The 187,684-nt window shown below is 32.8% G+C and carries 163 protein-coding genes, 2 tRNA genes and 1 riboswitch (1 of these 166 running past the window's edge); of the genes, 112 read left to right on the plus strand and 53 right to left on the minus strand.

Going from position 1 to position 187,684, the window contains the following annotated elements; all coding sequences use genetic code 11:
• Positions 1-612: the final stretch of an alpha-amylase family glycosyl hydrolase gene (locus RM697_RS09765; RefSeq protein WP_311427702.1), read on the plus strand. The gene continues 2,280 nt to the left of window position 1, outside the view; 612 of the gene's 2,892 nt are visible here — the last part of the coding sequence; its start codon lies off the left edge, out of view; it ends in the stop codon at positions 610-612.
• Between the two features lie 165 nt (positions 613-777).
• Here RM697_RS09765 and RM697_RS09770 read toward each other — a convergent pair.
• Positions 778-859, minus strand: a tRNA-Leu gene (locus tag RM697_RS09770).
• A 103-nt stretch (positions 860-962) separates the two neighbouring features.
• On the opposite strand from RM697_RS09770, the gene RM697_RS09775 reads away from it, so the two are divergent.
• From RM697_RS09775 to RM697_RS09870, 20 genes are all read left to right on the plus strand, one after another.
• Entirely contained in the window at positions 963-2,351 is a 1,389-nt protein-coding gene (locus tag RM697_RS09775; RefSeq protein ID WP_311427703.1) for a dipeptidase, read from the plus strand.
• A 125-nt stretch (positions 2,352-2,476) separates the two neighbouring features.
• Positions 2,477-2,794, plus strand: coding sequence for a thioredoxin (gene trxA, locus RM697_RS09780; protein WP_230934216.1), 318 nt, complete (start codon positions 2,477-2,479; stop codon positions 2,792-2,794).
• A 129-nt stretch (positions 2,795-2,923) separates the two neighbouring features.
• Positions 2,924-3,853: a DUF58 domain-containing protein gene (locus RM697_RS09785; RefSeq protein WP_311427704.1), complete on the plus strand. Its 930-nt coding sequence runs from the start codon at positions 2,924-2,926 to the stop codon at positions 3,851-3,853.
• Positions 3,854-3,922: 69 nt separating this feature from the next.
• Positions 3,923-3,996, plus strand: a tRNA-Asp gene (locus tag RM697_RS09790).
• Positions 3,997-4,425: 429 nt separating this feature from the next.
• Complete coding sequence (locus RM697_RS09795) at positions 4,426-6,258, plus strand: T9SS type A sorting domain-containing protein (protein WP_311427705.1); 1,833 nt, start codon at positions 4,426-4,428, stop codon at positions 6,256-6,258.
• A gap of 76 nt (positions 6,259-6,334) precedes the next feature.
• Positions 6,335-8,362, plus strand: a complete 2,028-nt coding sequence (locus RM697_RS09800; protein ID WP_311427706.1) for a polysaccharide lyase family 7 protein — start codon at positions 6,335-6,337, stop codon at positions 8,360-8,362.
• A 41-nt stretch (positions 8,363-8,403) separates the two neighbouring features.
• Positions 8,404-8,781, plus strand: coding sequence for a cupin domain-containing protein (locus RM697_RS09805; RefSeq protein ID WP_311427707.1), 378 nt, complete (start codon positions 8,404-8,406; stop codon positions 8,779-8,781).
• A gap of 328 nt (positions 8,782-9,109) precedes the next feature.
• A complete protein-coding gene (locus tag RM697_RS09810) occupies positions 9,110-12,178 on the plus strand; it encodes a SusC/RagA family TonB-linked outer membrane protein (RefSeq protein WP_311427708.1) in 3,069 nt (1,022 codons plus the stop codon).
• 24 nt (positions 12,179-12,202) lie between these two features.
• Positions 12,203-13,624 (plus strand): RagB/SusD family nutrient uptake outer membrane protein, encoded by a 1,422-nt coding sequence (locus RM697_RS09815; RefSeq protein WP_311427709.1) that lies wholly within the window; start codon positions 12,203-12,205, stop codon positions 13,622-13,624.
• An 18-nt stretch (positions 13,625-13,642) separates the two neighbouring features.
• On the plus strand, positions 13,643-14,653 hold the full coding sequence (locus RM697_RS09820) for a PKD domain-containing protein (RefSeq protein ID WP_311427710.1): 1,011 nt from the start codon (positions 13,643-13,645) through the stop codon (positions 14,651-14,653).
• A 17-nt stretch (positions 14,654-14,670) separates the two neighbouring features.
• Positions 14,671-15,582, plus strand: coding sequence for a polysaccharide lyase family 7 protein (locus RM697_RS09825; RefSeq protein WP_311427711.1), 912 nt, complete (start codon positions 14,671-14,673; stop codon positions 15,580-15,582).
• Between the two features lie 145 nt (positions 15,583-15,727).
• Entirely contained in the window at positions 15,728-16,429 is a 702-nt protein-coding gene (locus RM697_RS09830) for a FadR/GntR family transcriptional regulator (RefSeq protein ID WP_311427712.1), read from the plus strand.
• A gap of 12 nt (positions 16,430-16,441) precedes the next feature.
• The gene (locus RM697_RS09835) at positions 16,442-17,725 is read left to right on the plus strand and encodes an MFS transporter (protein ID WP_311427713.1); all 1,284 of its coding nucleotides are present in this window, start codon (positions 16,442-16,444) and stop codon (positions 17,723-17,725) included.
• Between the two features lie 33 nt (positions 17,726-17,758).
• Positions 17,759-18,523, plus strand: coding sequence for an SDR family NAD(P)-dependent oxidoreductase (locus RM697_RS09840; RefSeq protein WP_311427714.1), 765 nt, complete (start codon positions 17,759-17,761; stop codon positions 18,521-18,523).
• Positions 18,524-18,544: 21 nt separating this feature from the next.
• Complete coding sequence (locus tag RM697_RS09845; protein ID WP_311427715.1) at positions 18,545-19,591, plus strand: PfkB family carbohydrate kinase; 1,047 nt, start codon at positions 18,545-18,547, stop codon at positions 19,589-19,591.
• Positions 19,592-19,594: 3 nt separating this feature from the next.
• Complete coding sequence (locus RM697_RS09850) at positions 19,595-20,260, plus strand: bifunctional 4-hydroxy-2-oxoglutarate aldolase/2-dehydro-3-deoxy-phosphogluconate aldolase (protein ID WP_311427716.1); 666 nt, start codon at positions 19,595-19,597, stop codon at positions 20,258-20,260.
• A gap of 68 nt (positions 20,261-20,328) precedes the next feature.
• The gene (locus RM697_RS09855) at positions 20,329-21,159 is read left to right on the plus strand and encodes a DMT family transporter (RefSeq protein ID WP_311427717.1); all 831 of its coding nucleotides are present in this window, start codon (positions 20,329-20,331) and stop codon (positions 21,157-21,159) included.
• 387 nt (positions 21,160-21,546) lie between these two features.
• Entirely contained in the window at positions 21,547-21,693 is a 147-nt protein-coding gene (locus RM697_RS09860; protein ID WP_311427718.1) for a hypothetical protein, read from the plus strand.
• Positions 21,694-22,061: 368 nt separating this feature from the next.
• Positions 22,062-23,825: a tetratricopeptide repeat-containing sensor histidine kinase gene (locus tag RM697_RS09865; protein WP_311427719.1), complete on the plus strand. Its 1,764-nt coding sequence runs from the start codon at positions 22,062-22,064 to the stop codon at positions 23,823-23,825.
• A 2-nt stretch (positions 23,826-23,827) separates the two neighbouring features.
• On the plus strand, positions 23,828-24,496 hold the full coding sequence (locus tag RM697_RS09870) for a response regulator (protein WP_311427720.1): 669 nt from the start codon (positions 23,828-23,830) through the stop codon (positions 24,494-24,496).
• A gap of 233 nt (positions 24,497-24,729) precedes the next feature.
• Here the strand turns inward: RM697_RS09870 and RM697_RS09875 are convergent, their stop codons facing one another.
• Entirely contained in the window at positions 24,730-25,227 is a 498-nt protein-coding gene (locus RM697_RS09875) for a DUF456 domain-containing protein (RefSeq protein ID WP_311427721.1), read from the minus strand.
• Positions 25,228-25,456: 229 nt separating this feature from the next.
• On the opposite strand from RM697_RS09875, the gene RM697_RS09880 reads away from it, so the two are divergent.
• The 4 genes from RM697_RS09880 to RM697_RS09895 are packed head-to-tail and all read left to right on the plus strand — an operon-like array spanning position 25,457 to position 29,696.
• On the plus strand, positions 25,457-25,819 hold the full coding sequence (locus RM697_RS09880; RefSeq protein WP_311427722.1) for a BlaI/MecI/CopY family transcriptional regulator: 363 nt from the start codon (positions 25,457-25,459) through the stop codon (positions 25,817-25,819).
• A gap of 1 nt (position 25,820) precedes the next feature.
• Positions 25,821-28,040 carry a M56 family metallopeptidase gene (locus tag RM697_RS09885; protein WP_311427723.1) on the plus strand — a complete coding sequence of 740 codons (2,220 nt, stop codon included), beginning with the start codon at positions 25,821-25,823 and terminating at the stop codon, positions 28,038-28,040.
• Positions 28,037-29,173 (plus strand): tetratricopeptide repeat protein, encoded by a 1,137-nt coding sequence (locus RM697_RS09890; RefSeq protein ID WP_311427724.1) that lies wholly within the window; start codon positions 28,037-28,039, stop codon positions 29,171-29,173. Before RM697_RS09885 ends, RM697_RS09890 begins: the two co-directional genes overlap by 4 nt.
• Before the next feature lie 43 nt (positions 29,174-29,216).
• Positions 29,217-29,696, plus strand: a complete 480-nt coding sequence (locus RM697_RS09895) for a hypothetical protein (RefSeq protein ID WP_311427725.1) — start codon at positions 29,217-29,219, stop codon at positions 29,694-29,696.
• On the opposite strand, the gene RM697_RS09900 is transcribed toward RM697_RS09895, so the two are convergent.
• From RM697_RS09900 to RM697_RS09915, 4 genes are read right to left on the minus strand one after another with little or no spacing between them, the layout of a single operon-like run.
• On the minus strand, positions 29,693-30,430 hold the full coding sequence (locus RM697_RS09900; RefSeq protein WP_311427726.1) for a Bax inhibitor-1/YccA family protein: 738 nt from the start codon (positions 30,428-30,430) through the stop codon (positions 29,693-29,695). The genes RM697_RS09895 and RM697_RS09900 overlap by 4 nt on opposite strands.
• The gene (locus RM697_RS09905; RefSeq protein ID WP_311427727.1) at positions 30,430-31,299 is read right to left on the minus strand and encodes a hypothetical protein; all 870 of its coding nucleotides are present in this window, start codon (positions 31,297-31,299) and stop codon (positions 30,430-30,432) included. Before RM697_RS09905 ends, RM697_RS09900 begins: the two co-directional genes overlap by 1 nt.
• Before the next feature lie 51 nt (positions 31,300-31,350).
• Entirely contained in the window at positions 31,351-32,484 is a 1,134-nt protein-coding gene (locus tag RM697_RS09910; protein ID WP_311427728.1) for a glycosyltransferase, read from the minus strand.
• A complete protein-coding gene (locus RM697_RS09915) occupies positions 32,481-33,452 on the minus strand; it encodes a lysylphosphatidylglycerol synthase domain-containing protein (protein WP_311427729.1) in 972 nt (323 codons plus the stop codon). The genes RM697_RS09910 and RM697_RS09915 overlap by 4 nt, the downstream gene beginning before the upstream one ends.
• A gap of 27 nt (positions 33,453-33,479) precedes the next feature.
• On the opposite strand from RM697_RS09915, the gene RM697_RS09920 reads away from it, so the two are divergent.
• From RM697_RS09920 to RM697_RS09990, 15 genes are all read left to right on the plus strand, one after another.
• The gene (locus RM697_RS09920; protein WP_311427730.1) at positions 33,480-34,115 is read left to right on the plus strand and encodes a cell envelope biogenesis protein OmpA; all 636 of its coding nucleotides are present in this window, start codon (positions 33,480-33,482) and stop codon (positions 34,113-34,115) included.
• Positions 34,115-34,669 (plus strand): crossover junction endodeoxyribonuclease RuvC, encoded by a 555-nt coding sequence (gene ruvC / locus RM697_RS09925; protein ID WP_311427731.1) that lies wholly within the window; start codon positions 34,115-34,117, stop codon positions 34,667-34,669. The genes RM697_RS09920 and ruvC overlap by 1 nt, the downstream gene beginning before the upstream one ends.
• Positions 34,670-34,675: 6 nt before the next feature.
• The gene (locus RM697_RS09930; protein ID WP_311427732.1) at positions 34,676-35,401 is read left to right on the plus strand and encodes a DUF3667 domain-containing protein; all 726 of its coding nucleotides are present in this window, start codon (positions 34,676-34,678) and stop codon (positions 35,399-35,401) included.
• A complete protein-coding gene (gene hemW, locus RM697_RS09935) occupies positions 35,401-36,552 on the plus strand; it encodes a radical SAM family heme chaperone HemW (RefSeq protein WP_311427733.1) in 1,152 nt (383 codons plus the stop codon). Before RM697_RS09930 ends, hemW begins: the two co-directional genes overlap by 1 nt.
• Complete coding sequence (locus RM697_RS09940) at positions 36,549-37,298, plus strand: cyclase family protein (protein ID WP_311427734.1); 750 nt, start codon at positions 36,549-36,551, stop codon at positions 37,296-37,298. Before hemW ends, RM697_RS09940 begins: the two co-directional genes overlap by 4 nt.
• 1 nt (position 37,299) lies before the next feature.
• The gene (locus RM697_RS09945; RefSeq protein ID WP_311427735.1) at positions 37,300-37,914 is read left to right on the plus strand and encodes a DUF4230 domain-containing protein; all 615 of its coding nucleotides are present in this window, start codon (positions 37,300-37,302) and stop codon (positions 37,912-37,914) included.
• Positions 37,911-38,279, plus strand: coding sequence for an MmcQ/YjbR family DNA-binding protein (locus tag RM697_RS09950; protein WP_311427736.1), 369 nt, complete (start codon positions 37,911-37,913; stop codon positions 38,277-38,279). The genes RM697_RS09945 and RM697_RS09950 overlap by 4 nt, the downstream gene beginning before the upstream one ends.
• A gap of 166 nt (positions 38,280-38,445) precedes the next feature.
• On the plus strand, positions 38,446-38,856 hold the full coding sequence (locus RM697_RS09955) for a response regulator (RefSeq protein WP_311427737.1): 411 nt from the start codon (positions 38,446-38,448) through the stop codon (positions 38,854-38,856).
• The gene (locus RM697_RS09960) at positions 38,856-39,395 is read left to right on the plus strand and encodes a heme NO-binding domain-containing protein (RefSeq protein WP_311427738.1); all 540 of its coding nucleotides are present in this window, start codon (positions 38,856-38,858) and stop codon (positions 39,393-39,395) included. Before RM697_RS09955 ends, RM697_RS09960 begins: the two co-directional genes overlap by 1 nt.
• Positions 39,395-40,609: a sensor histidine kinase gene (locus RM697_RS09965; protein WP_311427739.1), complete on the plus strand. Its 1,215-nt coding sequence runs from the start codon at positions 39,395-39,397 to the stop codon at positions 40,607-40,609. Before RM697_RS09960 ends, RM697_RS09965 begins: the two co-directional genes overlap by 1 nt.
• 1 nt (position 40,610) lies before the next feature.
• Positions 40,611-41,708, plus strand: a complete 1,098-nt coding sequence (locus tag RM697_RS09970; RefSeq protein WP_311427740.1) for an FIST signal transduction protein — start codon at positions 40,611-40,613, stop codon at positions 41,706-41,708.
• Complete coding sequence (locus tag RM697_RS09975) at positions 41,708-42,874, plus strand: sensor histidine kinase (protein ID WP_311427741.1); 1,167 nt, start codon at positions 41,708-41,710, stop codon at positions 42,872-42,874. Before RM697_RS09970 ends, RM697_RS09975 begins: the two co-directional genes overlap by 1 nt.
• Positions 42,861-43,178 (plus strand): Hpt domain-containing protein, encoded by a 318-nt coding sequence (locus RM697_RS09980; protein WP_311427742.1) that lies wholly within the window; start codon positions 42,861-42,863, stop codon positions 43,176-43,178. Before RM697_RS09975 ends, RM697_RS09980 begins: the two co-directional genes overlap by 14 nt.
• Positions 43,179-43,187: 9 nt before the next feature.
• Entirely contained in the window at positions 43,188-43,898 is a 711-nt protein-coding gene (locus tag RM697_RS09985) for a LytR/AlgR family response regulator transcription factor (RefSeq protein WP_311427743.1), read from the plus strand.
• Positions 43,899-44,017: 119 nt separating this feature from the next.
• Entirely contained in the window at positions 44,018-46,615 is a 2,598-nt protein-coding gene (locus RM697_RS09990) for a T9SS type A sorting domain-containing protein (RefSeq protein ID WP_311427744.1), read from the plus strand.
• Positions 46,616-46,698: 83 nt separating this feature from the next.
• On the opposite strand, the gene RM697_RS09995 is transcribed toward RM697_RS09990, so the two are convergent.
• Positions 46,699-47,376, minus strand: coding sequence for a methyltransferase domain-containing protein (locus tag RM697_RS09995; protein WP_311427745.1), 678 nt, complete (start codon positions 47,374-47,376; stop codon positions 46,699-46,701).
• 69 nt (positions 47,377-47,445) lie between these two features.
• Positions 47,446-49,485 (minus strand): tetratricopeptide repeat protein, encoded by a 2,040-nt coding sequence (locus RM697_RS10000; protein ID WP_311427746.1) that lies wholly within the window; start codon positions 49,483-49,485, stop codon positions 47,446-47,448.
• 153 nt (positions 49,486-49,638) lie between these two features.
• Here RM697_RS10000 and RM697_RS10005 point away from each other — a divergent pair, with 153 nt between their 5' ends.
• From RM697_RS10005 to RM697_RS10015, 3 genes are all read left to right on the plus strand, one after another.
• The gene (locus RM697_RS10005) at positions 49,639-49,920 is read left to right on the plus strand and encodes a hypothetical protein (RefSeq protein WP_311427747.1); all 282 of its coding nucleotides are present in this window, start codon (positions 49,639-49,641) and stop codon (positions 49,918-49,920) included.
• Between the two features lie 31 nt (positions 49,921-49,951).
• Positions 49,952-51,205, plus strand: coding sequence for an oligosaccharide flippase family protein (locus RM697_RS10010; RefSeq protein ID WP_311427748.1), 1,254 nt, complete (start codon positions 49,952-49,954; stop codon positions 51,203-51,205).
• A 127-nt stretch (positions 51,206-51,332) separates the two neighbouring features.
• Positions 51,333-52,559 (plus strand): glycosyltransferase, encoded by a 1,227-nt coding sequence (locus RM697_RS10015; protein WP_311427749.1) that lies wholly within the window; start codon positions 51,333-51,335, stop codon positions 52,557-52,559.
• Here the strand turns inward: RM697_RS10015 and RM697_RS10020 are convergent.
• From RM697_RS10020 to RM697_RS10030, 3 genes are read right to left on the minus strand one after another with little or no spacing between them, the layout of a single operon-like run.
• Complete coding sequence (locus RM697_RS10020; RefSeq protein ID WP_311427750.1) at positions 52,549-54,066, minus strand: glycoside hydrolase family 2 TIM barrel-domain containing protein; 1,518 nt, start codon at positions 54,064-54,066, stop codon at positions 52,549-52,551. The two genes, RM697_RS10015 and RM697_RS10020, sit on opposite strands and share 11 nt — an antisense overlap.
• Positions 54,059-55,273 carry a hypothetical protein gene (locus tag RM697_RS10025; RefSeq protein ID WP_311427751.1) on the minus strand — a complete coding sequence of 405 codons (1,215 nt, stop codon included), beginning with the start codon at positions 55,271-55,273 and terminating at the stop codon, positions 54,059-54,061. Before RM697_RS10025 ends, RM697_RS10020 begins: the two co-directional genes overlap by 8 nt.
• Complete coding sequence (locus tag RM697_RS10030; protein WP_311427752.1) at positions 55,273-58,362, minus strand: hypothetical protein; 3,090 nt, start codon at positions 58,360-58,362, stop codon at positions 55,273-55,275. Before RM697_RS10030 ends, RM697_RS10025 begins: the two co-directional genes overlap by 1 nt.
• Positions 58,363-58,544: 182 nt before the next feature.
• On the opposite strand from RM697_RS10030, the gene RM697_RS10035 reads away from it, so the two are divergent.
• The 6 genes from RM697_RS10035 (at position 58,545) to RM697_RS10060 (ending at position 62,698) form a co-directional block, all read left to right on the plus strand.
• Complete coding sequence (locus RM697_RS10035) at positions 58,545-59,732, plus strand: response regulator (protein ID WP_311427753.1); 1,188 nt, start codon at positions 58,545-58,547, stop codon at positions 59,730-59,732.
• A 21-nt stretch (positions 59,733-59,753) separates the two neighbouring features.
• Entirely contained in the window at positions 59,754-60,242 is a 489-nt protein-coding gene (locus RM697_RS10040; RefSeq protein ID WP_311427754.1) for a glycosyltransferase, read from the plus strand.
• Positions 60,243-60,252: 10 nt separating this feature from the next.
• Positions 60,253-61,254, plus strand: a complete 1,002-nt coding sequence (locus tag RM697_RS10045) for a type I phosphomannose isomerase catalytic subunit (RefSeq protein ID WP_311427755.1) — start codon at positions 60,253-60,255, stop codon at positions 61,252-61,254.
• A 57-nt stretch (positions 61,255-61,311) separates the two neighbouring features.
• The gene (locus RM697_RS10050; protein ID WP_311427756.1) at positions 61,312-61,887 is read left to right on the plus strand and encodes a PhnA domain-containing protein; all 576 of its coding nucleotides are present in this window, start codon (positions 61,312-61,314) and stop codon (positions 61,885-61,887) included.
• A 73-nt stretch (positions 61,888-61,960) separates the two neighbouring features.
• Positions 61,961-62,224, plus strand: a complete 264-nt coding sequence (locus tag RM697_RS10055) for a DUF1272 domain-containing protein (protein WP_311427757.1) — start codon at positions 61,961-61,963, stop codon at positions 62,222-62,224.
• Positions 62,225-62,419: 195 nt separating this feature from the next.
• Positions 62,420-62,698 (plus strand): STAS domain-containing protein, encoded by a 279-nt coding sequence (locus RM697_RS10060; RefSeq protein ID WP_311427758.1) that lies wholly within the window; start codon positions 62,420-62,422, stop codon positions 62,696-62,698.
• Between the two features lie 41 nt (positions 62,699-62,739).
• On the opposite strand, the gene RM697_RS10065 is transcribed toward RM697_RS10060, so the two are convergent.
• The 14 genes from RM697_RS10065 to RM697_RS10130 form a co-directional block, all read right to left on the minus strand.
• Entirely contained in the window at positions 62,740-63,387 is a 648-nt protein-coding gene (locus RM697_RS10065) for a LysE family transporter (RefSeq protein ID WP_311427759.1), read from the minus strand.
• Complete coding sequence (locus RM697_RS10070) at positions 63,388-63,828, minus strand: YHS domain-containing (seleno)protein (RefSeq protein ID WP_311427760.1); 441 nt, start codon at positions 63,826-63,828, stop codon at positions 63,388-63,390.
• A 5-nt stretch (positions 63,829-63,833) separates the two neighbouring features.
• Positions 63,834-64,625: a hypothetical protein gene (locus RM697_RS10075; RefSeq protein ID WP_311427761.1), complete on the minus strand. Its 792-nt coding sequence runs from the start codon at positions 64,623-64,625 to the stop codon at positions 63,834-63,836.
• Positions 64,626-64,628: 3 nt separating this feature from the next.
• On the minus strand, positions 64,629-65,657 hold the full coding sequence (locus tag RM697_RS10080) for a Rieske 2Fe-2S domain-containing protein (RefSeq protein WP_311427762.1): 1,029 nt from the start codon (positions 65,655-65,657) through the stop codon (positions 64,629-64,631).
• Positions 65,657-66,058: a hypothetical protein gene (locus RM697_RS10085; RefSeq protein ID WP_311427763.1), complete on the minus strand. Its 402-nt coding sequence runs from the start codon at positions 66,056-66,058 to the stop codon at positions 65,657-65,659. The genes RM697_RS10080 and RM697_RS10085 overlap by 1 nt, the downstream gene beginning before the upstream one ends.
• Position 66,059: 1 nt before the next feature.
• The gene (locus RM697_RS10090) at positions 66,060-66,269 is read right to left on the minus strand and encodes a hypothetical protein (protein WP_311427764.1); all 210 of its coding nucleotides are present in this window, start codon (positions 66,267-66,269) and stop codon (positions 66,060-66,062) included.
• 1 nt (position 66,270) lies between these two features.
• Positions 66,271-68,220 carry a thiamine pyrophosphate-binding protein gene (locus RM697_RS10095; RefSeq protein WP_311427765.1) on the minus strand — a complete coding sequence of 650 codons (1,950 nt, stop codon included), beginning with the start codon at positions 68,218-68,220 and terminating at the stop codon, positions 66,271-66,273.
• A gap of 5 nt (positions 68,221-68,225) precedes the next feature.
• The gene (locus RM697_RS10100; RefSeq protein WP_311427766.1) at positions 68,226-69,455 is read right to left on the minus strand and encodes a cation:proton antiporter; all 1,230 of its coding nucleotides are present in this window, start codon (positions 69,453-69,455) and stop codon (positions 68,226-68,228) included.
• A gap of 3 nt (positions 69,456-69,458) precedes the next feature.
• Complete coding sequence (locus RM697_RS10105) at positions 69,459-71,072, minus strand: glutamate synthase-related protein (RefSeq protein ID WP_311427767.1); 1,614 nt, start codon at positions 71,070-71,072, stop codon at positions 69,459-69,461.
• Between the two features lie 73 nt (positions 71,073-71,145).
• Positions 71,146-71,592: a YybH family protein gene (locus tag RM697_RS10110; RefSeq protein WP_311427768.1), complete on the minus strand. Its 447-nt coding sequence runs from the start codon at positions 71,590-71,592 to the stop codon at positions 71,146-71,148.
• The gene (locus RM697_RS10115; RefSeq protein ID WP_311427769.1) at positions 71,579-72,193 is read right to left on the minus strand and encodes a deoxynucleoside kinase; all 615 of its coding nucleotides are present in this window, start codon (positions 72,191-72,193) and stop codon (positions 71,579-71,581) included. The genes RM697_RS10110 and RM697_RS10115 overlap by 14 nt, the downstream gene beginning before the upstream one ends.
• 4 nt (positions 72,194-72,197) lie before the next feature.
• On the minus strand, positions 72,198-72,980 hold the full coding sequence (locus RM697_RS10120) for a hypothetical protein (protein ID WP_311427770.1): 783 nt from the start codon (positions 72,978-72,980) through the stop codon (positions 72,198-72,200).
• Positions 72,981-73,055: 75 nt separating this feature from the next.
• Positions 73,056-73,739, minus strand: coding sequence for a response regulator transcription factor (locus RM697_RS10125; protein ID WP_311427771.1), 684 nt, complete (start codon positions 73,737-73,739; stop codon positions 73,056-73,058).
• Positions 73,732-75,267 (minus strand): sensor histidine kinase, encoded by a 1,536-nt coding sequence (locus RM697_RS10130; RefSeq protein WP_311427772.1) that lies wholly within the window; start codon positions 75,265-75,267, stop codon positions 73,732-73,734. Before RM697_RS10130 ends, RM697_RS10125 begins: the two co-directional genes overlap by 8 nt.
• 119 nt (positions 75,268-75,386) lie before the next feature.
• On the opposite strand from RM697_RS10130, the gene RM697_RS10135 reads away from it, so the two are divergent.
• The 5 genes from RM697_RS10135 to RM697_RS10155 all read left to right on the plus strand — a co-directional run bounded on the left by RM697_RS10135 (position 75,387) and on the right by RM697_RS10155 (position 81,389).
• Positions 75,387-75,755, plus strand: a complete 369-nt coding sequence (locus RM697_RS10135) for a hypothetical protein (RefSeq protein ID WP_311427773.1) — start codon at positions 75,387-75,389, stop codon at positions 75,753-75,755.
• A gap of 12 nt (positions 75,756-75,767) precedes the next feature.
• Positions 75,768-76,604, plus strand: coding sequence for a GLPGLI family protein (locus RM697_RS10140; RefSeq protein ID WP_311427774.1), 837 nt, complete (start codon positions 75,768-75,770; stop codon positions 76,602-76,604).
• A gap of 109 nt (positions 76,605-76,713) precedes the next feature.
• Positions 76,714-77,547 (plus strand): GLPGLI family protein, encoded by an 834-nt coding sequence (locus RM697_RS10145; protein WP_311427775.1) that lies wholly within the window; start codon positions 76,714-76,716, stop codon positions 77,545-77,547.
• Between the two features lie 124 nt (positions 77,548-77,671).
• Entirely contained in the window at positions 77,672-78,562 is an 891-nt protein-coding gene (locus RM697_RS10150) for a GLPGLI family protein (protein ID WP_311427776.1), read from the plus strand.
• Positions 78,563-78,653: 91 nt separating this feature from the next.
• Positions 78,654-81,389, plus strand: a complete 2,736-nt coding sequence (locus RM697_RS10155) for a carboxypeptidase regulatory-like domain-containing protein (RefSeq protein WP_311427777.1) — start codon at positions 78,654-78,656, stop codon at positions 81,387-81,389.
• Positions 81,390-81,440: 51 nt separating this feature from the next.
• Here RM697_RS10155 and metK read toward each other — a convergent pair whose 3' ends face one another.
• On the minus strand, positions 81,441-82,694 hold the full coding sequence (metK, locus tag RM697_RS10160) for a methionine adenosyltransferase (protein WP_311427778.1): 1,254 nt from the start codon (positions 82,692-82,694) through the stop codon (positions 81,441-81,443).
• 254 nt (positions 82,695-82,948) lie between these two features.
• Positions 82,949-83,055: riboswitch (SAM riboswitch) on the plus strand.
• 49 nt (positions 83,056-83,104) lie between these two features.
• Between metK and RM697_RS10165 the strand changes: the two genes are divergently transcribed.
• The 6 genes from RM697_RS10165 (at position 83,105) to RM697_RS10190 (ending at position 91,232) form a co-directional block, all read left to right on the plus strand.
• On the plus strand, positions 83,105-84,115 hold the full coding sequence (locus tag RM697_RS10165; protein ID WP_311427779.1) for a homocysteine S-methyltransferase family protein: 1,011 nt from the start codon (positions 83,105-83,107) through the stop codon (positions 84,113-84,115).
• Positions 84,105-86,825: a methionine synthase gene (gene metH, locus RM697_RS10170; RefSeq protein ID WP_311427780.1), complete on the plus strand. Its 2,721-nt coding sequence runs from the start codon at positions 84,105-84,107 to the stop codon at positions 86,823-86,825. Before RM697_RS10165 ends, metH begins: the two co-directional genes overlap by 11 nt.
• Before the next feature lie 204 nt (positions 86,826-87,029).
• A complete protein-coding gene (gene metF / locus RM697_RS10175; protein ID WP_311427781.1) occupies positions 87,030-87,986 on the plus strand; it encodes a methylenetetrahydrofolate reductase [NAD(P)H] in 957 nt (318 codons plus the stop codon).
• Between the two features lie 101 nt (positions 87,987-88,087).
• Positions 88,088-89,347 (plus strand): pyridoxal phosphate-dependent aminotransferase, encoded by a 1,260-nt coding sequence (locus RM697_RS10180; RefSeq protein ID WP_311427782.1) that lies wholly within the window; start codon positions 88,088-88,090, stop codon positions 89,345-89,347.
• 77 nt (positions 89,348-89,424) lie between these two features.
• Positions 89,425-90,489: an acyloxyacyl hydrolase gene (locus RM697_RS10185; RefSeq protein WP_311427783.1), complete on the plus strand. Its 1,065-nt coding sequence runs from the start codon at positions 89,425-89,427 to the stop codon at positions 90,487-90,489.
• The gene (locus RM697_RS10190) at positions 90,486-91,232 is read left to right on the plus strand and encodes a head GIN domain-containing protein (RefSeq protein WP_311427784.1); all 747 of its coding nucleotides are present in this window, start codon (positions 90,486-90,488) and stop codon (positions 91,230-91,232) included. The genes RM697_RS10185 and RM697_RS10190 overlap by 4 nt, the downstream gene beginning before the upstream one ends.
• Positions 91,233-91,413: 181 nt before the next feature.
• Here RM697_RS10190 and gldA read toward each other — a convergent pair whose 3' ends face one another.
• Positions 91,414-92,307: a gliding motility-associated ABC transporter ATP-binding subunit GldA gene (gene gldA, locus RM697_RS10195; RefSeq protein ID WP_311427785.1), complete on the minus strand. Its 894-nt coding sequence runs from the start codon at positions 92,305-92,307 to the stop codon at positions 91,414-91,416.
• Positions 92,308-92,573: 266 nt separating this feature from the next.
• Here gldA and RM697_RS10200 point away from each other — a divergent pair, with 266 nt between their 5' ends.
• The 5 genes from RM697_RS10200 (at position 92,574) to RM697_RS10220 (ending at position 98,231) form a co-directional block, all read left to right on the plus strand.
• Entirely contained in the window at positions 92,574-93,401 is an 828-nt protein-coding gene (locus RM697_RS10200; RefSeq protein WP_311427786.1) for a prephenate dehydratase, read from the plus strand.
• Positions 93,398-94,546 carry a pyridoxal phosphate-dependent aminotransferase gene (locus RM697_RS10205; RefSeq protein ID WP_311427787.1) on the plus strand — a complete coding sequence of 383 codons (1,149 nt, stop codon included), beginning with the start codon at positions 93,398-93,400 and terminating at the stop codon, positions 94,544-94,546. The genes RM697_RS10200 and RM697_RS10205 overlap by 4 nt, the downstream gene beginning before the upstream one ends.
• 8 nt (positions 94,547-94,554) lie before the next feature.
• Positions 94,555-95,412 carry a prephenate dehydrogenase gene (locus RM697_RS10210; protein WP_311427788.1) on the plus strand — a complete coding sequence of 286 codons (858 nt, stop codon included), beginning with the start codon at positions 94,555-94,557 and terminating at the stop codon, positions 95,410-95,412.
• 18 nt (positions 95,413-95,430) lie between these two features.
• Positions 95,431-96,513 (plus strand): chorismate mutase, encoded by a 1,083-nt coding sequence (locus RM697_RS10215; RefSeq protein WP_311427789.1) that lies wholly within the window; start codon positions 95,431-95,433, stop codon positions 96,511-96,513.
• A gap of 71 nt (positions 96,514-96,584) precedes the next feature.
• A complete protein-coding gene (locus tag RM697_RS10220) occupies positions 96,585-98,231 on the plus strand; it encodes a hypothetical protein (protein WP_311427790.1) in 1,647 nt (548 codons plus the stop codon).
• A gap of 5 nt (positions 98,232-98,236) precedes the next feature.
• Here the strand turns inward: RM697_RS10220 and RM697_RS10225 are convergent, their stop codons facing one another.
• The 4 genes from RM697_RS10225 to RM697_RS10240 form a co-directional block, all read right to left on the minus strand.
• On the minus strand, positions 98,237-98,902 hold the full coding sequence (locus RM697_RS10225; RefSeq protein WP_311427791.1) for an ion channel: 666 nt from the start codon (positions 98,900-98,902) through the stop codon (positions 98,237-98,239).
• A gap of 9 nt (positions 98,903-98,911) precedes the next feature.
• Entirely contained in the window at positions 98,912-102,025 is a 3,114-nt protein-coding gene (locus RM697_RS10230) for an efflux RND transporter permease subunit (protein WP_311427792.1), read from the minus strand.
• Positions 102,026-102,031: 6 nt separating this feature from the next.
• Entirely contained in the window at positions 102,032-103,081 is a 1,050-nt protein-coding gene (locus tag RM697_RS10235) for an efflux RND transporter periplasmic adaptor subunit (protein WP_311427793.1), read from the minus strand.
• Positions 103,082-103,142: 61 nt separating this feature from the next.
• A complete protein-coding gene (locus RM697_RS10240) occupies positions 103,143-105,482 on the minus strand; it encodes a TolC family protein (protein ID WP_311427794.1) in 2,340 nt (779 codons plus the stop codon).
• Positions 105,483-105,738: 256 nt separating this feature from the next.
• On the opposite strand from RM697_RS10240, the gene rsgA reads away from it, so the two are divergent.
• From rsgA to rlmN, 8 genes are all read left to right on the plus strand, one after another.
• Positions 105,739-106,689 carry a ribosome small subunit-dependent GTPase A gene (rsgA, locus tag RM697_RS10245; protein WP_311427795.1) on the plus strand — a complete coding sequence of 317 codons (951 nt, stop codon included), beginning with the start codon at positions 105,739-105,741 and terminating at the stop codon, positions 106,687-106,689.
• A gap of 3 nt (positions 106,690-106,692) precedes the next feature.
• Positions 106,693-107,145, plus strand: coding sequence for a D-aminoacyl-tRNA deacylase (gene dtd / locus RM697_RS10250; protein ID WP_311427796.1), 453 nt, complete (start codon positions 106,693-106,695; stop codon positions 107,143-107,145).
• Positions 107,146-107,201: 56 nt separating this feature from the next.
• On the plus strand, positions 107,202-109,106 hold the full coding sequence (locus RM697_RS10255; protein WP_311427797.1) for a DUF3858 domain-containing protein: 1,905 nt from the start codon (positions 107,202-107,204) through the stop codon (positions 109,104-109,106).
• 14 nt (positions 109,107-109,120) lie between these two features.
• On the plus strand, positions 109,121-111,136 hold the full coding sequence (locus tag RM697_RS10260; protein ID WP_311427798.1) for a DUF3858 domain-containing protein: 2,016 nt from the start codon (positions 109,121-109,123) through the stop codon (positions 111,134-111,136).
• A 1-nt stretch (position 111,137) separates the two neighbouring features.
• Complete coding sequence (locus RM697_RS10265; protein WP_311427799.1) at positions 111,138-111,464, plus strand: nucleotide pyrophosphohydrolase; 327 nt, start codon at positions 111,138-111,140, stop codon at positions 111,462-111,464.
• A gap of 35 nt (positions 111,465-111,499) precedes the next feature.
• Complete coding sequence (locus tag RM697_RS10270; RefSeq protein ID WP_311427800.1) at positions 111,500-112,738, plus strand: 3-phosphoshikimate 1-carboxyvinyltransferase; 1,239 nt, start codon at positions 111,500-111,502, stop codon at positions 112,736-112,738.
• A gap of 182 nt (positions 112,739-112,920) precedes the next feature.
• A complete protein-coding gene (queA, locus tag RM697_RS10275) occupies positions 112,921-113,970 on the plus strand; it encodes a tRNA preQ1(34) S-adenosylmethionine ribosyltransferase-isomerase QueA (protein ID WP_311427801.1) in 1,050 nt (349 codons plus the stop codon).
• A gap of 87 nt (positions 113,971-114,057) precedes the next feature.
• Positions 114,058-115,101 (plus strand): dual-specificity RNA methyltransferase RlmN, encoded by a 1,044-nt coding sequence (rlmN, locus tag RM697_RS10280; RefSeq protein ID WP_311427802.1) that lies wholly within the window; start codon positions 114,058-114,060, stop codon positions 115,099-115,101.
• A gap of 45 nt (positions 115,102-115,146) precedes the next feature.
• On the opposite strand, the gene RM697_RS10285 is transcribed toward rlmN, so the two are convergent.
• Positions 115,147-115,977, minus strand: a complete 831-nt coding sequence (locus RM697_RS10285; protein WP_311427803.1) for a T9SS type A sorting domain-containing protein — start codon at positions 115,975-115,977, stop codon at positions 115,147-115,149.
• A gap of 81 nt (positions 115,978-116,058) precedes the next feature.
• Here RM697_RS10285 and RM697_RS10290 point away from each other — a divergent pair, with 81 nt between their 5' ends.
• The 6 genes from RM697_RS10290 to RM697_RS10315 all read left to right on the plus strand — a co-directional run bounded on the left by RM697_RS10290 (position 116,059) and on the right by RM697_RS10315 (position 122,269).
• Positions 116,059-116,223: a hypothetical protein gene (locus RM697_RS10290; RefSeq protein ID WP_311427804.1), complete on the plus strand. Its 165-nt coding sequence runs from the start codon at positions 116,059-116,061 to the stop codon at positions 116,221-116,223.
• A complete protein-coding gene (locus RM697_RS10295; protein WP_311427805.1) occupies positions 116,210-118,729 on the plus strand; it encodes an alkaline phosphatase family protein in 2,520 nt (839 codons plus the stop codon). The genes RM697_RS10290 and RM697_RS10295 overlap by 14 nt, the downstream gene beginning before the upstream one ends.
• A 47-nt stretch (positions 118,730-118,776) precedes the next feature.
• Positions 118,777-119,754: a polyprenyl synthetase family protein gene (locus RM697_RS10300; RefSeq protein ID WP_311427806.1), complete on the plus strand. Its 978-nt coding sequence runs from the start codon at positions 118,777-118,779 to the stop codon at positions 119,752-119,754.
• A 72-nt stretch (positions 119,755-119,826) separates the two neighbouring features.
• Positions 119,827-120,390: an RNA polymerase sigma factor gene (locus RM697_RS10305; RefSeq protein ID WP_311427807.1), complete on the plus strand. Its 564-nt coding sequence runs from the start codon at positions 119,827-119,829 to the stop codon at positions 120,388-120,390.
• Entirely contained in the window at positions 120,377-121,156 is a 780-nt protein-coding gene (locus RM697_RS10310; RefSeq protein ID WP_311427808.1) for a hypothetical protein, read from the plus strand. The genes RM697_RS10305 and RM697_RS10310 overlap by 14 nt, the downstream gene beginning before the upstream one ends.
• Positions 121,157-121,183: 27 nt before the next feature.
• On the plus strand, positions 121,184-122,269 hold the full coding sequence (locus tag RM697_RS10315; protein ID WP_311427809.1) for a BAR domain-containing protein: 1,086 nt from the start codon (positions 121,184-121,186) through the stop codon (positions 122,267-122,269).
• Positions 122,270-122,328: 59 nt separating this feature from the next.
• Here the strand turns inward: RM697_RS10315 and RM697_RS10320 are convergent, their stop codons facing one another.
• Entirely contained in the window at positions 122,329-123,639 is a 1,311-nt protein-coding gene (locus tag RM697_RS10320) for a T9SS type A sorting domain-containing protein (RefSeq protein ID WP_311427810.1), read from the minus strand.
• A gap of 160 nt (positions 123,640-123,799) precedes the next feature.
• Here RM697_RS10320 and dnaG point away from each other — a divergent pair, with 160 nt between their 5' ends.
• Positions 123,800-125,764: a DNA primase gene (gene dnaG, locus RM697_RS10325; protein ID WP_311427811.1), complete on the plus strand. Its 1,965-nt coding sequence runs from the start codon at positions 123,800-123,802 to the stop codon at positions 125,762-125,764.
• Here dnaG and RM697_RS10330 read toward each other — a convergent pair.
• Together RM697_RS10330 and nadE are read right to left on the minus strand one after the other, a co-directional pair.
• Positions 125,757-126,389, minus strand: a complete 633-nt coding sequence (locus RM697_RS10330) for a response regulator (protein ID WP_311427812.1) — start codon at positions 126,387-126,389, stop codon at positions 125,757-125,759. The two genes, dnaG and RM697_RS10330, sit on opposite strands and share 8 nt — an antisense overlap.
• A gap of 126 nt (positions 126,390-126,515) precedes the next feature.
• Positions 126,516-127,304 (minus strand): NAD(+) synthase, encoded by a 789-nt coding sequence (nadE, locus tag RM697_RS10335; RefSeq protein WP_311427813.1) that lies wholly within the window; start codon positions 127,302-127,304, stop codon positions 126,516-126,518.
• A 91-nt stretch (positions 127,305-127,395) separates the two neighbouring features.
• Between nadE and gldB the strand changes: the two genes are divergently transcribed.
• The 19 genes from gldB (at position 127,396) to RM697_RS10430 (ending at position 145,911) form a co-directional block, all read left to right on the plus strand.
• Positions 127,396-128,355: a gliding motility lipoprotein GldB gene (gene gldB, locus RM697_RS10340; RefSeq protein WP_311427814.1), complete on the plus strand. Its 960-nt coding sequence runs from the start codon at positions 127,396-127,398 to the stop codon at positions 128,353-128,355.
• Entirely contained in the window at positions 128,355-128,693 is a 339-nt protein-coding gene (gldC, locus tag RM697_RS10345) for a gliding motility protein GldC (RefSeq protein ID WP_311427815.1), read from the plus strand. The genes gldB and gldC overlap by 1 nt, the downstream gene beginning before the upstream one ends.
• Before the next feature lie 156 nt (positions 128,694-128,849).
• On the plus strand, positions 128,850-129,467 hold the full coding sequence (locus RM697_RS10350) for a DUF4230 domain-containing protein (protein WP_311427816.1): 618 nt from the start codon (positions 128,850-128,852) through the stop codon (positions 129,465-129,467).
• Positions 129,464-130,039: a TetR/AcrR family transcriptional regulator gene (locus tag RM697_RS10355; protein ID WP_311427817.1), complete on the plus strand. Its 576-nt coding sequence runs from the start codon at positions 129,464-129,466 to the stop codon at positions 130,037-130,039. Before RM697_RS10350 ends, RM697_RS10355 begins: the two co-directional genes overlap by 4 nt.
• 69 nt (positions 130,040-130,108) lie before the next feature.
• Complete coding sequence (locus RM697_RS10360) at positions 130,109-131,182, plus strand: 2Fe-2S iron-sulfur cluster-binding protein (RefSeq protein WP_311427818.1); 1,074 nt, start codon at positions 130,109-130,111, stop codon at positions 131,180-131,182.
• A gap of 234 nt (positions 131,183-131,416) precedes the next feature.
• Entirely contained in the window at positions 131,417-132,373 is a 957-nt protein-coding gene (gene paaA / locus RM697_RS10365; RefSeq protein ID WP_311427819.1) for a 1,2-phenylacetyl-CoA epoxidase subunit PaaA, read from the plus strand.
• 11 nt (positions 132,374-132,384) lie between these two features.
• Entirely contained in the window at positions 132,385-132,672 is a 288-nt protein-coding gene (paaB, locus tag RM697_RS10370; protein ID WP_299125143.1) for a 1,2-phenylacetyl-CoA epoxidase subunit PaaB, read from the plus strand.
• Positions 132,672-133,427: a 1,2-phenylacetyl-CoA epoxidase subunit PaaC gene (gene paaC / locus RM697_RS10375; RefSeq protein ID WP_311427820.1), complete on the plus strand. Its 756-nt coding sequence runs from the start codon at positions 132,672-132,674 to the stop codon at positions 133,425-133,427. Before paaB ends, paaC begins: the two co-directional genes overlap by 1 nt.
• Before the next feature lies 1 nt (position 133,428).
• Positions 133,429-133,929: a 1,2-phenylacetyl-CoA epoxidase subunit PaaD gene (gene paaD / locus RM697_RS10380; protein ID WP_311427821.1), complete on the plus strand. Its 501-nt coding sequence runs from the start codon at positions 133,429-133,431 to the stop codon at positions 133,927-133,929.
• 17 nt (positions 133,930-133,946) lie between these two features.
• Positions 133,947-134,732 (plus strand): enoyl-CoA hydratase-related protein, encoded by a 786-nt coding sequence (locus tag RM697_RS10385; RefSeq protein WP_311427822.1) that lies wholly within the window; start codon positions 133,947-133,949, stop codon positions 134,730-134,732.
• A 1-nt stretch (position 134,733) separates the two neighbouring features.
• Complete coding sequence (locus RM697_RS10390) at positions 134,734-135,888, plus strand: 3-hydroxyacyl-CoA dehydrogenase NAD-binding domain-containing protein (RefSeq protein WP_311427823.1); 1,155 nt, start codon at positions 134,734-134,736, stop codon at positions 135,886-135,888.
• On the plus strand, positions 135,888-136,295 hold the full coding sequence (locus RM697_RS10395) for a PaaI family thioesterase (protein WP_311427824.1): 408 nt from the start codon (positions 135,888-135,890) through the stop codon (positions 136,293-136,295). Before RM697_RS10390 ends, RM697_RS10395 begins: the two co-directional genes overlap by 1 nt.
• A gap of 7 nt (positions 136,296-136,302) precedes the next feature.
• A complete protein-coding gene (gene pcaF, locus RM697_RS10400; RefSeq protein ID WP_311427825.1) occupies positions 136,303-137,511 on the plus strand; it encodes a 3-oxoadipyl-CoA thiolase in 1,209 nt (402 codons plus the stop codon).
• Positions 137,512-137,513: 2 nt separating this feature from the next.
• On the plus strand, positions 137,514-140,012 hold the full coding sequence (paaZ, locus tag RM697_RS10405; protein WP_311427826.1) for a phenylacetic acid degradation bifunctional protein PaaZ: 2,499 nt from the start codon (positions 137,514-137,516) through the stop codon (positions 140,010-140,012).
• Between the two features lie 96 nt (positions 140,013-140,108).
• Positions 140,109-140,861 carry an enoyl-CoA hydratase/isomerase family protein gene (locus RM697_RS10410; RefSeq protein ID WP_311427827.1) on the plus strand — a complete coding sequence of 251 codons (753 nt, stop codon included), beginning with the start codon at positions 140,109-140,111 and terminating at the stop codon, positions 140,859-140,861.
• Position 140,862: 1 nt separating this feature from the next.
• Positions 140,863-141,459, plus strand: coding sequence for an acyltransferase (locus RM697_RS10415; protein ID WP_311427828.1), 597 nt, complete (start codon positions 140,863-140,865; stop codon positions 141,457-141,459).
• Between the two features lie 2 nt (positions 141,460-141,461).
• Positions 141,462-142,751, plus strand: coding sequence for a dihydrolipoamide acetyltransferase family protein (locus tag RM697_RS10420; protein ID WP_311427829.1), 1,290 nt, complete (start codon positions 141,462-141,464; stop codon positions 142,749-142,751).
• Positions 142,748-144,793 carry an alpha-ketoacid dehydrogenase subunit alpha/beta gene (locus RM697_RS10425; protein WP_311427830.1) on the plus strand — a complete coding sequence of 682 codons (2,046 nt, stop codon included), beginning with the start codon at positions 142,748-142,750 and terminating at the stop codon, positions 144,791-144,793. Before RM697_RS10420 ends, RM697_RS10425 begins: the two co-directional genes overlap by 4 nt.
• A gap of 56 nt (positions 144,794-144,849) precedes the next feature.
• A complete protein-coding gene (locus RM697_RS10430) occupies positions 144,850-145,911 on the plus strand; it encodes a bestrophin family protein (protein WP_311427831.1) in 1,062 nt (353 codons plus the stop codon).
• Positions 145,912-145,966: 55 nt separating this feature from the next.
• Here the strand turns inward: RM697_RS10430 and RM697_RS10435 are convergent, their stop codons facing one another.
• The 6 genes from RM697_RS10435 to RM697_RS10460 all read right to left on the minus strand — a co-directional run bounded on the left by RM697_RS10435 (position 145,967) and on the right by RM697_RS10460 (position 156,524).
• Positions 145,967-146,158, minus strand: a complete 192-nt coding sequence (locus RM697_RS10435) for a cold-shock protein (protein WP_311427832.1) — start codon at positions 146,156-146,158, stop codon at positions 145,967-145,969.
• Between the two features lie 120 nt (positions 146,159-146,278).
• Entirely contained in the window at positions 146,279-147,955 is a 1,677-nt protein-coding gene (locus tag RM697_RS10440) for a SulP family inorganic anion transporter (RefSeq protein ID WP_311427833.1), read from the minus strand.
• A 103-nt stretch (positions 147,956-148,058) separates the two neighbouring features.
• Positions 148,059-148,604 (minus strand): DUF4136 domain-containing protein, encoded by a 546-nt coding sequence (locus RM697_RS10445; protein WP_311427834.1) that lies wholly within the window; start codon positions 148,602-148,604, stop codon positions 148,059-148,061.
• A gap of 16 nt (positions 148,605-148,620) precedes the next feature.
• Positions 148,621-150,636, minus strand: coding sequence for a urocanate hydratase (gene hutU, locus RM697_RS10450; protein ID WP_311427835.1), 2,016 nt, complete (start codon positions 150,634-150,636; stop codon positions 148,621-148,623).
• An 11-nt stretch (positions 150,637-150,647) separates the two neighbouring features.
• Positions 150,648-150,815 carry a C1orf53 family protein gene (locus RM697_RS10455; RefSeq protein ID WP_311427836.1) on the minus strand — a complete coding sequence of 56 codons (168 nt, stop codon included), beginning with the start codon at positions 150,813-150,815 and terminating at the stop codon, positions 150,648-150,650.
• Positions 150,816-151,187: 372 nt separating this feature from the next.
• Positions 151,188-156,524 carry a DUF8693 domain-containing protein gene (locus tag RM697_RS10460; protein WP_311427837.1) on the minus strand — a complete coding sequence of 1,779 codons (5,337 nt, stop codon included), beginning with the start codon at positions 156,522-156,524 and terminating at the stop codon, positions 151,188-151,190.
• A gap of 149 nt (positions 156,525-156,673) precedes the next feature.
• Between RM697_RS10460 and RM697_RS10465 the strand changes: the two genes are divergently transcribed.
• Genes RM697_RS10465 through hemL form a run of 3 tightly spaced genes read left to right on the plus strand, consistent with a single transcriptional unit; the run spans position 156,674 to position 159,646 of the window.
• Positions 156,674-157,567, plus strand: coding sequence for a 1-aminocyclopropane-1-carboxylate deaminase/D-cysteine desulfhydrase (locus tag RM697_RS10465; RefSeq protein ID WP_311427838.1), 894 nt, complete (start codon positions 156,674-156,676; stop codon positions 157,565-157,567).
• The gene (locus tag RM697_RS10470; protein WP_311427839.1) at positions 157,560-158,360 is read left to right on the plus strand and encodes a glucosaminidase domain-containing protein; all 801 of its coding nucleotides are present in this window, start codon (positions 157,560-157,562) and stop codon (positions 158,358-158,360) included. The genes RM697_RS10465 and RM697_RS10470 overlap by 8 nt, the downstream gene beginning before the upstream one ends.
• Positions 158,360-159,646: a glutamate-1-semialdehyde 2,1-aminomutase gene (gene hemL, locus RM697_RS10475; RefSeq protein WP_311427840.1), complete on the plus strand. Its 1,287-nt coding sequence runs from the start codon at positions 158,360-158,362 to the stop codon at positions 159,644-159,646. Before RM697_RS10470 ends, hemL begins: the two co-directional genes overlap by 1 nt.
• A 49-nt stretch (positions 159,647-159,695) precedes the next feature.
• Here the strand turns inward: hemL and RM697_RS10480 are convergent, their stop codons facing one another.
• Complete coding sequence (locus RM697_RS10480; RefSeq protein ID WP_311427841.1) at positions 159,696-160,019, minus strand: hypothetical protein; 324 nt, start codon at positions 160,017-160,019, stop codon at positions 159,696-159,698.
• A 119-nt stretch (positions 160,020-160,138) separates the two neighbouring features.
• A complete protein-coding gene (locus tag RM697_RS10485; protein ID WP_311427842.1) occupies positions 160,139-160,576 on the minus strand; it encodes a DUF4890 domain-containing protein in 438 nt (145 codons plus the stop codon).
• A 139-nt stretch (positions 160,577-160,715) separates the two neighbouring features.
• On the opposite strand from RM697_RS10485, the gene RM697_RS10490 reads away from it, so the two are divergent.
• Positions 160,716-161,594 (plus strand): alpha/beta hydrolase, encoded by an 879-nt coding sequence (locus RM697_RS10490; RefSeq protein WP_311427843.1) that lies wholly within the window; start codon positions 160,716-160,718, stop codon positions 161,592-161,594.
• 34 nt (positions 161,595-161,628) lie between these two features.
• The gene (locus RM697_RS10495) at positions 161,629-162,375 is read left to right on the plus strand and encodes an alpha/beta hydrolase (protein WP_311427844.1); all 747 of its coding nucleotides are present in this window, start codon (positions 161,629-161,631) and stop codon (positions 162,373-162,375) included.
• A 51-nt stretch (positions 162,376-162,426) separates the two neighbouring features.
• On the opposite strand, the gene RM697_RS10500 is transcribed toward RM697_RS10495, so the two are convergent.
• The 6 genes from RM697_RS10500 to RM697_RS10525 all read right to left on the minus strand — a co-directional run bounded on the left by RM697_RS10500 (position 162,427) and on the right by RM697_RS10525 (position 170,683).
• A complete protein-coding gene (locus RM697_RS10500) occupies positions 162,427-164,931 on the minus strand; it encodes a zinc-dependent metalloprotease (RefSeq protein ID WP_311427864.1) in 2,505 nt (834 codons plus the stop codon).
• Between the two features lie 89 nt (positions 164,932-165,020).
• The gene (locus tag RM697_RS10505) at positions 165,021-166,274 is read right to left on the minus strand and encodes a fibronectin type III domain-containing protein (protein ID WP_311427845.1); all 1,254 of its coding nucleotides are present in this window, start codon (positions 166,272-166,274) and stop codon (positions 165,021-165,023) included.
• Positions 166,275-166,380: 106 nt separating this feature from the next.
• The gene (lysS, locus tag RM697_RS10510; RefSeq protein ID WP_311427846.1) at positions 166,381-168,072 is read right to left on the minus strand and encodes a lysine--tRNA ligase; all 1,692 of its coding nucleotides are present in this window, start codon (positions 168,070-168,072) and stop codon (positions 166,381-166,383) included.
• Positions 168,073-168,129: 57 nt separating this feature from the next.
• Positions 168,130-169,020, minus strand: a complete 891-nt coding sequence (locus RM697_RS10515; protein WP_311427847.1) for a hypothetical protein — start codon at positions 169,018-169,020, stop codon at positions 168,130-168,132.
• Positions 169,021-169,097: 77 nt separating this feature from the next.
• Positions 169,098-169,517 (minus strand): DUF1573 domain-containing protein, encoded by a 420-nt coding sequence (locus RM697_RS10520; RefSeq protein WP_311427848.1) that lies wholly within the window; start codon positions 169,515-169,517, stop codon positions 169,098-169,100.
• 110 nt (positions 169,518-169,627) lie between these two features.
• Positions 169,628-170,683, minus strand: coding sequence for a helix-turn-helix domain-containing protein (locus RM697_RS10525; RefSeq protein WP_311427849.1), 1,056 nt, complete (start codon positions 170,681-170,683; stop codon positions 169,628-169,630).
• A gap of 107 nt (positions 170,684-170,790) precedes the next feature.
• Between RM697_RS10525 and RM697_RS10530 the strand changes: the two genes are divergently transcribed.
• Genes RM697_RS10530 through RM697_RS10545 form a run of 4 tightly spaced genes read left to right on the plus strand, consistent with a single transcriptional unit; the run spans position 170,791 to position 174,131 of the window.
• Complete coding sequence (locus RM697_RS10530; protein ID WP_311427850.1) at positions 170,791-170,949, plus strand: YqaE/Pmp3 family membrane protein; 159 nt, start codon at positions 170,791-170,793, stop codon at positions 170,947-170,949.
• A 46-nt stretch (positions 170,950-170,995) separates the two neighbouring features.
• Positions 170,996-171,781 carry a ubiquitin family protein gene (locus tag RM697_RS10535; protein WP_311427851.1) on the plus strand — a complete coding sequence of 262 codons (786 nt, stop codon included), beginning with the start codon at positions 170,996-170,998 and terminating at the stop codon, positions 171,779-171,781.
• A 4-nt stretch (positions 171,782-171,785) separates the two neighbouring features.
• Positions 171,786-172,490 carry a lipoyl(octanoyl) transferase LipB gene (lipB, locus tag RM697_RS10540; protein WP_311427852.1) on the plus strand — a complete coding sequence of 235 codons (705 nt, stop codon included), beginning with the start codon at positions 171,786-171,788 and terminating at the stop codon, positions 172,488-172,490.
• Positions 172,491-172,544: 54 nt separating this feature from the next.
• On the plus strand, positions 172,545-174,131 hold the full coding sequence (locus tag RM697_RS10545; protein WP_311427853.1) for a T9SS type A sorting domain-containing protein: 1,587 nt from the start codon (positions 172,545-172,547) through the stop codon (positions 174,129-174,131).
• On the opposite strand, the gene RM697_RS10550 is transcribed toward RM697_RS10545, so the two are convergent.
• From RM697_RS10550 to rnhB, 4 genes are all read right to left on the minus strand, one after another.
• Positions 174,128-175,177, minus strand: a complete 1,050-nt coding sequence (locus RM697_RS10550; RefSeq protein WP_311427854.1) for a nucleoid-associated protein — start codon at positions 175,175-175,177, stop codon at positions 174,128-174,130. The genes RM697_RS10545 and RM697_RS10550 overlap by 4 nt on opposite strands.
• Positions 175,178-175,297: 120 nt before the next feature.
• On the minus strand, positions 175,298-176,842 hold the full coding sequence (locus RM697_RS10555; protein ID WP_311427855.1) for an OmpA family protein: 1,545 nt from the start codon (positions 176,840-176,842) through the stop codon (positions 175,298-175,300).
• Between the two features lie 117 nt (positions 176,843-176,959).
• The gene (locus RM697_RS10560) at positions 176,960-179,371 is read right to left on the minus strand and encodes a ribonuclease HII (RefSeq protein WP_311427856.1); all 2,412 of its coding nucleotides are present in this window, start codon (positions 179,369-179,371) and stop codon (positions 176,960-176,962) included.
• Positions 179,372-179,396: 25 nt separating this feature from the next.
• The gene (gene rnhB / locus RM697_RS10565; protein WP_311427857.1) at positions 179,397-179,996 is read right to left on the minus strand and encodes a ribonuclease HII; all 600 of its coding nucleotides are present in this window, start codon (positions 179,994-179,996) and stop codon (positions 179,397-179,399) included.
• A 207-nt stretch (positions 179,997-180,203) separates the two neighbouring features.
• On the opposite strand from rnhB, the gene RM697_RS10570 reads away from it, so the two are divergent.
• From RM697_RS10570 to RM697_RS10585, 4 genes are all read left to right on the plus strand, one after another.
• Positions 180,204-183,251, plus strand: a complete 3,048-nt coding sequence (locus RM697_RS10570; protein ID WP_311427858.1) for a SusC/RagA family TonB-linked outer membrane protein — start codon at positions 180,204-180,206, stop codon at positions 183,249-183,251.
• 12 nt (positions 183,252-183,263) lie between these two features.
• Complete coding sequence (locus tag RM697_RS10575) at positions 183,264-184,754, plus strand: RagB/SusD family nutrient uptake outer membrane protein (protein WP_311427859.1); 1,491 nt, start codon at positions 183,264-183,266, stop codon at positions 184,752-184,754.
• 14 nt (positions 184,755-184,768) lie between these two features.
• On the plus strand, positions 184,769-185,536 hold the full coding sequence (locus RM697_RS10580; protein WP_311427860.1) for a hypothetical protein: 768 nt from the start codon (positions 184,769-184,771) through the stop codon (positions 185,534-185,536).
• Between the two features lie 143 nt (positions 185,537-185,679).
• Positions 185,680-187,629, plus strand: a complete 1,950-nt coding sequence (locus RM697_RS10585) for a putative porin (protein WP_311427861.1) — start codon at positions 185,680-185,682, stop codon at positions 187,627-187,629.
• Positions 187,630-187,684 lie beyond the last annotated feature (55 nt).

A 187,684-nucleotide genomic window follows, 5' to 3' on the forward strand; every position in this document is an offset into this window, starting at 1 on the left:
AATAATTGGCTTGGTGATGTAAACAGAAAGAAAATATATGATGATTGGTCTAGAATGCATACTTTAAAAATAAATGAACCTGTTTTTGAAGGTGATTATGCCATCAACTCAGGAGGTTTATTACCAAGAATTTACGTATTTGATAATACGCTACCTTCTAATGAATTAAGAAATGTTGTGATCCTTGCTAACTTTGATGTTTTAGCACAGAATATCACACCAGATTTTCCATTTACTGGAACTTGGTATGATTTAATGGATGAAAGTGGTTCTACTTCAATTAATGTTTCATCTACCACTGCAGCTATTAATTTACAGCCAGGTGAGTTTAGAGTATATGGAAATCAACCTGCTGATGCATTAAGTATTAATGAGTTTGAAAATAGTAGTTTAACATTGTATCCAAATCCAGCAACTACATCGTTTACCATTGATGCTTATGTAAGTTCATTAAATGTATTTGATATCACTGGTAAGTTAGTGAAATCGTTTACAGGTAATTTTGATAGATATTCAGTATTTAAAATCGAAGATTTAAATCAAGGTGTTTATTTAGTAAAAGCTCAAAATAATGAAGGTGCTTCAAAATCGAGTAAACTTATTAAGCTCTAAGTTTTTGTAGTGCTTTAAAAATAAAAAAGCTTCTCAATATTGAGAAGCTTTTTTTGTGCGGGCGGAGAGACTCCCTTCGACTACGCTCAGGATAAACTTCTCGTCTCTTGAGTATTACAAAAAAGAAAAACGTCTCTCGAAATGAGAAACGTTCATGTTTTTTTGTGCGGGCGGAGAGACTCGAACTCTCACACCTCGCGGCACTAGATCCTAAGTCTAGCGTGTCTACCAATTCCACCACGCCCGCAAAAGGATTGCAAATATAAACAATACTTTCAATATTCAAATAGCTTTTATTTAAGAAATTGAGTACACTATTTTGTATTTTTGAATAAACTAAAATAAGATAAATGAACACGGTAAAAGACTATATAAAAACTCATAAAGAACGTTTCTTAGAAGAGTTAATTCAACTTTTAAAAATACCTTCTATAAGTGCAGATTCAGCTTTCGAAAAAGATGTATTATTAACTGCTGACGTTATTAAATCGAGCTTAGAAGAAGCGGGTTGTGATCGAGTTGAAATTTGTGATACACCTGGTTATCCAATTGTATATGCAGAGAAGATTATTTCCAATGATTTACCAACCGTTTTAGTTTATGGCCATTATGATGTACAACCACCAGATCCATTAGAGTTATGGACGTCACCTCCATTTGAGCCAGTAATTAAACCAACAGAAGTTCATCCGGAAGGTGCTATTTTTGCTAGAGGTTCATGTGATGATAAAGGGCAAATGTATATGCATGTTAAGGCCTTTGAGTATATGATAAAAGAAGATAAGCTGCCTTGTAATGTGAAATTTATGATAGAAGGTGAAGAAGAAGTTGGTTCGGAAAGTTTAGCTTGGTTTGTGCCAAGGAACAGAGAAAAGCTGGCTAATGATGTTATTTTAATTTCTGATACAGGGATGATTGCTAATGATATTCCATCCATTACAACAGGGTTAAGAGGATTGAGTTATGTTGAGGTTGAAGTTACAGGTCCTAATCGCGATTTACACTCTGGATTATATGGTGGTGCAGTTGCAAATCCTATTAATATTTTAACTAAAATGATCGCTTCGCTTCATGATGAGAATAATTATATTACCATTCCTGGATTTTATGACAACGTAGAAAATCTTTCTAAAGAAGAACGTGCAGAAATGGCAAAAGCACCTTTCTCCTTGGAAGCTTACAAAGAGGCTTTAGATATTGATTCGGTTTATGGTGAAAAAGGGTATACAACAAATGAAAGAAATTCAATAAGACCAACTTTAGATGTTAATGGAATTTGGGGAGGATATACTGGCGAAGGTGCAAAAACAGTTATTGCTAGCAAAGCCTATGCTAAAATCTCTATGCGATTAGTGCCAAATCAAGATTGGGAGGGGATTACTCAATTATTTAAAACTCATTTTGAAGTTATTGCTCCAAAAGGCGTTAAGGTTAAAGTAACACCTCACCATGGTGGACAAGGCTACGTAACTCCAATTAATACTATTGCTTATAAAGCAGCAAGTAAAGCTTATAAACAAACGTTTGGTAAAACACCTATACCACAAAGAAGTGGTGGAAGTATTCCTATTGTATCTTTGTTTGAAAAGGAATTAGAGAGTAAAACTATTTTAATGGGCTTTGGACTTAATAGTGATGCAATTCATTCACCAAACGAACATTTTGGTGTTTGGAATTATTTAAAAGGTATAGAAACCATTCCATGGTTTTATAAATATTTTACAGAATTAAAAACGTGAAAACGATAATAAATCAAACCAATCTTCCCATAAACAAAACATATAGTAGTATTGTAAGCTTTGGCAGAATTTTTGACTAATATTGCATATTAACTAGAATTAAAACTCAAATTAAATAAAATATTATGGCATTAGAAATAACAGATGCAACGTTTGAAGAAACAGTATTAAAGAGCGATAAACCAGTTATGGTAGATTTTTGGGCAGCTTGGTGTGGACCTTGTAGAATGGTTGGACCAATTATTGATGAAATAAGTACAGAATATGATGGGAAAGCTGTAGTAGGTAAAGTAGACGTTGACGCTAATCAAGAGTTTGCGGCTAAATATGGCGTAAGAAATATTCCAACAGTGTTAGTATTTCAAAATGGAGAAGTAGTAGGAAGACAAGTAGGAGTTGCACCAAAAAACGCTTACACTGAAGCTATAGATTCATTATTATAGAAATAGATTCTAAAAGAAATGATAAAAGGTTTGTCTTATTGGCAAACCTTTTTTAGTTTGTACATTGTAATAATTCAAATATAACAATCTTCCATTTAGGAAGAAGGTGCGTTAGCTACAGAAGGGCTTATGAGTTTACAATCAGAATTAAATAAAATAGGAGGCTTTAAAAACCTAGAACTTTTAGCTAAGCAAGTTGTAGAGGGCTTTATTGCAGGTATGCATAAGAGTCCTTTTCATGGGTTCTCTGCAGAGTTTGCTGAGCATAAAATATATAATCAAGGCGAGAGTACACGACATATTGATTGGAAGTTATTTGCTAAAACAGACAAACTTTATACAAAGCGTTATGATGATGAAACCAATCTAAGGTGTCATATTGTATTAGATAATAGTGCTTCAATGCATTATCCTAAAGTTGAGTCATTTTCTATACAAGACCTTAATAAAGTCGGATTTTCAGTACTAGCATCAGCTTCATTGATGCAAATATTAAAAAAGCAACGTGATGCTGTAGGCCTAAGTATTTACAGCAATACTTACGATTATTACGCACCAGAGAAAGGTAGTGATCGTCATCATCTTATGCTATTAGATCAGTTGTCTAAAGCGGTTAGTAATACATCAACGAGTGCATCAACTGAGACCTATACTTATTTGCATGAGATTGCCGAAAAAATTCACAGACGCTCATTAATTTTTGTGTTCACCGATATGTTTCAGACCACAACTGAAGATGATAAATTGTTTGAGGCTCTAAGACATTTAAAACACAATAAGCACGAAGTTGTTTTATTTCATGTTTTTGAGGGTAATAAAGAACTTCAATTTAATTTTGATAATAAACCTAAACGTTTTATTGATGTTGAAACAGGTGAGCATATTGATTTATATGCTCATAATATCAAAGAAAATTATACAAACGCAGTAAAAGCTTTTTTTGACGATATTAGAATTAAATGCGGCCAATACAGAATTAAATACGTTGAGGCTGATATTACAAAAGGGTTCGATAGTATACTAACAACTTACATGATAGAGCGTCAGAAGTTTTTATAGTAATAAAAATATCTAAAATATTTGTGATATTAAAAATCGAATGTATATTTGCCCTCGCAATAACGCAACGGTCTGGTAGTTCAGTTGGTTAGAATATCTGCCTGTCACGCAGGGGGTCGCGGGTTCGAGTCCCGTCCAGACCGCAACTATTGCAAGAAGCTCTGAGAAATTAGAGCTTTTTTTACACTACAATATAGTTGTGTTGTTTATTTCAGTTAATACTGAAATAACGTTGTAAGTTATCGAATAGATACTTACCAATGGAAAGCTTTCCTTTTTTTACATTGTAAAAATTGGGATGCTTTTTTGTTTTATAGCAATAATGCTCAAGTACACAGCATTTTTATACTCTATATGAGTAATATTTTAACTTTAATCAGAGACAACAATAACCCATTAATTTGGTACTTTCATAATAATTGTTATATTTGGTAAACCAAACTGGTTAACCAATTTAAATATATTAATTAAGAGTTAATTTTAGTTTGTATTCAATACATTTTACTTAGTGAAATTCAATCATATGTCTTTATAGATATATGTCTTAAAATAACTTACTAAATCAAAAAATTATGAAAACAAAATTACTATTAATCGCTATGCTTCTTGTAAGCTCTGTTGATGCCCAAACTCTTACTTTAGGGACTAATCAGTCGTCTTCAGCGACCAGAGGTCCTTTTCAACGTTCCGATGATGGCTCAAGCTCAGTATATTCTAGGGGAGTTCTTCATTATACATCTGCAGAATTAGCTCCTTTGACAAGTTCTGCAACCATATCTCAAATTAATTTTGATTTAGGGTCAACTAACATCATTACAGCTTCTGGAGATGCTACTATGGTCATTTACATGAAAAATTCGAATACGACAGATGTAGTAGACAATCCTACAGATTGGGCAGTTGCTATAGACGGATCCGTTGTAGTAGGGTCTTATACATTTAATACAGCGAATAATTTTCCTGGCTCAGAAGGGTTTATGAGCTTTATATTAGATACAGATTTTGCCTACACTGGTGGTTCATTAGAAATAGCAGTTGAATGGGATTGTTCTAATCTAGTACCAGCTGATCCAATGCAACCTAATTTATTATTTTCAGGTAATGGATCATTAAATTGGCATTGGGAACAGACTACAGGTCATCAATCACTAAATTATAGAGCAGGATCTTCGTCTCCACCAACTTCTTTAACAATTAGAAAAGATGAACGTGTTAATACTCAAATTGTTTATACTACTGGAGGTGGAGGTGTAACACCTCCTACATCTGGACAGGTTATTGGTGAGTTCCCAGAAATGGATGGAGGAATGGAAGATCAAACAGCAGATACAACAATGAGTTCAGCAGGAAGTAGTCAAGCAGGTACACCACAGACTCAATGGACAGTGTCTTCAACTAGTAATTCAGAAGTAAGAGAAATGACAAACGATGCCGCGTTGGCAAGAACTGGTAATTTTTCTGCAGCTTGGGCTGTGAAAGTTGGTAGTAATAATGTACGTATGCAATCACCATCTCCTACAATGCCAATGTTTCAAACAGAAACAGACTATATTATTCAGTTTTTTTATAGAGCTCCTACAGATCCAGGAAATGACTTAGATGGTGGTATTTACATGAATAATACTTCTAGTGGAGATGCAGGTAATACAACAGATGTTACGCCTTTTGCTCCTGATACTTGGACTAAAACGTTCCGACAAGAAACAACACAAGCTAACTCTGACCCTTCACAATGGGGAGTTGCAAGACTAGATGGTGATGATAATGGATACACAGATACAGTACGTATAGATGATTTTGTTGTTTACGCAGGCACAACTCTTGATGAAACAGCTCCTGATTCAGCAACTTCAGGAACTTATGACATTTCAGGAAATGTAGGTTGGACTGCTCCAGCAGGAGGTGTAGATGGTGGTGGTTACGTAGTGTTTAAGTATTCAACTTTGCCAAATGCAGATAACGACCCTAACCAAAATGGTATTTATGAACATGGTAATACTACCACTAATGGTACAGGAGGTTTAACAGGTACTGTTGTTTATATTGGTACTGCAACAAGTTTTACTGATGTTTATGCTCCTGGGAATTTCTACAAAATATATACAGTAGATAAAGCTTTTAATTATTCAGATGAAATTGTAGTTTCAGATACTACATTGGGTTTTGAAGAAAACATAAGTTTAGACTTTAATATATATCCTAATCCAACAAAAGGTATAGTAAATATTAATGCTAATAAGGAAGTTATTTCTTCAGTTATTATATATGATGTGTTAGGTAAGACTATATTAAGTACTAATGAAATAGATAATGGTATAAATATGTCTAACTTAAAAAACGGGATATATATTATTAAGATCCGTTCTGATAAAGCCACTATAACTAAGAGGATAATAAAACAGTAATTTTTAAATATTGATAAGTGGTTGTTTTGGATTGATCAAATATCGTTCATCAACCACTTTTTTAAAAACTCTAAGCATGACTAAATATATTTTAAAGAGTATTATGCTAATTTTTCTGATTACATCATGTAATAGTGAAAGAAACCAACATAAAAAAAAGAAAGAGTTTGTTGAGGTAAGTTCTAATGCCAATGATATCATACCCTTTTTTCAATATTGGAATCTAATTCTAGGTGATGGATCAAATGTTGGGCAGGCAACTAACTATGAGAATAAGGATTTCTTTTATACTGTAAAAGATGATAGGGAGAATTGGGTAGTATTTAAGTCTCCTAATGCTGGAAATACTCATGGTACTTCAAACAATACAAGGACAGAGTTAGCTCAGTTAAAAAAGTGGTCTCCATTAACAGATGCCAAAATGAACGCGACTCTTAAAGTGATGAATGTATCTTCTACAGGAGATGCACGTGTTGCTGCAACTTACTCTGTTGTTGTTGGTCAGATTCATAGTGCTGATGGGCATGAAAACGAACCACTAAAAATATTTTATAAAAAATTCCCAGGACATACCAAAGGTTCTGTGTTTTGGAATTATGAAATCAATACTTCAGGTGATGATAATTCGGGAAGATGGGATTTTTCCTATCCTATTTGGGGTTATGACTTTTCTGTAGTTGGAACAGGTGAAAATACATATCCTTCAGAACCTGAAGATGGGATTGAATTGGGAGAAGAGTTTAGTTATGAAGTAGAAATAAGGGATGGATTAATGCATCTTAAATTTACAAGCAAAGGGCACGAAACTAAAACATTTACTAAAAATCTCATTGCAACTGAATATGCTAATCGCTCAGATATACCTGAACAAGTTGAGAACTTATTTGTGCCAATAGGTCAAGATGGTGTGGAACGAGAAAAAGCATATACAGGTGAAGGACTCTTTTTTAAATTAGGGTGTTATAATCAAACTAATGGTAAAGATCCTAAAGTGAATAAAATTTGGTGTAATGGTGCTGAAACTCACGGAGGAGATATTAAAAAACAATATTCAGATGGTAATTATGCCGAAGTATGGTTTAAAACAGCAAACATTGAAATTAGTGAAGACGCTTATTCTAACGAAGGTTATTTTGAAGCTAATGATGGATTGAGTAAAAAAACAGTATATCCGCATGAGGTAATACCGTTTATGGACAAGTTTAAAATATTATTAGGTGATGGAACCAATGTAGAAAATCTTGTTGACTTTGAAAATAAAGAATTTTTCTACACTGTCATCGATGGCACAAGACGCTGGGTAGTTTACAAAACTCCAAATTCTGGAGTAACATCAAAAAACTCTAGCAATACAAGAACTGAGTTACATGAAAAAAGAGAATGGACTCCTGAAGAAGGAGGAAAACTAACAGGTACATGTAAGGTAATGCAAGTCTCTGTTTCTGGTGATGCTAGAGTTGCAGCCTCTTACTCAGTAGTTGTAGGACAAATCCATAGTGGAGAAGGTCATGAGAATGAACCCTTAAAAATATTTTATAAAAAATTTCCTGGTCACGAAAAAGGCTCAGTATTTTGGAATTATGAAATTAATACAGCTGGAAATGATAATTCTGGACGATGGGATTATTCTACAGCTGTCTGGGGAAATGATATGTCTGTTGTTGGAACAGAAAAAAATGATTTTCCAACTGAACCTGCTGATGGTATAGAATTAGGAGAAGAATTTAGTTATGAAGTAAATGTTTATGAGGGCATCATGTATCTCACTTTTAAAAGTGAAGGCCATGAAACGAAAACATTTACTAAAAATTTAGTTGAATCAGAATACATAAGGAAGTCAGATATACCAGCTCAAGTACAAAAATTATTTGTGCCAATTGGTCAAGATGGTTTGGAACGGTCTGTTGCTTACAGCAACGAATTAAATTACTTTAAACAAGGTGCTTACAACCAAACAAATGGAAAAAATCCAGATACTAATATGGTGTGGTGTGCTGGCGCAGAAACTTATAATGGTGATATAACTAAGCAATATCAAAATGGTTGTTATGCAGAAGTATGGTTTAGGGAGGCGACTGTAGGTCTCGGAACCCCACCTCAATAAATATAACATCTACCGAAGATATTATAATTAAACAAAAAAATATGAAACGTTTTAGTGAAAAGTATATTATTACAAAAGATATGGAATGGGAAGTTCTTGGTGGAGGAGTGTCAAGAAAGTTTTTAGGTTATGATAACCAAATCATGATGGTTAGAGTAAAATTTGAAAAAGGTGCATTAGGATCACCACACCAACACTTTCATACACAAGCTACGTTTTGTGTGTCTGGTAAATTTGAATTTGAAATTGATGGCGTTAAACAAATTGTAGAAGCAGGCGATGGCGTTTATATAGAGCCTAATTTATTACACAGTGCAATTTGCTTAGAAGAAGGTGAGCTAATAGATACATTTAGTCCTGTAAGAGAAGATTTCTTAGGTGGTGGCAAAGTTTCTTATTTTGGTGATAAGAAATCTTAAATATAAAAATTCACCAAGTTTTTCGTTAAGACTTAATAAAATATAGTTAAACAAAACATTGATTTATTATGAAAAAACTAGGTCAACGTTTTGATTTAACAAAAATTTAAATATATTTGGTAAACCAATCTGGTTAACCAGATTATCAACCAACAAAAAAGGACAGGTTCGGGCCTATCCTTTTTGAAAAATCACTTCTTGGTAAGAAGAATTTTTTCTTCATTACTTATTGTGTAAATAATATCAGTAAAAATACAAAAACTATTGTATTTATAGTACTCAATAAAGTAGTGAAGACAAGTATTAACTAAAATTTAATAACTAATTTATGAATCTAAAAACTAGAATGTCATTTCTGTTTTCGATGCTTTGTTGTCTTACAATATTTGCTCAAGACAGTTATTTGATTAAAGGTAAGGTAATATCTGAAGAAGATAGTATGCCAATTCCGGGAGTTAACATTGTAGTCGTTACTACATCAAGAGGAACTTCGACCGATTTTGATGGTAATTATGAAATCGAGGTAAAAAAAGGAGAAGTGTTACAATTTTCTTATTTAGGATATGTATCACAGACCATTGTTATTGATAGCCAAACTGCTCTTAATGTTACATTAAAAGTTGATACCAATAGCCTAGATGAGGTAGTGGTAGTAGGTTATGGAACAAGAAAAAAGAAGCATCTTACAGGTGCAGTATCCAGTGTTGTAAATAAAGACTTAGATCAGCTTCCAGTAGCAAGGGTCGATGACGCCTTGGTTGGGCAGATAGCAGGTTTAAATGTTGCAGCAACTGAAGGTGAAGCTGGTTCAGATCCAACTATTCGAATTCGTGGTGTTGGCTCATTAAACGGAGACTCTGCTCCATTAATAGTTATAGATGGTTTAGTTGTTGACAGTGATTTCTTAGGAAACCTTGATATGAATGAGGTAGAATCATTTGATGTTTTAAAAGATGCAGCGTCATCAGCCATTTATGGATCACGTGGTGCTAATGGTGTTATTATTATCACTACAAAGCAAGGTAAAGAAGGTAAGGCAAGATTTACCTATAATACATTTACAGGTTTTAAAACTGCAAGAGAGAGTGATGACTATTATTTTACTGTAGCCGAAACAGCAGAAGCTGAGCTTGCTGCAAACGGTGTGCTTTCTAACAGAACAGCATATAAAGTTTTGCTAACAGAGGCAACAGGTATTGATAGAGATTGGCAAGATGAGATTTTTGAAACGAGTACAATCGAAAGTCATTCTTTCAGTGCTCGAGGAGGTAGTAAAAATACTAAGTACAGCGCTTCATTTGGTTATTTACACGATGAAGGTGTGTTATTAACCGATGATTATAAAAGATATAATGCGCGTTTTAAAATAGATTCAAAAGTTAGTGAGAAGTTTAAGTTTGGAGTAAACTTGGCACCTTCTTACACAAGAAGAAGACGTTTTGATGGTTCTACTCATGATATTTTGAGGCAAGCACCTTGGTTACCTTTATACCATGATGCAAATTCAATTCAATTTTTAGATACTAATGTTTACCCTAATGTTCAAATTGGTGATTATGCAGTTCAAAGACATTTTGATAACTATGATCTTTTTGGAGATGGATCTGTATTACAAGATATTAGTAATACTTCAAATACCAATCCAGCAGCTAAAGTACTTGAAAGAGATAGAAATGACTACAAATTAAAATTGGCAGGACGTTTTTATGGACAGTACAAATTAATGGATGGTTTAACCTTCAGAGCAAGTTTAGCAGGAGATTACCAAAATACCTTTAGAGATAGATGGCAAGGAGTGCTTTCAAACAGAAACGGTGCTGCTGCTGCTAGTTATTTTGTGTCAAATGAAAATAGAATCCACATTCTAAGTGAAGGATACTTTACTTACGATAAAGTTATAAATGGACATGAGTTTAATGTTACTCTAGGTGCATCTTCTGAGAAGTGGGAATACCAAGGGGATAGTTCATTAGGCTCAGGTTACACATCAGATTTAATTCGCGAATTAAGTGCTGCTACAGTTTTAAATGAAATAGAATCGTATAACTTAGAGGAGAGATTTAGATCGTTCTTTGGTCGTGTAAATTATGTCTATAAAGATAAATATTTAGCATCATTAAGTTTCAGACGTGATGGTAGTTCAATCTTTGGTTCAGATAAGAAGTATGGTAATTTCCCAGCAGGATCTATTGGATGGAGAATGTCTGAAGAGGATTTCTTAAGTGAAAGTGATGTTGTTAGTAATCTTAAATTAAGAGTAAGTTATGGATTCACAGGTAACAAGGATATTAACTTTGGTAGTTCTATTGAAGATAATCTTGTTGAATTATATCCATCGATACCATTATTAGGTACAGATAATTACAACACTCAAGCAGCATTTATTGCCTTAAATATTGCTAATCCAGGATTACAATGGGAAAGATTAGAAGAATTTAATCCAGGAATAGATTTTGGATTCTTTAATAATAAGATTACAGGTTCCTTGGATTATTATGAGAGAACAAGTGATAAATTATTACTTTTTAATCCAGTTGCTTCAACGACAGGTTTCTCAGAAGCTCTTGTTAATTTAGGTGAAGTAAAAAATTCTGGTATAGAAATTGAATTTAGAACTAGAAACATATCAACTGAAAATTTCAGTTGGAATACAACAATACTTGCATCTATGAATGATAACGAGTTAACAGATTTTGGTGATGCTAATGGGCAAATTCAAAATGTTGATTCTAAAAGAGCTGCCGAATGGATTAATCTAGTAGGTAATCCAATATCATCGTTTTATGGTTGGGTTGTAGATACAGATATTCCCTTAGAATTTATTAATGATCCTTATCATCCAGTAGGAGGACAAGCTCAGGATGTGTATGTAAAAGATTTAAATGGTGATGGTTTAATCGATGATGATGATAAAACGATACTTGGTAGTCCTTATCCAGATTTAGTATGGAGTTTAGGAAATGAATTTAAGTACAAGGATTTTGATTTAAGTTTCCTTTTTCAAGGAAGTCATGGTGCTGAGGTTAGAAATATGGGAGACCAATATCTATTTAATCATTTTAATAGTGCACAAGATTATAACACAGCAACAACACCAAATCAAGGTTTTATTAGAGAAAAAATCTTTACCAATGCCATTATACAAGATGCTAGTTATGTAGCGCTTAGAAATATTACTTTAGGTTATAATTTACCACAAGATATTTCAGAGAAGATCGGATTATCATCTTTAAGAGTTTATGCATCAGGTCAAAACTTAATGTACCTTACTGCCAGTGATTATACAGGATTTAATCCAGAGTCTATCAATAACACAAGTCCAACGACTTATGGTTACCAAAGAGCTGGATCACCTATATTTAGTACAATATCATTTGGTTTGAATGTTCAATTTTAGAAAAAATAACATAATATAAATAATATGAAATATATAAAATTAATAGGGTTGTTATTATTGGTTAGTTTCTTTCAAGCCTGTGAAAAAGACTTCTTAGAACCACAACCTACATCAGCCATTAGTAGTGAAGGATACTTCCTTAACGATGAGCAGATAGAAACAGGTGTAATTGGAGTATATGATGCATTACAAGGTGTAAATTCTACAAGCTTGGACGACAATCGAGGAGTTCAACAAGAGTTTTATGTAACCGAAATGCGTAGTGATAACACAAGAACAAAAAGTCAGGAAGGTGAAGCTGCACAATTTGAGACCTATTCAGTGACAGCTAATAATGGTATTGTAGAGAATTATTACAGAAGTGCTTATAGTACTATCTATAGAGCCAATCTTGTACTAGATAATTTGGGTAACGCCTCTGATGCTGCAGCACCTCGTTTTGAAGGTGAGGCTAAATTTGCTAGAGCTTACAGTTATTTTAATTTAGTACGTCTATTTGGAGATGTGCCATTAGTTGATAGAATTATTGGACCTTTAGAAACTGATGTTGCATTTACTAGAGTATCTACAGCTACTGTTTATGAACTTATCATAAGTGATTTGCAAACAGCAGCAGCCAATTTAGGAAATGGAGATTATTCAAGAGCATCTAAAGCAGCAGCAGAAGCTTTATTAGCGAAAGTTCATCTTACTTTAGGTAATTATTTGCAAGCTCAGATGCTTTGTGAAAATGTAATGGGTTATGGATTTGGGTTAGAACCAAACTTTAACGATGTCTTTTACAACGAAGGTAATAACGAAATTATCTTTGCTATAGTTTATAATCCTGGAGTTGAGGCAGATAGTCAAGATTTTTCAGCAGAGTTTATGAATGGTGTAGGACGTACAGTTGGTGTTAATTATGTGATGGAGAATGCTGCTGAATTTTTAGATGCCAATGGAGGAGATAGAACACAATACTCTTATCGTATAGATCCTGGTCAAATAACACAAAATCAAGTAGTAAAATACCTTCCTAATGGAGAAGATGGAGGAGATGACGGAAGAACTTTTGTATTAGATGCAACCCTATCAGGTAATGATTGGATAGTATTAAGATATTCAGATGTATTATTAATGCATGTAGAATCAATATTGGCAGGAGGTCAAGATACTGGCGTTAGTGCAGCACTATCTTCGTTTCAATTAGTTAGAGACAGAGCTGGTTTAACAGACACTGTCACTAATATTACAAAACAAGAGCTCTTAGACGAGAGACGTGCTGAATTAGCTTTTGAAAATCAGAGACTTTTTGATTTATTGAGATTCGGAGAGGCTACAAACGTGCTTTCAGCATTATCAGCCGCCAATGGTTATACATTTAGTGCAACGGATTTATTATTACCTATTCCACAAAGAGAAATAAACTTGAGTAATGGAGTAATGACTCAAAATCCAGGTTATTAAACTTAAAAAAAATAGATTATGAAAACATTAAAAATATTAGGCATTGTTCTTCTTTTCGCAGGTGCATTTATTTGGCAATCTTGTGAGGATTTAGAAAAGTTTGAACCTCTTGGTGAAAACTCTATAGCAGATGCTACACCACCATCAGCAGATTTTAGTTATTCTAATGGTGTTACAGTAGATGACTTTTTAGTCTTCACTTTTGCAAATTTATCATCAAGTGCAACCTCTTACGCTTGGGATTTTGGAGATGGTAACACATCTACCGATTTAGATCCAGTAAATGTTTATCCAGATGAAGGTACATATACAGTAACATTAACTGCATCAGATGATCTAGGTGTAGTGAGTACGGCAACTCAAACTATAGAAGTTATAGAACCAGATGAGCCATTAGTACCAGACCCATTAATTGTTAATGCTGAATTTGTGAAATTACCAAAATCTTCAGGTTCTGATTGTGCATGTTCAGGTTGGATTAACAGAGGTCTAGGTGAGCAAGGTGAATCTAGTACAGCTGATGGAGCTGATGTAATAAAGTTTGATAATGCTGAACCAGATCATGCCTATCAGGAATTTGCAGTTGTGCCAAATGGTGAGTACCAAATAGAAATTTCTGTACGTCATAGTAATTTAGTTGGAGCAGAAATGCTGCCTAGTTCATTAGAAATAAGAGTTCTAGCAGGTAGTGGTTATGTAGATGGATATTCACCTACATACTACACAGATACTGCTTTAATGCCTCAAGGTAATTCAGATACAGGATTATGGGGCTACCAATCGGTTGCTCAAATGGAAGACCCAGATAATAATCTATCCATTGATGTATTAGATAATCCAGGTGACGATTCTTATATAACGTATACACTCTTTTTCAACGCTGGTGCTAATGATAGTGTAGCATTATTTATAAGAGGTATAGGAAATGCAGATCCAGAAGATCCTAACGATTTTGCTATGTATGGTTATGCTAGTGGTGAAGAAGAAATCAGAGCTGCTTACGTGGTTATAACAGCTATAAATGATTAAGAAATAAAAGTTTGTAAATGAATTCTAAAACGCTATTAATTTTAATTCTATCATTTTTTCTAAGTGCTGGTTTTGCTCAAACAGATAAAACTGTTGAAACTGAATCTAAAACAGAGAAAAGAGATCGAAAAAAGAAGAAAAAGCGTAAGAAAAAATACAAACTACCAGATATAGATTTGAGTCACTGGAAGGTAACCCTTCCAGTGACCAATGATAAAGGTAAACCTTATGAGTTAGAACCACCCGAAATATTTGATTTTGCTACAAACGAAGTGGCCAAACCTTATATGTATATAGATTCTACTAAAGGCGCAATTGTATTTCATGCATTGCCCACGAACTCTAAAACAAAAAACACAAAGTATACCAGGTCAGAGTTGAGAGAACAAATGGTTCCTGGAGATAATAATGTTAATTGGACGTTCAAGGATGGAGCCTATATGAAAGGTAAACTTGCAATAGATGAAGTCACAAGAGATGCAGATGGTAAATACCATAGAATAATTATTATGCAAATTCATGGTAGACTAACTAATGAGCAAAGAGATTTAATTGGTGAGGATGATAATAATGCTCCACCAATCCTTAAAATCTATTGGGATAAAGGAAAAATAAGGGTAAAAACTAAGCTCCTAAAAAATCTGAATGCCAGTGTACCAGAGATTCTACATGAAGATGCCTGGGATAATGATGACGGTTTCAATTTTGAAGAAGAAGTTGGTTTTAGGAAATTCACTCTTGAAGTTAAAGTATCTGAAGGAAAAATGGTTGTTGTTTTAAATGGAAATGAATATAAAGTCTATAAAAATATTCATATGCAGAAATGGGGAATATTTGAAAATTATTTTAAAGCAGGTAACTATTTTCAGACAAGAGATGAAGGAGCATATGCTAAGGTTAGATATTATAGTTTAGAAGTAAAACATTAAAATTTAATTGTTTGAGTTTGGAATAAGGTGAATTTTGAATTTTTTAAAATTCATCTTATTCATTTAAACTTTTCTTCAATGTTAATATCTATAAGTTTATGATTGTTTAATTTTACATTTGACCACCAACTATAAGCATTTAAATATGAAATTAGAAATACTAACAAAATCAGAAAGCGTTAAGATTCAAGACTCAATTATTTCAAAAATTGGTGAGTTAATTAATTTCAAAAATTTAGAACCAGGTGATAAACTACCTTCAGAAAGAATGTTGTCAGAGAAGTTTGGTGTCTCTAGAAGTAATGTCAGAGAAGCAATTCAAAAATTAGAGTTTTACGGGATATTAAAATCTATACCACAAAGCGGAACTTTTGTAGCTAATATTGGAGTTGTTGCGATGAATGGAATGATTGAAGATATCATTCGTTTAGATGAACCAGATTTTAAATCTTTGGTTGAAACTCGTATTCTTTTAGAATTAAAAACAGTAAGATTAGCAGCCTTAAGAAGAACAGAAGATGATCTTAAAAAATTAAAAGAAGCTTTAGATTCTTATAAGCAAAAAGTTATTAATGGAGAAGATGCCGTCCAAGAAGATTTATTATTCCATTTGGCCATTGCTAAAGCAAGTGGAAATAGTACAATGAATACTTTTATGCTAGTTATTACTCCTGAAATTATAACCAATTTTGAAAAATATCATGTTTGTGATAATGATTTGTCTTTAAAAGGCATAGATGAACATGAAGCAATATATAATGCCATAAAGAAACAAGATCCAAAACTAGCCAAGCAAAAAATGAAAGATCATTTTAGTGTTTTGTATCAATATTGTTACAATATTTAAAAGCTAACACAAATGAAATTAAAAGGATTAAAATGGTGGATCATTGGATTAATATTTGTTGCAACTGTAATAAATTATATAGATAGGACTGCGTTTGCGTTGCTTTGGCCAGAAATGGGTAAAGATCTAGGTATGGATAAATCAGATTACGCATTAATGCTTAATGTGTTTATGTTTACTTATGCAGCAAGTAAATTTTTATCAGGAAGGCTGTATGATAAAATTGGAACCAGAATCGGTTTCGTATTCTCAATAATAGTTTGGTCATTAGCTGCTGCTTTTCATGCTGTGGCAAAAGGTGTTGTATCACTGTCAATTGTTAGAGGTTTTCTAGGACTTGGTGAAGCAGGTTTATGGCCTGGTGCAGTTAAAAATAATGGTGAATGGTTTCCTGTAAAACAGAGAGCTTTAGCCCAAGGTATATTTAATTCTGGAGCATCTATCGGTAATGTTATAGCACCAATTATCATTGTTTATTTATATGCAAAATTTGGGTGGAAATCAACATACTTAATATTAGGAGGTATAGGATTTATTTGGGTATTACCATGGTTAATTATCAATAAGAATACTAAACCTGAAGACCATCCTTGGATTACTGAAGACGAAAAAAACAAATTGCTTAGTGATCGTGCTGAGAACAATGTAACCGTAAATGAAGATGCAAAAAGCTTAAGTGTTTTAAAAATATTAAGTTTTAAAGAACCTTGGGGGATTTTACTATGTAGGTTTTTTATTGAACCTATTTGGTGGTTTTTTGCTGGTTGGATGCCAATTTATTTAAACTCAAAGTTTGGATTAAGTATAGAAGAAATAGGAAATACAATGTGGATATCGTATCTCATGGCTGCGGCTGGAGGTATATTAGGAGGTATGTTTACAGAATACCTAATAAAAAGAACGTCTACTGATTTTGGTAGAAAAGCTAGTATAGTCTTAGGAAGTCTTCTAATAATAATAGGGTTTGTGTCAATTATTCTATTTGTAAATGACTCTAATTACATGACATTTATATATCTAGCTGGTTTAGCACTTTTTGGTTTTCAATTTGCTATCGGAAATATACAAACATTGTCTAGTGATTTATTTAGAGGTCCATCCGTAGGTACTTTAGCAGGTTTAGCAGGTACAGTAGCTGCATTTTCGGTTATGATTATGAATTCATTTATAGGCAGAATTACAGAAGGAGGATCATATACACCTGCTCTAATAACTATCACAGCTTCAGTCGTTTTAGCTGTTTTAGCAGTACTATTATTGATTAAAAAAGTAAAATTAGTTATTAATGAAGATTAATAGAAATATAATTATTAAAATATAAAATTTAACATGAGTAACAATAAAGGAAAAGTAGCCATCGTAACAGGCGCTACAGGAGGTATTGGTTTTGAAGTCGCAAAAAGACTTGGACAAGATGGATACACAGTTGTTTTAAATGGTATCAATAACGAAGAAGGAGCAAAAAGAGTCGAAGAGCTTACTACCCAAGGTCTGGATGTAGAATATCGGGGATTTGATGTTACCAGTGAAGAAGCAGTTACTTCCAATATTACCGAAGTTGGAAAAAAGTATGGTAAAATTGATGTGCTTGTAAATAATGCAGGTGGATTAGGAGGAAGGTCTCGATTTGAAGGAATGACTACTGAATTTTATCGCTCCGTTATGGCGCTTAATTTGGACTCGGTATTTTTTGCTTCTAGAGCAGCAATTCCTTTTCTGAAAAAGGGAGAGCATCCATCAATTATTAATTATACTTCAAACGCAGGATGGACTGCTGGAGGACCAGGTGCGGGAATATATGGAACTTCAAAAGCAGGAGTACATGCCATTACTAGAGCTTTGGCTAAAGATTTAGCAGAATATGGTATACGAGCAAATGCAGTTTCTCCCGGAACTATTGATACACCTTTTCATGCTCAAATTAAATCTACAAAACCAGAAGTTTTTGCATCTTGGGCCAATAATATCATGCTAGGTAGACTAGGTCAGCCTGAAGATGTTGCTGGTGTAGTTTCGTTTTTAGCTAGTAAAGATGCATCGTTTATAACTGCCGAAACCATTCAGATTGGTGGAGGTCAAGCGTTAGGTATTTAATTTCAAGAAAAAGATAGTATTATGAATAAAGTAGTCACTTTTGGAGAAATTATGTTACGACTTGCTCCTCAAGGTTATTTAAGGTTTTCACAAGCGTCAAGTTTCGATGTTGTTTATGGAGGAGGAGAATCTAATGTTGCAGTTTCACTCGCTAACTATGGAGTGCCTGTAGATTTTGTTACACGCTTGCCTAAAAATGATATTGGAGCATGTGCCATGATGGAAATGCGCAAAAGAGGTGTTGGTGTTGATAAAATAATCTATGGAGGCGATCGATTAGGAATCTATTTCTTAGAAACTGGAGCAGTAAGTAGAGGAAGTAAGGTTGTCTATGATCGAGCACATTCAGCTATTTCCGAAATTAAACCTGGAATGGTAGATTGGACATCTGTCTTTAAAGATGTAGCATGGTTTCATTGGACTGGTATTACTCCAGCAATTTCTCAAGGTGCAGCAGATGCATGCTTAGAAGCCCTAAAAGTAGCAAGTGATTTAGGAGTTACTATATCAACTGATTTGAACTATAGAGCCAAACTCTGGACCTATTGTGATGAATCTCACCGCGAGAAAATTATGACAGAATTAACTTCATATTGTGATATTGTTTTAGGAAATGAAGAAGATGCCGAAAAACATTTTGGGATTCACCCAGATGGTTTGGATGTACACAAACATGGTCACGATGTAAAAGCTGAAGCATTTCTCTCTGTATGTAAACAGATGATGAAAAAGTTTCCAAAAGCTAAAAAAGTTATTACTACATTAAGAGGTTCAATATCTGCATCTCATAATACTTGGGCTGGTGTACTTTATGATGGTAAACAAATGTATGAAACAAGGCAGTATCAAATTACAGATATAGTAGATCGTGTTGGAGGTGGAGATTCATTTATGGGAGGCCTTATTTATGGATTATTAAAATATCCTGATGATGATCAAAATGCCCTAGACTTTGCAGTTGCTGCTTCATGTTTAAAGCATACAATAAAAGGAGATGCAAACTTAGTTACTGTAGCTGAAGTTGAGAAATTAATGGGAGGCGATGCTTCAGGACGAGTTGCTAGATAGGATATGGCAAATTTTTCAAGGATAGAAGTCGTAAATGTTATGAAACAAACAGGATTAGTTCCCTTGTTTTATAACTCTGATATTGAAATAAGTAAAAAAGTAATTGAAGCTACTTATAAAGGTGGAGCTCGATTACTTGAGTTTACTGCTAGAGGAGATTTTGCTCATGAAGTTTTTGGCGAATTAAATAAATACGTTCTAAAAGCGTTGCCAAATATGATTATGGGAGTTGGTTCTGTAACAGATGCCGCTTCTGCATCTCGTTTTATGGCTTTAGGCGCAAACTTCATAGTTACACCTGTATTAAGAGAAGATATTGCTTTAGTCTGTAACAGACGAAAGGTTTTGTGGTCTCCTGGATGTGGTTCTTTAACCGAAATTTGCCGTGCAGAAGAGTTAGGCTGTGACGTTGTTAAATTATTTCCTGGAGGAATATATGGACCAGACTTTGTTAAAGCAATTCGTGGACCACAGCCATGGACCAATATAATGCCAACTGGAGGAGTATCACCTACAAAAGAAAATTTAGAAGGATGGTTCAAGGCAGGAGTCACATGTGTAGGTATGGGATCTAAGCTTATTGCAAAAAATGCTGAAGGCAATTATGATTTAAAGAAAATAGAAACTGATACTAGAACAGCACTCAATATTATTGAGTCTTTAAAATAATTTTTATTATTTATTAATATTTAAAGCCTTTCTGATTTTTTATTGGAAAGGCTTCATAATTATGTTTTATGAGGAAGGCTATTCAATACATGATAATTAGTGCATTAGCATTTACGTTATTAAATGTTTTTGTAAAGTCATTAAATAATTTTAGTGTATATCAAATTGTTTTCTTTCGCTCAATTGGAACATTATTTTTTACCTTACCATTCTTAATAAAAAATAAGATATCCATATTAGGTCATCAAAAGACTTTATTGGTTGCAAGGAGTTTAGCAGGTCTTATTTCTATGACTTTATTCTTTTTATCATTAAAGTATATAGCAATGGGTACAGCAGTTTCAATTCGATATATTGCACCAATATTTGCTGCCTTATTTGCTGTAATCATCTTAAAAGAAAGAATAAAACCTATTCAATGGCTATTATTTATAATAGCATTTTTTGGCGTAGTAATTTTAAAAGGGTTTAATTCAGATATTCAAATTCAAGGTATTGTATTTGCTATTGTGTCTGCAATATTTGCTGGATTAGTCTATATTATTATCAGAAAAATTGGTAATAAGGATCATCCTGTAGTAGTTGTAAACTATTTTATGGTTATTTCTGCAATACTAGGAGGTTTGATATCCATAAAAGGATGGGTTAATCCAAAAGGACAAGAATGGTTAATTTTTCTTAGTCTAGGAATCTTTGGATATTTTGCTCAATTATATATGACTAAAGCGATGCAACAAGGTGAAACCAATCAGATAGCGCCATTGAAATATTTAGAAGTCGTTTTTACTGTAATTTTAGGATTAGTATGGTTTAATGAAATCTATAATATTATGAGTTTGGTTGGTATACTAATTATTATTACTGCCTTAAGCCTTAATTTGATAGTCCATAAAAAATAGAAATTAGGTTTTAATTTAATATAGTAAATAACCACAATGATTTATTTTAGTTTTCAACATGTTATGAACACATTAAAAGCTATTTATCGATAAAAAATAGCATTTAAACGATGATATTTTTGCATAAGACTAATTTTACTGTATATTTGATGCTCTTGCTTAAGTCCCTAAATCAACTTTTCAAGATATTTTAATCCATTAAACTAATTTTGACTAATAAGTCAAAGGGTTTCCCTCATATTTAGTACACAAGTTTAGGTTTAACCTAAAACATTAATTATCCATTCCCTTCCCTCAAGAATGCATAAGGCATTCGCAGTATTTAATGTTGAATATTAGAACCCTAAATTATTATACTTTATGAAAACCTTAAAAATTACTCTACTTATGTTAGCCGTTGTAGTATTAACTATATCTGGAAGTAGTAGCGATGTTGTTGCTAATGAAGAAGTAAAAACATTTAAAAGTGATAACTCTAATTACGACCTACTTGTAGTAAATAAAAAGAAAAAAGGGGTAACACAACAAGGTTAAACCTTTAAAAAATATAATTAGTTAAGCTCTCATTTTCATGAGGGCTTTACATGTTTATAATAAATTTATTCTAAATTTGAAGAAACATATTTTTTCAAATTTTGATTACGAGATTCTGTATCATATTGTATTTGGTTTTTTTTCCCCAAATAATTTTCTCACAACAAAACTCAATTGATATACAACTTGATAGCATTCAACAACTTCGCAAGTTATCTAAAAAAGAGAGCTTTTCCATACCAAAGCGAATTCAGTTAGCCGAAAGAGCATTAATTTTATCAAAACAGCTAAACCAGGATTCCATAATACTAAAGAGTGGCAGAATTTTGTCACTTGCTTATTACTATGGAAATAAAGATAGCTTGTATTTGAACATAAATAAGTATAACATTAGGTTAGCTACTAAGCTTAATGATTCATCATCTCTTAAAATTGTCTACACAAATTTAGGCGGTTTTCACAATGAAAATGAGCGAATAGATAGTGCTTATTATTACTTTTCCAAAGCACTAAAGCTCCATAGGCAAACTCAAGATATAGAAGGTGAGGCGAGAATATTGACAAGTATTGCAGATATTCAGGAAACTGAGAAAGATTACATAGGTGCTGAGGAAAATGCTGTTAAGGCTATAAGACTTTTTAATAAATTGGAATATAATGACGATACTAAAGAGTGGCTATGGAGACTTAATAACTTGATAGCTATCGTCTCTTTAAAACTAAAAGATTTTGACAAAGCCTTAGAGTATCATAAAAAAGCTCAGGATATTGCACAAGATATGGAAGAAGGTTATTACAATAATCTTTATTCTATAAATAATATGGCAATTGCTTATAGGTTTAAAGGTGAGATTGAAAAATCTATTGAACTTTATGAACAAGTTATTAATGAAGATAGTTTAGATTATTATGATTCATCATTTTACGTAATAACCCTTGGGAATTTGGCCTACACTAAATCATTTAAACCAGATAGAGATATAAAAGAAATTAAAAGTATTTTTAGATTAGGTGATAGGATGAGTGATACAATAAATGATCCTTTGGCTAAACTAGGAATAGCCATTGACCTCTCAAAATTTTATTTGGATATCGAAGACAGAGATTCTGCATTATATTTTGCTGAAAGGAGTTATAAAATTTCAGATGAGATTTCTAATAATGAACTTAAGCTCCAATCATTAGATTTATTAGCAGAGCTCAATGAAGGTGAAAAAGGTAAACGTTATTTTAGAGAGCATATACGATTGAGTGATAGTTTACTAAATGTGGAAAGAAATAGACGTAATAAGTTTGCTAGAATTAGGCTAGAGACTGATGAATTAGAAGCTGAAAATGAGAAGTTTTCCCAACAAAAATTATGGTTAGGAGCACTTTCAGGATTATTACTTTTGGCTTTAACTTTAGGCTATATAGTTATTACACAAAGAGCCAAGAATAAAGAGTTGAAGTTTGTACAAGATCAACAAAAGGCCAATGAGGAAATTTATAATCTCATGCTTTCTCAACAAGATAAAGTTGATGAGGCTAGAGCTAATGAAAAAAAACGTATCTCTCAAGATCTCCATGATGGTGTTCTAGGTCGTCTCTTTGGAACACGATTAAGTTTAGATAGCCTTAGTTTTTCTGAAGGCAAAGAGGCTGTTAAAAGTAGAATGCAATATATAGGCGAATTAAAAATAATAGAAGAAGATATTAGAAAAATATCGCATGATCTTAATACCGATTTTGTAGCTGGTTCAGGATTTACTGACATCTTATCAGAACTCATAGAAAAGCAAACCAAAGCATATCAACTTACCTACGATTTTGATTATTCCGATGAAGTTAATTGGGAATTTGTAGATAATAAAACTAAGATTAACATTTACAGAGTAATACAAGAAAGCATGCAAAATATTTACAAACATGCACAAGCAAACCATATTAAAATTGGGATAGGATTAAAAAATAATGTAATTTGTATACGTGTTACTGATGATGGTGTTGGGTTTGACACAAATAAGAGTAAAAAAGGAATTGGGCTAAAAAATATCAATTCCAGAATCAATGAACTTAGAGGGCAAGTAGATTTCTCATCGCAAATTGGTAAAGGAACCACTGTTGATATTAATATTCCTTACGAAACTTAAAGATGCAACACATTAATATTTTAATGGTAGATGATCATCCAATCATCATAGAAGGTTATCAAAATACTTTGATGGCTACTAAGCAAGACGACCAAACCTTGCTTATTGATACTGCTAATGATTGTGATAGCGCTAATGCTATGATATTACGTGCTTCTGAAGGTACTCCTTACGATGTTTGTTTTTTTGATATAAGTCTACCAAGTTCTGCTGATGGTAAAATATCATCAGGTGAGGATTTGGCAATGATAGCTCGAGAGCGTTTGCCAGATGCAAAGATTGTAATCTTAACCATGTTTAATGAGTCGTATAGAGTTCACAATATCATTAAGGAGATTAATCCAGATGGTTTTTTAATAAAAAGTGATCTTACATCTTTAGAATTAGCTGAAGCCTTTCAGCTAATATTAAAATCACCTCCTTATTATACAAGCACAGTAAGTAATTTTTTAAAGAAAACTGTTATTAGCGATATTTATATAGATGATATTAACCGAAAGATATTACATCTTCTTTCCCAAGGAATAAAAACCCGAAGCCTAAAGGAATATATTGATCTCTCCATGAGTGCTATCGAAAAGCGAAAAAAACAATTAAAACTGTTGTTTTCTGTAGATGACGGAAAAGATGAAACGCTACTAAAAGAAGCCAGAGAAAAAGGGTTTTTATAGTTTTTTACATAAAATCAGTGTTTTTTATATAATAAAACAACACGATTAACCACTGTAAATCCTACAAACTACGGTTTTTCCGCATTAAGTCTGAGGTTTTTCCGCAACTAAAATTAAAAACACAATACTATATTTACCCTTCAACAGACAATTTTTTAATCCCTCTAAGTTATTTGTTGAATTAATAGCAAGAAAAGAAACCTAGTAGATTTTATCTGCTAGGTTTTGTTTTTTTATATAAAATTGCTCCAATTCGTACTTACTTTGGATAAGAAAAAACCAAAGTAAATTAGAGCAACGATAAATTTTAAGAATGTTGAAACTATAAATCCAAGGAAAGATCCAAAAGCAGCTTTAGTGGCCTTGCCAACATCATTATCATTTGTAAGTTCTCCTGCCAATGCACCAAAAAAGGGACCAATAATAATGCCTCCAGGAACAGGAGAAAAGAGACCAACTAATAAACCTATTGTTGTGCCAACCATTCCTGCTTTACTACCACCAAAACGTTTTGTGCCTAATGCAGGAATAATATAATCCAAAAACCAAATTCCCAAAGCAAAAATAAATGTAAGTGTAATAAAGGTATTGCTAATTGGTATAGCATCTGTAAATTTTAAGATAAGTAATCCAATCCAACTCGTTAAAGGGCCAGGTAAAATAGGCATAAAACTACCAACGATACCTAAAATCATAAAGATTAGTGATACAATCACTAAGAAAATATCCATGTGCTTAATTTATACTTTATATGACGCTGATTTCTGCTAAATGTTACATTTATTAACTAAATAATTAGTTTAAACTAATTATTTAGTTGTATATTCGTTTCATTGAACTAAAAACTTAGTTAAAAATGAAATCGACATGTTAAAAATTATTATAAACTTATAGTAGAATAATTATTTTCAACATCAAAGATTCCCTCTGACAATTGGAAAAAAGATTAAAGACATACAGATGAAACAACTTACCAAAGCCGAAGAAGAGATCATGCAAGTACTTTGGCAACTCAAAAAAGCCAATGTTAAGCGTATCATTGAAGAATTTCCCAAACCCAAACCTGCATATAATACAGTATCTACAATCGTAAGAATATTAGAAAATAAGGGCTTTGTAGATTATGAAAAACAAGGCAAAGGTCATGTTTACTTTCCGCTTATGGCGAAAGAATCTTACAGTAATCAATCCATAAATAAATTGGTAGATAACTACTTTCAAGGCTCGTTTAAAAGTATGGTTTCCTTTTTTGTAAAAAAGAATGATGTAAACTTAAAAGATTTAGAATCTATTTTGAAGGAGATCAATAAAAAAGAAAAATAGCATGCTACATTATATTATACAAACTATTTGCTTTCAGCTTATATTCTTAATGGTCTATGATTTGTTTTTAAAAAAGGAAACATTTTTTAACTATAATAGAGTGTATCTATTAGTTACAGCTGTGTTATCTTTTATTCTTCCGTTTATAAAGATTAACAGCTTTAAAACTCTCGTTCCAGAAGATTATATCGTGAGACTTCCAGAGGTTATCATAGGCAGTATTTCAACAAACTCTTTTAATGAACAAATGATTAACACATTACCTAATGCAGTAGAAACTACATCTTCATTTCAGTGGTCTTGGTCATTGGTTTTAATTTTAGGTATGGTTGTAACTGGGTTTATATTTATGTTTAAAACTGCAAAATTAGTTTGGTTAGTTAATAAAAATCCTAAACGATGGAAAGGTGATCTTCTTATTATTAGATTAATGAATAGTTCTGCAGCATTTTCATTTTTTCATTATGTGTTTTTAGGTGAAAAACTTCAACCAGAAGAAGCATCCACAATTTTAAACCACGAACGTGTTCATGTTAAAGAAAAGCACACCATAGATTTGTTGTTTTTTGAATGTGTTAGAATCATATTTTGGTTTAACCCTTTAGTCTATATCTACCAGAATAGGATACGAGCATTACACGAATATATAGCTGATGATAAGGCTATTAAAGCAGAAGGGAAAACCAAATACTATCAGAATCTATTAACCCAAATATTTGAGACTAAGGATTTATCTTTTGTCAATACCTTTTATAAAAAATCATTATTAAAAAAACGTGTAATTATGTTAAGTCAAACCAAATCAAAACAAATACATCTTATAAAATATGTAATGCTATTACCAATGGTATTTACAATGCTTTTGTATACGTCTACATACGCTCAAGAGAAAGTAACAGATGTACAGAAAGAATACCAAGAATTAACCGACAAGCAGTTAGAAGAAAAATACTATAACGAAATTGTTAAACTAGAAAAGGAAGGTGGTAATGTTTATAGTGTTTTTGAAAACTATTTAGCAAGCGACCAAAATAAATACATTTTATCGAGAGAACAATTGTTTAAACAAAAAGCATACATGCGTTATGTTTTAAAATATGTAAAAGAAAAACAAATACAAGATGGCACTTACGATAAAGAAAAAGATCCAACTCTCAGAACACCAAAATACGAAACTTACCAAGAGTATCTAGACTATAAAAAAACCGATGAAGCTAAGCGTGCTTGGGACAATCAAACCAAAAACGGTGTTTTACGTTTAGTCGTTGATGATTTGGGGAATTTGACAGACGACGAGCAGAAGCGTTTTGATAAAAAAATGAAGATGATAGAAAATGACGACTATTTTAACTCATTAATGATGACAGATGGAAAAGGTACCACTAAAATGGTTGTTCAGGAAATTGATAATAAGAAAATTCCAGTACCAGAGAATAGTAACTCTAACGACATTGAAATTGTAGAAACGGAAGAACAATTAGAAGTCCCTTTTGGTGTTATTGAAAACGTACCAACATTTGAATTCTGTAAAGACTTAAAAACCAACGAAGAACGTAAAAAATGCATGTCTCAAAACGTTGCTAAACACGTTAACAAAAATTTCAATACAGATTTAGCTAAGAGCTTAGGTTTAGTTGGTAGACAACGAATTAGTGTTTTATTTAAAATAGATAAAGTAGGTTATGTAACAGGTATTAGAGCAAGAGCTCCTCATCCTGCTCTGGAGGATGAGGCCAAACGTGTTATTGCAACACTTCCTCAATTTATACCAGGAACTCAAAAAGGCGAACCAGTAATTGTACCTTATAGTTTACCAATAGTTTTTCAAGTTACCGAAGATAAAAGTCAAGAAAGCAATACGCTCCCTTTTAGTAAAATTGATGAGCCTCCAGTATTTATAGCAGCCTGTTTAGAAATAGATAACAAGGAGCAACAGCGTAAATGTACAGCACAAGCATTAGCAAAATTTGTAAATAAAAAATTTAACATGAAAGTTGCTGAGGATTCCAATCTAAAAGGCGTTCAAAAAATTGTAACGACATTTAAAATTAATAAGCAAGGTGTTGCTAATGAAGTAAAAGTAAAGGCTCCAAATAAAGCCTTGGAGGAAGAAACCAAACGTGTTATGTATTCCTTACCAAGATTTAAACCTGGCAAGCACAAAGGTGAACTTGTTGAGGTTTTATACAGCTTACCAATACAATTTTATATAGCTGAATGAGGAAACTATTAGTAATTATTTACATTTTGGCATTAAAAGCCGAAGCACAGTCTTCGGCTTTGGATATTGGCAACGATTTATTTGCAAAAGGTAATTATACCAAGGCTGTTAAAGCTTATTTAGAGTATAATGACAGTACAGCAGTTTTCGATAAAATAGCCAAATCCTATATGGCATTAGGTTTAACTAATAAAGCGGTTTTATACTATGAAAAAAGCTTTAACGCTTTTCCTGATAACGAACTTATCATGTATAATTATGCCAAGATTTTATTAAGTACAAAGCAGTACAACAAAGCCTCTCATCTTTTTGAAAAACTGATTTATAAGGACTACAAAAATCCTAATTACCACTACCAAAAAGGGTTAGTTTTAGAGAAGATGAAAGATTCTATGGAGAAAGCCATAGATCGATTTAATTCAGCCTTTCGTTTAGATAATTCACATCAAAAATCTATTGTAAAACTAGCGAAGTATTATATTAAAAAGCGCAGGCATCAATCTGTTGATTTCTATGTGGATAGAGGTTTGGAATACGCACTACAAAGCCCATCATTACATAGTCTCAAAGCGCAGAATTATTACTATAAAGAAGATTATGCTAAAGCCATAGTTTGGTTTGAAAAGCTCATTGCACTTGGTGAGTCTTCAGAGTTTATACATGAAAAATTAAGCCTTAGTTATGGTCATGAATATGAGTATAAAAAGGCTATAGAGCAACGCAAAAAAGTGTTAGAGTATAATGCCATGGATGCTGTTTCTATGTATGTTATTGGGCAATATTACCAACGTCTCAATAATCATGAAGAAGCGGAGAAATGGATAACAAAATATTTAAAGTTATCAGATATACCACTCGATGCAGAGTATACTAATCTTGGCATGAGTTATAATTATCAAAAAAAATACAAAGAAGCCATTGATGCCTTCAAAACAGCTTTAAAAGAAGATTCAAATAATATTAGTGCTCAGTTTTTTTTAGTAAGAACCAAAGATGAGTTTTATAAAGATATTGATGCTAAAATTAAACTATATAAAGACTTTAAAGATAAGTATCCCAAAAGTCCGTTTTTACCTATGGCAGAAATGCGATTATCAGAATTGAAAAAGGAAAAGTTCTTAGACCAAGACTAAAATCTAAAAAAGTTGTATTTTTCGTTTTAAGTTAGGGTATACAATGAAACGTTTAGGATCACTATTATTTCTTTTTATGGTTTTGAATTCTTGTCAATATTTTGAGAAGAAAAAGGTCTATTCTCAAGATATTTATGAAGAAGAATTAAAAACGATTAATTGGAATGATGTAGACCAATATCCAGCCTTTGAAAACTGCGAATCTGTAACCATTAAGCAAGACCGAAAGCAGTGTTTTGAAACCACCTTAACGCAGTATATTAACACCTATTTTTCTAATCAAAATATTATTGTATCACACGATATCAATGATACCTTGTATTTAAAATTAGAGATTGATAAAGCCGGAACCATTGATGTGTATTCTATAGAAGCCGATAGCCTTACCAGAGCACACATCCCAAAATTAGACAGCTTAGTGGAACGTAATATTTTAGCATTGCCTAAAATTTATCCTGCTATTAAACGCGGACAGGAAGTTAATACTGAATTCTTATTACCAATAGTTATTAAATTAGATTAAAACCTAATCGCCATTTTTTGCATAAACCTTAAAATTTCAACATACAACCAAACCAGCGTTGCTAAAAGTCCCCAAGTGGCTAGCCACTCTTTATCTTTTGTGGCTCTGCCTTTATAACGCTCTATATAATCAAAGTCTAAGAGTAGTGCAAAAGATGCTACAATAGCTGCTATGACGTTAAAGGCAATAGCCAGGTTAGAGGTTCCCCATAAAAATGATTTAATACCAAAAAAACCTAAAATCATGGAGATGATATAAACTACAAAAATACTTGCTGCTGCAGAAATGATAACACTTCTCAATAATTTAGTCACCACAATAATACGTGTTTGATAAAGTAGTAACATTACAAAAAAGGTAACAATGGTAACACCAATGGCTTGATAAGGAAGCTCAGGAAAATGGGCTCTAGCATAAGCAGAAAATCCGCCTAAAAAACAACCCTTTGCAACAGTGTATAATGGTACTAAAAACCAAGCCCAATGTTTTCTTACTGATATAATAACGCTAATAATAATAGACGCTAACATACCACCAAGTGTAAACCATCGTACCCGCATACCATTGGCATTAAGTTTCCAAATGATTGCTGTGATGCCTGCAATAACTAAAATACAGATCAAGGATTTTATAAAAATACCAAAGACAGTCATTTTAGCTTTTGAGTTCTTATTATCATCCCAAAAGTAACCTGTAAAAACTGGGTTAGAGGTGCTGTAGTTTTTTAATTTCATTATAACGTTAGCTTATAGCCTAAAGTAATATCTGTTGAAAAATTCCCTTGATTATCTAGCAGTAAAGCAAATAACTCGCCATAGTTTAGTGTTATAAATCCTGAGTCTCCAACAGCTAGTTCTGCTCCAACACCAAAAATAAAAGGTGTATCAAAAGCAGTATCTTTTAGAGTATTTGTAACGGTTGCTGGTCCTTGAGGGATTTCAATCTCAGCTTTAGCAAAATTGAGCGTGGCAAATTTTACCTGACCATAAAAACTAAAGGTTTCGGATTTAATAATTCTATAACGATAACCTATAGAGAATTCGGTTGTGGAATATTTGAAATTATCATTTTCAAAGGCACGACGAACTTGTAAAAAACCAGAATGTCTAGGTAATATATTTTTTTCAAGTAATTCTAACTCTAAAACTGCTAATGGTACTTTTTCATTTGTAGGATTTTCTACAAAAGGATTGTTAGTGATACCACCATTAAGTCCTAAACGAAGTTGCACTTTAGATGAGGTTGTTTTAGAAACATAGCCAGAGTCTGTAGCTTCATTATATGCATCGATAAAATTCCTTAGACTATATAGTGTAAATTTTAGTTTAGACGTATCCTTAGAAGTCAATGATCCTAAAATGTCTTTATATTCCTCGTTATAGGTTCGTCCTTCTTTTTTTGTGTTAAGCAACTCACTTACTTTACCATCTTCTGTTCTAATAAAATATCTGTAATTACGATCAATAATATTCCAGAGTAAATCTAGTTTTCCAGAGATTTCGGTTTTTAACTCTAATGGTTTACCATCAACTAAAACGGTGTCTTGGGCAGACGTAACAAGCGAAAAACAACTAATAAGTATAATTAAAACTATTCGTTTCATAAATGAGGACATTGCTCGAAGTAAAGCTAATAAAATTAAATGAATACTAAATTATTTAGTAAAGGTTCGGTTTTTCCAGGAGTAGGTCCCAATTTGAGATTTTAAAGCAATATAAGTTGTAAAGAAAGGATATATGAATACACTAATCCAATAAAATCGTAATACGTTTTTTTTACTAAAAAACTCAGCAGATTTATAGATGAGCCATAAATCTATATTCAGTTTTATAAACCATAAATACAACATTGGTTTATGATTAATAACTCCGCTAATGGCCAGTGCAGTAGCGATTACCAAGGTAGCATTCATAAGTAAGACTATAAAACTTGTGAGCTTACTAAAGTTGTTTTTATAAGCTTTGGCTTTACTTGCCCAACGTACTCGCTGTGCTATTAATGCATTCCAATTATCCTCAGGTGATGTTAACACAATACTATCCTTATGTTTTAGATAATGAACTTTAGTGTGGTCGAATGCTATCGCCTTTTCTAAGAGAAATATATCATCTCCAGAAGCTAAGTGATTATTACCTTCATAACCGTTTAATGTATTAAACAACTCTTTAGAGTAACAAAGATTTGCGCCATTGCTTAGAAATGGTTTTTGCATACCAAAAGCTCCAATAGTAACGCCTTGGAGACTTAACATATCTAACTGTTGGAAAGAACTTAGAAAGTTTTGAGAGGTATTGAGCATAACAGGAGCTACAATCATTTTGGTCTCTTGTTTTGGTATAAAAGTATTAAACTTATGCAACCAGTTTTTAGGGACAATACAATCTGCATCTGTTGTTATAATCCAATCGAAATTAGCCTTACTAATAGCTAAACTAATAGCGTCTTTTTTAGGTGATTTAGAAATCGTTGTATTCTGCAGCAATCTTATCTTAAGAGATGAAGGAATGGTTGATAAGAATTCAGAAACTATATTTTCTGAGTTGTCTTGGGAATGATCGTTAACTAAAATAATTTCAAACAAATGATGACTATAGTCTAGTGCAACTAACGATTTTAATAATAGAGGTAGACTCTCAGCTTCATTTCTAAAAGGTATTACAATAGTAAATTGAATAGTCTCATCATAGTGTTCATTAGTAAAATATGTTACCTTATCAAACCGTACAGCAAAACAAGCAATGAGTATAACATAAACTAAGGTAATGATACTAAAGGCCGCAATTATCATTCTGGAGAATTGTTATATACATTAAAATTAATAACAAAATAACTACCAATAATACTAGGTAACACCGTATTCAAAATCCACATAATTAGTATAATACTGAGTATAGTAATTTCGTTAATTCCTACTAAAGAAAATAGATACACTGCCACACTGCCTTTTACAATTACATCAAAAATAAATATTGAAGGAATAATTGAGGCTAAAAGGTACATGGTTGTTATAACAGACATGGCTCTAAAATAAGTTACATCGATGGCAAATAATCTTAGTAATATATAGAATTGCAAAGAGAAAATAAGATACCTAATACATGAAAACACTAGTGTAGATACTTTAATATTATTTGGAATGTTCAGCCAAAATTCTTTAACACGCTCTATTGTAAATCCTCTAATTTTAAATTTGTTTTGCTTTACACCAAAGACTGTTAATACAGCAACAAGCATAAAGATTAATACAATTCTACTGATTCTAAAAAAATCCACTTCAAGGTTATAGTTTACAATCATATAACTTAAACCTACACATCCTAACAAAAGTGTTATTAGCATCTGGCTTATATTACCCAATAGATTTAGGAATAAAATACGTTTTCTGTAATTTTTTGAGAAGTAAATAGCTTTTGCGCCATATTCTCCTATCCTATTTGGAGTGATTAAAGAAGCCGTTAAGGATGCCAAGCTTTGTTTTAAAGCTTCAAAAAAGGAAATTGATCTAATAGATTTAACTAATTGTTGCCATTTAATAATTTCAAAAAACCAGTTAAAAATGCTTAAAATAACCAAAAAAAGCATATTTTTTAATGAAAAAACCTTGTTTTTGGTCAAAAAACCGATAAAAACACTAAACTCTAAATCTTTATTTTCGGCGACTTTAGTGTAGATAAAATAGAAAGCACCAACAACAATACTTAACTTTATAAGTACAAAAAAGAATTGCTTAGTTTTGTAAGGAAGCGCATACAGCATAGTGCAAAATAACCTAAATATTATAAGATGAAAACCCTTTTCAAATCTACCTTAATTATTTTTATGCTAGTTGCATCTTGTCACATATGTGACGCTCAAAAAGATACTAATATTCTTAAAGGTCAAGTTGCTATAGGATTTAATAGACCATTGTGGCGAGGATTTGTTCCAGGATTAAATTCTCAGAATATAAATTTCCCAACTGTAAATCTTGGTCTACAGTATATGTTTAAACCACAATTTGGAGCTAAATTAGATTTTGGGTTTAACCGTTTTGCCAATGCAGATGATGTGCCAGATTTTAAAGTAAACTATACGAGGTTTAATGCGCAATTTGTTTATGATCCAACAGATGCTATTGGTTTTTTGCCACAACGAATGCGTTTGGTATTGCATGCAGGTCCAGGAATATCTTTTGTAAAACCTCTTGGAAACTTAGGTGATAATAAACAAACCTATCTAAACTTTTTAATTGGTACAGAATTGCATTATGCACTTTCAGAAACCATGTCTATTTATGGCGATGTGAGTTATATACACGGTTTTACATCAGTAGAGGATTATAATCCTCCTTTATCTGGTTTAGGTGCTTTTAATGATGGTATTTTAACCGCAACTATTGGTGTTACATTTTCTATTAGTGGTTGTTACACGTGTAATTAATGAGTAAAGAGAAAATAATATTAGGTATTGATCCAGGAACTACAATCATGGGTTTTGGACTTATAAAAGTTGTTAGCAAAACAATGACTTTTATGCAGCTTAATGAGTTGCATTTAAAAAAATATGATGATCATTATTTAAAGTTGAAACTCATATTTGAGCGAACGGTTGAGCTTATAGATACCTATCATCCAGATGAAATAGCTATTGAAGCCCCTTTTTTTGGTAAAAATGTACAATCAATGCTAAAGCTAGGCAGAGCGCAAGGCGTTGCTATGGCTGCAGGATTAAGTAGAGAAGTGCCTATTACTGAATATTCGCCAAAGAAAATAAAAATGGCCATAACCGGAAACGGAAATGCCAGTAAGGAACAAGTGGCAAAAATGCTTCAGAGCCTGCTAGATATAAAAGAGTTACCTAAAAATCTAGATGCCACTGATGGTTTGGCAGCTGCTGTATGTCATTTTTATAATCAAGGACGTGTAAGTGTTGGCAAGAGTTATTCTGGGTGGTCTTCTTTTGTAAAGCAGAATGAAGGCCGTATTAAGAAATAATCAGTAATGAATAATAAAGCTACATGTAAAAACTGCAATTCTGATTTTTTTGGTAGCTATTGCAATAACTGTGGTCAGAGAAAATCTGTAAATAAGGTTACGTTTTCAGAAATTTCACAAGATTTTATTGACACTGTGTTTTCTGTAAATGCACCATTATGGGTTACTATTAAAGCTTTGTTTCTTAATCCAGGAAAACTTTTTAGAGAGTACTTGGCAGGAAAACGAAAGGCCTTCTATAAACCGGTTGCTTTTTTTGTGCTTATTACGATAGCATATATTATTTTGTTTTCCCTTTACGATTTTGATGTTAATAATCCAAGCCAAGAGCGTGAGTTGAAATTAATTGCCCAAGCAGAACAGAGTGCATTCAGAAACTTTAATAACTTATTGTTTATTTATGTTTTTAATTTGGGTTTTACTATTAAATTATTTTTTTACAAGAATTATTCTTTAATCGAATATATTACCATTTCATTTTACATTATTGGTGTATATACATTACTCTTATCTGTAACAACTCCGATTGCATATTTAGGGGATTTTAGCTTATTTATGATACCAACTGTTTTAATGGTTTTATATCTTATATATAGCTTTACTTCTTTTTTTAATAAAAGAGATTTCTTTACTATTATTAAAATCATTGTTGCATTTGCTATTTCAACTGTTTTGTTTTTTCCAATGGCTTTTGCTATTTCTCTTTTAATAGTTTGGCTAAAAACAATATAATGGCAGGCATCTACATTCATATACCATTTTGCAAGCAAGCATGTTATTATTGCGACTTTCATTTTTCAACGTCTTTAAAGAAAAAAGATGAATTACTACAAGCCATATTAGTTGAATTACAATTGCGTAAAGACGAATTCAAAAACACAATAGTTGAAACCATTTATTTTGGAGGCGGAACACCTTCGCTATTAACTAATGATGAATTGCTATTGATTATTGAAGCTGTTTACAAAAATTATAAAGTTGTTGATGAGCCAGAAATTACTATAGAAGCTAACCCAGATGACCTCATGTCTGTTCGAGCGGAGTCGAGAACTATTTATCAAGATTATAGGTCAATTGGTATTAATCGTTTAAGTATAGGCATTCAATCCTTTTTTGAAAGAGACTTAAAACTTATGAATCGTGCTCATAATTCAGAAGAAGCTAAAAAGTGTTTAGAAGAGGCCGTGCAACACTTTGATAATATCTCAATCGACCTCATTTACGGAATTCCTGGTGCATCAAATACGCAATGGATTGAAAATATAGAAACTGCCTTATCATTTAATATTCCGCATATTTCTAGTTATGCCTTAACTGTAGAACCCAAAACAGCTTTAGAGAACTTCATTAAAAATGGGATCATAGAAAATGTGGATGACGAAAAGGCAGAGCAACAATTTCAAGTGTTAGTCGATAAATTAGGTAAAGAAGGTTTTATGCATTATGAATTATCTAACTTTGGTAAAGAAGGCTTTTTTAGTCAAAACAATTCGGCCTATTGGCAAGGGAAACATTACCTAGGTATTGGGCCCTCGGCACACTCATTTAATGGTATAGAACGTTCATGGAACGTTAGAAACAATTCAAAATACATAGCGTCTATAGTAAAAGGAGTATTACCTCTAGAAAAAGAAATACTTTCAATAACAGATCGTTATAACGAGTATATAATGACTGGTTTAAGAACCGTTTGGGGCGTTTCACTCCAAAAAATTGAAAGTGACTTTGGTAAACAATATAGGTCTTATGTATTAGAGCAAGCTAAAAACTATATTGATGATGAGTTTTTGTATCTTGAAAACGATATTTTATCAGCTACTAAACAAGGAAAATTTCTAGTAGATGGTATAGCATCTCAACTTTTTAAACTTAATTTATCTTGATTGCAACTATTCAATATAATTCTAGAAAACTTCAAATTGATTTATCGCAACCATTAGATATTTCAATCCCTTTGAAAGCCTCAGAAACAAATGTTAATGCTTGGTATATTGGTCCTCCAGAGATTAATCCTGTGGTTATTGATGGCAATACCATAAGTGTTGAAAAAGGTGCCTCAGTAAATTTTAATTCAATTAATTTTAATCCACATGCTCATGGCACACATACAGAATGTGTTGGGCATATTACAGAAAAAGTACATTCTGTAAATAAGTACTTAAAACAATTTTTCTTTTTGGGAGAAGTGATTACTGTGGCTCCAGAAAAACAAGATCATGATTTCGTAATTTCAAAAAAGCAATTACAGTTTGCTTTAGGCAATAAAAAACGTGACGCCTTAGTGGTAAGAACCATTCCTAATATTAAAGATAAAAAATCAAGACAATATTCTAATACCAATTGGCCATATTTTACATTAGAAGCCATTGAGTTATTAGTAAATAAAGGTATAAAACATTTACTTGTAGATTTACCTAGCATTGATAAAGAAGAAGATGACGGCATATTAGCAGGACACAATGCCTTTTGGAATACTAGCGGAAAGCTACGAATGGATGCAACTATAACTGAATTTATTTATGTGTCTAATAAAATTGAAGATGGCACATATTTTGTTAATTTACAGATAGCACCATTAGAGAATGATGCATCACCAAGTAAACCAATTTTATACAAGATTTTAGATTAATATGGAAGCATTTTTAGGAATAATCATAGGTGTTTTAGCTAGTCTTGGAGGTGTTACTTATTTTAAATCCTTGAAGCAAAAACAATTAGTTAGGTCTCAATCTATTTTATTATTAGATAAAGTTAAAAGTGTCTGTAAGTTCATCACTGTCGAAGGGGATTTTGCTGAAATCTATCACTATGAGGATGTAAAAGAAAAATTTCTAAAGTTAATTTCTAGTAAAAAGAAAGCTTTAGTTGTGGTTAATGCAAAAGCGCATGTAGGCTATGACCTCTCAAAGCTTAAGATGCAAGCAGATAAAGACAACAAAAAAATAATCCTTGAGTATTTTCCACAACCAGAAGTATTGTCAATAGAAACTAATCTAAATTATTACGATAAAAAAGATGGTTACTTTAATAAGTTTGATGCGTCTGACTTAACAGAATTACATCAAGAATCTAAAAAGCATATCCACGATAAAATTCCTGAAAGCGGTCTAATTGAGGCAGCCAAAAAAGAAGCATTACAAACCATAGGTTTAATGGAGAGTATTGTTCAAACTTTAGGATGGACCTTAGATTATTCAGCTTTGGTCATAGAAGATAAGTCTAATAAAATGATTAAAAACTCTTGAATATTGAACAACTTTATGAGTATTGCTTAAGCAAAAAAGCAGTAACAGAGCACTTTCCCTTTGATGACAATGTACTCGTATTTAAAGTGCTTGGTAAAATGTTTTTATTGACTGGATTAGATACTTGGGAAAAAGGCGAAGCAGCCATAAATGTAAAATGTGATCCAGATTATGCTGAAGAATTACGTGCAGAATATCAAAGCGTTGAGCCTGGTTACCATATGAGTAAAAAACATTGGAATACCTTAAGATTACATAAAGGCGAATTGTCTCCTAAATTAATTTCTGAGTTAATTGACCATTCTTATGATTTAGTCGTAAAAAGTTTACCAAAAAGGAAGCAAGAAGAATTTAGGGAATTCTGAATTACAGTTAAATCAGACAATTTTAACATCAGTAATTATGAAAATAATAATAACCATTCGTCGAAACTTATCTACCATCCAACGACACTTAAATACAGTCAACCGAATAAAGTGAACTCTATTTTGTATTTCATGTAAATTGCTTTTTTAAATAAATAAGCGATACATGAAAACCCTCAATATTTTATTAATTGAAGATGATATGATTGAAGTGATGAAGCTTAACAGAGCTATGAGTACATTACAATTAAATCATTCTATTATAGAGGCTAATAATGGTGAAGATGCTTTAAAACTCTTAGAACATAAAGATCAACTTCCCGATATCATTCTCTTAGATTTGAATATGCCTAAGATAAATGGGATCGATTTTCTTAAAATTCTAAAAGCTGATGATCGATTAAAATACATTCCAACAATTATTTTAACAACGTCAAATAACCAACGTGATCTTTTAGAATGTTATAAGATAGGTATTGCAGGATATGTACTTAAACCACTAAAATATGAGGAGTATGTTTCTAAAATTGAGAAATTATTAGCATATTGGAGTATCAATGAATTAATCACAACATAATGAAAGGCATCATATTTACAGAATTTTTAGAGTTAGTAGAAGAAAAATTTGGATTAGAAATGGTAGATAAAATTATCAACCAATCTAGTTTAGATTCAGATGGTATTTATACATCAGTTGGTACTTACGAATTCTCAGAAATGCTTCAGCTCATATCTCATTTAAGTGCTAATACAGATATAGCGGTAGATGATCTTCTTATGGTCTATGCAGAACATTTATTCAAAGCTCTAATAAAAGCACACCCTAATTTGGTTGAGCACTATAAAGACCCAATGAATTTGTTAGCGTCTATAGAAAATCATATTCATGTTGAGGTGCAAAAAATATATCCAGATGCACAATTACCAACGTTTGAGCTTGAAGAGCGAACAGACACAAAAATGGTAATGGTTTACAAATCTGATAAAGCATTATATATGTTAGGCAAGGGATTAATGTTAGAAACCTTCAAACTATTTAATGTGTCAGCTAGTGTAGAATTTGAAAAGCTTAACGAAGCTGGTACTGAGGTGAGATTCTTCATCAATAAAGCCTGATGAGTCAAGAAGAAGTAGACATTCTTAAAAGAGCATTGGCTCGTGAAAAAGCATCAAGAAAAGCTGCAGAAGAAATTCTTGAGGCTAAATCTGCTGAATTGTACGAGACAGCTCAGAAGTTACATGAGTCTAATAAAAAACTAGAAAAATTAGTTAAAGAAAAGACATCTGAATTACGCGGAGTTTTTGAAAATATAGTCGATGCTTATGTAGTAATGGATTTGTGGGGCAATGTTCTTAAAATGAATGACGCAGCTATTCAGTTATTAGGATATAACAATTCAGAAGATGATTTTAACCTTTTAGAACTTGCTGATCCAACAGAAGCAGAAAACGTAATGAATACCTTTGAGACGCTCATAAATCAGGGTTCTGTTACAGATTTTCAAGTAAAAATTAATACAAAATTTAACGGTCAACGATTAGTACATATTAACGCCAGTATAATTCTAGATGATACTAATAAACCAATTGCAGCACAAGGAATTGTCAGAGATATTACAGATATTACAACATTACAATTACAAAAGGAAAGTCTTCTAAAGCGTTTAGAAAAAAGTAATGATGAGCTACAAGAGTATGCTCATATTGTATCTCATGATTTAAAATCCCCTCTTAGAAGTATTGATGCTTTAGTAAGTTGGTTAAAAGAAGATAATAAAGATAAGCTTGATGATGCTAGTCTTAAGAATTTAAATCTCATTGAAACTACATTAGAAAAAATGGAACAACTTATTTCTGATGTATTAAATTATTCAAGTGTTGCGGCAGATAATAATGAGCCAGTTGAGGTTAATATTCAAGTCTTAGTAGAAGATTTACTTAAAATATTATTTATTCCAGATCATATAAAGGTTATTTTAAAAGGCGATTTACCAGTATTAACTGGAGATCATACCAAGTTGCAACAAGTGTTTCAAAATCTAATAAGTAATGCCGTAAAATTTAACGATAAAGAAAAAGGTATAATAGAAATTGATGCCGCTGATAAAGGAGAATTTTATAAATTTTCAATAAAGGATAATGGAATTGGTATTGAACCACAATTTCACGATAAGGTATTTAAAATATTTCACGCCTTAAATAAAAACAAAGATTCTTCAGGTATAGGACTTTCTATAGTTAAGAAAATTGTCAATCTCCATGACGGAAAAATATGGTTAGAAAGTGAACCTCAAGTAGGAACAACTTTTTATTTCACCCTAAAAAAATAATATGCTAATAACATCAACAAATATTGATGAGATTGTGCAATCAATCTCTAATCATGTCAATGAAAAAGCTGCTTTAATTACAATAGGAGAGCACACAGAAATTGAGGTTAATAATTTAATTGAACAGCTTAATAAAGTAGAATTGCGTTTTATGGGAGGTATATTCCCTAAAGTAATTCATGGTAATTCTATATTAGATAAAGGCATAGTTATTAATACGCTAAATAACTTAGAGTCAATGTTTTTGGTTAAAAACATAAGCACTAAAGATTATCAAATTCCTGAAGTCAATTTTGATGCAGATAAAGATTACAGCTTATTTACATATGTAGATGGTTTAACCTCTAATATTTCGCATTATCTGAGTGAGTTATACGAGAATTATGGCATGCAAACTAATTATTTTGGTGGTGGTGCAGGTAGCTTAACATTACAGCAAAAACCATGTGTGTTTAATAATGAAGGTGTTTTTATGGATGCAGCTGTTTTTAGTGTTATGACAATGTCTTCTAGAATAGGTGTGAAACATGGTTGGAGTAAAGTTGAAGGGCCATTTATTGTGACTAAAGCTGAGGGCAATGTCATTAAAGAAATTAATTGGAAAAACCCCTACGACGTATATAAGGAAGTTGTTGAAGAACACTCAGGTAAAACGTTTACAGATGATAATTTTTTTGATATTGCTAAAGGGTATCCATTTGGAATATTAAAAGAAGATGGAGAATGTATAGTTAGAGATCCACTAATGGTTAATGAAAATAGTGAACTAGTCTGTGTTGGGGAATTAGAAGATAATATGGTTGTTGATATACTCAATGGTAATGAGAACTCACTTATTAATGCCGCTAAAACAGCTACGCAAGACAGCGTAAATCAAGCGGTAACTCCTAGTAAAGCTATTATTATCGATTGTATATCTAGAATTTTATTTCTTGAAGATAACTTTGATAAAGAATTAACAGCAATTACCCGTACACTGCAAGATAATTTCCCTGAAGTCTCCATTGGAGGCGCATTAACTTTAGGTGAGATTTCGTCATATGGGGAAGGATTTTTAGAATTTTATAATAAAACTGTCGTTGTAGGCTTATTTGAATAATGAAGGTAGAAAATCACATTATAGAAATTCTTCAACTTTATGAATATGCCATGGCTATTGGTAAATCTTTAGATTATAAAGAAAGCTGTGACTTATTTTTAAAACTTATTCTTAAGCGTAAAAATTTAAATGCAGCATGGATCTTAGAAACCGATGAAAGTCGTCTTAAGTCTACTTATTCTGTTCCATTAGGAAAAGAAATTAAGTTGAAATACGACCACGGTATCACGGAGTTATTAGATAAGATGGGAGATAGTAACATTTTTGATGCCAATGAAACTATAGCCTCTATTGCACCAATAGCTATTGAAGATGGTAAAACGGCAATTTTCAACTTAAAGGAGCAAGGCTTATTGTTTTTGTATTCAAAAAAAGACAATCTAACGACCAAAGATCTAACGCAATTAGAGCCAGTAGTAAATAAATTTTCTATTAATCTTAAGGCCTGTAAAGCCTTTAAAGAACAAGAGCAATTATTACATAATTTAGAGATTCAAAATCAGGAGTTAAGTGATTATGCACATATGGTGTCGCACGATTTAAAATCCCCATTGCGCAGTATAGATACACTTACAGCATGGCTAAAAGAAGACTACTCAGATCAGTTAGATACTAGTGGCAAAAAACAGATTGATACCATAAGAGGTAGTGTTGAGAAAATGGATACATTAATTAATGGAATTTTAGACTACTCTACCATAGGCAAGGATCAACCAGAGTCTTATAAGGTAGATCTTAATGTATTATTAAAAGATGTACTCAAAATGATTGAAATACCAGATCATGTTTCAATTAAATTACCAGAATTGCCAAGCGTTTTTGGTGACAAGTATAGATTGCAGCAGTTATTCCAGAATTTACTAAGCAATGCTATAAAATATAACGATAAGGCAGATGGTCATATAGAAGTTGGCTTTGAGGATAAACAACCTTTCTGGGAATTTTACATAAAGGATAATGGGAAAGGTATTGATGCCGTCTATTTTAATAAGATATTTAAAGCCTTTGAAAAATTAGAAAATAACCGAGAATCTTCGGGTATAGGTTTGTCTATAGTAAAAAAGATAGTGGATTTGTATGGAGGAAAAATTTGGTTAACTTCAGAACTTGGTAAGGGAACTACCTTCTTTTTTACTTTAAAAAAACAACTTGATGGAGCAGCCTAATTTATCTTACATAGAAAGTATGTCTGCTGGTGATAAAGCGTTTGAGCAAAAACTGATAGATATTATTCAAAAAGAGTTTCCTGAAGAGAAACAGGTTTACTTTGATAATATATCCGCAGAGAATTTTAAAGAAGCTGCTGAAAACGTCCATAAACTTAAACATAAAATTAGTATTTTAGGACTCGTAAAAAGTTATGAAGTTGCTGTAGGCTATGAGCATAACCTCATAGATGGCAGTGCTTTAGGTAAAGAAGAATTTGAATCTATTTTACAAAACATGACTGATTTTTTAAAGACCTTATAAGCCTATTTTATGAATTGTATTATTATTGATGATGAAGCTACAGCACGTGCTATTATTGGACAATTATGTAGTAATGTGCCTAGTCTAAATGTTTTAGAGGAGTTTCCAAACGCAATTCAGGCCATTAAATATTTAAATCAGAATGAGGTAGACCTTATCTTTTTAGACATCCACATGCCAGATTTTACAGGTTTTGATTTTATTGAAACCTTAAAGAATCCACCAAAAATAGTATTAACAACTTCTGATGCTAATTTTGCCATCCAGGCTTTTGAGTACGATTGTATTGTAGATTATTTGGTTAAACCTATTACGCTTGAGCGTTTTCAAAAAGCCATTCAGAAAGCAGAAGCTATAAAGAGTACACCTGTGCCTAAAGTCGATACAAATAAGGTAGAGGTAACATCTGGTAATGATTTGTATGTCAATATTGATAGAAGACTCATTAAAATTGACATCCCAAGTATATATTTAGTAGAAGCCAAAGGTGATTATATTCTTATTAAAACTGATGATAAGAATTACACAGTACATTCAACATTAAAAAAAATTGAGGAGAAGTTGCCAGACAGTATTTTTTTGAAGATTCACCGTTCCTATATTATCAATGTAGATAAGATTATAGATATAGAAGATAATAGTGTGTTAATAGAAAAAGATGTAATTCCTGTGAGTCGCTCTAACCGACCAGAGTTAATGAAGCGCCTTAATTTGTTATAAAACCACTCGTCTATACTAAAAAGTATTCTATCGCTGGTATCATTGGTCTAATCGAAAATCCTTAAAAAAAGTAAAGTTCTAAGGTAATTTTGTTTCAGAAATAATAATGAAATAGAATTATGAATCAATTTTACAATCTAAAAAATCAACTATTACTAATCGCAGTCTTGGCTTTTAATTTTATTAATTACGCACAAGAGGATATACCATTTAACTGTGACTTTAATGCGTATTTATTTCAATATAATGATGTCTACGCAATAGATTTAGCTTCAGGGAATTCTTATTTAGTTCAAGCAGATGTTACTGAAGTTTCTATTAATGCAGCTGCTTACAATCCTGCCGACGGCTTTATTTGGGGATCACTTAAAGGGTCTAAAGAGATTGTTAGGATAGGTAAGAACTTTACAACCTCTACATATAATATACCAGAACTTCCAGATAGTAATCGTTATGTAGGAGGAATCAGCGCACAAGGCATGTATTACTTAAAAGGTGGTGGTACTACCTATTACAAAGTTGATTTAAATCCAGAATCAACTAACTACATTGAACACAATGCAACAGAAAATTTATCATTAAATATAAATATACACGATTGGGCATTTAATGCAGTAGATAATCAGTTATACACTGTAGAAAAAAGCACCAATGTTTTATATAGAATTAATCCAGAAAATGGTGTAGTAACCTCTTTGGGAGAAGTGCCAATTTTAGCTGGTAATAATTATACGTATGGTGCTGTTTATTTCGATGTAGATGGTCGTTTTTACGTATCAGCAAATCAAACAGGAACGATCTATGTGATTCAGAATGTACAAGATGTTAATTCACCAACAGATATGGACTCTAACTTATTTGCTTTTGGTCCTTCTAGTGCAAGTAATGATGGAGCACGTTGTCCAACAGCACCAGTACCACAGGAAATCTGTGATAATGGTATAGATGATGATGGTGATGGCTTAATTGATTGTGAAGATCCTTCATGCTCAGGTTTTGGAATGTGCGATGTTATAGAGCCGCCAACTTCTGGAGCTAATGATGGAGGATTAGAAAGTAACAACAGATTGTCAGAACAAATCAATAAACGCAATTTTAATCGTGTAAAAAATGGTTATAAATTTAATAGCCTAAATGCACCTAGATTAGCTAAAGACTTTAGTTATGCTCAAAGAAATGGTGATAATAATTTTACGCTTCAAGAATTTATTCCTCTTGAAATTATAGGAGAAACAGAAGCCATTGTATCTACACCTTCAGATTTGGTAAACATCACCAATGCTAGTGAAATTTATGCTGTGGATTATATGAATAACGAGACTTCAGTTGCATCTATTTTAGCACTAAAGACCGAAAATGGTGTTTATGAGCATACAAAATATATATGTGATAGATTATTAGGTGCAGAATTAATCTCAGTTAATACCATAGATATCAATGAACATGCATTCATTAAATCTATAATTAAAAATATAGATGGTACTTATGAGTTTGTGTTGAGTTTTTCAGCGAAAGTGATCAATAATAATGAAAACTTTGCGGTAGAAAGCCATTGGAATTTAGACCAATATGAGGAAAACGTAACATTCTATAATTTTCAGATTTGGACTAATTCAGTAGATAACTTGTACCATCTTGGTGAGGAAGTTCTTTCTTTATTAAACATTGAAAAACCAATTGCAGACTACAACAATTCTACACCACCAACGGTTTTTGTTAGAAAAGGGCAATACCAAAATGGTGGACTAGAGCTTCAAATAATAAATACAAATGTTACAGATAGTGTGGTTTTAGACGCAGGTCTTAGAGCTACAGAGACTTCAGATTTTAATAATTGGTCAACTAATATTGGTTTAAATGGGCAATACATCACCAACCTTACGATAGAAACTGGAGATTTATTTGATATCGGATTTAGGATTGGTGATGGTATCGCCACACCAGATGACCTATTTATGTCTGATGGACCTTGGGGAATTGACGATTCGCAAGACGGAACTACGGTTAATTTTTTTGAAGTAACAACCAATGAAAATGAATTTAGTAGTAATGATTTAGTAGTAGAGCGTAACATAGATTTAAGAGCTAATACAAATACCTATGTTGCTGCTTACAGAGCATTAACTCCAAGATATAAAGCAGTAGACTTAACCGCATTTAATGGTTTAGAATTTAGTGCAGAAGGTACAGGAACAATGGAAATTACTTTAGTGAAAGAAAGTATTTCTAACTGGGAAGATCAGTATAAGACTACAATAACGTTGTCGGAGACTGAAGAAGACTTTGCTTTACTACTCCAGGATTTTGAAAGTAGTTCTGCTTCTAATGGTGTGTTTAATGATGTTGTAACCGTTGTGTTTACTATGGCCTCAACAGATGGAAGTACACAATCTAAAACGATGAAATTAAAGGATCTAAGATTTTCTCAAGATACGCTATCGATTTCTCAAAACAACCAAGAGGCTACGACCTTATTGGCCTATCCAAATCCAATGGGCTCACAAGCAACCATTACATTTAGTTTGCCACAAAATGAGAACCTGCAATTTATGGTGTACGATCAGTTAGGAAAATTGGTCTATACCAAAAAGATAAGCGGAACAGCAGGAAACAATAATGTAGTTTTTAATAAGGCAAACCTAAGTTCTGGATTATACTTTTGTAAACTTATAAGTGCGCAATACAACAGTACACCCTTAAAATTAATTATTAAATAACCCTAAATTAATAGTTACTTTTTGAAGGCAAGAGCGAAAGCTTTTGCCTTTTTTCTTGTTACCATCAATTTAGTTACACATTCCTATAATGTAAACAAATAGGTTACTAAAACTCCTTTATTTTTCTTAAGATTAGTTATTAGCAATTCACTTTTATGTTTAATCTTAAAATTAAAGGGCTGAGATGTTATACAGACTCCACTATTATGCTTTAGTCTTATTCCTTGACCTGAAATAATATCTTTATTAGGTATAAATTCACCCTTAGGTATATGCTCTGTTAATAATAAGTATTTGTAACCAGTAGCGCTTATATTTTTTAAAATATTCTGAATTTCATTATTATTTAGGTGTTGTAGAACTTGCCTTAAAATTACACAATCTGCAGAAGGTAGAATGTCTTTAGAAATATCTAGGCAATGAAATGATAATCCTTTATTAATAAACATTTTTTTGTTGAATGTTATAAGCTTATCTACAATATCTACTGCGAAATACTCTTCACTCCATTCTACTAGATTAGAACCTATATTAAAATCGCCACAGCCTAAATCACATATACTTAATTTAGGATTAAAAGAAGAAAGAAAAGTTATAATTGTTTTTAGATAAGGATCTACAATATCTCTATCATGGGATCCATTACCAGAGTAGAATTCCAATCCATATGTTCCCCAAAGATTTAAATCATAGATTTGATTCATTACAGCCGAAGTTGGCCATGGTTTCTTAGATTTAATTTCAAGTTTGTTTTTAAACATAAAATTAGCATTGAAAAAATATTTCAATCTTAAAGGTATATCTAAAATATTAGTTTTTTAAAATCTAAATTAGAAAATATGTTTAAATCGCAACCCAATCTCTGTAAAGGTAAACCCAGCAGCAGTAGCAGAAGCGATATTACTATGTGTGCCATAGATATTCAATAAGCTACGCTCTGACAATTTATAACCAAAGGCACCTTGTAGTCTATAGGCTGTTTGTTTTGGGTTGTTTTCTATAAACTGGTAACCAAATGCACCTGTAAGATTGTAAAACCATTCGTTAGGTTTGGCAACAGTTTCGTCTTTTATAAGATTTACAAAGACTTCGTAATTATTAAACTTTTCTGGACTAAAGTAAATTGTTGGTACCTGGTCTTTAAACGTGATGTATTGGTAATTCACACCAACTTTAAGATTTGGTTTTGGTAAGAGGTTGTAATACAATGAAGTAAATAGCAAGTTTCTGGTATTACCATCGTTTTGCACTGTATGCATTAATTGTGTGTACCAGCCTAGATTAAAATTAGTACTTAGATTATAATTAGCGTAATAGTTGTTCTGTACCAATTCTCTGTCTAATAAATCAGCGTTAAAACTTTCTACTTGGCGTTTATAACCAACATCTAAGGTTTGTAGTTTAAAGGTTTTTATATTAAAAGACAGATCTGTTAAGAGTTGTGTATAATCTGTACTTTCTGCTTTTGCAGAAGTTAATCCTGCAGTGCCTTTAAATGTAATATTAGGCACCACTTGGTAAGCCAGACCTAAAGACAAGTTATTAGAGTTGGCTGTATTGTTGGTTATAGTATTAGTAGTGGTTCTGTAATTATACTTACCTAGAACACTCAATCTCCTAGTTAAAGGATACCTTATGTTGGTATTAAACGAATAGGCTTTGTTATCTCCATTATCAAACGTATGAGATGCTTTAGAGTCTAATGTTGGGCTAAAGCTAACGTTCATTTTATTAATAAAGTTCACCGCATCTTTTTGGTTGTTGTAAAAAGATAGTGTGTTTTCCGCTGAGGTGTAGGCATCATCAAAACGTCCCAAGGCTTTTAAAACATTTGCTTTTCCGAGGTTACCATCAAAAGAAGTGCTGTCGTTTACCAATATTTGGTTGTAATCGGCTAAGCTTTCTTTAAAGTTACTCTTATAAATGTTTAAAGTCGCTCGTAAAGCCAACACCCAATTTTCGTTTGGGTAGTTTATGATTAAGTTGTCAATCAATGTCATTGCTGCTTTATACTTTTTAGTCCAGATTAAGGCTTGTACGTAACGTTCTGTGGTTTGTTGCGCAGTGGTTTTATCTGAATTAGCGGTTAAGCTTTCATAAGCTTGTGTGCTTAAGGCTAGAGCCTTTTTTTCTTTTCCGTTTAAATGTGCTGCCAATGCTAAACCGTTTAAAGCAACTGTTTTGTGTTCTTGTTGTTTGGACAATCTTGTATACATGGCTTCGGCACTATCTTGTTTATTCCATATTAAATACAGATTCGCAAGATTTAATAAGGTGTCTTTATCATCACCAAAAGTTTCAAGATTTTTAGTGAGAAGCATTTCTGCTTTATCATAGTTCTGTGCTTGTTGGTTTTGGTAGGCGTAACCTAAATAGATATATTTTTTAGAGGTCAAAGCATTTGGGTTTCCTGGAGAAACCTCTAAAGCATTGTTGATATATATAATAGCGTTTTCGTATTCTTTTAAATTAGATAAGGTATTTGCAAACCCTAATAAAGCAGCAAAGCTTTTAGCATCTTCAGTTACTAGATCTTTATAGTACTCTTTAGCAACTGTAAAGTTGTTGTTCCATAGCAAAGACTCACCATAATTCAGCTTTACCTCAAAATCATTTGGGTAATCCTTTAATAAGCGAGTGAATAAATCAATAGCTTCTTGAGCCTTTCCATTCAATCCAATAGCACGTCCATAACATAGTCGCGCTGTTTTATTATCTGGATACGATTTTAATATACCATTGAAAAAGGTTTCAGCTTGTGCGTACTTACCTGTTTCTAAATAGGTAAATCCTTCTTCCATGTTTTGAGCAGATGCGCTAAAAACGGTTAAGAAAATACTACTAATAAGAAGTGATTTTAAAGTCTTCATGTCTGTATGTTTAACTATATGCAAGTTACGGACGAATACCGCTTCATTCATCTACAGCAAACGACCATCCGTCGAAATAGAACGCTCATACATGGAATTACGCAAGATATTTGTGTCAGAAATGAAACAATAACCATTTAAAATTATAAAATTATGGCACTTACAATTAAAGAAATCAATGGAGAATTTTTAGTAGAAGGAGCAATCAATGCATCAACAGTAAAATATTTTCAGAACCATTGCGAAATATTAATGCAAGCATTTGGTGACTTAACTCTAAACATTGAAAAGATCACTCAGATTGATAAGAATGGGCTTTTAGCATTAAGAGCTTTATATGATAATGCACTTAATTATAACAGAGGCTTTTATATAGTTGGAGTCGGATGCAAAGAAATCTATGATGAATTTAGATTTACTGTCGAAGCAGCATAAAACATTACAATACAATTAAAACAGAAAAGTCATGCAAGTATTAGCTGCTATTAAAACCAAAAAAATAACACCAGAACAATTATTTATGATAAGCGTTTTGGCGGTTAATGGAGGTAACTATTTATATAACCTAATTTTGGGTCGTTTATTAGGACCAGCACAATTTGCTGATGCTGCAGTTTTGATTACATTTTTATTAGTACTCTCATTTATCGCAATGACGTTTCAGTTGGTGACTGCAAAATTTTCAGTATTATTTGAGTACACTGTGTTTAAAAGTTTTATCGCTAAAGTCTATCAACAAGCTTTAGCAGTTGGTATACTTTTAGGATTATTAATTATTGTTTTTGCTACACAATTACAAGCACTATTTAATACCTCCTCCTCTAGTATGTTTACCATTTTTGGATGTGGAGTGCCACTTTACTTTTTAATGAGTGTTAATCGTGGTACCTATCAAGGAAAAAAAGCTTATAAATCTTTATCGATAACCTATCAAGCAGAAATGTTGAGTCGTTTATTGATTACGCTTGGTATTATTTTAGTCTTAGACATAAAATCGTCTTGGGTTATTGCTACAGGTATTTTACTATCCTTCGGTTTTGGTTTGTTCCCTTTTAAGGTGAAACATCTCAACTTTAAGAAGGTATTATCATTAGATAAAACCTACAGCAAACAGATTAAACGCTTCTTTTTACTTACAGCTTTTTATGAACTCACACAAATTATCATTAACAACAGTGATATCTTATTGGTGAAGCATTATTTTGAATCTTACGAAGCAGGTTTGTATGCCTCATTAGCTTTAATAGGCCGTATTGTGTACTTCATTGCTTGGATGTTTGTCATGTTATTACTACCAGCTGTAGTAGAATTAAAGAAAGAAGGAAAGGAAACCGCATCAGTATTATTTAAGTATGTTGTCTATATCGTTGCAATTTCAACACTTATTGTTATTGTATGTGTAGCTTGTCCAGAATTTATTATTAAACTTCTATTTGGTGAAGAATACATAACGATGGCACCTTTATTATGGAAATATGCCCTTGCTACGTCTATGTTTGCCATCTCTAATATTTTCGCTTATTACTATTTGTCTTTAGATAAATATGTACCTGTAATTATATCTGGAATATTTGGAATGCTGCAAATGGTATTAGTGGTCTTCTATCACGATAGTTTAGATCAGGTAGTGCATATGCAGATTATTGCTATGGCCTTATTATTAGTGATACAATTAGCATTTTTTAGGCAAGAAACAAGAGCTCAAAAAAGCTTAATCTAAAGTAAATTACCATTCGTCTACACTAAAAAGCAACCTATCTAAGGAGGACAGTTTTTGTCCGTTTTAAACCTCAAATTTGTACTGTAAACAAAGCATAATATTTAAAAACCAATAAATAAATCACATCATGAAATTAGCAATCGTAACCGCATATCCACCAAGTAAAGTCACTTTAAACGAGTATGCATTTCATTTAGTAAAGCAGTTTAGAAAAAACCAGAACGTAACAGAATTAATCTTATTAACAGATAGAACTGAAAAAGCAAAAGATCTTGAGTTTACAGAAGCTGGTTGTAAGATTACAGTAAAAGAATGCTGGTCATTTAATAGTTATAAAAACATCTTTTCTGTAACGAAAGCGATAAATAAAACAAAGCCAGATTCAGTATTATTCAACTTACAATTTATGAAGTTTGGTGATAAGAAAATAGCGGCAGCATTAGGGTTAATGTTACCATTAGTTTGTAAGCTGAAAAACATTCCTAACATCGTTTTATTGCACAATATACTTGAAGAAGTAGATTTAGGAAGTGCAGGCTTTACGTCAAATAAATTAATGCAGAGGATCTACGGATTTATAGGTACATCATTGACAAAATTAATATTACAAGCAGATATAGTTGCTGTAACCATGCAGAAGTATGTGAATATCTTAGAGGTTAAATACTTAGCGACTAATGTAAAATTGATTCCACATGGTACCTTTGAGATTGCTGAAGAGCCAGATTATACATTACCGCAAGGGCCATTACAGATTATGACTTTTGGAAAATTCGGAACTTATAAAAAGGTAGAAGGTATGATTGAGGCTGTTGAGATGGTTAGAAAATCTACAGGATTAGATTTAGAAGTCGTTATTGCAGGAACGGACAATCCAAATGTGCCAGGATATTTAGCGAAAGTACAAGAGGATTATAAGCATGTGCCTCAAGTCCGTTTTACAGGATATGTAGAAGAGGAAGAAGTACCTGTGTTATTTAATAAAAGTACAGTTGTTGTATTTCCGTATACATCTACAACTGGAAGCTCAGGAGTATTACACCAAGCAGGAAGTTATGGTAAAGCGGTTGTTATGCCAGACTTAGGTGACTTAGCTTTATTAGTAAAAGACGAAGGTTATTTAGGTGAATTTTTTGAGCCGACTAGTGTTAAAAGTATGGCTAATGCCATTGAAGCTTTAGTTGTAAATGAAGCTTATAGATTGCACCTAGCTAAACAAAATTATAAAGCAGCAACGGCACATCCAATGTCACAAATAGCTGATATGTATATAGAGACTTTTAAAAAAATTGTAGATGAAAAATGCGTAAAAATCTCCAAGGTTAATAGCAATACGCATAAAGCTATCCTTTAGTTGAGATATACTTAAAAGAAGGCTTTTTAATCCCACTTTCATCTATAAATCCAAAATGCTTTTGCGCATTTTGGCGCCAAGGAAGTCGTCCAACGACTTCCTTTGGTATTTCTATAAAGTCGTAAAGTGTCCACGACATAAATTGAATATCATTTTCTAAAAAGATAACTTGCATGGCTTGATGATATTCAGCTTGATCCTCTTCTGAATTTCCGAGAGGATTCCATAAGCCACTGTATGATGATAGTCCAAATTCAGAAATTACAATAGGCTTATCTGGTATTTCTGTTTTTAAAGCTTTATACGTCTCATCCAACGCATCAATATCCTCATAATAATGAAAGGATACAAAATCTAATTTATCTTTCAATAGCAAACTACTTTCTGCATTTGACCAGCCGATAGTTATAGGATGGCTTGGATCTTCTGATTTTACAAAATCTACCATTTTATCTAACCAGGCCAGAATTAATGGCTCTGTTCTGTTTTCAAAATCTAAATTGGGTTCATTTTTAATATCCCAACCTAGTAAAGCATTATGATATTTTAAGGCATTAACAATAGTTTTGGCATGGCGTTGTGTTAAACTCCAGTTGATAACTGAATAGTCTCCGTAGAAATCAAAAAGCGTCACCATAACTTTAAGATTTGCTGTTTCTGCAAGATCTAATAGTGTTATAAGTTGTGAGAGTTTGTTATTGTCAACACTAGCTTTTCCAAAGCTATCATAAGGTACAAAAACACGTATGCTATTTAATCCACTCGAAGCTATCAGTTGGAAATCTGAAGCTATAGTATCAGCATCAAAATTAGCACCAAACATATCCCAAGGAGTTACCTGCGGATAATAGTTGATACCTTTTATTTCAGAAATTGTAATAGGATTTTGCTTTGCATCTGGAGTGTAGGGCTCGCTTTTTATACGAACCAAATGTCGTATTCTCCAGAATCCATCTTCTAACAATAAGGTCACTTTGTAGGTTGATTTTTCGTTGATTTCCGCAACTAGACGCTCGCCATTAAACATACGTTTGAACTCAATAACATTATGATCAGTCAGAACTGCTAACTGTCCATCTTCACTAAAAAACTCTAGAGTTGGGTGATGCGCTAATGTGGTGGCTTCAATGAATGAAGTATTTTCTGAATTAATAGAAATAATATTTCGGATATTTTCTCTAGCGCTCTTGGTGTAAAAATCATCAATACCAGTCATGGCGTTGGTCATAAATGCGACGTGTTTTACATACCAAGCATCTAAATAGTCATTTTCTATGGCTTTGAGATTTTCTTCATCAATTGGCCTACCTTCATTAGCTAAAGGAGCCCAAGTTAATTCTGGTAAATAGTGGTCGGTTTGCTTAACCTCTGTATGTAGCATTTTACTGCGATCTGCTCCTGTATTGAGATAAGAAAAAATCGCAGCAATACCATAAATCACCAATGCAATGATAAGTACGTAACTTAATACAATAACTCCTCGTAATATATTTTTGTTACTATTCATACTTTAGATTAGGGAATGATTTTGTGAGTCCTGCAACCTTAACCACAAGCTTATAATTACCTTTTGGATAGCGATCTTTTTTTAATTTAAAATTAGCATAGCCCTCAACACTTTGTTCTGTAAACTCATCATCTAAGATTCCATCTTTGTAAACTTTAAGTACCACACTTAGTCCATTAGGAATATATTGATCCATAAAACTTTGAAGCGGACCTACAGTAATTGCCCTATTGTTCTTAGAAAATGAAACATCAAAATCAGAGATGGCCTGTTTATAATTTAAAACCAAAAATTCACTATTAGCCATACCTTCAATATAGGCTTTAATTGTCCATTGATCCTCTTGATCTGGATGCAACATTTTGGCTGTTGCTCTACCATCTAAGGTAGTACCAGATGTATATGCTTTGTAACCCAATTTGTTGGTGATAAAAAAAGTGACATATGTGCCATCGCTAACAATATTATTAAAGCGATCTTTAATAATCGATGTTTTAAAGTTTGTAATTTGGTTTCCATCAGCATAGCTATGTATACGATCTGCTGAAATTGAAAAGCTTGTAGGAATAGCAGGTACAACATTCACATCGTATTCTTTAGAATTTAAATCTAAACACTCAGTATTTATGAGTACTCGACCACTTTTCTCATAGGAGTATAAATTTTTATATCCAAAACCATGTTTAGTAAATATTTCATCTTTGGTTTCAATATCTAAGAATTGATGCTTAACTGAAACTTTGGTGCTGTCAACTAATGGGTTGTCCAAATCATCTGTTGGTATAGAAACTAACATGGTATAATCAGTACCACCTGCTTCAATACTTGGTGGACCAATATAGGTTTCTATGGTCTCAATAGTCACCTTTGGTAGAATCTCTATTTCACCAGAAAGTAACGTTGATTCTGATAGTAATTGCCAATTCAATATTCCAGATTTATTAGATATACTTTGAGGGATTTTAAATGATAAAGTTTTATCTAGTATTGGATGTAAGAGAATTGAGCCATAGCTATTAGAGCAGTATAAGATAACTTCAGTACTACCCTCAAATGAAAACTCTAAAGAGATACTAGCTCCTGCCGTAAATACTTTAGAAGTTGAAACTAAAGTATAGCTATTGTTATTTACATCTTGTCGCATACTAAGTCCTGACAAAATGATTGCAACGCTAATTAGTGATATGTAAATAGATTTAAATGACATTAGTTGGGATTACCAATATAAGTGTTGACTTCTAATTTTATGTAGTTATAGTTTTGATGATTTATGATTTGTAGTTCTTCATCATTGTGATTTATTATACGCTCTGAAACAATCTTATTTGATATAGCTTCATTAGGAAGTCCATTAACAAAGCAATTGCCCATGTCTTCTGTAATAATCTCAAATTGATTTAGATCTAACATATGGTACTGAAACGCTTGTTTTCGTTGTTGACGAATGCCTTCTTTTATAAAGGAATGGTCTACCCAAATTAAGTTTTTATTATTGTCATAATAAGATACTAGTAATTGTGGTATCGTAACTTCTTCAATGCCACTATTGAATAAGTTTCCAGAAATTTGTTGGTTGTTAATTTCTGAAATTGAGACGGTTGTACTTTTAAATAAATCTGAACCTGAAACATTTCCAGCAGCTTGAAGGTTAAATTTTGTTGGTTGCTCTTCAAATTCCATAGGCGTAAATTCATCTGGATTGAAGGTTTTGGGAATAGAGTCCTTTGCCTTCGACCAGGCAATCCCTTCAAAGTTTATACGAAAGGAACTTACTTCTTTAGGCATTAGTTTATGTTTTACATGATATTTGGCATTATAGGTAGCTAATACTTTGTTGTTATCATTATACAGCGTGCCTTTCAATACCACATCTGCGGGCACATTATCTATGTTCTGAACTTCACCAATAATCGCATAACTGTGATCTAGCTTAACTAGCTTGGCTGAGAGGATTTCAAGAACAGGTTGTTTTAAAACATCTTCGTGATGGGTTTGTTCAGCAGTTATGCGTCGTCTGCCTTGGTTAAAGTAATTCGTTCTATTACTAGCATATAACTGGTCAGGAGGTAAATCTGCAGTAATATCCTCAGGCTCAAGATACCATTTCCCATTAACCTTTGTGAGTGATCTATAGTACGTTTTGTGGATTTTTTCTAACGGTGTTATCCAATAGGTGTTCACTTTTACACTAGCTAAATTATCAGATAGACTAATGATTTCTGTATCTATAGCATCTAGTTTCGCATAAGAACTCAATAAGCCATCAGTAACAGAGACTTCTAGCATATATTGCGAAATGGTTAAACCACTGTTGGGATTAACTAAACTATGTGCTTTCTCAAATTCTTTAAAGTCTAAAGCATCATAGTAAGCTAAGACCGTATTTTTTGGGGAATGATGCGATTCATTTTTAATATAGAATTGGTATATCCCAAATCCAACGATTAGTGCTAAAATGATTGACCAAATATGTGAGAACTTTAAAAGACCTTTTGAAAAACTAGAGTAATCGTTCTTAAAGTTTAAGTATATAGGTGAAGACTTGAGTTTACTTTTTAATCCTCTAATTAAAAGGGATTGTATATTTAGTAAAAAGGCAATTAAAACCGTTAGAAAAGGAACAATTCCCCAAAGTAATTTTTGCCAGGTACTTACATCTTCTTTAGGTAAAATAGAGGATAATGGAGGAACGTTTAGCTTTTCCCATACCATAATACCATTTTCGAGCTGACGTAAGCGTTGCCAACCGCAAAAATATAAGATTGGATCATAAAACTTATCGTTAGAGAAAATGTACTTTAAATTATACTTTTCTGGTGTTGTTAAAAACTGTTGTAAGGAGCCTATGCCTTCAACACCTTTAAATTTTGAATTCTCTAAACGTTCAATAGGCCTTGTTGTAAGTTCAGGAAGTCTCCTTGCAGAATGGTAATTACCATCTACAGACATCGCATTGGTTTGCGCTGATAACCAAGCCATCTGATCACCAAATCCTAAAGTCATGTATCTCCATTGATCGTGCTGATCTTGATTAAGGAAATTGACAATAGGAAGCATTTTAATTTTTTGTGGCTGAGAGGGTTTAAAATACCCAAGACTCATGGTGAAAACCGTCATGAATAAAAATAGACCAGTTAAAATACCACCAGCCATGCGATGGTAAACAGCACCAAACGTAGACTGTATTAGTGTCTTTAAATCACCTTGTATGAAGCGATATGTAAACTCGCCAAACAGAGGCAAAGACATTATGGATGCCCAAAGCGTAAAGCGGTCTAAGGTTAAAATATTAAAAGCAGTTTCACCTAATACTAATCTTGGAATTGGAGTAGTGCCACCTGTGCCTAAAATAAAAAGTATAGTAATAGATAATCCAAAAAATAGATAACGCTTACTGTAGAATCTATAAAATATATAAGGAAGTAATATCAATAAAATTCCCCAAGGAATTAAAAAGAATACCAAGCCAGATGACGTAATTTCAATAAAATTATCTCTAGATCCATGCGGAATAGGAACCTGAGTAATAGGATTGTTTTTTGAGTTTATCCAATACGGAAGAATGCATCCTATGATTATTACCAAAGACAATAAACCAAAACTAATAATACGTTTAAACAACTTAAAAAAACTATGTATAAATAGCTTTAGAGTAACAGCTTTTATTGTATCTATTTGTTCCTTTGCATGGTCCATAATGACCATCCCGATTAGTGGAAAAATAAAGAACACCATACCAAAAATTGGAGTCACATGATGCGATGTTACCGTTACAGCAATTAAAGAAAGAGATGTCGCTAAATAACGCCATTTACCAGTTTTAAGCCATAAGTAGATTTCGGGTAAGGCATGCATTAAAACAGATATACCTATAATACTAGGTAATTGACCAAAAATATGTAACGTCTCAACAAAAGAAGACGAAAAAACTGCAAGAATAGAAGCATAGCCTGCTACAGTTTTATTTGACGTCATCATTAAAGAGAATCGATATACACCAGTTATAAATAGTAAAATTCCAATAAGAGCTACTGTGAACATTCCAAACTTTAAGCCACCAATAAGAGATAAAGCGGCAATGGACTGATGCACTAATGGTGGATAACTCATTACTGTAAACCCAGTATACCATTTATAATTCCATGGCTCAAACCAGCTATTAGCATAGTGGTCCGCAAAGAATAAATGAATAAGGGCATCATAGGTCGTTTCTAAAGTAAAAAAGATAGACGTCCCATGAAATGCTATACCTATAAGTAAAGCAACAATTAAGTATTTATTTGAACTGTTTTTCATTTAAAGCATTGATTATTAATCAACATGGTAAAGATATATAATTTGTATACCAGTTCTATTTTTAATTAACTACAGCAATCTACCATTCGTCTACACTTAGCGACTGGTTTATCTAAATTAAAATTTTTGAGTAGTCTTGTCTAGTACTTTTGAACTGTAATTAATGATAAAAACCACTTATTATGAAAGTTTTAGCCATAGATGATCAACAATTAGTATTACTTCCGTTAGAGAAACGATTAACGGATTTAGGATATGATATTAAAATTGAAACTGATGCTAAAAAAGCACTAGATACATTCGATTCATTTCGTCCAGATTTAGTAATCGTAGATGTCAATATGCCAAATGTCTCAGGATTTGATGTTATCACTCATATTAGAATTACTAAAGGGTCAGAAACACCTATTATGATTCTCTCTGGTAATACTAAAGATGAAGTGATCACAAGTGCTTTTGAGCTTGGTGTAAATGACTACATGAAGAAGCCCTTAAGTCTTAATGAAATATGTGCAAGAGTAAAACGATTGATAGGAGCGCCAGAATTAGAGAGCGTAATTGATACTAATAAAGGCATTATGATTCAGCAACGATGTGTTGGTGTAGTAATACCATGCTATAATGAAGAAGAACGTCTGTTGAGTGATGAATTTTTAACCTTTATAGACAAAAATTCTGGGTATCACTTATGTTTTGTTAATGATGGAAGTAAAGATAAAACTTTAGAGGTATTACATAACTTAAGAAAGGGGAGAGAAGACTTTATAACAGTTTATGACTGTGAAAAAAATGGAGGAAAAGCAGAAGCAGTGAGATTGGGAATGCTGCATATGGCCAAAAAAGATGACCTAGATTACATCGGCTTTTTAGATGCAGATTTATCTACTGATCTTGCTGATTTTGACGACTTAGTTAAAACTATAGAAACGTCAGATTATAAGATTGTAAGTGGGTCTCGTATCTCTAGAATGGGAGCTAACATTACTAAAGAGTCCGCTAGAAAGATAATTAGTTTAACAATCAATTTTATTATCAGAAAAATCCTTTCTATGGATTTCAAAGACACACAATGTGGTGCAAAAATCTTCCATAAAGATGTTATTGATGTCGCCTTCAGTAAAAAGTTTGTGACCCAATGGATATTTGATGTAGAAATCTTTAAAAGAATGTCTAATCATTTCGGATTAAAGAAAGCGAAAGCCATGCTTTGTGAGCAGCCTCTAAAACGATGGATACATGCAGACGGTTCTAAACTATCTATGAAAGATTCTGTAAAAATAGTAATGCAGTTAGCTCAAATCGCTTGCGTATACAGTGCTAAAAAGAATCAAGATTTCTATAAAGCACCTTGCGAATTAGAAATTGTTTAATACAAGAAAACCAATTGAATAATGAACATAGGTGTAATTATCATATTTCACAATAACGTAACAGATATAAATCCTGAGGATTTCATTGAAAATATTAACTCTACAGAACACATTAAAATGTGCTTGGTTGATAATGAAAGCAAAGATGAAACACTCGAAAAATTACTAGAAATTAAAGAAGCTTGTATGGATAAAGTTTCAATAGTTCAAATAAAAAAGAAAGTGAATAGGGAGTCAGCGAAACGTGCTGGTGCAAGATATTTATTCAATGATTTTGATTTAAAACATATCGGGTTTATCGATACTAATAATTTAATAGAACAAAATTATAATATCAATGAGATTGTAAATTCTCTATGTACTGAAAAAGATGAAATCATCGCTTTTAACAAAGAGATTAAGCGTAAACGACATATAAAATCAACGTTATTTAAGAGTGTTTTTTCGCTCTTAGAATATTTTAAAAATCAGGATTCTGACAATAATAACATACAACAATCTTTACTTTAGGCATTATATTATGAATACATATCCAATAAAATTTAGACCAATATTAAAAGAGAAAATTTGGGGAGGTGAAAAACTATCACAGATTTTAAATAAAAAGTCAAAATCAAAAAATGTAGGTGAAAGTTGGGAAATCTCTGGAGTAGATGAAAATATTTCAATAGTAACCAACGGCCTTTATAAAGGCAAGTCATTAAATGAACTCATCACTATGTTTAAAGGTGATTTTATGGGGCAAGCTAATATTTCAATATTTGGTGAAAACTTCCCATTATTAATTAAGTTTTTAGATGCTAAAACAAATTTATCGGTGCAGGTACATCCAGACGATAAAATGGCAAAGACTCATCACAATTCATTTGGTAAAACAGAAATGTGGTACATAATGGATAGCGATAAAGACGCAGAGATTGTATTGGGATTAAAAAATGATAAGATAAATAGCGAGGTTTTGGGTGATATTAATGCTTCGAATGTTAATGCTATTTTTAATACTGAAAAAGTTAGCCAAGGTGATAGTTATTTCATCCCAGCGGGTAAAATTCATGCCATTGGTGCTGGAGTGTTAGCAGCAGAAATACAGCAAACAAGCGATATAACTTATCGTGTATATGATTGGGATAGAATTGATGATAATGGTCAGCAAAGAGAACTTCATACTGAGTTAGCACAAAAAGCAACTAAGATATCTACTTCTAATGGTAAAAGTGATTATCGTTTGGAACACAATAGAACGAGTAATCTTGTAGATTGCGACTTTTTTACAACCAATATTTTTGAAGTACAGGGCCCTCAAAAAAGAGATTACAAAGGTTTAGATTCATTTGTTATCTATATGTGTGTAGAGGGCAGTGCAGAAATTATTGTAAACAATTATTCTGAATTTATATCCATTGGTGAAACAGTTTTAATACCAGCTAATTGTATAGATGTTATTTTCAATGCGCAAGGAGCTAAAATACTTGAGATTTATATTGACCCAAACGATGCTAAGTCTAAAAAATTAGCATCATAAGCTGATTTAATCTTTTAAGAAAAACCCTATTGTTATATTTGCTCATATTACTAAAATATGAGTTTAGAAAGAGAATTACAAAAACGAAGTGGCTCAAAATGTGAGCTTAGTGGTGAAGTTGAAAACTTATCTGTTTTTATCATTCCAGATATTAAGGAAAACGGATTAAAATCAGCTTTATACGCTTCTAAAACATGTATTGATCAAATGAATGATTCTGAGACTATCGATCCTAATCACTGGAGATGTCTCAATGATAGTATGTGGAGTGAGCATAATGCCGTAAAGATTATGGCATGGAGAATGCTAAACCGTATTAAAGCAGATTGGCCGCAAGACTTATTGGATATGATGTATCTAGAGGATGAAATTCTAGAGTTGGCCAAAGCATCAGGTGATGGTGAAGCAGATGAAAACAAACTCGTTCATAGAGATGTTAATGGAGTTATTTTAGAAGCTGGAGATTCTGTTGTACTTATTAAAGATTTAAAAGTGAAAGGGTCAAGCATGGTTGCAAAGCAAGGCACAGCAGTTAGGCGTATTTCTTTAGACCATGATAATGCAGAGTATATTGAAGGTAAAGTAGATGGTCAGCACATTGTAATTATAACTAAATATGTCAAGAAAATATAGTTTCATTACTTCGAGTTATTCTGAAGTATGAGGAATTGTATCGAGAAGTTTTTAAACGAAATGATTAAAGAAAATGCTAGAGATAAGACCAACTTGCGAACATTGTAATAAAGCATTGCCTTACGACTCAGACGAAGCAATGATTTGCACGTTTGAATGTACGTTTTGTAAAGATTGTGTAGACAATGTTTTACTTAAAGTTTGCCCAAATTGTGGTGGGAATTTTACTGAACGACCAATACGACCAAAATCACTCTTGGGAAAATACCCTGTTTCAAAAAAAATAGTTCATAAACCAGTAGATGTTGATGCACATAAAAAGCGAATTAACAACTAAGTATTTCAGTAATTTCTTAATCCATAGGCTTTATAGACTAAACAATTGGTCTTTAATCGATTAAAATTCTTTTTTAAATAATTTAGTCTCATCTTTAAATCATCAATTATAGATACTGTTAGTATCTGTCCATTGAACTCCCTTATTTTTTAGTAGCACCAAATGTATTGTTTAACTGTTTTAAAAGACTATGTTATGGCACTGTCTATCACAAATTATAACAACCGTTTTAAGATTAAGGGTATCTTAACCAAGAAGAGTATTGCAGAGTTTCAAGAAGCTTTTAGATACGTTTTTGAAACTAATGATGCAATTACCATAAGCCTTGAAGGACTTGAAAAGATTGATCGTTATGGCGTTAATGCCTTGGCGATGCTTCACAATGAAGCCTTAATTAAAAATAAGCGTTTGTCTATAATCGGCTATGGTTGTAAAGAACTATACGATTATTTTAAGTCTGAAGAAGCTGCTTAATAAGTAATACTTACTGTTTAGTCATAAAGGAGATTGCTCTTTTAGTAGTATAGTAATTTTATAAACTGAACTAAAGAGACAAATACTAATAAAATACCAATTACTCTATTTATTTTTTGAGTCATATTCTTTACTCTTATTTTTAATAGGTGGCTAAATTTACCATATATATAGAGTGTAATAACTTTTCCTATGAATGCACCTACAATGAATAAAAACAAAAGGGAGTAATCTATTTTGGTTGTTAAATAAATCATCTTTTTATTCAAAAACGAGATTACTAAAATCCAATAAACTAATACTGTTGGATTAAAAAAACCTAATATAAAACCAAGGGTTTGTTTAGAGATGTTATATCGTTTTTTTATAATTATGCATTCTTCGTTTTCATCTTTTATACATTCTTTTCTGCCAAAGAATAAAAAGACACCAATAGCCAGCATAATTATTGCGATACTATACTGAAGCCATATATTCATATCTACGAAATTCTCAATTTGCATATTAAAATTAATGGCAATAGTTATTAAAAATAATTCAGCAATAGCTGCGGGATAAATAATCTTTAGTGCTTGTTTAACATCCTCTTTAATGGTTGTATTAATTACGGCTACATTTGTTGTGCCTAATGGCAAAGCACCAAGAATTGCTGTAAGCGACCCAATTAAAAAATAAATTATAAAGTTCAATTAATTTATATTTTTCCAGTTAATATCAGCCCTTTTTATAAGTTCCTTTGGTTGTTCTTCTAACCAATTTTCTAAAGTATTATTTCCCCAAGAATTGTAGAATAAATAAAGCTTTCCATTTCGTATTTCAAATGTCTTTGGGTCAATACCTACTTTTTTGCCTTTTTTAGCAATAGCATAAGCACAATAACCTCCATATTGTGGTAAATAGGTGTTTGGATTCGCAATAAATGTTTTTAAATTTTCTTGACTTGAAAATTTATAGGTAATACCATCATATTTATGCACAAATTCTGAACTACCTTTCTCTGGAGTTCCATTAAAATAAGCTACAACGTCATAACCTCCTACTGCTGTACCTCTTTTTGTATTGTAATCAATGGTCTGAGCATTGAGCATTAATGTCAATGCAAAAAATAGTAGTGAAAAATGTAGTTTCATGTTTTTTAATAAATAGTCGACTTTAAGCCAGAAACCTTAATGTCTTTAGGATCTATTTTTAAAATATACCAATCTTCTTGTCGTTCTACAATACCTTTTATTTCTGAAGGCTTGCCAATAAAAGGCAATACAGCTTCATTAATTGGATTTCCGTTTAAATCTGTAAGTAGATAATATTCTGATATATTATTGTTGTCAGAAGTTGCTAGAACAGGCGGAATGCCACCAGAGATGCAACGTACAGCACAACTGCGATGAATTTTACCTTTACCAGGTTTCATAACACCAAAATAGCATTTAGGATCTATAATTTCGCCTTGAAGTGTCATTTCACTAATTACTTCTTTAGAAGGTATTTGTGAATTTGATCCGTCTTCGAGAATTACTTTTTCATCGTCGGTAATTTGTATTAATGTTTTACCATTGTAGTAGATAAGATTACCTTCTATACTAATGTTTTTCCCATCTAATGATCCGACTTCAGTAATCAGTTTGTCTAAAAACGGATTAGCACTAGACTTTCCAAAACCAAGTAGTAAGATGTTTTTATAATTGTTTTTTTCAACTTCAACACGAAGCATTGGGTAAGGATTTTCATGAAAAACACCTGTAATTTTAGTTGCACTAGTTAATTCAAAAGTACTATTCTTAAAAGGCTTTTGAGAAAAACTAAAAACAAGTGCGCCAACTATGACGACTAAAAAAGTAACAATTGTAAATGTCTTAAGTGTTTTTTTGGTACTTGCTCCAAGACTCCCTTCAATATATGGCACGAAAAAATCGTTATTCTTTTTCATTGTTTAATAGTTACAAGGTTTAACTTCAGTACCTTCTTCAAACCCTTTTGGATTAATGAAAATTGTTTGGCCTTCAAGCTTTAATTCATAAGTAGCAACTTTTTCAGTAAATGGAGGAGGCGACTGACCATTGTGTGGTAAATATTGGTAACCATGCCAAGGACATGTTACACAACCATCAATTATTTTCCCTTCACCTAAAGGTCCGCCTTGATGCTTGCACACATTGTGAATCGCAGATAACTTTCCATCATATTTAAAAATTGCAACACGCTCATTATCTACAGTAAAAATTTTTGCTCTATCGTCTTCAATATCATCGATATGGCAAACCTCAAGCCAACTGTCTTTTTCTTTTGTTTTGGCACGATCAATTTTAAGTTCCTTAAAAGCGGAAATTATATGGAGACTTGCAACAATGATAAATCCAATGACCAATATCCCAATTGTAAAAAGTGATGTTTCTTGCTGAAATGCTCCCAAAAACACATGAGCGATAATTAGTATATAAGCAAAGTAAACGAGCATGTGTAGTCGTTTCCAAACTTTAGCTGATAAATTCGCTAAAAAGAAATCATGACTCGTAGAAGCCATAATAAATAGAATAAGCAACGCTAAAAAACCTAATACTTGAAACGGAAAATTAGTTAACGAACCATAATTCATATTTGAGGTAAATAGAGAATAAATAGGATTGGTATCACCTAGCGCATGAAATTGAAATGTGGAAAATCCTCCATGAATTAGTGCAGCCAAAAACATGCTAACGCCAAGATGCCTTCTATTGTAAAGAATAGGTAAGAATTTTGAATTCAACCTAGTTAGTGGTCCAATAATCAATATGATGTGGAGCATTACTATCGCTAAAGAACCAAAAGATCTTATGATTAGTGTTTCTATGCTAGTTTCCGAATTAAAAATAAATGTGACAGCTGCAAAAACAATCACGTAGAATAGCATACTTAAAGCTATAATCTTATCATAGCGCTTTTTAAAAGGGTTCCAGATAACTAATTTATAATCTAATGCCATTAAAAAAGAAGTTTAGTTATTTCTGTTTCTTTAATTGAATCGTAAATTAAAATACCATAAGGTAATTCTGTTATATTGAAATTATATAGTCCAACTGTTGTAAGCTGACCAATCAATTGACCTTTATTGCCTTGCGCATCAATCTCGTAAATTACAGAGGAAGGATGTTTTAATGTTTTCTTTAGTATAATTTCGACAGAACTTTCAAACAAAGAAAGTTTTACAAGATTATTTTCAGCAACACTAATTGGATCCGACTTAAGAGATTTTAATTCTTCTGAATGTGTAGCTTCCCAAGTAAATAGATTGAGATCTTTCACCGATAAAAACAGTATTGCTGGAACTATAAGCACGATTAATAACCAGACAAATCCATGCCATTTACGTTGACTAGAATTCATATCAATTAGTTTTAGATTTAAATAATTTACCAATTAAAAAAGGCCAAGTTGCCATAACACCTGGGAATAATAAGATTCTAACTTTCTTCTTGCTGTCACTCATTAAAGGATCTATTTTAGGTGCTCTGAAAATGAAAAACAAACCAAATAAAAAACCAATTAAAAAATATATGGCTAGAAACAGTAAGAAGACTTTGATTACTAATTCCATATTAAATCAAGTTTACATCGGCCATTATTTCTAAAACTGCTGGGCCAGATTGATTAAACATATCTTTCATAACACTTTCTAATTGATTCTGATCTTCAACACGCTTTCCCCAAGCACCACATGATTGTGCAAAATCTGCAAAATTAGGATTGGATAGTGATGTTTTCCAGACATCAAATTCACCAGCACGTTGTTCTTTAGATATCTTCCCTAACTCATGATTATTAATTACTATGAGTTTTGCATTCATATTGTATTTCACTAATGTTGTTATCTCAGCTAAATATTGGCATAAACCTCCATCGCCAGCAACAGCAACAACTGGTCGAGAATCACCAACTGCTGTCCAAGCGCCAATAGCTGCTGGTAAAGCAAAGCCAATAGAGCCCAAATAACCTGACATTAAAAAATCTTGATTTGCTGGTTCAAAATAACGCCCAAATGAATAGGCATTATTACCAACATCTACACACATTACAGCATTGTCTGGTGTGAGCTTATTCATAGTTTCGAATACAGCTATAGAGCTAATGCCTTTATCAGAAGTTTCTAAGAGACGTTTTGCTTTTTCAGTTTTCCAAATTTTCCAACGTTCCGCTATTTCTTCAGTTTGATTAATTGTGTTTATTTCACCATTTAGTTCAGTGTTAAGAATAGCTATTGTACGTGATATTTCACCAAAAACAGCAACATCTACCTTATGGAACTTACTCAAAGCTAACGGATCAAAATCAACTTGTATGATTGGTTTTTTTGGTGTAATTCCTGTGTGATTCGAAAAGGAAGCTCCAAATACAATAAGCAAATCACTTTCGTTCATAAACCATGAGGCTATTGGTGTTCCACTTCGTCCTAAAACGCCACCACCTAATGGGTGATTATCAGCAATGAGCCCTTTTCCTTTAAACGTCGTTACAACTGCAGCATTTAAACTTTCGGCAAATTTCACCACAGCTTCTTTATGCGCTCTTGCGCCATGACCCATTATGATAACAGGACGTTTTGAATTTTTAATGAGTTTAACAGCGTCGTTAACTGCCTCTATTGGTGGTGCAATCTCTAAAGAAGTGATGCGCTTTTCTGGTGTTTGTGCTTTTGAGTTGGGTTTAGCAGGTTGTTCCTGAACTTCATCAGGGAAAGTCAAATGCGAAACATCACGTTTTAAAATCGCATGTTTTATAGCCAATGACATAAGCTCTGCATGACGGCTATCACGCTGAACACGTTGGTTAAATTCAGCAACAGAATTAAAACCTTGAACTAAATCTACTTCTTGAAAATTTCCTGTACCCACTACTTGTGTTTTTACCTGACCTGTTAATGCCAATATTGGAGCTCTATCAACTTTTGCATCCCAAAGTCCAGTATACATATTGGTAGCTCCTGGGCCAGCTATAGAAAAACATGCTGCAGGTTTTCCTGTTAATTTTCCATAAGCAGAAGCTGCAAATGCAGCAGCACCTTCATGTCGAATACCATAGAAATTTAGGTTCCCTTTTTCTTCTTGTCTTCGCATGGCATCTGCAAAACCAAGATTAGAATGTCCAACCATTCCAAAGACTTTAGTAACGCCCCAATTTACCATAGTTTCTACCATAATATCAGAAACAGTAGTTTTATGAGGTGCTTCTTCTTCTAATCCAACATAAATAGAATCACCTTCTTCTTTTACTGGAAAGGTGTCAATACCATCATCAAAGCTACCGGGAGGTTTGCCTGAACAAGGGTCGAAATCCCAACCATGCCAAGGACAACGTAATAATCCATTTTCTATTGAACCTTCTCCTAATGGTCCACCTTGGTGTGGACAACGATTATCTAGTGCTGAAAACTTGCCTTTGTAATGTGTTAAACAAATGCCTTTATGATCTGCTGTAACTGTTTTTACTCGACCTTCAGGAAGCTCTTTTTTATTACTTAATACTTTATGCCAAATTATTTTTTTCTCCATGAGTATTATTTTAATAATTTATTTATGAGCCTTTCAACAGTTAAGCCTTGAGCAATGATTGAGAATACCACGACAACATAGGTTGCATAGACTATGATGTCTTTAATTTCACCTTCAGGTAGTGATAATGCAAGTGCAATAGAAATGCCGCCACGCAATCCTGCCCAAGTTAATATTACGGATTCTTTTTTAGTAGCTCTATTAGATTTTTTAAGAAACAGATTGGACATTAACACAGTTATATATCTTGAAAAGAGTACTCCAAAAATTGATAATATTCCTAGAACTAAATGATAGATATTAAAGTCTAAAGTAATCATCACAATACCAATAAGAACAAATAACACGGCATTAAAAACTTCGTCTAAGACCTTCCAGAAAATGTTCATATGGTTCCTTAAGTTTTCTGAAACACTTTCGTTGTGTAAACCATGTCCAATAATGAGTCCTGCAATAACCATAGCAATTGCACCAGAAATATGAAGCCAATTGGACAACACATAGCCACCTAAAACAATGGCTAAAGAAATATGAACCGCAATCACAGGTTCTTTGTTGACACTTTGTATGCAACGTTTACCAATTTGTCCAAAAATGAAGCCTAGCAATAATCCTCCGCCAGCTTCCTTGCCAAATTCTGAAGCGATATGCGTAATATCAAATTCATGCATCATGGTTGCTAATGACAAAATAGATAGAAATACTACAATCCCAACACCATCATTAAACAATGACTCACCTATGATTTTTATTTCCATATGTTTAGGTGCTCCAGCCTTTTTAAGTAACGCTAAAACTGCTACTGGATCAGTAGGTGATATTAAAGCGCCAAACACTAAACTGTAGAGGTAGCTAATTTCTAAGCCTATAATTTTTGCTAAAAAGTAAAATAGTGTGCCGATAATAAATGTAGATGCAATTACGCCAAAAGTCGCATAAATTAAAACCGGAGATTTTTCTTTTAAAAGGCCTTTAAGATTAACATGAATCGCTCCAGCAAAGAGTAATACACCAAGTAAAAAATCGAATAAAATGGTTTTAAAATCAATAGACCTTGCAAAAGCTGTTACTTCATGAAAATAAGTATTATCAATAAAATAGCTCGCAGCAAACAATAAGGATACTATGATAGACAATATCATAACACCTATAGTTTCAGGTAGTTTTAAAAATTTAGCATTTAAGTAACTTAGAAATGCAGATAAAGCAATTATGCCAACAAATAACTCGAACATATCTTAAGAATTGATGCCTGCAAAATTAATTCCTGTCAATTTATGCATCTCATAATCGAATGTTGACAGGTCATTCGGATTAAATTTTGAAATGTTATCGTAACCACAAGCTCTTGCTACAACTCTAATTAGGTTATTGGTGGCATCAAAATAGTTGTACAGTTGTTTCGCTGAGGATTGTATGATTAGTCGACTTCTAAGTGATTCTTTTTGAGTGGCAATACCTACAGGACAGTTATTGGTTCCGCAAGCACGCATACCTAAACATCCAATAGCTTGTAAGGCCGAATTTGACACTGCAATAGCATCTGCACCAAGCATCATAGCTTTAGCAAAATCTTCAGCAACACGCAATCCTCCTGTGATGACTAAAGTAACATCTGTAGCACCAACTTTATCCATATATTTTCTAGCTCTAGCTAATGCAGGAATTGTAGGAACATTAATATGATCTCTTAATATAGTTGGTGCAGAACCAGTTCCACCACCACGACCATCGAGTATTATATAATCGACACCAACATCTAATGCAAACTGAATGTCTTTTTCTATATGACTTGCTGCGATTTTAAAACCAATAGGGATTCCTCCAGTGCGTTCTCTTACTTTTTCAGAGAAATCTTTAAAATCTTTAACCGTATGAAAGTTAGGATTAGCCGCAGGAGAAATTGCAGTCTCACCTTCTTTTAAACCTCTTACCTCTGCAATCTCTTTACTTACTTTGTTGCCTGGTAAGTGACCACCAGTTCCTGTTTTTGCACCTTGTCCGCCTTTAAAATGAAAGGCTTGTACTTTATCTAATTTATCCCAAGAAAACCCAAATTGAGCAGAAGCTAATTCATAAAAATATTTTGAGTTATTAGATTGTTCTTCAGGTAACATACCACCTTCTCCAGAACAAATTCCTGTTCCTGCTAGTTCTGCACCTTTGCTTAGCGCAATTTTAGCTTCTCTTGACAATGCACCAAAACTCATATCACTTACAAATAGTGGTATGTCTAATTCTAAAGGTTTTTTTGCATTAGGACCAATGACCACTTTAGTTGAAACGTCTTCATCATCTAATAATGGTCGCGTTGCCAATTGCGCTGGTAAAAATTGAATATCATTCCATTTGGGTAATGTATTTCTATCCACGCCCATGGATGCTGAAAACCCATGATGACCAATATTTTTCAGCCCATTTTTGGCCAATTCTTTTATATAACCAGTGTATGGTTCAGTGTCTTCGGGATGTGTGTCTGCATAGGTGCCTAAATAAGAATCGCGATCAAAGGGTTGCGGATGCTTAGTTTCAAATTCAATGATTTCATCTTCATCAATTAATAGGGAATCATTTTCAATATATTCCTGAAATTTATGAAGTTGCTCATCGTTATTGTATTCACTGATTCCAGTATCGTAGCGATAATCCCAGCCATGAACACCACAGATTAGGTTCTGTCCGTCTATATGACCATCTGATAGTAATGCACCACGATGATGGCACCTTCCGTAAAGTACAGAAATGCCTTTTTCGTGTTTTATAATTACAAGATCAGTGTTTTTAACTAAAGCGTAAGCTGGTTCTTTTTCTTGGAGATTTGAAATTTTAGCGATTTCAATTTTATTAGCCATAAGGTTGTTGTTAGTTGGTTTCTAAATCTACAACCTTTTGACGAAAAATGAATAAAATAATTACACAGAACTTTTAAGACGACATATCTGCAACAATCTTCCAAGCACCATCTATCTTTTTAAAAATGATGAGAAAATTACCATTAGCATCGCCAACGGTTCTTATTAAATGGTATTGTCCCATAACCCAATAACTGTTACAATCTACAGGAGAAATATCATCGATTGTAAATTTTAAAGTGCCGCTTTCAGCAGATGTAGGATAACCTTTCTTATAATTATCTAAGGTGTTTTGCCAGCCTTTAGTTAGTCCGGATTTTCCATAAAATTTTAAAGAATCACTTTTCCAGTAACCTTGCATAAAACCTTCGAGATCATGTTTATTCCATGCTATTTCTTGTAAATGCATTACGTCTAAAATGGCACTTTTATCTGTGTCAGTTTGGCAAGCTTTACCACAGCTAAAAAAGATTGAAGCTACAGTGATTAATAGGAAGTATTTTAGTTTAAAATAAGCCATTAATCTCGGCATCAATTTTATTGATAATGCTTCCTAGGTCTTCTGGATTGGCAACAAAATCTAAATTATCTACATCAATAATTAATAGGTTACCTTTTTCATAAGTAGAAATCCAAGCTTCATAACGTTCATTTAAACGACTTAAATAATCAATACTGATTGTGTTTTCATAATCACGGCCACGTTTATGGATTTGAGCAACTAAATTAGAAATAGAACTGCGTAAATAAATAAGTAAATCTGGTCCTTTAACAAAGGATTCCATAAGCTGAAATAAAGAGGAGTAATTTTCAAAATCTCTGTTGGTCATTAATCCCATAGCATGGAGATTTGGTGCAAAAATATGCGCATCTTCATATATAGTTCTGTCCTGGATTATATCCTTACCACTTTCCCTTATTTGAGCTACTTGTCTAAAACGACTATTTAAAAAATAGACTTGTAAATTAAAACTCCAACGCTCCATCTGATTATAAAAATCATCTAAATAAGGATTGTCTACAACATCTTCTAGTTGTGCTTCCCACTTATAATGTTTAGCTAAAAGTTTAGTTAGTGTAGTCTTTCCTGCGCCAATGTTTCCTGCTACAGCAATATGCATAATATTAGTCGGTTTTTAGTTGGAAATGATGAAGCATTTCACCGTCGTAAATATACAAGCTTTCATTGGTTAGCAAAAACTGATTTATTAACAATTCGGAGCTGTAAATGAGTTTGGGAATTGTCTTGTTTTTTTCAAGAAAATATAAAGATTTCTCTTTTTTTAAGACTAAATTTCCATGGTCTAAGGCTATAGATTCAAAACCAGAATTTTCAATTTTAGCAATTAAACTCCCAAAATAATTATAAACGTAAAGATATTTAGTTGTAAGTAACCAAGCAGAGTTATAATCACTTTTTAAATCTAGTACGTCATCTTGTATAGGTATGGTTTTTATTTTGGTGGTTAACGTTTTATAATTGAAGAGTTCTAATTGTTGTAGATCTTGATTAAAAACCCAAACGGAATTATCAAAACCAGTCGATACAAAGGTTACATTCTTGTAATCCTGAATAAGATTAAAATCTACCTTGAAAATTTCAGCAAGCCTATTATCTAAGATTACAATGGTATTAAAATCTTTATAGAATAAGTTTATTTTTAAAGGATTAAAAGCATCTGATGTTGAGATAGCTCCTAGTTGAATATTACTATAGGTTAAGGTAGTGTCTATTGTTTTTTTTATGTACCAGTTATCTTTCCTTGAGTAATATATGGTGCCAAAATTATCTATAGATGCTATACTTTTGGCTTTGAAAGGATTAGAATCTATTTTTATAGTGCTAATAGTTTCTTGAGCATAGGCAAAAGAACTGATAACACATAAAAAAATAAAAATGGGTTTCATAAGAGATTAGAAAAATACAAAATTTGAAGTAGTTATAAGGTAAACGAAGACCTAATACCTTTTGTTGTTTATGATTTAACAAACAAGCTTATACCCAAAACCTCTTACATTAATAATCTGAATATTAGTGTCAGCACTTAGTTTTTTTCTGAGTTTAGATATAAAAACATCCATGCTTCTCGCAGAAAAGAAATCGTCATTTCCCCAAAGTTTATTGAGTATTAAAGAGCGATCTAAAACCTGATTTTTATTTTTTATAAGATGAAACAAAAGATGCGCTTCTCTGTGAGTTAATTGCTGAGGTTGGTTATCTTTAAATTGTAGCACTTGTTTAGGGAAATCAAAAGTAAATGCGCCAAGAGTGATAAGTTCTGCTTTTTGTTGAGTTTTGGTGCGTTTAAGCAGATTATTGATTCTAACAATAAGTTCTTCAATACTAAAAGGTTTTTTAAGATAATCGTTTCCGCCAATAGTGAAGCCTTCAACAACATCTTGCGTTTGCGACTTAGCTGTTAAGAAAATAATGGGAATGGTATCGTCTAGTACACGTATCTCTTTGGCTAAGGTAAAGCCATCCTTTTTTGGCATCATTACATCCAATACAAGGAGTTTTGGTTGTTCTGCTTTGTAGGTTTCATAGGCTTTTTCGCCATTATCGCAGAGTAATACCTTAAACTTTCTGGTTTCTAAACTTTCCTTGATTATTTGACCAAGTGCTGGTTCGTCTTCAGCTAATAGTATGGTTGTTAATTCAGGCATTAGGTAGCGAAATTTTAAAACATGTTTTAGAGTTACTTAAATGTAAAGTAATTGTTCCGTTGTGTTTATCAATGATTTTTTTGGTGTAATATAATCCAATACCAAAGCCTTTAACATCATGAGTATTTCCTTTTGGTACACGATAAAACTTCTGAAATATCTTGTCTTTATTTGAGTTGGTTAGGGTGTTTCCGTTATCGGAAATTTCAATTGTAATCCTCTTGTTTTTCTCAAAAACTGAAACATCAATAAGATTACCTCCATATTTAATGGCATTATCCACAATATTATTTATAGCGTTTTCTAGATGAAAAGCATCTACATTTATAATAGTATGTTCATTATTACTATTAAAAGTCAGTTGTTTAGAGTTGTCTTGAAGCTGAAATTTTTTAACTACAGAATTCACCAAGTCATTTATATTGATAGGCTCTTTAGAGAGTTCTAAACTTTCGCTATCTAAAGTTGCTGTTTCTAAAAGTTTTTCAACCATAGTATTTAGTTTACCTAATTGTTGATTAGACATGTCTAAATAAGTTTTTGTTTTTTCTTTGTCTTCTATAACATTAAAGTCTTTAATACTTTCTAAGGCAACACCAATGGTAGCGATTGGTGTTTTAAACTCATGTGTAATATTACTGATAAGATCATTTTTTACTTCTGCAAGCTGTTTCTGGTGTTTAATGATTTTTAATAAGTAAAATAAACAGCTAATTACAGCTAACACCAAAAGTGTAGAGAGAAGAATTCCGCTCAAAATGCGTTTAAGAACAAGTCTTGTTTGATTGGTAAATGTGATGCCTAACTGACAATTTTGAGGAAGTAAAGAGGATTTTGAAAAAGTAGTTAAAAGTACTTTCCCATCATCTATACCTTTACTAGTTATAAAACTTTTAAGAGCTTTAACTTTATTTAAGGAGTCATTTGTGTTTAAATAGTGAATACTGAAGTCTACATCAATATTTTTTCTTAGAAGTTCACTATTTACAAGGCTATCTACCTCTTTAATATTAATAGAGTCGTTGCTAATTGAAATCATCACTTTGGATGTAAGAAATTCAAATTCCGTAAGGTTGATGCTGTCATTTTCAGCTTTAAAGGATTTAATTTCAGCAGAGAATGAATCTAAATGCATTGATTTTGAATCCTTTTGTTGTTGTTTCATCATGGAGTCTGCTTTAAAACCTCTGAGTATAGTAATACCTTCTAAAGAATCTGGATGTAATTCTATGTCTGAGATAATCTGATTAGATTCATCAATTTGAGCAGTTAACTGATCTAATAATCCTCCTTTACTCAATAAGTTTTTTTGGCGAGATCCAGATAGAGACAAACCAAGTGTTGTCTTTTCGGCTAAGTTGGTATAGTAATCATCTACAGCTTTATCTAAACTTGTTTGTACATCATTAATAAGCTGCTGCTTGTTAGTCTGATAATTTTTATAATTCCAATACACCTGTATACCAATTGTTGCAATGATAACTGCAACGATAGTATATAGAATCCAATGATAGCGTTTATCGTTCATGACTCAAAAGTAAATGTTAAAAGCGATTTAAACGAATCGGTTAACACTAGTTAACACTCATTAACCATAATCTTTAATTAGACTTTAGATATTTGTCATCTAATTTAAAACCAAAGAAAATGAGAAATGTATTTAAAATTGCAATGTTTTACTTTTTATGTATTGGAGTTTTACAAGCCCAAAATATTGAAGGCAAAATCGATAAGAATAGCGTAACTTATGAGAGTGTAAGTTTATCAGTAACAGTAGATTCTCTAGAAGAAATTAATGAAACATTTCAGATGGAAGACTTAAAATCTTTACTCAAGGATATAGGAACTAATGAAACGTTAAGTTTTAAAATCATTTGTAATGGTGAGTTAATGAGTAATGGTGTAAAATCTTACATGTCATATAAAGTTTCTGGCAATTCAGACGAACAAGAAAAGTTTATTAAAAGTGTTGAGAAAATTATTCAATCAGCAAAAAACTATTATATTAAAAATTAAATTTTATTTAAAATGAAAAGAATTTTAGTAAGTGCTCTTATTTTAATAATAGCAAGTGTTAATGCGCAAGATTTTCAGGGTGTAGCAACCTACAAAAGCAAGCGAAAAATCGATATTAAGTTAGATAGTACTCAGGTTAATTCAGAAATGCACAACCAAATGGTTGAAATGATGAAAAAACAGTTTGAAAAAACATACAAACTCACGTTTAATAAAGAAGAATCTATCTACAAAGAAGAAGAGAAATTATCAGCACCACAACCTGCAGGCATGCAGATGGTAATGATTAACACAGGAGGATCTGACCTCTTGTATAAGAACACAAAAGACAAAAGATTTACCAATCAAAATGAATCGTTTAGCAAACTCTTTTTAATTAAAGATTCATTAACAACATACGACTGGAAGTTAAGTAGTGAAACCAAAAATATTGGAGAATACACTTGCTACAAAGCTACATTTAGCGGGGAAGTTGAGGTTATAGAAAGTAGTATAAGTATTAATGGCGATAATGAAGATGAAGAAGAGCGTGAGCCAAAAATGGAAACGCGTATAACTACAGCCTGGTATACGCCCCAAATACCAGTAAATAATGGACCTGGAAATTATCATGGATTACCAGGTTTAATATTAGAAGTTAATGATGGTTCTGAAACCGTTATTTGTAGTAGAATAGTAATGAATCCCATAGATAAAGTGAAAATAACTGAGCCTACAAAAGGCAAGGAAATAACACAAGAAGCTTACGATAAAGTGATGGAGAAAAAGATGAAAGAAATGGAGGAACGCTACAGACCGAGACGAGGCGATAGTGATGGACAGAGTATAGAAATACGTATTGGAGGCTAATTTTAGTTATTCTGAATAGATTTTTTTGTTAAGATTATGGTAAACAAAATAAGTTTGTTTAATAATAAATTATATTTGTTAAACAAAATATATATTTAGCTGTAATATCATGAAATCTATTCTATTAAAAATAAGCATCTTAGTCTTTGCCCTATTAATACCTAAAACTGAAAACTTAAACAATACACCTCAAGATTTTCAGGGTGTAGCCTATTATTTTTCAAAATCAACAATGGATTTAGGACGATGGGGAGCGAGATTCAGTGAAGCACAGAAAAAACAAATCATGGATCGTATGAAGGGAAGATTAGAGAAAACCTACATATTAACCTTTAATAAGGAAGAATCTATGTTTTATGAAGAAGAGCAATTAGATGCAATATCTGGAGCAACTGATTCTTGGGGAAAGAATTTTACAGCAGGTAAGTCTTATAAAAATGTAAAATCGAACACTCAAATTCAAAGCCAAGAATTTTATGGTAAACGTTTTTTGGTAAAGGATAAGTTGCAGGAGATAACTTGGGAAATGGGTTCTGAAACCAAGCAAATAGGAAACTATACCTGTTTTAAAGCAACAGCAAAGGTTCCTAGTAATGAGCTTACATGGTATTCATTCTCTTGGGATAAATTAAGGACTGCTGAAAATGTAGAGCAAAGTGGTGAGCAACAAGAAGTAAAAATGACTGAGGTTGAGGCATGGTATACGCTACAAATTCCTGTTGGTCATGGACCTTCAGAATATTGGGGACTTCCTGGATTAATTTTAGAAGTTAGCGCAGGAAATACAACTATGTTGTGTTCTAAAATCATCATGAATCCTGAGGAGAGAACAGAGATAGAAGCACCAAATAAAGGTGAAGAAATTACTAAGATAGCGTATCAAAATACTATAGCTAAAAAGATGCAAGAATTTAGAGATAACAGAGGAAGACGTAGACGATAATTTCTTTAACAATACTTTAACTAGATGAAAACTAACTTTTATTAATTCTTTTAGTCTAACTTTAAACCAATCATTGATTTTTATAAAAATCAATGACATAAAGATTTAATTAGAACTTAATATCATGAAAAAATTATCCTTTTACATTCTATCACATTTACTAATTTTAACTTTTAGCACTTCGATTTTTGCTCAAGATTTTCAAGGCGTTGCATTTTACCAAACTAAAACAACCATGGATATGGATGGTTGGGGCGGAGGCCGTCAACTAAGCGAGCAACAGAAAAAACAGATTGCAGACAGAATGAAAAGTTTCCTAGAGAAGACTTATGTTTTAACGTTTAGCAAAACAGAGTCTATTTACAAAGAAGAAGAACGCCTTGGTGCTCCAGGATCAGGTGGAGGTTGGGGTTCTATGATGGGAAATAGCTTTAGCGCTGGACCTCAATACAAAAATGTTAAAGACAAACAATTTCTTCAAGATCAAGAGTTTTTTGGTAAGCAGTTTTTAATTAAGGAAGAACTGAAAACATTAGAATGGAAAATGGGTTCTGAAACGAAGCAGATTGGTAAATATACATGTTACAAGGCTACAGCAACTAAAACTGTCGATGAGTTTGATTGGCGTAGTATGAGACGTAGAGATAGAGGTAAGGATAAGAAAAAAGATTCAACAGATAAAGCTTCAGAGGATAAAGAAGCTGGTATCATGGATGAAATAGAAGTGCCAAAGACAATTGAAGTTGTTGCTTGGTATACACCAGAGATTCCAATCAACCAAGGTCCTGCTGATTTTTGGGGACTTCCAGGATTAATTTTAGAGGTCAATGCTGACAGAACAACAATACTATGCTCTAAAATTGTTATGAATCCTGATGAGAAAGAAGAGATAGAAGCACCAGATAAAGGTGAAGAAGTTACTAAGAAAGAGTACGCTGAAATCATTACTAAGAAAATGGAAGAGATGCGCTCTATGTATCGAGGTCGAGGCAGAGGAGGATCTCGAAGAAATTAATACCTATCATTTAAATAAAGTAATCAAAATTAATTAGCATATACCTGTATGCTTGAAATTGTATTGACAATAATCAACTTAAAAATCAACCATGAAATATAAATTACTAATCATCCTATTACTGACGTGTACGTATGGATTTTCTCAAATAAAAGTGCAAGGTGTAGTAAAAGACAGTACAGGAGTAGCGCTAGAGCTTGCCAATGTTATTGCAATAAATCAAGAGACTAAAGTCTTGGAATCTTTTGGTGTTACCAACGATAAAGGTAAATATATTTTAAACTTGAGTAAGAATACTAAATACGATTTAAAAATTAGTTATTTAGGTATGAAAACGATAGAGGAAGTTCTTGAAACTAAAGAAGACAATATCCTTAAAGATGTTACTATGGTTGTGGATAATGCATTAGATGCCGTGGAGCTTACCTATGAAATGCCTGTAACTATTAAAGGTGATACTATTGTATATAATGCAGATTCATTTAAAAACGGAACTGAACGGAAATTAGAAGATGTTTTGGAAAAGTTACCTGGAGTAGAAGTTAATGATGATGGTGAGATAGAAGTAGAAGGTCAACGAGTTGGTAAAGTTATGGTTGATGGAAAAGATTTTTTTGATGGTGATACCAAAACTGCAACTAAAAATATCCCTTCAAATGCTGTTGATAAGGTAGAAATTCTAAAAAATTATTCTGAAGTTGCTCAAACAAGAGGAGTTACTAATAACATGGATAATATTGCCATAAATATTAAGCTAAAAGAGGGTAAAAAGAACTTTTGGTTTGGAAATGTCACAGCAGGTGGAGGTGCTTCAACAGATAATGAACTCTATATATTTCAACCTAAATTATTTTATTACAGTCCAGAATATAGTATAAACCTAATAGGAGATCTTAATAATATTGGAGATGTGGTGTTTACACGACAAGACTTCTTCAGGTTCAATGGAGGGTTTAGAGCACCAAGTCAAGGTAGTGGAACAAACCTTAATTTAGGTAATAATAACTTAGGTTTTGCAAACTCAAACAACGCTGTAGATGTGCAAACTAAATTTTTAGCAGGTAACTTTAGTTATTCACCAAATAAGGCATTAGACCTAAGTGGTTTTGCAATTTTTAATAGTACTAGAACATTATTACAAAGCCAGAGTGATGTAATCTATACAGACTCAAACTTAGGTATACCAAACGAGACTACCACTTCAAGAACACGTCAAAGCAGTGATTTAGGAATGCTTAAATTAAGTGCAACCTATAAACCCAATGTTAATAATCAGTTAGATTATGATATCTTATCAAGGATGTCTAAGGAGTATGAAGATAGAAATGTATTTTCAACAGTAATCGGTAATACAGATCAATTTGAAGAAACAACACCTTACAGTATTAACCAGAATGTAAATTATTACTACACCTTAAACGAATCCAATATTTTTGCGTTATCTGCACAACATTTGTTACAAGATGAAGATCCGTTTTATAATGCAGTTTTAGATAATGATCCTACCAATAATAATGACCCAGATCCTTCGTTACGAGACACTTATGACAATACTGCTGCAGGATTAGGATTAGATCAAAATCAGTTTGCTTACAATGTTAACCAAGAACGACGTGTAAAATCTAATCAATTAGATGCTAAACTAGATTACTGGAATGTATTAAACACAAAGAGTAATATCAATTTTTATTTTGGTACCATTTTAAGTCGTCAAACTTTTGATTCTGGACTGTTTCAATTCTTAGACGATAACTCTGTATTTACTCCAACACCAATAGATAATGGAGGTATAGCAACTAACGATACCGATTACAGATTCAGTGATATTTATTTAGGTGCAAGATATACCATTAAAACAGGTAAGTTTACTATAGCACCAGCAGTGTCGATGCATGCTTATGGTAACAGAAATATGCAATTAGGTGAAGAATATAAGGATAACTTTTTTAGAGTCTTACCAGATTTAGATGTAAGATTACAATTAAAGAAAAGTGAAAGACTGGTATTTAGATACAATATGCAAAACCAATTTACTGATGTTACTAATTTAGCACGAGGCATAGTATTAAATAATTACAATAATATTTTTGTTGGTAATCCAGAATTAGAAAATGCTTTATCACAGAATTTAAGTCTAAATTATTTTAGTTTTAATTTATTTAATTATACGAATGTTGTTGCCACAGTGAACTATAACAGTAGAGTAGATCAGATAAGACCATTAACTAATTTTGAAAGTGTAATTAGAAGTAGTTCTGTATTTAATTCACCTTTTGCTGATGAAACTGTAACAGCTTTTGGTAGATTTGAACGAACATTTGGAAAAATAAGAGCAAGATTATCAGCAAATTTTAATTACTCCAAGTTTAATCAGTTTGTACAGAATCAACGTTCGGTCAACGAAAACTATACGCATGGATATAGAGCAGAATTAAGAACAAATTACAGAGAAGCACCAAATTTAAGGTTACGTTATAATTTTTCAATTGCAGATAATGATCAAGGTGCAACTAGAACTAAGTTTTACACAAGCGCTCCATCCATTCAATTTGATGCATACATCTGGAAGTCATTGACTTTTAGAACCGATTATTCCTATACAAGTCAAAGACAAGAAGGAGGAGATACAGAATCCTTTGATTTTTGGAACGCATTTTTATCCTACAGAAAAGATAGAGACGCTAAGTTTGAATATGAAATTAGAGCTACAAATTTATTAAACACAAAATCTAGAATTAATAATGGCTCTAATAACTTTTCAGTATCTAGCTCAGAAACATTTATTCAACCACGTTATATAACGTTTAGGTTGCGTTATGAGATATAATAAAATCAAAAAGCCAGCTTAAGAGCTGGCTTTTTAATATGTGTCATTTTTTTATAAATTAAAAGCGGCTTTCACTTTATCTACATAGTCCAATTTTTCCCAAGTAAATAACTCTACATCCATAGTTTTAGCTTCACCATTGGGTTGTTCAAAAGTTTTAGAAACCGATTCACTTGGTCGTCCCATATGTCCGTAAGCGGCAGTCTCGCTATACATTGGTTGTCTTAATTTTAATCGAGACTCTATTGAAGAAGGTCTCATGTCAAAAATGGATTTAACCTTTTCAGCAATTTCACCATCAGTCATATTAAAAGGGCACGTTCCATAAGTATCTATAAAAATAGAGGTTGGCTCTACAACACCAATAGCATAACTTACTTGTACTAAAACTTCATCACATACACCAGCCGCAACTAAGTTTTTGGCAATATGTCTTGTTGCATAAGCTGCACTTCTATCCACTTTACTAGGATCTTTTCCAGAGAAAGCTCCACCACCATGAGCTCCTTTTCCGCCGTAAGTATCAACAATAATCTTACGGCCTGTTAATCCTGTATCACCATGAGGTCCACCAATTACAAACTTTCCTGTTGGATTAATATGGTAGGTGATTTGGTCATTAAATAAAGCTGCAATGTGCTCTGGAACTAGTGCGACTACTCTAGGTATTAAAATAGTTTTAATATCATTTCTAATTTTAGCAAGCATCTCTTCGTCGCTTCCAAAATCATCATGTTGCGTAGAGACAACAATAGCATCTATGCGTTGAGGTACATTATCATCACTATACTCAATAGTCACCTGACTTTTAGAATCTGGTCTTAAATAGGTAATGTCTTTATTTTCGCGTCTTAAATCAGCTAATTCCTTTAAAATTAAATGTGACAAGTCTAAAGCCAAAGGCATGTAATTATCTGTTTCATTAGTAGCATACCCAAACATCATACCTTGGTCTCCTGCACCTTGCTCTTCTTTAGTGGCTCTGTCAACACCTCTATTAATGTCTTCGGATTGCTCATGAATTGCAGAAAACACACCACAAGAGTTACCATCAAACATATAATCGCTTTTAGTGTAACCTATTTTGTTGATAGTCTCTCTAGCAATTTTTTGTACATCTAAATACGTATTCGACTTTACTTCACCAGCTAAGACAACTTGTCCAGTAGTAACTAAGGTTTCACAAGCTACTTTAGATTCAGGGTCGAATGCTAAAAAATTATCAATAAGTGCGTCGCTAATTTGATCAGCAACTTTATCAGGATGTCCTTCTGAAACACTCTCTGATGTAAATAAATATGGCATAATTACTATTTTAAGTTAGGATGGATTTGACGAATATTCTACCAGGAAGTTTTCACTGCCTTTAGCATTTTTTATCGAGGTTGCAATCAGTCAAATCCTTCCTCTTCAATTTTTCAAGTGCAAATGTAAAGAGTTAAAAACTAATGACAAAACAGAAATGGAATTTCTATCACAAGAGAAAAATTACCTATCACATTTGGAATTTAATTTAATTTATTGCAATCTTTGTTCTTTAAAGTTCAAACACATTTTGATTGTTATCACGAAAGGTTGAGGGATTAGACCCTTTGAAGCCTTAGCAACCTCTTAATTTTTAAGAAAGGTGCTACATTCTACTGTATAATTGCAGAACAGATAACGGAAACAGAAGTCTTCACTTTTCCTGATAACAACGAATTAAAATATCAGGAATGCCAAATATCAATACTGAAATACAAAAAAGAATCCTCGTGCTTGATGGTGCAATGGGAACTATGCTTCAGCAATATTATTTCTCCGAAGAGGATTATAGAGGTCAACGATTTAAGGATTATCCAACGACATTAAAAGGAAATAATGATTTATTATCCTTAACGCAACCAGAAGCTATAAAGGAGGTGCACCGAAAATATTTTGAAGCAGGAGCAGATATTGTAGAAACCAATACGTTTTCTGGGACATCAATTGCAATGGCAGACTACAACATGGAAGATTTAGTTTACGAGCTCAATTATGAATCTGCAAAATTAGCCAAAGAAGTTGCTAAAGAATTCACTAAGTCAAATCCTGAAAAGCCTCGTTTTGTAGCAGGAAGTATTGGGCCAACGAACAGAACGGCAAGTTTATCACCAGACGTTAATAGACCTGAATATAGAGCCATAACTTTTGATGAATTACGAATTGCCTACAAAGAGCAAGTGGAAGCTCTAATTTCTGGAGGTGTTGATGTGCTATTAGTAGAAACTATTTTTGATACCTTAAATGCTAAAGCAGCATTATTTGCTATTGAAGAGGTTAAAGAAGAACAACAAATTGATATTCCTGTTATGGTTTCGGGGACGATTACAGATGCTAGTGGAAGAACATTGTCAGGTCAAACAGTAGAGGCCTTTCTAATTTCAATATCGCATATTCCGCTGTTAAGTGTTGGGTTTAATTGTGCTTTAGGTGCAGAGCAATTAAAGCCATATTTAAAACGATTATCTAGAGAAACAGAATTTTATACCTCTGCGCATCCTAATGCTGGTTTGCCTAATGCTTTTGGCGAGTACGACCAGTCTCCAAAAGAAATGCAAGCTTTAATCGAGGATTACCTCCAAGATGGATTGATAAATATAATAGGTGGTTGCTGTGGAACAAGTCCGGATCATATTAATGCAATAGCTGAAGTAGTCTCAAAATATCAACCACGAAAAATCCAAGAGGAAGCTTATGGCAACTAAACAACTGAAATTATCTGGTTTAGAGCCATTGGTAATTACTCCTCAAAGTAATTTTATCAATGTTGGAGAGCGTACAAACGTTACAGGTTCTAGAAAGTTTTTGAGGCTTATTAAAGAAGAAAAATTTGATGAAGCTATAGAAGTGGCGCGACATCAAGTAGAAGGAGGAGCTCAGATTCTAGATGTAAATATGGATGAAGGAATGCTCGATGGTAAAGAAGCCATGGTTCATTTTTTAAATCTTATCGCTTCAGAGCCAGATATTGCTCGTATTCCTATTATGATTGATAGTTCCAAATGGGAAATCATTGAAGCAGGTTTGCAGGTTGTGCAGGGAAAAGCGGTAGTCAATTCCATTTCATTAAAAGAAGGCGAAGAAGAGTTTATTAGACAAGCAAAGCTGATTAAACGTTATGGAGCAGCAACAATTATTATGGCATTTGACGAAGATGGTCAAGCAGATAATTATGAAAGACGCATTGAAATTTGTGAACGATCCTATAAGATTTTGACTGAAAATATAGGTTTCCCTCCTCAAGACATCATATTCGATCCAAATATTTTTCCAGTTGCAACAGGAATGGAAGAACATAGACAGAACGCTTTGGACTTTTTTAAAGCTACCAAATGGATAAAAGACAATTTGCTACATGCTCATGTTTCGGGAGGTGTAAGTAATGTATCATTTTCTTTTAGAGGTAACAATACAGTGAGAGAGGCTATGCATTCCGCATTTTTGTATCATGCTATTAAACATGGGATGACAATGGGGATTGTTAATCCTGCTATGTTAGAGGTTTATGATAGTATTCCTAAAGATTTACTAGATCATGTAGAAGACGTATTGCTAGATAGAAAAGATGATGCTACTGAGCGTTTACTGGATTTTGCAGAGTCGGTTAAGGGAAATCAAAAGGAAAATGAAACCAAAGTTTTAGAATGGAGATCAAAGGCATTACAAGAGCGTATTACACATAGCTTAGTTAAGGGAATAGATGCCTTTATTGTTGAAGATGTTGAAGAAGCTAGACAATCTGTAGAAAGACCAATCCAAGTAATAGAAGGTCATTTAATGGCTGGGATGAATGTTGTTGGAGATTTGTTTGGCAGTGGTAAAATGTTTTTGCCACAAGTAGTAAAATCAGCTCGTGTAATGAAAAAAGCTGTAGCTCACCTGCAACCTTTTATTGAAGCAGAAAAAGATGGTAAAGCACAATCGGCTGGAAAAATACTAATGGCTACTGTAAAAGGCGATGTTCACGATATTGGTAAAAATATTGTGAGTGTTGTCTTAGGATGTAACAATTATGAAATCGTAGATTTAGGAGTTATGGTGCCACCAGAACGTATTATCGAAGCTGCAAAAAAAGAAAATGTCGATGTTATTGGGTTAAGTGGTTTAATTACACCATCATTAGATGAGATGGTGTATTTGGCTAGTGAAATGGAAAAAGAAAATTTGAATATTCCATTACTCATTGGAGGAGCAACAACCTCTAGAGCGCATACAGCTGTTAAGATTGCACCAAAATATCAAAACACAGTAGTTCATGTCAATGATGCATCAAGAGCAGTAACGGTTGTTGGTAATTTACTCCAAGACAATAATAAGGTTTACAAAGATGATATTAGAACAGAGTATAATCTGTTTAGAGAGCAGTTTCTTACGCGTGGTAAGCGTAAAGAATATATCTCTATTGAAGAAGCCAGAAATAAAAAGTATCAAATAGATTGGAGTAAAAGTAAAATTATTAAACCTAAACAGCTTGGTGTCCAAATTTTAAATGATTTTGATATTACTAAGTTAGAGACTTATATAGATTGGTCACCATTTTTTAGAAGTTGGGATTTGCACGGAAAATTTCCAAATATCTTAAATGATGATATTGTTGGTGAACAGGCTACAGAATTATTTAAGGATGCACAGGAATTACTGAAGCGTGTTTTTGATAAAAAATTACTCAAAGCCAAAGCAGTATTTGGTTTGTTTCCTGCCAATACAGTAAATGATGACGACATTGTTGTAACAATTAATGAAACCTGTCTCCTCGAGCGCAGTCGAGAGGTCACTGAAACACCTAAAGCTAAAGCACAGCATTTTAAATTTCTAACCCTACGTCAACAGCTCAAAAAGCGAGAAGGTGTTCCAAATTTTGCACTTTCCGATTTTATAGCACCTAAAACATCTGGTATTGAGGACTATATTGGTGCTTTTTGTGTTTCTACAGGTTTTGGAACACAAGAACTAGCTGAACAATTTGAGGCTGATAACGATGACTATAATTCTATAATGATAAAAGCATTAGCCGATCGATTGGCTGAAGCTTTTGCAGAGTATTTACATAAAGAAGTGAGAACAAAACATTGGAGTTATGCTAATGATGAAGAATTATCTAATGAAGAGCTCATTAAAGAAAACTATAAAGGTATTCGTCCTGCTCCAGGTTATCCTGCTTGCCCAGATCATTTAGAAAAACAAACCATCTGGAAGCTTTTAGATGTAGAAGAAAATATTGGTGTTAAACTTACTGAGAGTCTTGCAATGTTGCCAGCTGCAAGTGTTTCTGGGTATTATTTTGGTAACGAAGAGGCTAAATATTTTGGGCTAGGAAAAATAACAGAAGATCAATTGATAGATTATAGCAAACGTCGCGAAATCTCAATTGAAAAAGCAAAAAAATGGCTTAACCCAAACCTAGCAGAGATATAACAATTTATTATAAATCTGAAAATAATTAAATTATATAAATGTAGTAATCTTGTTAAAGATTAAAAATAATAATGATGAAAAAACACAAACTAGAAGTAAAGTTTGCTATACAGTTACTTGTTCTTGCAATCCTTGCTTTAGTAGCAGCATATTTTACTACAAAATAGTATAACCCTTGCTGAATTAAGCAAGTAAATATTTTTTATGAAAGTAACAGAACACATTAAAAATGCCAATGGTAAAACCCTATTCTCTTTTGAGATTTTGCCACCTTTGAAAGGGCAACATATTGATTCTATATTTGATAACATTAATCCCTTAATGGAATTTAAACCACCTTTTATAGATGTCACTTATCACAGAGAAGAGTACATTTATAAAGAGTTAGATAATGGATTACTAGAAAAGAAAGTGGTCAAAAAAAGACCAGGAACTGTTGGTATTTGTTCAGCTATTCAAAATAAGTATCAAGTAGATGCTATTCCTCATATTTTATGTGGAGGATTTACCAAAGAAGATACCGAGAATTTCTTAATAGATTTAGATTTCCTAGGAATTGATAATGTTATGGCATTACGAGGAGACGCTGTAAAAAGTGAAACCTATTTTAGGCCAGAAAAAGAAGGTCACAATTTTGCTAGTGACCTTGTGGCTCAAGTTCAGAATCTGAATAAAGGAAAATACCTTGATGATGAATTACAGAACTCATCAAAAACAAATTTTTGTATAGGTGTTGCAGGCTATCCAGAAAAGCATATGGAAGCTCCAAGCCTTGATAGTGATATTCATTTTCTAAAAAAGAAGATTAAAAATGGAGCAACTTATATCGTTACACAAATGTTTTTTGATAATTCTAAGTACTTTGAGTTTGTAAACAAATGCAGAACCGAAGGCATTACCGTTCCTATTATTCCAGGATTAAAACCTATAGCTACAAAAAAGCAACTGAATTTAATTCCGCATCGCTTTAAAGTAGATCTTCCAGACGAGCTTATAATGAATGTTGTAAAATGTAAAGATAATAAGGCTGTGAGACAAGTTGGTATAGAATGGTGTGTTGCACAAAGCAAAGAGCTTATTGCTCAAAATGTACCTCTAGTACATTATTATTCTATGGGAAAATCCGATAATATTTATGATATAGCATCTCAGATTTTTTAGCCAGATTTGTTATTAAGTTTAGTGCTTTTGGTAAAAAGAAACCGTCTTTATATCGTATTTTTGCAACACATAAAAATACTAACCAAACTTAAATACATTTCATGAAAACATCAGAATTAGCTGAAGGTTTAAAAGGTTCTGAAATCATAAAAATTGCAGGAGAAGTAAATGCACTTAAAGCACAAGGTGAGGTTATTTATAACCAAACTATAGGTGATTTTAATCCAAATGTATTTCCAATTCCAGTAGCCTTAAAATCAGCTATTATTGATGCTTATGAAGCTAATCATACAAACTATCCTACAGCTAATGGTATGCAAGAGCTTAGAGATACGGTTTCTAGTTATTTATCTAGGCGTTTAGGCTTAGACTATGCTTCAGATGAAATTTTAATTTCTGGTGGAGCGCGTCCTTTAATCTACGCAACATATCAAACAGTTTTAGATATTAGTGATAAAGTCCTGTATCCTGTTCCATCATGGAATAATGATGCTTACACCTATTTAGCTAGGAACAACGCAGTAGTTGTAGAGACTAAACCAGAGCATAAATTTATGCCTACAGTTGAGGACATAAAACCACAAATAAGAGATGTTAATTTAGTGGCTTTATGTTCGCCTTTGAATCCTACAGGAACTACGTTTACAAAAGAAGCTTTATCTGAAATTTGTGACTTAGTCATAGCTGAGAATGTAAGACGGCAGACATTAAATATTAAACCACTTTATGTGCTATACGATCAAATTTATTGGCAATTAACATATAATCAAACGCAGCATTACAATCCTGTAGAATTAAACTCTGAGATGAGAGATTATACCATTTTTGTAGACGGTATTTCTAAGGCGTTTGCATCTACAGGAGTTAGAGTAGGATGGGCTTTTGGGCCAAAGCATGTGATTTCTAAAATGAAAGCTATGCTAAGTCATATTGGAGCCTGGTCTCCTAAAGCAGAACAGATAGCAACAGCTTCGTTCTTAAAGCAAGATGCTGAAGTCTCTAAGTATTTAGGTTGGATAAAAGGCGAATTAGACGATAGGTTAATTTCCTTTTACAACGGATTCCAAGATTTAAAATCTAAAGGCTATTCGGTTGATGCAATTGAACCTGAAGCAGCTTTATATTTGACAGTTCAATTTGATTTGGTTGGGAAAACGACACAAAACGGACAAGTTTTAGAAGATATTAAAGCGGTAACCAGCTATTTATTAAATGAAGCAAAATTAGCAGTTGTTCCGTTTTATGCCTTTGGGACATCATTGGAGTCTAACTGGTTTAGGTTATCTGTAGGTACTGCAAAAAAAGAGGATATTTCTACAATCTTTAAGTTGCTAGAAGAAGCTTTAAATAAACTCTCCTAACTCTATTTCAATTATTCTTTTACCTTTGGCATCATTCAAAAAAAATGATGAGGTTTAAAGCATTTTTGTTTTTAGTAATGACTACCAGCTTTCTTTATGCTCAAATAGAAAAGCAGACTTCGTCGTATTTAGAATTAAATTATTTTAAAGGTAACATAGCTTTACATAATGATGATATTCTACACCTTATTACAGGACATCCTGAAGGGTTTCTTTTAAGTTGGAATAAGAAAACATTTGGTCATAATGATTGGGAACAACGTTATAATTATCCAGATTATGGTATAACATTCTCATATCAAAATTTAAAAAATTCTGTTCTTGGTAATAATTATGGATTATATGCACATTTTAATTTCTATTTCTTCAAAAGATATGTAATGCTACGTATAGGCCAAGGTCTAGCATATACAACAAATCCGTATGATAAAGTTGATAATTTTAAAAATGTTGCCTTTGGTTCAAAACTATTGAGTAGTACATTTTTAATGCTTAACTATAAGAAGGAACGCATCTTTAAAAATTTTGGTTTCCAAGCAGGATTGTCACTTTTACATTACTCAAACGCTAATGTAAAAGCGCCAAATGCGAGTATAAATTCTATAACATTTAACTTAGGTGTAAACTATAATTTTGAAGATGAAGATGAAGATTTTATTGATAATTTAGAAGAAGAAAAGTATACTGAGCCTTTTCGTTATAACATCGTATTTAGAAGTGGTATTAATGAAAGTGATGTTATAGATAGTGGTCAATTTCCATTTTATATCCTCTCTGCTTATACAGATAAACGCTTAAGTCGTAAAAGTGCTATCCAGTTAGGAACAGATGTTTTTTTCTCAAACTTTTTAAAGGAGTTAATTTATTATAAATCTGTTTCTTTTCCTGAGGAGAATGTTTCTGGAGATGAAGATTATAAACGTGTTGGTGTATTTGTAGGTCACGAGTTATTTATTAATAAACTTTCTATCTTAACACAGTTAGGTTATTATGTATATTATCCTTTTGATTTTGAGGGAAGAACGTACATTAGAGTTGGTGTTAAACGCTATTTTGGAAAGAAATGGTTTGGTGCATTAACCTTAAAATCACATGGCGCGAAAGCAGAAGCAGTTGAATTTGGAATTGGTATTAGATTATGAAAATATTAGGTTGCATACTAGGAATATTGTTCTTTTTATCATGTGATAGCAATAATGCTAGCGATTGCTTTCAAACCTCAGGACCAATAGTTCAGGAGGAAGTTCAAGTAGATCCATTTTCAAGAATATTAGTAAATAGAGGAGTTGAACTTATTCTAAAGCAAGACACTGAATATCGTATTATTATCGAATCTGGAGAAAACTTAATTGGAGATGTTTCGGTTAATCTACAAGGAAATCAGCTAATTTTGACTGATAATAATACATGCAATTATGTAAGAGATTATATATCTACAAAAGTATATGTTTCGGCTCCCAATCTTACGGAAATAAGAAGCTCAACGCAATATGATATTTCATCAGATGGTATCCTTAGTTATCCTAACTTAGCATTATCTTCTGAAGATTTTTTTGCTCCAGGAACGTATACTAGTGGAGACTTTAGACTTAATATTAATGCAAATGAATTAAAAATTATTACAAATAATTTGTCTTCGCAATACATTACAGGAACTGTTGAAACCCTCAATATTAATTTTGCCTCAGGAGCTGGACGTTTTGAAGGTGCTAATCTTTTAGCTCAAGATGTAATAATTAATCATCGTGGCTCTAATGATATGATTATTAATCCTCAACAATCTTTAACAGGACAACTTCGAGGAACAGGAGATCTTATTTCTGTAAACCAACCACCAACTGTTAATGTAGAGCAGTTATATACAGGTCAACTTATTTTTCAGTAGAAGGAGAATCAAAAAGTATTACTAATATTATCATTACTACAAAAAAACCTAATCGTGTATTCCATTCCTCTTCTAAAATATCTTTAAACCTTTTTTTGCCCAAATAATAGCACCATTTCAAACAAGCACCTATTAATTTGAAGATATCAGGTAAAATTTCTGCCATCGCAAGTTGTAATTATTAATTAGTTAACTCCCTAAACAAAGTTTCTAAACTGGCATTTTTCTGGTTAAGTTGAAGAATCTTTAATTCGTTGTCGTGAGCAAAATCAAAGACATAGGAGCGCATATCGTCAGTAGAAGAAAAGGTGATTTCATAAACAAAAGCATGAGTATTTTTTACAGACTTAACTTTTGGGAGTTTAAGTAAAAATGCATCTTCAACTCTGAAATCAAATTCTACAATAACTACTTGTTCTTGTCCTGCTCTAAGTTCATCTAACTTTTTATCTGCAACAATTTCACCTTTATTTATAATAATAACACGATCACACATAGCTTCTACTTCTTGCATAATATGTGTAGACAAGAACACCGTTTTTTTCTTCCCTACAGTTTTTATTAGATTTCTAATATCTACTAATTGATTAGGGTCTAAACCAGTAGTAGGTTCGTCTAAAATTAAAACTTCAGGATCATGCAAAAGTGCATTGGCTAAACCAACACGTTGACGATAACCTTTGGAGAGCTGTTCAATTTTTTTATGCGACTCTGAGGTTAAACCAGTTAAATCCATAACGTCATCAATTCTGGTTTTATTTGTTTTGTATACACTAGCATTAAATTGCAAATACTCTTTAACGTACATATCTAGGTACAAAGGATTATGCTCTGGTAAATAACCCACACTTTGTTGTACGTCTTTTTTAGATTTTAAAACATCAAAGCCATTAACACTTGCTTCACCTTCAGAAGCATTAAGATATGTGGTTAGAATTTTCATCATGGTAGATTTACCAGCACCATTTGGGCCTAAAAATCCAACAATTTCAGGATTTTCAACTTTAAATGAAACATTGCTCAGAGCTTTCTGATTTCCGTAGGTTTTTGTAATGTTAGAGACCTCTATTGACATATAAAATTCACTTTGATGTAAAAATAAGTATTAAATCAACGATCTAAATAAAAAAAACGTGTTCTTCATTTTGATTTTTTAATTTATTGGTTACTTTAGCCTTAACAAATGCGATTAATGAATTTAGTTCACACATATTACAGCTGGTTTTACTTCTTTTATAAAGAAACGAGACCAAGTATGTGCTAATTAATTATATCATATAAATTAAGGTCTCGATTTAAAAAGTCGAGACTTTTTTATTTATAAAAAATTAAAGAATTCTAGTGATAAAAACAGTTGCTATACAAGGCATAAAAGGATCGTTTCATCATATTGTTTCTAAAGCATATTTTGGAAACCTTGTTGATATTGTTGAGTGCTTGTCTTTTGATGCAGCAGTAGAATCATTGTTGGTTAAAGATACAAATGCTGTTATTATGGCTATAGAAAACTCTATTGCAGGTTCTATTATTCCTAATTATGCCTTAATCGACGCTCATAATTTACATATTGTTGGCGAATACTACCTCAATGTTCAGCATCATTTAATGGCTTTAAATGATCAATCTATTAATGACATAAAAGAAGTGTATTCGCACCCAATGGCTTTATTACAATGTAAAGAGTTTTTTAAAAATCAGCCACATATTAAACTCATTGAGGATAAGGATACTGCTGAAGTAGCAAAGCGGATTTCCAACAATAAGCTCAAAGGAATTGCAGCTATAGCAAGCGATTTGGCAGCTGAATTGTTTAACCTTAATATTTTAGCCGAAAGTATTCAAACTATTAAACACAACGAAACACGATTTGTCATTGTAAAAAGGAAGAATCACGAAATTTCTGAATCTGAAATTAATAAAGCGTCATTAAAATTTGAACTCGATCATCAACGAGGAAGTCTAGCGGCAATTCTTAATGTTATGAGTGATTGTAAATTAAATTTAACTAAAATACAATCCTTGCCAAAAATTGAAACACCTTGGAAATATGCCTTTTTTGTTGATGTTACTTTTACAGATTATGAAGATTATAAAAAGGCGATTGCGATAATGAAGATTATGGCTGTTGAAATTAAAGTACTAGGAGAATATAAAAACGCAAAACTATGATAGAAGGTGCAGAAAGATTGCAAACGGTAGAAGAATACTACTTTTCAAAAAAATTAAGAGAAGTTGCTCTTCTAAAAGCACAAGGTAAACCTATAATTAATCTTGGCATTGGAAGCCCAGATTTAGAACCTCCTTTCAGAGTTGTAGAGTCTTTAAAAGAGAGTTTAGCTGATACAATAGCACATAAGTATCAAAGTTACCAAGGTCTACCTGAGTTAAGAGAAGAGATCGAGAATTTTTATCGTAATAAGTTTGATGTATCGTTAAGTTCATTAACAGAAGTACTACCATTAATGGGAAGCAAAGAAGGTATTATGCATATATCTATGGCTTTTTTAAATAAAGGTGATAAAGTGCTTATTCCAAATCCAGGATATCCTACCTACAGTTCAGTAACTAAATTAGTAGGTGCAGAACCTGTGTTTTATGATCTAAAAGAAAACAATCAATGGTTGCCAGATTTTTCTCAGCTTGAAAAGCAAGACTTATCTATAGTAAAATTAATGTGGATTAGTTATCCACACATGCCAACAGGAGCTCTAGCAACGCATAAGTTTTATGATACTGTTATTGCTTTTGCAAAACGTCATAATATACTCGTTGTTAATGATAATCCGTACAGTTTTATCTTAAACGATAAGCCCAAAAGTATTCTCTATTATAAAGATGCTAAAAAACATTGTTTAGAATTAAATTCTTTGAGTAAAACCTTCAACATGGCTGGTTGGCGCGTTGGTATGATTTTAGGTCATTCAGAATATATTAAAGCAATTTTAAAGGTGAAGAGTAACATGGATTCTGGTATGTTTTATGGTATTCAGAAAGGTGCTATAGAAGCACTTAAATGCTCAGATTTGTGGTATATAAGTTTAAATAGTGTTTACCAAAGACGACGTCAATTAGTTTGGAAACTAGCTGAAGGATTAAAATGCACCTATGATAAAGATGCTTCTGGATTGTTTGTTTGGGCAAAACTACCTCCTAATCTAAAATCTGAAGATTTTATTGATGCAGTACTGAAAGAACATTCCATTTTTATTGCACCAGGAACTATTTTTGGCAGTAATGGAGAAGGTTACATAAGGTTTTCGTTGTGTGCACCAGAAGAAGAGATTGAGGAAGCTATAGCAAGAGTAAGTCAATAATTTAGTTTATGAAAAATGTATATATAATAGGCGTTGGGTTAATAGGTGGAAGTTTAGCTTTAGATATTAAAGCAAATTATTCTGAAACTATCATTTTTGGTATTGATAATAATGAAACACACCTAGATAAAGCCATTGCCTTAAACGTTATAGATAAAAAGGCTATGCTTTCAGATATCACAAATGCGGACTTAGTAATCATTGCAATTCCTGTGGATGCAACTGTAAATAGCATTTCAGACATACTAGATAAGGTTTCAGAACATACTTTGGTCATTGATGTTGGCTCAACCAAGGAAGATATTTGTTATTCTATAGAATCACACCAAAACAGAAGAAACTTTTTAGCAGCGCATCCAATTGCTGGTACAGAATTTTCAGGACCGAGTGCTGCAATCCATGGCTTGTTTAAAGACAAGACAATGATAATCTGTGAAGTAGAAAAAACAGCTTTTAAACTTCAGGAGAAAGCTTTGCAATTATTTTCAGACTTAGGTATGCGCATTCGATATATGAATCCAAAAGCACACGATAAGCATATTGCTTATGTGTCACATTTATCACATATCAGTTCGTTTATGTTAGGTAAAACAGTTATTGAAAAAGAGAAAAATGAACGTGATATTTTTGATATGGCAGGTTCTGGATTTGAAAGTACAGTGCGTTTGGCAAAAAGTTCCCCAGCAATGTGGACACCAATTTTTCAACAGAACAAAACTAATGTTATTGAAACATTAAACGAATACATTGCCAACCTTACGCAGTTTAAAGAACTGATGGAAAAAGGTGATTTTGAAAGCGTTTACGATGAAATGAAAGATATAAATCATATTAAAGACATATTAGAAGGAATTATTAAAGTATAGAAAAGACTTAAAAATACTATGGAAAATAAGAAAGAATTAAGAACATGGTTAGACAACTTCGGATTAGATCATCCTTTAGTTATTGCTGGACCATGTAGCGCAGAAACCGAAAAACAAGTATTAACGATTGCTCATCAATTAAAAAATAGTGATGCAACGGTTTTTAGAGCAGGTATTTGGAAACCTAGGACTCGACCTGGAAATTTTGAAGGCGTTGGTGCACTTGGTTTAAAATGGCTTCAGAAAGCAAAGCAAGAAACAGGAATGCAAATTACTACTGAGGTTGCAAATGCAAATCATGTCGATTTAGCATTAAAACACGATGTCGATATTCTATGGATTGGAGCACGTACAACAGTGAGCCCATTTATAGTTCAGGAAATTGCCGAAGCTCTAAAAGGAACTGATAAACCAGTATTAATTAAAAATCCTGTAAATCCAGATTTAGCTTTATGGTTAGGAGCAGTGGAACGTTTTTACACAGCAGATGTCAAAAATTTAGGCGTTATACATAGAGGTTTTTCCACTTACGAAAAAACACGTTATAGAAATAACCCAGAATGGCAAATAGCTATTGATTTGCAAAACAGATTTCCTGATTTGCCATTAATTTTAGATCCATCTCATATTGCTGGTCGTCGTGATATTATCTTCGATTTATCACAGACAGCATTAGATTTAAACTATGATGGTTTTATGGTAGAGACGCATCATACACCAGACGAAGCTTGGAGTGATGCTGCACAGCAGATTACGCCTAATACATTGATTCAGATGACTAAAGATCTAAGAATTAGAAAAGAAGTTGGCGAAGCTGCTGAGTTTAAAAATAAGATTAATACCATGAGAACTCAGATCGATGTTATTGATCATCAACTCATAGAAATGTTAGGAAAGCGGATGAAAGTAGCTGACGAAATTGGAGCACTTAAAAAAGCGCATAACGTTGCAGTACTTCAAACTAAACGTTGGAATGAAATTCTCGGTAAAATGATATTACAAGGTGAAGAGAAAAATTTGAGTGAAGAATTTATTCTTAGAGTGTTTAAAGCGGTTCACCAAGAATCGATTAATCACCAAGAAAAGATTATTAACGATTAATGTTTAAAATCAAAAGCCTATTTTCACCAAGAAAAAATAGAAGTTCTAAACAACAACAAGATTACTTATTTATGATTAAACAATTTATACTGGTAATACTAGTATTACCATTTCTCACTATTAAGGCACAGACTAAAGTTGGCCATATTACACTGCAATATGGAGAAGAGATCATTGAAGATGATGAAAAAATAGTTAGAATCTCTACAGAGTTTAATGGTAAAATTTACACCCTAGCCAGCAGAAAGAACAAGTACTACATCAAAGTATTTGAAAGCACAGAAATGAGTTTGGTTTCTACCAATGAAATTGAGCTTCCAGATATGAAAGGTAAAGATCTGGAATTTGAAGATCTTGCTGTTATAGCAGATAGAATTTATGTATTTGGAAGTGTTTATGACCGAAAAGAAAAGATATCAAATTTATTTGGTGTAGAAGTTGCCTTAGACGGTAAATTAAGCAATAATGTTGTTAAACTCTTTTCTACAAAAGTGACTAAAAGAAGAGAGCAAGGTGCATTCTATTTCAAAGACTCGCCAACAGGAGATCGTTTACTCATTATGCATGCTACTCAGTTTAACAAAGAAGACGTTATACAATACGAAGTAAAACTTTTAGATCCCAATCTAGATACAGCAATGGAGTATATTGAAAAAGTTCCATATGAAGATAGAAGAGGATTAGAATTTACTATTGCAGATTTCGATGTAAGCTTTGATGACGATGTATTTATCGTCATTAACGAAAGTTTTAGAGATCGTAAGTCTATGACTAATAATGAGAAGTTTCAGGTACTTTGCTTTAAAAGTTCTAATAACTATGAGAAAGAAGTCATTGATATAAAATTTACAGATAAAGAAATCATTAACTGCGAAATGTTGGCTACAGGTTCTGGTAAACTCCATTTAGCAGGCTTTTATTCTGGTGTAAGAAAAAATGGAAAAGCAAAAAAAGATCTCAGAGGTGTATATTCTTCAGTTATTGATGTTAATACAAATGAAGTAGAACAATTAAAATTTAATGAGTTTGATTATGACACAAAAGTAAAACTCATTGGAGAACGACGAGCTAAAAAGGGTAAAGATGTAAAACCTTATTATTTAACCCATAGTTTAATAGAAAAAGAAGATGGTGGATTAATTTTATTATCAGAATATCAGCTTGTTGTAGAAGGTGGAACTTCTGGTATTGGACCATTAGCCTTTACGCCAATAACATATATTAATAATGAGATTATTGTAACCTCACTTGGTGTTGATGGTTCTGTAGAATGGTCTAATGTTATACCCAAAAAACAACGTGCTAGCTTTACAGTATTATCACTTGGATTATTCGGATTTTCCGGAAATGGAAATTTTACAGTCTCTGGCGGAATTATGGTACCACTTAGTGTAATGGGTAAAGGTCCAGAATATCTTAGCGCAATGCCGATTTATGAAAATGGGCAGCTCACTGTCATTTTTAACGACAACAAAAAAAATTATGGTGTTACAGATATTGAAGATATAAAATGGTTAGGTAATTATAATAAAGCTGTTCCTGTAGCTGTAATGTTTGACGATAAAGGAAATATGACAAGATTAGACCAAGAAAAGGTAGAGAAATATCAACTTGTTTTAAGACCACGAGTATATCATAGAAAGACCGATAAAGATTATATTATTTATTCATCAAGAAAATCTGAAGACAAAATAGGCAGAATGACAATTGGGAGGTAGTTTTTTTATTCAGTTATTGCTTTTTGATTAATATATTTTCCAACTACGATTGCTGTTAATATAACAAGATAAAATTGCCCAATTAAGCCAATAAACATTGTTGCCTTTTGTGCAATTGATGTAACTGGCAAAATATCTCCATAGCCTATGGTCATTAGAGTTATATAACTAAAATACATGAGCCTCTCAGTCATATCGGTATCTCCAATTGAAACAAGTCCTGAAAATGATTCTGGATATAGTATTTCAATACTAAGACAGAGAAAAAATGCTAATAAGCCTAAAGATATATAGCCACTTATTAAACCTAATATTACATTCTTGCTTACCACTTTGGCATTCCAAACTTGTTTAATTATTTCTATAGTTACAATAGCATAAAAAATAAAGTATGATACTAGTTTTAGATAATTAAACTTTTCACTAAAATCGGGTTTGGTAAAACCTAAAAATAATCCAATAACTGAAATAAAGACAAATAGAAATAAAATACGTGAAAGCCTTTTCTTTTTTGATACAAGTAAAACACCAGCTGCAATATTAAGTAATAAGAATATTGGCATAACCCAATACTCAAACCATACTATTGGTATTATTAAAGATCCAAATAATATGAATAGCTGCGTGAAAAGGAATAATTCAAAACGATATGTGTAAAGTTTGTCAATCATTCTTAGACACTAGTCATCTAATATTGACTCATTAAATTTATAATCTTTATAATTTACCTTAAATAAGATGCTGTAAAAAGAAGGGATAAAAAGTAAGGTTATTACTGTACCAAATAGTAAGCCAATCATTATACTAACAGCCATTCCTTCCCACATTTCGCCTCCACTTAAATATAACGGAATCAAACCTAAAACAGTAGTGAAAGTTGCTAATAGTATTGGTCTAAATCGCTGAAGGCATGCTGCAATAATAGCATCTTCAATTGGTCGTTTAATCTCGCTCTCTTCTATTTGAATTCTGTCAATTAATACAATAGCGTTATTGATAACAATACCTGCTAAAGATATTACACCTAAAAACGGCATAAATCCAAATGGCTCCTGAAAAATAAGTAATCCGATTACAACACCAATAATCCCTAATGGTATAGTAGAGGCTACCATTACTGTTTTTCTAACTGAATTAAACTGAATGATTAAAAGAAGAATAATTATAAAGCCAGAAAGTGGTAAATAGCTTATAACTGCTCCCATATTCTCTGCGGTATTTTCTGAATCACCACCAAATTTATAAGTATAACCGTCAGGCCATTCTTTAGTAACTTCTTCCATATGTGGTGTTATTATTTTCATTATTGCCGAAGCATTTCCGGTAGCATTTAATTCTGAACTTACATTAATAGTTCTGTCAATATCTAATCGTTTTATTTTAGCATATTGCCATTCTGGCTCAATACTAGCGACTTGCAATAGTGGTACACTTTTCCCAGAATTTTGAGCATAAATATTGAGAGTTTCAATAGATGCTAATGTTTGTTGTTGACTCTCATTACTTCGCATTAATATAGGGATTGACTTATCATTTTCACGATACTCACCCGTTTGGAAACCATCTAAAACAGTCTGTAAAGATGTTGCAATGTCTGAACTCGTAACACCAGCCATTTGGGCTTTATTCTGGTCAATATTAACAACAAATTTTTTAGTTTTCGGTCCCCAATCATCTTTAATGTTTTTAGTGCCTGATATTGTTTTTAGCTTTTGTTTAGTCTGTTCTGATAGACTTGCTAAAATATCTGGGTCGTCTCCAGAAATTTTAATCTCTATTGGAGTACCACCTCCACCAGAACCTAAGAGTCCAACTTTAATATCCGCATTAGGGAATTTATTAAAACAATAGTCATCTAATTTTTCAACAATTTCATTATTGTAAATAAAATCTGAGGTGTTTATTAAGATATGAGCATAACTTGCATCTGGTTCATCAGTAGAATAACCTAGATCATAAGAAGATGGTCCTTCACCTATATATGAAGACCAATCAGATATTCCATTAACTCTGTTCTCATTTACTAATAGGTCAGACTTTATAAATACCTCAATAGCTTCTATTACCTCTTGGGTTGCTTCAATACGCGAACCTTGAGGTAAATTAACATCTATAGTCACCATATTACGGTCACTATCTGGGAAAAACACAAACGGAATTTTACCAAAGCCAAGAAGTGAAAGAAAAAAAGCAGCGATGATACCAAAGAGCACAAGCCTTTTATAAGATAATGCCACTAAGATGAGGTTTTTGTAATATAACTTTAGTTTATTAATAATCTTATCTATAAAAGATTCCTTTTTTTCAGCTTTAGGGGTGACTTTGAGGAATAAAAAACATAATAATGTTATTACTGTTAACGCAAGAATCCAAGATGATAATAATGCCAATGAAATGACTACAAAAATTGGACCTACGATATCGCCCATAGTAGACTCAGCCATATAAAAAGCTAAAAATGCTGCAGAGGTTGTTAAAGTTGAAATAAGAAGAGGCGTAAATAATTCACCGCATGCATCAATGGCAGCTTTTTTAGCTTCAATTCCATTCTCCATCTTTACTAAAATCGTTTCTGCCACTACTATGGCATTATCTACCATCATTCCTAAAGCCATAATGAGTGCTGCAAGAGTTACTTGGTTTAATCCCATGTCAATAACTCCCATCAACATTAAAGTCATTATAGTTACCATAGGTATTAGACTTGCTATAATACCACCTGTTCTTAAGCCAAGAAATACTAACATTACAATGAGAACAATTGTAATGGATTGTATTAAATTGACAATGAAATCACTAATCTTATTATCTATATAAGTGTCTAATGATGATAGACGTTTTAACTCTAGACCTACAGGAAGTTTGTTTTGCCATTCTTTAATCACTAAATCGAGATCTGTTCCAAGTTGAATTACATTGGCACCTTCTTTTAAACTAATATGCATAGAAATGGCTTCTTGCCCATTTACAGTTACCAATTGTTTAGGCGGATCAATATAATGTTGTCTAACAGTGGTAATATCTCCCAAATGTACTAATTGAGTACCATCTCCAACAGGAATTAACGTCTGTTTTATGTCTTCAATTGAATTAAAATTACCAGTTGGTTCTAAGATTATACGTTCATTTTCTAAATTAATTTCACCTCCAGAACTCAATATATTTACAGAACCTATAATACTTTGTAATTTAGATGCTGATAATCCATATTCTTTTAATCTTGTATTATCAAATTCTATAAATACACGTTCATCTTGTACTCCACCAACTTCAACTTTTGCTGCTAACTCTAATTTAATGAAGTCATCTTTTATGTCATCCACATAATTTTTAGCCTCGGCATAGGAATAACCGTCAATTACTAGACCAACAGCTATACCAAAAACCTCACCTAAACCGTCATCATTAAGATTTGGGTTTACTCCAGAGGGTAAACCTTGTAATTGAGTTAATTTACGTCTTAGCCTGTCCCAAACAACCTGTAGATCCTTTGGTTTTACTTGGTCCTTTAGTTCAACAGTGACCACAGAAAGACCAGATCTAGATGTGCTTGTTACCTTTTTTAATTCAGGCAATTCTTGTACTATTTTTTCAACTTTATCAGTCACCAATTGTTCTACACGCTCAGGACTTGAGCCTGGAAAAGACGAAACTACGGTAGCAACTCTAACCGTATAAGGTGGCATACTATCTCTTGATAAAGATTGGTAGAATACCATACCCATAATTAAAATTGTGGTAAGAACCGTAAATGTAATTCGGTTTCTATTGATGGAAAATGCTGTTAAGTTCATCTAAGCTTAGTTTAGTTTTACGACTTGTCCATCTAATAATGTCTGTAATCCTGCAGTTGCAATCTTTTGACCAACCTTTAAGCCAGTTTTCACCTCAAAGCCTTCAGGTGTTAGGTTGCCAATAGTAATTGCTTGTCGTTTTACAGTAGCTTTATCTTTATCACCTTCAATCAAAAAAACAAATCGTCCATCTCCATCTTCGCCTACGGCACTTGCAGGTACAACGAGCATATTTTTCCCTAAGTCATCATCAACAAATTCAAAAAGAACATTTGCAGCCATACCACTTTTTATACGTTCGTCCGAATCGGTTACCATTACCGTAATTGGGTATGTAGATGTGTTAGCATCTAAAGCTGGCGCAACTTCAGTAACTATAGCATTGAATGTTTCTCCTTCAATTGCTGTAAAACTTACCTTAACTTTCATGTCTTTTTTTACTGCATTAATAACAGATTCTGGTAAGCCTAAACCTATCTCAATGGCAGTACCTGCATTTAAAATACCAACAACTTGACCTGGAGTAACATTTTCATCAACTTCTGTTGAGACTGAGGCAATAACTCCATCTTCTGGTGCATAGAGATAACCAAAACGTATTTGATCTTGTTGAATGGCAACACTTCGTTTAGAAGATTCAAAACTTGCTACTGCTGTTCTGTATGAATTTTTCGCTGCTTCATAATCACTTAAAGAAGCGCTACCTTTTTCGTATAAAGTTCGTACTCGATTTAGTGATAGTTTAGCTGTGTTCATTTGTGACTCTGAGCTATTTTTAGATGAAATAGAAGACTCATAATTTAATCTAGCACTAACGTTATCGAGTGTTCCTAATAGCTGACCTTTTTTAACTTTTTGCCCTAATTTCATGTCTAGTTTAGTAATGATTCCATTACTCCTAAAACTTAGATTAACAATTTTTTCTGTCTTGGCAGTACCACTAAATTGTCTGGCTTTTTCTCCACCTAAGTAGGTGACTTCACTATATTTTACTGGTCTTATAACCACTTCTTCTTTAACTTCTTTTTCACCGCAGCCTAGTAGTAGAAATATCATAATTAGGCTGCTTATTTTAAAGGTTTGATTAGATAGCATTATCATATGAGTGTTAAAAGTATTAATCATTATTTTGTGTGAATTCTAAAAAGCGTTGAATGAAAGCTTCGCCCTCACTTTCGTCTTGTAATAAAAAGAACAAGCCTAAGGAACGTTCTAGTTGCATTGAGCTTTGTAAGTAATTATAAGTTGCATTAGCACTGGCTTGTTGTGCTTGCACATAATTATTTTGTGCATCTAGTAACTGCACAATATTTACAGCTCCATTTGCATAAGAAGTTTGGGTTAAATCCAAGGCTTCTTTAGCTGTTTCTTCAAATACTTTTGATAGTTGAATATTAGATATTTGATTTACCAAGTCTAAGACAGCATCATTAATGTTTTTTTCAATACTTAACTCAATATTATCTCTTGAGATTTCAAGTTGTTCTTTTTGAATAGAAGCAATTTGTTTATTTAAATGTTGTTTATTTTGATTAAATATTGGGATTGATACATTAAGACCTACAGAGTAATAGCCATCTGGAAAAGCAGGGAAATTCGCTGGAAAACTAGAACCAGCTCCAGACCTAGAAAACTCATAATTATACTGACCTTGCAGTGCAACTGTTGGTAAAAATCGTCCAACACCAAATAATCGTTCACTGCGTTCTGTTGCTTTTAAATTATAATCTAAGGCTTTCAGTTCTGGTGCATTTGCCATTGCTTCTTGAATTAGAAATTTCACAAAGGGCTGTCTTAATGTTGGGTCATCAAGAAATTGGCCTAATTGCTCGTAATTGTAATTACTAAAAATTCCTTCTTGCAATTCTGCTTCTTCTACATCAATTTTAGTATCAATAGGGTTGTTTAGCAACTGATTTAATACATAATAAGCCTGTTCTAATTGATTAATTGCTTCCACCATCTGCTGAGTGTTCTGAGCCATTTCGGATTTAAATCGCAACACATCTGATTTCCCAGATTGTCCAGCTTCATAGTTTTCCGTAGCAATTTTTAAGTTGTATTTAGTTAATTCAAGATTTTGATTTTGAATTGATAAGTTTGTTTTTAAAATTAAAGCTGTAAAATACGCTGTTGCTGTATTGAAAACTGTATTTAAGGCTTCACTATTATAATTCTCCTGTTGTGCGTCTCTAAGTGATTTTTGAATGCTAATATTTGCGTTTGCAGCTTCAGAATAAATTGTTTGTTGTAAAGTAACATTACCAGAGGTTGTTATTTCCGGACTTTGACCATTACTCACTTCTGCTAATTTAGGATCAACATAACTTCCTGTTCCTCCAGCTGTAACATTAGGTAAGTAGTCACTTTTTGCAAGCTGTACATCCTTTTCTGTTAGACTTATATCTTTTTCAATGGTTTGTAACTCGAGGTTTTTTGCAATGGCTTCTTGCATTACACTTACCAAAGTGTAAGTTTTATCAGTAACTATTTCTTTAGGGTTACCAACAAAACTTGTTGTAGCGATTAAACTGTATTTCAATGGAAGTCCTATTTTTTCGGCTGTATTATAATTTACTGTTAAAGTACTTTTAGATTCCAGTTTAGTGCTCAGGCCAGATAAGCCTTCTCCATTAACAACTGCCTCTACTGTTAATGCTATACGTCTAAAAAATTGATTCAATTCTGATTGGTCATGATTTGATGCCAGAATGCCATTTTTTACATCTTTTACAGGATTTGCAGTAAATGAGGGTAATTTTTTTTCAATTAAGACATTTGCAAGTTGCTTCATCTCAGCATCAGACAAATAAAATCCACCAGCCAAATAAACACCATCAACATCAGATAGATTTGAAGTTATGTCTGCTAAAGATTCAAATGGTATTATTGTCATTTTCAAATTTAAATCACTTCCAATTTTCTCAAATGTTTCAGTAATTGGTAAATTATCGGTGAATGCTTTTTCTATAACAATACCAAGAGCTTTTGGGTTTGCTAATTTCTTTAACAACTTAATATCTTCAGTATAAGATTGTGAAGTGGTAATTGATGTATAATTGTTAATACTAGTTATTGGTGCTTCATTGACAAGTAGTTCTTCACTTAAGGCTCCAAAAACTATAGTGGGTTTTTGATAGTTTCCTATTTTAGAAATAACGGCATTATTTACTATTCCAAAAGCAATTATAATATCAGTACTATTCTGTAATAATTGATTGTAGTTATTTAGCGCAACAGCAGAATCAAAGTTATTAACTAGTTTGCTAGTTTCAGGAAATTCTAATTTGGCATCCTCGCCAACAACTGCAGAAATTTCTGAAGATAATTCCTTTAAAAGAACTTCAATCTCTACTGAACTTTTATCTAATAAAAACCCAATTTTGTAAGTATTTATTTGTCCAAAAGAAAACGCAGTAATGCATAACGCAATAAAAATATTGAGGTAATGACGCATTTGGTTAGTTGTTTGAGTTGGTATAATAGATAAAAATACTTTTTTATTTTAAGAGAATCCAATAATTTGATATCTATTTAAAAAGTGTTTAACTTTTTTGTTTAGAGACTTTAGTTAAAGTACAAAACTCTAAACACTTGCATTCTAAATCTCATTGAAATGTTGTTTAATAGAAATAGTGCGTCATATTTAAATATCTTATTAAGATAAATTAATGGTAGGTATAGAACTCTTATTTTGTTTAATTTAGCTCATAATGACAGGACTCGTTTATAAATCTACAGGAAGCTGGTACACCGTTAAAACACCTAACGGAAAATCTTACGAGTGTAGAATAAAAGGAAAATTCAGACTAAAAGGTATTAAAAGCACTAACCCTATTGCTGTAGGAGATTATGTGTCTTTTGAATTGGAAACCAAGAATGATGAGGTAACAGGAGTTATTCATCAAATACAAGAACGCCAAAATTATATTGTTAGAAAGTCTGTAAACCTATCCAAGCAAACACATATTATTGCTTCTAATATAGACCAAGTATTCTTATTGATAACTGTAAATAATCCACAGACTTTTCCGAGCTTTATTGATCGGTTTTTGGTTACAGCTGAAGCGTATTCAATTAAAGCTATTCTATTATTTAACAAGATTGATGCTTATGATAAAGAAGCGATTTTTGAGGTTAAATTTTTAAAAAGCTTATACGAAAATATTGGTTATAGCTGTTTTGAAATTAGTGCAAAAACTGGTCGAGATATAGAAAAGGTTAAAGCTTTAATGGAAGGTAAAGTGTCAATGTTTGCAGGTCATTCAGGTGTTGGTAAGTCTACTTTAGTTAATAACATAGAGCCATCATTAGATCTTAAAACTAAAGAAATATCAGAGCAACACAAGCAAGGTCAGCATACCACAACATTTGCTGAGATGTTTGATTTAAGCTTTGATGCAAAGATCATAGATACTCCAGGTATTAAGGGTTTTGGTGTCGTTGATATGGACGATGAAGAAGTTGGAGATTATTTCCCTGAGTTTTTTAAGTTAAAACAAAACTGTAAGTTTAATAACTGTTTACACTTAAAAGAGCCAAAATGTGCAGTAAAAGAGGCATTAGATAAAGATGAGGTGGCTTATTCACGCTACAGAAGTTATATTCAAATTTTAGAAGGCGAAGACGAGCATTACAGAACTGATAATTTTGATGAAAATTAAATTATGAGAGCAGTTTTACAACGTGTAACTAAAGCTTCTGTTACTATTGATTCTAATAAAGTAGCAGAAATCCAAGATGGTCTTTTGGTATTATTAGGTGTTGAGAATGAAGATACACAAGAAGATATAATTTGGTTGAGTAAAAAAATCACTAGTCTTCGTATTTTTAATGATGATGATGGTGTAATGAATACATCTGTAAAAGATAAAGATGGCGATATTATAGTTGTAAGTCAGTTTACGTTACATGCAAGTACCAAAAAAGGTAATAGACCAAGTTATATAAAAGCAGCAAAGCCAGAAATTGCTATACCATTGTACCAAAACTTCCTTAAGCAAATAGAATCAGATTTAGGTAAACCCATTCAGTCCGGAAAATTTGGTGCAGATATGAAAGTAGATTTAAGAAACGATGGACCTGTAACCATTATTATTGACTCAAAGAATAAGTCTTAATTCTTGGTCGTAAAATATTTTTTTATCTCCTTATTATTTCTATTTTTATTAAAGATATGTTAAAATACCTCTTTACCTTCGTCTTTATTTCTGCTCTTTTTACTGTAAGTAATGCACAAGAATCAGATAAGCTAATCGCCATAACAATACCTGATGAGCTCTCTGAAAATGCAAACGCAGTTGTAAGATACGAATTAGATGTTGTTGAAATTGAAGATTATAATAGATTTACGTTCACTTCAAAGCGTATAGTCACCATATACAATGAGTATGGTAAATACAAACATGGAGCAGTTGCTGGATACGATGATACGCGAGTTATTAAATCTTTAGAAGCGAAAATTTATGATGCCTTAGGTAAAGAAATTAAGCGCATAAAGAAAAAAGATTTTGTAGATGAAAGTGCAGTTCCAGGAGGTACATTATATTCAGATAGTAGAGTTAAGTATCTAGATTACACACCTGTTAAATATCCTTATACAGTAGTTTTTGAATGTAAGATGGAATACAAAACCACAGCCTTTGTGCCACGTTGGCTTCCTGTTTTAGATTACTATATGAGTACAGAATTTTCAGAATATAAGATCATAAATAATACAGATATAAAGTTAAAGTTTAAAGCTTCAAATTTTAAAGATTATAATATCACAGAATTAGGAGAGTTGCATTATAAGGCTGAACACTTAAAAGCAATAAAAAAAGAACAGTATGCACCTTCATTATTAAGTTATGTGCCAGAACTCAAAGTAGCACTTACAGAGTTTGATATGGAAGGTGTTAAAGGAAAAAACACCGATTGGAGTGATTATGGTCAATGGATGTACAACAATTTGTTGTTAGGAACTACTGAACTTTCTGAAGAGGCTAAAAAAGAAATTAGATCCTTAACTAAAGATGCCCAAACTAATGAGGCAAAAGCCAAGATTGTATATGAGTATGTGCAAAATAAAACACGATATATCAGTGTGCAAGTTGGTATTGGTGGATGGAAACCAATGTTGGCTAGTGATGTAGACAGATTAGGTTATGGTGATTGTAAAGGGCTTACAAACTATACAAAAGCCTTGTTAGAGGAAGTAGGTGTAGAGGCTTATTATACTGTTGTGTATGGTAAAGAAGATATTACTAATATAGATAAAGAGTTCTCTGCCACAGAAGGCAATCACGTTATTTTATGCTTACCAACAGACGATGAAAATATTTTTTTAGAATGTACAAGTCAAACAAATCCCTTTGGTTATGTATCTAACTTTACAGATGATAGAGATGTTTTGTTAGTAACACCAGAAGGTGGAAAAATAGCACATACTACAGTTTATAAAACCGAAGAAAATATTCAGACTACAACAGCAAACGCAAGTTTTGATGTTAACGGAATTTTAAAAGCAGAAGTGTCTATTAAAACTTATGGTTATCAATATGGTTTGCATGATTTCGTAGAGCTTTTAACACCGAAAAAGCAAAAGCTCCACTATAAAGATTATTGGGATAATATAAATAATCTTACAATTAATGATATCACATTGCAAAATGATAAAGATCTCATAGAGTTTAAAGAAGATGTAGTAATTGAAACATCTAGTTATGGTAAAAAAAGTGGTACGCGTTACCTCATAGAGCCCAATGCATTTAATAAAATTACAGCTATCCCAACTCGTTATGATAATAGAACTCAGGGTATAGAAATAGCTAGAGGTTGGACAGATATTGATGCCTTTACCTTTACCATAGATAAAGCATTAGAGATAGAGGCATTGCCAAAACCGATAGCTATCGAAAATAAATTTGGAACTTACAAGATGTCTATTGAAGAAAAAGGAGATAATGTTTTAGAATATAAACGCACCTATATTTTAAATAATGGTAGCTATGACAAATCGGAATATGAAGCCTTTAGAGACTTTCTAAAAGCAATAGTAAAACACGATAAAGCAAAACTTGTTTTGAAGAAATTAAAATAAATCAACCAATCCATATGAAAAACCTAACCATCCTTTTATGTCTTGTTTCTATGCAGTTAGCATTTTGTCAAGACTTTAAATTTGGAAAAATATCTAAAGCAGAATTAGAAGAAAAAGTACATCCTTTAGATTCTACGGCTTCGGCTGCAGTATTATATAGAAAAGAAACAGTGAGTTTTATTTATACGCAATCTGATGGTTTTATGCAGCAACGCGAAATAACAGAACGAATAAAAATTTATAACAAAGAAGGTTTTGATTGGGCTACTAAAAAATTGTATTTATACGAAGGAGGATCAGGAAGTAAAGAACAACTTAATGGAGCAAAGGGTTACACTTATAACTTAGTAAGTGGTAAGATTGAAAAAGAAAAACTAAAGAAAAATGGAATTTTTGAGGAAGATTTCAATGAATTCACAGAGATTAATACCATTACCATGCCTAATATTAAAGAAGGCTGCGTTATAGACTATACCTATAAGATTGTTTCCCCCTTTATTGTTATTGATGATTTAATATTTCAATATGATATACCAATCAATAGATTAGAGATGAGCGTGTCTACACCAGAGTACTATGCTTATAACAAACAATTTAATTCTAAAGCATTTTTTGTACCAAAACTCGTTGAATCTACTTCAAAAGGAAGTGCTAGAGTCACTACCAGTAGTCGAACTAATTCCACTGTTTCAGCAAGTAGAAATTATCAACAGAACTCCTTTGAATATAAATTAAACATTATTAAAATTAACGAGGATAATGTGCCAGCCTTAAAAACTGAACCGTATTCAGGTAATGTAAATAATTACAGATCTAAAATGAGTATTGAGTTAGCTGCGATATTAAATCAATATGGTGCAACAGAAAAATCATTTTCTACTAACTGGGAAAAAGTATCTAAAACCATTTATGAAAGTAGTGATTTTGGTAATCAATTAAACCGTTCAGGGTTTTTTAAAAATGATGTTGCGTCAATAGCATCTAATATTAATGATCCTTTTGAAAAAGCATTTGTATTACAAAGTTATGTGAAATCTAAAGTACGTTGGAATGGTATTTATGGTTACAGAGCACAAAAGGGTACACGAAAAGCCTATTTAGAAGGCGAAGGTAATGTTGCAGATATTAATTTACTTTTAGTTGCCATGTTACGTTCTCAAGGTGTAAATGCAAATCCTGTATTAGTGAGTACGCGTAATAATGGTATTCCGTTATTCCCTACAAGAAAAGGATTTAACTATGTCATCTGTATTGTAGAAAATGGAGATAACTATGCATTACTTGATGCTTCTGAGCCATACAGTATGATAAATGTTTTACCAGAGCGTACTTTAAATTGGCAAGGTCGTGTTTTAAAAGATGATGGCTCATCCTACTGGATTACGTTGCGCTCTAATAAAAAAGCAACAGAGGCTACCTCTTTAAATGTAAAACTCAATACAGATCTTTCAGCTTCAGGTAAAGTAAGACAAAGTATTACATCTTACACAGCTCTAAATTATCGTAATCGTTATGGTCAATTAGCTGAAGCAGACCACATAAAATCTTTAGAGAAAAATAAGGGAGACATCGTTATTTCTAATTTAATTTTTGATAATAAAACAGATATTACACAACCTGTAAAAATTACTTACGATTATGAGTTATCTGATGCTATGGAAGAGATTGGCGATAAGTTATATTTTTCACCTTTGTTATTTTTAGCAACTGAAGAGAGTCCTTTTAAATTAGATGAACGTAAATATCCAATAGATTTTGTTATTCCTTTTGAAGATAAATACCTCATAAATATTATGCTTCCTGAAGGTTATACTGTTGAGTCAATGCCAGAGAGTATTGCCTATGAGTTTGGAGATAATGGTGCTAAATTTAGTTATGTCGCAAAGCTAAATGGAAAATATTTACAACTCAGCGTGAACTTAGATCTTAAATCTTCAATAATTTTACCCAAAGATTATGTTGTTTTTAAAGACTTTTTTGAAAACATAGTAGAAAAACAAACCGAACAAATAGTACTTACAAAATCATAGTATGCAATTAAAAAATGCCCAAAAAATAGTGGATGAGTGGATTAAGACGCATGGTGTTCGCTATTTTAATGAATTAACCAATATGGCTCAGCTTACAGAAGAAGTTGGAGAAGTTGCTAGAATTATTGCACGTCGTTATGGTGAACAAAGCGAAAAGGAATCAGATAAAGATAAAGATTTAGGAGAAGAACTAGCTGATGTCGTTTTTGTGGTATTATGTTTGGCTAACCAAACAGGTATAGATCTCCAAGCAGCTTTTGATAAAAAAATGCTTAAGAAAACAAAAAGAGATCACGATAGGCATCATAATAACGAAAAATTAAAATAGCTTTGCCAAATCTAAATAGGTAGTGTTATTTTACAATGGATTTAAAGCTCTATAAATCAAAAATACAATCTTCAAAAACTATTAGAATCACTGGCTCTAAAAGTGAATCTAACCGACTTTTGTTATTAAAATCCTTGTATTCTAATATAGTATTAGAGAACCTTTCAAATTCAGATGATACATCCTTAATGCAAAAAGCAATTGCGTCTAATGATACTCTTGTAGATATTCATCATGCAGGCACAGCAATGCGTTTTCTTACGGCTTATTATGCTACGACAACAAATCAAGACGTTGTTATTACTGGTTCTAAACGAATGCAAGAAAGACCAATTGCAATTCTTGTTGGAGCACTACGAGATTTAGGAGCTGATGTAAGTTATGTGAACGAAGACGGTTTTCCACCTTTAAAGATAACACCATCAAAAATAACAAAGCATAAGGTAACTCTAAAGGCTAATGTAAGTAGTCAGTACATTTCTGCTTTATTATTAATAGCACCTTCTTTACCTAATGGATTAAAACTTATTTTAGAAGGTGAAATAACCTCAGTACCTTACATTAAAATGACATTGAGCTTATTAGAAGAACTTGGTGTGAAAACTAATTTTGATAATCAGATCATTTCAATAAAACCTCTAACTAAAAGTATTAATATTAAGACCTTTACAGTAGAATCTGATTGGTCTTCAGCATCTTACTTTTATAGTATAATTGCGTTGAGTGATATTGGCACAACAGTAACCTTAAAATCATATAAATCAAGGTCTTTACAAGGTGATGCAGTATTAGCAAATTTATATGAGAATTTTGGAGTAGAAACAACGTTTTTTGAGCATAGTATTAGGCTACACAAATCAACAACTAAAATAAGCACACCTATTAATTTTAATTTATCTAATGCGCCAGATATTGCTCAAACCATCGCAGTGACCTGTTTTGGATTAGGAGTAGAATGTCATCTTTCAGGATTACATACACTAAAGATTAAAGAAACAGATCGATTAATAGCATTACAATCCGAAATAGAAAAACTTGGAGGTGAAGTAAATACTACTGAAAACACTTTACATTTAAAAGCTACTAAAAGTGTAAATGAGTCTGTCGAAATAGAAACCTATAACGATCATAGAATGGCTATGGCATTTGCGCCTTTAGCTCTCAAAACCGCTATTATAATTAAAGATGCAGCTGTAGTTTCAAAGTCATATCCAGACTTTTGGAGAGATTTAGAGTCTATAGGAATTAAACTACGAGAAATAACAGCTAATTAAAAATTGGCCTACCATTACCTTGATGGTGGTAATCTAAATAAAGTGATTTTAATATGTTTATTAGACGTTTTTGGTAGGCAATAGTGTTGTCATAAATGTTTTAGTAATAAAAACCTTTATTTACTTGACAAGGCCTATATTGAGATTGTATATTTGCAGCCGTTTAAATCAACAATACATATATGAAATTATCACACTTTAACTTTGACCTTCCTGAAGAATTACTAGCTGAACATCCTGCAGAGCATAGAGATGAAGCCAGATTAATGGTTCTTAATAGAGAGCATCAAACCATCGAACATAAACAGTTTAAGGATTTGATAGATTACTTTGATGAAGGTGATGTGATGATATTAAATAACACAAAAGTGTTCCCGGCTAGACTTTATGGTAATAAAGAAAAAACAGGTGCACGTATCGAAGTGTTTTTATTAAGAGAATTAAACGAGGATCAACGTCTTTGGGATGTTCTTGTAGATCCAGCCCGAAAAATTAGAATTGGTAATAAACTATATTTTGGAGAAGACGACTCCTTAGTTGCAGAAGTAATTGATAACACCACCTCTAGAGGAAGAACCTTACGTTTTTTATACGATGGATCATATCGTGAGTTTAGAACCAAATTAAATGAACTTGGTCAAACACCATTGCCAAAATATATTAAAAGAGATGTAGAGCCTGAGGATCAAGAACGTTATCAAACCATTTTTGCAAAAAATGAAGGTGCAGTTGCAGCACCAACAGCTGGTTTGCATTTTTCTAAACATTTATTAAAACGTTTAGAGATTAAAGGTGTTGAGCGTGCAGAGATTACTTTGCATGTTGGTTTAGGGACTTTTAATCCAGTTGAGGTAGAAGATTTGTCTAAGCATAAAATGGATAGTGAAGAGATTGTAATAGATGAACGTGCTGCTGAAATTGTAAATAATGGGAAGAAAAATAAAAGGCGAATCTGTGCCATTGGTACTACGTCAATGAGAGCGATAGAGAGTTCTGTATCATCAGAAGGAACTTTAAACGATTATACAGGTTGGACCAATAAGTTTATTTTTCCGCCTTACGAGTTTAGTATTGCTAACAGTATGGTAACCAATTTTCATACACCAAAATCCACATTATTAATGATGGTTTCAGCCTTTGCAGGTCACGATTTTATTAAAAGAGCTTATGATGAAGCCGTAAAAGAAAAATATAAATTCTATTCGTATGGTGACGCCATGTTAATCATCTAATAATAGAAATAACAATACATATAAAGCCTTGAAATTTCAAGGCTTTTTTTATGCTAAGGCTTTAAACCTTTAGTACTTTTGCAATACATGGAAATTAAGAAGAAAGATATAAGAGCCTTAACTAAAGAGCAACTAAGAGCCTTTTTTACCTCTCAAGGCGATAAAGCCTTCAGAGGTAATCAAGTGTATGAGTGGCTTTGGAAAAAGTCTGCACATAGTTTTGAGGACATGACTAATGTATCTCTTAGTACCAGAGAAATGCTCAAAGAACATTTTGTTATAAATCACATAAAAGTAGATCAAATTCAGCGTAGTGAAGATGGTACAATAAAAAACGCAGTGCAATTACACGATGGATTAGTAGTTGAGTCCGTTTTAATACCTACAAAAACTAGGACTACAGCTTGCGTATCATCTCAAGTTGGCTGTAGCTTAGATTGTAGATTTTGTGCAACTGCAAAGTTAAAACGTATGCGTAACCTCAATCCGGATGAGATCTATGATCAAGTGGTTGCTATAGATAACGAGAGTAGATTATACCACAATAGACCTTTAAGTAATATTGTGTTTATGGGAATGGGAGAACCATTAATGAACTATAATAATGTCTTAAAGGCTATTGATAAAATTACAACTAACGAAGGTCTTGGCATGTCACCTAAACGCATTACTGTATCAACTTCTGGAGTGCCAAAAATGATTAAGAAAATGGCAGATGAAAATGTGAAGTTTAAATTAGCAGTGTCTTTACATTCAGCAATTGACGAGGTTCGTACATCCATAATGCCATTTAATGCCACATTTCCCTTAAAAGACTTACGCGAAGCTTTAGAATATTGGTATCACAAAACAAAAAATAGAATCACTTATGAATATGTGGTTTGGGAAGGTATTAATGATACTAAGAAAGATGTTGACGCCTTAGTTCAGTTTTGCAAATTTGCGCCAAGTAAAGTTAATCTCATTGAATATAATCCAATAGACGATGGTGAGTTTCAGCAAGCTAATAAAGCGGCTTTAGATTTGTATATTAATACTTTAGAACGTAATAATATTACAGTAACAGTTCGTAGATCTAGAGGTAAAGATATTGATGCAGCTTGTGGTCAATTAGCCAATAAAACACAATAAAAAAAGCGACTATTTAGTCGCTTTTTTTATGATTGAGAACGTGCTTTAATTCTTTATGAATTTAATAGTTTTAGATCCACCTTCCACTTTTATTTTTGCTAAATAAATACCATCAGATACAGTACTCATGTCTATGTATTCTTGAGTATTAGATAAGGATTTATTAATGACTACTTTACCTAGTACATTATAAATTTCAATCCCAGTTAATGGTAAAATTGAAGACTCTAAAGATAGAGTTTTAGTATCCTTACTGTAAACATGACTAAAGTTATTAGCTTCAAAATCGGTTACACTTAAGGTTTGTCCAGCTTCAATAGGATCTCCAGGTGTAGCATTGTATGCATAATCTTTAATTACTATTGTTGCGCCACTTGAAGCAACTTGGATTCTAATCCAACCGTAATGTGTGTTGCCACCTACGTCAAAATGAACACCTACATAACCATCCATACCATCACAAAATTGACTATTAGGATAACCACAACTTCCATAGTTGAAATCTCCTCTTTGGCCGCCAAATGTTGGATTTGTACCATCAATTGCAGTACCTGCGGTTAAATTAGATGGATAAGCATATGCACCAGAGGTAAAACCATTAAATAAGTTAGCATTGTAGCCTGGAGCCATTGAACTCGATGCTGGGAAAACAAAAGCAAACCCTGTTGATCCTGTTCCTACACCAAATAGGACATCACCCATCATGTCATTATTAATATCAATTGCTACACGAGCATTAGCGGCATCGACTGTTTCATCTGCAATATCAGTGTAAACAATTTGACCACTAGCATCTGTAGTACCCATTATGGCAGCGGAAAATGCACCATATTGTAAAAGTCTTTTTGAAAGCTTTTTAGAAGTAGTTTTTTTCATGTATTTTTCGTTTTTTAATTAATTTATAACTAGCATATCTTTTAAAATTATAAATTTTATCTTTCTAAAACAAATTAATCTGTGAAAAACTCAAATAGTAATATTGAAGAAAAGCTACAAATTGAATTATCTGAAATACCGTTAAAAAGTAATTTAGGCTTACTTGCTTATGGAGATATTGCATTTGAGGCTTGGAGAGAAATTAAGAAGAAATCAATAAAAGCAAACCCTAATGCAAAAGAATAAGCTATTAGTTATAGGTTGGGATGCAGCTGATTGGAAAATAATTTGGCCTTTAATAGCTAATGGTCAAATGCCAACATTAAAAAAGATGATACAAAATGGAGTCCATGGTAATATGAGTACTATGAATCCTCCATATTCTCCAATGTTATGGTCTTCTGTTGTTACTGGTAAAACTCCTGATAAACATGGCGTTTTAGGCTTCATAGAAGTTATGGAAGATAACAAAGGTGTTAGACCAGTAACTACAAATTCAAGAAAAGCAAGGACTGTATGGAATATATTACATCACAAAGGTTTTAAGAGTAATCTAGTTGGTTGGTGGCCAAGTTTCCCTGCAGAACCAATTAATGGTGTAGTAATTACCGATAAATTTCAAAAAGTTTCTATAGATCCTAAAAAAAGGAAGCCACTAGAAAAAGGAACGATACATCCAGAATCTTTGGTTACTGATTTTAAGGATTTAATAATGTTTCCTCAGGAAGTAACAAGTGAGCATATTTTACCATTTATTCCTTTAGCAGCTAAAATTGATCAAGAAAAAAATAACGGGCTTTTTCCTGCAGGAAAGGTTCTTGCTGAGAATGTCTCAATTCATAATGCTGCAACTAGATTACTTAGAACTACCAATTGGGATTTTATGGCTATTTATTATGATCTTATTGATCATTTTTGTCATTCTTATATGAAATTTCATCCACCAAAACTTAAAGGTGTAAATCAAGATCAATATGAAATTTTTAAGGATGCTGTTGCTGGAGCATATAGATTTCAGGATATGATGTTAGAAAGAACATTAGAATTGGTTGATGATGATACTACAGTAATAATAATGTCTGATCATGGTTTTGAATCAGGAAATAAAAGATTGATTAATATGCCTAAAGTTCAGGCAGCAGCAGCTATGGATCATAGGCAATTTGGAATGTTTGTAGCAACAGGACCTAATATAAAAAAGAATCAAAAGGTTTATGGTCTTGGTTTAATAGACATTGCACCAACTATATTAAATCATTTTAATTTGCCAGTCGGTAGAGATATGGATGGTAAAGTAGCTCTAGAGATTTTTAAAAACCCTAATAAAATTGAGTATGTTGATAGTTGGGAAAACATAAAAGGGGATTTTGGTGAGTTGAAGGATAAGGAGAGTTTAGATGTTTTTTCAGATGAAGAAACAATGCAGCAATTAATAGAACTTGGTTATATAGATAAACCTGAAGGGAAAATTGAAATAGCTGTACATAAAACTAAATGCGATTTAAAACAGAATTTAGCAAGAGTTCATCTCGGTAAAAAAAATTACAGTAAAGCAAAAGAAATATTATTAGAATTAATAGAAGAAAAGGAACCAATTGATGTGAGTTCTTACTTTATGGATCTTGTAACAATAAGCTTAGAAGAAAAGGATTACGAAAGTGCAAGAGATTATCTTAAAAAACTTAAAAGTGTTAAAACAGATGTGAAGTATGCTCTTTTCTTTGCTGAAGCGTCAATTCTTCATGGAATTGGTAAATCAGAAAAAGCAATTGAAGTATTAGAAAAGGCAAAGAGTGAACGAAGAGGTAATAATCCTGAAATATGGTATAAAATAGGTTTATGTAATTATTCATTAGGTAAATTTGATGATGCTCAAATGGCTTATGAGCGTGCTGTAGAAATTGAACCAGACAAAGCTAAATATCACGCAGCCTTAGCAGAAAATTTGATAGAGTTAAAAGAATATGAAGAAGCTGCTGAATCTGCTTTAACTAGTATTGAATTAGTTAAATACTATTCTAAAGCGCATTATGTGTTAGGTAGAGCTTTAGATAAGTTAGGCGATTTAGAAAATGCAAAAATCGCCTATGAAACTGCCTCTAGATTAACACCTAAAAAATTCTATAAAGCTGAACAAGCTATTGAGAATATTGAAGAAAAATTAAACCTTACAGATAAAAACACAAACTCCTACAAAAAAGATCAAATTGTAATTGTATCTGGTTTACCAAGATCAGGAACATCTATGATGATGCAAATGTTATATAAAGGAGGAATAAAAGTTTTAACTGATGAGAAAAGAAAGGCAGATCGTTCTAATCCTAAAGGTTATTTTGAATATGAACCAGTGATGTCTATTCACAAAGATAATTCTTGGTTAAGTAAAGCTGAAAATAAATCTGTTAAAGTAGTGGCACCTTTACTAAAACATCTTGACTCTAAGTTTCGATACAAAATAATTTTTATGAATAGAGATTTAAATGAGGTAGTAAAGTCACAACAGATAATGACTGGGAGAAATCCAGATGAACTTCCTGTGAAATTGCTAAATGCATTTAAGAAGCAGCTCAAAAAGGTAGAAGCTTGGAAAGATTCAGAACCTGGAGTTGAGCTTATTTATTTAAACTATAAAGATGTGTTGCAAAACCCTATTGACGCAGCAGATAAAATAGAATCATTTATTGGTGTTAAAATGGAAAAAAATGGAATGGTTCAATCTGTAGATAAAACACTTTACAGGAATAAATCCTAAAATAAAAACATCTTTATACAGTATCTTTGTATAGTTAAACTTCAAAGTTGAAAATAACCGAACAAATAAAGCAGCCTATAGCATTTGAAATGGATCTTTTTGAACAAAAGTTCAGGCTTTCTATGTCTAGTAAAGTTGCTTTATTAAATCGTATTACCCATTACATAGTTAACAGAAAGGGTAAACAAATGCGACCAATGTTTGTATTTTTAGTGGCAAAAATGCTCAATAATGGTACTGTAAGTGAACGTACTTACAGAGGTGCTTCGGTTATTGAGTTAATACATACAGCAACTTTGGTACATGATGATGTTGTAGATGATAGTAACAGACGTCGTGGCTTTTTTTCTATCAATGCGCTTTGGAAAAACAAAATTGCAGTACTTATAGGAGATTTCTTGCTCTCTAAAGGATTATTACTCTCTATTGATAATAATGACTTTGATCTACTTAAAATTATTTCTGTTGCTGTACGCGAAATGAGCGAAGGCGAGTTACTTCAAATAGAAAAAGCACGTCAGTTAGATATTACAGAAGCTATTTATTACGATATTATTAGACAAAAAACCGCAACATTGATTGCCGCTTGTTGTAGTCTTGGTGCAGCTTCAGTAAAACCAGAATCTAAAGACGTTGAAACTATGCGCAAGTTTGGAGAGCTCATTGGTATGGCGTTTCAGATTAAAGATGATTTATTTGATTATGGACAAGAAAAAATTGGTAAGCCAACAGGTATTGATATCAAAGAACAAAAAATGACACTTCCTTTAATTTATGTCCTTAATAATTGCTCCAATAAGGATAAAAAGTGGCTTATTAATTCTATAAAAAATTATAATAAGGATAAAAAACGGGTTAAAGAAGTTATTGCCTTTGTAAAGCAAAATAATGGATTAGACTACGCTGTTGCAAAAATGAAATCCTTTAGAGACGAAGCTTTGGAGCTATTGAGCGTTTACGAAAACACAGAATATAAAGCCTCTTTAGAGCTTATGGTTAACTATGTTATAGATAGAAAAAAATAATTTTTAACGCTTTAGACAACCCTTTGCATAATTTTTGCGTCTTTATAAATAGAAGACAAAATGAACCCTCTTTTGAAAGTTATCCAACTTCATAACAACGAAGCTCAGCTTATAAAAAAAGCGATTAAAAATAATCGTGAGGCACAACATGTCCTATATGAGCTTCATGCGCCAAAAATGTTGAGTGTTTGCAGATACTATATCAAAGATATTCATCAAGCCGAAGAGGCAATGTTAAATGGATTTTTCAAAGTGTTTACAAATTTAAAATCCTTCAAAAATGAAGGAAGTTTTGAAGGTTGGATTAGACGAATTATGATAAGAGAATCTATTTCGTTTTTAAGACAAAAAAAGACTATAGAATTTGCTGTTGAAGAGATCGAAGTCAATGAAGATTTCAGTAATAACATTAAATCTGACATTGAAGTTGCACAGATCCAGCAAGTTATAGATAGTTTACCAGAAGGCTATAGGATGGTGTTTGTTATGTATGCTATTGAAGGCTATAAACATCACGAAATTGCAAAGATGTTAAAGATTTCTATTGGCACTTCTAAATCGCAATTATTTAAAGCACGACAAATGCTTCAACAAAAAATTAAAGAATTAAATACATCGAGTTATGGCACCAATTAAGTTTGAAGATAATATGAGAGAAAAGCTCGAAAGACGAACCATACAACCTAGTGCTGAAGCTTGGTCGACATTATCAAATCGATTAGATGATAATGATAAATCAAATAGTAAAAAGGGTTTGTGGTGGTTAGGAATTGCAGCTAGTATAGCGCTATTAATCTATAGTGGAATTATATTTTTTGAAAAAGAAAATGAATCAATCTCCACAGAAATAGTTGATAAGCCACTAGAAGAAATCCAAATTATAGAACAAAATCCATTATCTGAAGCTTCTGAAGAAAAAATGGCAGTAAAAGAAACAGATTATAAAGAGATTAAAGAATCTAAAAACGTGAATTCTGCTAATGAAATAAAGCAAATTATTGACACAAAGAAACAAAAACCTGTTATAAATGATTTAGCTTATCAGCCATCAGAAAATAAAGTTAGCTCTGATCTCAGAAAAGAAGAGTTAGTGACATCATTAGTCCAAAATAAAACAACCTTTGAGGAGCAAAAGTTTAAGGAAGTTATGGCAGAAATTAAAACACTTCATAACGATGGCTCTGCAGTAACCAATAGAGAAATAGATTCATTATTAACATTAGCTCAAAAAGAGTTGTTTAAAGATAAATTATTTAAAGAAAATTCTAAAACAGTTGATGCAGATGCCTTGTTAGAAGGTGTTGAAACTGAATTAGAGCAATCCTTTAGAACACGAGTATTTAAAGCAATTAAATCAAACTACGAAACGGTAAAAACTGCAGTTGCCGAGCGTAATAACTAAATAAACATCAATTAAAAACAAACAGTTATGACTACTATTACAAAGTATGTAGTGCTACTCATCTTATGCTTAAGCGCTACTCAAATTAATGCACAAGAGGTTGTTAAAGATAGCCTTAAAACAAAGAATTCTTTTCAAATAAAAGTGCTTAAGAATTTAAAAGAAACAATTAAAAATGAAGAGCGAGAATTTTTAAAAACTGAAATTGAAGCGATTAATCAACGCTTGGAGAAAGGTGAAATTTCAGAAAGTGAAGCTAATGTTATCAAAAAAGAGCTTGCAAAAAAACGAGCTCTTAATATTGAAAATAGAATAGCTATTATTGATAATAAAATAGCACTCTTGGAGCGTAATGATTATAGTTATGATCCTGACTCTAATACAAATAGTACATTTGGTTTATCATTTAGTAATGAAGATGGAGAAAGCTGGAATTTGCTTTCTATTAAAAAGAAAAATAAGCCACGTGTATATGATAGACGTACAAGTAGTGACCTGGTTTTTGCTATTGGTTGGAATCATACACTAAGTGATGGTAAAACTATAGGAGACGATTACTATGCATTTACCTCTGGTTTTGTAGAGTTAGGTTGGGCTTGGAAAAGTAGATTATTAAAGGAGTCTAATGCAATACGTCTTAAATATGGATTTTCTTTTCAATGGAATAAATTATCACCTAAAGATGATAAGTACTTTGTTCAAAATGGAGGAACTACAACATTAGAGGCTTTTCCAAGTGATTTAAGAGAATCGGAGTTTAGAGTTACAAACCTTGTATTTCCTGTACATTTTGAGTTTGGTCCTTCAAAAAAGATTGAAAGAGATACTTATTTTAGATATAGTACTCATAAGAAATTTAAAATCGGAGTTGGAGGTTACGCAGGTTTTAGAATCGGAACACAACAAAAACTTCGTTTTAAAGAAAATGGAGATCGTGTAAAGCAAAAGATAAGACGTAATTATAACGCTTCAGATTTTGTCTATGGACTAAGTGCTTATGTTGGTCGCGGTAATACGAGTCTGTATTTTAAATACGACCTTAATCCATTATTTCAAGATCAAGCTATAGATCAGAATAATATATCCTTAGGCGTACGCTTTGACTTTGATTAAATAACAATTATTATAACTAATAAAAAAGCTCCAGTAAAGGAGCTTTTTTATGCGCTATTTTAATTCTTTAACAATTTAATGGTTTGTGACCCTTGATCTGTAGTAATTTTTGCAAAATAAATATCGCTAGATAAAGAACTTGCATTGATCTGAATTTTATCCGAATTTACTTCAATAAAATCAACTGTTTTTCCTAAGATATCTGTAATGGTTACAGTTTTAATTAAGCTATTAGAAACTTCAATAGTCCATAAATCAGATGTAGGATTAGGATATGTAGAAACATTTAAATCACTAAAATCATTAACAGATAATGGTTGTGTAGAAAAGATTAAATTATCAAAATAAATAGTGCCATTTCCAACCACTTTAAATTGCATGATATCTAATAAACTAAACCCTTGGTTAGTAAAGTGTGTTAACGGAATATCTTTACTTACCCAAGTATTATTAGTAATTCCATCTTCAACAGCAAAGTCATAAAATTTTTCACCAGCTCCACCAGTAGATTGATTTATTAAGAAAAATTGTAAAGCAGTTGCATCACTAGACCAATAATCGACGTGTATGTAACTCATACTAGAAACATCCTGTACATTCCCTGAAAAATCAGTGCCTTGATAATCTAATCCAGCATATTTAAGTGTATTATTCCCCATAATATCTATTTGAGTTGTAACCGTAGATTGTCCCCAAAACGGATTGTAATCTACTCCTGTAATATCAGTGTAAGGGTTATTTGTGTTAAATACAGAAATAACATTAGCTTCTGGTATCGTTGGTGTTGGAGCAGGAACCATTGGAGCAGGTGTAATTATTTGATCATCAAATGTGATGTTATCAAAATAAATGATATTGTCTTGAGTTCTTCCAGAATTATCAAAATCTGGAAAAATTATGATTTGATCCACAGTTTGTGGAAATAAACCAATATATGGTGAAAAGTCAAAAGTTAGCTCTTCCCATTCATTAACAACAGTATTTGGAACTTTAATCTCAACTAAGGCTGCAGAATTTACATCTGCAAATTTTAAACCTACATCACTAATTACAGATTTATAAACCATAATTTTTATAGTGCTATTGTTTGTGTCAAACATAAAGCTGCCTATATCAGCACCATGCATAGATTCACAACCTGCAAACGGAGCTCCTGTTTGTAAAGCAGTAAACTTAGCAACAGTTGCAGAAGTATTAATACCAGAAGAAACTGGATTTGCTATAATTTCTAAAGCAGGATCAGTGTCGTTTTCAAAAACAGTCCATGTCCAACTAGCTCCAAGACCACCTGTTTCGAAATCTATTGGTGCATTTTGAGAATATCCTAAGGTAGTAATAATAAGTGTTAGTAAAAGTAATTTATATTTCATAATAAGTTGTTTTAGTTATTTAGGACATTATAGGGCTAAATTCCCATCTTAACACTAAAAATGACCTATACAAAAACAATACAGTAATCTAAATACTATATTAAATTTCAAAAACAGATACTTTATCTTAAATTTACATCCTTACTTAACTATATTAAATTTGATAACACAGAACACCATATCTAAAGTCTTTGAAACCGCTCGAGTAGAGGAGGTTATTGGTGATTTTGTGCAATTAAAAAAAGCAGGTTCAAATTTTAAAGGACTAAGCCCTTTTAGCGATGAGCGTTCACCAAGTTTTATGGTGTCTCCTGTAAAACAAATATGGAAAGATTTCTCCAGTGGTAAAGGTGGCAATGCAGTTACGTTTTTAATGGAACATGAACATTTTACCTATCCTGAAGCTATTAAGTATTTAGCAAAAAAATATAATATAGAAATTGAGGAAACCGAGCAGTCCGATGAACAAAGAGAACAAGCTAATGCTAGAGAGAGTCTGTATTTAGTTAACGCTTATGCTAATGAATATTTTCAGAAGACTTTGCATAAAACTGATCCTGGAAAAGCAATCGGATACAGTTATTTTAAAGAACGTGGTTTCAATGAAGATACTATTAAGAAATTTAACCTAGGCTATTCTTTAGATGAGTGGCAAGCTTTTACAGATGACGCTCTCGGTAACGGTTATCAGTTAGAATTTTTAGAGAAAACTGGGCTAACTATAGTTAAAGAAGATAAACGTTTTGATCGCTTTAAAGGTAGAGTGATGTTTCCTATTCATAGTATGAGTGGTCGTATTTTAGGATTTGGTGGCCGTATATTAAGTAACGATAAAAAAGCTGCTAAATACCTTAACTCACCTGAAAGTCAAGTTTATCATAAGAGTAAAATTTTATACGGAATATATTTTGCCAAACAGAGTATAGCTAAAGAAGATAACTGTTATTTGGTTGAAGGTTACACAGATGTTATTCAATTTTATCAGAAAGGCATAAAAAATGTTGTGGCCTCATCTGGTACAGCGTTAACACCAGAACAAATAAGACTAGTTAATCGCCTCACTAACAATATTACTGTACTTTTTGATGGAGATGCAGCTGGCATAAGAGCTTCTATTCGTGGTATAGATTTAATACTAGAGCAAGGGATGAATGTTAAGGTTTGTACTTTCCCTGAAGGTGACGATCCAGATAGCTTTGCAAAGAATAATACATTAGAGGAACTTACATTGTACCTAGATACTAATGCCAAAGATTTTATTCAGTATAAAGCATCGTTATTGGTCAAAGAAGCTAATAATGATCCTATTAAGAAAGCTGAGACTATAAGAGAAATAGTAAATAGTATAGCTAAGATACCAGATCATATAAAGAAAGAAATTTATATCCAAGAATGTTCTAAAATCATGGACATAAGTGAAGATGTTCTTTTTAGCACTTTAGCTCAAATTGATAAAAAAACGTTTCAAGAAGCTAATAAAACCTATAAACAAGAACAAAAAGCTTTTGATGTTATTAGGCAAAAAGAACAGCCACAAAAAAAGATTGATATTCAATATGAATTAGAGCGTAAGATTATTGAAATTTTGTTGCTTTATGGAAATACATCTGAGGAATTTGAAGACTTAGTACTAAAAGAAAATGAAACTACTGGCGATTTAGAGTTAGAACCAGTCATACATAAATCTAGAGTATTTGAGAAAATATATTTAGACCTTCAAGACGATGAAATGCAATTTTCGAACATGTCATTTAAAAAGCTATACTATACTTTAATAGATAATCTTCATCAAAGTGAAGAATTTTCTACTAGATCATTTATAAATAACTTAGAACAAGACTTAGCAAGTGAAGTTACATCTATTCTTATGGATGATGAAAAGTATAATCTACACGACTGGGAACGTAAAAATATTATTACAAAAGATAAGAATAATACAATAGCTCAGTTAGTAACGCAAACCATCCTTAGTCTAAGATGTTATCTTATAGATCAAAAGGTGCAAGAATATCAGAATGAGTCTATAGTTGAAGGTGCAAATACGACATCTATATTAGAGGATGTAAAAGATTATGTTGGGCTTAAAATGTTATTGTCAAGGAAATTAGGAAAAGTAGTTAGTTAGTAAGCTCATGATGCTGAGCTTGGTGAATTAAATCAACCAAATTTGTAACATTTAATTTTTTGTAAAGCCTTGCTTTATAAGTACTAACCGTTTTTTCATTGATATCTAATTCTTGAGCAATTTCTTTGTTTTTCTTACCAGAAGACAATAATTTTAAAACCTCAACCTCTCTTGTAGATAGTCTTTTAAAAAGCCTGCTCTTAGTCATTCTAGTATCTTGATACTTCATGCTTTTACTAACACTTTCGCTTAAGAAAGTACCTCCATTAGCTACTTTTCGTAGGGCATCTATGATGGTATCAGTACTAACTGTTTTTGATAAATATCCTGATGCTCCGGCTTTCATTGTACTTATAGCATATATTTCTTCAGGTTGATTGCTGAACATGACGACATTAATGTTTTTGTATTCTTTTCTAATGGCTCTTAAAGCTGTAATTCCATTGAGTTCAGGTAAATCTACTTCAGAAATAATAATATCTACAGCATTTCTACGAACAAATTCAAATATCTCAATACCACTACCAATTGTTCCAACAACTTGAATATCGTTGGCAGATTCGAGAAGAAGTTTTAAACCAGTTCTAACGATAGGATGAGAATCAACAACTAAAACTTTGATCATGACAATTATATAGTTTAATTAAAGTCAGATTAATGCGATTAAGTAAATATGAGTGTAGTGGAGATTCCACACAAAATTAATTAAAATAACAACAACTCTATTAAAATTATAATAAAAACTTAATTTTTATCTGAATTTATTAGGGATTTCACAAATAGGAATTGGTATCATTTTATGCTGATTTCGTCTATTATAGTCCATGTAAATTTTAAAAGCTTCTTTTTGTCTTCCTTCAAAATCTTCTAAAGATTTTCCTTCATCTTGCATTTGCATTGCCCATTCTAACTCAGGGTAAGATGCTCCTATTTGGTCCTCATCGCTTCTTGCATCGCCAAACAATCCATCGCTTGGTGCAGCTTCCATTATAGAGTGAGGTACTCTTAGATATTCGCCAACTGCATAGACTTCAGATTTCATCAAATCAGCAATAGGACTTAAATCTACACCACCATCACCATATTTTGTATAAAAACCAACACCAAAATCTTCAACTTTATTTCCAGTCCCTGCAACCAATAATCCCAACAAACCTGCATGGTAATACAATGTGGTCATTCTTAGTCTAGCTCTAGTGTTTGCAAGAGCCATATCTACGGTTGCTTGTTTGCCCTCAAGTGAAACTTCAGTTTTAAACTCCTCAAAAACAGGAGTGAGATCAACTCTAGTATCACTAACATTTGAATAGCGTTCTTTTAGCTGAGTAATATGTTCGTGAGCTCTGGTAACATGACTCGCAGCTTGATGAATTGGCATCTCAATACATAAAACCTTTAAACCTGTTTCTGCACAAAGCGAAGACGTAACAGCAGAGTCGATACCTCCTGAGACACCAACAACAAAACCATTTACTTTTGCGTTAGAAGCATAATCCTTTAACCAGTTTACTATGTATTTTGTCACGTTTTCTGTTTGCATTTTTCTCGTTTTAGTTGTAAGAAGTGTACCTTTGTAGACAAAAATAACGGAAACCTAGTAGTAATAAAAATTAATAAACATCTAAGTTTTTATGAAGAACTTTTATCTTCTTTTAGTTGTACTAATTGCCTTTTTTTCCTGTGAGAAGGATGCTAAAATTAATAGCGAAATAACTAAAATTGATGTAGATTTTAGTATTGAACGTTTTGAAACAGCTTTTTCTAATGCAAATCCTAATGATCTTACAAAATTAAAGACAGCTTTCCCGTTTCTATTCCCAAAACGGGTTCCAGATTCTGTTTGGGTAGAAACGATGATAGATACACTTCAGCAAGAATTGAGAAATGAAGTTACAGCAGCATACAAGGATTTTAAAACTATTCAGAAGGATTTAGAGTTGCTTTTTCAACATCTTAAATATTATGATCAATTTTTTAATGAACCTAGAGTCATAACCCTTACTAATAATGTTAGATATAGAGAAAAAGTGGTCGTCACAGATTCCATAGTTTTAGTGGCTTTAGATAATTATTTGGGTAAAGATCACAGGTTTTATAGTAATATTCCACAGTATATTTCTAAGAATTTCTCATCCGAGTATATTGTTGTTGACTTAGCGGAAAAATACGCTAAAAACTATATCTACCCTTCATCTAAAAAAACATTTTTAGATGAAATGATTTATTATGGTAAACTCCTCTATTTTAAAGATATAATCATTCCATTTAAAACTGATGCTCAAAAAATAGGATATACTCCACAAGAACTTAGTTGGGCTCAGGATAATGAGAGTCACGTTTGGAGTTATTTTGTAGAACGAGAGCTGTTATTTAGTACAGATAGTAAGTTACCTAGTCAGTTTATTAGCGTGGCTCCGTTTTCTAAGTTTTATTTAGAGATTGATAATAGTTCACCTGGACGAATAGGACAATTTATAGGATGGCAAATCGTGAGAAAGTATATGAAAGATAATAAAGTTTCACTTTTAGATATGATGCAAAAAAGTACAGATGAAATTTTTAATAATACAAAGTATAAACCAAAACAATAATGGCAAAAACTATGACTTCTAAGATTGAGTTGAATGTTGAGTTAGATGAAAATCGTGTACCAGAAAAATTAAATTGGTCCGCACAAGATGGAGGTATATCTAACGAAGAGGCTAAAGCATTAATGCTTTCGGTTTGGGATAGTAAAGCACAAGAATCACTAAGAATAGATCTGTGGACTAAAGATATGCCAGTTGATGAAATGAAGGTGTTTATCCACCAGACTTTGGTGGCAATGAGTAAGACTTACCATAGAGCAACTCAGGATGAAAAAATGACTGCAACAATGCAAGATTTTTGTGATTATTTTGCTGAGAAATTAGATTTAAAAAATAAATAAATTACATTTTAGTAAATTATAGTTCACATTTATATAACATTTCTAATACAGCTATATTGTATTTTTGAATTGCTATTAATCGAGTAAGGAGAAAATTCGTTAGTCAGGCTTTCAGTAGAGAAAGAGACTAACGTTTTTTTTGTGTAATTTTACCTTATGCGAAAGGTCTTACTTGGTGTTGTATTAACGCTTCTTGTTATTCTATGTTATAAACAATGTACTAATGATAAATCTACTATTGTTGTTAAAGAACATTCTGCGTTAATACAAGAACAACTCAAAAATGTAGGAAAACTAGTAGTCACTGAAGGTCATTTCAGTGAGGTCTTTAATTATGAAAACTCAAAAGAAGTGTTTGGCGATTTTTTTACTGCCGACAAAAAAGCATTGGTAGTAGTAAATGCCGATGTTACTATTGCTTACGATCTCAGTAAACTTAAATATGATATTGATGAGGTTAATAAGATACTTACTTTAATATCAATTCCTGAAGAAGAAATCAAAATTAGCCCAGATTTAGAATATTACGATGTGCAATCCGATTTCTTAAATCCTTTTGAGGCTGAAGATTATAACGCTATTAAAGAAACTGTTAGTAAGTCTTTAATGACTAAAATTGAAAACTCATCTTTAAAATCTAATGCCAAAAATAGGTTGATTAGTGAGTTATCTAAATTCTACATTCTTACTAATTCCTTAGGCTGGACTTTAAAATATAATGAAACACCTATTACTGAAAGTGACACATTTAATTCCATAGATATCAAACTTTGAATCCCAAGTCAGAAACACGAAAAGAAGAAATAATTAGTACAGCAGCTAAGCTTTTTAAAGAAAAAGGGTATAGTGCAGTAACTATGCGTGATCTGGCATCAGCAATGGGAATTAAAGCTGCAAGTCTCTACAATCATATTTCTTCAAAACAAGATATTCTTAAGAAAATTATTATTTCAATTGCAGAAGAGTTTACTGCAGGAATGAATAGTATTATTGAATCTGATTCATCTAATATTGAAAAATTAAAACAAATTGTGTCTCTTCATGTAGACATTACTGCTAATAATACTAATGGAATGGCATCTTTAAATAACGATTGGATGCACTTAGAAGAACAATTAGATTATTATTTGCAGCTTCGAAATGAATATGAAGCAAACTTCCTACGCTTAATTCAAAAAGGAATTTCAACCTCAGAAATTAAAGATAATAGCCCAGAAATAATCATGTTTTCCATGTTAACTACCTTGCGTTCATTGTATTTATGGATACCTAAGAAAGAGGATCTTGATGCAAAGGACTTGTCTCAAAGTTTAAGTGTGGTGCTCATAGAAGGTATTAACAAGTAGTTAAGAATATTATTTTGTATCTTTGTTCATCAAACTAACAAGTGTTAGTTAAATGAATGTAATTATTGTATGGCAGATTTTTACAACTTAAAAGTTGCTGATATTTATAAGGAAACTGAAGATACTTCGGTCGTAACGTTTCATGTTCCAGAAGAATTGAAAGAATCGTTCAAGTTTAGTCAAGGGCAGCATTTAACCTTAAAAGCCGATATTAATGATGAAGATGTAAGACGGTCCTATTCTTTATGCTCGTCTCCATTTGATAATCAATGGCAAGTTGCCGTTAAGCAAATTCCTGGTGGAAAGTTTTCAACCTTCATCAATAATAAGGTGAAATCAGGTGATGTCATGGAAGTTATGGCTCCCAGTGGGAATTTTGGCGTAGAGGTAAAGCCTAATGCCTCAAAAAACTATATTTTCTTTGCTGCAGGAAGCGGAATTACTCCTGTTTTGTCTATGATTAAAGCACATCTGCAAGCTGAACCTCATTCAACTTGTAAACTGTTCTATGTTAATAAAACTGCAAAATCTATTATCTTTAAAGAAGAACTTGAACAGCTTCGAAACACCTATTTTGGCAGATTAGAAATCTATTATTTCTTAACTAAAGAACGTCGAGATATTGAATTGTTTAATGGACGATTTGATGATGAAAAAATGGAAGTGTTAACAAAGACATTTATTGATATTCCTGATACAAATGAAGTGTTTCTTTGTGGTCCAGAAAAAATGGTGAATTATGTAAGCGAGTATTTGGTAAATGTTGGCTTGCCTAAAGAATTAGTGCATTATGAATTGTTTGTTACTGGATTGTCTGAAGAAGATATAAAACGAGCTGAGCGCTTAGCACAACAAAATGTAGAAGGTATAGAAGTAACTATAGTAGATGGAGGAAAAGAGTTTGAATTTACTATGACTAAAGACTATGATAATATTTTAGATGCAGCTTTAGGTGCTGGAGCCGATTTGCCTTTTGCATGTAAAGGTGGTGTTTGTAGTACGTGCAAGTGTGAGGTTAAACATGGTGAAGTTGAAATGAAAATCAACTATGCATTAGACGATAAAGAAGTGAGTCAAAATCTGGTTTTGAGTTGTCAAGCCGTTCCTATAACAGAAAAAGTTGTAGTAGATTTTGATGTATAATAAAATAATGGCGTTACTCTGCATAGCTCTAAAAAGAGCGATGAAGAGTCAGGCTCTCACAAGTCGCTATCAAAGATGAGCTCCAACAATTGCTCCATCCTTAACGCGCATTGGTCTTGTGAGTAAAAAAGTGTCCTTCCGAGTAAAGTCGAGGAATATCAAAATATATTGAAAAAGAAAGATTAAAGTTGAATCAGCTAAAAGGGTAAAACCATATGCTAAAAGCTAGAGAAAATGAGTGAAGATCAAATTAGAAATCTAGAAGAACAATTTGAAGCACGAATTGCACGTGATGAAAAAATTGAACCTAAAGATTGGATGCCCGAAAAGTATCGCAAAACGCATATCAGACAAATGTCTCAGCATGCGCATTCTGAAATTGTCGGTATGCTACCTGAAGGTAACTGGATTACGCGTGCACCTTCCTTAAGGCGAAAAGTTGCCCTTCTAGCTAAGGTTCAAGATGAAGCTGGACACGGATTGTACCTCTATTCGGCAACAGAGACCTTAGGAATCTCAAGAGACGAAATGTATGAGCAATTACATACCGGAAAAGCAAAGTACTCGAGTATTTTTAATTATCCTACCATCACTTGGGCAGATATGGGTGCTATAGGCTGGTTGGTAGATGGTGCAGCTATCATTAATCAAGTGCCTTTATGCAATACATCTTATGGTCCTTATGCTAGAGCGATGATTCGTGTGTGTAAAGAAGAAAGTTTTCACCAACGTCAAGGCTTCGAAATCATGATGAAATTGGCAAACGGAACACCTGAGCAAAAAGAGATGGCTCAAGATGCTTTAAATCGCTGGTGGTGGCCTAGTTTGATGATGCTCGGTCCAACAGATGATGTTTCAGTCCATACAGCACAGTCTATGAAATGGAAATTGAAACGTAAATCTAATGACGACCTTCGTCAGCAGTTTATTGATCAAACTGTGCCCCAAGCCGATTTAATCGGATTAACAATCCCTGATCAAGATTTAAAATGGAATGAAGAAAAAGGTAGTTATGATTTTGGAGACATTGATTGGGATGAATTTTGGCAAGTCGTAAAAGGTCATGGTCCTTGCAATAAAGAACGTATGAAGGCTAGAGTAGGTGCTTGGGAACGCGGTGAGTGGGTGCGTGATGCAGCAATGGCTCATGCCCAAAAGAAAAAAGAAAGAAAACAAAAACAAGCAGTTTAAAACATAAGATTATGTCAACAAAAAATTGGCCGCTTTGGGAAATCTTCGTTAGAAGTAAAAACGGATTAGAACATAGGCATTGTGGTAGCCTTCACGCAGCAGATGCCGAAATGGCACTTGAAAATGCTCGTGATGTCTATACAAGACGAAATGAAGGTGTAAGTATTTGGGTTGTAGAATCTAAAAATATTACCGCTTCAAACCCGGAAAACAATGGAGAATTGTTTGAACCTGCTCAAGATAAAGTCTATCGTCATCCAACATTTTACGATTTACCTGACGAAGTAAAACATATGTAATGAAAAACGAAAATCTATATAATTATATTCTCGGTATTGCAGATAATAGTTTAATTCTAGGTCAACGAATGGGAGAGCTATGTGGTCATGGTCCAACATTAGAAACGGATATCGCGTGTACAAATATTTCTTTGGATTTATTCGGTCAAGTACGCAGTTATTTTCAGTATGCAGCTAAAATTGCGGGTGATGGAAGAACTGAAGATGATATCGCTATGCTCCGTAAAGAAAGAGACTATAAAAATGTATTACTAGTTGAACAACCTAATACCAATTTTGCGTTTACAATGACACGTCAATTTTTGTTTGATGTCTATCACTTAGCGTTTCTTTCAGAATTACAAAAAAGTACAGATTTAACATTATCTGCGATTGCAAATAAGTGTATTAAAGAGGTGAGCTACCATGAACGATTTTCATCGGATTGGGTTAAACGTTTAGGTGATGGCACTCAAGAAAGTAAACAAAAAATGCAAGATGCTATTAATAGTTTATGGACCTATACAGATGAATTGTTTCATCAAACAGAAGAAGATAAAGCGATGGTGAAAGAAGGTGTTGGTGTAGATGTTACAAAGCTTAAGGATACGTATTATAGCCAAGTAAATCAGCTATTAGAAGAAGCTGGGCTTGTAACTCCTGAGACTAAATGGTTCCAAAAAGGAGGTAAAGAAGGTATTCATACAGAGCATTTAGGATATTTATTAAGCGACTTGCAATATATGCAACGTACCTATCCAAACATGGAATGGTAAAATGATAACAACTGAACAAAATATTGATGATATTTTAATTCCAATATTGGAAAAAATCTCTGATCCAGAAATTCCAGTACTATCAATTATGGATATGGGAGTTGTTCGTTCAGCAACTGTTAGTAATGGCCTTGTAAAAGTAGAAATCACACCTACCTACAGTGGTTGTCCTGCAATGGATGTGATAGGTGATGATATAAAAAAAGAATTATTAAATATAGGTTATCAATCAGAAATTGATTTGATTTTACATCCAGCTTGGACGACCGATTGGATTACACCAAGAGGTCGAAAAGCATTAGAAGAATATGGCATAGCTGCACCTTTAGAAGCTGACGCAGACAAAGATGTATTGCTAAATGGAAAGCGGTTGGTTAAGTGCACCAATTGTGGTTCAAAAAACACAAGATTAATAAGTCAGTTTGGTTCAACAGCATGTAAGGCACAATTTCAGTGTGACGATTGCCTTGAGCCATTCGACTATTTTAAATGTCTTAAATAGACTATAAAAATTAAGATATGAGTAATAATTCAATTCTTTTAAAAATTGAAAACAAAGTAGCACACATCACGCTTAATAGACCAGAAGTATTTAATAGCTTCAATCGAGAAATGGCTTTAAGTTTGCAGTCTATTTTGGATGATTGTGAAACCAATAAAAACGTTAGAGCAATAGTTTTGACTGGAAGTGGTAAAGCATTCTGTGCTGGTCAAGATTTAAAAGAGGTCACAGATCCAAATTTAAATCCAGGATTTAAAAAAATATTGGAAGAACATTATAATCCAATAATAACTCGAATACGTTCTATTAAAAAGCCAGTTATAGCTGCAGTAAATGGTGTTGCAGCTGGTGCAGGTGCCAACATAGCTTTGGCTTGCGATATTGTAGTTGCTCATGAAAAAGTAAGTTTTATTCAAGCATTTAGCTTAATTGGTTTGGTGCCAGATAGTGGAGGAACTTTCTTTTTGCCGCGACTAATTGGTTTTCAAAAAGCATCAGCATTGGCCATGTTAGGTGATAAAATTGGCGCTGAAGAGGCTGAAAGAATGGGAATGATTTATAAATGTGTTGCTTTAGATGAATACGAAGACACCATTAACAAACTTGGGCTTAAATTAGCGAATATGCCAACAAAAGCGCTTGGATTTATTAAAGAGTTGTTTAATCAATCTATGACAAATACTTTGGACGAACAATTAGCATTAGAATCTAAATTACAAATTGAAGCAGCAAATAGTGAAGATTATAAAGAAGGTGTAGCAGCATTTATAGAAAAACGTCAACCAGAATTTAAAGGTAAATAATATGAACGTAGGAATTATTGGTTCTGGAACAATGGGAAGTGGTATTGCACAAGTCGCTGCAACCGCTGGTTGTAAGGTGAAATTATACGATTCGAACAAAAATGCTTTAGATAAAGCAAAAGCATCTTTAGAGAAAATAATGAATCGTCTTATTGAAAAAGGTCGAATAGATGCAAATGAGAAAGCTAGAATTCAAAACAACATTAGTTATGTAGATAGTTTGAAAGCTTTAGCCGATGCGAATTTAACGATCGAAGCCATTGTTGAAAATCTTGATATTAAAAAGAACGTATTTTCAGAATTGGAAAGTTATGTGGCCGATGATTGTATTATAGCATCAAACACGTCTAGTTTATCTATAGCATCAATTGCTGCATCATTGCAAAAGCCAGAACGTTGTGTTGGTATTCATTTTTTCAATCCAGCACCTTTAATGAAATTGGTAGAAGTCATTCCAGCTATTCAAACATCTGAAGCTGTGCTTCAAAAGTCTATTGATACGATATCTGATTGGAAAAAAGTAGTAGCTGTCGCTAAAGACACACCAGGTTTTATTGTTAATAGAGTCGCTCGTCCTTTCTATGGAGAATCATTACGAATTTATGAAGAAGGTATTGCCGATTTTGCAACTATTGACCATAGTTTAAAATCTTTGGGTGGTTTCCGAATGGGACCATTTGAATTAATGGATTTTATAGGAAACGATGTAAATTATACAGTAACCGAAACCGTGTTTACTGCTTTTTATTACGACCCTAGGTACAAACCAGCATTTACACAAAAACGATTTTCAGAAGCAGGTTATTTAGGTCGTAAATCTGGAAAAGGGTATTACGATTATTCCGAAGGAGCAACCAAACCGAATCCAACAGAAGATAAAGCACTAGCTGAGCAAATTTTTAATCGTGTTTTAGTCATGCTCATCAATGAAGCTGCCGACGCATTATTTTTAAATGTTGCCTCGGCGGAAGATATCGATAACGCCATGACCAAAGGGGTTAATTACCCAAAAGGCTTGTTGGCTTGGGCAGATGAAATAGGCATTGATAAATGCGTTGCTACATTAGATAAATTGTATGATGAATACCATGAAGATCGCTATCGTTGCAGCCCATTATTACGTAAAATGAATCGTGAGAATAAAACATTTTTTTAATGGAAGGCGCTAAAATTCCATATAAAATGCTAAGCCAAGATGCATTCAGTACTTGGATGGGAATTGAAATTATCGTGTCTGAAATTGGACGTGTTAAAATTGGAATGACCATTCGAAAAGAAATGCTGAATAGTATGAACTATGCACATGGAGGCATTAGTTACACATTGGCCGATACAGCATTTGGATTTACGTCAAATACACATGGTAAGTATGCGGTGTCTATTGAGACGAGCATCAATCATATTGAAGCATTAAATGAAGGTGATTATATAGTTGCGGAATGCGTTATTGAAAAGGTGAATAATAAATTAGGATTTAATATTGTAGAAGTAAAACGAGGTGATGAGTTAGTCGCACTTTTTAAAGGTGTGGTCTATAGAACTCAAAAAGACTGGGAAGAATAAATAAGATATGAAAGAAGCATATATTATAGATGGTGTTCGTACACCAATTGGAAACTACAAAGGCACCTTATCTGCTGTTCGTACAGACGATTTAGGAGCGTTAGTGATTGCAGAAGTTGTAAAGCGTAATCCAAACATTCCAAAAGATGCTTATGATGATGTGATAATGGGCTGTGCCAATCAAGCTGGTGAAGACAATCGAAATGTCGCACGTATGTCGTCGTTACTGGCAGGTTTACCGTTTACAGTGCCTGGAGAAACTGTGAACAGATTATGTAGTTCTGGACTGTCCGCAATAATTCACGCTAATCGTGCCATTAAAGCAGGAGATGGCGACCTATTTATTTCTGGTGGCGTTGAGAATATGACAAGAGGACCATACGTTATGGCAAAACCATCTACAGCATTTGGTGGTGATTCAAAAATGTATGATTCTACTTTCGGATGGCGTTTTGTAAATCCGAAAATGGACAAACTCTACGGTACAGATGGCATGGGAGTCACTGCTGAAAATTTAGTTGAGAAGTATAATATTTCTCGTGAAGACCAAGATAAATTTGCGTATTGGAGTCAAATGAAAGCTTCAAAAGCTCAAGAAAATGGTCGTTTAGCAAAAGAGATAGTAACAGTTGAAATTCCACAGCGTAAAAAAGATCCGATTCAGTTTTCAAAAGACGAATTTGTAAAACCAAATACCTCATTAGAAGTTCTAGGAAAGTTAAGAGCTGCCTTTAAAAAAGAAGGGGGAAGTGTGACAGCAGGAAATGCATCTGGATTAAATGATGGTGCTGCTGCAACGATTATAGCATCAGAAGATGCAGTTAAAAAATACAACCTAAACCCACTAGCCAGAATTGTAAGTTCTGCAGTGGTTGGTGTTGAGCCACGAATAATGGGAATTGGCCCTGTTGAAGCATCTAATAAAGCTTTAGAAAAAGCTGGATTGACTATGGATGATATGGATGTTATAGAACTTAATGAGGCATTTGCAGCGCAAGCATTAGCATGTATAAGAGCTTGGGGACTAGCAGACGATGATTCAAGATTAAATCCCAATGGTGGTTCGATAGCAATCGGACATCCATTAGGTGTTACCGGAGCACGAATTGCCTATTCCGCAGCTTTAGAATTACACGAGCAAAATAAAAGATATGCATTAGTAACGATGTGTATTGGAGTTGGGCAAGGTTATGCAGCAATTATAGAACGCGTTTAATTATGAAAAAAATACAGCATTACGTTCAAGGCAATTGGACTGCAGGAAAAGAAGAAGGAACACCAATCCTCGACGCCGTGACCGGTGAAGCGTTCACAAGCGTTGCTATAGAAGGATTAGATATTCCTGAAATTCTAAACTATGGACGTACCAAAGGAGGCGAAGTACTTCGTAAAATGACATTTCAAGAACGTGGAAATATGCTTAAGAAATTGGCATTATATCTCACAAAACGAAAAGATGCATTTTATGATTTAAGCTATAGAACTGGTGCTACTAAAGTAGATAGTTGGATAGATATCGAAGGTGGTTTCGGAAATCTATTTGCCAATGCTTCACTTAGAAAATTATTTCCTAATCAACCCTATCATGTAGAAGGAGATGCTATCGATTTATCTCGTGGTGGACGTTTTATGGCACATCATATTATGGTGCCAAAAAAGGGAGTTGCTGTTCATATTAACGCCTTTAATTTCCCAGTATGGGGAATGTTAGAAAAATGTGCAGTGAATTGGATGGCTGGAGTTCCAGCAGTAGTCTTGCCAGCACCTTCATCGTCATATTTAGCAGAAGCAGTAGCCAAAGAAATTATTTCTTCAGGTATTTTACCAGAAGGAGCGCTTCAAATTATAAACGGAACAGTTAAAACAATTTTAGATACAGTTGAATCTCAAGATGTTGTAACCTTTACAGGTTCTGCACAAACAGGTCGCTTGCTAAAAGCGCATCCAAGATTAATTCAAGAATCTGTACCATTTACAATGGAAGCAGATTCTTTAAATGCTTCAATTCTAGGAGAAGATGCAGTGCCTGGAACACCAGAATTTGACTTATTTATCAAAGAAGTCAGAAAAGAAATGACGGTTAAAGCTGGTCAAAAATGTACGGCGATAAGGCGAATCATAGTACCAGAGAACTTAGTTGAAGATGTTCAAATTTCATTAGAAAAAGCATTAGGTAAAGTAACAATTGGTGATCCAAGACTTAAAGAAGTTAGAATGGGTTCTTTAGTAAGTCGACAGCAAGTACAAGCGGTGAGAGATTCAGTTAACGATTTAGCTAAAGAAGCTCAAATCGTCTATGGTGATTTGGATAAAATTGAAACCATTGGAGCTGATGCTAAAAAAGGGGCTTTTATTAGTCCGATTCTATTAAGAGCAGATCATCCTTTTCAAAATACTGTAATCCATGAACGTGAAGCATTTGGTCCAGTGAGTACCATTATGCCATATAAAAATTTAGACGAAGCTATTACACTTGCTCAAATGGGTAAAGGATCGTTAGTATCTTCAATTGCAACTAACGATGATAAAATTGCTAAAGACTATGTGGTCAATGCGGCATCTCATCATGGTCGTATTTTAGTACTCAATAGAGAAAGCGCTAAAGAAAGTACAGGACATGGTTCGCCATTACCTTATTTAGTGCATGGTGGTCCTGGACGCGCTGGTGGAGGTGAAGAAATGGGAGGTATGCGTGGTATCAAACACTATTTACAACGTACAGCAATTCAAGGGTCACCATCAACGATTACAGAGATTACTGGTATTTACCAACAGAATGCAAAATATAAGGAAGCAGAACAGCATCCATTTAAATACCACTGGGAAGATATTGAGACTGGAATGTCTATGAAAACCCATAAGCGTACCATAACAGATACTGATATTATTGGTTTCGCAAATATTACTTGGGATCATTTCTATGCACACACAGATATTACATCCTTAGATGGAAGTATTTTCGAAAAAAGAACAGCACATGGTTATTTTATAATTTCGGCTGCAGCAGGATTATTTGTGCATCCAAATAAAGGACCAGTATCTGCAAATTATGGATTAGAAGAATGTCGTTTCTTAAGACCGTTATATCATAATGATACTATATACGTTCGGTTGACTTGTAAGCAAAAAATTGATCGTGATGTAGCTTCGGCTGAGCATCCAAGTGGCATTGTAAAATGGTTTGCAGAAATCTTTGATGCTGATGACGAATTAGTGGCATTAGCGACCGTATTGACTATGGTTCAGAAGAAGCAAGAAACCTTTGTTGAAATGACTACTGAAAAAATTGAAGAGTGCTTAAGTCAGCTTTCAGAAGACACAAAACCAAAATGGGGCATTATGACGCCTCAGCATATGTTAGAGCATTTAGAATATACCTATAAAATAGCCGCAGGTGAAATTCAAGATTTTGAAATTTCAACACCAGAAAAGATTTTAGAGAAAGTAAAAAACAGTTTGTGGAACTATAAAAAATTCCCAAAAAACAGTCAATTTCCTTTACTGGAAAAAGATACGCTAGATGAATTAAAGCATGAAGATTTTACAACAGCGCTTGAGAAATTTAAAGAACAGCGTGAAGCTTATTTAGAATTTTTTAAAGAGAATCCAGATGCCACATTATCAAATATGGTCTTTGGTGAATTGAATAGATATGAGTGGTATTTAATGGAGCGTAAGCATTTGAATCATCACTTTGAACAATTTGGATTAATTTAGTTTGTCATTCCTGCATAGGCAGGAATCCACAATAGAATAAATAATAATAATAAAATTAGATTCCTGCCTTCGCAGGAATGACAATAAAAGAAAAATATGAGTGATCCATATGTTAAGATTAATATAGAAAATGAAGTAGGATACATAGAATTTTTTCATCCTGCACATAATTCTTTACCAGGAGATATACTAGAAAAATTGGCTAATACGATTACTGAAGCTGGTCAGAATGATGCGATTAAAGTCATAGTTCTAAAGAGTGGTGGAGATAGAACATTTTGTGCTGGTGCAAGCTTTAAAGAATTGATTAATATCAATGATGCTGCTACGGGAAAAGTATTCTTTTCAGGTTTCGCAAATGTCATTAATGCCATGCGTAAATGTCCAAAATTTATTATTGGACGTATTCAAGGGAAAACCGTTGGTGGTGGAGTAGGATTGGCGGCTTCTACTGATTATTGCATGGGAACAAAATTCGCAGCCATTAAGTTAAGTGAATTAAATATTGGGATTGGACCTTTCGTTGTGGGACCAGCCATTGAACGTAAAATGGGATTGAGTGCGATGTCGCAAATCGCGATAGATGCTAATTCGTTTTATCCGCCAGAATGGGCAAAACAAAAAGGTTTATTTACTCATGTTTATGAAAGTGCTGAAGAATTAGACGAAGCTGTAAAAGCAACTGCTGAGCATTTATGTACCTATAACACGGAAGCTATGCTAGAAATGAAAAAAGTATTTTGGAAAGGTACAGAGGATTGGGATGAACTTTTGGCTGAACGTGCTCAAACAAGTGGACGTTTAGTACTGTCTGAGTTTACAAAAGAGAAATTAAAAGGATTTAAGTAAAATGATATACAGTTTCCAAGGCTACATACCAGTTGTTCACGAAAGTAGTTTTGTGCATCCTTTGGCTGCAGTAACAGGAAATGTTATTATTGGTAAAAACTGTTATATAGGCCCTGGAGCTGCAATTCGTGGTGATTGGGGACAAATCATTTTAGAGGATGGTGTAAATATTCAGGAGAATTGTATAGTACATATGTTTCCTGGTAAATCAATTATGCTAAAAGAAAGTGCTCATGTTGGTCATGGAGCTATTATCCATGGTGCTAATTTAGGAAGGAATTGTCTCATAGGAATGAATACTGTCATTATGGATGATGCTGAAATTGGTGACGAATGCATCGTCGGTGCAATGGCATTTGTAAAGGCAGAAACTATAATTCCCAATAGAAGTTTAGTGATTGGAAATCCGGCCAAAGTTGTTAAGCAAGTGACAGATGATATGATTGCCTGGAAAACAAAAGGTACAGCACTGTATCAACAATTACCAGCCGATTGCCATGACAGTTTAAAAGAAGTAGTGCCTTTAAGAGAAGTACCTGAAACTATGAAAATTCAAGACGATGTGTATAAAACACTTCGTGATTTTATGAATAAATAAGAATGTCAAAATTTGATTTAAAAATGCCCAAAATGGGCGAAAGTATAACCGAAGGGACCATCATTAATTGGTTGGTTGCCGAAGGTGAGGCTTTTGAAGAAGGGGATATAATTTTAGAAGTCGCTACAGATAAAGTAGATAACGAAGTACCTGCGCCTTCATCTGGAATCTTAGTGAAAACTATGTATAAAGCTAAAGATGTTGTTCTTGTAGGAGAGGTAATCGCTATATTAGAGGTTTCAGAAGAATCTAAACAGAAAAAAGAGTCTAGTCAAGATGACAAGAAGGAGGTTAAGAAAGAAAAGAAGACATTTAAACGTAGGCAACCTCTAGTCGCTTCAGCAGAGAAATTTAATGTATCTAATTCTAATACATTCTTTTCGCCTTTAATTATTGAAATTGCGAAAACACATCATATTAGTTTTGAGGAACTGGCAAGAATTCCAGTTACTGGACTTGATGGCAGACTGCGAAAAAGTGATGTATTTCAATATATAGAAGATGGTCGCTCTTATAAATTTGCGCAACCAATCACTCAAGATCCAACAGTCTACAGAATTCCACAATTAACGTTCGATAAAGGAAAAGGAAAGGTGATAGAAATGGATCGTATGCGCCAAATGATTGCCGATCATATGGTGTATTCGAAACATACATCACCTCATGTTACGGCTTATGTCGAAGCCGATTTAACTAATATGGTGAATTGGAGAAATGCAAATAAAGTAGCGTTTCAAGAAAAATATGGAGAACGCCTAACCTTCACACCTTTGTTTGTAGAAGCCGTTGCTAAAGCGATTAAAGATTTTCCAAATATTAACGCTTCTGTAGATGGCTCAAATATTATTGTAAAAGAAGATATAAACGTTGGTATGGCAACTGCCTTGCCAAGTGGTAATTTAATTGTGCCTGTTGTTAAAAATGCAGATACTAAAGATTTAAAAACGCTTGCCGAGAATGTAAATGCATTAGCAGAAAAAGCTAGAGAGAATAAATTAGTTGGTGACGACATTAAAGGAAGTACGTTTACTATTTCGAACGTAGGAACCTTTGGTAGTGTGATGGGAACTCCTATTATTAATCAGCCAGAAGTTGCCATTTTAGCGCTCGGAATTATTAAAAAAAGACCAGAAGTCATTACTACAGAAAAAGGTGATGAAATTGCCATAAGAAGTATGATGTACTTGTCCTTATCTTTTGATCATCGTGTCGTAGATGGTTTTTTAGGTGGAAGCTTTGTGCGTCGCGTTGCTGATTATTTTGAACAATTTGATGTAGATAGAAAGATATGAACAAAAACATATTAAAAAAAGGATATGACAAGCTTAGTACTGCAAAAGCGATGACCGAATTATACGAAGCTAATTTTAAACAGGTTTCAAAATATGTACATGCAACCTCCAGAGGTCATGAAGCCATTCAAATTGCTTTAGGCTTACAATTACTACCTCAAGATTATGCGTTTCCATATTATAGAGATGATGCTATGTTATTGTCTTTTGGCATGCAACCTTACGATTTAATGTTGCAGTTATTAGCTAAAAAGGATGATCCGTTTTCGGCAGGAAGAAGTTATTATTCGCATCCTAGCTTAAAGGATGATGATAAACCCAAAATCCCGCATCAATCCTCAGCAACTGGCATGCAAGCCATCCCAGCAACTGGAGTTGCAATGGGAATGCAATACAAAGAATTGCAAGGCTTAGGAGATAAAACATTAAAAGATGCACCTTTAGTTGTATGTAGTTTAGGAGATGCTTCTGTAACCGAAGGTGAAATAGCAGAAGCCTTTCAAATGGCAGCATTAAAGCAAATGCCAATTTTATATTTAGTACAAGATAATGGTTGGGATATTTCTGCAAATGCAGCAGAAACAAGAGCGCAAAATGCATATGAATATGCCCAAGGATTTCACGGCTTAGAGGCTATTTCTATTGATGGTGCAAATTTTACAGAAAGCTATGAAGCATTGGAGAAAGTCATAAAAACTATACGAACAGAAAGACGTCCAATATTAGTGCATGCTAAAGTGCCATTACTAAATCATCATACGTCAGGAGTTCGCATGGAATGGTATCGAGATGATTTAGAAGAAGCACGTTCTCGTGATCCTTATCCAGTATTAAAACAGCAATTAATTGATGCAGGTTTTTCTGAAAAAGAAATCAACCAGATTGAAACAAAAGCAAAAGAAAATGTACAATCCGATTTCGAAAAAGCTTTAAAGGCTGAAGACCCAAAACCTGAAGATTTATTTACTAACGATTTTGTGCCGACTCCAATAACAGAAGAAAAAGGAATACGTGAGCCAGAAGGAGGCGAAAAAGTTGTGATGGTAGATTGCGCGTTGTTTGCAGTAGAAGAACTTATGCGAGAGCATAAAGAATGTTTACTCTATGGTCAAGATGTTGGTGGTCGATTAGGAGGTGTATTTAGAGAAGCCGCAACATTAGCACAAAAATTTGGTGATGATCGCGTATTTAATACACCAATTCAAGAAGCATTTATTGTAGGTTCTACAGTAGGTATGAGTGCAGTTGGCTTAAAACCTATAGTTGAGGTGCAGTTTGCAGATTATATATGGCCAGGGCTAAATCAATTATTTACAGAAGTAAGTCGTAGCTGCTATTTATCAAATGGTAAATGGCCTGTCAGTATGATTTTGCGCGTGCCAATTGGAGCTTATGGTAGTGGTGGACCTTATCATTCGTCTTCAGTAGAAAGCGTGGTCACTAATATTAGAGGTATTAAAATTGCATATCCAAGTAATGGCGCAGATTTAAAAGGCTTGATGAAGGCAGCTTATTACGATCCAAATCCTGTAGTAATTCTTGAACATAAAGGATTGTATTGGTCGAAGGTTAAAGGAACCGATGGTGCAACATCTGTAGAACCAAGTGAAGATTATGTATTACCTTTTGGCAAAGCTTGGGTGTTGCAAGAAATTTGGAAACAAGACCATGTTGAGACATTGACTATTGTTACCTACGGAATGGGAGTGCATTGGGCTTATAATGCCACAAAAGGTATGCGAGATCAAATAGAAATTATCGATTTACGTACCTTATTTCCTTTAGATGAAGATACTATTATGACCTCTGTTAAGAAAACAGGTAAATGTTTAGTCGTTACTGAAGAACCGTCTAATAATAGTTTTGCTAGAGCTTTGGCAGGAAAAATACAAGAAGAGTGTTTTAAATATTTAGACGCTCCAGTGATGACTATTGGAAGCGAAAATATGCCAGCAATTCCTTTAAATTCTACATTAGAAGAAACTATGATTCCTTCGACAGAGAAAGTAAAGGCTAAGATAGAAACATTATTAGATCATTAATCCAAATGGTATAATATTAGAATTTCTGTATCTTAGATTGAACTAAAATCAATTAAATGCTTACCAAAAAACGATACTCGGTCAAAGACATGGTTCTATGGACTAGAGGTGAAACACTAATATATCTTTTATATGCAGGAATAATTACTGTGCTTTATAAAGTGTTAGGCTTTACATTTTTAAATGTGCCTTGGACTCCTGTAGCATTGATAGGTACAGCTGTAGCATTTCTTGTTGGTTTTCAAAATAATTCAGCTTACGGACGGATTTGGGAGGCAAGAATGATTTGGGGAGCAATAGTCAATACTTCTCGTACTTGGGGAATGAAAGTGCAAGATATGGTTACTAATGAGCATTGTGATGAACCTATTTCTGAAGTTGAATTGAAGAAGCATAAAAAGACATTAGTTTATCGTCATATTGCATGGATGACATCATTAAGATATGCAATGCGTCAGCGTAAAAGTTGGGAAACTCAGCATAAAGCTAAAACAAATCAAGAATGGCGAAATATGATTCATATTCCTGAGGAAGTATCAACTCTTGATGATAATTTAATGATGTATTTATCGGAAGAAGAAAGGAAATATGTACTGTCTAAGAATAATAAGCAGACCGCATTATTATATTTACAATCAAAGCATATCAGACAATTAAAAGAAAAAGGTGTAATCTGGGAATTCGCGTTTTTAGAACTTGAGAATGTTCTAGAATCATTATTTACTCATCAAGGAAAATCTGAGCGTATAAAGAATTTTCCATATCCTCGGCAATATGCGAGTTTGGGCTTATATCTAACAAGAGTTTTTACAATTTTATTGCCCTTTGGTTTGATTCCAGAATTTGCTGAAATAGGTGATACAATGGTGGATGACTTTTTCCTTGTCGGTAAATATTTTATTTGGATTGCTATTCCGTTTTGTGCTGTTGTTTCTTGGGCATTTCATACCATGGAACGTTTAGCCAGAACAGGCGAAAATCCGTTTGAAGGTGGACCGAACGATGTTCCTATTTCTACTATTGCAAGGGGAATTGAAATAGATTTAAGACAAATGCTTGATGAAGGATCAGAAAGTATCCCAAGTCAATTTCCAGAAGAAATGAATGTTCAGATGTAAGCAATAAAAAAGCCTATCGATATGATAGGCTTTTAAAAAAGTTTTAAAAGATATATTAGATAACTTTTACGTTTACCGCATTTAATCCTTTTTTTCCTTCTGTTAAATCGAATTCTACTTTATCACCTTCTCTAACCTCATCGATTAATCCAGAAATGTGTACAAAATGATCTTTGTCGCTTCCTTCTTCTGTTATGAATCCAAAACCTTTAGAATCATTAAAAAATTTTACTGTACCAGTACTCATATTAAAATATATTAAATTAAGTTGCGAAAGTAGTCTAATTAATTGATTTTCAACTATTTTATATTTCTAAATTAAAATATTATAATATAACAAATTGATTATTAGTTAAATAGCCTGTAATTATATATTGTATTCAGAGAGTGGTTTTGTAAATTTTTCTGGGTCTGCAGCCAGATGATAACGTGGATCGTCAATAGCCTCAATAATAACTTCTTCAAATTTTGGGCTAGCTTTTCTAAGTAATACTTTGCAATCTTCACTTAAATGCTTAAGTTTAATAGACTTGCCTTCAGCTTCATATTTATTAACCAGATTAAAAATTGCTTCGAGCGCTGAATGATCACTAACTCTTGACTCAACAAAATCAATTTCAACATTATCGGGATCATTTTTTACGTCAAATTTTGAATTGAAATTTTGTATGGATCCAAAAAACAATGGTCCCCAAATTTCATAAGTTTTTGTACCATCAGATTGAATACGTTTACGAGCTCTAATCATAGTTGCGTTTTTCCATGCAAATACTAATGCAGAGATAATTACACCAGCAATTACGGCAATAGCTAAATCTTTCCAAACAGTGATTGCTGATACTGCTATTAATACAAGCGCATCTGAAAGTGGTATTTTTCTAATAATTCTGAAACTACTCCATGCAAATGTTCCAATAACAACCATAAACATTACGCCTACTAAAGCGGCAATTGGTATTTGTTCTATCAATGGAGCACCAAAAAGAATGAAACAAAGAAGTGCTATAGCTGCAATGGCTCCCGACAATCTTCCTCGTCCACCAGAATCTACATTAATTATAGATTGTCCAATCATAGCACAGCCACCCATTCCTCCAAATAAGCCGTTAAGTATATTTGCTCCACCCTGAGCTACACATTCTCTATTACCATTTCCTCTAGTCTCTGTGATTTCATCAACTAGATTTAATGTCATTAAAGATTCTATTAAACCAACAGCGGCTAAAATAAATGCTGTTGAAAGTATTAAATCCCAATGACCAGAAAGTGTGTTAAATAAACCAAATATTTGATCTTGAAAAGTTGGTAATGTTCCTTGTAGACCTTCTCCTCCACCTTCTCTAATAAAGCTTCCAACTGTACTCATTTCAATATTTCCAAATATAGTGATACAGGCTACTACAATTATAGCTACTAAAGCTGCCGGAACTTTTTTAGTTAGTTTAGGTAAACCAAACATAATACCCATTGTAAGTCCAATAAAGGCTAGCATTTTCCATAATTCAATATTTGAAAACAAGTAAGAGAGCCAATCTACTGTATTATTCCAAACAGAAATATCTTTAGGTACTGCATTTGGGAATAGCCCAAGTTGTGATAGAAAAATCACAATAGCTAATCCATTAACAAATCCCATCATTACAGGGTGAGGGATGAGTCTTACAAATTTCCCAAGTTTAAATACTCCTGCTAATATCTGAATACCTCCAACAAAAAGTAATGTTATGAATAACCATTGTAGTCCAAGATTTTCAATCGGATTTTCTAGTCCTATACCAACTTCATTTCCTTTTTGTATGAGATGTACCATAACTACAGCCATAGCACCTGTAGCACCAGAAATCATACCTGGTCTTCCTCCAAACAAAGAGGTTACAATTCCCATCATAAACGCACCATAGAGTCCTACTAGAGGATCAACACCAGCTACAAAAGCAAATGCTACAGCTTCTGGAACTAAAGCTAATGCTACTGTAAGTCCAGAGAGTATATCGTTTTTTGGATTTTGAGTAAAGTTTTTTCGGGTTGTATGACCTAGTATCATAATACGTGGTGTTAAAAGTCGGCAAATATAGGCTAATATATTTAAGTCATAAAAAAAGCACCAACTAGAGTTGATGCTTAAATATCTTAAATGTATAGTTTTCTTAATTCAAAGCAGGTGGATATTCTACCATAATTTTTTCTACAAACTCATTGATACGCTCTTCTTTTTTTTCTACTTTTTTACTCTTAGTTACTAAATATCCTGTGCCTTGGCCTTGCCATACTAACTCTCTTTTTTTGGCATCGATCAAATCTATATATAATATGCCCTCTGTAGATTTTGATATCATATTATAATTATTCCAATACCAAGGTGTCCAATTCCAATTGTAATAATATGGTCCTACACCATTATTATAAACATTTACCTTTTCTCTTGCTTTAGTAAATATACTAACTAACATATCTGGATTTTCGGATTTAGTAAAGCCTTTAGCTATTAAATCGGATTCTATAGCTCTTAATATTCTTCGTTTATCTAAGTCATTAATTTCAGCTTTATCAATTCCAGATTTTAAAAATGCAAAAGTTTTATAGTCATTAAAATTTGTGTTTTTATCGTAATCTGAAGCTACTTTTACAGAGCTACAAGAACTTATTAGAAAAATTGCCAATACCAATGTTGTTTTTTGTAGTAATGTTTTCATGACTTATATATTATGGTTAAACAGAATTTAATAAACTAGTGTCAACATCATTAGGAAGCGTTACCTTTAAGTTAGGTTCTGTTTCCATAGCACGTTTAATAGCAAATATCGCTTCATCATTTCTTGCCCAACTTCGTCTTGCTATTCCGTTATTTACATCCCAGAATAACATTGACTTTAAACGTTTCGATGCTTCTTTACTACCATCAAGAACCATACCAAAACCGCCATTGATAACTTCGCCCCAACCAACACCACCACCATTGTGGATACTTACCCAAGTAGCACCTCTAAAACTATCACCTATAACATTGTGAATGGCCATATCTGCTGTGAATCGTGAGCCATCATATATGTTACTGGTTTCTCTGTATGGAGAATCTGTACCTGATACATCGTGATGATCTCTACCTAATATTACTGTTCCTATTATTTCATTGGCTATTGCAGTATTAAAAGCTTCTGCAATTTTCATTCTTCCCTCTGCATCAGCGTATAATATTCTGGCTTGAGAGCCAACAACAAGTTTGTTTTCTTGCGCACCTTTAATCCATTGAATATTATCAGCCATTTGCTGCTGAATCTCTCTTGGAGCATCTTTCATTATAGTTTCAAGGACTTCACAGGCAATTTTATCTGTTTTTTCTAGGTCTTCAGGTTTCCCTGAGGCACAAACCCAGCGAAAAGGACCAAAACCATAATCAAAACACATAGGTCCCATGATGTCTTGTACATAACTAGCGTAGCGGAATTCGGTCATAGGTCTTGACTCCGCTCGACCAGACAAATCATGTTCAGCTAAGACTTTTGCGCCAGCACGTGAGGCTTCCAATAGAAACGCATTACCATAATCAAAAAAATACGTCCCTTTTTCTGTATGTTTATTTATGGCATCTGCATGACGTCTCAAACTTTTTTGAACTTCTTTTTTAAAGCTTTCAGGATTGTTTGCCATCATTTCATTGGATGCTTTAAATGATAATCCAACAGGATAATAACCACCAGCCCAAGGATTGTGGAGCGAGGTTTGATCACTTCCTAAATCAATATGAATATTGGCTTCATCAAATTTTTCCCAAACATCAACAACATTGCCTAAATATACTATGGAAACAGTTTCTTTATCTTCTTTCGCTTTTTTTACTCTGAAAACGAGTTCATTTAGATCAGTTATTTTTTCATCAATCCAACCTTGGTCTAAACGCACTTGTGTTATTTTCGGGTTAACTTCTGCACAAATGGTTATGCAACCAGCAATATTTCCAGCTTTTGGTTGTGCTCCAGACATGCCTCCTAAACCAGAGGTGACAAATATATTGCCTTTGGGTTCTTTTCCTATTTTTCTAAAACCGTTTAATACTGTAATTGTTGTACCATGTACTATGCCTTGTGGACCAATATACATATAACTACCAGCAGTCATTTGGCCATATTGTGTAACACCTAATGCATTAAATTTTTCCCAATCATCTGGCTGAGAATAGTTAGGGATCATCATGCCATTTGTTACAACAACTCTTGGAGCGTCTTTGTGAGAAGGAAATAAGCCCATTGGATGGCCAGAGTACATAACAAGCGTTTGCTCATCATTCATTTCAGCCAAATACTTCATTGTTAATAAATATTGAGCCCAATTCTGAAAAACGGCACCATTTCCACCGTAAGTAATTAACTCATGTGGATGTTGCGCAACAGCATAGTCTAGATTATTTTGGATCATTAGCATTATTGCTGCTGCCTGTTTAGATTTTGCAGGATACTCATTTATTGGTCTCGCATACATTTTATAATCTGGTCTAAAACGATACATATAGATGCGACCATACGTTTCTAATTCTTCTTTAAACTCTGGTAAAAGTGTTGGATGATGTTTTTTATTAAAATAACGAAGTGCATTTTTAAGCGCTAATTTTTTTTCCTCCTCGTTTAATATGGCTTTACGTTTTGGTGCGTGGTTTATTTCTAAATCATAAGATTTAGTTTTTGGTAACTTTTTTGGTATTCCTTCTCTTATTTGTTCTTTAAACGTCATAGGTGTTGATCCTAGTTTTTTTTTATAGTATTTGTTTTTTTATCGAAACCATAAGGGCAATGCTTGCATCCACTTTCGCAGCAGTAACCTCTTTTAAGGTGATATTGCTCTGTAAAGCATCTATAACCTTCTGGAGTTAGGTAGTAGTCACCGTCTTCTATTGGGACAAATTTCTTCATTACTACAAAGGTAAATTAATTTGGCGTGAATTTTGAATTACAAATTTTATGATCGTAGTATTAAAAAATTTGATTCCAAAAGGATTTTTAGGTATAACGCTTTATCCGTTTATATTTCTGAAGAATCATACCATGAAAAGCAATAAAGTGTTAATTAATCATGAGTTGATTCATTTGAAACAACAATTTGAATTATTGATTATACCGTTTTATATATGTTATGCAATAGAGTTTTTATGTCGTTATATTCAGCATAGAAACAGGTTTAAAGCTTATCAGAATATATCTTTTGAACGTGAAGCGTATACTAACGAAAACGACCTTAATTTTTTAAAATCAAGGTCGTTTTTCAATTTTATAAAATATCTGTAATTAATACACTATTTTCTGAATCTTCTCTCTACCATCGGTAAGTTTAGCCCTAACAAAAAGGACGCCTTCACTTGGTTGTAAGTCTTTAAGTACTACATCTAATTGGTTAAGATCATCAACTTTAATCAAAGTTCTGCCTAAAACATCATAAACAACAACAGAGTCTATTGGACCAATTTTAGATTTTAATTTCACTAATTTATCTTCAACGTAAATGAGTAAACCAGTATTAAGTTCTGTCTCATTAATACTTAAAGCATCATTAGTATATCTTAACACAAAACGATCTTCGTAACTTCCTGCTTCAATTGAAAAAGTATAAGGACTTGTTCTTAAATCGTGAATGGTATTTAGATACGTGTCTTCTAAATAAATATTTTGGCCATTTATGCCTTCAAAGAGACCATCTAAGGTATTAATTGCTATGGTATAACTTCCATCTTCTAATACATCAACTCCGAGAGGAACTAAATCATCATCTTCAAAAGGTAATTGACGACCTTGTATAGTCATTCTTTTATCATGTATCATAGAGTAGATACTCATGGTGTTAGATTCAAAAGTATAAGCATCATATAATCTATCCTTTTCTTGAGTAGCACCTTCAATATATCCGATTAAAGTGCTTGAAGCTTGTCCGCTACTATTTTCTAATAAATTTAACCATATACGATGGCGTTCTATATTTTCATAATTAGTATTTGAAATATCAGAATTCATTCTGTAGAAGTCACTATTGTCATGGTTTCTACTTCGCATAGAATTGTTAAATGTAACACTGCCAGTTTCGCTATCATTTAGTGCTAACACAAAGAACCCTTGACCAGCACCTATGAAACCTGGAAAAGTTGGATTTGGATTTGACACACCACTTAGATTGTAAGTAATGTAATCGTTTCTATTGTAAGTTAAAGCGAAATCATCATAGAAAGAATCAGGATAAGTACCAAGAGCACTTCCATGAGTCCATATATGAACAGCACCTTCTATAATATTATTATTTGGATGAGATAAAAAGGCGTTTGCACTTAAAGCTGATGGATAAGGATTACCAATTAAATTCCAGTTATCATCAAAAGGAGTAACAGTTAATATATCAGTTCCATATGGATTATATGTAAAATTAGGGTTGGAAATATTGTTATTTCCACTTACTATAGGTTGAGTAATAACACCATTATTAGGTTTTCCTATAAATGTTGCAGTAAAAACTGAAGCTGCAGCTGTATGACCTATGGGACCCCTTGAAATATAGCCTTTACCAAGACTCATATTACCAGTATAAGATTCCCAATCACCATAGCATATTGGTACAGATGGAGGTGGTGTAAATCCGTTAGGTATTGTTTGTCTCCACTGATAAGTATATGGAGGTGTATTGGCACCATAAACGCCAGATAAACTAAAAACTTCTACAGGAGATGACCAATACACGTAATCTTCTTGTCTTATATTAGTATCTCTATTGAGAACTAAATTACCAGAGCCACTATTATTATTAACATTTGCAGCGCCTTCGTTAACTTGAACTAAACTAGAACTACTGTTAACGACTAATTGCGAACTAGCTTCTAAATCAATAAAATCAACAATTGTTAATGTTGCATAATTAGAATCAAAAGTATTATTGTCGAGTGTAAGGTTTGCACCACTATTAATAGTTAAATTTAACCCATCACCATCATCACCTCCATATATTACAGGGTAATTTCCACTTCCAATAACGGGGATTGTAATACAATCAAGCGAAGTTGGTACTCCATTTGGTGTCCAGTTATTGGCATTAGTCCAGTTATCTAGACCAGTTGATCCGTTCCAGATTTTACCTGAGCCTTGTGTAACAACAACTTCGTCAGTTACTGTTATTGAATTACCACAAATATTGTAGGTAGCTTCTGCTGTGTAAGTACCTCCTTGACCAGGTCCGCGAGTTAGTGTGCTTCCAGTACCAACTAAAGTACCAGCGGTGCCAGAACCATCATACCAATTTATTGAAGTAGCATTTATTGCTGCTCCATCTGGTACAAAACGCCAAGCTTCATTTGTTGTTTCCCAATTAGTATCTAGTCCATTTCTACAATTAGCAACCTCATATTGATTATTAGGTGCTAATGGTGTGATATCCCCTTGAACACCTATAATAGCATTTCCATCATTCCATGGAAAAACATTATTATCGTCAATGCGTTTTTCTTCTATAAATACTTCGATAATATTAGTTGTTTCATGTAATACGATCATACCAGAATATAAAATAGAATTATCAGAAAACATAGGTACATCTTTCCATACAACAACAATTTTCCTACATCCAATGTCTGTTGGGTTAACTATTCTGCTAAAAATTTCATTAGTTGTGCTTGCACTTGGATCAATATCATGATAGACACCATAAATGGTTTGCTCAAATAATGCACCTGCTGTACTTGGAAGATTATTAGAAAAAGCATAGCCAGAAAGACTTCCCGGAGCTATAGAAGAATCAAATGTTATATTTCCGTTAGCACCCACTAGGAATTGGTTATATGTGTTTCCATAAAAACAAAAATCAAATGGTATAGTAGAGTATGCATCAGCCCAAACATCATCATCTGCTACATTTATAGGGCTTGCAGCCAAATTAAAAAACGGAATAGGTGGGTTATAAATAATTTTTTCGGCTCTATAGCTTGTGGTTTCTTGCATTTGAGAGTGCGCCTCAAGCGTAACACTTGGATTTCCACAACCAATTAAAAATGATGGATCTGATACAAAAGGGTCGGCTACAAAAGGATTAGTACCTTGCTCATCTACAATCAATGGACATGCCGATGGTGTAGTTACAGTAATAGCACAGGTGTCAAAAATCAGAGGAATCCATACACCTTGACCATCGGTTCCACCACAATCGCTTCTTACAAATACGTAGTATTGTGTATTGGATGTTAATCCTGAAAGATTTACAGAGTTCCCTGTTGTAGAACCTGTGATGTCATCACCTGGAGTTACTGTAGAGTCATCCAACGATATGATGTAGTCATAGCCATTTCCTGGAGGATTAAGAGGTTCTGTCCAACTTAATGTTGCTGTTGTTCCTGAGGTTACTAAGGCAAAAAGATCAGTTGGATTATCATCACACAATAATTCAGTTATAACTATATTATAATCTTCAGCCTCACCGAATGATATATTATTACAAGGGTCAGGGTCAGTACTAAAATAATCTGCTCTAATTCGCATAACATAAGTACCAGCCGTAATGCCTGTTGGTATAGTAAAGCTATCAGTTATATTAGTAAAGAAGCCACCAGAAGTATATACTTTTTCATTGGCATCATCAAAATCAAGATCATTATTTAAATCGATCCAAATATTAAAACCATAAGTATCAAATGTACCAGAAAAATCTACAGTAAAATTTACAATTCCGCCTTCAATTTGACTCACAGATAATGGTCTAAAATCACTATATCCAGTTGAAGTGATACCTGCTCCTGTATTATTATTAGTTAATGAATTGCTGCCTGTTGCAGAAAAATCATCTATATAATCTAAGCTATCATCGGTTGATGAAGGAATACATAAAGATGGTGCATCAGTAGTCTCATTTCCATTTAATGAGGCTATACTGTAAATTGGTCCACCACTACAGCCAGTGTTATTGTAAGCATAAATAAAGAAATAATACGTAGTGGATGCATTTAAACCATTAGCGGTAAAGTTAGTGTTACCATCATTGTCTATCACAGTAGCACCAGATATAGTATTGCCAATATTATATGTTGTTCCATCCACAGGAGGTGGCGTAGGAGTTACACCTGTTGTATTCATAAGAACCAAATAGCCATCTGCGCCTCCGGGTGAAGCGCCAAAATTACCATCAATAGAATTATTGGTAACCGTTACAAAATTTATTGGTGCTGCTGGATCATTTGGTGCAGTACATGCAGGTGGTGTACTAGCACATATTCCAAACGTACCATTACCGCCTCCCCAATCCCACACTCTTATATAAAGTGTTTCTCCAGGTGTTCTTCCAGTAACTGAGATATAAGACATTGCACCATTAGGGCTATCATCGTCGTCACACTCAATTAATGTGAGTGTTCCAGCACATGTCCCAGAGTATACTGCCATACCACTATCTGTCATAGAACCAGTTTGCGTATCGATATCTACTTGCCCATTTGCAGGTACAACTACAGAAAACCAGGCATCATCATCGACGTAAAATGCGCAACCAGGATCCGCAACGCCACTATCTGTTGCGCCTACATTGGTTGCACTGGTATAATTGCAAGTAGATGTTACAGGACTAGGCAATGCAATAGCATTGGCACAGACATCATTTGTAAATGTAGGAGGTGTTGTCACACAAATATCAAACGTTCCTTCATTACCAACACCTCCATAACTGTAGGTTCTTACATAATAAGTTGCACCTATAGTTAAACTATTAAGACTAATGGTTTCTTCATCAGGATCAAAAATGGGCCAATTATCATCTGAACAGTCTATACTCGTAAGACCAGCACAAGTGCCAGAAAACACTTCAAGTACAAGATCATAGATCGATCCAGCAGTAACCGTGACATCATGGTTAGTACTTGTTGCAACAAAACTATACCACACGTCATCATCGGCATCTGCAAAACCAACACAATCTGGCTGAGATTCAGTTGCTCCGCTAGAGTCACCTGTAACAGCGTTACATGTATTATCAACACTTGGTGTTAAAGAGATGGCGCCAGAACAATCATCGTTAAATTGAGGAGGGTCACCTATAATATCTATGTCATCAATATAAACATCATCTCCATTTCCACTAGCGTCACATCGAATACGAAATCTAGAACTAGCACTGAAGGAGTAAGTTGCATCGTCAATTAGTATAGTTGTATTGTAATCTACTCCATTATTAAAATCAGTTACAACAACATAATTGCCTATTATAGACCATCCAGCTCCTCCATTGTTAGAGAATTCGACAAAAAAGTCTTCTGTAGGGTTAAAGCCGATACTATGATAATCAAATGAAATACTAACTTCGTTAAAAGTAGCTAAATTAATATCGTTGGTATAAATAGAAGAAGCAACACCACTATTATCCTGTAAGTTTATGGCCCAGTTACCATTGGGTTGAGAAGCATTAACTCTGTTCGCATCATTATTACCACCACCAGCACCACCATCTCCATCATTCCATATTCCCCAGCCAGTTTCAAAATCTTCAAAATCTATTGGTGTTTGAGCTTGATTAGACTGATAACTAAATAATGCTATGCATAAAATAAATAAAAACCCCTTAAGGTTAAATTTATCTTTTTTTATATTAATCTGCGAGTAATTTTTTATCATACTTCCATAAATTTACATCACTTAACTGTAAAATATTTTACGCACTAAGTGATTGGTTTATATAGATTTAGGGTAACATGATATCGAAGGTATATAAATGTAACAATTATTGTGTATAAAGGCTATGAAAGTTAATATTAATCGTTAAAATGTTAATAAATACTAAAATAACAAATCAGTTTGTTGATAATGAACTTTTTATAAAGCGTGAGGACTTACTGCATCCTGTGATTTCAGGGAATAAGTTTAGAAAGCTTAAATACAATCTTACTGAGGCCAAACAACAGGGTTTAAAAACACTTTTAACCTTTGGTGGTGCATTCTCAAATCATATTACTGCTGTGGCAGCTTGCGGCCAAGCATTTGGTTTTAAAACCATTGGTGTTATTAGAGGTGAAGAGCTCAAAAACGATATTGATACAAATCCAACATTAACTTATGCTCAAAACTGTGGTATGCATTTAGAATTTGTATCTAGAGCAGATTATAAATTAAAGACTACAGAAGACTTCATATTGCAACTAAAAGAAAAATTTGGTAAGTTTTACCTTATCCCAGAAGGAGGTACTAATACTTTGGCAGTTAAAGGTTGTGAAGAGATATTAACTGAAGCGGACTCTAAGTTTGATTATATCTGCTGTGCTGTTGGTACAGGAGGTACTATTTCAGGTCTTATTAATAGCGCTAAACCGCATCACAAAATACTTGGATTTCCTGCCTTAAAAGGTGACTTTTTACAACAAGATATTCGTAAATTTGTAACGAAAACGAATTGGGATTTAGTTACTGATTTTCATTTTGGTGGATATGCCAAAATAAATAATGAGTTAATTACGTTTTTAAACGAATTTAAAACTCAACACAAAATCACCTTAGATCCTATTTATACTGGTAAAATGATGTATGGAATTTTTCAGCTAAAGCGGCAAGGCTATTTTTCTAAAGGCTCTAAAATATTAGTGATTCATACTGGTGGATTACAAGGTATAAAAGGTATGAATCAGCGTTTAAAATTAAAAGGATTACCTCAAATTGATGAATAAGATAAAATCTGACTTCTTATATATAATACTTGTATTATTGGTGTTTTCTTGTGGTCCAAAAAAAGGGATTATTATTAAGAAAGATAAAAGCAAAGACAAGCAGGTTAGTGCCACAGAAAAAGAATCTGAAACACCAAATGAAATCAAAAAATCTGAATCGTCAACTAAACCCATAACATCCGTAGATGCATATATTGATAGGTTTAGTGGTATTGCTAAAGACGAAATGCGTAAAAACAAAATTCCGGCCAGTATCACTTTAGCTCAAGGTATTTTAGAATCTGGCTCTGGTAAAGGGCGCTTATCTTTGGAAGCCAATAATCATTTTGGTATTAAATGCCATGGTTGGACAGGCAAGAAAATTTATCATGATGATGACCGCAGACAAGAATGTTTCAGGAAGTATGATAATCCCAATTCGTCTTATGAGGATCATTCCAAATTTTTGACGACTCGAGGTCGCTATTCTAAACTTTTTAAATTAAAGCCAGACGACTACAGAGCTTGGGCAAAGGGATTAAGATCAGCAGGTTATGCAACAGATCGTAAATATCCACAAAAGCTAATCAGCCTAATTGAACGTTATGAGCTTTATAAATATGATCAAGAAGTTCTAGAGAGTTCAGGCCTTAGAAAAAATTCTTCGAACGCTATTACCCATAAAGTGATAAAAGGCGACACGTTATATTCTTTGTCAAAAAAATATGGTGTTAGTATTGAGTCTATACAAAAACTAAATAATATTGAAGGTAACGCCATTTCTCTTGGTCAAGTATTGCAAATAAAAAACTAATGAATTATCAAAGAAGCAGTGCCTTATTTAAAGAGGCGGAACAGTATATTCCTGGTGGTGTAAATTCTCCAGTAAGGGCTTTTAAAGCTGTTGGAGGTACACCAATTTTCGCAAAGCGTGCTCAAGGTGCTTACGTTTATGATGAAGACGATAATAGGTACATTGATTATATTAATTCTTGGGGACCAATGATTTTGGGTCATGCTTTTAAGCCAGTTGTAGATGCAGTAATTAATCGCACAAAACAAGGCACTTCTTTTGGTATTCCAACGGCTTTAGAGACAGAAATTGCAAAACTTGCGGTTAGTATGGTGCCAAATATTGATAAGATTAGGTTTGTGAATTCTGGTACCGAAGCTTGTATGAGCGCAGTGAGGTTAGCAAGAGGATTTACAAAAAAAGATAAAATTATAAAATTTGCTGGTTGTTATCATGGCCATAGTGATGCCTTTTTAATACAAGCAGGAAGTGGAGCAGTAACTTTTGGGAGTCCAAATAGTCCTGGTGTAACTAAAGGTACAGCAAAAGATACTTTACTAGCAAATTATAATGCTATTGATAGTGTAAAATCCCTGTTAGCAGCAAATAAAGATGAAATAGCCTGTGTTATTATTGAGCCTGTTGCCGGAAATATGGGTTGTATACCACCTAAGGCTAATTTTCTCAAAGATTTAAGAATGTTATGTGATACACATAATATTGTTCTGATTTTTGATGAAGTTATGACTGGTTTTAGATTAGCTAAAGGAGGCGCTCAAGAATTATTTAATGTCAATGCTGATATCGTTTGCTTCGGAAAGGTTATAGGAGGAGGTCTGCCAGTAGGTGCTTTTGCTGCACGCCATGACATAATGAATTGTTTAGCGCCTTTAGGACCTGTGTATCAAGCAGGAACTTTAAGTGGAAATCCGCTTGCTATGGCAGCTGGATTAGAAATGTTAAAAGCTTTGAATTCTGACCAAGCCATTTTTAATAGACTAGAAGAGAAAACAAAATATCTTCATAAAGGTATTGAAAAAGTCTTAAGAAATCATGCTATAACCCATACGATTAATCGATTAGGCTCTATGATATCTGTTCATTTTGCTGAAGATGAGGTTGTAGATTTTGAAACTGCTGCTTTAGGTAATAATGATAGATTTAAACAGTTTTTTCATGGTATGTTAAACGAAGGTATTTATATAGCTCCAAGTGCTTTTGAAACCTGGTTTATATCTGATGCTCTAACTTATGAAGATTTGGATTTTACGATAGCTGCTGTAAAAAATGTTGTGAAAAGGCTATAAAAAAAGGCAGTATAAAACTGCCTTTAATATATAAATTAAATAATTTAGTCTAATCTAATTTTGCTTTTTTAAACGCTTGAAATTGCTCTTCGGTTAAAATTTCTTTTAAACGTTCATCCACGTATTTAGAGATTTTTGTTAAGCGTTGTTCAGCTATTTCTGGAGTAGAGGCTTCTCTACTTGCATATTTATAGTACTTAGTAAGCACAGCTACTACTTGTTCTCTTTGGTCTGCACTAAACTTAACAGTGCGTTTTAATTGCTCTGTTTTTTGATATGCTTTTTCTTTAAAAACGTTGTCTTGAGCAAAAGCATTTTGAGAACCAAAAGCTATTGCAAAAACAAAAAAGCAAAGTGTAATTATTTTTTTCATTATTCAGATTAATTTAGATTTTCAAGAAGTCTAAAATAAACATTTTTTTTTATCAAGCAGAAAAAAGGTGTTGAAAACCGTTCAACACCTTAAAATTCTAGATTAATATTAAATACAGATTAGGATCTTCTTTTCTGTTTTCCTTTTCTCTGGTGTTTTCCTTTTCTTTTAGTACTTCTTTCAAATTTTTTGTATTGTTCTTCATTTAATACGATTTTCATCTCTTTTTTAAAGGCAATTTGAGCATCTAAACGATCATTAGCCATTTTTAACTTTTCATCTTTAGAAAGTTCCTTCTTTTCTTTACCTTTTAAGGATTCAGCTTTTTCTTTTCTTGCTTTTGTTTGTTCTAAAAGGAGAGCGTATACTTTATCTTGTTGTGAGTCATCAAGATCTAGTCGCAAGGTCATGTGCTTTGTTTTTAGTTGTGCTAACTCTTCTGGATTCATGTCTTTGAACTGTTCCTTTCTCGTGTCATCTCCTCTTCTGTTATGATGTTCTTGAGCTATAGTTTGTAGGGATACAAAAGCAATAGCAATAATGATTAATTTTTTCATGTAATGATGTTTTTAATTTTTATTCTCTATTAAGACTTGCTAACTTTTACGAGGTTTAATTTGAAAATCAATTTTATAATTTGTTTAACAAAAAAATAGATCATTCAATTTTTACTATCTTGTATCAATAACATAGTCTATGGCATATTGGTTATCCACCATTGTATTAATTTTGAGTATTTATATTGCTATAAGTATAGCATTATATTATCTGCAAGATTATATGCTATTTAAGCCAGAGAAACTTCCAAAAGACTTTCAGTTTAATTACGATAATCAAGAAACCAAAGAGTATAATTTAGAAACTAGAGATGGTGCTGTTATTAATGGGCTTCGATTTTTTCCTAAAGGTGAGAGTAAAGGTGTTGTATTATACTTAAAAGGAAATTCTAAGAGTATAAAAGGGTGGGGAAAGTTTGCTGTAGATTTCACAAGGCATGGTTATAATGTACTTATGGTAGATTATAGAGGTTTTGGTAAGAGTACTGGTAGACGTTCTCAAAAAGCAATTAAAAGAGATTTGCAATTAGTCTACAATAAACTCAAAGAGATGACTACGGAAGATAGAATTATACTCTATGGTCGATCTTTAGGATCAGGTTTTGCGGCTAAATTAGCATCTATGAATAATCCTAAACTATTAATTCTGGATGCTCCATATTACAGTCTAACTAAGGTTACTGCTCGCTATGCACCATTTATGCCACTATCATTATTAATGAAATATCCATTACCGACCTATAAATGGTTAAAGTACGTACAGTGTCCTATTCATATTATTCATGGTACACATGACAAGTTGATTCCTTATAAAACTAGTGTGAAATTATCCCAAATTAATCCCAAGCTAACCAAATTACATACAGTAATTGGTGGAGGTCATAAAAATTTGAATAATTTTGAATCGTATCATAACATGTTAGATGATATCCTTAATTCGGAATCTAAAATCTTAGACCTTTCAACGACCAGCATTAATGTCATTCACTCCTCAAAAAAATCGAAAACAAAGGCTTAAAAAGGTAGCATTAATACTCCTTGCATTATATGTTATGATAGGAACTGCATTATATTTTATACAAGAAAAAATGATGTTTAGGCCAACAGTGCTAGAACAGAATTATCAGTTTCAATTTAATACATCTTTTGAAGAGGTTAATCTAAATGCTCAAGATGGAGCAATGATTAATGCTATTCATTTTAAAGCTAAAGATCCAAAAGGTGTTATCCTATATTTTCATGGAAATGCTGGTGATTTATCACGATGGGGAAAAATTACTGAGCGATTTGTAGATTATAACTATGATGTCTTTATCATGGATTATCGTACTTACGGAAAAAGTACTGGTAAATTAAGTGAAAAGGCTTTGTATCATGATGCCGAGTTATGTTACAATTACATTAATCAGTTTTATGCTTCTAAAGATGTGATAGTTTATGGACGTTCTCTAGGAACAGGTATTGCTGCCAATATAGCTTCAAAGCATGATGTAAAACAACTTATTTTAGAAACACCATATTATAGTATTGCTGACGTAGCTAAACATCGCTTTCCTATTTTTCCTGTTAAGCAATTACTTAAATACAAAATGCCAACGTATCAATTTTTAGAATCTGTTGATTGTCCTATTACCATTTTTCATGGTACAGACGATTATGTTGTGCCTTTTTCTTCTGGAAAAAAGCTAAAAGAAATCTCAAAACAATCCATTAATTTTATAGCTATTGAAGGAGGAAATCATAATAATCTAGCAGATTTTAAACTGTTCAATTCTGAAATAGAAAAAATTCTAAATTAAAAAAGGCTTCAAAATTAATTGAAGCCTTTTGAGTATAATAATTCTTATGCTTTATCCATTAGGATTTAAAATAGCATCGATTCGTTCTACAATATCTCGTAAATGAACCTTACTCATTTGATCACTAGTTCTGCTAACTGCTGCTCTAGCATTACGTTGTAACGTGTTTAACTCTGCTCTTACAACAGCTCTTACATCAGATTGACTTGTGTTTAAAGGTGTAACTTTAACATAAGGACTAAATGTTCTGCCAGATTGATTTGGTGCAGTCATTAAAAATGCTAAACGATCAATGTGTGCACGTTGTAAATTACGTCTGTACGTATCTATGGTTCTACCAGAACGAAGTTCTGACCAAACACCATTTCTAAGATCACGCATCATATCTAATAATTTATATGCATCGTTACCATTCATGGTTTCATTCTCAATCATTCGAGCCATTTTACCAAGACTTAAAATATTATTTAAGGTTCTGGCTTGTGTGCTTCTAACACGCTCTACTGAGCCAACAAACTGTATACGATTAAATATGTTTTCATCAATGAGCCAATCTGGTGTTTTAAATAAGTTGTCGATAACAAATTCCAAGCAATTTTTCTGATGAGCTTTTGGAACATGTGTGTAAACAGCACCTTCTTGTTCAGCTGTTTTGTAATGCTCATATACACCACCAATATTGTTAGAAACGTGTCCCATATATCTATTAAATTGAGATACTACATGACCATACATTTCACCTAGATCGTCATAATCTTCTCCTGCTTCTGTAGTCCATTCTATTAGGTTAGGTACAATACGCTTTAAGTTTTTAATACCATAATCACTAGCTAAAATAGCATCATCACCAAGATCTTCTGTTTGCGAACTAGGATCTACAACATCACCAGCTTGCTGATGTCCAAAACGATACATAGGATCTCCTGCATGATCTGTAATCCACTTATTCAATGTTGGTTTTTCGTCTTCTGCTGTTGCAGCGTCTAAAATAGGTCTATAACCCCATTCTATAGCATGTTTATCGTAAACTCCAATATTTGGCATTAAGGCTACACCTTCATCACCTGGTTGCGCTACATAATTAAAACGTGCATAATCCATAATAGATGGTGCAGTACCATACTTACTAGTAAATTCAGCATCACGAAGTTTTTCAACAGGATAAGCAACACTACTTCCCATGTTATGAGGTAAACCTAAAGTATGACCTACTTCATGAGCAGATACAAACCGTATTAAACGACCCATTACTTCATCTTTAAATTCTGGGCTTCTAGCTTCAGGATTAATAGCTGCTGTTTGCACAAAGAACCAGCCTCTTAGTAAAGACATTACATTATGATACCAATTGATATCACTTTCTAAGATTTCACCTGATCTTGGATCAGAAACGTGAGGTCCATTAGCATTTGGAATTGGCGATGCTAAATAACGTACCACTGAATAACGTACATCTTCTGGGCTCCATTCTGGATCTTCCATAATTGAAGGTGGATCTTTTGCAATGATTGCATCTTTAAAACCAGCAGCTTCAAATGCTACTTGCCAATCTTCTATACCTTGTTTTATGTATTTGCGCCATTTCACAGGTGTGGCTCTATCAATATAATAAACAATTTGTTTCTTTGGCACAACGAGTTCTCCTCGTCTAAATTTAGCCATATCTTCGTCTTTAACTTCTAATCTCCAACGGTCTAAATACGTTAGTGTTTTACTACGTTGATTTTCTTGACCATAATCTACTTGTCCACGAGCAAACCAACCAACACGTTCATCAAAATAACGACGTCTCATAGGTTCGCTAGGTAGTAAAACCATAGAGTTATTAATTTCTATAGAAATAGTTCCTGTACTAGAGTTAGAAGGAGGTCTCCCAGCAGCATACGTTTTTACATGACGTGCTTCTATATTTTGAGGATAACTTTTAATGGATTCAATGAACGATTTTTCACCATCCATACGTGTTACTCTGTATTGTGTTCTTCTAAATTGAGGTAATCCAAGGGCTTTAACATCTTTATTGAATAGGTTGGTAGCATCAATTACTGTATTCATAGAGTCTTTACTGAAGGCTTTAATTGGGAACGTGTATAATACAGGTTCAAAATTAGAATTCATTACAGCTTCATGAACAGGTAATGAATCTGCTGCATAGACTTGATGCGAAACTACTCTAAGGATTACTTTTTTATCTTTCTTTTGCCAGCGAAGCACTTGAGTATTCTGTTTTCCTCCACCAAAACCAATACCATTGGCAGTTTTAGAAATACGTGTAACCATAAGCATTTCTCTTTCAAATAGAGAATCTGGGATTTCGTAAAAATACTTATCGTCTATTTTATGTACAGCAAATAAACCTTCGTCGGTTTTTGCCTCTTTTGTAATAACCTTACTGTAAGGTTGAATATCGTTTTTACCTGGCTTTTTTGCTGGTGGCTTAGCCATAGCTGTTGTTCCAGATTTTTTTGATTTACTTGCTTTCTTGGTTGTAGAACATGACAATACCAAGAATACAGAAGCTAAGAGTACTAGCTTTGCATTAAAATGTTTCAAAATTGTTGGTTTAAAAGTTAGAGCGTGAAATTAACGATTATAAGACCAACTTTAAAACAACTAAGAACTTTTAATATTTCTTTAACGACTAATTATAAGGTGTCTAAATACGCTTGTAATAGTTCTACACCTTCATCATGGATAGTAGTAGTTCCTATAAATGGCATACTAAAACCAGGAATAAAATTACTGATTCGTGATTGAATACTAAAACGCTGATCAAAAATCTTAGAATCGTCAAAGGATGATTCAAAATCTAAGCGTAAAGGTGATTGTGTTTCACAAAAACCGCCTTTGATATGACAATGTGCACATTGAATATCAAAATATGCTCTAGCTCTTTGTTCTAACGTGTATGAATCGTCTGTCCAGACGGGAAGCGCTGAAACATTATCTGAAGACGATATACCTGTGATGTAATTTTCGTCAATAAATTGCTGTAATTGGTTAACACCATTTTTTACAAAATTTAATGTTCTTAACCTTGGACCTATTGGTGTTATTTCATTAAAGGTTTGGTGACATGTAAAACAGTCTGTGTTAGACGGAATTTCATAGTTAAGATTATTTATGTCACCTTCTGCATCTATCCAAGTTATTGGTACTACACTACCATCAAAATCTAGAACAGCGTCGGTTTGTGCATCATTCCACTTATAATCTGCTGTTTCCCAAGAGCCTTCTATTTTAATAAGTAGTCTTGTTTCTATAATCTTTCTTCCTAAAGATAAATTACGTTCATCGTTGTTGTAAAAAAATGTTTTTGCAATAACTGTATTATCAGGAAAAATTGGGAGTCCATCATCTTCATATCCTAATGTAGTGCCTATAGGTAAAGCTATAAAACGATGCTTGTGCGCATAGTCAGAAAATAAAGGAGTACTTAGCTCATATTCAAAAGCATAAGGCGTTGGTGTTAGGTCTGCAAGATTTCCAGAGAATAAATTCAAATCTGAAAGATTAGTTAAAAACTGTGGAATCACAGGTGATGCTAGAGTTGTAAAACTTTTAACCTCTGACCACAAGCTTACGTTAGAAACATCACATGATGTCTGCACATAGTAATCGTATGTAGTGTTCGCTGTTAATCCGGTTAATAAAAGTGAGTTTTCTGTGCTATTAATTGTAGTTCCTGATCCTTGTTCAAAACCAGATAATCCGTATTCAACAGTAAAAGAATTTGTGTTGTTTAAATCGTCCCATGACAACGCTACGGAATCAAAAGTAATATTTGATTCTTCCAAGTTTATTGGGTTAACACACTGTGGCACCATGGCATCGTCATCATCACCACATGAGATTAATACCAATGCAAATAGGCAGATAAAAAAGTTAAATTTTTTCATCGATTTGGTCTTTTTCTTTAAAAATAGCATGGCAAAATACTAAAATAGCTTGAATCTCCAAGAAGAATTCGATGAAATGGTGTATTGAATAGTGAACATGTTGGTATTACAATATTACTACAAACAGACCTTCTTCTGTTTTATTAACCTTTGCTAAGCTATTTTTAGTCAAGCTTTTAATGGTTTTATCCCATTTCTTGTTAGATAAGCCAGACTGAGATTTAAGATCATTTAAATTTATAGGTGAGTAGGTTTTTAAGATGTTAAAAACCGCTTTTTCCTCATCAGTCATAGCAATAGCCTTTTTCTCTGGTTTCATTTGAGGGAAGAATAAGACTTCTTGTATAGATTGATTATTAGTTAAAAACATAATTAATCTATCCATACCAATTCCCATACCTGAAGTAGGAGGCATTCCGTATTCTAATGCTCGTAAAAAGTCAAAATCTATAAACTCAGTAGCTTCATCATCACCTTTTTGCGCCAATTTCAATTGGTGTTCAAAACGTTCGCGTTGATCGATAGGGTCGTTTAATTCAGAATAGGCATTAGCTATTTCTTTACCACAAACCATAAGCTCAAAACGTTCTGTTAACTCAGGATTTGTTCTATGCTCTTTGCACAACGGACTCATTTCTTTAGGATAGTCTGTGATAAATGTAGGTTGTATATAGTTACCCTCGCATTTTTCGCCAAATATCTCATCGATAAGTTTGCCTTTTCCCATGGTGTCATTGACTTCGATTCCCATACCTATAGCAGCTGCTCTAATCTCATCTTCAGATTTTCCTGTAATATCAAATCCTGTAAAATGTTTAATAGAATCTGCCATAGTTACTCGAGCATAAGGCGCTTTAAAGTCTACATCATATTCGCCAAAAGTGGCTTTTGTAGTTCCGTTTACAGCAATAGCACAATGCTGTAACAGTTGCTCACAGAAATCCATCATCCAATTGTAGTCTTTATAAGCTACGTAGATTTCCATAGCAGTAAACTCTGGATTATGAGTTCTATCCATACCTTCATTTCTAAAGTTTTTAGAAAACTCATAAACACCATCAAAACCACCTACAATGAGTCGTTTTAAGTATAATTCGTTAGCAATTCTCATGTATAATGGAATATCTAAGCTATTATGATGTGTTATAAATGGTCGTGCTGCAGCACCACCAGGAATAGGCTGTAAAATAGGTGTTTCAACCTCAAAATATCCAGCATCGTTAAAAAACTGACGCATGGCATTAAAAAGTTTAGTGCGTTTAACAAATACTTCTTTAACGTGAGGATTCACAGCTAAATCTGCATAACGCTGACGATATCGCATTTCGGCATCATTAAACTCATCATAGGTATTGCCATCTGCATCTTGCTTTGGTAAAGGTAATGGTTTAAGCGCTTTACTTAATAGCTTAAAATCTTTTACCATAACCGTTTTTTCACCAACTTGAGTTGTGAATAATTCACCCTCTATACCAATGAAATCACCAATATCAAGAAGCTTTTTATAGACGTCATTGTACAAGGTTTTATCTTCTCCAATACATATTTCATCTCTGTTGAAATACACTTGAATACGACCTTCACTATCTTGCAACTCGGCAAATGAGGCCTTTCCTTGAATACGACGAGACATTAAACGACCAGCAATTACAACTTGTTTCTGGTCTTCAAATGATTCTTTAATCTGTTTTGAAGTATGATTAACAGGAAATAAATCTGCAGGATAAGGATTGATATTTAAGGCTCTTAATTTGCCTAGCTTTTCGCGTCTTACTAATTCTTGTTCTGAAAGTTGCATTCGTATTCTTTTGGAACTGCAAAATTACATTATTTCAAAACATAACGAAACACCTTTCTAATTAGATTTAATCCTATTTAAATTTTCAATAAGGTCTTGATTGTCTGGATGCAACTTAATTGCTTTTGTAAGTGTTTTTATGGCTTTGTCTTTGTTTCCACTTATACCTAAAGTATTTGCTAAACTCATGTAAGTTCTTGGTTGATCTGAAAACAATTTGGTGTTCAGCCTAAAGACTGTAAGGGCTTCTTCAATTTCGCCTATACCATAAAGTATGCGACCATAGGTATTGAGTTCAAACATACTAGAGACCTTACCATCATAGCGTTTTAAAAGCTTTTTTGTTTTCTTTTGAAGTCCGTTAAGACCTTCGTTTTTTAGAATATCATTTATTTCTGAAACGATTTGATAGTTTGGTTTGTATGTATTCTTTGTAATGATATTTTCAATATCTTTTTCATAACTATCTATTGGATGCTCTACAATACGATTTACTTCTTTACCATCTTTATAAAAAATGGCTGTTGGTACACGATGAATATTTAAACCAGCTTCATAATGCTCAGGACTTTGTTTGTACATATTTCGTTTTCTACTCAATGCTATAACAGTTAATTGATCCATACGGAAGTTTGAATCCTCTAAAACTTTAAACAATCTAGGAACTTCCTTTTTACTATCGCCACACCAAGTACCCAAAAACAGAAGAATATTGTAATTGTTGAGACCTTTTTCCTTTAAAATTTTGATAGTGTTTGTATTGGGATCATAAGCATTATAGTTTGCTGAAAACCAGGTTTTGTAATGTTCGCCTTCAAGGCCTTTTTTGTCAATTTTCCCTAGAAGAAAAGGAGTTTCTTCATCATTGGTAATTTCATGATTTAATGTTTGTGCTGAGGATAAGATTGGAATATATAAAATAGTAAAAGCAATGATTATTTGTTTCATGATTGGATGTATTTAGATTAATGGTATAGAAAAGCCCTTTGTCATAGTTATGAAAAAGGGCTAAACATAGTTATAGTTTACTTTGAGGCAATAACATTACCTTTTATTTTAAGGATTTTATTTCCGCCCTCAGCATTAGATATTACGGTTATTGTTTTTGTGAATGCACCAAGCTTTTTGGTATTGTACTTAATGTCTAAAGTTCCATCTTGTCCAGGCAAAATAGGTGCTTTAGAGTAACTTGGTACTGTACAACCACAGCTTGTTTTTACATTGGTAATTAATAATGGTGCATCACCAGTATTCGTGAAAGTGAATACACGTAATCCGTCTGAATTTTGTGTAATTGTACCATAATCTACAATCTCGGCTTCAAAATCTATAATTGCTACTTTGGCTTTATGTTCTGCCATAGCCATATCTTGAGCATTTAAAGATCCTAAACTAAATACACTAATAAGAATTAATGTAAGGTAAGTGTTTACTGTTCGTTTCATAATTAAAATTTTTATTGATTAATACTGGAGCAAACATCAATGAATTCTATAAAAAAATAACAGTAAATAGGGTTTGAAATCGGTACTAGTACCTGGTTTGATTTTCTTAACTACTTGTTAAATAGATCTTTAACTTCGTCTCTAGATTGCACATTTAACTTTCTGTAAATATTATTTGTATGTGTTTTTACAGTACTAAGACTTACAAACATAGTTTCTGCAATCTCTTTATTGGTTTTATTTTCTAAAACACAGTTTAAAATATTCTGTTCTTGCTTTGTAAGTTTTGCTTTAAGGTGGCTTGTTTCCTGAGATTGCTTTCGTTTTTTACTAATAAAAAATAAGATATTGCCAAGAATTGAAAGGGCTAATAAAGCGAAGAGTATATAGTTCCATTCAAAATCATTGGATCTATCGTTATTAGTAATTGAAAACTGATCGGAAGCTAATTCGGAGTCGTATTGCTTAGAATATTTGGTATTTGCATAATATGACGCTAAGCGATCTTGAAGTCCAATATAATAACGGTTAGATTCTAAATCCTCTAGGTAATAATCGTGTAAATCGCTACTACGATCAGATAAGAACGAATAAATGTAAAGTTCGGCTAAGGGCTCGTTGAGTTCCTTACCAAAGTCTTGTAGCTTTTTAAACCATGTTTTATCATTAAGCCTTCTATTAGCTTCACTTCTAATTTCCGTGTAGGCAAAACGCATCTCTTCTTTAAGAGAATCTACTTTAGCAATAGTTAATGATTTAGGATTATTTGAGGTAACATCACAAAACATCTGTTTATCAAAAGTTAGTGGAAAGTGAATGGTGTCTTTATTTCTGGCAATAAAAATAATCTCCTTACTATCTTCACAATGTCCATCAAAATGATTAGAATCTTGGTCGTCTTCTGGGCAATTATCTACATGTATTCTATATATACGTTGTTCAGGTTCTAATGCACTTCCTTCAAACTTAAAGAAACCAGTAGAATCGGCTTTAGCTTTTGCTATGATTTGTTCAGAATATACTCCAGATAATTTTCTGTAATCTTCAACAATAGATAGGTAAGCTGTATTCTGCCATCGTTCTGCATCAACATATCCTGTAAATGAATATTGAGCAAAACTGTAGCTATTAATTAATAGTGTCAATACAACGATAACACGCTTCATAGGACTAAGCTACTATAATTTATGAGATTTAAAAACGTTTTTAGCATTTGTAACAAACTTTACAAATTATCGACTTATAGGTATCATCAATCAAATTTATATTTACTATGAGTATTTGGAGAGTATTACTTTCTATTTTTTGCCCACCTTTGGCTGTCTTAGATAAAGGTTGTGGTTCTATTATTATTGTCTTCTTACTATGGCTTTGTGGTTGGGTTCCAGGAGTTATAGCAGCATTAGTTATTATTAATAATCCTGACAGATAAAAATGTATCTTTGTAATATTAATCTAATCATTACATACACATTATTATGAAACATATTTTATCAATATTAGCACTGCTTTTTGTATTAACAAGTTGCAATTTTACCGAAGAAATTACTTTTAAAGAGGATGGATCTGGAGAGTTTGTTATGACTTATGATATGGCAGGAGTTATGGAAAAGATGAAGGAAATGGGTATGGACAGCTCTTCTGAAGAAAAGGAACCAGAAAAGATGGATAGTATCATTTATTTTAAGGATATTTTCGAAGAACGTGCTGATAGCATTGCTAAATTATCAAAAGATGAACAACAGCGTTTAAAGGCATTGGAGAGTTTTGTAATGAAAATGCGAATGGATGAGGCTGAAGGTATCTTTGATATTGGAATTGGAACTTCTTTTGATAATTTTAATGATTTACCAGAACTTATTAAAAGACTAGATGAAGCAAAGAATATGAATTCTCAAGGCGCAGGTCAAATGTCTCAGATTAACAATACAGCTGTGGCTAAAGCTACTGAGAATAGTTTGGAAATGGTTGATTTTAAATATGATGGTAAATCGTTTTCTAGATCTTTTAAAGATGATATTGAAAGGTCTGAGGACGATTTAAAAGCCTTAAAGGAAGAGATGGAGCAAATGGGAGAAGCTAAGGATGTTTTTGAATCTATGAGCTATACCTTGGTTTATACTTTTCCTAAAAAAATTAAATCGGTTTCTAACAACAAAGCCATTGTTGATGAAGATGGTAAAACCGTTCGTTTAAAAATGAACTTCATGGAAATGATTAAGTCGCCAGAACTTATGAATTTAGATGTCGTTTTAGAGGATTAACGTATTGAACAAAAAAGTACAAGTCCAAGACTTAGGACTTAAAGATTATAAGGAGACTTGGGATTACCAAGAACAGCTCTTTAAATCTATTCTTGACACAAAGATTAAGAACAGGAGAGAAGCTGCTGGATTAGAAACAGACAATCACTTTTTATTTGTTGAGCATCCTCATGTATATACCTTAGGTAAAAGTGGTGATATTAGTAACTTGTTAGTAGATGAAGCGCAATTAAAAGCAAAACATGCTAAATTTTACAAAGTAAACAGAGGTGGTGATATTACTTATCATGGGCCTGGACAAGTTGTTGGGTATCCAATTTTAGATCTTGATAATTTTTTTACAGATATCCATAAATATCTCAGATTTCTTGAAGAGGTAATTATTAGAACACTAGCAGAATATGATCTTATAGCAGAACGTAGTAAAGGCGAAACAGGTGTTTGGTTGGATGTAGGAACACCTTTTGCACGTAAAATTTGCGCTATGGGAGTTAGAGCAAGCCGTTGGGTTACAATGCATGGCTTTGCGCTTAATGTTAATGCAGATTTAGGGTATTTTGATTTGATGATTCCTTGCGGAATTAAAGGGAAAGCGGTCACATCACTCAATGTTGAATTAGGTTTAGAAAAAGTTGATGAAACTGAAGTTAAGCAAAAGCTTATAAAACACTTTAGCGAACTTTTTGAAGCCGATGTAGTAAATATCTAAAATAGTTGGGTAACATATCTTATTTTTCCTAACTTGTTACTAAATCGGTTATTTATGAAAAGACTATTACTCTTACTCTCAGTTTTTATCTTGTTTACAATTTTAGGGTTCTCTCAGAATACATTCCACTATGTTGTAGAGTCAATTCCTTATCAAGAATTTCAAGAAGAAGATGTTATTCAATTTAATAGCGATGATATCTATTCTAATATTATTGATATACCTTTTAATTTTAGTTTTTATACAACACAAAATATAACTGAATTTGTTATTGGTTCTAATGGTACAGTGACTTTTGATTCAGCTCTAGCAAATGAATTCCAAGAATGGAATCTTGGTTTTGACAATCCGGTTTTGTTACCTTCAGAAGATTTGCCTTATCCTGGGATTTTAGGACCTTTTCATGATATGAATAATTCGGTTTCTACCACCGGTGGAGTCTATACAGGAATAACAGGTGTTTATCCTAATAGAAAATTTTATACTGTATTTGAAGACATAGCTCAGTTTCAGTGTGAATATTTATTTTCGTCCTCACAAATAGTTATGCATGAAGACACAGGAGTAATTACAGTAAATATTAAGAGTAGACCAGTTTGTGAGGATTGGAATGGAGGATTAGCGGTTTTGGGTCTACAAGCTTCAATTAATGATGAGCTAGTTGGAATAACTGCACCAGGAAGAAATACGAGTGCTTGGGGAAGTGCTAGTGAGGCATGGCGATTTACACCAATAGATCAGTTTAATGGTTTTAATAGCATAGTTTGTGATACTGATAGTAATGGCTCTGAAGACTTCGATATCGATGCTTATAAAGCTTTTATATCAAGTTTACTAAATGTAGATCCTGAACTAGATGTAGTTAGTGTTTTAGATTCAGAAGGGAATTCAGTTTCAGGTACAATCACCTTTGTTGAAGGCGATAATATGCCAGAAAACGAATACATTTTAGTGCTTGGAGATAATGAAGGTTTTACGATTAACTTTTCAGTATTAGATTGTAGTGCTGATGATGATAATGATGGCTTAGTTAACAATGAAGAAGACTTAAATGGAAATGGTAATTTAAATGATGATGATACTGATGCTGATGGTATTCCTAATTATTTAGACGATGATGATGATGGTGATTTTGTACTCACTAATATTGAGTTAGTCTTTGATGATACTTTGAATAGAGGAGGCAATAGTCCAGGGTTTTTAGATACAGATGGTGATAACATTTTTAACCATTTAGATATTGATGATGATGGTGATGGAGCGTTGTCATTAGATGAAGATTATAACGGAAATGGAGATCCAACAGACGACGACATTAACAATAATGGTATACCAGATTATTTAGATAATGATGCTTTGAGTATAGATGATATTAGTATTAATTCTACTTTACTATCTGTATATCCAAATCCGGTAAAGGATAATTTGAGTATAGAATTTGCTTCTCAGTTAAACCTTGAAGGAGAATCTTTTACGCTTAAAATTTATGACTATTTAGGTAGAAAGATTTCACAACATGTGTCTTCTGTGAATTCTAGTTTGTTATATGTAGATATATCTTACTTAGCTTCGGGTAATTATGTAGTAGTTGTAGAAAATGATAGCTTTAGAAAAGCTAAAAAGTTTGTAAAAAAGGATTAATTTTCTTCATTAAAATAAACTTTATAATAACTCATTTTTTTGGCTTCATCATAGCCTCTTTCAAGATATTCTGCAGAAGCATCTGGCGCATCTACATCTAGTTTTATTTGGATATTAGTATCTAACTTAATTTCAGTTTTTAGTTTCTTTTTCTGTTTTTTTAAGACAACTTCTGACACATCAAACTGATTTCTAAGTATAATCTGATGCTCTTTTTCATAAGCTTTTTTATAATCTTCAAAAAGTTCCAAAACAGTGTCTTCTTCAAAAATATGATCTTTAAATTTTGCAACATTAATAACTTCATTTTCTTTGAAAAAATCCACGGTTTTTGCTAAGAAATTCCCTTGTTTGTGTTTACCAAATTCTGGTTGTAAAACTTCTGATGAAAAGTCGCTACAAAGTTCTAAATAGTTCTTGGTGTTTTGATTAAAATCATCAGGAAATTTAATATTTAAAAAGCTTTTTGTCCAGTAATGTGCATCATTATTATTGTGGTCTACACTTAAAATAATATTGCCTTCTTCGTCTGTTGTATTGAGTATTAAAACACCTTTATCTATCTTTTTAGAAGAGATTCCTTTTTGCACATAGATATCATAACTATTGCCTTCTAAATGTGTTTGAAAAAAATCGCTTTTTGTTTCTATTTTGAAGATGCCAATGGCATCCGTAAAATAATCTTGATATTGGATATCTTCAAACTTACAAATGGCAACATCTCCTGTTTTTATTTGTGCAGAATTAGACTGCTCAAATAGATGTGTAACGATATGTTTTGAGGTCTCAATAAATTGAGAGTCATCATTCAAAATCTGACCTGTATAAACATTTATTTCGTTAAGATTTACATCAGCATGGTGATTAAAACGATAGCTTTCTACAAGGCTCCCAAATGGTTTTAATAAATAGGAAAGCATTAAATGATACGTAGCTTCGTCAAAGTCTACACATTGCTCAGAAAATACGTTTTTAGATTGATTAAATTTATTACCAACTTTATGAATTATACATTTAGAAATCGAGGCTTTTGTACGCTTAATCATGTGGAATTTTTATGATAAATTTTATGGAATACAATAGTACTAAAATACAGTTGTATAACATAAAAAACGCCAGAGAAAACCCTGACGCTTTTTGATTTAGGGACTTATCGTTCTAATCGATTAGATTTTTACAAATTCTACGCGTCTGTTTTGTGCTTTACCATCAGAGGTTGCATTATCTTTTATAGGCTCTGATTCTCCTTTGCCATCAGTTTCTAAACGCTCACCAGAAATTTTATAAATAGTAATAAGTGCTTGCTTTACTGCATTAGCACGAGCTTTAGAAAGCCTCATATTAGCATCATCAGATCCATCAGAATCTGTGTGACCTATAATGTTTAATTTTAGGCTTTCATCTTGCATTAATACCTGAGAAATCTGACGAATAATACCATAGGATTGAGGTAATATTTTATCAGAACCAGAATCGAATAATATACCATTTGTAGAGATTCTTCCTTCACTTAATAATTTTCGTCTTAGGTCAACACCTCCTTCGGCTACTTTTAAATTTCCTATAAAAACACGTTCTTTCCCTTCTTTTAGTGCAGACAAACTAAACTTAATACTTTGCATTGGAGAATTATCGGCAATCATTCTTGGGATATCTACATATTTTTTTAGATTCACCCATAATCTAAAGCGTTGCTTATTTACAGCAATTGATATGTGAGGTTTATTTAATATTTCTTTTCTAATATCAGCTTTTATACTACTGGTAATAGTATTTTTATTATTTAATTTGTTTCTTAAATTTATTGATGCAGTAACGTATTGACACAAAGGGATTCTTGCAACAGCATAATTAGTCCCAGTTTTAAAAGTATTGTTATCTTCCAGTTTTACTTCAAGTCTAGCTGAAGATGACGTCTTTTTATCTATACCAGATACGAGTAAGTCAAATTCAATAGTGTAATCTTCAGGTAGTCCATTCAGTATATCTGGAATGAAAAATACACCATAGCCTTGCTTTAAATCAAACCATTTTTCTTTGTTTATAGTAACCACCTCACCACTACCATTGGTGTTCCATTTACTCGGAAAATCACCGATAAAATCTTGAGAAAAATCATCAAAAAATAAAAGTTTATCACCTGGAACAAAATCAAATTTACTGGAGACTTCTATGTTGTCAGAAATATTTGTTGGCTCTTCCTCTTTGTTATCAGCATTAGGAGTTTCGCTTGAACCATTATCAGATTCAGAATTATGTGTGTCTTCTGAATCGCTTTCCTCTGTATCTTCTTTTTCTTTATCGCGTTCTCGTTGACCTAGTAATAATTCCTTAGCCGTTTTAATACTATATTTTAAAGCTTTTTTAGCTTTATTAATCTGTAAGGTGGCTTTACCTTGTTTTAAAACACCAGCACCATCTAGGTCTGAAAGAATATTAGGTGCGCTCTCGCTTAAGGCAGTCATTTCGGTTAAGGCGTCTTCCAAAACATCGATATCTTCGTCATCTAAAGGTGTACCAGATTCTGCATAACCATCATATTTGTAGACCTTATCGTAGAGATCAAAAGACTCTTGTACAAAAGTATCTACACTACTAATGCCAACTCGGCTTTTTGGACGCTTAATTTTTTTGGTTTGGGCTTCTAAATTTGGAATAACAATAAGAGTTATTAAAAGGAATGAAAGTGTTTTAGAGAATTTAGAAATCATTATGATGTAAAGTAAAGATTAATAGCTTCTTTAAAAGTAAGGATTACTTTTTAATTTCAGAAATATCAATGTATAGTTAGCTTTAAATTTTGTGTTGTTGGATAGGATTAAAAGCCTTTAATTAATCTTGTAAAGTAAAACAGAATTATCGTCTCCTTTTACAATAAATTCTAATCTAGAATCATTATCCATATTATCTAAAGTCATAGCAGAATTCCCATATACTGGAAAGTTAGAAATTGCCTTACCAAGGCTATTAAATAAGTACACTTTTTTTGTTTGTAAATCGGTAACACTAACATAAATTTTATCCTGTAAATAAAAGAGTTTTGGAAGCGTGTAATTTCCGTAAGGAAGGTCAACAACATTAGATTTAATCTTTAATATATTATCGTTTAATGTCACTAAGGTTTTACTAGAAGCTACCATGTTATGGTTTTCATTAAGATTAAGATTAATTTCAGAGACCCTTCCTCTCGTATCTATTTGGTATAATGTACCATTAGAGGTTGTTGTGGTAAATTTTCCTTTGTGAATAAAAATAGGGTTTCCAGAAAAAGCTATTGTACTATTTATACTTACTCTTGTTTTGCCAACTCTATTGAGAATTTGAAGTTTTTCTCCTTGTGGAAATACTATATAATCTTTGCTTCCAAGTCTAAAATGTTTAGGTTGTGAATGAATACTTTTAGTAGTTCCATTAAACTCAAAACCACTTACTGTTTTTCCGTTTTTATCGTACATTAATAATTTAGAGTTTTGAGTAACTAGTAATCTGTAATTTTTTCTTTTATCGTAATCAAATACTGAAAGCGGTTGAGTAATATTATCTTTAAATTTTAGTGGAAAATCATTAACATCATTTCCGTTTCTATCAAGCACGTAAACTCGATTTGGTGTTGCAAAAGCCAATTGTAATCTTCCGTTTTTGTAGGTGTCTATTTGTTCTACAGTTCCAAGTATTGGTCCGTTTAACTGTTTTTTCCAAAGTATAGTACCAGAATTAGAAATTAAATACATGGTATTGTTTACATCCTGAACTAAAATATCCTTTTGTCTGGTTTTATGATTTATGACCACTTGTGGTTCATTGAGAATATCAGCATCAAGTGTTATATTTTGCAATTCTCTTATATCATTAGGAGCTCTTTTGTTGGATGATTCTTCTATAGCAATATTAATATGAGCATAATCGGTTTCGTATGTAAACTGAAAAGCAGATAATGTATTCTCATTTAGATCTAGAGATTCAGTTGTATTAAATATATTATTAAGTGAGGTGTTTAGTTGCGAAGTATTAGAAAGAAGTAATAAGGAACTTTCATCATTTAGTTGGTGTTGTAATGAAAGATAAGCATCACTGTTTGCTAACGTAGATTCATTAAGGTAGTTGGTGATTATAGATTTTAAAAATTCTAGGTCTTCGGAAAAAACAAAAAAATCATCAAGCCTGCAGTAGTTGCTAACTGGGTTTGTTATTAAAGGGTAAAACCAATTTAAAAAAAGTGCATCAGATTTCAGTTTAAAGAGCTTTACATCTTTGTAGCTTTCGGTAAAAATCGATTCAAAAAAAGATTCTTCGGTAAGTTCGGCATCCAGTGATGTCATTACTAGAACAAGTTTGTTGTTTTTTGTAATGGTTCCTATTTCGTTTATGTAATCAAAAAACGGAACTATAGAATCTACCAATCTACCATCTCTATAGATTGTGTTAAGGTTAGATCTAAATTTAGATACATCATTAAAAGTAAAACTTACCAGTTTGTCTACATGTTTAGGACTTACCTTTACTATAGCATTATTTTGAGCTAAGGTGTTTTTAAAAGCGTCAAAAATAGTCTTTGCAGAATCAATTGTTTTAACAACACCAGAAGCATATAAATGATTTGAAGATACATCTAAGTCTAGCGCATAATAATTTTCAGAGCTTGAAGATATTGAATCATTAATATTAAGATATCTGAAATTATCAGATTTTATTATGGTAGAAAAATTTTCAGAATCATCCAGAGACTCAATAAGATCATTAGCCTTATAATATGATTTAGTATTCAGTAATCTGAGTTTTAAATTTTCTTCTGAATTTGAAAAAAGTAAAACACTATCCTTTATTGTAGCAAAAAGCAATTTGTTGTTGATTGTTAATTTTGAAATAGTATTGTCTAGTCCTTTATATATAATCTCATTGTTGACTTGTGTAGAATCTTGTACTATTATTTTATCTGAATATTTTGTTATGTAGGTAAATGTATTGTCAGCACCTAAAGTTAAATACGATTCACTAATTGGTGAAAACACTTTTAAATGATTAATAACACTCTGAATTGAATCTACGGTTTTGTAAACTTTGAGATTTTGGAAGAGTTTACTTTTTTCAGAAGAGGAGATAAATTCTTTATGATCATTGATCTTTATAATAGATTTATCATTACTAATTAAGAAGTTTTGAAGAGAATCTGAAGAGAACGATTCTTTTTTACAATTATGAAGAGTAAGGGAAATTAAAATTAGCGCAATAATTCGCTTCATAAGACTATTTTTTGCAAATATAAAATTATAGGTCTAATTGTAACTGCTCAGGAAGTAAACGAAATGATTTTCTGTGATATTTAGTAATACCATACTTTTTAATAGCGTCTCTATGTTCCTTAGTAGGATATCCTTTGTTTTGTTTCCAGTTATACATAGGAAATTCGTTGTGGATTACATTCATATAATCATCTCTTACAGTTTTTGCTATAACTGATGCTGCAGCAATACTTAAATATTTTCCATCTCCTTTAATAATTGTTTTATGCATTATGTTTTTATAATCTTTAAATTTATTTCCGTCTACAATAATATATGTAGGTTTAGTTATTAGCTTACTTATAGCATTATGCATAGCTTTAATAGAAGCGTTTAGGATATTAATAGTGTCAATTTCCTCTTGCCATATGTGAGCACTAGCTAAACAAATACACCCATTAGTAATAACATCTTTAAGAATGAATCTCTTTTTTTCTGAAAGTTGTTTAGAATCATTTAATAATTCGTTGTAGAAGGTTTTGGGTAATATTACTGCGGCAGCAGTTACAGGTCCAGCAAGGCAACCTCTTCCAGCTTCATCTGTACCACATTCAAAATCGGTATTAGAATACGTATTGAGTAACATTAAAACTATGAATTAATAGAAACGTTGTGAAATTAAAAATTTAGAGGCTATTAAATTCATAAATTACTAATAATGTGTGAGAAAAGTTAAAATTTTAGTATCCTCAATTTCTAAGCGGTTTTTGTTAACATTTTTTTAGCACAATTACTTGTATAATTAAGATATTATTAAGATGTTTGCAGCTAGACTAACTCAAATAATTGTTTTATGAAATTAAAGTTAACATGGTTATTAACGCTTTTTATGGCGTTTGTGATGCAGTTTTCTTTTGCACAAGAGAAGACTATCACAGGAACAGTTACTACAGCCGACGATGGATTGCCATTGCCAGGAGCTAACGTAATTGTTAAGGGAACAGCAAGAGGTGCTCAGACAGATTTTGATGGTAAGTATTCCATTAAGGCAAGTTCTGGAGAAGTTCTTGTTTTCTCGTATGTTGGTATGAAGAACGTTGAAATGACAGTAAGCGCTAGTAATACCATCGACGTATCTTTACAAACTGATAATACTTTAGATGAAGTTGTGGTAACAGGTTACCGAACTCAAAGTAAGGTAACATCATCAGTATCTTCTGTAAGGGTAACAGCAGAAACTATTGAAAACAGACCAAATGCGAGTTTTGTTCAAACGCTTTCAGGGCAAGTACCTGGTTTGAATATTACAACAAGTACAGGTCAACCTGGTGGTAACTCTTTAGTTCAACTACGTGGTGTATCTTCTATTAATGGTAACACTGAACCATTATTTATTATTGATGGTGCTCCAGTTGATGAAGATAACTTCCGTTCTTTAAACCCACAAGATATTGCTTCTATAGATATCCTTAAAGATGCAGGTGCAACTGCAATTTATGGTAACAGAGGTGCAAACGGGGTAATTGTAATTAAAACGCGTCAAGGTAATTTTAACCAAGGTCTTAAGATTAACTATAATGGTTTTATAGCTTACAACACTTTACAAGACAATGATTACAACGCCATGTCAGCGCAAGAATTACTTACATATGAAAGAACAAGAGGTAATGGTGCAGGTGCTGGTAACAGTTCAGGTAAATTTAACCCAGGTGCTGGTACACCATTAACAGATGCTCAAATTGCAGCTGCTCCTAATTTTAATTGGACAGACTTTTTCTTCCGTACAGGTGTAACACAAAACCATACCTTATCATTATCTAGTGGTAGTGAAAATACGTCTCAGTTTACGTCTTTTGGTTTCTCAGATACACAAGGTATTTTAAGAGATTCAGATTTAAAACGTTTTAACTTACGTTCTAATATCACTGGTAAATCAAGTAATGAAAAATTCAGATATGCAACTAACTTAACGGTTAACTACTCTAAATCTAATGAGCCAAACAGTATTGGTTCTGGTGCGATTAACCGTAACTATATATTAGGTGCTTATATATCTGTCCCTTATATTACTCCAGATGATTATATTGATGGTGCTGATTTATTGTCACCTTTATCATTTACTAATACACCACTTTTCTTATTAGACCGTTTAAATACGTATACTAGATTTGAGGAAGAGGTTAAAATAGTTGGTAGTGCTAACTTTAGTTATGCATTAACAGACTGGTTAACAGCTAATGCAGTTTTATCTGCTGATTATCAAAGTGAGTTTTTAACTCGTGCTGAAGATCCAAGATCATTTAACGCCCTATTATTTGGTGGTGCTGAGAATCCAACTTCTGGTTTCCAACAGCAAAACACTAATAGAGCATTCTCTTATAACCAAGTTACTTCGTTAAACTTCAACAAAACTTTTGCTGACAAGCATACTATAGATGTTGGTTTATATACAGAGTACTTTAAAGCTCACTTTAGAACTTTTGGTTATTTTGGAAATGGACTTGATCCAAGAACATTCTTCCCAGGAGATGGTAGTGCTTTAATACCTACAGCAAATGGATTATTTGTTGATAACCCACAAGCAAACATTCTTAATGCAGGTTTATTCTCGTATTTCGGATCTTTAGAGTATGATTATGATGAAAAGTACGGTTTTGCTGCTACACTTCGTCGTGATGCTTCTTATCGTTTTGCAGGATCTAACCGTTGGGCAACGTTCTGGTCTGTATCTGCACGTTGGAATATTTCTAACGAAGCATTTATGGAGGGGTCAGCGTTTAACAACTTAAAGCTTAGAGCGTCTTATGGTACTGCAGGTAACCAAGACATCGTAGGTGGTGGTTTATTTGGTGGTCCAGATTTAACTGAAGATTTCTTTGCTACAACTGCTGGTTATGGTAATGCTAACTCTATTGCACTTTCACAGTTAGGTAACAGATCTTTACGTTGGGAAACCATTGCAACAACCAATATTGGTGTTGATTTTGGAGTTTGGAACAACAGATTACGTGGTACGTTTGAAGTTTACGAAAGACAAACAACTGATCTTTTCCAAAGTACACCTTTATCAGCAACAACTGGTGTAACTTCACAAAGTGCTAACACTGGTGAGTTATTCAACCGTGGTTTAGATATTGATATTGATTATGACATTTTAAGACCAACAGATCCAGACGGATTAAGAATATCGGTTGGAGTTGTAGGTAACTATAACGAAACTGAATTAAAAGATCTTCCTAATACAGAAGGAGAAATTATCGGTCTTGGTAGAAATGGAGGTATCCTTAATGAATATTTTACTCTACGTTATGTAGGTGTTAACCCAGCAAATGGTAATTTATTATACTTAACTGCTAACGGAAACGTAACTGAAAATCCAGATGCAGATAATGATAGAGTTTGGTTAGGTAAAAACATTATTCCAGACTGGAATGGTAGTTTTGACGTAAACTTAGATTATAAAGGTTTCTTTTTAACAACTCAGTTTAATTATGTGACAGGCGTTGATCGTTTCGATAATGATTATGGTGGAGATTTAGTTGATCAGAATTCAGTAGGTCAGTTTAATTTATCTTCAGATTTATTTAGAGAGTGGACTACTCCAGGTCAAGTAACTGATATTCCTTCTCCTAACGCAGCTAACTTAAACTCATTCGGAAATTCAGATCGTTTCTTAAGAGACGCTAGTTTCTTGAGATTACGTTTTGCTAGTTTTGGATATAGCTTCCCAGAGAAGTATTTAGAGAACACTGGTTTAACAAATGCTAGAGTTTTCCTTAACGGTGAGAACTTATTCACTTGGTCAGAATGGAGAGGTTTTGATCCAGAAACTCGTAGTAACGGATCTAGAGTTTACCCAACTCCAAGAACTATTTCAGTAGGTGTTGAATTAGGATTTTAAAAAAAAAGAAATATGAAAAAATTTAATAAAATATTATTTGTCGGACTCTTAGCAGTGCTAATGGGTTGTAACGACGCAATTGATATAAGACAACCAGGTCGTTTAGATGCTGCCAATGCTTTTGGTAATGTTGAAGATTTAGAACTTGGTGTTTTAGCACTTTATAATCAAATGGATGTAACTCCAAAGATTTCAATGGCTGCTAACTTTACAGACGAGATTGCTATTGGTTTTGATAGTGGTGGGCAAGGTATAGCTTTGTATGATTTTGTACTTAATGCTGGTAGTACAGCAGCATCTGATTTTTGGGTGCGTAACTTTAGAGTTAACAATAGATGTACTATCTTAATTGAAGCAGCAGCTAACATTACTCCTGATGCAAGTGAGCAAGATGCCTATGATAATGCATTAGCACAAGCTTACTTTATTAGAGCATATGCTAACTTTGAATTGCTATTATACTTTAGTCCAGACCCAAGAGATGACAGTGCTTTAGCAGCACCAGTTATTGACTTTGTTGCACCTTTAAGTATTCAACCATTACGTAATACAACGGGTGAGCTTTGGGACTATATTAATGCAGATATAGCAACAGCATCTACATTATCTACAGTTCAATCTGATCCATTATTTATTTCTCGCGATGCAATTAACGCATTAAGAGCAAGGATGGCTGCAACAAGAGGTGATTATCCAACAGCTGAAACTTTAGCGGGTAATTTAGTTGCTTCTTATCCTTTAGCTAGTACAGTTAACTATCAGTTAATGTTTTTAGATGCTTCAAATGCTGAAGTTATTTTTAAATTAGAAAGAACTCAAAATGATAGTTATGATGGTCAAGGTGCTACAGGATCAGTTTCTGCAGGTGGATGGGCTGGAGCAATTTTTGCTTTCGTTGATGCTACTTTAGATGGTTCTCCATATTTTGAAATGGATAGAAGTGTATTTAATTTATTAGATCCTTCAGATATTCGTTACACAGTTAACGTTGCACCAACTTCGGTAATCAATCCTAATTATGATACAGATCCAGATCCAGTTAATACTGATAAATTGGTTATTCAGAAATACCCAGGATCAGAAGGTCAGCCTTTAATGAATGATCTTAAAGTATTTAGATCTGCAGAGATGTTATTAATACAGGCTGAAGCTAGAGCTGCTCAAAATAATTTAGGTGGTGCTGCCCAATTAGTTAAGCAATTAAGAGATGCTCGTTTTGGAAGCCCACAAGCACTTCCTTCTTATGGATCAATCGCTGATGCGTTTGCTGATATTTTACAAGAAAGAAAGATAGAGCTTTGTTACGAAGGTCATAGATATGAAGATTTAAAACGTATAGGACCTGCTGCTAATGTAGGAATCGAAAGAGATAATACAGATTGTACTACTCAAAGTGGAGCATGTACATTATCTGCTACTGATTTCAGATTTACATTACCTATTCCTATTGTTGAGATCAATGCAAATCCTGCTATCGGAGGACAACAAAACCCTGGATACTAAAAAAAGATTGAATTATGAAAAACATTTTAAAAACATTAGTACTTGCTATCGTAGCAATTACATTTAATGCATGTGAAGAGACGTTAATTGTCTATGACCAAGGTCAATTTGCACAGATAAATAATGCTTCAGCAACATCAATTACTGAAAATAGTGGTACAATAGTAACTATAGAAGCTATATTAGCTATGCCAGCTACGTCATCAGTAACGATTAATTTAGAAGCTACTGGCGCAGATGCTAGTAGATTTAGCTTAACACCATCAACTATTACAATTGCTGCAGGTGAAACATCTGGTTCAGCAGATTTTATGGCTATTGATAATGATGATATTGATGGAGATGTTGATGTAACAATTGCTTTAGCATCAAGTAGTTCTGTACCAGTTGGTATTGGAGGAGAAGGTACTCCTGAAGGAGCTGCTTCTAAAGTTATTACTATTGTAGATGATAACGTACCTTGTAATGATATTTTTGTATCTATTACTACAGATCGTTGGGGTGGTGAAACTTCTTGGCAAATAACAGATGGTACAGGAGCTGTTGTTGCTTCTGATGGTCCTTATGTTAATTTACCAGCTAATGGAGATAGTGCAACTTATGATAATACTGTTAATCTACCAGATGGTTGTTACACATTTACAATCTTTGATTCTTATGGAGATGGACAAGACTATGGAACGTACAGCGTTACTTGTGGAGCTTTAGTTCATGCTTCAGGAGGAGGAGATATGGATGATGCTAACATGTCCGAATCTACTGATTTCTGTGTGAATCTATAAGTTTCAATAATTATAACTTTATTTAAGTTAATCATTATAAGAAGCCTATACGAAAGTATAGGCTTCTTCCGTTTAAAGAACTTTTGATAGTGTAATTTTATTTTAAATACTATACTTTTGATTTTTATTAATTACCCAAGAGCTTGAACAGATTTGTTTTAATACTGTTTTATTTTATATGTATATCTCTAGGTGCACAAACTAAGAAACCATCTCAGTCCATAAGTGCAGCTCAAAAGGATTCTATAAAATCAGCTTCAACTAAAGTTTCATCAGAAAAGAAAAAAGCAAATATTAAAGATTATATTGTAATAAGTCATAATCAAGATACTACTCATGTAGATACCAGCCTCACTATAACTAAAGATTATAAGTTTAATTATTTACGTAAAGATAATTTTAATCTAATGCAGTTTTCAAACATAGGTCAAACTTATAATACACTTAGTTATAATTTTTATGATAACACTATAAGGCCTTCATTTGGGGCTGAAGCAAAACATTTTAATTATTACCAAATAGAAGATGTAGATTATTATAGAGTACCTACACCGTTAACAGAACTTCAATTTAAAACTGCATTTGAACAAGGTCAACTGCTTGATGCTTTTTTTACAGTAAATACGTCTCCAAACTTTAATTTTTCTATAGCTTATAAAGGTTTGCGTAGCTTAGGTAAATATCAGCATATATTATCCAGTACTGGGAATTTAAGATTTACAACAAATTATATAACTAAATCTAAACGCTATAAATTTAAAGCTCATATTGTTACTCAAGATCTATTAAATGAAGAGAATGGTGGTTTAACCCAAGAAGGCATTGAAAATTTTGAATCAGGTAACGAAGAATTTTTAGATCGATCAGTGTTTGATCCTAATTTTGAAAATGCAGAAAGTAAACTGGTAGGGAAGAGATTTTATATCGACCAAGAGTATAATGTAATTAAAAAACATGACTCTACTAAAGGTAAATTCTCATTAAGAAATATTACTGTATTTGAAGATAAGTCCTATCGTTATGATCAATCCATTGCTGATGAAGAGTATTTTGGTAATTCATTTAATACAGTAATAAAAGATAAGAAGACACTTGAAAATTTCAACACATCGCTAGAAGCATTGTTTAAACTAGATAAAGTAGGTGATATTTCAGCAGGTGTTAACTATAATAATTATAATTACGGTTATGATCAATTGGTTCAAATAAATGGTATCACTATTCCTAATAGAATAAAAGGGTATAACCTAAGTTTAATAGGAGGGCTTAATACCGATTTTGATAAAATAAAATTTAAAAATGAATTCAAATTAAATGTTATCGGCGAATTTAGCGGTTATTATTTAAATTCAGAATTATCAGTTCCTATTAAAGAGAGCCTACTGGGAATTAATCTCAATTTGCATTCCACTCCTCCAAATTTCAACACTTTATTGTTTCAAAGCGATTATATAAACTATAATTGGAATAATCAAGAAGTATTTGAGAATGTTCAAACACGTTTGGTTTCTGTAAATTTTAATTTTAAGAACTATTTTAAACTATCAGCTGATTATACCAACATAGAGAATTTTACTTATTTTACAAATCTTGACCTTTCAACAAGTTATAGTAATGTTAAACCTAAGCAATTTGGCAACTCGGTTGATTATTTTAGGCTTAAGTTTTCTAACCAATTTAGTTTTGGTAAGTTTACTTCAGATAATTCTCTACTATATCAAAATGTTTTAGAAGGAAATGGCGTATTAAATACTCCAGATTTTATTACTAGAAATACAGTATATTTTTCGGATCACCTTTTTAAGAAAGCACTTTTTTTACAGATTGGTATTACATTTAATTATTTTTCAGATTATCATATGAATGCCTATAATCCATTATTAGGAGAGTTTTTTGTTCAAAACGATCAAAAATTAGGAGGATTCCCAAGATTAGATTTCTTCATTAATGCTAAAGTCAGACAAACACGTATTTTTCTAAAAGCTGAACACTTTAATTCAGCTTTTACTGGCTATAACTACTATTCTGCTCCCAATTATCCATTCAGAGATTTTTCAATAAGATTTGGATTAGTGTGGAACTTCTTCATGTAATTCAAAAATACACAATTTACTTTTTAACCCATCTATTCTAAATATAAGTAAATAG

The organism is Microcosmobacter mediterraneus (genome assembly GCF_031846265.1).
Taxonomy (GTDB): domain Bacteria; phylum Bacteroidota; class Bacteroidia; order Flavobacteriales; family Flavobacteriaceae; genus Microcosmobacter; species Microcosmobacter mediterraneus.

Bases quoted from the DNA above. Each gene is read 5' to 3' on its own strand.
- RM697_RS09775 (WP_311427703.1), top strand. From the start codon at position 963: ATGAACACGGTAAAAGACTATATAAAAACTCATAAAGAACGTTTCTTA.
- trxA (WP_230934216.1), top strand. From the start codon at position 2,477: ATGGCATTAGAAATAACAGATGCAACGTTTGAAGAAACAGTATTAAAG.
- RM697_RS09785 (WP_311427704.1), top strand. From the start codon at position 2,924: ATGAGTTTACAATCAGAATTAAATAAAATAGGAGGCTTTAAAAACCTA.
- RM697_RS09795 (WP_311427705.1), top strand. From the start codon at position 4,426: ATGAAAACAAAATTACTATTAATCGCTATGCTTCTTGTAAGCTCTGTT.
- RM697_RS09800 (WP_311427706.1), top strand. From the start codon at position 6,335: ATGACTAAATATATTTTAAAGAGTATTATGCTAATTTTTCTGATTACA.
- RM697_RS09805 (WP_311427707.1), top strand. From the start codon at position 8,404: ATGAAACGTTTTAGTGAAAAGTATATTATTACAAAAGATATGGAATGG.
- RM697_RS09810 (WP_311427708.1), top strand. From the start codon at position 9,110: ATGAATCTAAAAACTAGAATGTCATTTCTGTTTTCGATGCTTTGTTGT.
- RM697_RS09815 (WP_311427709.1), top strand. From the start codon at position 12,203: ATGAAATATATAAAATTAATAGGGTTGTTATTATTGGTTAGTTTCTTT.
- RM697_RS09820 (WP_311427710.1), top strand. From the start codon at position 13,643: ATGAAAACATTAAAAATATTAGGCATTGTTCTTCTTTTCGCAGGTGCA.
- RM697_RS09825 (WP_311427711.1), top strand. From the start codon at position 14,671: ATGAATTCTAAAACGCTATTAATTTTAATTCTATCATTTTTTCTAAGT.
- RM697_RS09830 (WP_311427712.1), top strand. From the start codon at position 15,728: ATGAAATTAGAAATACTAACAAAATCAGAAAGCGTTAAGATTCAAGAC.
- RM697_RS09835 (WP_311427713.1), top strand. From the start codon at position 16,442: ATGAAATTAAAAGGATTAAAATGGTGGATCATTGGATTAATATTTGTT.
- RM697_RS09840 (WP_311427714.1), top strand. From the start codon at position 17,759: ATGAGTAACAATAAAGGAAAAGTAGCCATCGTAACAGGCGCTACAGGA.
- RM697_RS09845 (WP_311427715.1), top strand. From the start codon at position 18,545: ATGAATAAAGTAGTCACTTTTGGAGAAATTATGTTACGACTTGCTCCT.
- RM697_RS09850 (WP_311427716.1), top strand. From the start codon at position 19,595: ATGGCAAATTTTTCAAGGATAGAAGTCGTAAATGTTATGAAACAAACA.
- RM697_RS09855 (WP_311427717.1), top strand. From the start codon at position 20,329: ATGAGGAAGGCTATTCAATACATGATAATTAGTGCATTAGCATTTACG.
- RM697_RS09860 (WP_311427718.1), top strand. From the start codon at position 21,547: ATGTTAGCCGTTGTAGTATTAACTATATCTGGAAGTAGTAGCGATGTT.
- RM697_RS09870 (WP_311427720.1), top strand. From the start codon at position 23,828: ATGCAACACATTAATATTTTAATGGTAGATGATCATCCAATCATCATA.
- RM697_RS09875 (WP_311427721.1), bottom strand. From the start codon at position 25,227: ATGGATATTTTCTTAGTGATTGTATCACTAATCTTTATGATTTTAGGT.
- RM697_RS09880 (WP_311427722.1), top strand. From the start codon at position 25,457: ATGAAACAACTTACCAAAGCCGAAGAAGAGATCATGCAAGTACTTTGG.
- RM697_RS09885 (WP_311427723.1), top strand. From the start codon at position 25,821: ATGCTACATTATATTATACAAACTATTTGCTTTCAGCTTATATTCTTA.
- RM697_RS09890 (WP_311427724.1), top strand. From the start codon at position 28,037: ATGAGGAAACTATTAGTAATTATTTACATTTTGGCATTAAAAGCCGAA.
- RM697_RS09895 (WP_311427725.1), top strand. From the start codon at position 29,217: ATGAAACGTTTAGGATCACTATTATTTCTTTTTATGGTTTTGAATTCT.
- RM697_RS09900 (WP_311427726.1), bottom strand. From the start codon at position 30,430: ATGAAATTAAAAAACTACAGCACCTCTAACCCAGTTTTTACAGGTTAC.
- RM697_RS09905 (WP_311427727.1), bottom strand. From the start codon at position 31,299: ATGAAACGAATAGTTTTAATTATACTTATTAGTTGTTTTTCGCTTGTT.
- RM697_RS09910 (WP_311427728.1), bottom strand. From the start codon at position 32,484: ATGATAATTGCGGCCTTTAGTATCATTACCTTAGTTTATGTTATACTC.
- RM697_RS09915 (WP_311427729.1), bottom strand. From the start codon at position 33,452: ATGCTGTATGCGCTTCCTTACAAAACTAAGCAATTCTTTTTTGTACTT.
- RM697_RS09920 (WP_311427730.1), top strand. From the start codon at position 33,480: ATGAAAACCCTTTTCAAATCTACCTTAATTATTTTTATGCTAGTTGCA.
- ruvC (WP_311427731.1), top strand. From the start codon at position 34,115: ATGAGTAAAGAGAAAATAATATTAGGTATTGATCCAGGAACTACAATC.
- RM697_RS09930 (WP_311427732.1), top strand. From the start codon at position 34,676: ATGAATAATAAAGCTACATGTAAAAACTGCAATTCTGATTTTTTTGGT.
- hemW (WP_311427733.1), top strand. From the start codon at position 35,401: ATGGCAGGCATCTACATTCATATACCATTTTGCAAGCAAGCATGTTAT.
- RM697_RS09945 (WP_311427735.1), top strand. From the start codon at position 37,300: ATGGAAGCATTTTTAGGAATAATCATAGGTGTTTTAGCTAGTCTTGGA.
- RM697_RS09955 (WP_311427737.1), top strand. From the start codon at position 38,446: ATGAAAACCCTCAATATTTTATTAATTGAAGATGATATGATTGAAGTG.
- RM697_RS09960 (WP_311427738.1), top strand. From the start codon at position 38,856: ATGAAAGGCATCATATTTACAGAATTTTTAGAGTTAGTAGAAGAAAAA.
- RM697_RS09965 (WP_311427739.1), top strand. From the start codon at position 39,395: ATGAGTCAAGAAGAAGTAGACATTCTTAAAAGAGCATTGGCTCGTGAA.
- RM697_RS09970 (WP_311427740.1), top strand. From the start codon at position 40,611: ATGCTAATAACATCAACAAATATTGATGAGATTGTGCAATCAATCTCT.
- RM697_RS09975 (WP_311427741.1), top strand. From the start codon at position 41,708: ATGAAGGTAGAAAATCACATTATAGAAATTCTTCAACTTTATGAATAT.
- RM697_RS09980 (WP_311427742.1), top strand. From the start codon at position 42,861: ATGGAGCAGCCTAATTTATCTTACATAGAAAGTATGTCTGCTGGTGAT.
- RM697_RS09985 (WP_311427743.1), top strand. From the start codon at position 43,188: ATGAATTGTATTATTATTGATGATGAAGCTACAGCACGTGCTATTATT.
- RM697_RS09990 (WP_311427744.1), top strand. From the start codon at position 44,018: ATGAATCAATTTTACAATCTAAAAAATCAACTATTACTAATCGCAGTC.
- RM697_RS09995 (WP_311427745.1), bottom strand. From the start codon at position 47,376: ATGTTTAAAAACAAACTTGAAATTAAATCTAAGAAACCATGGCCAACT.
- RM697_RS10000 (WP_311427746.1), bottom strand. From the start codon at position 49,485: ATGAAGACTTTAAAATCACTTCTTATTAGTAGTATTTTCTTAACCGTT.
- RM697_RS10005 (WP_311427747.1), top strand. From the start codon at position 49,639: ATGGCACTTACAATTAAAGAAATCAATGGAGAATTTTTAGTAGAAGGA.
- RM697_RS10010 (WP_311427748.1), top strand. From the start codon at position 49,952: ATGCAAGTATTAGCTGCTATTAAAACCAAAAAAATAACACCAGAACAA.
- RM697_RS10015 (WP_311427749.1), top strand. From the start codon at position 51,333: ATGAAATTAGCAATCGTAACCGCATATCCACCAAGTAAAGTCACTTTA.
- RM697_RS10020 (WP_311427750.1), bottom strand. From the start codon at position 54,066: ATGAATAGTAACAAAAATATATTACGAGGAGTTATTGTATTAAGTTAC.
- RM697_RS10025 (WP_311427751.1), bottom strand. From the start codon at position 55,273: ATGTCATTTAAATCTATTTACATATCACTAATTAGCGTTGCAATCATT.
- RM697_RS10030 (WP_311427752.1), bottom strand. From the start codon at position 58,362: ATGAAAAACAGTTCAAATAAATACTTAATTGTTGCTTTACTTATAGGT.
- RM697_RS10035 (WP_311427753.1), top strand. From the start codon at position 58,545: ATGAAAGTTTTAGCCATAGATGATCAACAATTAGTATTACTTCCGTTA.
- RM697_RS10040 (WP_311427754.1), top strand. From the start codon at position 59,754: ATGAACATAGGTGTAATTATCATATTTCACAATAACGTAACAGATATA.
- RM697_RS10045 (WP_311427755.1), top strand. From the start codon at position 60,253: ATGAATACATATCCAATAAAATTTAGACCAATATTAAAAGAGAAAATT.
- RM697_RS10050 (WP_311427756.1), top strand. From the start codon at position 61,312: ATGAGTTTAGAAAGAGAATTACAAAAACGAAGTGGCTCAAAATGTGAG.
- RM697_RS10055 (WP_311427757.1), top strand. From the start codon at position 61,961: ATGCTAGAGATAAGACCAACTTGCGAACATTGTAATAAAGCATTGCCT.
- RM697_RS10060 (WP_311427758.1), top strand. From the start codon at position 62,420: ATGGCACTGTCTATCACAAATTATAACAACCGTTTTAAGATTAAGGGT.
- RM697_RS10070 (WP_311427760.1), bottom strand. From the start codon at position 63,828: ATGAAACTACATTTTTCACTACTATTTTTTGCATTGACATTAATGCTC.
- RM697_RS10075 (WP_311427761.1), bottom strand. From the start codon at position 64,625: ATGAAAAAGAATAACGATTTTTTCGTGCCATATATTGAAGGGAGTCTT.
- RM697_RS10080 (WP_311427762.1), bottom strand. From the start codon at position 65,657: ATGGCATTAGATTATAAATTAGTTATCTGGAACCCTTTTAAAAAGCGC.
- RM697_RS10085 (WP_311427763.1), bottom strand. From the start codon at position 66,058: ATGAATTCTAGTCAACGTAAATGGCATGGATTTGTCTGGTTATTAATC.
- RM697_RS10090 (WP_311427764.1), bottom strand. From the start codon at position 66,269: ATGGAATTAGTAATCAAAGTCTTCTTACTGTTTCTAGCCATATATTTT.
- RM697_RS10095 (WP_311427765.1), bottom strand. From the start codon at position 68,220: ATGGAGAAAAAAATAATTTGGCATAAAGTATTAAGTAATAAAAAAGAG.
- RM697_RS10100 (WP_311427766.1), bottom strand. From the start codon at position 69,455: ATGTTCGAGTTATTTGTTGGCATAATTGCTTTATCTGCATTTCTAAGT.
- RM697_RS10105 (WP_311427767.1), bottom strand. From the start codon at position 71,072: ATGGCTAATAAAATTGAAATCGCTAAAATTTCAAATCTCCAAGAAAAA.
- RM697_RS10110 (WP_311427768.1), bottom strand. From the start codon at position 71,592: ATGGCTTATTTTAAACTAAAATACTTCCTATTAATCACTGTAGCTTCA.
- RM697_RS10115 (WP_311427769.1), bottom strand. From the start codon at position 72,193: ATGCATATTGCTGTAGCAGGAAACATTGGCGCAGGAAAGACTACACTA.
- RM697_RS10120 (WP_311427770.1), bottom strand. From the start codon at position 72,980: ATGAAACCCATTTTTATTTTTTTATGTGTTATCAGTTCTTTTGCCTAT.
- RM697_RS10125 (WP_311427771.1), bottom strand. From the start codon at position 73,739: ATGCCTGAATTAACAACCATACTATTAGCTGAAGACGAACCAGCACTT.
- RM697_RS10130 (WP_311427772.1), bottom strand. From the start codon at position 75,267: ATGAACGATAAACGCTATCATTGGATTCTATATACTATCGTTGCAGTT.
- RM697_RS10135 (WP_311427773.1), top strand. From the start codon at position 75,387: ATGAGAAATGTATTTAAAATTGCAATGTTTTACTTTTTATGTATTGGA.
- RM697_RS10140 (WP_311427774.1), top strand. From the start codon at position 75,768: ATGAAAAGAATTTTAGTAAGTGCTCTTATTTTAATAATAGCAAGTGTT.
- RM697_RS10145 (WP_311427775.1), top strand. From the start codon at position 76,714: ATGAAATCTATTCTATTAAAAATAAGCATCTTAGTCTTTGCCCTATTA.
- RM697_RS10150 (WP_311427776.1), top strand. From the start codon at position 77,672: ATGAAAAAATTATCCTTTTACATTCTATCACATTTACTAATTTTAACT.
- RM697_RS10155 (WP_311427777.1), top strand. From the start codon at position 78,654: ATGAAATATAAATTACTAATCATCCTATTACTGACGTGTACGTATGGA.
- metK (WP_311427778.1), bottom strand. From the start codon at position 82,694: ATGCCATATTTATTTACATCAGAGAGTGTTTCAGAAGGACATCCTGAT.
- RM697_RS10165 (WP_311427779.1), top strand. From the start codon at position 83,105: ATGCCAAATATCAATACTGAAATACAAAAAAGAATCCTCGTGCTTGAT.
- metH (WP_311427780.1), top strand. From the start codon at position 84,105: ATGGCAACTAAACAACTGAAATTATCTGGTTTAGAGCCATTGGTAATT.
- metF (WP_311427781.1), top strand. From the start codon at position 87,030: ATGAAAGTAACAGAACACATTAAAAATGCCAATGGTAAAACCCTATTC.
- RM697_RS10180 (WP_311427782.1), top strand. From the start codon at position 88,088: ATGAAAACATCAGAATTAGCTGAAGGTTTAAAAGGTTCTGAAATCATA.
- RM697_RS10185 (WP_311427783.1), top strand. From the start codon at position 89,425: ATGACTACCAGCTTTCTTTATGCTCAAATAGAAAAGCAGACTTCGTCG.
- RM697_RS10190 (WP_311427784.1), top strand. From the start codon at position 90,486: ATGAAAATATTAGGTTGCATACTAGGAATATTGTTCTTTTTATCATGT.
- gldA (WP_311427785.1), bottom strand. From the start codon at position 92,307: ATGTCAATAGAGGTCTCTAACATTACAAAAACCTACGGAAATCAGAAA.
- RM697_RS10205 (WP_311427787.1), top strand. From the start codon at position 93,398: ATGATAGAAGGTGCAGAAAGATTGCAAACGGTAGAAGAATACTACTTT.
- RM697_RS10210 (WP_311427788.1), top strand. From the start codon at position 94,555: ATGAAAAATGTATATATAATAGGCGTTGGGTTAATAGGTGGAAGTTTA.
- RM697_RS10215 (WP_311427789.1), top strand. From the start codon at position 95,431: ATGGAAAATAAGAAAGAATTAAGAACATGGTTAGACAACTTCGGATTA.
- RM697_RS10220 (WP_311427790.1), top strand. From the start codon at position 96,585: ATGATTAAACAATTTATACTGGTAATACTAGTATTACCATTTCTCACT.
- RM697_RS10225 (WP_311427791.1), bottom strand. From the start codon at position 98,902: ATGATTGACAAACTTTACACATATCGTTTTGAATTATTCCTTTTCACG.
- RM697_RS10230 (WP_311427792.1), bottom strand. From the start codon at position 102,025: ATGAACTTAACAGCATTTTCCATCAATAGAAACCGAATTACATTTACG.
- RM697_RS10235 (WP_311427793.1), bottom strand. From the start codon at position 103,081: ATGATATTTCTACTACTAGGCTGCGGTGAAAAAGAAGTTAAAGAAGAA.
- RM697_RS10240 (WP_311427794.1), bottom strand. From the start codon at position 105,482: ATGCGTCATTACCTCAATATTTTTATTGCGTTATGCATTACTGCGTTT.
- rsgA (WP_311427795.1), top strand. From the start codon at position 105,739: ATGACAGGACTCGTTTATAAATCTACAGGAAGCTGGTACACCGTTAAA.
- dtd (WP_311427796.1), top strand. From the start codon at position 106,693: ATGAGAGCAGTTTTACAACGTGTAACTAAAGCTTCTGTTACTATTGAT.
- RM697_RS10255 (WP_311427797.1), top strand. From the start codon at position 107,202: ATGTTAAAATACCTCTTTACCTTCGTCTTTATTTCTGCTCTTTTTACT.
- RM697_RS10260 (WP_311427798.1), top strand. From the start codon at position 109,121: ATGAAAAACCTAACCATCCTTTTATGTCTTGTTTCTATGCAGTTAGCA.
- RM697_RS10265 (WP_311427799.1), top strand. From the start codon at position 111,138: ATGCAATTAAAAAATGCCCAAAAAATAGTGGATGAGTGGATTAAGACG.
- RM697_RS10270 (WP_311427800.1), top strand. From the start codon at position 111,500: ATGGATTTAAAGCTCTATAAATCAAAAATACAATCTTCAAAAACTATT.
- queA (WP_311427801.1), top strand. From the start codon at position 112,921: ATGAAATTATCACACTTTAACTTTGACCTTCCTGAAGAATTACTAGCT.
- rlmN (WP_311427802.1), top strand. From the start codon at position 114,058: ATGGAAATTAAGAAGAAAGATATAAGAGCCTTAACTAAAGAGCAACTA.
- RM697_RS10285 (WP_311427803.1), bottom strand. From the start codon at position 115,977: ATGAAAAAAACTACTTCTAAAAAGCTTTCAAAAAGACTTTTACAATAT.
- RM697_RS10295 (WP_311427805.1), top strand. From the start codon at position 116,210: ATGCAAAAGAATAAGCTATTAGTTATAGGTTGGGATGCAGCTGATTGG.
- RM697_RS10310 (WP_311427808.1), top strand. From the start codon at position 120,377: ATGGCACCAATTAAGTTTGAAGATAATATGAGAGAAAAGCTCGAAAGA.
- RM697_RS10315 (WP_311427809.1), top strand. From the start codon at position 121,184: ATGACTACTATTACAAAGTATGTAGTGCTACTCATCTTATGCTTAAGC.
- RM697_RS10320 (WP_311427810.1), bottom strand. From the start codon at position 123,639: ATGAAATATAAATTACTTTTACTAACACTTATTATTACTACCTTAGGA.
- RM697_RS10330 (WP_311427812.1), bottom strand. From the start codon at position 126,389: ATGATCAAAGTTTTAGTTGTTGATTCTCATCCTATCGTTAGAACTGGT.
- nadE (WP_311427813.1), bottom strand. From the start codon at position 127,304: ATGCAAACAGAAAACGTGACAAAATACATAGTAAACTGGTTAAAGGAT.
- gldB (WP_311427814.1), top strand. From the start codon at position 127,396: ATGAAGAACTTTTATCTTCTTTTAGTTGTACTAATTGCCTTTTTTTCC.
- gldC (WP_311427815.1), top strand. From the start codon at position 128,355: ATGGCAAAAACTATGACTTCTAAGATTGAGTTGAATGTTGAGTTAGAT.
- RM697_RS10350 (WP_311427816.1), top strand. From the start codon at position 128,850: ATGCGAAAGGTCTTACTTGGTGTTGTATTAACGCTTCTTGTTATTCTA.
- RM697_RS10360 (WP_311427818.1), top strand. From the start codon at position 130,109: ATGGCAGATTTTTACAACTTAAAAGTTGCTGATATTTATAAGGAAACT.
- paaA (WP_311427819.1), top strand. From the start codon at position 131,417: ATGAGTGAAGATCAAATTAGAAATCTAGAAGAACAATTTGAAGCACGA.
- paaB (WP_299125143.1), top strand. From the start codon at position 132,385: ATGTCAACAAAAAATTGGCCGCTTTGGGAAATCTTCGTTAGAAGTAAA.
- paaC (WP_311427820.1), top strand. From the start codon at position 132,672: ATGAAAAACGAAAATCTATATAATTATATTCTCGGTATTGCAGATAAT.
- paaD (WP_311427821.1), top strand. From the start codon at position 133,429: ATGATAACAACTGAACAAAATATTGATGATATTTTAATTCCAATATTG.
- RM697_RS10385 (WP_311427822.1), top strand. From the start codon at position 133,947: ATGAGTAATAATTCAATTCTTTTAAAAATTGAAAACAAAGTAGCACAC.
- RM697_RS10390 (WP_311427823.1), top strand. From the start codon at position 134,734: ATGAACGTAGGAATTATTGGTTCTGGAACAATGGGAAGTGGTATTGCA.
- RM697_RS10395 (WP_311427824.1), top strand. From the start codon at position 135,888: ATGGAAGGCGCTAAAATTCCATATAAAATGCTAAGCCAAGATGCATTC.
- pcaF (WP_311427825.1), top strand. From the start codon at position 136,303: ATGAAAGAAGCATATATTATAGATGGTGTTCGTACACCAATTGGAAAC.
- paaZ (WP_311427826.1), top strand. From the start codon at position 137,514: ATGAAAAAAATACAGCATTACGTTCAAGGCAATTGGACTGCAGGAAAA.
- RM697_RS10410 (WP_311427827.1), top strand. From the start codon at position 140,109: ATGAGTGATCCATATGTTAAGATTAATATAGAAAATGAAGTAGGATAC.
- RM697_RS10415 (WP_311427828.1), top strand. From the start codon at position 140,863: ATGATATACAGTTTCCAAGGCTACATACCAGTTGTTCACGAAAGTAGT.
- RM697_RS10420 (WP_311427829.1), top strand. From the start codon at position 141,462: ATGTCAAAATTTGATTTAAAAATGCCCAAAATGGGCGAAAGTATAACC.
- RM697_RS10425 (WP_311427830.1), top strand. From the start codon at position 142,748: ATGAACAAAAACATATTAAAAAAAGGATATGACAAGCTTAGTACTGCA.
- RM697_RS10430 (WP_311427831.1), top strand. From the start codon at position 144,850: ATGCTTACCAAAAAACGATACTCGGTCAAAGACATGGTTCTATGGACT.
- RM697_RS10435 (WP_311427832.1), bottom strand. From the start codon at position 146,158: ATGAGTACTGGTACAGTAAAATTTTTTAATGATTCTAAAGGTTTTGGA.
- RM697_RS10440 (WP_311427833.1), bottom strand. From the start codon at position 147,955: ATGATACTAGGTCATACAACCCGAAAAAACTTTACTCAAAATCCAAAA.
- RM697_RS10445 (WP_311427834.1), bottom strand. From the start codon at position 148,604: ATGAAAACATTACTACAAAAAACAACATTGGTATTGGCAATTTTTCTA.
- hutU (WP_311427835.1), bottom strand. From the start codon at position 150,636: ATGACGTTTAAAGAACAAATAAGAGAAGGAATACCAAAAAAGTTACCA.
- RM697_RS10455 (WP_311427836.1), bottom strand. From the start codon at position 150,815: ATGAAGAAATTTGTCCCAATAGAAGACGGTGACTACTACCTAACTCCA.
- RM697_RS10460 (WP_311427837.1), bottom strand. From the start codon at position 156,524: ATGATAAAAAATTACTCGCAGATTAATATAAAAAAAGATAAATTTAAC.
- RM697_RS10465 (WP_311427838.1), top strand. From the start codon at position 156,674: ATGTTAATAAATACTAAAATAACAAATCAGTTTGTTGATAATGAACTT.
- RM697_RS10470 (WP_311427839.1), top strand. From the start codon at position 157,560: ATGAATAAGATAAAATCTGACTTCTTATATATAATACTTGTATTATTG.
- hemL (WP_311427840.1), top strand. From the start codon at position 158,360: ATGAATTATCAAAGAAGCAGTGCCTTATTTAAAGAGGCGGAACAGTAT.
- RM697_RS10480 (WP_311427841.1), bottom strand. From the start codon at position 160,019: ATGAAAAAAATAATTACACTTTGCTTTTTTGTTTTTGCAATAGCTTTT.
- RM697_RS10485 (WP_311427842.1), bottom strand. From the start codon at position 160,576: ATGAAAAAATTAATCATTATTGCTATTGCTTTTGTATCCCTACAAACT.
- RM697_RS10490 (WP_311427843.1), top strand. From the start codon at position 160,716: ATGGCATATTGGTTATCCACCATTGTATTAATTTTGAGTATTTATATT.
- RM697_RS10495 (WP_311427844.1), top strand. From the start codon at position 161,629: ATGATAGGAACTGCATTATATTTTATACAAGAAAAAATGATGTTTAGG.
- RM697_RS10505 (WP_311427845.1), bottom strand. From the start codon at position 166,274: ATGAAAAAATTTAACTTTTTTATCTGCCTATTTGCATTGGTATTAATC.
- lysS (WP_311427846.1), bottom strand. From the start codon at position 168,072: ATGCAACTTTCAGAACAAGAATTAGTAAGACGCGAAAAGCTAGGCAAA.
- RM697_RS10515 (WP_311427847.1), bottom strand. From the start codon at position 169,020: ATGAAACAAATAATCATTGCTTTTACTATTTTATATATTCCAATCTTA.
- RM697_RS10520 (WP_311427848.1), bottom strand. From the start codon at position 169,517: ATGAAACGAACAGTAAACACTTACCTTACATTAATTCTTATTAGTGTA.
- RM697_RS10525 (WP_311427849.1), bottom strand. From the start codon at position 170,683: ATGAAGCGTGTTATCGTTGTATTGACACTATTAATTAATAGCTACAGT.
- RM697_RS10530 (WP_311427850.1), top strand. From the start codon at position 170,791: ATGAGTATTTGGAGAGTATTACTTTCTATTTTTTGCCCACCTTTGGCT.
- RM697_RS10535 (WP_311427851.1), top strand. From the start codon at position 170,996: ATGAAACATATTTTATCAATATTAGCACTGCTTTTTGTATTAACAAGT.
- RM697_RS10545 (WP_311427853.1), top strand. From the start codon at position 172,545: ATGAAAAGACTATTACTCTTACTCTCAGTTTTTATCTTGTTTACAATT.
- RM697_RS10550 (WP_311427854.1), bottom strand. From the start codon at position 175,177: ATGATTAAGCGTACAAAAGCCTCGATTTCTAAATGTATAATTCATAAA.
- RM697_RS10555 (WP_311427855.1), bottom strand. From the start codon at position 176,842: ATGATTTCTAAATTCTCTAAAACACTTTCATTCCTTTTAATAACTCTT.
- RM697_RS10560 (WP_311427856.1), bottom strand. From the start codon at position 179,371: ATGAAGCGAATTATTGCGCTAATTTTAATTTCCCTTACTCTTCATAAT.
- rnhB (WP_311427857.1), bottom strand. From the start codon at position 179,996: ATGTTACTCAATACGTATTCTAATACCGATTTTGAATGTGGTACAGAT.
- RM697_RS10570 (WP_311427858.1), top strand. From the start codon at position 180,204: ATGAAATTAAAGTTAACATGGTTATTAACGCTTTTTATGGCGTTTGTG.
- RM697_RS10575 (WP_311427859.1), top strand. From the start codon at position 183,264: ATGAAAAAATTTAATAAAATATTATTTGTCGGACTCTTAGCAGTGCTA.
- RM697_RS10580 (WP_311427860.1), top strand. From the start codon at position 184,769: ATGAAAAACATTTTAAAAACATTAGTACTTGCTATCGTAGCAATTACA.